Here is a 176,023-nt window from a genome sequence, read left to right as displayed (position 1 = left end):
GGCAGACGCACGGTTGAGATCAGTGTTGTGCCTCAACCATCACAACCCACACGAGAGGCATCCTCTCAGCTACTTCTTCCCGATTGGTTGTGTTGAGTATCCCTCAACACGACAACAAGTCATGCCTGATGACCATAGCGTGTCGGTACCACCCCTTCCCATCCCGAACAGGACCGTGAAACGACTCCACGCCGATGATAGTGCGGATTGCCCGTGTGAAAGTAGGTAATCGTCAGGCTCCTTATGCTCCAGCTCAAAGCCCCCAACCGCTTCAACCCCGGTTGGGGGCTTTGTGTTTGGACGACCGTTTCTGCGCACGTACCTTCCCAAGCCACCCATAATCCGCTCCCCATCTGCAGTGCCCCGCATACCCTTAGCGATAACCCCACAACAAATCGAAGAATTTCTGGTTGTGGAGCACAACAGGGCTCTTTGACTACGGGATTTGACGCAGCACATCTCGAAGAGCTGTCTCGAATGGCGTGCGCCGACCGATACCGAGTTTCTCAAGACTGCTAGTGTCGAGGTGGCAATCACGAGGTCTCGGTGTCGAGTCGGTCGGAGTCGTTTGCGGAATCAGACGAGCCTTGATTTGCAGAGCGGCAGCTAGATGCAAGGCAATATCGTATTTCGTCATTGCCTGGTCGCCGGACCATTGAGTAATACCCGTTATGGTTCTTCCGCAGAAATGTTGAGCGAGCAATTGCCGGATAACAAACGCGACATCCGGCGTATAAGTTGGATATCGAACTGCCCAGGCGTCCATTGCTGCAGGCACGGTATCGACTGACGCGACAATCGCGGGTATCAGGCTGGTTACCGCAGATTCCTGCCAATCGGTAACCGGACCATAGAGCAGCGGCAGGCGGAGCACGCATCCGGTGCCGCGTGCAGCATCGATGAACGCACGTTCCCCATGCAGTTTGCTGCGGCCATAGGCGTTAAGTGGACACGGCGGATCGTCGGTTAGGTAAGGCGGCCGGGTCCCGTTGAATACATAATCGGTCGAGATGGACAAAGTCCATGCATTCACGCGACTGGCTGCAGCAGCAATATTTTGAACTGCTACGACATTCATCGCATGAGCACGTGCGGGCTCACGTTCGCAAACGTCTGGTTTGCGTTCCGCGGCCGCGATCACGATAGCCTGCGGCTTCTCGCGTTCGATGAACCGAGTGACTGCATCGGCATCGCAAATGTCCAATGAAATCATCTGCGGCGATACGCGACGGAACGCCGTAGGAACGATATGCCATTCTCGCTCCCGATTCAGTTCCTTCACGATCGCCCGCCCCAGCAGCCCAGACGCGCCAATTACTGCAACAACGGGCATCGGTAGATTCTCAGTCATTAGTAGTGGTGCTGGCATCACCGACCACCGTATAGCCGGCGTCGACGATCGCTGCTTCTAATGCTTCCACCGGTTGCTGCGAATCGACGATAACGCGACGTTCCGCGAGATCGATCTTTACCTGCGCGGAGGCATCACGGTCACGAATTGCCTCCGTGACAGCGGCGACACAATGTTGGCAGCTCATGCCTTCAACTTGGAATTCGGCAATCATTTTCACCTCGAGAGAGTAATTGCATTGCAAGTCGCAATGAAACCCGGATGGGCCAGAAAGTAGCTTAAACCTTCCCGCCGTGGGAAGGTGTAGCATGAAAGACCGAAATCTGGAGCGAGCCTGATGAATATCGGTGAAGCGGCAAGTGCGTCCGGCGTTACCGCGAAGATGATTAGATACTACGAGAGCGTTGGCTTGTTGAGCGCCAAGGGACGTACGCCAGCCGGGTACCGAGTCTATGGGGCAACAGAAATTCATTCGCTGCGTTTTATTCGACAGGCCCGTCGCCTCGGATTTCTCGTAGAAGATATCCGCAAGCTCCTGGCGTTGTGGCAGGACCACTCCCGAGCGAGTGGCGAGGTTAAATCAATCGCGCTGGAGCACGTGACCGAACTTGATCGCCGGATTGCTGAGCTTACGGAAATGCGGGATACGCTTACCCATCTTGCGAACCATTGCCACGGAGATGAGCGTCCGGACTGTCCGATCATCCAGCGATTGGCGGGCGAATAGTTACTGTCGGGGACGGCTGGGAAACGCATGTAGCCCGACCTCGGGTGTTGTGATCTTTCCACAGAACCGCACCAAAGTAATGCATTTTGGCTTCGGAGATCTATTTTTTGGATAAAATGTTAGCAAAATCAATGGGTTAAATCCTGCAGCAGAATGCACCATTCCAAAACGGAATGCACGCTAGTCGAGCATTTCACTAGCGCAGTTCGGACAGAAGGCTATAATTCGGGTTAACCCTTTTGAGGGAAATCCCTGATGCGCAAATTCACCAGGGGTTCTATCGATCCTTGGAGAGCATCATGATTGCGTACATTGTGGAAAAGCTGAGCATCTGGTTTGAAAGCGCCGAACGTAACCGCCGTGAAGCGTATCTCGCATCGTCGGCCGACATCGTTCAACTCGAGCAACGTATCCGCTCGCTCGAGACCAACGGTTACTCGCAGTAAATCGCGCGCCGCGTGAGGCGGTTCAGCTGTATCGAAGGCCCCGCTTTGCGGGGCTTTGTCGTTTTTGGAGCGCGGATAGCTCCGAAGTATCGCGCTGGCGTGAACGTCGCAACGAAGGTAAGGTAAAGCATCCGCCGCCGTGTTTGACCGGCAGGCCATCAACTACCGGGTTCGTGCATGCGTTCCATTCGTCTGTCTGGCTATCTGCTGCGCTTCGTATTTCCGGTGCTCGCTTCGACCTTCACTACGGCGAGCGCTTTGGCTGCATCGTCGGGCGGTGGCCAGCCGCTGATTCTGGATACCCAGAAGGGAATCAGCGATGGTCAGAGCGGGACGGTACTTCAGACCGCACCTCTTTCTCACGCGCGCATTGTCGACGCGCAGCCGATTGCGACACCAACCGAACTCGCGCCAAACTCTTCGCCCCCGATTCTCGTTTCGCCGTATATCGAGGTTCCCGCAGGCGGTCAGTCACGAACCGCACCCAAACCCCAACTGCGTTTGCCGACGTCACCGCAATAGCCTTGGTCTTTTGGGTTTAGTCGATCCAGGTAGTGGTGCAGTTGTCCTGGTGACACGAACGCTTTTTCAGCCGCGGACTCATCGTGGCAAGGAGCGAAGCTCCGAATTGCCAATCAAAAGACATCGCCTAGTTACACGGGAAGACCAGGAGCGCGTCGCAGGCCAAGCCGACCTTAGCGTTCGATTCAGCCGCCGCGATGTTCGAGCTTGAACTGCGCGGCTCCATCCAGCTTCAGTGCATCGACGAGCCACGGCATCGAGTCCTTCAGCGTTTTCGCGAGCGTATACGGCGGGTTGAGAATGAACATCCCACTGCCGTACAGTCCAAAACCATCCGAGGGCTGGTTGCCGATCGTCAAAGACACGTGCAACCAGCTCTTGTCCTGCAGGCGCTTCAACTGGTCAGGAAACCGCTGCGATTCTGGGCGCGTGACCTGCGGATACCAGATCGCGTAAGTACCGTTGGCGAAGCGCCGGAGACTTTCTTCGACGCAGGTGAGTGTCCGTGTGTAGTCGCGTTTATCTTCGTACGACGGGTCGACCAGCACGAGCGCGCGGCGCGGCGGCGGAGGGAGTAGGGCCTTGATACCGTCGAAGCCGTCGCCGGCATAGAGGAGTGCGCGTCGGCCGGCGTCGCGGAAGTTGTGGCGCAGGACATCGATCTCGGTACTGTGCAACTCGAAGAGACGCATCCGGTCCTGCTCGCGCATCAATCTCCACGCCAGATAAGGCGAGCCAGGGTAGTACCGCAGATCGCCGTCCGGATTGAGTGCCGCGACCTCGTCGACGTATTCGGCGAACATCGGAGGCAAATCCTTGCGCTCCCACAGCTTGCCGATACCTGTCTCGAATTCCGCGGTCTTTGTCGCGTACCCCTCTTTCAACGAATAGACGCCTGCGCCTGCATGCGTATCGATGTACCAGTAAGCCTTGTCTTTCTGGCCGAGGTAGCGCAGCAGTTGCACGACGACGGCATGTTTCAGGACGTCGGCGTGGTTTCCAGCATGGAAGGCGTGGCGGTAGCTGAGCATGGTTTCGCGAGAAACGACGTAGGGCAGCGATCTGCGGGAACACGAGACCTGCGCGCGTATCCGACAGATCATCGAAGGTCGCGTATTGTACGCGACCGCTGCGCTTTTCAGAGAATGCAGCCTGTGGCTGGCCGCCCTCGGCTAGTCGTGCGAATCGCCGACAATCTCTTCGATCTTCAGCTTCACTTCCGGCGTGATCTTTGCCGCGATCTCGTGAGCCTTCATATTTTCAGCGATCTGTTCGACTCGGGAGGCGCCGGTAATCACGGTACTCACGTTCGGATTCTTCAGGATCCACGCGATCGCGAGCTGGCCGATCGAACATCCGAGCTCATCGGCGACACCGCCGAGCTTTCCGACGACATCGTTCTTTCCTGTATCGGTCAACTGCTTGCGTAGCCAGTCGTATCCCTGCAGTTGCGCACGGCTGTCAGCCGGTACGCCGCCGCGATATTTGCCAGTCAGCAGTCCCGATGCAAGCGGGCTCCACGTCGTCAATCCAAGTCCAATGTCCTCGTATAGTCTCGCGTATTCCTGTTCGACACGCTTGCGATGAAACAGGTTGTACTGAGGTTGCTCCATCACGGGCTTATGCAGATGGTGCCGTTCGGCGATCTCATAGGCCGCGCGAATCTCGTCGGCGCTCCATTCCGACGTGCCCCAGTAAAGTGCCTTGCCGCGCGTGATCATGTCGCTCATTGCCCAGACCGTTTCCTCTATGGGCGTGTTGGGATCGGGCCGATGGCAGAACGCGAGATCGACGTAATCGAGCTGTAGACGTTTCAGCGAAGCGTCGATCGCGTTCAGCAGATATTTACGGTTCAGCGTGTGATGCTGGTTGGGCGCCTCGTTCAAACCCCAGAAGAACTTCGTGGATACGACATAGCTGATGCGCGACCAGCCGAGTTCCTTCAACGCTTGCCCCATGATTTCTTCGGATTTTCCGCCGGCATAGGCCTCTGCGTTATCGAAGAAATTGACGCCGGCATCGCGCGCGGCTGCGAGCGATTCACGGGCCGAGCCCCGGTCCACCTGATTGCCGTACGTAACCCATGAGCCGATGGATAGTTCGCTGACTTGCAGGCCGGAGCGGCCGAGTCGCCGGTAGTTCATGCGTACCTCCTGGAGTGTGGTCGATCGGAATGCAACAGCTTAATCCGATCCGGACAGGCGCGTAGGTTTCCGCGGCAAGCTCTGTCGCGTCAGCTTCATATGCGTTCATGCACAATACCAGGTAAGGGAAGCGATCGGTATCTGGCCGGACGGCCTATGCTGTTAGGCCGGCTTCCTGCCGGTCGGTTGCGATGTGATGATTTACCAACTGGAATGTGATGCCGCAGCAAAATGCGGCATACGACGTCTTCACATCGGTTGCGCACGTGACGCAGGCGGTACTGTTCCTGTCGGCATTCCCGGGCATTGCGTTGGCCGGCGGCCTGTTGCTCGTCGCGAGCCACAGCTGGTTCATGCAATCGTTCGACCGACGCCCTGAAAAGGAGAGCTGCAATGACCGAACGCAATATCAAACGGGCACGTGCGGAAGTACCTGGCGGCGATAGCGGAGCGCGCGCAGCTGCTGCTGCCGGCGTGCACGTTGCTGCGCAGATCGACCTGCCAAAGTACGAGTCGATCGCGCTGATGCTGCAAGGCGGTGGAGCACTCGGCGCATATCAGGCCGGCGTATATCAAGGCCTCGACGAGGCGGGCATCCGGCCGAACTGGCTCGCCGGCATCTCGATCGGTGCATTGAATACCGCGATCATCGCGGGTAATGCGCCCGAGCATCGCGTCGCACGGCTGCTGGAGTTTTGGGAAACGATCTGTCAGCCGGCATTCGGGCCGCCATTGCCGGCGTTCGTCGAGCAGACGCTGTTCAATTCGACGGATGCCGTGCGGAAAGCGTTTACCGCGATGCAGGCGGTCAGTGCGCTCGTCGAAGGGCAGAAGGGTTTCTTCGTGCCGCGCTTTCCGCCGCCACTACCCACCGTATCGGGACCGCCGCAAGCCGCGAGCTACTACGACACGACGCCGCTCAAAGCGACGCTCGAACGGCTCTGCGATTTCGACCGGATCAACTCGCGTGAAATGCGTGTCTCGGTCGGTGCGGTGAACGTCGGGACCGGCAATTTCGCTTACTTCGACAACACTCGCATGACGCTGCGAGCAGAGCACTTCATCGCGTCCGGTGCGTTGCCGCCAGGCTTCCCGGCAGTCGAGATCGACGGTGAATACTTTTGGGACGGCGGCTTGATGTCGAACACTCCGCTCTACGAAGTGGTGCAGACAACACCGCGTCACGACACGCTCGCGTTTCAGGTCGACCTATGGAGTGCACTCGGACCAGTACCGGACAACATCACCGACGTTCAGGGTCGCATGAAGGACATCCAGTACTCCAGTCGCACGCGGCTCGTCACCGACATGCTGCAGCGTTCGCAACGCTTTCGCCACGTACTGCGCGAAGTACTCGACCGGGTCGCGCCCGAGCATCGCGAAGACACCTGGTGCAAGCTCGCCGAATCCCTCTCGTGCTCGAAGCGCTACAACGTGATCCACCTGATCTACCGGCAGAAAGAGTACGAAGGGCAGTTCAAGGATTATCAGTTCGGCCTGTCGACGATGCGGGAGCACTGGTCGAGCGGTCTGGAAGACATTCGTCGTTCGCTCGCACAACCCGGCTGGCTCGATATGCCGGACAACGACTCGGGCTTCGTGACTCACGATATTCATCGCGACATGCGTTGAACCGACATGGTTTGCGCGTGGCAGGGACAATGCCGCAAAAGAAAACGGCGCTCCGAATGGAGCGCCGCTTAAGCATTACCTGTAATCACAAAGGCGGATGGAGCTTACTTACCCGCTCGCCCCCCGTTGTTACTTCAGCACCTGTGCAATAGCACCAGCGACCACATCGAGATTACGCGTGTTGAGCGCCGCAACGCAGATGCGCCCGGTACTCACGGCATAGATGCCAAACTCTTCACGCAGACGGTCCACTTGCGCAGCCGTCAGACCCGAGTACGAGAACATGCCGCGCTGCGCATTCACGAAGCTGAAATCGCGGTTCACGCCGGCGCTCGTCAGCCGCTCGACGAGACCATTGCGCATCGCGCGGATACGATCGCGCATTTCGCCGAGTTCGCTTTCCCACGTTGCACGCAGTTCGGCCGATGCGAGCACCGCGGCGACAACCGAGCCACCGTGCGTCGGCGGGTTCGAATAGTTCGTGCGGATCACGCGTTTCAGTTGCGACAGCACGCGCGTTGCTTCTTCCTTGCTGGCCGTGATGATCGACAGCGCGCCGACGCGTTCGCCGTACAGCGAGAACGACTTCGAGAACGACGACGAGACGAACACGTTCAGTTCGGCTGCGGCGAAGAGACGTACCGCGGCGGCGTCCGCGTCGATGCTGTCGCCGAAACCTTGATACGCGATATCGAGGAACGGTACGAGACCGCGTGTCTTCACGACTTCGACGATCTGCTTCCATTGATCGTCGGTGAGGTCGACGCCGGTCGGGTTATGGCAGCACGCGTGCAGCACGACGACGGTGCCCGCTGCGTAGCTGTTCAACGCGTCGAGCATGCCCGCGAAATTCACGCCGTGCGTCGCCGCGTCATAGTAGGGGTATGAGAGAACATCGAAGCCGGCGCTTTCGAACAGCGCGCGGTGGTTTTCCCAGCTGGGATCGCTGATCGCGACCTTCGAGCCCGGGTTCAGGCGCTTCAGGAAATCCGCGCCGATCTTCAATGCACCCGTACCACCGAGCGCCTGTGCCGTCACGACACGGCCTGCTGCGATCAGCGGCGAGTCGTTGCCGAGCAGCAGCTTCTGCACGGCGGCATCGTAGGCGGCGATCCCTTCGATCGGCAGATAGCCGCGCGGCAACGCTGCTTCGACACGCGCCTTCTCCGCATCGCGCACGGCGCGCAGCAGCGGAATCTTGCCTTCCTCGTTGGTGTAGACGCCCACGCCGAGATTGACCTTGGTGGTGCGGGTATCGGCATTGAAGGCTTCGTTCAGGCCCAGGATCGGGTCGCGGGGAGCAAGTTCGACGGCGGAAAAGAGAGACATGATGGGTTCGGCAGTAGTAAAAGAAAGCTTGAGGCGCGTCCGGCTGGTCCTGGGCTCGATGACGTGAGCCGCGTGCGGTCGACGTGCGTAACACGCCATTGTAGCGAATCCGTGCCCGTTTTTTGAGCTCTGTCATGTCGGCAGACGGGTTTTTACGCGTAGCGGCCATACCAGGCGTGCCCTGGGCGGCCTATTCCCGCAGCGGCAGCGCCGGATCGGACAGTCGCCGGCAACCACTGCGACTTACTCAACATCGCGGCTACTGCCAACGTACTGTCAGCAAGCCGGGCACAGACCCGGCTCGGGCCGGCCCAAACCGCTAAAATAGTCCTTTGCTCCCGCCGAGGATGCCGCATCCATGTCCGAACATCACCTGAGCGAGGTCGACGACACGCTCGACGAGTCGAAATTCGTCACGTTCGACGGCTCGCCGTTCCAGCTGTACCAGCCTTATTCACCGGCCGGCGATCAACCGACGGCAATCGAGACGCTCGTCGAAGGCATCGAGGACGGCCTGTCGTTCCAGACGCTGCTCGGCGTGACCGGATCGGGTAAGACGTTCACGATGGCGAACACGATCGCGCGCCTCGGCCGTCCGGCCATTGTGTTCGCGCCGAACAAGACGCTCGCCGCTCAGCTGTATTCGGAGTTCCGCGAGTTCTTCCCGCGCAACGCGGTCGAGTATTTCGTGTCGTACTACGATTACTACCAGCCTGAGGCCTACGTGCCGCAGCGGGATCTGTTCATCGAAAAGGACTCGTCGATCAACGAGCACATCGAGCAGATGCGGCTGTCCGCGACGAAGAGCCTGATGGAGCGTCGCGACGTCGTGATCGTCGCGACCGTGTCGGCGATCTACGGTATCGGCAATCCGTCCGAATATCACCAGATGATCCTGACGCTGCGCACCGGCGACCGTATCGGGCAGCGCGACATCATCGCGCGGCTGATCGCGATGCAGTACACGCGCAACGAAGCGGATTTCCAGCGCGGCGCGTTCCGCGTGCGCGGCGATACGATCGACATTTTTCCGGCCGAGCACGCCGAGATGGCGGTGCGTATCGAACTGTTCGACGACGAGATCGAAACGCTGCAGCTGTTCGATCCGCTGACCGGCCGTGTGCGGCAGAAAATCCCGCGCTTCACCGTGTACCCGTCGTCGCACTACGTGACGCCGCGAGAGACCGTGATGCGCGCGGTCGAGACGATCAAGACCGAGCTTCGTGACCGGCTGGAGTTCTTCTATCAGGACGGCAAGCTGGTCGAGGCGCAACGTCTCGAACAGCGCACGCGTTTCGACCTGGAAATGTTGCAGGAGCTCGGTTTCTGCAAGGGCATCGAGAACTACTCGCGGCACTTTTCCGGCGCGGCGCCGGGCGAACCGCCGCCGACGCTCGTCGACTATCTGCCGACCGATGCACTGATGTTGCTCGACGAATCGCACGTGCTGATCGGCCAGTTGAACGGCATGTACAACGGTGACCGCGCGCGCAAGGAAAATCTCGTCGACTACGGTTTCCGGCTGCCGTCCGCGCTCGACAACCGGCCGCTCAAGTTCAACGAATTCGAACGCAAGATGCGTCAGGTCGTGTTCGTTTCGGCAACGCCTGCCGACTACGAAAAGAAGACCTCGGGGCAGGTGGCCGAACAGCTCGTGCGTCCTACCGGCCTCGTCGATCCGGAGATCGAGGTGCGTCCGGCGACGAGTCAGGTCGACGACATACTGTCGGAGATCAACGAACGCGTGAAGGCGGGCGATCGCGTGCTGGTTACCGTGCTGACCAAGCGCATGGCCGAGCAGCTCACCGAGTTCCTGTCCGATCACGGCGTCAAGGTGCGCTACCTGCACAGCGATATCGATACCGTCGAGCGGGTCGAGATCATCCGCGATCTGCGGCTCGGTACGTTCGACGTGCTGGTCGGTATCAACCTGCTGCGCGAGGGGCTCGACATTCCCGAAGTGTCGCTCGTCGCGATTCTCGACGCGGACAAGGAAGGCTTCCTGCGCGCCGAGCGCTCGCTGATCCAGACGATCGGTCGCGCGGCGCGTAACGTCAACGGCAAGGCGATCCTGTACGCCGACAAGATGACCGACTCGATGCGTCGCGCGATCGACGAAACAGAGCGGCGTCGCGCGAAGCAGATCGCGTTCAACGCGGAGCGGGGCATTACGCCGCGTGGCGTGGTGAAGCGGATCAAGGACATCATCGACGGCGTGTACAACGTCGACGAAGCGCGCGCCGAATTGAAGGAACAGCAACAGCGCGCGAAGTTCGAAGATATGTCCGAAAAGCAGCTTTCGAAGGAGCTCAAGCGACTCGAGAAGCAGATGATGGAGCACGCGAAGAATCTCGAATTCGAAAAGGCTGCGCAGGCGCGAGATCAACTCGCGCTGCTGCGCCAACGCGTGTTCGGCGCGAACGTCGGGGATCATCTGACCGGAACCTGATGCCTCGTCGGCGAGGCGTGAAAGAAAACAGCGTCGCAAGACGCTGTTTTCATTTCTGCGAGCCGGTTCTGCTGCGAGCCAGCAGAAGGCTGTCGACACGCGTTCGATCAGCTTTCGCAATTGTTCTCGATGCGGAACGATGTTAAACTGATATTGAGAATGGTTCGCATTAACGTGCGCTCGTTTGTAGCTTTAGGCTGCGGATGTTCGTTTAGAAAATCAGTGATCGGTTCTGTCAGATAAAAAACAAGGAGTTGCAATGCGGGTTTCTTCATTTTTGCGCGCGGGCCTGATGGTCGCCGCCATGGGCGTCGCAGTGTCGGCTTCGGCTGCCGAATTTCCGATCGGCAAGCAGCAGATCCAGGGCGGCATGGAAATCGGCGCGGTGTATCTGCAGCCGATCACGATGGAGCCGGAAGGCATGATGCGCAAGGCGTCGGATTCGGACGTCCATCTCGAGGCCGACATCCATGCGGTGAAGAACAACCCGACCGGTTTCGCCGAAGGCGACTGGATGCCGTATCTGCAGGTGCATTACGAACTGTCGAAGGGCAGTTGGTCGCAGAAGGGCGATCTGATGGCGATGGTTGCAAGCGACGGTCCGCACTACGGTGACAACGTGAAGCTGGCCGGCCCCGGCAAATATCATCTGAAGCTGATCGTCGAACCGCCGATGCAGATGGGTCACATGGCGTTCGGTCGTCACGTCGACAAGGAAACCGGCGTGGGTCCGTGGTTCAAGCCGTTCACGCTCGAGTACGACTTCACATACGCCGGCATCGGCAAGAAGGGCGGCTACTGATCGCTCCCGATCACACAGTGGATAACTGCGAGTAGCAACCGGAACAACGTGCAGGCGGTGTACATGAGTGCAGCGCCTGCGCCGGAAAATCTGCAGGAAGGGGCAATGGGAATTAACACGAAGCTCGCGCTTCTCGCGGCGACGATGCTCTTCGCCGGCATCGTACAGGCGGCGGATCTGCCGACCTTCAAGCTGGAAATGAGCGACGGCAAGCTGAACCCGGCGCGAATCGAAGTGCCGGCGGGACAGCGCATCAAGATCGAGGTCGTGAATACCGGCAAGGGTGCAGCGGAGTTCGAAAGCATTCAGCTACGCAAGGAAAAGGTGCTTGCCCCAGGCGCGGAATCGTTCGTTGTGATCGCTCCGCTTTCGCCGGGCGAGTACAAATTTTTCGACGATTTCCATCAGCAGGCGCAAGGGGTCATCGTCGCGAAGTAACGGGTGGAGCACGGGTGCGCCGTGTTCGCCAGGCAGTGGCAGTGGAGAATATCGATGGGTCAGGTGGTGTTCATCGTATGGCGAGAAAGCGTCGAGGCGCTGCTTGTCGTCGGCATTCTGTACGCGTGGCTGAAAAACGGCGACGCGGACGCGCGGCGTGGTCTGCCGTATCTGTGGGCGGGCGTCGGAGTCGGCGTGCTCGCGGCGATCGCGCTCGGTGCGGCGCTCGTTGGGTTCACCGAGGTGCTGTCCGGCGATGCGCAGGATTATTTTCAGACCGCAATGGTGCTGATCGCGTGCGTGCTGATCGTGCAGATGGTGCTGTGGATGAAGCAGCACGGCCGCACACTGAAGCGCGACATGGAGCAGTCGCTGCAGCAGAGCACGCGCGATTCGAACTGGTGGGGCGTCGCGGTGCTGGTCGCGCTGGCGATCGCGCGCGAAGGCAGCGAGACGGTGATCTTCCTGTACGGCCTCGGCTTCGGGCAAACGGGGCACGTCGGGATGGGGCAGATACTCGCGGTGCTGATCGGCCTCGCGCTCGCGTTCCTCACGTTCTATGTGCTGCAACTCGGCGGCAAAGTGTTTTCGTGGCGGCATTTTTTCCGCGTCACTGAAATCATGCTGCTGTTTCTCGGCGCGGGTCTGTTCCAGACCGGTGTCGACAAACTGATCGACAAGGAAATCCTGCCGACGCTCGTCGACCAGCTGTGGAATACGTCCGCGGTGCTCGACGATTCCAGTACGTTCGGCTCGCTCGTCGCCACGCTGACCGGCTATCGCGCGCATCCTGCGTTGATGAACGTGCTGGCGTACGCGCTCTACTGGGCGGTCGTCTATCTGCTCGTGCGCCGTGCCTCGCGCGGACCGGCACAACGCACAGCAGGACGAGCGGTATGACCAGCGTCGCTACCCGCCCGGGCCGTCTCGCCGGAGCCGGTCAATGGATGCAGCGCCATGGCGCGGCCATCCGCGGGATCCAGTGGGTTGTCGTCGCGGTCTACGCTTTCCTGATTCTCGTCCCCGCATTCACGCCACTGCCCGGCGACACCGCACATCTGTGGAACAACCTGACGCTCGCTGCGCAGTTCGTCTTCTGGGGCATCTGGTGGCCGTTCGTGCTGCTGTCGATGGTGATGCTGGGTCGCGTGTGGTGCGGCGTGCTGTGTCCGGAAGGCGCGCTCGCCGAGTTCGCGAGCAAGTACGGTCGCGGCTGGGCGATCCCTCACTGGATGCGCTGGGGCGGCTGGCCTTTCGTGGCCTTCGGTCTGACGACCATCTACGGACAGATGGTGAGCGTCTACCAGTATCCGAAAGCCGTGCTGCTGGTACTCGGTGGATCGACGTTCGCGGCGATGATCATCGGGTTGCTATACGGACGCGAGAAGCGCGTCTGGTGCAAGTATCTCTGCCCCGTCAACGGGGTTTTTTCGCTTCTGGCGCGGCTCGCGCCGTTCCACTACAAGGTCGATGAGGACGCGTGGCGACGCTCGTACAAGGAAGGCGAGCATGGGCATCGCGTGGTGCCGATCAACTGCGCGCCGCTGTTGCCGTTGCGAAACATGAAGGGCGCCGAGGCGTGCCACATGTGCGGCCGCTGCGCCGGCCATCGCGATGCGGTTGCGCTGACGTGGCGCGCGCCGTCGACCGAGGTCGTCGATCTCGGCGACAAACAGGCGAACGCATGGGACACCGCACTGATCCTGTATGGCCTGCTCGGCATCGCGATCGGCGCATTCCATTGGACTGCGTCGACGTGGTTCGTCGATCTGAAAACATTCCTGGCTACGTGGCTGATCGATCGCGACATCACGTGGCCGCTCGATACCAACGCGCCGTGGTTTCTCTTCACGCATTACCCCGAACAGAACGACGTGTTCTCGTGGCTCGACGGGACGATGGTGATCGGCTATATCCTCGCGACGGCGGCCGTCTACGGCACTACGCTGCTCGTGTTGCTGGCGGGCGCGACGCGGATGCTGGGGCGGTTCGACATGCGCCGGCTGCATCATCTGGCGCAAGGGCTGATTCCGATCGCGGGCGCCGGCGTGTTTCTCGGCCTGTCCGCGACGACGCTGTCGCTGCTGCGCTCGGAACACGTGCCGTTGTGGTGGGCGTCGGAGTTGCGCATCGCGATTCTCGTCGTCGCCAATGTGTGGAGCGCGTGGCTTGCATGGCTCGTCACGCGTCGCTATACCGAACGGCTCGCGCCCCGGATGCTGTCGATCGCATGGTTCATCGCTGCATTAGCGGTGGTTGATAGTGCGTGGTGGCTGATGTTCTGGGGCTGGTCGCGTTAATCTCTCGCTGTTTGGCCATTGGCCATACGTCACCACGCAACCCTATCGAAACACCGGAGATCTCCTGTGAGAACCAGACCCGCGCTGACCGACGACGACGTCAAAAAAATCGCCGAAGCCGCGCACACCCATGCCGCCGATAACCAGTGGAATGTGACGATCGCAATCGTCGATGACGGCGGTCATCTGTTTCACCTGCATCGAATGGAAAGGGCCGCTCCATCGACCGTCGAGATGGCGACCGGCAAGGCACGCACCGCCGCGCTCGGCAGACGCGAAAGCAAGATCTACGAGGACATCATCAAGCAGGGGCGGGTTGCGTTCCTCAGTGCGCCGATGGTCGGCATGCTGGAAGGCGGCGTGCCGGTGATTGCCGATGGCGAAGTGGTGGGAGCGGTTGGCGTGTCGGGGGTGAGATCGGATCAGGATGCGGCGATTGCTCAAGCGGGCATCGCAGCGCTGGGGCTCGGCTGACAGCGATTGCCACTACGCAGACGCGCGCGCGAAGCGAACCTGGTGCGTGAATAAACAAAGGCCGTGCAGAAGATCTTCATCTGCACGGCCTTTTCTTTTCGTACTTCAAGCCCTTCAAATACGTTCGATACTCGCGTCGTCTGCCCGACAGGCAGAGGCGCATTGCGGTGAGAACCAAAAAAGCGGCCTGGCTGGCTGCGACGGCTGGCTTGGTGTCTGCACGAAGGGGTCTAGATCTCGCGTGCAAGCCGTCGTGGCTGGCTAAAGCCTAACACCTCTCGAGGAGGTGGTCCCCACAATACCCGGTACTTACTTCGTCAAAATCAGTTTGCCCAGACGCGTCGCACGCAGCTGATACGTCTCGCCGTTGTGCGTGATGCTGACGTGGCTGCGGCCTTGCAGCAGCGTATCGCTGCGAATTGCACGTTCTGCTGAATCGGCAGGCTCGGTGTTTCGCGAAGCGGACGGCGGCACATTGCTGCTCGTAGCCGATGAAGCCTGCGACACGGCCTTGGGACGGCTGGTCAGCGCGGCGGTCGGGCGGCGCAGGCTAAGCGTGGAAGAGCGCGTCAGGTCGGTCATTCGTTCCATCGGTTTGTCGATTCGATGGAGTGATTCTAAATGATAATCGTTCTTATTAACAAGAAGAAGAATTGATCGAAACCAGAATCCGATAGCCGAGAGGAGAGGGCGCCGCAGACGAGCGGCGCCGGAGGATCAATGCAGCGGACCGGCGTCCTTGCTGCCCAGCACGTACTGGCGGATCAGGCGCACGGTGTCGATGTCCGACTCGCGATAGGCGGACTTGACGATCTCCTGCGTCTGGCGCGCGTCCTGGCTTTCGGCGACGGGCAGGGTCGTCGTGTATTCGAAACGCAGGAACAACTGCAGTTCGTCGGGCTGCTCGATCGTCATCGTCAGCGAGCCGCCGACGTAGCTGTCGGTGGCGAGGATGTCGTAGCGCACGCTCTCGTTCTGCTGCAGCGTGACGCGGTCGCGCACGGTCGCCTGGCCATAATGCAGTTCGCGTTCGAGCGTGCTGTCGGTTCGCGAGACGATCGTGCAGCTATCGAGCCCGAGCACGAACAGCTGCGGCTGCTCAGCGCGCAGCACGAGTCCTTCCCACAACTGTGCGCGCGTCATCGTGTCGACGAACGGATTCAACGGATCGTTGATCTGGATCAGGTGTTCGAAATTCAAGACAGCAGCTTCCTTTTCAAGCGCATCGTCGGTCGATGCCGGTACTAATACGGTGTCGCGCTGTGGGGATCACACGGCGGCCGCCAGCCCCGTGCGAACCGTGATCGGACGCGTGAGGACTTTGTGGACCGGGCACGCATTGGCGATTTGCAAAAGCCGTTCCCGCTGTTCGTCCGACAGGTCGCCTTCGAGCAAGACCCGTCGATCGATTGTCGAACCGGCGTCGCCGTTTTCGAGCGACAGCGTCACGTGTACGTTATGAAGTGCCCAGCCTTTGCGTTGCGCGTACATCTTCAACGTAATCGACGTGCACGCACCGAGACTCGACAGCAGCAGGTCGAAAGGCGTCGGGCCGCGATCGCCGCCGCCGAGCGATTCGGGCTCGTCGCCGAGCCACGTATGTCTGCCGTTATCGAGGACGACCTGAAAATCTGCCGAACCGGTGTGTGCGGTAACGCTGGACCCTGCCATGAAAACTCCTGATCGGGGATAGGCCTGCCGCGCAAGGCGGCGCGAGCCGATATTGTGACCGAATTCGGTCGCGTTCGCGTGCGGGGCGCGATGCAGCCACAAGAAGAAAAGCGCTCCGCGCCGTGACGGCGGGAGCGCTTCTTTTGTGCGAGATGCGCTGTGAAACCACCGCGTCGCTCAATGCGTGATCTGCCCCATCTTGCCGGACTGATAATCGAGCACGGCCTGACGAATTTCCTCTTCAGTGTTCATCACGAACGGACCGTAACGCACAACCGGTTCCTTCAACGGCACACCACCGAGCAGCAGCACGTCGAGCGGCTCGGTACCGGCAGCGAACGTCACGGTGTCGCCGTCGTCGCTGAAGACAATCATCTGCCGGGCGTCTACTTCGCGTCCGTCTTCACCATAAAAGCCCTTGCCCGACAGCGAATACGCGAACACGCGATAGTCGCGCGGCACCGGATGAACGACTTTTGCGCCGGGTTGCAGCGTGAAGTGCTGATACAAAATCGGCGTGTGGGTCTCGATCTTCGCCTTCACGCCGAGCGCTTCGCCCGCGATCACTTTCACACGCACCTTGCCGTCGCTTGACGTCGCGACCGGAATACCCGCCGACGGCATCTCCTGATAGCGCGGCGCGATCATCTTGTCGCTGCGCGGCAGATTCACCCACAGTTGCAGCCCATGCACACGACCCCCGGTGCGGGTGAATTCAGGATCGGGCATTTCACTGTGCACGACGCCCGAGCCCGCGGTCATCCATTGCACGTCGCCTGCGCGCAGCGTGCCCGAGTGGCCCGCCGAATCCTTGTGGCCGAATTGCCCTTCGAGCGCGTACGTGACGGTTTCGAAGCCACGATGCGGATGATCGGGTGCACCCTTCGCTTCGCCGGGTGCGTAGTCGACCGGCCCCATTTCGTCGAGCAGCAGGAACGGATCGAAGTCCATAAGCTGACGCGTGGGAAACGGACGATGGACGATAAAACCGCCGCCTTCCGTCGTCCGAACAGCGGGAAACGTACGCTCGATCGTGCGGGTCGTGGTCATCGAAGTCACCTTAAAAAAATGGGGAATAGCATCATTTTTGAAACATGGAGCTATTATAGGGACCGTTTACGCCGTTGCCAGCCGTCCGGCCGCAATGGATTGTTCTGAAAATGGAACGATGACATGGATATCGACACGCATAATCTGAACGACCTGATGTACTTTTCGCAGGTCGTCGAACACGGCGGTTTTTCCGCCGCCGAACGGGTGCTCGGGATCTCGAAGTCGCGACTGTCGCGACGGTTGACCGAGCTCGAGGCGTCGCTCGGCGTTCGTCTGCTGCAGCGCTCGACGCGCAAGCTCGCGCTGACCGAAGCCGGGCAGCTGTTCTATCAGCATTGCCAGGCGATGCTGCAGGAAGCGCGCACCGCAGTGAACGTCGTGCAGCAGTTGCGCGCGGCGCCGCGCGGCACCGTGCGCGTGAGCGTGCCGGTCACGCTGTCGCAGACGATGATGGCGCAGATCCTGCCGGAGTTCATGCATCGCTATCCGGAAGTGCGGATTGTGATGCGCGTGACGAATCGCGTCGTGGACCTGTTCGAAGATTCCGTCGACGTCGCATTGCGCGTGCGCTCCGAGCCACCCGAAAACGCGAACATCGTCGTGCGGCCGCTATGGCGTACGCAGCAGATGCTGGTTGGTGCGCCGAGCCTGTTGAACCAGCATGCGCCGCCGATGCAACCCGCCGATCTCGAGCGCTTCGAAACGCTCGACACACCGACCGGCGACGGCCGCCACGTATTCAACCTGATTGCGCCGGACGGCACCCGTCATGCGCACGAGCACGAGCCGCGTCTCATCTGCGCCGATCTGATGACGATCCTCGAAGTCGTGCTGGCGGGCATCGGCATCGCCGCATTGCCGGAGATGATGTACGGTGCGTCGCTGCGCTCGGGTCAACTGTCGCCGGTGATGCCCGGATGGACGCTGCCGACACCGCAGCTCTATGCGGTCTTCCTGTCGCGGCAGGGGATGGTGCCGGCGGTGCGCAGCTTCGTCGACTATCTCGTCGAGATGCTCGATCCCGACACCGGCAAGTACATGCAGCGCGAATGTCCGACACGCGATTCGATCATTGCGGCGATGGAGGCCGAATTGTTGTGAGCGTGCGCTGAACGGTGCGCATCGTTTTTGGCATTTAAGCGTCGTCTGCGATCAGTACTTTCAATGGCTGTTTTCTTGAATGCGCGGCGGCGCCGACCTATATTTGAATCCCTTTCGTAGAGGAGTCTCTTTGCGAAAACTCATGGCCGCTATCATAGCGAGCCTGATAGGGCTGACCGCGCTGTCCGTGTCGATCACGGCTGTCGCATGTGGTGACTCCGGCCACACCCGTGGCAAGTGAACCCGCCGCCCGAATGCGCCGCGTGCGCACGAAAAAAGGCCTTCATCTGACGATGAAGGCCTTTTACTTTGCAGCGTGATTCTTGCGTGTGTGTCGCTGACAGCCGTGCGGACCGCGCTTGACCTTACTGCTTCGGCTGCGTCACGAAACCGATCTTCGTGAGGCCGCCTGCCTGCGCAGCCGACATCACTTCGGCGACTGCTTCATACGGCACCTTGCGGTCGGCGTTCAGATGCAGTTCCGGCTGCGGCTCCAGTTGCGCGGCGGCGGCGATCTTCGCGCGCAACGTGGCGTCGTCGACTTTCTGGTCGTCCCACAACACTGTGCCGTCGGCTTCCACCGACACGCTGACCTGCGCCGGCTTCGTCTCTTCTTTCTGGCTGCTCGCATGCGGCAGATCGATCTTCACTGCGTGACGGATCACCGGGATCGTCACCATGAAGACGATCAGCAGAACCAGCATGACGTCGACGAGCGGCGTCATGTTGATCTCGTTCATCAGGCCATCGTCGTCGTCGCTGGCGAAAGGGCTCATTGCCATCGGAGTGCCTCGCGGATCAGTTGTTGCGCGTCGCGAGACGCAGACCGTCGCCGCGCTTCGACGACGACAGACGGGCGCCTGTCACGAAGAACGCATGCAGGCCGTGTGCGAAGCGGTTCAGCTTGCTGACGATCGCCTTGTTCGCGCGCGTCAGTGCGTTGTAGCCGAGCACGGCGGGAATCGCGACGAACAGACCGAATGCGGTCATGATCAGCGCCTCGCCGACCGGACCGGCGACCTGGTCGATCGACGTCTGGCCGGTCGCGCCGATAGTCAGCAGCGCGTGATAGATACCCCACACCGTGCCGAACAGACCGACGAACGGCGCGGTACTGCCGATCGACGCGAGCACCGCGAGTCCGCTCTGCATCCGCGATACGCTTTCGTCCATCGTGTCTTTCAGGCAGCGCGTGACCCAGTCGGACACGTCCATCCGGTCATGCAGATGCGGCTGCGTCTGATGATGGTGATCGGCGGCTTCCTGACCCGACAGCGCGAGCGCGAGGAACGGGTTGTCCTGCGGCGTCGACGCGTGCGCGCCGAGTTTTTTCACGCCGTCGGCGAGATCGTCCGAATGCCAGAACGCCTGTTCGGCGTTGCGCGTGAGGCGGTTCATGCGCACCACGTTCCAGCTCTTGATGACGATCACCGTCCACGACAGCACCGACATGATCATCAGCGCGAGCGCGATGCCACGCGTGACGAAATCCCCTTGCGCCCATACGTGGGCGATACCGTAATTTTGCATGGTCATTCCTTGATTGAAATCTGCTTCAGTCGTTGAGCCCGAACTCAAACGGCTGCGTACGCGTTGCGAGCATCGGTTGACCGTTCTCGATGTAGGGCCTGCATGTCGACGCACGCATTGCTTCGAGCGCTGCGTCATCGAGACGGCTGTAGCCGCTGCTCTTCGTCAGTTCGATGTTCTGGACCTTGCCGGTCAGCCCGACGACGAACTTGACCGACGCCACACCGGTTTCACCGCGCCGCGTAGACAGTGGCGGATAGATGGGCTTAACAATGTCGCAGTCGAGATGGGCCACGTTCTTCGGCGCGCTCATTGCAATCGTCGGGCGTGCAACTGGCGCAGCGGGAGCGGGGGGCGCGGCAGGAGCCGCCGGTGCAGGTGGAGGTTCGGGCGTCGTGATCTGAGTCGGCGACGGTGCCGCTGCCTGCGGGATCGGTTTTGGCGTAGGCCGTGGCACGACCTTCTGCTTGACGTGAGGAATCGGCGGCGTGGGCTTCGGTGGCGCGGGAGACTGAATTGCCGCAGGGGTGGCCATTGGCGCGGGCAACAATTCCGCGGTGATCGACTGCAGTTCCGGCGGCCGCGCGATGGGTTCGTTACGAACCGTCAGCACGACGACGAGCAATGCAGCGTGAAGCGCCACGACGATAGCGGTCGCGACGACGGCACGGGAGTTCATTCGGGTAGAGGAGGCCGGAGTGGAACCGGCCGGAACGGAATATAAGGCCTGCATTTTAGCGTCGGTCAGCGCCGTCGATGCAGCGGGTGAGGCAGGGCAGCGTCATGTTCGGAAAATCAGCAGCGAGATACATAAGGTGGTCACAAACCCGATCAGCAATTCCATCTCGTACTCCTTGAAGTTGAGGACGGTAGCTGGCTTGTGTGAGACTGGCTTGCTGACGGCGATGAGACAGGACAAAGGAACGACAGCTACGGATGGCACCCGGGGTGCCACCTGCGAAAATCAGGCAGCCTTGCGCTCGTAGAACGTGAGCGGTGCCGTGTGCGTGTGATGCTCGACACCGCAGCGGCTCGCGCACATACCGGTTTGCGCCATGACGTCGCGAACCGATTCTTCGCACTTGCCGCAGCAGGTGGCGACGCCGAGTTCGAACTGCAGTTCGTCGAACGAGTCGACGCCTTGCGCAATCGAGGCACGGATTTTTCGGTCGGACACAGACTTGCACACGCAGACGATCATGGCGATACGCGATAGCGAACGTTAATGCGAATTATTATCAATTATGTTTGGTGCATTTGGCAAGCGCGTGACACGGATTTTTGTAACAAAACCAGACTGTTAGCAGGGTCTACGGCTGGCGGAGCAGCCGTGGGAGAGCCGCCGGATGGCGGCTATGGACTACGCGGGCAGGGAATCGGGCGCAACAGTGCGCCGGGAGGGAATGACGACGTGTTCGACCGGCGCGTCGAGGTGCAGCAGCGTGCCGGCCAGTTGCCGTAGATGCGCGCCGTCACTGGTCGAGCAGAGGCGCGGTAGTGGCGGCGTTTCGCCGTCCGCGAGCGGGGCGGCGCGCAGGCCGTGCTGATCCAGCACGCGTTCGAGCTGCCGCGCGATCGCGATGCTCGTATCGATCAGTTCGAGCCGGTCGCCGACGATGTCGCGGATCGCCGCATCGAGAAACGGGTAGTGCGTGCAGCCGAGCACCAGCGTGTCCGCACCCGCATCCAGCATCGGTTGCAGATAGCTTTGCAGCAGCGCGCGCAGTTCGGCCGAGTCGATTTCGCAGCGCTCGATGGCCTGCACGAGACCGTGGCCCGGTTGGCAGAGGAAACGGCAGTCGGCCGCGTAACGTTCGAGCAGCCCCTGGAAGCGCGCGCTGCGCAGCGTGACCTGAGTCGCGAGTACGCCCGCGACACGAGTCTTCGACTGCAGCGCGGCCGGCTTGATGCCGGGCTCTACGCCGACGAGTGGAATCGGCAGCTTCTCGCGGACGACGGCGATCGATTGCGCGGTCGCCGTATTGCACGCGACGACCAGCACCTTCGCCCCCTGCGACACCAGCCATTGACCGATCGCGAGCGTACGGTCAGTGATGAAGTCGTCGTCGCGATCGCCGTACGGCGCGTAGCGCGAATCGGCCGCGTAGACGACCGGCTCGGCGGGCAGCAGCGTGCGGATCGCGCGTAGCACCGACAGGCCGCCCAGCCCCGAATCGAAAACGCCGACGGGCATACGCGCGTCGGCGGGCGAGGTGAGCAGTGCGGCGGGGTCGGCTTGCGTCGGAATCATCGGTGTCGCGAGAAGCACCAGATACGAAAAGTGCCGCTATTGTACGGCGACCTCGCGGTCGCCGTAACCGATTACGATTCGATCGATCCCATGCCGGTCTGCTGATAATTCTGGATGCCGACCTTGTCGATCAGATCGAGCTGCGTTTCGAGCCAGTCGATGTGTTCTTCGGTGTCGTCGAGAATCGTCGTGAAGATCTGCCGCGAGATGTAGTCGTGTACCGACTCGCAATACGCGATCGCTTCCTTGCAGGTCTTCTGCGAAATCTGTTCGAGCTTCAGATCGCACTCGAGGATCTCTTTCGTCTCTTCGCCGATCAGCAGCTTGTGCAGATCCTGAAGATTCGGCAGACCGTCGAGCATGAAAATACGTTCGATCAGCAGATCGGCGTGTTTCATCTCGCCGATCGATTCGTCGTATTCGTGCTTGCCCAGTTTGTCGAGGCCCCAGTGCTTGTACATCCGCGCGTGCAGGAAGTACTGGTTGATCGCAGTCAGTTCGTTTTTCAACTGCGAGTTCAGATAGTCGATGACTTTTTTATCGCCTTGCATGGTCGTTCCTTGTGGGGCTCTTCTTCAAACCAGAACAATAAACGCAGGGCCTTAAAAAGCCAAGGTTACGACTGTCTTTCGTACATGCTTCTCAATTAGACCTTGGCTCGCAACAAGAAAAAGCCGGAACCTGGGTTCCGGCTTTTCGTCGTGAGAACAGCGTGAATGCGATGCGTTTCTTTAGACCGTCGCGACCGGAATCTTGCCGATCTTCGCCTGCCATTCTTTAGGACCGGTCTGATGCACCGAGATCCCGTTCGAATCGACGGCCACCGTCACCGGCATGTCGTACACATCGAACTCGTAGATCGCTTCCATGCCGAGGTCTTCGAACGCGAGCACCTTCGCACCGCGAATCGCCTTCGACACGAGATACGCAGCGCCGCCCACGGCCATCAGATACGCCGCCTTATGCTTCTTGATCGCCTCGATCGCGACCGGGCCACGCTCGGCCTTGCCGATCATCGAGATCAACCCGGTCTGCGCGAGCATCATCTCGGTGAACGAGTCCATCCGCGTCGAGGTAGTCGGACCCGCCGGGCCGACGACTTCGTCGCGCACCGGATCCACCGGGCCGACGTAGTAGATCACACGATTCCTGAAATCGACCGGCAGCGGTTCGCCCTTCGCGAGCATGTCGGCGATGCGCTTGTGCGCGGCATCGCGGCCCGTCAGCATCTTGCCCGACAGCAGCAGCGTCTGGCCCGGCTTCCAGCTCGCGACTTCCGCGGGCGTCAGCGTATTCAGATCGACGCGCTGGCTCGTTTCCGTGTTCGGTTCCCACTGCACCTTCGGCCATGCATCGAGCGACGGCGCTTCGAGCTTCGCGACACCGCTGCCGTCGAGCGTGAAGTGTGCGTGACGCGTCGCCGCGCAGTTCGGGATAATCGCGATCGGCTTGCTCGCCGCGTGCGTCGGCGCAGCCATGATCTTCACGTCGAGCACCGTCGCGAGACCGCCGAGGCCTTGCGCACCGATGCCCAGCGCGTTGACCTTCTCGTGCAGTTCGACGCGCAGCTTCTCGATCCAGTCCTGCGGACCGCGCGCGATCACGTCCTGGATGTCGATCGAATCCATCAGCGATTCCTTCGCCATCAGCATCGCTTTCTCGGCCGTGCCGCCGATACCGATGCCGAGCATGCCCGGCGGACACCAGCCGGCGCCCATCGTCGGCACGGTCTTCAGCACCCAGTCGACGATCGAGTCCGACGGATTCAGCATCGCGAACTTCGACTTGTTCTCCGAGCCGCCGCCTTTCGCCGCGACCTGCACGTCGACCTTGTCGCCCGGCACGATCTCGTAGTGGATCACTGCCGGCGTGTTGTCCTTCGTGTTCTTGCGCGCACCGTCCGGCGGGCTCACGATCGACGCGCGCAGCACGTTGTCCGGGTTCAGATAACCGCGGCGCACGCCTTCGTTGATCATGTCGGTGACGCTCATCGTCGCACCGTCCCAGCGAACGTCCATACCGACCTTCACGAACACCGTGACGATACCCGTGTCCTGGCAGATCGGCCGCTTGCCTTCCGCGCACATGCGGCTGTTGGTCAGGATCTGCGCGATCGCGTCCTTCGCGGCCGGGCTCTGTTCGAGTTCGTACGCGCGGCCGAGCGCCTGGATGTAGTCGAGCGGATGGTAGTAGCTGATGTGCTGCAGAGAATCCGCGATGCTCTGGATCAGGTCTTCCTGTTTGATGACGGTCATGGCTAACTCAGTGGGGAAGGGAATCTTTTTGGGTCGGGCCTCGAGCGGGCCCTGGTCATGCGAATCCGGTTTACATCAGTCCGGCGCCGGCGCAGACATCGGCACCGGATGCCGCGCCGCGAGTTCCTGGTAGTGCTCGGGATGCGTATGCGTCGTGAGACGGTCGATCCATGCCATCACGAGTGCCGACAGGAGGAACGCGACGTGAATCAGCACCTGCCACATCACCGCGTGCGTCGTATGTTGATCGGGGTTGATGAAGGTCTTCAGCAGATGAATCGACGAGATGCTGATCAGCGCCATCGCGAGCTTCACTTTCAGCACGCCGGCGTTCACGTGATCGAGCCATTCGGGTTCGTCGGGATGCCCTTCGAGGCCGAGCCGCGACACGAAGGTCTCATAGCCACCGATGGTCACCATGATCAGCAGATTCGAGATCATCACCACGTCGATCAGACCGAGCACGACGAGCATGATGCTGGTTTCGTCGAGCGTCATCGCGGAGCTGACCAGATGCCAGACTTCCTTCAGGAACAGCACGACGTACACGCCCTGCGCGAGGATCAGGCCGAGATAGAGCGGCACCTGGAGCCAGCGGCTCATGAAGATCAACGCAGGCAGCGGACCCATCGGACGACGGTTCTGGCGAGGAGACGAAGAGTTCGCAGCGGACATAGGCGGTGGCAATAGTAGGAGCAGGACAGCGGCGGGCCGCGGCGGACAGGTTTGCGGGTTCGCGTGCGCGTTGCATCAGACCGGCCGAGGCAGCTCGCACCCGAAGGCGGACTGCGGGGAAACTCGGCCGGGCGGCACAAGGCGAACCGGGCGCGATATTGTACAGCGTCGAAGAAGCGGATCGCCTTGGGGCCGGCGGCGTGCGGGACTGCGGTTTGCGGATGGCGGGATCGAAGTTTGCGCGGCTGGTCACGAATCCATCGAAGGGGCGTGTGATGCCTTCGTACCCGTGAACGCAATCTCGGGACCGCGCATGCAAGCACACACAGCACATGCTGAGCGGACCTCGATCATTGCCGGGAATATCATCGCGACGCAGCCCTTGACCCGTATCACGAGCGCGATGAGAACTGGCGACCGACTGGTTCAGGCTGGAATCGGGACGTCGAGTTCAGTTAACATTGTGAAAGTGGCCATGCAGTGGGGTAAACGCTTGGCGCATGCCGATGCAGTGCCGTCGTCGAGGCGATACGATGCAGGCAAAGGCGCAAGTGCATGCCCAACGAGCGGCAAGTAAGTGGCCGGTAAGTTGCACCGCTTATCGTAGCGGGCATCGGCGAACGGGCTTCGCTGCATGCGTCAGGCGAACGCCTGTGCGGTTTGCCGCCGCCAGCGCGCTGCGCATGGTGCGACGCGGTAACGCACACAGCGCACGCAGCGCGGATTCCGCGCGAGGGCAGGAGACAGGCCGCGATGCCAGGCAACACACTCGCGGCGCAACGATAGACGATACGGCGCGTCACAGACGCGCCGGCACAGATTGACGGTTTCATCTTCACCAAGGGGTAGTCGATGTCTGCGATTGAATCTGTACTTCACGAACGCCGCGTGTTTCCGCCGTCTGCCGCCGCTACGGCGCAGGCGACGGTGTCCGGCATGGACGCGTACCGGGCGCTCGTCGCCGAAGCGGAACGCGATTACGAAGGCTTCTGGGCGCGCCTCGCGCGCGAAACGCTGAGCTGGAAGAAGCCGTTCGCGAAGGTGCTCGACGAATCGAAAGCGCCGTTCTACACGTGGTTCGAAGACGGCGAACTGAACGCGTCGTACAACAGCCTCGATCGACACATCGAAGCGGGTAACGGCGAACGCGTCGCGGTGATTTTCGAAGCCGACGACGGCACCGTCACCCGCGTCACGTACCAGGACCTGCTGCAACGCGTAAGCCGTTTTGCAAACGCGCTGAAGGCACGCGGCGTGAAGAAGGGCGACCGCGTCGTGATCTACATGCCGATGTCCGTCGAAGGCGTGGTCGCGATGCAGGCGTGCGCGCGGATCGGCGCGACGCATTCGGTGGTGTTCGGCGGCTTCTCGTCGAAGTCGCTGAACGAACGGCTCGTCGACGTCGGCGCCGTGGCGCTGATCACGTCCGACGAACAGATGCGCGGCGGCAAGGCGTTGCCGCTGAAAAACATCGCCGACGAAGCGCTCGCGATGGGCGGCTGCGAAGCGGTGAAGAGCGTGATCGTCTATCGCCGCACGGGCGGCAAGGTCGCGTGGCACGAAGGCCGCGACCTGTGGATGCACGAACTCGTCGCGAACGAATCGGACCAATGCGAACCCGAGTGGGTCGGCGCCGAGCATCCGCTGTTCATCCTGTACACGTCAGGTTCGACAGGCAAGCCGAAGGGCGTCCAGCACAGCACCGGCGGCTACCTGCTGTGGACTGCGCAGACGATGAAGTGGACCTTCGACTGGAAACCTGACGACGTGTTCTGGTGTACCGCCGACATCGGCTGGATCACGGGACACAGCTACATCGCGTACGGTCCGCTGTCGCTCGGCGCGACCCAGGTGATGTTCGAAGGCGTGCCGACTTACCCGAACGCGGGCCGCTTCTGGGACATGATCGCGAAGCACAAGGTTACGCTGTTCTACACCGCGCCGACCGCGATCCGCTCGCTGATCAAAGCCGCGGAAGCGGATGCAAAAGTACATCCGAAGAGTTACGACCTGAGTTCGCTGCGCGTGATCGGCACGGTGGGCGAGCCGATCAATCCGGAGGCGTGGGTGTGGTACCACGAGAACGTCGGCGGCGGTCGTTGCCCGATCGTCGACACGTGGTGGCAAACCGAAACGGGCGGCCACATGATCACGCCGCTGCCGGGCGCGACGCCGCTCGTGCCGGGTTCATGCACGCTGCCGCTACCGGGCATCATGGCGGCGGTCGTCGACGAAACCGGCCAGGACGTACCGAACGGACAGGGCGGCATTCTCGTGATCAAACGACCATGGCCGGCGATGTTGCGCACCGTGTGGGGCGACCCTGAGCGTTTCAAGAAGAGCTACTTCCCGGAAGAGCTTGGCGGCCGTCTGTATCTTGCCGGCGACGGCAGCGTGCGCGACAAGGAGACGGGTTACTTCACGATCATGGGTCGCATCGACGATGTGCTGAACGTGTCGGGTCACCGGCTCGGCACGATGGAGATCGAGTCGGCGCTGGTATCGAATCCGATCGTCGCGGAAGCGGCGGTGGTCGGTCGGCCCGACGACACGACTGGCGAGGCGGTGGTTGCGTTCGTGGTGTTGAAGCGGTCGCGTCCGGAGGGTGACGAGGCGGTGAAGATCGCGAGCGAACTGCGTGCGTGGGTGGCGAAGGAGATCGGACCGATCGCGAAGCCGAAGGACATCCGGTTTGGGGACAATCTGCCGAAGACGCGTTCAGGAAAGATTATGAGGCGCTTGCTGCGCTCGCTTGCCAAGGGCGAGGCGATTACGCAGGATGTATCTACGTTGGAGAATCCGGCGATTCTTGATCAGCTTGGAGAAACGCTCTGATTTTGTTTTGCTTTGTTTTGCCCTGGCAGGGGGCTACGGTTTTGCGCCTCGCGGCGCGGGCGTTGCCCCTGTGCGGGGCGGCACCTACTTTCTTTGCCGCGGCAAAGAAAGTAGGCAAAGAAAGCCGCTCGAAACGTTACCTTGTCCTTTCCGTGTGTTGCCTCGGTGGCACTCGCCTAAGTGGGCACCACGCTCACCCTGCATAGTGGTCCGAGACGAGACCTGCCCTCGCACCGCGTGCCTTGGTGACAAGGCAGTCATCCGTTCCGGCGGGCTTCGCCGCCGAAGGGCATAACCCCCTTCGCTCGATCTGATCGCCCGGTACGTGCCGCCAAGCGTAGCCATATCTTTCCCGGCGTGGTCACTCATCCACGCGCAACGCGATCGCGTTTTGCCTGCGCCTTCAATCTTCCCGATGGTTTCCCACGCAGACCGATCCGCGCGCACACCAGTGCGTCGCGGGATGTGCGGGCCCCTTGTCACTCCGCGTCGCGATGCGGGGGCCGGTCTCGTCTCGGACCACCAGACTAGGTGAACGTGGTGCCCACTTAGGCGAGTGCCACCGAGGCAGCACACGGAAAAGACCTGCTAACGTATCGGCGGCTTTCTTTTGCCTACTTTTCTTTGCCGCGGCAAAGAAAAGTAGGTGCTGCCCCGCACAGGGGCAACGCCTGCGCCGCGAGGCGCGAATAAGCACCGCCACGCGGAAGGACAGAAAAGAAAAGCACACGCAGGGAAAGGCAACGCCTGCGCCGCCAGGCAAAACCAAAACCAAAACCAAAACCAAAAACAAAAGTCCCGATTGCCTCGGCAGGCACTTTTTGCTAAACAGTCGCATGGCCGCCCCACACCAACAGAACCCCCTTCCCGAGCCCCCACCCGTATCGGCATCGATGGCCCGCGCCCATCGCCATTACTGGCGTTTCAACCTCGCCCTGATCGCGACACTGATGACGATCGGCTTCGTCGTGTCCTTCGTCGTGCCGCTTGCCGCGCGCGATCTCACGCACGTCCGCTTCGCCGGATTCCGTCTGCCGTTCTACATGGGCGCGCAAGGCGCGATCCTCGTGTACCTCGCGCTGATCGTCGTGTACATCGTGCTGATGCAACGCGCCGACCGCGTGCTGCAAACGGCGCGCGATGCCGACAACGCCACGCGCGTCAACTGATCGATGAAGCTCGCGCACCGGCTCGTCCGCTCCTACGCGATCTACACGCTCGGCTTCCTCTTCTTCATCTACGTGCTATGGCGCATCGAGGTCGCGAACGGCGCCGGCATGTGGATCGGCTACGTGTTCCTGTTCGTGCCGATCGCCGTATATGCAGTGATCGGACTGCTGTCGCGTACCTCCGATCTCGTCGAGTACTACGTCGCCGGGCGGCGCGTGCCGTCCGCGTTCAACGGCATGGCGACGGCCGCGGACTGGCTGTCGGCGGCATCGTTCATCGGTCTCGCGGGCTCGCTGTACGCGACCGGCTACGACGGCCTCGCGTACATGATGGGCTGGACCGGCGGCTACTGTCTCGTCGCGTTCCTGCTCGCGCCGTACGTGCGCAAGCTCGCGCGCTACACGATTCCCGATTTTCTCGGCACGCGCTTCTCGAGCAACCTGGTCCGCGCGCTCGCGGCGCTGGCGGCGATCCTCTGTTCGTTCGTCTATCTGGTCGCGCAGATTCAGGGCGTCGGGCTGATCGCGACGCGCTTCATCGGCGTCGATTTCGCGATCGGTATCTTCTGCGGACTCGCGGGCATTCTCGTGTGCTCGTTTCTCGGCGGCATGCGCGCGGTGACGTGGACGCAGGTCGCGCAGTACATCATCCTGATCTCGGCGATCCTGATCCCGGTGTCGATGATCGCGCACAAGGACGGGCTCGGCTGGGTGCCGCAGGTCAGCTACGGCCGGCTGATGGAACGCGTAGAAGCACTCGAGCAGCAGGTGCGCACGTCGGTCCCCGAGCAGGCTGTCCGCGACGCATATCGCAAGCAGGCGCAGCAGGTTCAGCAGCAGCTCGACGCGTTGCCGCAGTCGTTCGTCGACAAGCGCGGACAGCTGGTGCATGAGATCGCCGATCTGCGTCGCCGCAACGGACCGCTGCGCGAGATCAACGGCCACGAGCGCGAACTCGACGCGTTTCCGAAAGATGCCGCCGCCGCGCGTGTCGTCTGGACGCAGCGGCGCGACGAACTGCTCGCGCGCGCATCGGCGCCGGTGCCGATGTCGGAACCGTTTCCCGCGCAAAGCGAAGAAGACCGGCGCGTGCACATGCGCAATTTCCTGTCGCTGCTGCTGTGTCTGTCGCTCGGCACCGCGAGCCTGCCGCACATTCTCACGCGCTACAACACGACGACGTCGGTGGCGTCCGCGCGTCGGTCGGTCGGCTGGACGCTGTTCTTCGTCGCGCTGTTCTATCTGACGGTGCCGGTGCTCGCGGTGCTGATCAAGTACGAGATCCTGTCGAATCTCGTCGGGCATCGCTTTGCCGATCTGCCGCAATGGGTGACGCAGTGGCGGCGTGTCGAGCCTTACCTGCTCAGTATCACCGACGTGAATTTCGACGGCATCGTCCGCTGGAGCGAGATCCAGATGCAGCCCGACATGGTCGTGCTCGCGGCACCGGAAATCGCCGGGCTGCCGTACGTGATGTCGGGGCTGATCGCAGCGGGCGCGCTGGCTGCCGCGCTGTCGACTGCAGATGGATTACTGCTGACGATCGCGAACGCGCTGTCGCATGACGTCTACTACCACATGGTCGATCCGGCCGCGTCGAGCCAGCGGCGCGTGACGATCTCGAAGATCCTGCTGCTTGGCGTTGCGCTGTTCGCGTCGTACGTCGCGTCGCTGAATACGGGGAACATTTTGTTCCTCGTCGGCGCGGCGTTTTCGCTGGCGGCGTCGAGTCTTTTCCCGGTGCTCGTGCTCGGCGTGTTCTGGAAACGCACGACGCGGCTCGGCGCGGTCGCCGGCATGCTGGCGGGGCTGATCGTGTGCATCTACTACATCGTGTCGACGTATCCGTTCTTCACGCAGATGACAGGCTTCGCCGGCGCACGGTGGTTCGGCATCGAGCCGATCAGCTCGGGCGTGTTCGGGGTGCCGGCGGGTTTTGTGGTCGCGGTCGTGGTGAGTCTCGTCGATCGCAAGCCCGATGCCTATACGCGGGCGCTGGTCGACTATATCCGGCATCCGTAGCGGGCTATGCAGGGATGGCGTAGACGTAGCGTGAGCGGTTTTGCGTGTGACAAGCTGCGCGCCATACATCGGCTGAGCGAAGCCGGAGGCGTGTCGTACGCCCGGCGATCCTCACGGAGCAGCATCACGTGCGATAACGCGACTCTGGATCGGCGGAACGAAATCGGGGGAGTGTGGTGCGTGCCCAGCGATCTGCACCGGGCAGCATGACGAGCGATAAAGCGATGCCGGATCAGTTACCGCGCGCTACCGCGCATTCGACAATGAAACAACGCGACGGCGGGTCGAACCCGCCGTCGCGCTACATCGTGTTGCTTACCAGCCCGGTTGCTGCTCGTAACCGTACTGTCCCGTCGGCGCGCCGCACGGGACGTACGCGCGCTGGTAGTGGTCGTAGCAGTATCCCGGGGGCGGGCCCGCATACGCCGGTGCCTGTTGATACGCCGGTTCAGCGTAGGCGGGCTGCGCGTACACCGGCTGTGCATAAGCCGGCTGCGCGTAGACCGGCTGCGCATACGCGGGTGCTGCATAGACCGGCGCGGGGTTCAATGCGGCACTGACGACGGCGCCGAGCACCGCGCCACCGATCAGCGCACCGACGATGTCACCGCCGCGCCCGTGAGCGGAAGCTTGCCCTGCAGCCGTGAGGCTGCCCACCATCAGTACTGCCGCTGCGATCTTTCTCATTTTGCTTCTCCTTGTCCCGATTCATCGGGACCACGGAATGCATTGTGGGCGGCAGTCGCTGAAATAGATGCAGCAAGTGGTAACGGACCATTACGGCGGTTACGAATGCGCTCGAGGGCCGGGGAGAGGGCGTCGCGCGCTAGACGCACACTACACGCGCGCCATTACCAGCGACTGATGCGCGGCAAATCCGGCCATCGCGCCGGCTGCGCTGGCGAACGTCGCGCTCGCCATCGGACTCGATGCATCGCCGGGCGCATAGACGCCTTCGACGCTGGTCTGCTTGAACCCGTCCACCTTGATGAAGTCGCCGAACGGCCCCGGTTCGAGTTCGCAACCGAGCTGTTCCGCGAGCGGGCTCGATTGATGGATCTTCGGTGCGACGAACAGCGCGTCGATGCGGACGGTGCGTCCGTCCGCGAGTCTGACGGCTTCGAGTGCGGGCGTCGTGCCGAGCAATTCGACGATGGGCTCGCGTTCGAGCTTCGTGCCGCGCGCCGCGAACTGCGCGGCCTGCTCGGTGTCGGGTTCGAAGAGGCCTTGCGTGAAGTAGGTCGTCGGGCCCCAGTCCGGCACGAGAATCCCGTGATGCGCCGACATCGCGTGCGTGGCGAGTACACCCAGTTGCCGGTCGCCGAACTCGTAGCCGTGGCAGTACGGACACGCGAATACCGTCGCGCCCCAGCGCGTGTCGATGCCTGGCAGCGCGGGCAGTTCGTCGGTGACGCCGGTCGCGAGAATCAGCTTTGCCGCCGACGCCGTGCGGCCGTCCGCCAGCGCGACCTCGAACCATCCGTGCTGTCGTTGCGCCCGTTCCGCGCGGCCTTCGACGATCTCGACGCTCGGGTACGCGGCGAGCTGCGCGCGCGCTTCGTCGATGATCTGCCGAGGCGGCTTGCCGTCGTGCCCGAGCAGACCGTGCGAATGCGCGGCAAAGCGGTTGCGCGGCTGCCCCGCATCGACGAGCAATACGTTGCGCCGTGCCCGCGCAAGCTGCAACGCGGCGGCGAGTCCCGCAAAACTGCCGCCGACGACGATCGCTTCGTAGAAAGTCTGCATCCTGTCCTCTCCCGTATCAGGTTGGCTGCATCATGTAACTTCATGAGTTTCATGATAGCGGGCGGACTCGTATCATGCAACTTATAATGTTTCTTGAGAGGCAGGGCACCCCGTACTGAAGAACCGGAGACGGGAGATTGACGGCCGCTATTCCGGATCAGGAACGGTCAGGATTCCGGTAAAGTCGTGTTTAGATGCCCGGCCGGCCTCGTCGTGAACAACGAAGCAACCTTGTCCCCAACCTCCGGAGATCACTCCTGTATGGCCGCGCCCGCCCCAGTCGATTCTTCTACAAGCCCATGACTCAACAAGACGGAACGCCGCGACCCGCCAGCATTCTGGTAGCGTCGCCCATCTACAACGACCAGTGCTACGGCTCGTACACGCATTCGCTGCTGCAATTGCAGGCTGCGCTGTATCAACGCGGTATCGGCTTCGAGTACGCGTGGACCAAAAGCTCAAGTCTCATCACGATTGCCCGCAACCTGTTGAGCGACTGGTTCCTCAAGCGCACTCAGTGCACGCACCTGCTGTTCATCGATGCCGACATGATATTTCGCAGCAGCGACGTGCTGGCGATGCTCGACGCCGATCTCGATGTGATCGCCGCGATGTGTCCTCGCAAGGAAATCAACTGGCCGAACGTTGCGTCGACGGCGCGTCGCTATCCGGAGATGCCGCCGCACGAGTTGGCCAGGGTGGCTGGTTCGTACGGCACCTATCAGCTCAGGCATCCGGAACAGGGATTCAATGTCGAGCGGCCGGTGCAGGTCGACGGGATCGGCACGGGCATCATGCTGATCAAGAGGGAGGTGTTTCTGGCGATGGCCGATGCTTATCCGGATGCAGTGATGACCTCACCGGATCGAGCCGGCGGTGGCGAAACCATCCATACGTTCTTCGATCTAGGCAAGAACGAGCGCGGCGAAATGCTGTCGGAAGACCTGATGTTCTGCAAGCGCTGGCGCGATATCGGCGGCGCTGTCTACGGCGCGCCGTGGTTCGAAGTCGGCCACATCGGCAGCTACGAGTTTCGCGGCAGTCTGTCGGATATCGCGGCGGTGCAGGGGATCGGTTAGCGGTATGCCGGCATCGAAATTTTCCGACATGAAGAACATCGTGGGTCAGACCGATGAGAAGCGATAACCGCCTGTCCCGCATGCTGCACGTGCTGATCCACATGGACCGGCACGATGCGCCGATGACGTCCGAGAAGATTGCCGGGATGCTGTGCACGCATGCGGTCGTCGTGCGCCGGATGCTCGGCGGCCTGCGTGACAACGGCTATGTGCAATCCGACAAGGGACACGGCGGCGGCTGGGTGCTGACGGTGTCGCTCGATGAGTTGACGCTGCTCGACGTCTATCGTGCGCTCGGCGAGCCGCCGGTTTTCGCGCTCGGCATGACCGACGACGAAGCGCAATGCCTCGTCGAGCAGGCGGTGAACGCGCGGATCGCGCAGACGCTGAAGAACGCGGAAGCGTTGTTGCTCGAACAGTTCGGCGACGTCACGGTAGGGGATATCGCGCGGGACTTCGAAGACCGCTTCGCGAAAAAAACGCGCGGCGCAAAAGGCACGCCGCTCGCGCCGCACAAGCCGCATCACAAGTAGCGGGCCTCACGCGGCAGCAGTGCCGTTACTGCGCAGCCGCCGCGTTCGCGACCGGCTTCGTTGCGGATTGAGTAGCCGGTTTGCCCGGATCCCGCCCATCATGCAGATCCCCCATCGACCACCCGCCCCCCAGATCCCCAATCAACGAAGCCGCATCGATCAACCGCTGCTCCTGCACACCGAGCGCCGTCTGCTGATTGCTCAATTGCGTCGCCTGCGCGGTCGCGACCGTCGTGTAGTCGACGGTGCCGGCCTGGTATTCGTCGAGCGTGATCTGCGCGCCGCGCGTCGCATCGGTGACGGCTGCGGTCAGCACGTCGGCCTGCTGCGCGAGGATGCGCAGCCCGGCTAGATCGTTCTCCACGTTCTCGAACGCAGTCAGCACGGTGCCGCGATAATTCGCGACCGCCGCGTCGTAGCGGGCCTTCGCTGCCGCGACGTTGCCGCTGCGCTCGCCGCCGTCGAACAGCGTCTGCGTTGCGCTGCCGCCGAGCGACCAGATGTAGTTCGACGCACGCAGCAACCCCGCGAGCGGCGACTGCGTGAAGCCGATCGCGCCCGACAGCGAGACCGTCGGGTAGTACGCCGATATCGCGACGCCGATCGCCGCGTTCTGCGCAGCCATCTGACGTTCGGCAGTCGCGATGTCGGGGCGACGTTCGAGCAGCGTCGACGGCACGCCGACCGGAATCGACGGCAACGCGGGCATCGCGGTGCTGTGCGGGATGTCGAGCGCTTCGGGGTTCTTGCCGACCAGCACCGCGATCGCATGCGCGTACTGCGCGCGCGATACGCCGAGCGCGATCAGGCTGGACTGCGCGCTTTCGAGCTGCGTGCGCGCGGTAATCAGGTTCGACGGCGCGACAGTGCCGGCGCGGTCCTGGTTGGTGACGACGTCGAGCGCATGCTGATACGCGGCGACGGTTTGCGTCAGCAGATCGATGTTCGCATCGGTCGTGCGCAGATCGATCACGGTGGTGGCGAGCGTGATCTGTTCGGACAGCGTCGCGTTCGCGAGCGTCGCTTCGCTGGCCTGCGCGGTCGCCGCGTTTTCCTCGATCGTGCGGCGCACCTGGCCCCACAGATCAGGCGCCCAGCTGGCGTTACCTTCGAGCGAGCCCGAGTTGTTGATCGTCGCGCCGCGCGACAGACCGGCACCGTTCGTGCCGCTCGAGAACGAACCGCCGTTCGTGCGCTGCCGCGTCCCTGAGCCGGTCACGCCGAGCGTCGGAAAGAGTCCGCTGCGCGCAACCTTGACCTCGGCGAGCGCTTCCTGGTAATTCGCGTAGTCCTGACGCACGGTCTGGTTCGACACCGACACCTGCGGCTCGAGTTCGTCGAGCAGCGGATCGTGGAACGCAGTCCACCATGCGCCCTTCGGACCTTCGGCGGCCGGCTCGGCCTGAGTCCAGCCGGGTAGCTCGGTGTACGTCGCCGGCACCGCGACCTGCGGCCGCTGGTAGTCGGGGCCGACCATGCAGCCGCCGAGCATCAGCGTCAGCGCGGCGGCGAGGGGAGTGCAGGAGTATTTCATCGTCATGCCTTCGTGTCCTATGGTCCGCGCGATTCGCTCGAGGGTCCCGGCGCTCCCGACTGCGCCGACGCTCCAGACGCTCCCGAGCTACCCACCCACGGCAGCCGCGCCGACGCCCTGACGAGCCGCGAACGCAGACGGTCGAGATACAGATAGATCACCGGCGTCGTGTACAGCGTGAACAGCTGGCTCACGATCAGCCCGCCCATCACCGTGACGCCCAGCGGCTGACGCAGCGACGCGCCCTGGCCGATGCCGATCGCGAGCGGCACCGCGCCGAGCACGGCAGCGGCGGTCGTCATCATGATCGGCCGTAGCCGCACGACGGCCGCGTCGTGGATCGCCTCGCGCGCGTTCTTGCCTTCGCTGCGCTGCAAATGGATCGCGACGTCGACCATCATGATCCCGTTCTTCTTGACGATGCCGATCAGCAGGATGATGCCGATCAGCGCGATCACCGAGAACGGCGTGCCGAACACGAGCAGCGCGAGCGTGGCGCCGATGCCCGCCGACGGCAGCGTCGACAGGATCGTCAGCGGGTGAATGGAGCTTTCGTACAGCACGCCGAGCACGATATAGACGACGCCGAGCGCGGCGAGGATCAGCAGCGGGATCGTACCGATCGACTGCGCGTACGCCTGCGCCGCACCGGCGAACGCGCCGTGAATCGTCGCCGGCATGCCGATGTCGCGCATCGCCTGGTCGATTACGACCGCCGCGTTGCTGAGCGAGCCGCCCTGCGGCAGGTTGAACGAGATCGTCGCGGCGACGAGCCCGCTCTGATGGTTGACCTGGGTCGCCGTGTGGTTGTTGACGTAGGTCGCGAACGCCGGCAACGGCACCATCGTTTCGGCCGCCGTGCTGTCCGCGCTGCCGCTCGAACTGCCGCCCTTGCTGTTCGAGATGCTGTTGTTGGCCTGGTTGGCCTCCGCGTCCGCGTTCAGCGAGCTGGTGTTCGCCGCCGCGCCCGCCGCCGCGCTGATCGCGCTCGGCGCCGTCACGCCGCTGACGGTGCCGCCCGGCATCCGCGTCTGCGCGGTGCCGAGTGCGTTGCCCGCTGCCTTGCTGAAGAAAATATTGTCCAGCGACTGCGGGTACTGCCAGTACTGCGGCGCCACTTCCATCACGACGAAGTACTGGTTCAACGGGTTGTAGATCGTCGACACGGTGCGCTGGCCGAACGCGTCGTACAGCACGTTGTCGACCTGGTTCGGTGCGAAGCTGTAGCGCGCCGCCGTGCCGCGATTGATGTTCACGTAAGTCTGCAGGCCGTTCTGCTGCAGATCGGAGTTCACGTCGAGCAACTGGCCGTGCTGCTTGTTGAGCTCGGTGACGAGCTTCGGCGTCCACTTGAACAGCGCGTCGGAATCGTCGCTCGTCAGCGTGTACTGATACTCGGCGGCCGACTGTCTACCGCCGATGCGCAGATCCTGCTGCGCCTGGATAAAGAGCCGCGCGCCGGACACCTGGTTGAGCTTCGGCCGCAGACGGTTCACGACGTCGGTTGCGCTCGCGTGCCGCTGCGCGAGCGGCTTCAGTTCGATGAACACGTTCGCGGTATTCAGCGCGCGGCCGCCGGTGAAACCCGCCACCGACGCGACCGCCGGGTCTTTCTGCACGATCGACTGCAACTGCGCGAGCTTCTGCTTCATCGCCGGGAACGAGATGCTTTGATCCGCGATGATCTGGCCGACCAGGATGCCGGTATCCTGCTCGGGGAAGAACGTCGCGGGCACGAGCTTGAACAGGAACACGTTCGCGACCAGCAGCCCGATCAGCGTCAGGATCACCAGCAGCGAGTGGTCGAGTACGGCGGTCAGCGAGCGCGAATAGGCCTGCTTGAAGCGTTCGAACTGCGCGTCGACCCACGTGGCCCAGCGCGCGCTGGAGTGACCCGCGCGCTCGCGGCTCAGCACGTACGCGCACATTGCGGGCGTGACGGTCAGCGAAATGACGAGCGAGATCAGGATCGCGATGGATAGCGTGACCGCGAATTCATGGAACAGCAGCCCGACGATGCCGGGCATCAGCAGGATCGGCAGGAACACGGCGATCAGCGACAGGCTCATCGAGATCACCGTGAAGCCCACTTCGGCACTGCCCTGGAACGCGGCCTCGCGCGGACTCATGCCGGCCTCGAGATGGCGCGTAATATTTTCGAGCACGACGACCGCATCGTCGACGACGAAGCCGGTGCCGATCGTCAGCGCCATCAGCGACAGGTTGTCGATGCTGTAGCCGAGCAGGTACATCGGCCCGAACGTGCCGACGATCGACAGCGGCAGCGCGACGGCCGGCACCAGCGTCGCGCGCGGCGACTGCAGGAAGATGAACACGACGCCGACCACCAGCAGCACCGCGATGAACAGCGTGCGCTCGGTGTCAGACACCGACGAGCGGACCGATTCGGAACGGTCGATCGCGACGTTCACGTGCACGCTGCTCGGCAGCGTCGCCTCGATGGTCGGCAGCACGTTGCGGATCTGCGCGACGGTGCTGACGACGTTGCTGCCCGGCATCGGGTAGACGATCACGAGCACGGCCGACTTGCCGTTGAAGAGCCCCGCGTTGCGGATGTTTTCGTTCGAGTCCTCGACGTCGGCGACGTCGGCGAGCGTCACCGGTGCGCCATTGCGGTACGCGATCACGACGTCGCGGTAGGGCGCCGCTTTCGTGATCTGGTCGTTCGAGCGCACGATGAAGCGCTGGTCGCCCTGGTCGAGGTGGCCTTTCGCACTGTCGGCGTTCGCCGCGCCGATCGCCGCGCGCACGTCTTCGAGACCGATGCCGTAGCTGTTCAGTTTGCCCGGCTGCAATTCGACGCGCACCGACGGCAATGCGCCGCCGCCGAGCGTGATCTGCCCGACGCCATTCACCTGCGACAGCTGCTGCTGGATCACCGAATCGGCCGAGTCGTACAGCTGCGCTTTCGTCAGCGTGTCGGACGTCAGCGCGAGCACCATGATCGGCGCGTCGGCAGGGTTGTACTGGCGATAGGTCGGATTCGCGCGCAGCGTGGTCGGCAGGTCTGCGCGCGCGGCCTGCAGCGCCGCTTCGACGTCGCGTGCGGCGCCGTTGATGTCGCGCTTCAGACCGAACACGATGACGATCCGCGACGATCCCACGTTGCTGATCGACGTCAGCTCGCTCACGTCGGCGATCGTCGCGAGCCGTCGCTCGAGCGGCTCCGCGACCGTCGACGCCATGATGTCCGGGCTTGCTCCCGCCATGTTCGCTTGCACGACGATCACCGGGTACGCGACGTTCGGCAGCGGCGCGACCGGCAGCCGGAAGTACGCGAGCGCGCCGGAGATCAGGATCGCGATCGCCAGCAGCGTCGTCGCGACCGGGCGCCGGATGAAGAGCGCCGAAATGTTCACGATGTCTGCTCGCCGGAATCTGCGGGGCGTGCGCGGCGTTCGCTACGTTCGCGCCGTCGACGGTTCACGCGCTGCGCGAGGCGGTCGAAGAACAGATAGATCACCGGCGTCGTGAACAGCGTCAGCACCTGGCTTAACGTCAGCCCGCCGATGATCGCGAGCCCGAGCGGGCGGCGCAGTTCCGAACCCGTGCCGGTGCCGAGCAGCATCGGCAGTGCGCCGAGCATCGCGGCGAGCGTCGTCATCAGGATCGGCCGGAAGCGCAGCAGCGACGCTTCGAAAATTGCTTCGCGCGGCGACTTTCCCTGACCGCGTTCCGCTTCGAGCGCGAAGTCGACCATCATGATCGCGTTCTTCTTCACGATGCCGATCAGCAGCACGATCCCGATGATGCCGATCACGTCGAGATCGCTGCCGGCGATCATCAGCGCGAGCAGCGCGCCGATGCCCGCCGACGGCAGCGTAGAGAGGATCGTCACCGGATGGATGAAGCTTTCGTACAGCACGCCGAGCACGATGTACACGGCGACGAGTGCGGCAACCAGCAGATAGACCTCGCTCGACAGCGAATCCTCGAATGCCTGCGCGGCGCCCTGGAACGACGACGTGATCGACGGCGGCAGATTCACCGCTTTCTCGGCCGTGCGAATGCGATCGACGGCGGTGCTCAGCGACGCGTCCTTCGCGAGATTGAACGAGATCGTGACGGCCGGGAACTGCGCGAGGTGGCTGATCACGAGCGGCGACTTCTGGATCCTGATCTTCGCGATGCCGGCGAGCGGCACCTGGCCGCTGCTGCTCGTCTGGCTCGGCAGATACAGGTTGCCGAGCGACTGCACGGTCGGCACCGATTCCGGCTTCGCGACGAGAATCACGCGGTACTGGTCGGACTGCTGGAAGATCGTCGACACGATGCGCTGGCCGAGCGCGTCGTACAGCGCGTTGTCGATCGTTGCGGCCGTGATCCCGTAGCGTGCAGCGAGCTGCCGGTTCACGTCGACGTACACGCTCAGGCCGTTCGTGTTCAGGTCGCTCGTCACGTCGGTGATCGACGGAATCTGCTTCATCTTGTCGATCAGCGCCGGCACGTACTGATCGAACGCCTGCTGGTTCGGCCCGCGCAGCACGAACTTGTACTGGTTCGGCGACACGGTCGTATCGAGCGTCAGATCCTGTTCGGGCTGCATGTACAGCTTGATGCCCGGCACGTCGGCGACTTCGTCCTGCAACCGTCGCGCGATTTCCTGTGCGGAGAGCGAGCGCTTGTCGCGGTCGCGCAGGTTGATCAGGAAGCGGCCGTTGTTCAGCGTCGTGTTGATCCCGTCGATGCCGACGTAAGAGGTCAACGACGTCACGTCGGGGTCTTTCAGGATCGCGTCGGCGAGCGCCGATTGCCGCGCGACCATCGCCTTGTACGACACCGAATTGTCGGCGACGCTGATGCCCTGGATCACGCCGACGTCCTGCACCGGGAACAGTCCCTTCGGAATCACGACATACAGCACGAGCGTCAACGCGACCGTGCCGAGCGCGACGAACAGCGTCAGCAGCTGATGGTCGAGCACCCAGCGCAGCCCGCGTTCGTAGGCGGCGAGCGTCTTGTCGAACAGCCGCTCGCTGATCCGCTCGAAGCGGCTCGGATGCCGATCCGATTCCGCGCGCAGCATCCGGGCGCACAGCATCGGCACGACGGTCAGCGACACGACGGCCGATATCACGATCGTCACCGCCAGCGTCACCGCGAATTCGCTGAACAGCCGGCCGATCACACCGCCCATGAACAGCAGCGGAATCAGCACCGCGATCAGCGAGATCGTCAGCGACAGAATCGTGAAGCCGATCTGCCCGGCGCCTTCGATCGCGGCTTCGAGCGGCGTCTTGCCTTCCTCGAGATAGCGGACGACGTTCTCGATCATCACGATCGAATCGTCGACGACGAAGCCCGTCGCGATGATCAACGCCATCAGCGAGAGGTTGTCGATCGAGTAGTTCAGTTGATACATCACCGCGAGCGTGCCGATCAGCGACACCGGCACCGACACGCTCGGAATAATCGTCGCGGGCACGTTGCGCAGGAACACGAAAATCACCAGCACGACGAGGATGATCGCGAGCACGAGTTCGAACGCGGCATCCGACACCGACGAGCGGATCACGCCGGTGCTGTCCGACACGATCGTGACCTTCATGCCGGCCGGCAACGTCGATTCGAGTTGCGGCAGTTCCTTCTTGATCTGGTCGACGGTCGCGATCACGTTCGCGCCCGGCTGACGCTGCACGTTCAGCACGATCGCGGGCGTCCCGTTGTACCAGGCGCCGCGCTCGACATCCTGTGCGGCCGACGTCACGCGCGCGACGTCGCGCATGTAGACGGGCGCGCCGTTCTGATACGCGATGACGGTGTTGAGATAATCCTTCGGATCGGAGATCTGATCGTTGCCGTTGATCGTGTAGTCGAGATCGGGGCCGTCGAAATTGCCCTTCGGCTGGCTCACGTTGACGTAACTCAACAGCGTGCGCAGATCGTCGATATTCAGACCATATGCGGCGAGTTTCTGCGGATCGGCTTCGACGCGGATCGCGGGCACGTTGCCGCCGGCTGTGGTGACGACACCGACGCCTGGCACTTCGGATATCTTCGTACCGAGCCGGTTGTTCGCGGTGTCTTCGAGCTGCGTCAGCGACATCGACTTCGATGTCACCGCGAGTGTCAGGATCGGCTGGTCGGCGGGATTGACCTTCGCGTACGTCGGCGGAGCGGGCAGGCCACTCGGCAGAAAACTGTTCGCCGCGTTGATCGCCTGCTGGACGTTCTGCTGCGCAACGTCGAGGTTCAGCGACAGGTCGAACTGCAGCGTGATCACCGATGCGCCGTCGGAACTGTACGACGTCATCTGCTGCAGACCGGGGATTTCGCCGAGCTGCACTTCGAGCGGCGCGGTGACGGTGGTCGCCATCACGTCCGGGCTTGCGCCCGGATAGAAGGTCTGCACCTGGATCGTCGGATAGTCGACGTTCGGCAGCGACGAAACCGGCAGCACGCGCACTGCGACGAGACCGACCAGCACGAGCGCGACCATCAGCAGCAGCGTCGCCACCGGGCGGAGAATGAACAGACGGGAGATATTCATCGGCGCATCGGGGTAGGGCTACGACGCGGCGGCGGGTGAGGCCGATGCATCCGATGCATCCGACGCTCCGCCATGTGCTCGCCGGTGAGCATGCGTGCTGCTGGCTGCGTCGGTTGAAGCGGCGGCGGCACTGCTTGCACCGCTGCCCGCATTCGCGGCATTCGCTGCATGGGCCGCGGCCGTGCGGATTTTTGCACCATCGCTCAGGCGATCCATCCCGTCGGTGACGACCGTATCGCCGGATGCGAGGCCCGACGTGATCACCGTGTTCTTGCCGTCGCTCGGACCCAGCGTGACCTTGTGGACCGACACCGTCTGGTTTGCATTGACGAGGTACACGTAGTCGCCCGGCGCGCCGGTCTGCACGGCGGGAGTCGGCACCAGCACTGCATTCTGCAGCGTATCGACCAGCAGCTTCACGTTGACGAACTCGTTCGGGAACAGCTTTTCGTCGTCGTTTGCGAAGGTCGCGCGCAGCGTCACGGTGCCGGTTGCGGTGGCCATCTGGTTGCTGACCGCGTACAGGCTGCCGGTGGCGATCTGCTTCGAGTTGTCGCTGCTGTACGCGGTGACCGGCAGACTCGCGCCGCTGTTCAGGCGATCCATCACGCGGGCCAGCGAATCCTGCGGCACGGTGAATTCGATGGTGGTCGGTTTGACCGTCGTGATCACGACAATGCCCGGCGACGACGACGCCGTCACGTAGTTGCCCGGATCGACGAGCCGCAGACCGACACGTCCCGCGACCGGAGCGGTGATGTGGCAATAGGCGAGATCGAGATCGTCCTGCGCGATCGTCGCGAGGTCGGCTTTCACGGCGGCTTCATCCTGCTGGACGAGGAACACCTGGTCCGTATAGGTCTGCTCGGCAATCGACTTGTGCTGGTTCAGCTCGGTGAAGCGCGCGAGATCGGAGCGGGCCTGCGCGAGCGCGGCCTTGTCTTTCGCGAGTTGCGCCTGCGCCTGCTGCTTCGAGATCTCGTACTGACGCGGATCGATCTGCGCGAGGAACTGACCTTTCTCGACGTCCTGGCCTTCGTGATAACCGACCGCCGTGAGATAGCCGCTCAGTTGCGGCAGCACGGTCACGGTTGCGGTCGGCGTCACCGTGCCGAGTTCGCTCAGCACCTCGGGCATCGGACCGAGCGTAGCTGTCGCTGCCGTGACGATCTGCGGCGGCGTGGCGCGTGTGGGTTTCTGCCGGCGCAGTACGTGAACCACGACGAGCGCGATCAGTACGAGCAGGACGATCGCGAGCACGACGAGAGTGCGTCGCGAGCGCCTCGGCTGCGTGGGCACAGCTTCGCTCATAGCAATATCTCCAAAGACATGGGCTGCCCACGATGCGGGGGCGGGGCATGCTGCGGGAACCGGCATGCCGTTAGATTGCGGCGAATGCCGGATCGACTGCTGCGGTGGCTGCGGCGGCGGCCGTGATGGCCACCGCACGCCGCGCGGATTGCGGGCTGGCGCACCGGGACGTTCATCTCATCCCGTCTCATCTCGCAACGGTGCGCGATGTGGCCGCGCGGCGGATACGCCGATCCGTGTGGACGAATGTCGTGCGAGCGTGTGCCGCGATGGACAACGGGAGTCGGTTAGCCATGCGCCGCAGTGTAACGTGCGCACCTTGCGATTCCGTTCACACAACCGTTAAAGAGATTGCGCAAAATTACAGGATACGGGCGGTGTAATGGCCGGTAAAAGGCCGCGAGAATCGGAGAGATTGCCGGAGAGCCCGGCGGGGCGGGGCGCAGCAGAGGGCGACGGGCGCATCGGCGCAACCGTCGCGGTAATTCTGTATTGAGGAGAGGTTAGAGAATGCGCCGCATGACGCGGCGCATCGTTTTCAAAAGGCTTTCGATGAACTGGGCTTAGCCCTGAGCGCTAGCCCTGCGGGAAATCGGCACCGACCGTCGTTGCTTCCCACGTGTCGAAGTCGTGACGCAGCGTATCGAGCTTCTTGCGTGCGAGTTCGAGCGCCGCCTTGCCGAGCAGCAGACGCAGCGGCGGCGTGTCGGACAGCGACGCATCGATGATCGCCTGCGCGGCGCGCACCGGATCGCCCGCCTGGTTGCCGCTGCGCGCTTCGGTCTGCTTGCGGCGATCGCCGGCGGTCGCGTCGTAATCGGCGATGCGCACCGCCGATTGTTTGATCGACGGCCCTGCCCAGTTCGTGCGGAACGGACCCGGCTCGACGATCAGCACGTCGATGCCGAGCGGCTTCACTTCGAGCGCGAGCGATTCGGACAGACCTTCCACTGCATATTTGGTCGCGTGGTAATAGCCGGTCGCCGCGAAGCTCGCGAGACCGCCGATCGACGACACGTTGACGATCAAGCCGCTTTTCTGCGCGCGCATCGTGGGCAGCACGGCCTTCGTGATATCGACGAGACCGAACACGTTGGTTTCGAACATGTCGCGTACCGCGTCGTCTTCGCCTTCCTCGATCGCGGCCAGATAGCCGTAGCCCGCATTGTTGACGAGCGCGTCGATGCGGCCGAAGCGCGCGACGGATTGCGCGACCACCTGCGCGACCTGCTCAGGGTTGTTCACATCGAGCGGCAGTGCGAGTGCCTGGTCTTCGTGACCCTTGACGATGTCCTCGACCTTCGACACGTCGCGTGCGGTGACGACCGCGCGCCAGCCGCGTTCGAGCACGAGTTTCGCGAGTTCGCGACCGAAGCCGGTCGAGCAGCCGGTGATCAGCCAGACGGGATTGTTGCGATTCATCATGGAGAGACTCCTGTTCGGTTCGGGTGACGGCCGTGGGGGAGACGGCATGCACGTGCGTGTGCCTTCCGGCGAGATTGCCATGGTAGGCCTGAGCATCGGGACAGGGAATGCCTGAATATCTTGAAGCTTTGCCGGATTCTCCTGGCCTCGCGCACTCGACGCGTTCGCCGGGATCGGGCCTGACAAAATCCATACGGGTTGTGCGGGCATCAGCGACGCACGCCGGGCATCATCAGCAATGGCCGTGCCACTGCGGCGCGGTTCGGTGGTTTATGCGGACGCGCGGGCCGCGTGTGCGGGATTGTTCAAGCGATTCGCGGACAGACCGATCCCCTTGCGCACCCGCGTATGCGGCGTCATCCGATAGACGATGAAGCCGTCGACGCGATCGATCGCGGGCCAGCCATTGCGTTCCATGAACGCGATACACGTGTCGTTGAACGCCTCGACCTTGACGTGGATTTCCTGCTTGAGACTGAAGACCCAGTCGAGTGCCGGTTCCCACAGCAACGCCCAGCGTCCGTGATACTCGGGCAGCACCGCGACGTGCGCTTCTTCGCCGTCGAAAATCATGCCCCCGATCGGTTTCCCGTCGTACTCGAAACCGATCGAGGGACATGCGTTGAAAAAATCGATGAAGCGTTCCAGCGTGACGACCTGCAGCATCTTTTGCCCGTGCTCGCCGAGCGTTCTATAACGAGCCATTTCTGCCTCGTAATAGACGTTCAGATCCGCACGAGCGCCAAGACCGAGCCGTTTCATCACGCCGGCTCGCCGAGGCCCGTTTCTTCCTCGCGTTCGAGGAGTCGCAGCATCGCTTTACGGATGTACGGGTCCGGGCTTTCTTCGAGTGCCGTCGCATAGCTGTGCCACGACGGATCTTTCAGAAGGTACAGGCAGAGTGCCTTCAACTCGGGACTTTCGTCGTCGGGCAAGCCGTTGACGATCTGCCATGCGCCCCGCACGTCGCCGCGTTGAATCGCCATCAGCACGGGGAAAATCAGCATGTCCTTCGAGGCCGGATGCACCTCGTGCAACTGCTGAAGAAGCGTCTCGGCCTCGTCGAAACTATTGGCCTTGATGCTGTCGATCACGGCCCGCCCCAGCCGGGCGGCCTCATTGGTCTGGAGCAGGTCCATGGGGAGTCCTCGCATCGATTACGTGTTCGAACCCGAGCCGCCGCTCAGCGCCTGCTCCACGCTCTGGATCAGTTGCTGGATCGCATTGTCCGGGGGCGAACCGGCCGGTGCCGGGCTGTTCGACTCGCCGGTTTCTTTTTTACCGAACAGTTCTTTCACGCCGTTGGCGCCTTCGAGGACCGGATTTGCTTTTTCCGCGACGTGCGAAACGCTGCCGAGTAACTTGCCTGCTGCTGCCATGGTGGTTCTCCTGGGGCAAAGGGTTGCTGAAGAGGGAGCTACGTTGGGGAACCGTGGTGACGGTACCTGTAGTCAATGTAGCGGCTGGAAGATGGGCGGCGAGGCGGGGATGCGAAGCGGGGTGCGGTGAAGCGAAGCCGTTTTTGATGAGGCGGGGGTTTGGGCGGCGTGTCTATGCGCGGCGGCTTGCGCCGCGCATGTCATTCGTGTTCAGCCTGCGGCCATCCCGCCGTCGATCGACAACGTAGTGCCGGTGATGAAGGTCGACGCGTCGCTCGCGAGAAAGACGACCGCCTCCGCTGTTTCCTCGAGCTTGCCCATTCTGCCGATGGGGTGCAGCGACGCGAGGTGAGCCGCGACATCGGGATCCGCAAGAAATTCGCTGATCATATCGGTCGCCACGAACGCGGGGCAGACCGCATTGACCCGCAGCTTCTGTTTCGCGTATTCGAGCGCTGCGGCGCGGGTAATGCCGATCACTCCATGCTTTGACGCGTGATAGGAACACGCGCCGAGCGCGGAACCGATCAGGCCGTACGTCGACGACATATTGATGATGGACCCGCCGCCGGCCTTCAGGATCTCGGGGATCTCATACTTCATCGACAGAAACGTTCCCTTGAGGTTGACGTCTATGACGGCGTCCCATGCTTCTTCGTCGGTGTCGGCGGTCGGCTGGCCCGATCGCGAGATGCCGGCGTTGTTGAACGCGATATCGAGTTTCCCGAATGACGCGACCGTACGGGAGACCGCCGACGCGCAGTCGTCCGCTTTCGTCACGTCGGTCTTGACGAAAATGGCTTCGCCGCCCATTTCGCGGATTTCGCGGACGACCTGTTGCCCTTCGTCTTCCCGTCGCGCGGCGATCGCGACCTTCGCGCCTTCCTTCGCGAAGAGCAGGGCAGTTGCCTTTCCGATGCCGGACGTTCCGCCCGTCACTAGCGCTACTTTTTCAACGAGTCTTGACACGACTTGCTCCTCACAGTGGGGTTAGTTTCCGGCTTCACAGCCATGTCGACGTCAGGCGGCAATCACGCGGCGCCGGTTCCATGAGGCCGCGTGGAGTGTCGAGTAGCCGTTAGCTCACGACGAGTTCTTTCGCGCCGGCATAGCGAATGGACGCGAGCAGAGCCGGCAGGCGTGGCCGCGTGAAAATTCTGGCCACACCCGCTTCGACAGCGGCTTTTATCGCTTCGTCATCCTGCGCAAAGATTGACCCGCTGACCGTGGCTCCTTGCGGAAGTGCGGCTAACGCGTCGCGCAGCACGGCGAGGTCGGAAACGGAGGAGAAATCGGTGTGGGCCGGCAATGCAGCGGCGCTGCTGTCAGCGTGAATCTCGACGGGTGCATGGGCTTCGGCGAGACGGCAGAGGCGCTGCAGGATCGCGTCGTTTTCTTCGTCCGGGGCGGCGACCTGCAGCGCTCCGTCGTAGACGACGCCGGTGCTTCCATCGACGGTTACCACGCGACCGTTGAGCGCGGCGACAACACCGCTACCGCAACCGACCACGCATGGGCGTCCCAACGCCCTGCCGACCACGGCAGCGTGAGAGGTGGCTCCGCCGGATTCCGTCACGATCGCACGGGCTGCAATCATGCCGTGCAGATCGTCAGGGCTGGTGGTGGCACGCACGAGCACGACATCTTCACCGAGTCGCGCACGACGTTCTGCTTCGTCCGGATCCGTGACGACGACGCCCCAGCCGACGCCAGGCGACGCGCCTTCGCCACGCTGTAAAGCATGCGCGCTCGTGGCAGCGCTATCGGCAAGCCGGGGCCGCAGACACGATCTGATCTGTTCGGGCGAGACACGCGACAGTGCGACTTCGGGGGAGGTCAATCCCTCGGTCACCATGTCGACTGCAATGCGAGCGGCTGCTTCGGGTGCGCGCTTTCCGGTTCGCGACTGAAGCAGAAACAGCTCGCCGCTCTCGACAGTGAACTCGATGTCCTGCATATCGCCGTTCGCGCGTTCCAGCAGTCGGGCTGCATTGAGCAGCCCGTCGAGTGCATCCGCCAGGTTGCTGCGCATCGTGTCGAGAGGATGCGGCGTCACTCTGCCGGAGACGATGTCTTCGCCTTGCGCGCACGGCAGGAATTCGCCATACGGCACCGGCTCGCCAGTCAGTGGGTTGCGGCTGAACAGCACGCCGGTCCCGGAGCGCGCGTCGCGATTGCCGAACGCCATCGCCTGCACCAGAACGGCAGTGCCGGCGTCATCGACGATGCCATGGTGAGCGCGATACCGTTGCGCGCGTTTCGAGTTCCACGAGCGAAATACCGCACGCACGGTCATGTTCAGTTGTGCCCGAACGTCGTCCGGCACCGGGCTGCCTGCTTTGGCAAGTGCGTCGCACCAGGCCGAAGGGTCGTTTTCTTGAGGAAATTCCACGGGCGGCGCGTTGAGCACCAGGCGAGTGAACAGATCGAGGAAGCGGCAATGGGTGTCGCGTGCGAATGCCGGATTCCCGCACAGTGTCGCGAGCAGCGATTCGGTCGCATCCGTGATGCCGACGTTCAGCACGGTATCCATCATGCCGGGCATCGAGACCGCAGCGCCTGAGCGTACGGACACCAGCAGTGGAGCAGGCCCGCCGCCGAACGTACGACCGGTGCGTGCCTCCAGCCATGCGATGCCTGCGGCAATTTCGTCTTCGATGCCGGTCAGGTTCGTTTCGTCGGCCAGATACTCCCGGCATGCGCGGTTGGTCACGACGAATGCCGGAGGGACGTTCAGACCTAACGCAGACATGTGCCCAAGAGACCACGCCTTACCGCCGATCAACTCCTTTGCCGGAAAGTCGCCGCCATCGAGTCCAAGCACCCATCTTCCAAATGAAATGGCCATAGGGTGTCCTATTCGGTACGCTGCCGCCCGACGATCCTGAGCAGATCTTCGTGCAACTGGAACCACACGGAGTGATAGCTATCGATGCTCGCGTCGCTTACCCATTTGATCGCGCCTTCCTCTACCTTCTCCAATGCCGCGAGCAGGCGTGCGCGATACTTTTCAAGCCGTGGCACCGCTTGAGCAAGGCGTGCCAACATGCTGTCCACGTGATCGTGCAAGGTGCCTAGCCGGTCGATTACCGCAAAGTCATGGCGCTTGTCATGGTGATCGTTTGCTATGCGTTGTCCGCCGATCTCGACCGTTTGCCAATCGGTGATCAAGGCCTTGAACTGGACGTTGATCCGCTCGAAGGCTTCGTAGTGAGCAATGAACGAGCTGTCCGTTCTGATGTCGGCGTATTCGTTTGCATAGCGGATTTTCAGCGCGACGCGTGCGAGCGGGCCAAGAATGAACTTGCCGTTTATTTCAACTGCACGGCCATTTTCCTGAGCCGCTGTTAGCAGGCGGAGCGTGTCCTCCGGGCTGATACCGGACAGCGTTGCGATGTCGGCGGAGAAGGCGTGAGGCTTGAGCGCAAGGGCATGGAGCACCGCGTACATCGAATCTGTCGATGCCTTGCGCGGGTCCGGCGTGTGGCTTGCGCCATGGTCGCGAAGTGTGCGCGAATGGCGCTGTTCGTGCCGGTAAAGGTCGTCGGCAAGCGATGTCTTTCGGTTGTACCTGACCCACGTTTCGCACAGATAGCGGAAGCGCGTCGAAGCAGCCACCGGCTCCAGCGCGCGTGCTGCTGCGTTGTATCCGGCAGCGGTAAGAATGCCTCGCGACGTGCGATAGCGATCTTCTTTCGGAGGCAGATGCGACGTGCCGCGCTGAAGATCGCCTGTCGACGGCGCGTAGTCCTCGTCCGCTATCAGCGAACAGGGTAGCGGCGTAAACATCGACGCCGGGCGATTGGCGTGTTGCATCATCACGAACGGCGACGCCTGTTGACTCGGCAGCGAAATCCCGCCGGCCAGCTCGGCAAGCATGCCCTCGGAAAACTCGTCGTTTAGCAACGGGCGAAAGCGTTCTGCGCGTGGGTCGATCGTGAACCAGTCGTCGGATTCGTAGACGCCCGCGATATGCGCGAGGTTTCTCATCGCCCCGTTGTAGATGAGTGCGCCGGCGTCTAGCAACTGGTCGCGAGACCATCCGGCGAGACGCATCCAGAGGTTCGTCATCGCCTCTTTCAGCCTGCCGGTGAGGTCATGAAACGCCGACGTCAGTTCGTCTGCGGACTCCATGCCGACGGGTATAAAACCATCCGACAACGGATCGGACGAATAGAGTCCGACACCGGTGATCATGTCGGAGGTGAACGCCGGGCTACTTTCAAAACTGCCCCAATCGTCGACGACGTCGAAATGGCATCCTTGCGTGGCGATCGTGACTCTCAAGTTGTTGTACGGGATATTCGCGGCGACGCCATCGAGCCATGGCAGGCCGCCTTCAGCCAGATCCATGAAGTCGCGCACCAGCATTTCATGCGTATCGTCGATCCGGTACGGACCCGAGTTGTGCACGTTGATCCGGCTCTCGCATGCTGCGACGAAACTGTATTGCGACGCCGTCGCCATGAAGTGATGTATGGCCTCGTGCAATGCGTCGCCGGGTTTGCACGGGTGAAGGTCGGCTGCGAATACCTCGAGCGTTCGATCGGGAAGAATCTGTGCGCGACGACCATACTCGCGGCTGGTCAACCGGTTGTCGTTGCGACGGTAAGCGAGCTGGAAGCGCCGCCAGAAATCGAGCAGATAGACGGTGTCTGCCGCTGCGTCCTGCGGCCGGAGCATGCCCATCGCCAGCAGCCATTCGCGGCCGACCAGATAGTGACCCGGCAAAAGCCAGCCCATCTGCGCGCTTTGAAGTTTGATGCCGAGATTGCGCGCGCGGTCAGCGATGTCCTCTGCCTTCATCGCCGTTTCGATCTTGCGAAGCAGCGACGGAAACCGATAGAACGAATTGAGAACGCCCAGCGCGCTACACGCGGAAAGCGGAAAAAGCGACGAACGTTGCACCGTTCGCGCGACGGCTAGCCAGTGCGTTTCGTCGCCGCAATTCTGGATGATGTTGTTGGCTTCCAGCACCTGAAGATAGCTCAGGCTGGAGTCCGTTTGCGTATGGACTATCTTTTCCGGGGCATTCATTGCGCAAACCTCCAGACGCGGGCGGCGCGATCCTGTCCGCTTTGATAGTCCTGCGCGGTTCGCGCGTCTGCACTGACCTCGATTGCCAAGCGATCGCCTTCGCGAATCCCGCTGATGCGCGCGTTCATCAGACACGGGATGCCGTATTCGCGCGCGAGGATTCCCAGGTGCGAGCGCACGGTGCCGGCCGCGCAAATGATGCCGCTGAACTGTTCGATGATCGGTGCGGTGAGCGTGCAGCCGCTGTCGTCGATGATGGCGATCGTGTCGGCCGGTACGCCGCTTTGCATGTACCGGATCACCTGATCGCTGGTACGGATGTAGCGGGCAATCCCAACGATGTCGGCGGCGTGTCTGACGACGTTATCGCCGCTGCCGCGCTGCTCGCGACCGGTGTCGTCGATAGACCCTACGATCGCATCGTGATGTTCGAAACTGAAGGCCGATAGCTCCGTTCCGAAGCCGTTCGTGTCCTTGTAGGCATCCGGCCGGTCGCGCAGCGACGTCAGCGATGCGGATGTAAAGCGATAGCCTGTTGCAAGCACCTGTTCTTCGATGCGTGCCAGCGCCTGCTTCGTAATCAGCGAGTCGGCGCCTCCGGACACGAACGACGTCCAGTCGCCACCGCTTTGCGCAACCTCGCGGTGGACGAGATCCCTGATTGCGCCGTGAATGGTCTCGACCAGCAGCGACGCTGGCGCGCCACCATACCAATTCTCGTTGGTGTATCGGTTCATCTTTGCCCTCGGATTTTTTAGTTCTTGGACGATCGAATAGTGGCCCACCATCGCTGCATTGTTTTTCGAAAGCTGGGGTCGGGATTTAAAGCGGTTCCGACCTTCGCATCAGAAACAATAGTGGACGCCGCAGATTAGACGGCTCTCGGAAAAAGATGTTTGAACGATTATGAACTGTCATCGATGCGTGACTTGTTCAGTCAAATCATCGGGTATGCAGGTGCGATAGAGCGTTAAGGACGGCGCGACGGTTCAGGAATGTTCACTTTGTCGGCGTTCGCAGGCGCTCTATGCTGGGTCGCCGCTTTAACCGGTAACGCCTTCGACAACTCAATATGGATATCAAATGATTCTTCCGGAAGACGTGAAATTTCATACCCCTATCGAGGTTGCATACGATTGGGCGGAAACGAATTTTTTCTCGGTCTATATAGCGAAAGCGAATATCACAGCCTGGGTGTACACCATCGCCCGGCCTGGCGTAGGGGCGTTCGTCGCGGACATCTCGATGATTAACGCGGTTGGGAAGACGTCGCTCGAAGCGCTATACGTCGATTTCCAGCAGCATCTGCCGATGCCGGAAAGGCTGGAGGATTACGAACTGCCTAACGGCCTCAAGGTTCGAACGATGAACGAGCCGCGCGATTACCAGGTCGACTACGTGGGTCTCGACGACACCGAACTCCACTGGACCGTGCGGGGCTTGATGGAGCCGTACGACATTCACGACAGGTCGATGGATCCGCTCGCATCAGGAGATGTCAACGCGACTGGTTTCGGCGCCGCTTACGCAAGTCATTTCGACATGACCGTGCATGTCACCGGCACGCTTAAAGTGCGAGGGCAGGTTTATAACGTCGATTGCGTGTCCACGATGGACCATAGCTGGGGGCCGCGAAACGAGCGAGGCTTGCCCGCGATGGGCTGGGTGAACGCAAGCTTCTCAAGGTCGCTTGCGTTTCAGAGTATCTGGACCTTCGAGCCATTCGCTGCCGACTGGCAACAGTTCAAGCTTGCGCATGGTTACGCATTTATCGACGGCAAGGTTCGTGGTCTCGTGTCCGGACGTCAGCGGGCGATCCGGCGCGGCGCTTTTCCGTTGAGCTACGAACAGGTGCTGACCGATATCGACGGGGTCGAACATCATCTGATCGGCGTCCCGGTGGCGCAGCATCCGTGGATCAGCTACAGCAGTTGTATGCCCGTTCTTTCGATGATGCGCTGGTTTTACGGAAGCCATGAGGGATACGGACAAGGGCAGGAGAACTGGCCGCTCGATCAATTCGGCGGTCAGGGAATTCGCTCATGATCGGGTGTTAGGGGCGGTTTCGAAAAGCTTTAGAGCGTGGCTACGGGCAATGGAGTATCCACGTGACGCCGCTTAACTTCCTGTGACCGCGCGCAGGATCTCCGCGCGCGTATCTATCGCCGCAAACTCTTTCGCCTTGCGTGTCGCCTGGAGCCTGTAGCCAGGATCGCTTAGTACAGTGCGGATGGCGTTGCGCAATGCATCGGGCGTGGGGTGCCCCGTCGAAAGATCGATGCCGACGCCGGACCACGCGACCCGCGCATTCACATCGGCCTTGTCTTCGCTCAGACCTGCGGTGACGAGCGGAACGCCGAACGTGAGTGCCTGATTGACGCCACCGTTGCCGCCGTTCGTGACGAACACATCGACCTTGGGCAACAGCCATTCGTACGGCAGGAAAGTGGCTAGCCGTGCGTTAGAAGGAATCGGACCCGGGATCGTATCCAGCGGACGTCCACCGGTAATCACCACCACCAGCAGGTCAGGCTCATCGGCGAGCGCTGCCAGTGTCGGTGCGACCAGCATACCGAAGTCCGTATTCGCGACGGTGCCTTGCGTGACATGCACGACTTTCCGCTTGCCGTTCAGGTCCGCCGCCCAGGGCGGCAGTGGATGAAGATTGGGTGTAATGGGCAGCGCGCCGATGAAGTGCACAGACGAAGGCACGGACGCACGCGGAAATTCGAAGCTCGGAACGGACGGCTGAAGATACGCATCGGCGAGCTCGATCGCAGAGTCGAAAATTCCTCGAGGCATCGAGCGGGCACCCAATGTTCCTAATAGTTCGTTGGCCCTCTTAACGAGCGGCTGCTCAAAATACCTCTCGTGATCACGTGCGAGAGCCGCGTACTGCACACGCTGCGCTTCAGTGGTCGCGGGTTGCAAACCACCCAGGTAGGGCGCTCCGTCTTCCCGTTCCCATGTGAGGAAATAAGTGCCGCAAAGAACAATGCGGTGACGCTTCTCGCTTGAGCCGAGTAGGATCGGCAACGTACCGAAGAACCCGCTTTCACCGACGATGACGTCGGCATCGAAGTCGCGTAGCACCGCCTGTAGTGCGGCGTACTGAAGCGGAAACGGGTCGACCAGCGCGTGCTCGACGGCGATGCGAAACCGCACGAGCGGCGGCGTGCCGTCGGGCAGGCTCTTGAGCATCGGATCGTTCGACATGATGTCGGCGACATCCGGGGAAGCCTCGGCCGGAAGCGGATAAAACATTGCACCTCTATTTTCGAACGGCCGGCGAAAGGGCTCGCCGGTCAGCGCGGCGACCTGATGGCCCTCGGCAATCAGAATGCGCGCGACTGCAATTACCGGATTGACATGACCTGCCTCGGATTTCGCCGCAATGACGATCTTCATTTGAATTCTCTCGATGCGGGCCGCTCGCCTCGATAGCTGTTCTTCCAGCATGACTGTCTTCGCAGCTAAGGTCGGGGTTGATCTTGTGCTTCCTGTTGGGTCGATGGCTTAAGCATCAAGATCGCATACGCGATTCTTTTTCATTCTGAACTTTGATGAACGGTGTCTACTACTGTCATGTTTAGCGATGCGAGTTCACGCATGAGTTCAGAAATGTTCATAGTGCCGCTTGACGCTGCATGCAAGACTGCCGCGACATCACGTAAGACAGGCCCACATGAAAATCGTACTCGCTGCGACGCCTTTAGCTGGCCATGCCAATCCGATGCTTGGCATCGCGCGCATCCTGATCGACGAAGGTCACGAGGTGGTGGCCCATACGGGACGCGCCTTTGAAGATCGCATCGTTCGTATGGGTGCCGCATTTCATCCTCTTCCGGTCAACGCCGATTTCGCATTCGGAGATCCCCACTCGAAAATGCCCAGCCTCGAAGCATTGCCTCCAGGACTGGAAAGGCAACGTCTCGGCATGCAACTCGTGCTGATCGATTACGTGATTGCTCAGCACGTTGGGCTACAGCAGGTCTTGCGAGATTTCGAAGCGGATGTCGTGATCGTGGATCATGTATTTCTGGGCGTCCTGCCTATGTTGCTTGGGCCGCGTGCGCAGCGGCCACCTGTCGCGATGTTCAACACGACGATCCTGCATTGGTCGCGGGAGGATGGCGCGCCGCACTACGTCGGGTTGCCGCCCGCGACAAGCCGGGCGCAGCGCGAACAGTATGCGGAGATCGCGCGGGAACACGACAGTGTGGTCTACGAGCCGCTTGTCGGTCGCCTGAACGGATATCTGGCGGAGCTTGGCGTTGGCCCGATGTCGATCAATCTCAACGATGCGGTTGTCGCACTGCCCGATGCGTTCATGCAGTTGACCGTGCCGGATTTCGAATTTCCGCGCACCACATTGCCGGCGTCGGTGAGATTCATCGGTGCATTGCCTATCGAAGAAAATCAGGCTCCGCTGCCTCCTTGGGCGGATGAACTGGATGACGGCCGCAAAGTGGTTCTGGTCACGCAAGGCACGGTGGCCAATCATGACTTCGGCCTGCTGGTCGCACCTGCGCTAGCGGCGCTCGCGGACGAGCCGGATCTGCTCGTGGTCGTCAGCACGGGTGGCCGGCCGGTCGAAGCCGTTCCCGGTCCCATCCCGGCCAACGTACGCATCGCCAGCTATCTGCCTTACGAGTGGCTGCTGCGCAAGGCCGATGTGTTTGTCACCAATGGCGGCTACGGCAGCGTCAACCAGGCGATGAGCTATGGTGTTCCTCTGGTTACCGCCGGGCGGACCGAGGACAAGGCGGACGGGAACGCACGCGTCGCGTGGTCCGGCGTTGGCATCGATCTGGCTACGAACTCGCCGACACCCGACGCACTGCGCGTCGCTATCAGAACGGTGCTCGACGCGACGCATTATCGCGAGCGGGTAGCCGCCATCGCACAGGCGTTCAAGCGTATCGATACGCGTGCCGAAATTGTTCGTGTGGTGGAATCGCTCGCTGTCGAGCGGAAGTTGGCGCGAAGGCAAGAGGGCCTCGCGCATCGGGACACAGCTTGAGTTGACCCGTTCATGCCACGGCGCGGCTTTAGTCAGGATGACCGAGGTCTTGCTAGCGTCGCGGCGAGTAGCCGACACCTGACCATCAGGTTCATCCGCGGAGAGAGGCCATGCTTCGACCGTTAAGCACAGTGGAGCACGTATTCTGGCTGGCATGCCGGAGCGTCAGCAATCACATCGTCTATGCGGCGGAAATAGCGGGCACGCCGACACCGCAGGCCTGGCGTGCAGCATTTGATTCCGTACAACGCCGTCACCCGGCGCTTTCCGTTCGTATTTCCGCGACGCCGGACGGCTGGCCATTCTTCGAAACCGTGCACGGCTCGTCGATTCCTCTGCATCACGCGGGCGATGCAACATGGAGCGCGGAAGGCGTTGCGCACGAGTGGCTAAACGGAACGCTCTCTCGCGAACTGCTTGAGCCGCTCGACAACGCTACGGCACCTCTGATGCGCGCCGTGATCGCAACAGGCAAGGACCGTTCGGTCGTCGTGGTAACGGTCAGTCACGTGATATACGACGGCATTTCGGTGACGTGCTGGTTTGACGATCTGCTGCGGGTGCTCAACGGCGAGCCGCTAGACGCTTTGTCGTTCCCGCAATCCCTGAATCATTTGCTGGGGGTGCCGGACGCGGTGCCACCGCAAAAAAAGATCTCGCTCGATGGGGTTTCCTACCCGCAGACGAGCCCTCCGGTCGTGCGTTGCAAGAGGCTGTCGCACGGGCTCACCCGACAGCTTGTACAGCGCGCACGCGACGAGAACACAACGGTGCACGGCGCGCTCTGCAGCGCGTTCGTGATGTCGGGCAAATCACGGCTGGCGCATTGGCGTCGCGAGCCGATCCTGTTACGCAATCCCGTCGATCTCCGGCGACGCTGGGGGAGCCGGTACGAGTGCGGCTTCTTTGCGACCAGCACGAATGCGACACTCGATCCGGACGCGAATCCATCGTTCTGGGATCTGGCGCGCGAGATCCTGCGCCGGATGGACCCGCAAGGCACGCGTGAATCGGCGGGCGAGGGCGTCCGGCAATACAGCGATCTTCTGTCGGGCGGAATGGACGCCAAGGGTCTGGTGCAGATGTCCCGCGCCGGCAAAACCCCTGATCTTGGGATAACCAACGTCGGTGTCGTTCGTGACACAGCGCCATTCGCCAGGTTCAGATTGACCGGACTGTGGGGGCCGCTCGTGCGGGCTTCCATTCCGGGGTATCTCGCCGTCGCGGTGTCGTCGGTCGACGGCCGCATTCACCTGACGATGATGAACCACACACCGTTGCCAACCTTTCTCGACGACGCGGAAGTGCTGCTCGAAAAAGCCTGCGCGCCCCGCAATTTCTTCTGACCCAGCCTCGCACCCCCGACGTTCCATCGTTATCGACTGCGCCCCTTTTGTTGTTACCCAACCTGCATTATTTGTCAGATGAATTCATAAAATGTCACAATTGGTTTGATTACCCTTGCTCTATGATTTTTTCGGTAGCTGCGGATGTAGGGTCGCAAACGTTTGCTGCGCGTCTTCGGCGCATGCAGCGGTCGCTGACTCACGATAGACATGGCCACGTACTCGAGGTGCAGGAATGCGCATATTGGTGGTGGAGGATGATCCCGTTCAGGCCGAGGAAGTACAGAACGCACTGAGGCCTTTCAGTCACACGATAAAGATCGTCGACGACGGCGAGCGGGCAGTACGGTTCCTGAGATCGGAATCCGTCGACGCGGTGGTGCTCGATTGGCACTTACCGTCCCTGACCGGCATCGAAGTGCTGAACTGGATTCGCACGCGCGCCGACGTCGAATATGGCGTGCTCTTTTTGACGAGCCGCGTTCAGGAGCTCGACGTCGTGAGGGCGCTCGAAGCGGGCGCCGACGATTACCTGATCAAACCGTTTCGCGCGGAGGAACTTGCCGCGCGAGTGAATGCGCTGCTGCGCCGGGTCGCACGGAACGTAAAACGCGACGAACCGATTCGCCTGGGTGAGTACGTTCTGGATCCCGTCGAACGGACGGTGAGGCTTCGAGGCAGCAAGATCGAGCTGACGACCAAGGAATTTCAACTGGTGACTTGCCTGTTCCACAACCTCGGCAAGATCATGTCCCGCGAACTGCTCGCAACGACCGCGTGGGGAAGGGAGCTAGGCGAAGATTCGCGCTCGCTGAACACCCATATCTACAGAATCCGGCAGAAGCTCAAATTCGGCATTGAGAACGGCTTGCGGCTCTCGGCAATCTATACGCTGGGGTATCGCCTGGATCAAACGAAAACCTTGACTGGCGCTGCCTGCTATAGCGCATCGCTGGACACACCCTTAGACGCTGCGTGACCGCACTGGAAAGCCGACATGCTCTGGTGAACAAAGCCCCGTTCATCGGAGCAGCAAAGGTTTCTATTCTTCGGCCCGATCGACCAGATACGCGATCAACGACGCGAACGTCGGGAGGTCATACAGCGATGCTTCGTCGATTGGCTTGCCGAGCTTCCTTTCCAGAAAGAGACCTAGCTCGACCGCATGTAGCGAATCGAAACCGGCTTCGACGAACGTGCGATCGAGATCAGTGGGCAGAGAGAGATTTCGCGCCTGCATCCAGGCCCTGATGTGCGCGAGCACTTCGTTTGCGACGTCGGCGCGAACACGCGGCAAGTCGCGGACAGGTATCGACACAGCCTGCGGACTGTCGCTTTGAAAACCTGCGCTCACGACCATCGTCAGTCTCCTTTACTCGCAAGATATAGAGCCGCCTGAAGAGAGTTGCGTGGCCGGCTTAAGGGGATACTAGCAAGCCATCGCTTGAGCGAAATTGAACGATTATCACGAAGCAAAGCCCCAGCTAGGCTGCGGAAACAACCTGAATCCTGCGCGCCTCGGGTGCGCCGTTCTGTTTCGCCGGCAATGCAAGCTCGAACTCGAGAACGGTGTTTCTCGACGGCAGCCGGGACAATATGGACTGATCCTGAAGACTGCTGCTTCGGAAGTACGCGGGACTGGTCTCAGCTGCCGCGAGTAGCGGCGTGTCGGGCAACGAAGACCAGAACGCGATGAAGCCATATCCGTCGTCCGGCTCGAACCGGTTGCACACGCCACGCACGCGCGAGCCGACTTGTCCCCACGCCGGCAAGCCGGGCACCGAATCGCGAACCGGAAGTAGCCCGGGAATCAGATAGCCACTGATGAATTGATCGGCGGTATCGCGCAGTTCGACGGAGACGTTGTCGAAACCCAGCACCTCGACCCGGCAGCCTTTTTTCTGCAACGCGCGCACGACGTCGACAAAATCGCCGTCGCCGGTGGCGAGGACCACCGTGTCCAGCCGATCCGATTCCGACAACGCATCGACGGCCATGCCGAGGTCCGAATTCGATTTGACCGTCTCGGCCCCGTCTGCATCCGCGTAGTGTTTGAGCGGCTTGACCGTGACGCGAAAACCTTTGTCCCGTAGCGCTGCCTGATAGCCTTTGATCCGTGCTTCGTAGTCGACGGAGCGAGCTGCTCGACGTTCGTCGAAGGTCAGATAAGCGTGTAACCGCTGGATCGTGGCACCCGCGCGACCCGCGAGCGCACGCAACACCTCGTACCGCATCATGTGGCCGCCGTTCACGTCCATACTGCTTCCATCTACGTATACCCCGACCCTTCTCATCATCGTCATCCAGATTTCTGGTGGGCGTCGATCAGGTGACGGGATCACGTCCCGTCAGACTTCGCTGCTCGTCAAAGCTATAGGGGGATATAGATTTGCAGGCGTGCTACCTGTTGCATGACATGCCGGAGGCGGGAACGTCATGGAAGAGCAATGCGTGATCTGCCAACCGGACGTACGCGATACGTACGCAATACCCGGTTCACCTGTCGGCTTGATGGGTCGCATCGGCCATGCGGATGAAGCATGGCCGATGCGACCGCTTTCGTCGCTCTTCAGTTACGTCCGCTGACTGCGATCGTGACGCGGCGGTCGGGTTGCAGACACGCAATCACCTCACGGCTTTCGCCTGCCGGGCAATGCGTGACCGGCTCGCTCGATCCCACGCCTTCCGCCTGAATGACGCTGCCGCTCAGTCCATGCGAGATCAGATAACCGCGAACCGTTTGCGCCCGTGCTCGCGACAGCGGCTGGTTGATCTTGTCGGAGCCGATGCGGTCCGTATGCCCGACGACGAGAATCCGCGTCACTTCCTTATGGCTCTTGATCCGCGCGATGGCCTCGTCGAGTTGCGCGCGGCCGGCCGGCAGCATCGAATCGAGGTTCGACTTGCCGAACGCGAACAGCGCATCGCTTTGCAGATCGAACTGTTCGATGGTCGCGACCGGCGCTTCCGCTGCGGCGACGGGTGCTGCTGCTTTAGCCCGCACGAAATCCTCGCACGCGGGATCGCGCCAGTAGGTGTGGCTCACCTTCATGTGCTGGTCGTACTGCACCTGATACTGGCAGGTGACCACCTCATTGCCGCGACGGAAGTCGAACAGGTAGTTCCACACATGACCGCCGACAAACCACTCGTTGAAGTGAGGCGGCCCGAGCAGATCGAACATCTGGTCCTTGTTCAAACCGGGCCCGACGTTACGCAGATTGTCCACGTTCACGAACGTACCGGTCTTCGGGCTGGCGGATTGCGGATCCGGAAATTTCGGCGGACCGTCGGTGGTCGCGCAGCCCTGAAGGGAAGCCAGTGACAGCAAGCTGATAGACAGCGCGAGTATCCATTGAGTTTTCATGATCAGTATCTCTTATCGTATAAGGAGCGGCGCCCCCGACACGTGCTGCGACGACGCTCGACAGGTCGTGCGCAGCAGCGCGGGTTCATGTTTCCTGCCTTGCCCTGTCACCATCACCACTGATAGCCCGCCCCGATCACGGCGCCGTAATCGTTACGCGTGTTGGTGGTGACGGCAGCCTTATAGATCCAGTGATTGTTGTCCGAGATCGTCGAGATGCCGATCGCCTGTCCCGACTGGCTTCGATACACGCTGGCCGCGATCGCCACCATGCTCTTGCCCGGACCCGAAGGTTGGGGCAGGCCGGCGACGGCCATCGCGCTCGCGGTCCCCGCATCCGCGTCGCGACGCAGGCCGTCGATCTTCGCGTCGGTATAGGCGTTCGCGTTGCCGACCGCTGCGTTCAACTGCTGGACGTTGACGCCGTCGGTCGGTGCGGTCCCTGCTGCGACGTTCGTGAGTTGCCGCGGCGAATCGGCGGTACCGATCGACACGACGTTGTTGCGTCCGCCGTCGTTGCTGCCTGCGCCGAGCGCGACCGAGTTGTTGCCGGACGCAGTCGAGTTGTTGCCCACCGCCGTGCTGTTCGAACCGGAAGCCACCGCCCCGTTACCGCCTGCCGACGAGTTCGAGCCGGTCGAAGAGGGCGGTGTCGTGGTGCCGGGCGTCGACGGGAAGCCGCCGGTGCCGCCGGTGTTGCTGATGTTCTGGATCAGCGTGGTCAGGTTCTGGTTGACCGCCTCGAGCTGGCTCACGTTGACCGCATCGGTGCCGGCAGACCCTGCGGAGACACCGGTGATCTTGCGATTCCCGATGTTGACTTCACCCACCGACGATTGCGGACTGCTCAGTCCGTACGCGATGTAGTTCGACTGCGCGCCAACCGTCGTGACCGACCCCGCGCCGATCGCGATGCTGTTCGCGAAGCTCGCGCTCGCGCCGGAGCCTAAAGCGATCGCATCGGCTGCGCTGCTGTTTGCACCCGAGCCCACCGCGATGCCGCCCGCCGTGCTGGCGACCGAGTTAGCGCCCTGAGCGATCGATTGAGGACCGGTCGCATTCGCGCCGCTACCCAGTGCGATCGCGTCGGCCTGTCCGGAGTTCGCGGCCTGACCGATCGCGACGCCGCCGGGTGCCGTCTGCTGAACGATCGCACCGTTGCCGATGCCCACACCGTTATCGCCGTTGACGACCGTCGTCGGGCCCACTGCGATCGACTCCGCGCCCACTGCGAGCGAATCGGCTGCGGTCGAGTTGGCGTGGAAGTACAGCGTGGGCGTGACGGAGAACGATTGCAGTGCGCCGGTCAGTTGTCGGACCGTGACTGCATCGTGCGCGCTCGTACCGTCCGCGACGTTGATGAGTTGCCGGTATGTGTTGCCCGTCGCGCTGCCGAACGAAACGGCGCCGAGCAGCGTCGCGTCGGACGTGTTGAACGGAACCGTATGCGTGCCGGCAGGAATGGTGCCGGTACCCGCTGCGATCGCGCGGTCAGAGACTGAGCCCGAGCCGATCGCGACCGAGCCCGCGATCGATGCTGTCGTCTGCGCGCCGAGTGCGGTGGCATTCGCGATCGTCGCCTGCGAGCCGGTGCCTGCCGCGAAGCTGTCGGTTGCACTGGCGACCGCCTGCGGACCGACGGCGATGCTGTCCGTACCGGTTGCCTGACTGTCCGCGAGCGTCGAGTCCGCGTGGAAGTACTTGATCCCGCCGCCGTTGCTGAGGTTCGTGATCGCGGTCGTGTTTGCCGTGACCTGCTGGTTGGTCGCGAACAGCTGCGAGCCGTTCACGGCGTCCGTGCTGGTGTTGGTCAACTGACCGGCCGCGACGTTCTGGATCTGCCGCTCGGCACCGGCGCTGCCCACGCTCACCGCGCTGGTCGGGGCGGCGCCAGCGAACGTATAGGCGACGCCACCGATTGTCGCGCCGGCGGTCGGCGTGACGGCCGAGGTCGTCGAGCCGCTACCCAGTGCGACGTCTCCCGCGTTGTTGGCCACCGCATTCGGCCCGATCGCGACGCTGTTGGCACCCACGGCCTGACTGTCGGGGTCCGTCGAATTCGCGTGGAAGTATTTGATGCCTGCGCCGTTGTTGATGTTCGAGATGGAGGTCGTGTTTGCCGTGACCTGCTGGTTGGTCGCAAAGAGCTGCGAGCCGTTCACGGCATCCGTGCTGGTGTTGGTCAACTGACCTGCGGCGACGTTCTGGATCTGCCGATCGGAACCTGCTGCGCCGACGCTCACCACGCCGGTAGGCGTCGCGCCTGCGAAGTTATAGGTGACGCCGCCGATTACCGCGCTGGCGGTCGGCGTCGCGGCGGTCGTCCTTGAATTCTCGCCGAGTGCAACGCTGTTTGCGACGCTGGTCGTCGCGCCCGAGCCTAGCGCGACGCCCCCTGTCGCAGCCGCCGCGACATTAGCCGTGTCGCCAATCGCGATCGCGCCCGCGACGTTGGCCTGTGATGCGTTGCCGAGCGCGACCGAACCCTGTCCCGTCGCGACGTTCGTGTTGCCCAGCGCGATGGCGCCGTTGCCGTTCGCAGTATTGTTTGCGCCCATCGTCACTGCGCCGGTGCCGATGGCCGAGTTCGGGTCACCGATCGCCACTGCGCCATTGCCGCTTGCCGTCTGCCCTTCGCCGATCGCCACTGCGCCGGTGCCGCTCGTCACCTGCGAATTGTGTCCGCCTGCGATCGAACCTGTGCCTGCGGCCGCGGCCACGGTGCTGGTGTCGCCAAATGCGACGGTCGATGCGGCCAGCGCCTGCGATCCGTTGCCGACGGCCGTTGAGTTGGTGCCGCTGGCCTTTGCACTGGCGCCCAATGCGGTGCCTTGAACACCGCTGGCAGCCGCGTTGACGCCGAAGGCCGATCCATTGTTTGCTGCGGCACTGCCGCCGCCCACAGCTGTCGCGGAAGTATCGGACGCATTGGAATTGAGACCAATGGCGATCGCGTTATTACCGACAGCGGTAGCGCCTGGCCCCAGTGCGACCGATGACGTCGCGGAAGCCGTGGCCAGATCGCCGATGGCGATGCTAAACAGCGCGGACGATGCAGCGCTATTGCCGATCGCTATCGCGCTCGTACCGGATGCGATGGAATTCGGTCCGAAGACAACCGACGAAAAGCCACTGGCTGTACTGCCAAAACCCACTGCGATTGCCTCGGTGTTACTCGCCTGCGTGCCCGATCCGGGTACGCCGGCCGTCCCACCGCCCGCGCCGATGGCAATGGAAGCTGTGCCCGTGGAGCCCGCGTTGGTACCGACCGCAGTCGCTGAAGGACCGCCGGACGATGCACCGCTGCCGAGTGCCGTGCCGCCGGCGGCAGCCGCGGCGACGACCGCCTGATTCCCGAGGGCGGTGCCCGTTGTCGACGCGGATTTTGCGTTGACGCCTAACGCCACGGACTGAGTACCCGAGGCTGTCGCTCCGTTGCCGAGTGCGGTGGCCGATGTGCCCGAGGAGATGGATGCATTGCCGATGGCAACCGCTGACGTACCTGTAGCAGCCGCGTTCAAACCGCTTGCAAGAGAGCTATCGGCGCTGGCTCTGGCTCCTGCGCCGACTGCTGTGGCGCCGACGCCTGATGCCGTAGAGAAATCGCCTAACGCACTCGCGTTCTCCGCGAGCGCGTTCGCTGCGGCTCCAATCGCGCTGGAGTTGGCGCTAGTTGATATAGCGCCTTCCCCAACTGCAGTTGCGCCATTCCCACTCGCTGTGGAGGCGCCCCCTAGAGCTGTAGAACTGTTGGCGGATGCCGTAGCGTGTTGCCCAAATGCAGCTGAACCCACGCCAAGCGCGTTAGAGTTGCCGCCGACCGCCAGTGACTGATTGCCTGACGCGACCGCTGCAGGGCCGAAAGCCGCGCTTACCACGCCTGTAGCAGTCGTGTTCACACCTACCGCCACGGAATTCCCGTTACCTGTGAGTGAGTTTGTTCCGATCGCAATGCCTCCGGGATCGGTTGCTTTGGCGTTCGTGCCAACAGCTACCCCGTTGAGGCCCAACGTCGTCGCACCGCCGCCGACCGCGACACCCAATCCGCCGCTTGCACTTGCAGCCGCACCGCCGGGGCCCGAGATCGCGACATCCCCTGTCCCTGTAGCACTGCCGTTACCGGCGGCATACTGCGCATGAGCGATCTGGCCGGACAGACCGAGACAAACGGGAATCGCAAAGCCGAGGAGAACGCGGATTCTTTGTTGCCGCCAGGTCGTCGCGTCCTGTTCTGTTGTTCTGCCGTCGCATACGGCGCCCGACGAGCCGGACTTGCCCTTGCCGTGCGACTTGCCGAGTTCCGATGCCGCGACAAACGCGCCGCGCGCCTTGCTCCATATGACTTTGTGTACTCTGTTCATTTGAGAACTCCCTATGAAAGAACGGGCTTTTTCCTCAGCCTGCTCGGTAGTGCTTCTTCATCTGTCTGAAAAAATTTCTGAAAGCGGACGCGTATTTATTTCTGGTTGCAGTGTGTGGTTTTGTAATGAGATGAATCTTTGTTATTTCGTCTCGATTGGCCGTCCTGGATCCGGCGGCATAGTTTTATTTGAAAATAAGAGTCCTGTTTCATTCAAACGATTGAATGAAACCAGCGTCTATGAATTAACCGGGGATGGTAATGTCGCCTGACGCGTTATCCAGAGCGATGGATATTTAGATAAGGCCGATCGTCTGGCGACCGGATTCGCTTTTTTTTCGCCTGGCAGAGTGGCAGCGACCGCTGCTTTCAGGAGAGCCGGATTGGCACCGGGACGAAATGAAATGACCCGGCCTGGTGCAGGGCAGATGTGGGTCAGGGTGCCTTCTCCGGCTGTGGCTGTGCGGCCCCGGCAAGCTGCCGTTGCGGGCAGTCCGCGCGCGGCGCGGACGGACGAATTTCCGACGACCACAGGTCGTCCCGAGAGATCTGGCATCTCTGAACCCCAATGTATAGATCACGTTGGCGGGCGATACACCGCCATGACTTTATAAAAATGCCTGATGCGCTATATGGTTTTCATCGCGTCAACGAGAACGCGAAAACAGACGTCAGCAATATGCGGTGAGACTATTTCTCTGGAGATAACGCCGTCCTTTGACGGCAAAGAATTTTCGTTATCTCGTTATTGTTGTGGTGCAACATTTGAAACTTATCCCGACAAACTTACCGAACATTTCAATCGCAGATGGTAGGAGAGGAGTTGAAAATTAAAAAATGAACATTTGTCACTCTTTTGTTAATTGTGGAATTAAAAATTAAGGTGATTCGGGCGAATAACGGGAAGAGCGCTTATTCGCAGGGCAATGACTCTGTCAGTGAGCAATGACCAGGTGGCCTGCAGAGCCCGGCGTTGAGCGCGGTTTGCCGACAGAGGATCTTTCGTGGGATGAAGACGCGACTCGCCATGAGAGAAGATCTTGGTGCGTCGATCAGATGCGCGACGCGAGAGGAGCGATGATTGAACATGGAGCGACGAGGCATGCATCGATTCCCGGTGACGCAGAAAGTCACCGAAAACACGGTGCTGTTCACGCAAGGAAGCCGCGCGTCGCAGGGTCGTAACACCAGTGCGACACGCCGAATTCACAGCGCATTTCGCGCAAGTCGAGCCCTCATCGCAAGGTGACAATCGTTCACTTTCAGCGCAAGCACGTTGAACCTATGATGGTCTTCGGCAGTTGCAGAAGCGGGATCGTCAGCGTGTTTTCTCGCGAGCAATGCGCGCTTGATCTGCTCTCATACCAGCGTCTTGGGAACGTACTGTGTGTCTTGAACACGCACTTCTACAGTATCGGGAAATTCGCCATGTCTACTCAGTCCATCACGCAAGATTCGAATGCTGTTCAACCGTCTGGTCACGCGTCGAAAACAGCCGACGAAATCATGGGCATGATCAAAGGATGGATGAAGGAGCGCAACCTGGGTGAACCGACCGACCCGAACGCGACGTTCGCGGACTCGGGTTTCGATTCTCTCGATTCGGTCGAACTGACGTTTTTTCTGCAGGATCAACTCCGCGTCGAAATCGACGAGACGGTGCTGTACAACCATCCCACATTCGCCGCGCTCATCAGTTACGTGAGAGAGCGCCTCTGACTGGCAGCGCTCGTTTGCGTTATCCGCGAGCGGGCGAAATCGCCAGACATGCCTGACTTCCCCAGCCGGAAGTTCTTTCCGGCGATCGAGGTGTTGCGTTCGTCGTAGGACTCAATCGACATGACCGATCAAATTCATCTCGACGCTGCGGGCGCCGAAAGCGGGCGCTCGTCTTCGAGCAACCCGATTCAAAAGCTGTTCCGTTCGTGCGTGATCGGCCATGGCTCCGCGTTACCGGAACGTCGCGTGACGAACGATGAACTGGCTGAAACGGTCGATACGTCGGACGAGTGGATCGTTCAACGCTCCGGCATTCGCGAGAGAAGGATCGCGGCCGAAGGAGAGAATACGTCGGACCTCGCGATCGCAGCTGCGCGCAAGGCGCTGGAGCGAGCGGGCAAGACCGGCGCCGATCTCGATCTGCTGATCGTTGCGACGACGACGCCCGACCAGACCCTTCCCGCTACCGCAGTGCGTGTTCAGGCCGCGCTCAAGATGACGGGCGGCGTCGCCTTCGACGTGCAAGCCGTCTGCTCGGGATTTGTCTTCGCACTCTCGGTCGCGGACAACATGATCAAGCTCGGTCAGGCAAAGACCGCGATGGTCATCGGCGCGGAGACGTTGTCGCGCATTCTCGACTGGAAGGATCGCGCGAGTTGCGTCCTGTTTGGCGACGGAGCCGGAGCGGTCATCCTGCAGGCCGAGGCACACGACGAAGGCGTGCAGGCGCGAGGAATACTGTCCACCCATCTGCATTCCGATGGCCGTCATCAAGACAAGATTCGCAGCGACGGCGGCGCGTCGTCGACGGGGACGGTGGGCAAGATTCATATCGAGGGACGCGAGGTGTTCCTTCACGCGGTCATCAATCTGGCTGCTGCATCCGACGAGGCGCTTGCCGCCAACGGCCTGACGCGCGACGACATCGACTGGCTGGTTCCTCATCAGGCCAACAAACGCATCGTCGAAACGGTCGGACAGCAACTGCATATCCCGATAGAGAAAGTCGTGCTGACGGTGGGACACCACGCCAACACGTCTGCGGCGTCGATCCCGCTTGCGCTGGACGAGGCGGCTTCCGATGGACGGATCAAGCAGGGCGATCTGGTGATGCTCGCCGCGATGGGTGGGGGATTTACGTGGGGATCGGCGTTGCTGCGGTGGTAGCCGGGTTGATCGGCGATTGGCTCACATCAACGGCTTGACGTAGTGCGGCCATCCGCCGCGAAACGCCCGCCCTCGCGATTCACAAGATCGTCGAATGGCGGGCGGCTCTATTTGTCCGGCTATACACCAGGATGCAGATCGCCGACATACGCATGCACGTAATCGTCCTGCGCCATCGGGGCTTTGATCACATCGGTCGACAGGTCGAACGCGTCGAGCAGCCGGTCCAGATTGCGATGCACGACATCGAACGCGTTAGCCAGTGCATGATCGCGTGCTTCATAGGCCAGCGACGCACCAAAGTGTTCGACTGCATAGATTGTCGCAAGCGCGTTCACCACCTGGCCGTCTTCGCCTTCGGCCTGGTTTTGCAGGAAGCTCTCGATCGCGATCCGGCGACCGTGCGTTCTGGCGAGATCGAGCAGCGCGGGCAGGCGAGGATTCCACAGCGCAAACGACGCTTCTTCTCCTGTCGTGTCGACGGTCAGTCCATGCGTTGAGCGGTCGTGTTGACGGCGCTCTTCGAATCGAGCCAGCTGACGCAACGCGTCGCTGCTACCCAGCGAATCGGGCGCGACGACATCGGCCGGAATTTTCGATGGCGACGATGCGAGGTCGCGACCGATCTCGAGCAGGATCAGTTGATTGTCGCCGCCGGCGGACGAGTACGCATCGGTCAGGTCTTCATAGCTACCGAAACGATTCGCGCCGAGACATCCATGCGCGCCGCTCGCGCGCCGGCAGTTTCTGATCACATCGGCGGCGCCTGCGACGGTGATCGCTTTCGTCAATGCGCCCATCCGGTTGACCGCGGCCCACGGCACCGTGGCCATGCCCGACGACATCGATTCGCCCGTGCCACCCGTTTGGCCTTCCAGCAGACGGCGCGCAAAATGGCTGATCACGAACGCTTCGGACAACGCGCCGAACAGCAGGCTTTGCTGATTGCGAAACTCGAGAAGACTTCGATCCCCGCCGAGACGTGCACGGGTCTTCCTGTGCTGTGCATAGCGCAGGTTGGTCCACACACACGCACGCGCAGCCGCCGACACGCCGACGGACGTCGCCGTGGTCGCATTCCCGCTGACACCGAGCGAGCGGACCAGACGCTTGTCGGCATCGCCTAGCGGATCGTGGAACTGCCCATCCGCGGTGATCGTCGCCGTGTCCTGCAACCAGTGCGTGCGCGGCACCCGCACTCGATCAAACGACACGACGCTGTAGTCGAGACCCATCGACGACATGCCGGGCAACGCCTTGACGTGAATACCGTCGAACACGCGCTCGCGATCGCGAATCGGCACGACAAACGGAAAGAGCCCGTGATTTTCGCCACCGCACCATAGCTGCGCGAAGACGACGCCCGTTTTAGCGACGCCGTCGAGTGCCACGTTCGCCATCAGCTTGCAGGCGCTCTCGTCCGGTGTAATGAGGAAGAAGCTGTCAGTCGACGGATCGTATTCGGCACGCGTCGCGACTGCGAGGTGACTGCAGGCCACACCGACCTCGGTGATCAGGATCGCCGCGACGGAGGAGAGGCTATCGATGTCCGCGACGATCCTGTCGAGTTCGGCGGAGGGTTTGCCCAACGTCTTGATCGTCGACAGACAGACACCGTAGTGCGCCTGCGCGACATTGAACAGCGGCGGGCTGACGGTCGCTGCAAAAGCGAGCGTATCGAATAACCGCTTGCGATCCTGCAGTAACGAGGAGCCGCCGCCTACCCGCTGGTTCAATAGATAGAACTGATCGTAGATGCGGCGTTGCATCGCATAGCGATCCGGTTCGTCGTGTTGTGCATCGAAGGGAGGCTGCTTGAGCAGTGTGGCGAGATCGTGTGAAGGGTTCGTGTCCTGCCCGTAAATCAGCTTGTGCAGCATGATGAAACTCCCTTCAAATGATTGGCAATGGAGCTACGGAAATCGCTCATGTTTGCATATCGCCATTCACGCGAACTTGAACTTTGATGAACTCTTCCAGCATGCATATTTACGTGGGATGGGTGATAAAAGTTCACTTTGCGACCCCAGGCTATCGCTCTATTCTGGCCGCACTTCATCTGCGTCAAGTGCGGATAGTTCGCACGCCGCAGTTCGCATGGCAACGTCTGATTGGAGCGCGCATGGCTGACCCACTTGTGGACGACGCGATTGAAGTCGCGTGCGAAATTCCGGAGATCTTTGCCGTCGATGCAGAGATTCCGTTAGGCGTGGTGCCTCAGCGAATGCACGCATGGACGATCAGACGCGAGCGTCATGGCGAACCGCTCAACGCGTTCGTACGCGAAGTCGTCGACGTGCCAAAGCCCGGCGACGACGACGTGCTCGTGCTCGTGAAAGCGGCGGGGGTTAACTACAACGGCGTGTGGGCTGCGGTGGGTCAACCGGTGTCGGTACTCGACGTGACTAAAGAGGCGTTTCACATCGCCGGATCGGACGCGTCCGGAATCGTGTGGGCCGTCGGCAAGAACGTGCGACGCTGGAAAGTCGGCGACGAGGTGGTCGCGCATTGCTCCCAGGTGGATGGCGACGACGAAGAGTGCAACGGCGGCGATCCGATGCTGTCCGCTTCGCAGCGCATCTGGGGGTACGAAACGTCGTATGGATCGTTCGCGCAGTTCACACGCGTTCAGGCGACACAGCTGCTACCCAGACCTCGACATCTGACGTGGGCCGCCAGCGCGTGCTACACGCTCACGCTGGCTACCGCATACCGGATGCTGTTCGGACATCACCCGCATGTGCTCGGCCCCGGGCAATCGGTGCTCATCTGGGGCGGCGCAGGCGGACTCGGCACGATGGCCATCCAGCTGGCTGCGCTGGTGGGCGCAAAGCCGATCGCCGTGGTCTCCGACGACACGAAAGCGCAGTACGTGAAGAACCTTGGCGCAGCGGGCGTGATCAATCGTGCGAAGTTCGACTGCTGGGGGTCGCCTCCGTCGATGGAAGCACCCGATTACGCGCGCTACATGGACAACGTTCGCGCTTTCGGCAAGGCAATCTGGCAGGCCTGCGGCGAGAAGCGCGACGTGGACATGGTGTTCGAACACCCCGGACGCAACACGTTTCCCGTTTCATGTTTCGTCGTCAAACGCGGCGGCATGGTGGTCTTTTGCGCGGCGACGACCGGCTATGACCTCACCTGTGATGCCCGGTATGTATGGATGCGTCAGAAGCGCATTCAGGGCAGTCACTTTGCCAATCTGAAACAGGCGGCGGAGGCGAACCGCCTGGTGATCAGCGGGAAGATCGACCCGTGCCTGTCGGAAGTTTTTGCATGGAACGAACTGCCGCAAGCCCATCAGAAGATGCGCCGCAACGAACATGCGCCCGGCAACATGGCGGTACTCGTCAACGCGCGGCGGGCTGATGAAGGCGCGAGTATCGGCAAGCCTTAGCGCGGTCCGTCAATGGCTTTAGCCGATTGCGCGAGGGTTGTGCAGAATCGCCCAGGCCGCCTCACTTTCATCGAACACGCGCGTAATCCATTGATGCAGGTGCGTGCTCATCGGTTCACGCGGAGAGCGTATGCAAGCGGCTACGAAGTCCGATTCGCGCATTGCGATAACAGGGTGCGCCTATCGTTTTCCCGGCGATGCGACGTCGCACGAATCCTATTGGGCGCTGCTGGATTCGGGGCGTTCGGTGATCCGCGACACGCCCGTTGACCGCTTCGACATCGAGCCATACTTCAACGAAGACGGCAGCGTGCCGGGTACAACCTACGCGCGCGGCGGCGGCTATGTGAATGGCGCGTTCGAGTTCGATCACAGCTTCTTCAGGATCTCGCGTGCCGAGGCGATGTCGATGGATCCGCAGCAGCGCTGGATGCTCGAATTGTGCTGGCAGGCGCTCGAGAGCGCAGGCATTGCACCCGGCGCGGTGCGGGGACGCAGCATCGGCGTGTTCCTCGGTAGCGGTGAAGTCGATTATGGACGCCGCACGATGTGGTCCGGCGACATGACCCGGCTCACCACGTACGCGAGGCTAGGTACAAGCCGGCCCGTTCTCGCCGGCCGGATCGCATACTTCCTGGGCGTGCACGGGCCTGCGGTGTTTGTCGATACAGCATGCTCCACGTCGCTTACTGCGGTACATCTCGCTGCGCAGAGTCTGCGCGCAGGCGACTGCGACATTGCGATCGCCGGCGGCATCAACCTGATTCTCTCGCCCGAAGAGACGATCGCGGGCGCACGCTTGCAGGCGATGTCGCATTCGGAGACGTGCCGACCGTTCGATGCAAAAGCCGACGGCTACATGCGAGGCGAGGGCGGCGGCGTGATCGTGATGAAGCGTATCGACGATGCGCTTCGCGACGATGACCGCATCGACGCGGTGCTGGCCGGCTCCGCAATCAACAACGACGGGCCGAGCAATGGGCTGACCGCACCGAACGGTGTGGCGCAGGAAAGCGTGATTCGCACCGCGCTGCAGAGAGCCAACGCGAAGCCCGAGTCGGTTGCCTACGTCGAAGCACACGGCACCGGAACGCAGCTAGGCGACCCGATCGAGCTGGGGGCGTTGCGCAACGTCTACGCGAAGGATGTTCAGCGAAACAATGCGCTGCTGGTCGGTTCGGTCAAGGCGCAGATCGGGCATCTGGAAGCGGGGGCGAGCATCGCGGGATTGATCAAGGCGATGCTGGTTCTGCAGAAGCGCCGTATTCCGGCGCAGGCCAATTTTCTGGAACCGACTCCGCGTTTTCGCTGGGAGGGCAGCCAGATTCGCGTGCCGCGCGAAAGCGAAGCGCTGCCGGACGATGACTCTTTGGTCGGCGTCAGCGGGTTTGGTATCAGCGGTACCAATGTGCATGTGTTGCTCGCAAGAGCGCCGTCGAGAGAACCCGTCGCTGATGCGGGTGCGGGTCCGCATGTTCTGACGCTGTCGGCTAAAACACGCGACGGTTGTGTCCGTCTGGCGAAGGAATATCGCAACGTGCTGAGCGACACCGAAACCGCGTTGCGCGATGTCTGCTACACGGCAAGCGTCCGGCGAGATCACTGGACTCATCGTGTCGCGGTAGTGGGCAACGCAAAAGAGCAGCTGGTGCAGGCTCTGGATGATTTTCTCGCCGCGAACCCGACGGGTACGTGGCATACGTCCGAGGTCACACCATCTCGTCGGCTGGTTTTTCTGTTCCCTGGACAGGGATCCTGGAAGCCGGGCGTCGGCGCGCAACTGTACAACCAGAATGCGTTCTTTCATCAGTTTGTCGACGAATGTCTTGCTCATCTCGATCCGGCACTCGCCGCCGATGTGTTCGCCGCGATTCGCGGTGAACATCCGGAGACGGTCCGGCATCGGCAGGGGCAGCTCGCGCATTTCGTGGTTCTGCATTCGCTTGCACGAACGTGGATCGAGTTGGGGCATACGCCGGACGTCGTGATCGGTCATTCGCTCGGCGAGCATGTCGCTGCGACGATCGCTGGTGTGATGTCGCTTGAGGATGGTCTGAAAGCGGTTGAAGCGCGCGGTCGTCTGTTCGATACCGCTACGCCGCCGGGCGCGATGCTCGCGGTTGCAGCGAGTGTGGCAGAGCTCAGGCGTCTCTTCGATTTCGGCGATGACCTCTTTATCGCGGGGATCAATGGGCCGGAGCAGACGGTCGTCAGCGGGACGGCCTCTGCGGTCGAAACCGTGCTCACCACGATGACGGGAATGGGCAGACGCGCGTCGCTACTCAGCACTTACGACACGCCAGGGCATTCGCCGATGCTCGCGCCGATGCGAGCCGGATTCGCCGAAGCGCTGTCGAAGCTGCGTTTCCAGTCGCCAAAAATCCCGTTGATCTCGACGCTCACCGGAAAGGCGGCGAACGAAGCGATCGCGACGACCGAACATTGGCTGGATCTCGTCGAGAACCCTGTGCTGTTTTCCGATGCACTGAGCCAGCTGACCGATCAGGACTGTGTGTTCCTGGAGGTCGGGCCGGGCGCAGCGTTATCGAATCTTGCGCGCGCGGCGACGCAGAAGTGGGATCAGGCGATTTCGTCGCTCGCCGATGCGCCGGACGAAGAAAGCACCGAATCGTCCGGCTTTGCACATGCATGCGCAGAGTTGTACTGCGCCGGGTTGATGCGGAACTGGGCTGCGCTTTATCCGCAGCCGCTGCAGCCTGTCGATCTGCCTGGTTATCCGTTCGAGCGTGTTCATCTGGAGCTTCCGTATGAGGCTGGAACGGTTGCTCGCGACGGCGTTGCTATCGCAGGGCCAACCGTCCCGCGATCTCTCGACGCAAGCACAAGAGACTCCGATGTGGGATCTGCCGGCGCGGAGAAAGCCGCGGTTGGAGCAGGCGTGGTCGACACCATTCGACAACTCGTAAGCTCTGTAGCGAGCGACACGGTCACGCTTAACGACGATGCACCATTGATTTCCAGCGGCTTCGATTCGCTTGCGCTAACCGAGCTCAGAGTGCGGCTTCAGCAGACGTTCGGACGCGCATTGCCGGTCGCATTGCTTGCGAGGGGTGTTTCGGTTTCGGGAATTGCCGCGTTCTTCGGTAATGCGTCGACTGGTGTCACGCCGGCTCAGACGCAAAAGAGCGGGGACGTAGGCACGTTCCGCGCATCCGGCAACACACCGTTAGCCGAAGACTCCCCCGTCGTCGTGTTGCGCGAAGGACAGGGCGAAACGATTGTACTGATCCACCCGGTAGGCGGCGATGTTCTTTGCTATGGAGAACTCGCCGCCGCATGGCCAGGCGACCCGACGGTAATCGGCCTCAGGCACCCCGATGCAGATCGACCCGTCCTGCAAAAGCACCGACCGCTTGCGGAACTCGCGCAGCTCTATCGCGAGGCGCTAGAGCGGTCGTTAGGGCGAGTTCCCGATCGGCTTGGCGGATGGTCTTTTGGCGGCATGGTCGCGCTGGAAATGGCCGCGCAGTGGGAACGGGCGGGTCAACCGGTGCCGCCGTTGATGATCGTCGACAGTCCGCTCCCAACGGGCGACTTCGCGTTGCGACTAAAAGCGATCGCAGGCACGCTCATCGACGCGCCATCGCTTGCCGACGTCGATGCGCTGCATCGCGATGAACGCTTCATCAAGCTTCTCGATCGCGACCTGGGCCTCGAGCAGATGCGCGAACGGATGAAGCCAGCGGAGTTCGCGCGTATCGCACGGTTTTACGCGTCGAACGTGCTGTCGATTGCGTCGCGGGATTTCGCACCCGTCAACGCCGGGATTCTGTATGCGCTGGCAGCAAAAGGCGGCGGTAACGGCCGCTCGAGTGACGATGTAGTGCCGCACCTGAAGAAGCTGACGACGGGCGCTATCGATGTAGGTGTCTTCGACGACGACCATAACTCGATTGTCTCCGCTGCTTCTGTACAGCGACTTGCTGCGTTCCTCGGCAGCCCTGTCGTAGAAGAACGAATCGAAGCGAACGGCCGCTGACGAACCACGTTACCGATACGAGGAAACATTCATGCACCACGACACCCAGGTGGCGCTCGCCAGGCGCATCTTCGATCTGATCGATGCGCGTGGTACGGACATGAGCGATACCTGTACACGCAATCCTGTGTCGGCCTATGCCAGCCCCGCCGTCCTGAAGCAGGAGCGCGAGCAGCTGTTTCTGAATCGCCCGTTGCTGATTGCGGCAAGCTGCCAGCTCAAGGCACCCGGCGACTACCTGACCGATGACCGCTGCGGCGTACCGATTCTTCTCGTGCGCAATCGCGATGGCGAACTCAACGCGTTTGCCAACGTCTGCCGTCATCGTGGCGCGCGGTTGGCGCAAGGCTGCGGCAGCGACGCGTCGTCGTTTGTCTGCCCGTATCACGGCTGGGGCTATAACCTCGATGGGAAATTGCGCGTGCTGTCGCCGCGCGGTGCGTTTCCTGGTCTCGATTGCGATCACACCGACCTGGTGCGACTACCGGTAGCGGAGCGGCATGGGCTGGTGTGGGTATTGCCGCGACCTGGCGGGGAAATCGACGAAGAGAGGCTGGTTCCCGGACTCGACAGCGAACTGGCGTCGTACGGTCTCGGCGATTTTGCGCACTTCGAAACGCGCACGCTTGAAAAGAAGCTCAACTGGAAACTCGCTGTCGATACGTTTCTCGAAAGCTGGCACGTCGACAAGCTGCATCGGGAGACGATCAACACGATCTTTCTGCCGGGCATCGGTCTCGTCGACACGTTCGGCGACAACATGCGTCTCACGTTTCCGCGTCGATCGATCGTCGAGTTGCGCAATCAGCCCGAGAGTACGTGGGATCTGCTGCGCCATACCCTGATCGTCTATGTCCTGTTTCCGAACACGCTGCTGAACTGGCAGGGCCGACACGTCGAGATCTGGCGGATGTTTCCCGCCGACGGCGAGGATCCCGGCCAATGCGTGACCGAAGCGTCGCTTTACACGGCGACGCCCATTCCTAACGAACCGGTCAGGGCCCACTGGACGCGCAACATGGATCTGTTGATGAGCGTCGTGGAAAGAGAAGACTTCGAGCTTGCGGAAGATATTCAGCGCGGCTTTCGTGCCGGCACGCAGGAGTTCATCACGTTCGGCCGGCACGAGCCTGCACTGAGTCATTATCACGAGCGTCTTCGACAGGCGCTTGTGTCGCGCGGGTCACAGTGACTGCGGCAGTGACCGATCGCCTTATTTCCCCGCGCTTGTCCAATGCCGGCTGCGACCGATAAAAGCGTCGACGTCCGCCTCGCGAAGCGGTTCGGAGATGAAGAACCCTTGACCTTCGATGTCCTGCAACGTCTTCGCCCATTCGAACTGTTCGGCCGTTTCGAGGCCAGTGATCACAATCCGCTTGCCGTGATTTTTCGCGAGATGAACCAGCGTCTCGAGCATCCGCGTCAATTCATCGTTCGACACCACATCGCGGATCAGCGAACGATCGAACTTGACGATGTCCACCGGCAACTGCTGCAGCAGCGTCAGCGAATTGAAGCCGGCACCAAAGTCGTCGAGTGCAACGCGAACACCGATTGCCTGCACTGCATGGATGACCTCGACCAGCCAGTCCAGCTGGTCGGGAGGGACGACATCCGTCAACTCGATTTCAAAGCGGCCCGGATCGATGTCCTGCGACTCAATGAGCGCGGAGAGTCGGCCGGGAAAATCTTCGCTGCCGAGTTCCACCGGCGATAAATTGATCGCGATCGACAGGTCGTCGTGTCCGGCTGCTTTCCATTGCGTCAGCAATCGGGCGGCCCGATGGATAAGGAGATTCGTGAATCGACACGCAAGAAACGAATCCTCGACGAGGCTGATAAAGGACGTCGGCTCCAGCACGCCTCTTTCGGGATGCTGCCAGCGGATCAGGTACTCGAAGCCGGACAGGCCGCATTCCTGCAATGCCAGCTTGGGTTGCAGGACGAAAAAAAACTCATCCTCGCGAAGCCCCCGTTCTGCATCGCTGACCAGATGCTCTGCCGCAAATATCCGATTCATGAATATCCCAATAAGCCAATTCCTAGGAGTTTCGGCGATCTTTCTTCCTGAATCAACTTCAAGCCAACAATTTTGAGAGTTCTATTTCATGGAATTAAAAAATGTAAGCTTGCCTATTGTAAATAAGGATTGAATTTTCTTTGAAGGGAAAAGAAAGAATGCTGAGTCACGATAGCAGATTTCCTTGTCGGAAAATATTGCGTTGCCGGAAATTTTTCGAATGAGCGATGTCGTAATTATTGCCTGCTGTGTCAAACCTGCCGGGAAGGGCAGCGTCGGGTAAACCAGGCTGGTTGGCCGTGACATTGATGTGGCACTGCTTCAATCAATTCCACCGAATGGAATTTCCATGCTGGCTCGGCCACAAAAAAATGAAATTGCGTGATCATCGCCATTTCCTGTTGACGCAAATGTAAAATTCCTTTTAATTTGTATTACAAGTTGATATGGTCATGAGGTTTTCTAATAAATATTTCTAAATTTCGATGAAAAGTCGGTTTGGAAAGGTTTCGAATCCCCGTTTCCCATGGGGTGAGATGACGGGGACGTGCCAGCTGACTGCGATATCGGTCGTATCGGGGGACCTGCCGGCAGGCGACGCGGTATTCCACAGATACGGATCAACGCGCCATCTAACCCAATGTGTGACGGTCGATTGACATGACGGGAAGACTTTTGGGCCTGGGACGACGTCGTCGACGTAATGAAAACGAAGACTGGCCGACGACACGCACCTATCCGGATCTCACGAGAGAATGGATGGGGCTAACCTTAGCGCTGATGCTGGTTTGCATCGCGATCACGGCAACACAAATGTTGTATCACGTCGATCTGGCGTTTTTCGATTTCGTGTCGCGGGTTGCTCGCCCCGCAGCCGCCAGGAAGGTCGTGGCGGTGGTCGTCGATGGCCACACGATCGAGCGTCTTGGCGACTGGCCATTCAGTCGGGACATTCGCGCACGCATGATCGACCGGCTCGCCGGAAACGGGGTAGCGGCAGTCAGAGTCGATTTGACGAGCCTGTATGCGGACGGTTCTGACGGAGAGAACAATGCGGCTTCGCGCGATACGACCGCACGCGATAAGGAAACCCGTCCGTACGCGGCGCGCGACATAGAGGAAATCCGCGCGGGCGTGAGGGATGTCGACACGGTATGGACAGGCTTTTCGACCCACGAAGCGATAGCGCCCGAAGCGCGGCAAGGTGTGACTCGTAGCAGTCACTCATCGATAGTCGGTGCGATGGATCGACAACTGTCTTTTGTCCCGGCCTTGCTTGCCGGCGCGCTTTCCTGGCAGCCCGGTTTCGATATTCCGGCCGATACAAGTGACGCAAGCGAGGCAGATCACGTCAAGCCCGCAGCAGAAAGCTGTTCGCGACTGTTATCGGTTCGATGTAGCGAGCCCTACGAAACCTACTCGTACATCGATGTCCTGCAGGGGAAAGTGCCGTCGAGCAAGCTGAGCGGCAGGTTGATCCTCATCGGTTCGGCCACCCGAGGGCCCGGCGCGCGATTGATGGCCTCCACCGCCGGTGGGTTCTGGCGGGCAGGTATCGACGTTGCCGCTGGCGAGATCGACACGCTCACCCCTTCCACGATGACGCGTGAGGTCGATTTCAAATACAAGCTGCTGTTCAATGAGATTGTTGTCTGTTTAATCTGCGTTTTGCTTTATCTGCTTGGTCCTCGGGCGGGTTTGCTGGCGGTTGTCGGTATGTCGACGGCTATCGCGGGGACTGCGTTTCTATTGTTCAAGCTCGAATATCGGGTCGTGCCGCCGGCTACCGGAATTTTTGTCTGCGCGGTGGCCTACATGTTGTGGACATGGCGACGTCTCGAGGCGCTGCTGCGCTTTATGGCGCTCGAGGCGGAACGGATGGCCGCCGAACCGTCGCTGCCGGCGAAACCTTCGAACGACAGGTTTTTTATCGACCCCGTTCAGCGTCAGTTGAACACGACAGCCGAGCTAGACGAGCGCGTGCGGCGGTACCGCGAACTCGTCGACGAGTGGGTCGACAGTCTTCCCGAAGCGACGTTGATTGCATCGACTGCAGGCACCGTCATTCTGGCCAACGAGCGCGCGGCGATCCTGTCGAAGCATCCTGGCGTCGATCAAACCGCGAGGGGTTCGCAGGCGGGACGCTCGGTGTCCGAGGTGCTGTTCCAGATCACCGCATCGCATCGAGCGATCGAGTTCGTATCGCAGGCGCTGGCATCGCTCGATCACTGGTCGGACGGCGGCGATCTGCCGGTTCAAACGGAGTCGCTGCTCGATCAGGGCATTGAAATTGCGAACGCGCGCGGAGGACTTTCGCTGCTGATCAAATGCGCGCCGATCAAACCGTCCGCGTATCGAGAGGGCGCATTGATCTTTCATGTGGCGGATGTTTCGTCCGTGCGGATGGCAGAGCGGCAGCGAGACATGGCGTTGCGATTCCTGTCGCACGACATGCGATCGCCTCAGGCGTCGATACTCGCGCTGGTTGCGCAGGCGTTGCGCGATCCGTCGCGATACACACCGCAGAAGTTCGCCGAACTGGTTTCGCAGTACGCGACCCGAGCGCTTAGCCTGTCGGACGATTTTCTCTTTCTTGCGAAGGCAGAGAGCTTGCCGCCAAAGCTCGCGCCGGTCGATCCCGCGTTAGTGCTGGGAGATGCAATCGACGATCTGTTGCCGCAGGCCAGCGAGAAATCGACGGTCGTCAATCTGATCGCGGAGCCGGGGCAAACCACGATCGCCGATGCGCAACTGCTGCGGCGCGCATTCGCGAACCTGATCGGGAATGCGATTAAATTCAGCCCGGAATCTTCGACCGTCGACGTTCACTTATCGGAAACGGAACATCACCTGAAAATCTCGGTGGCCGATCATGGGATCGGGATCTCCGAACAGGATCGAGGCAAGCTGTTCCGCGAGTTCACGCAACTGCATGGGAAGTCGCCGTCTTCGGGACATGGGCTGGGTCTTGCGTTCGTGAAGACCGTCGTCGATTCGTTGGGTGGAAAGCTGCTAGTGCAGTCGAAGCTGGGGGAGGGGGCGACGTTTCTGATGTTTCTGCCGAAGCATGATCATGGCGCGGGGTAAAGCAGGGGAATTCAGGTGGCACAGTCGGGCGTGAGAGGGTGCCCGTTTTGATCGATGAACCCACGCTGCCGGTTGCCGGCGCGTGGCATGCTGTTCAATCGGTGTGCAGTTGCGATCAAGCCCATGATTTTTTGCAAATCATGGGCTTGATGATGAGTCTTGGCGGAGAGACGGGGATTCGAACCCCGGATAGGTTATTAACCTATACACGCTTTCCAGGCGTGCGACTTAAACCGCTCATCCATCTCTCCAGCGGACGCGCATTATAGCAAACTCCCGGCGCGGCGCCAGTCGCGTGGACGGCGACGCGTCATCGACATGTGAACCTCACCGACAGCAAGCTCCGTCGAATACACGATTTGCATAGTCGAATTCATCGTTTGGGCGGGCACGACGTGGCCGGTAGCATCGAGCGCACTGCTTCCTTCGTGCTCATCCGGCACTCTCATCATGTCCACCGTCACGCTGTCCCCCTCCATCGACGACGACGTCGCCGAAGTTCACCGCTCATCAACACAGTCCACGACGATCGTCCGTTCCGCGCAGGATGTATCGCGTCTCGTCAATGCGGGCGCGAAGCCTGGCAGTCACGCGCGCATCGTGATCGCAATCGCGCTCGGCGGCGTGTTTCTCGATGCATACGATCTGACGTCGCTCGCGTACGGCATCAAGGACATCGCGCGACAGTTCGCGTTGACGCCGGTGCAGGTCGGCTTCGTCGCGTCGGCGATCACGTTCGGTGCGATTCTCGGCGCGGCTGTCGGCGGCTATCTGACGGATCGCATCGGACGCTATCGCGTGTTCATGGCCGACATGCTGTTCTTCGTCGTCGCCGCGATCGCGGCCGGACTTGCACCGAACGCGTGGGTGCTCGGTGGCGCGCGCTTTTTGATGGGCTTCGGTGTCGGACTCGATCTACCGGTCGCGATGGCCTTTCTCGCGGAGTTCTCGCGCGTGTCGGGCAAGGGCAACAAGGCATCCGCGATCACCGCGTGGTGCCCCGCGTGGTACGCAGCGACGAGCACCTGCTATCTGCTGATCCTCGGCCTGTACGCGGTGCTGCCCGAATCGCACGCGGGCTGGCTGTGGCGCTTGACGCTCGCGTTCGGCGCCGTGCCCGCGCTCGCGATCATCGCGGTGCGCAGCCGCTATATCAGCGAATCGCCGGTGTGGGCCGCGAATCAGGGCGACCTCGAAGGTGCGGCGCGTATTCTTAAGCGCACGTACGGTATCGATGCAACCGTGCAGCGCACGGAGCACGTTCCCGTTCACGCACCGCGCGCCGCAAGCTGGCGCAACTACGCGGTCCTGTTCAACGAAACCTACCGACGTCGCACGATTCTCGCGGCCGTGATCGGCGCGGCATCGTCGTTCGGCTATAACGCGGTGATCTTCGGGCTGCCGGTGATCATCGCGAGCTTCCTGCAGCAGGGACCGTTGACGACGATCGTCGCGTCGCTCACGCTCAATCTTCTGTTCGCGTTTGTCGGTGGTTTGATCGGCGTGCGCACCGCGCACAGCATCGGCGCGTGGAAGATGACGGTGGCGGGCGTCGTGCTGCAGTTCGTCGCGCTGATCGGGCTCGCCGCGATCGGCAAGCCGGCGGCGCCGGTGTTCATCGTGCTCGCGATCCTGCTGCTCGGCGCGTATCTGTTCGGTCAGGGCTTCGGGCCCGGTTCGCATTCGATGACCTACGCGTCGCTCAGCTATCCGACTTCGTTGCGCGGCGTCGGGGTCGGTTTGAATCAGACGCTCGTGCGTACCGCGTCGACGATCTCGCTGTTCCTGTTCCCGGTGCTCGCCGCCGCGCTCGGCACGAAGGTGTTCTGGGTGATCGCGCTCGCGCCGCTTGCATCGCTGACCGCGTTGCTCGCGATTCGCTGGGAGCCGTCGGGGTACGACGTCGATAGCGAGGACTATCGCGAGGGCACCGGCGTGATACAGCCGGCACCGTGAGCGCACCGCAACCGCTACCGCGCTACCGCAATCACCCCAATACTCGCGCACACGACGAACGCAGAGCCCGCGATCTGCAACAGACTCAACGACTGGCGCAGCACCACAAAACCCGCGAGCGCGCCGATCGCCGGCTCGAGGCTCATCAGGATGCCGAATGCGGCGGCGGGAATCCGTCGTAGCGCGATCATTTCGAGCGCGTAGGGCAGCAGCGGCACAAGCACCGCGAGGCCGGCCGTCGCGCCCAGTTGCGCGAGCGGCACGTGTGCGCCGCTGTCGATCAGACCGAACGGCGTCGCGACGAGCGCTGCCGCGATCAGCGAGATCGACAGGCCGTCGAGGCCAGCGAAAGCGGCGCCGGTCTTTTTCATCAGCACGATATAGCTGCCCCAGCCTAGCGCGGCACCACCCGCGAGCAGCACGCCCATCGCACCGGCTGACGATCCGCCGATCCACCCATGCCCGTCGCGCGCGAGCAGCACGACGCCCGCGATCGCGAGCGCCGGCCACACGAGCGCGCGCCAGCGACGCACGCCGACCGTTGCAACCGTCAACGGACCGAGGAAATCGATCGCGACTGCGAGCCCGAGCGGAATGCGCTCGATCGCGGCGAAGAAGCACAGCGTCATGCCGGCCATCGCGACGCCGAGCACGCCCGCAGACAGCCAGTGCGCAGCGGCATAGCCGCGCAGCTTCGGCCGCACGATCAGCGCGAGGACGACGGCCGCCCAGCAGAGGCGCAACCACGTGGTGCTCAACGAGCCGAACGCGGCCATCGTCGGTGCGGACAGCGCGGCGCCGAACTGCACGCTCGACATCGACATCAGCGCGAGCAGCGCCGCGACGCCGGCCGCGCGACGCGGATGCGGTTCGTGCTGCGCGCCGGCAGCAGAAGGAGCAGAAGGGGCGGGGGCCAACGTTGACGGAAGCGTGTCTTCACGCATGATCGAATTCCGGAATGCCCTGAGCGGCGAAGTCCCGATGATATCGGTCGCGCGGCGATTAAGATAAGCTGATATTTCTTATGACCGTATCACGGATGCTGATGATGCGAGACCTCGACAGCGCGCTACTGCGCGCCTTCGTGACGGTGGCGGAGACGGGCGCAGTGAGCGCGGCGGCGGTGCGTCTCGCGCGCACGCAGGCGGCGGTCAGCATGCAACTGCGCAAGCTCGAGGACGAAGTGGGGCAGCGGCTGCTCGACCGTTCGCCGCGCGGCGTGCGTCTGACCGAAGCGGGTCATCTGCTGCTGCCGTACGCGTACACGATTCTCGGTGCTGCCGCCGATGCGCGTCGCGCGTTGAGCGCGGGCCAGGTGTCGGGCACGGTGCGTCTCGGCATGCTCGAGGATATCGCGGTGGGCCGTCTGCCGCGCGCGTTGCGGCGCTTCTCGACGGCCTATCCGCGGGTCGCGCTCGAGATCGTCGTCGATACGAGCACGGTGCTGTCGAACAAGCTCGCCGACGGCGGCCTCGACGTGGTGGTCGCGGACCCGTCGCTCGTCGATGCGGTGCCGCTCGTCAGCTGGACGCAGCCGCTGTTCTGGGTCGGCGCGCGTGGCTTTGACCGCGTGGCCGAAACCGAGCTGCCGGTCGTCGCGTTTGGCGGCGGCTGTCTGTGGCAGCAGAGCGTGTTGACGGCGCTGCGGCGTGCGGGTATCGCGTGGCGGATCGTCTGCACGAGCACGAGTTTGCCGGCGGTGCAGTCGGCGGTCGAAGCGGGGCTCGGCGTGTCCGTTCTGCTCGACGGCAACATCCGCCACGAATCGATGCGCGTGCTCGGCCGTAACGATCGACTGCCCGAACCGCCTACCGCCGACTTCGCGCTGTTCACGCGGCCCGTGCCCGGCGCGCATGCTGCCGCGGTGCAGGCGCTGCAAAATTTTCTCTGCGAAGAACTGAATATCGATGTCGATGGGGGCGAGGGTGCGCCGGTTGGGACGCAAGCGGCGCGCGACGTCGGCGCGCATTGAATGCTTCGCATAGGTACGACGAAGCGCCGGCTGAAGGCATTGCCCTCGAGCCGGCGCTACATCGACGATTCGTCGAAGTCGCAGAACGCGAACGTGTCAATCGTCGTATCTGTGGTGAGCGGTTTGCGCGGGCGGCCGCGCGACGCGACCGGCCCCCGACCGCATCACCGTCGTACGACGCCCATCAGCAGCGTGACGAGGAAGATCACGATGAAGATGAAGAACAGGACCTTGGCGATTTCTGCGGCGCCCGCCGCGATGCCGCCGAAACCGAACACGGCGGCGATGATCGCAATGACGAAAAAGATGGCTGCATAACGAAGCATGAGACCTCCACCGATGGTGTGTTGATATGAAATGATCACGCGCGCGGTGCGCATGCCGTGTGTTGTCTTAGCAACCGGCATGCCTGGCACCGGTTGCCATCCGCGAGCCGCGCGGGCAAGCTCGCGGTTTTGCACCGATGCTTTGCGAAGCCCTATCCAAAGGCTCATTTGAAAATGCACAGGATTCTGGTCAGCGCGTGTCTTGCCGGCATGCCGGTGCGTTACGACGGCCGCGCGAAGACGCTGCACGATGCGCTGTGGCAGACGTGGTCCGACGAAAGACGGCTGGTGATTGTGTGTCCCGAAGTTGCGGCCGGTTTCCCGACGCCGCGTCCGCCCGCTGAAATCCAGTGGCATCAGAACGGCGCCGACGTGCTCGACGCACGCGCGACGATCGCCGACGACACGGGCAGCGACGTCACCGCGCTTTTCATCAAAGGTGCGCAGCACGCGTTGCAACTCGCGCAGGCGCATGGCTGCCGCTATGCGTTGCTCGCGGACGGCAGTCCGTCGTGCGGCAGCAGTTTCGTCTACGACGGCACGTTCAGCGGCGCGACCCATCCGGGCGCGGGCGTGACGGCCACGCTGTTGCGGCAGCATGGCATCGACGTGTTCGCGCCTGCGCAGATTGCCGAGCTTGCACAGCGGATCGCGGATGATGAAGCGTGATCCTGCGGTGCGGCAGCTTCGACGGTGATGTCAGAGCCATCCCGTGTGTTGCCGGACCAGCATCGTGAGCGCACCGATCGCTACGAGCAGCAGTACGACACCGGTGATCCGGTCGATGGCTGCGTGGTGTCGTTCGAATCGCGCGACGACGGCCGGATGTCCAATGCCGATCGCGACGAGTACATCCCACGCGAGCACCGCGCCGAACATCCAGACGCCGTATACCAGTTGCACGCCGAATGTCGCCTGCCGCCCCGCGAGGACAGAGAAAAGACTCACGTAGAACAGCGCGTTCTTCGGGTTCAGGATGGCGGACATAAAGCCGCTCGCGAAACGCAGCGGCCATCCGGTCTGCGCGGCGGCGCCGATGCGCGAGTCCATTTCGTCTGATCCACTCGATCCGCGCGTGACCGGCGATTTACCCGCATGGCGCAGGAACAGTACGCCGAGATAGATCAGATAGCCGCATCCGGCCGCTTCGATGATCACGAACGGTGTGCCATGCCGGCGCAGCGCCGCGAAGCCGCCGATAGCGAGCGCAATGAACACACCATTGGCGAGCGCGATGCCGAAACAGACCACGTTGGTCTTACGCCAGCCACGTAGCAACGCGCTGCGCACGACGAGAAAGAAATCGGGTCCCGGACTCAGCAGCGCAAGAAAGTGCGCACCGGCGACCGCGGCGAACTGTTGTAGCGAAATCCCCATGACGGCTCCTTGAATGGAAACCGAGTGTCGTGGGAAGTGGGCGCGCCGTATTGAAGAAAAGTGCGCGACGTGGAGCCGGGCGCAGGTAGGTGACGTTATACGTCGTCGTGTGCGTTGCAGCGGCTGTAGCCGCCCGGTGTCACCGCGACGCGCTGCTTGAATACGCGCTGGAAGTGGCTCTGATCGGCGAAACCGAGCTCGTGCGCCACGTCGGTCAAGGCGCGGCCGGCGCGCAGCAGCGCGCGGGCACGGCGAATCCGCAGATCGAGCTGGTACGCGTGCGGCGTCATGCCGGTCCGTGCACGAAACGCGCGGATGAACGCGTAACGGCTCATGCCCGCGAGCGCGGCGAGTTGCTCGACAGGCAGCCGCTCGCCGCAGTCTTCCTCGAGCAACGCGACGATGCGCTTGAGCCTCACCGGCGCGAGCCGCGGCGGCTGGGCCCCGGGAAGCGGCGCAGGGAGCCAGCCGCGGCCGCCTACGAACTCGATCAGCGCCGTTTCTTTCTCTGCCGGATCGGCAGCGGAAAAGAGCAGGTCGTTCAGTGCGCAGAACTGCTCGTACGCAGCGCGCGCATGACCCACGGCGGGATGCGCGAGCGGGGCGGCCGCGTCGTCGTCGCTTTCGGCCAGCACCGCGTGTACCCAGTCGCGATCCAGGTGAAGCATCTGATAGCTCCACGACGCGCCCGGCTCGGGGTTGCACGCGTGCACATGGCCGGCCGGCACCATCACGAGGCTGCCGGGCATGACACGCGTCGTTGTGCCGTCGGACGAAAAGAGGCTTGTGCCGTGATCGACCGCTCCAATGGAGACGGTGTCGTGCGCGTGCGGCACGTAGCACGCGTGGCTGCGGCATGCACGACGGCTCTCGACGAAGGGTAGCGCGCGGTCGCGCCAGAAAATCTGGGTTGCCATGAACGCATTCTGTCACAGCGCGCGAGGCGTCGGCTTTTCATGGCGAGTTAATTCGCTGCAGCTGTAATCGCTAACGTTTGCGAGCATTAAAGATGCGCGAAATGGCGCCGTTAACGCTTAGCATCGACGGTTCAAAAAATGCGCTCCGCTATATCGATTTCAATTGCCGGGATATTACGGCTCGCTCAAGGGCTTGCGTTGACCGTATTCGCCGGAACCACGATCTCGACGACGATTGCGGTCGCGACGTGAGCCGCGCCCCCAGCCGCTGCACAGTTTTCATTTAACAATGGTGCCATTTTCAGGATACCTCGGTTAAAATCCGCCGCGCTTCGTCCGTAATGCCGGGTCGAAATGGATGCGTAAGTCGGAAAAATATTCAGCATCGAATCATTCGCCGGTCATTATTGAACGAGGGTTTGCCCGATAGAGGACTTTCGGCTTCGCCTGCAATCGCATTTGCAACCTCATCACTGCAATCGCATTCGCGGCCGACTGGAACCAGAACATTCTGACGATCAAATGGCCATGAACGTGCGGATTTTCCCTTTCATTCCGTTGTCCCCGGATGCGACTTCGCCGGTTCGCCGATCGGGCGGTCACGCGCGGCGCGTGACGATTTCGCCGAGGCGACCGCGCACCTCGACGCTTCACGCGACCCGCTAATCCTGTTGCCCGCCGCGCCGCGCGAATCCGCGCGGGCGCCGCGACACGTCCGGAACGATACGACTTGAAGAACGCCCGACGAGGACTCGCCATCGCGACCATGCGCATGGCGCTAGACGAAATGGTCGCGAATGCGCTGATCGCGCTGCTCGCGCTTGCCGCGACGTTCGCGCCGACCTTCACGTTTGCACAGACGCAGACGCTGACTCAACCGCAGGCGCAGACACAAGCGCAGACCCAGGCCGGACGCCCCGAACCCCTGCGCCGCAACGTCGCGTTCTTCGACGGCCCGCAACCGCCCGTCGCGCTGCTGCAGGCCTTCGACGCCGTCGTGCTGAACCCGTCGCGCGGTTTCGATCCGTCGACGCATCCGCTCGCGCACACGATCTGGTTCGCGAAAGTGTCGAAGGCAGGCACGGCGCTCGATCCTTCGGCATTCGTCGCGCAACGCATCGAGCCGTTGTGGCAGCGCGGCTATCGAGGCTTCGAACTCGACACGCCCGATGCGATCGCGTCGATCGATGCGATCCGCGCGGCGCATCCGGACGTGCAGCTGATCGTCGGCGGCGCGGATGCGTTGCGCGCGGCGTTACCGCATGCACGCGGGTTGTACGCCGTGCTCGGGCCGCCGCTCGTGCGTGGTTTCCCGGATGGCGATGACGGCAATGACCCGCGTTCGGTGCGCGACGTGTCGGGAGCGGATCGCACCGCGCGCGGCGACGCGGCGCACGCGTTCACATCGCAGACCGGTGTGCCGGTGCTGTCGATCGAAATCTGTCCGCGCACCGACCGCGCATGTGCGCGCGCGATGGCTGCGCAAGTCATCGCGACGGGCGTCAAGCCGTACGTCACCAGCGCGGCACGCGACGTGGTCGGCATCGGCTCGATCGAGGTGCTGCCGCGCAAGGTACTGATCGTGCAGAACCGCGACGCCGACCAGCCGCTCGACGAAACGCTCGGCGTGCGCAACCTCGCGACGCCGCTCAACTACCTCGGCTACGACGTCGAGTACGCGGACCTGAACGCGCCGCTGCCCGCCGACATCACGCCCGACCGCTACGCGGGCGTGGTCGCATGGATCGAGGGCGCGGACCCGGTCGATCCCGCGACGTGGCAGCGCTGGATCGACGCGCGCATCGCGGACCACGTGCCGGTCGCGTTCATGGGCCAGTTCGGCTTCGACGCGGCGGAGCAGGAGGGCGCAGCGCTCGATCTGCAGCCGGTGCCGGGCCCGTTCGCGGGGCCGGTCGGCGTCGTCGTGCACGATCCGATGATGGGCTTCGAGATCGCCCCGAAGCCGGATGCACGCGATCTCGTCGGTATCCATGTAGGCGACAGGAGCAGGCCGCTGCTGCGCCTCACGGCGTCGGGCAGCACCGTCGATGCCGCTGCGATCACGCCGTGGGGCGGCTACACGCTGAGCCCGCACACGATCGTGTCGCTGAACGGCATCGGCCAGACGCGCTGGGCGATCCAGCCGATCGCATTCATGAGCGCCGCGCTGCGGCTCGTGCCGATGCCGTCGCCGAGTGTGACGACCGAGAACGGCCGGCGTCTGTTCATGACGCACGTGGACGGCGACGGCTATGCGTCGCGCGCGGAGTTTCCCGGCGCCGACTATTCCGGCGACGCGCTGTATCAGCAGATTTTCACGCGCTACAAGGTGCCGATGACGCTGTCGGTGATCGAAGGCGAAGTGGGTCCGAGCGGGCTGTATCCGAAGATTTCGCCGCGCCTCGAAGCGCTCGCGCGTCAGATGTTCGCGCTGCCGTATGTGCAGATCGGCTCGCATACGTACTCGCATCCGTTCCAGATGGCCGACCTCGATCTGACGACCGGCACGCGGGTCGATCGTGTGGATCGTGGAAATGGCGGCGACACCGCGTTCTCGCTGAACATTCCGGGCTACACGTTCAACCTCGATCGCGAGATCACCGGCTCGATCGACTACATCAATTCGCGTCTCGCGCCGCCGGGCAAGCGCACCGAAGTGCTGCAATGGCCCGGCGACTGCGAACCGCCCGCGATCGCAGTGCGCAAGGCGTACGAAGCCGGCGTGCAGAACATCAACGGCGGCGACACGATCATCCGCAAGTCCGCGAACAGCTGGACGCACATCGCACCGATCGGTGTCGACAAGGGGCCGGGCGCGTACCAGGTGTATGCGCCGAACCAGGACGAGAACGTCTACACGAACAACTGGCTCGGTCCGTTCTACGGCTTCACGCAGGTACTCGAAACCTACGACATGACCGACCGGCCGCTGCGCTTCAAGCCGATCGACGTGTACTACCACATGTACAGCGGCACGAAGATCGCATCGCTGCGCGCACTCGACCAGATTTTTTCGACGGTGCTGAAGCAGCCGGTGCTGCCGGTCTACATCACCGACTACACGCACAAGGTGCTCGACTGGCGCAGCTTCGCGGTCGCGCGCGAAATGATCGGTGGCGCGTGGGTCGTGCGCGGCAACGGCAACGTGCGCGAACTGCACTGGCCGCGCAACGATGCGCCGAACCTGCTCGCGTCGTCCGGTGTGACCGGTTATGCAGCGGGCCCGGACGGCACTTACGTGCACATCGCCGACGGTGCGGCGCGCGTGGTTTTTCCCTCGGCGTCGGGTGCTGCGTACGGCGAGAACACGGTGCCGTACATCGCGGAAGCCAATGGTTTCGTCCGGCATTTTCGACGCACCCCCGGGCATCTGGATTTCGAATTCGGCGGCTACTACCAGCCGTTCGTGAAACTGGCCAACGCGCAGAGCTGCAGTGTGCAGGTCGCGGGGCAACAGGTCGCTACGAAACGCGACGGCGCGTATCTGCGTTTCGATACCGCAGCGAACCCGGTTGAGCCGATGCGTTATCAGCCTGTCGAGATCTACTGTGGTCGATAACCGTCCGCGCATCGTTCCGCTGTGGCTCGTGCTGTTGCTGGCGGGCGTCGTGCTGCTGACCTGCTACGCGGTCGCGCCGCGCGGTGGCCTGCGCGAGCGGATGGCGACGGTCGGTGCGCCGAGCGATCTGAGCGCGGCGTACCTCGAAGCGTGGCTGAAGGTGCGGCCGCGCGATGAAGAATTCCTGTCGATGCTCGGTGCGCAGTACGTCTCGCTCGGCCGTCTCGCGGACGCGAGCCGCATCGTGCAGCGGATGGACGCGCAGCCGTCCGCGCGGATGCGCCAGGATGCGATGCGTCTGCGGCTCGCGATCGCACAGCAGCGCACGTTCGCGATGCCCGCCGACGATCCGCGTCGCGCGGCGTCGCTCGATGCGTTGCGCGCGCAGGTCGCCGATGCGGCCGCGCTCGACTGGTCCAGTCACGATCTCGCGTGGCTCGCGCAGTACGCGGCGTCGGTCGATGCGCCCGCGCTCGCATTGCGCTTCTACGCACGGCTCGCGCAGCAGGACGTCGCGCATCGGGACCAGTGGGACGCGGAGGTTGCGCGCTACGCGCTGCAGACCGGCGATTACCGGCAGGCGGCCGACAGCTGGTTCCGTCGCGAGGCCGATGCACCGACGCTGGATGCGCAGCGGCATTGCTTTATCGAAGGCATTCACGCATTGCAGGCGGGCAACCTGACCGCTGACGCGATCGCCGTCGCGCAGCGGCAGAGCGACACGCTGATCGACGATCAGGCGACGCTCGTCGCGCTGCTCAATCTCGCGCGCGCGGCGCAGAGGCCGGATCTAGTCGAGCGGTATGCGAAGGCGCTCGCGCGGCGGGCGGGGTTTAGCGGGATCGCGTACAGGGTGCCTGATGGTCGACTCGGCGCGCCGATGCGCGTGCCCGCACATTTGCCACCGACATACGCCTACCGCGACGGCCCAATGCCACTCGCACTCGCCCTGCGCGCAGCATCGGCAAACTACAGACCTCAGTACGACCGCGTGCGCGTGCTCAAGGTCGTCGCTTCGACCACTCACACGATCCGCGTCACGCCCGCACAACCGGCAGCAAAGACCGTAACGCCTGACGTAGCCGATCTGTTGTATCAATCGTTCCTCGAATCGTCCGACCCATCGAGCGCGCAGAAAATCGCGCAGGCACAGCTAGCAAAAGACCCGCAATCGACGCTGTGGCAAAAGCGCCTCGCGCAGGTCGCCGAGTGGAACAAGTCCCCCGATCTCGCGCTGAAGTCCTGGCTGCAATACGCACGCGCCACCGACGATCCGCTCGGCTGGCAGAACGTGCTGCGCATCGCGCCGATGCTCGATGACGACGATGCGTACCTCGCCGCGCTGCTGCACAGTGCGCGCGCGACGCCGGACGATCTGAAGCTCGTCGACCTGGTCACCGCGACGTACGAACGCCTGGGCCGTCCCGACGATGCGATCGCGTTCCTCGAAAACCTGCCGCGCGGCGGCGAGGCGAACGCACTCGACGAACGCACCGGCGCGCTCGCGGAACGTGCGGGTCACGACGACAAGGCGCTCGCGATGTATCGACGGTTGCAGCAGCGCGACCCCGGCAATCCGCGCTACGCGCTGCACACGGCGAGCGTGCTGTACCGCGACGGCGACTACGCCGGCGCACTCGCGGCGATGACAGCGGCGAGCCACGTCGCGAAAAACGACGACACCGTGTTCTGGCGCAACTACGGCGAACTCGCGCGGCTGCTGCAACGCGACGATGCGGCGCACGACGCGTACCGTCATCTGCTCGCGGGCGGCGACGCCACGCCCGACGACCTCGGCGACATGGCGTACTTCTACGACGCGTATCCGATCGACGCGGGCCGCATCTCCGAGCTGCGCTATCAGCGCGATCACACGGTGCGTGCGTTGCAGGAAGCGGTCTACTATTACACCGATGCCGGCGCGATGGAACGCATCGACGCGTTGCTCGCGGGTCTCACGCCGCAGGAACGCGCGGCCGCCGAAGCGTCGCCGGGTTTTCTGGGCGTGCGTGCGGAATACGAGCGGCAGACCGGTCGTCCGCTCGATGCGCTGCATGACCTGCAACGCGCGGTCGATCTGCCGGGCGCGTCGGCGGATCTCGATGCCGCATTGCTGTGGACGCTCGTCGATTACGGCACCGATGCCGAGCTGCGTGCGGCGCTCGTGCGCTGGCGCACGACGGCCGCGCAGAGCGCGCCGCTGTGGGGACCGTACGCGGCGGCGGAGCTGCGTTTGAACCGCCCCGTCGATGCGCTCGAATACCTGCGTCGTCAGTCCGTGCTGATGTCGCGCGATCCGCTGTGGCTGCTGACCTATGCTGATGCGCAGGAGATGGCGGGGCGGTCCGACCTCGCGTGGTCGATCCGTCGCAAGGTGTGGTTGCAGATGCGCGCGGATGGCACGCAACAAACAAAGCAGACGACCGCGCGCGGCACGGCCCGCACGCGCGCATCGCAGGACGCCGAGACGCGGATGCAGTTGCGCAGCCGCCGCGTCGCGCTCGCGGGTGACTTCGCGGATGCGGACACGGCCGCTGCACTGCTCGACGATCTGCTGAACGATGATGCGACCCGCGCGGACGTCGTGCGCGAACGTCGCACACGGCTCGGCGATACGCACGGGCTGCCGCCGCTCGACGTGTCGAAGCACATGTCCAAGGCAACGACTGCCGCGCTCGACAACGACCGCCAGCTACGTGCCGCAGTTGCACGCGACGTCGCGGTTGCATGGGCGCTGTCGCACGAAGCGAATCCGCTCGCGAAACGCTGGCTCGCGTTGCAGGCGGTGAACCGTCTTGCGCAGCCGGCCGCCGCGCAGCTGACCGTCGCACTCGCCGACAACGACGTCGCGACGATGCAGCGTCTGCTCGCGCAAGGCACACGTCTGCCGCGCTACGACCGGATCGATGCGACGGTCGCTATCGATCATCCGGCGCAGGCGGAAGCGCTCGCGTTCGACGGCCTCGACGGCGCACCCGACGACACCGAGATGCATCGACGGCTCGTCGAGAACGCGCTCGCGTGGCCGCAATCGCTCGATGCGACGGTGACGAGCTACGTCGAACATCCGCTCGACTATATCGAGCAGACGATCGCGGGCAGCCGCAAGATTGCCGAGCACTACATGATCGGCGTGACCGGCACACAGGACTTCCAGCGTTCGACCGATGTGTCGCAGCTCGTCGGCGTGCCGTCGGTGGATCGCTCGGTGAACGTCTATGCGCGCCGTCAGACGCTCGATACCGCGTTCACGATTAACGGCGGCCGTCGCGAAGCGCTCGACAGTTTCTATACGTTCGGGATCGGCGCCGAGTTCGGACGCAACTCGCCGTTGCAGCTCGGCGTGCGCGCGGGCCGCAACCAGATCGCCGACGAACTGCCGACACTGCGCGTGGGCGGCATGAAGGACAACGCGATTGCCGACCTGACGTGGCAGCTCGGCGAACGCATCACGATGTCGGGCAGCGTCGAGGCGGACCGCTTCTACAGCCAGGCGCGCACGTACCTCGGCAGCGGCGTGCTGTCGACTGCGCAGTTGAGCTACCGGATTCGCACCGCGTATCCGGACTACACGGTGCGGCTCGTCGGTATTCATGGCGACTACGGTGCGAGCGGCCACGCGGATTCGCTGATCTCGTCGCTGCTACCCGCTACCGATCAACCGGCCACAGCCGGCAACTTCATTCCGGCGACGTATTCGCAGTACGGCTTGTTCGCCGGCTTCGGCAACGATCTGCGCGAGCAGTACACGCATCGCTGGCGACCGTTTCTCGACGTCGGCATCGTGCACGATTCGATTCAGGGATGGGGGCCGGAGGTCAGCGCGGGCATCGCGGGAACGGTGTTCGGCGGCGATCACGCGGCGCTGTTCGTCGAGCATCAGCGGGTGTCGAAGATCGGCACGCCGGTGACGGTGCTCGGCGCGCGTTACAACTGGTTTTATTGAAGCATCAATTGAAGCAATAAAGCGGCGGGCAGCGACAGGCCCGACGACGTGAAGCAGACAACGATGTGATGTGACTGAGGAGTGGTTCGATGAACACAGTGAATCGAGGGTCCCGTTTTATCCACTGGTCGATGGCGCTGGCCGCGTCGGCGATGCTGCTCGCCGGTTGCGGGTCGATCCGTCAGACGGCCGCACCGTCGCTTGCCGCGAACGATGCAGTCGCGATCGCGCCGATCGCGAACTTCACCGAAACGCCGGCGGCCGGCGGCAGCGCAGCAGCCATCGCGGCGAACGTGCTGCGCGCAAACGGTCTGACCGACGTGCGGATCGCACCCGTCGAAGGCTCCGGCAACGCGATGTTCGACACCGCGCAGCGCGATACCGGCGAGCGGCGTCTCGCGTGGGCGCGCGAGCAGCACGTGAAGTACGTGCTCGCGGGGGCGGTCGAGGAATGGCGCTACAAGGTCGGCGTCGACGGTGAGCCGGTTGCGGGGCTGACGTTCGAACTGGTCGACGTCGAGTCGGGCAAGGTCGTGTGGAGCGCGGCGGGTACGAAGAGCGGCTGGAGCCGTTCGAGCCTGTCGAGCGTCGCGGGCTCGCTGATCGGCGGGTTGCTTGCGCCGCTTCGTCCGACGCAATCGCGCTCGTGATCCGCACGTCGCGACATCTGACGGGGAGGGCGCCGTGAACCACGCTAACGCATCGTCGACCGGGGCTTCGGCCGGGGTTTCGGCCAAATCGCGCTACGCGAATCCGTTCGGCAATCTCGGCGCGGTGCGCCGCTTTATCGCGCCGGCTGCCGCGCGGCCGATGTCGGTGGTCGAGACAGCGGTGTTCATGCTGATCGTGCTGGCGCTCGCATGGGCGTTCGATCACAACGATCCGCTGCTGCTGCATACGGGGTTTCCGTGGCTGTGGTTCGCTCCGCTGATCGTCGCGCTGCGTTACGGGACGCTGCTCGGACTGCTCGCCGACGCATTCGTGATCGGCGCATGGCTGCTGCATGCTCATGGGCTCTCGCCGGCAGCTGGCGCCGAATGGCCGCTGCTGTTCTTCACCGGTGGCCTGCTGCAAACGATCGTCGCGGGCCATTTCGGTGATACGTGGGGTAGTCGCGCGAGCCGTGCGAACGCGATCAACGATTACCTGAACGACCGGCTCGTCGCGATCACGAACAGCCACTACCTGATGCGGCTGTCGCACGAACGGCTCGAAAAGGATCTGCTGTCGAAGCCGACGACGTTGCGCGATTCGATCACCGAGCTGCGTCGTCTGTCGGTTGCGTATGGGCTTGAAGTACCGCCTGCGGTTGCGCGTAGCGATACGGGCGCTGGCAGTGAAGCGCTGCCCGGCGCGCGCGAACTGCTCGAGTTCGTCGCGCAGGCCTGCCAGATCGAAGTTGCGGCGCTGTATCCGGTGAACGGTACGCGGTTGGCGCGCGAGCCGGTTGCGCGGCTCGGCGATGGTTTCGACTTCGATCCGCGTGACGACCTCGTCACGCGTGCGCTCGAAACGAAAAGCGTCGCGCATCTGAAAACCGACGACGGCGCACCGGTGTCGCCGAACACACGGCTGCTGGTCTGTGCGCCGCTGGTGTCGGCAGACGGCCGGTTGATCGCGATGCTCGCGATCCGTCGCATGCCGTTCCTGTCGCTGAACTTCGACAACCTGCAATTGCTGCTCGTGCTGCTCGGCTATTACGCAGACGGTGTCGAGCATTCGCATCTGGTGCGCGACGTGCTGGCGGCAGTGCCGAACTGCCCGTACGATTTCGCGCTCGATCTCGGGCGCCTCACGCGTCTGCAACGCGAGGTGGGGATTGCATCGTCGCTGGTCGCGCTGGTGTTTCCGCACGACGAGGCCGGCGATTCGTTCTTCGAGCACGTCGTCCGTCGACGCCGCGCGCTCGACCTGATGTGGCCGCTGAAAACACCGACCCAGTCGGTGCTGGTGAACCTGATGCCCGCGACCGATACGACCGGCGTCGACGGTTACCTTGCGCGGATCGAGTCGAGCCTGGCGGCGCAGTTCAGTCTCGATCTCGAGGGGGCGCGGATTGGTGTGCACACTCTGCATCTTGGCAGCCTCGAACCGGGGCTCGCGTTGCAGCGGTTTCTGAAGCGAAGCGGCGTCGATGTCTAGGCCCGCTTCCACGTCCGCTGACGCGACAGTCATGTCGACGCTGTCGATGGCATTGCTCGTGCTCGTTGCGCTCGTCGGCGTCGCGGTCGTGGCCGCGCTGCAATACGTGGTGCTCATGTATTTCGCGCGTGGGCGTGAAGCGTCTATCGATCCCTTCTGGCCCGTGTCGGCAGCAGCAATTGCAGGCGGCGCCGCGCAGGCCGCGCTGTTCCGGCTCGCGCTACCCCTGCGCTATCGCGAGCCTCGCGTATGGACATTCGCAGCGCTATGGCTCGCGTGCACGTTCGTGCCAGTGGGTGGCGGCCTCGTCGTGCTGGCAAGCTGCGCGTGGGCCGCGTGGTGGCCCGCGAAGCGCGACGACGACACGCTCGCCGACGTGCCGGTGCCCGAGTTCGTCACGTACCTGGTGTCGCGCGTGTCGCATGGCGGCGGTGCGCGTCTGCAGGCGCGTCTCGTGAATACCCAGGTGGCCGCGTCCGATCGACTGTCCGCACTGGTCGCAATCCAGAGCATGCCGACGCGCACGACCGGCACGCTGCTGCGCGACCTGCTCGCCGATCCGATCGAGGACGTGCGGCTGATCGCATACGGCACGCTCGACCGCGCGGAGAACGAGATCATGCAGAAGATCTTCCAGACCACGCAGACGCTCGACGAAGCGGACGACGATGCACAACGTCACGCGATCCATCGCCGTCTCGCCGAGCTGCACTTCGAGCTGGTCTATCAGAACCTGGTTCAAGGAGCGGTCTACAGGCACACGCTCGAACAGGCCGACCGCCACGCGCAGGCCGCGCTCGCGATTCATACCGACGATGCCGCGCTGTGGCTCGTGCGCGGCCGTCTCGCGCTGGCGAACGGCGATGCGGACGCGGCCACGCAGTACATGGCGAGCGCGTTCGCGCAGGGCTTTCCGCGCGAGCGCCTGGTGCCGTGGCTCGCCGAAGCCGCGTTCCTGCGCGGCGACTACCGGCGCGTGTCGGAGCTGCTCGCGTCGCTCGGCAACGCGGCCGCGCTGCCCGTTCTCAAACCCGTCGTGCGTTACTGGTCGTCATGAACCCATCCCTGATCCGTCGCGCCGACGATGCCGATGTCTGCCTGCTGCTCGAAGGCACGTTCCCGTACGTGCGCGGCGGCGTGTCGAGCTGGGTCAACGAAATGATCCGCTCGTACCCGCAGATCCGTTTCGCGATCGCGTTCATCGGTAGCCGCGAAGAGGACTATCGCGGTGCCGCGTACGAGCTGCCCGCGAACGTCGTGCATTTCGAAGCGCATTACCTGTACGGCGACACGCCCGCCGACATCGGCACCCGACGCGAAATTCCCGGCGATGCCGCCGCATTCGCGCGATCGGCCGCGTTGCACGACGCATGGCGTGGCCACGGCGATGAAAATCCCGCTGCGCTGATGGCCGACATGGTGCAACTGATCGGCGACGACGGACCACTGAACGAGCGGCAGTTCACTGCGAGCCGCGCGGCGTGGAATTTCATCGTCGATCAGTATCACCGCTACTGCACGGACCCGTCGTTCACCGACTACTTCTGGACCGTGCGGATCATGCACAAGCCGCTGTGGCAGCTCGCGCGGATCGCACGCGCGTTGCCGCCGGCGCGCGTGTATCACACGGTGTCGACCGGTTATGCGGGTTTTCTGGGGGCGCTGCTGCATTACCGGACGGGTCGTCCGCTGCTCGTGTCGGAGCACGGGATCTACACCAAGGAACGCAAGATCGATCTGCTGCAAAGCCAGTGGATTCGCGACAACCGCGGCGCGTTCGAGCGCGACATCTCGAAGATCAGCTATTTCCGTGAGCTGTGGGTGCGTTTCTTCGAAGCGCTCGGCAAGCTCGCGTACGACGCCGCCGACGAAATCGTCGCGCTGTACGAGACCAACCGTCGCCGGCAGATCGCGGACGGCGCGGCGGCGGAGCGCACGCGCAACATTCCGAACGGCGTCGACGTCGACGGGCTCGCGCCGCTGATCGCGCAGCGCGTCGACGGTCCGCGCCGCGTCGTTGCGCTCATCGGCCGGGTCGTGCCGATCAAGGACATCAAGACGTTCATTCGCGCGATCTTCATCGCGTCGCGGACGATGCCGGATCTTGAAGGGTGGATCGTCGGGCCGGAAGAAGAAGATCCAGCCTACGCACAGGAATGCCACGCGCTCGCGCAGAGTCTCGGGCTCGCGGAGAACGTGCGCTTTCTCGGCTTTCAGCGCATCGATGCGATTCTGCCGAAGGTCGACGTGATCGCGCTGACGTCGATCAGCGAAGCGCTGCCGCTCGTCGTGCTGGAAGGCTTTGCGGCCGGCGTGCCGTCGATCACGACCGACGTCGGTTCGTGCCGTCAGTTGATCGAAGGGCTCGACGACGAGGATCGTGCGCTCGGCAGCGCGGGTGCGGTCGTGCCGATCGCGAACCCGGCCGCGTTCGCACAGGCCGTGCTCGACCTGCTTGGCGATGGTCCTCGCTGGCTAGCCGCGCAGCAGGCCGGCATCGCGCGCGTGCGACGCTTCTATACGCGTACTCAAATGATCGACCAGTACCGCACGCTGTACGACGCACTGACCACGGCACCCGACCGTCCGCACGATGCGCGCGGCGCGCGTGGAGCAGGGTGTCCCGTGCATCACGCTTCGAGTACCCCCACGCAGGAGACCCGCTGATGGCCGGCATCGGTTTCGAACTGCGCAAGATCCTCCGGCAGCAGACGCTGTTCGGCGTCGCGCGCGCGTATGCGTACGCGGGGCTGATCAGTTCCGGTCCGCTGATCCTGTCGATCTTCGGCATTCTGATCATCGGTATATTGAGTCTCGCGTTCGTGATTCCGAAGTACGCGATCGTGCAGTTCCAGGTGTCGGTGACTTATCTGATCGCGGGCAGCCTGATCCTGACTGGACCGTTGCAGCTGTCGTTCACGCGCTTCATCTCCGACCGCCTGTTCGAGAAGCGCGAAGACCTCGTACTTTCGAACTACAACGGCATCGTGCTGGTCGCGACTGCGGCATCGGGGCTCGTCGGCTTTATCGCGGTCGCGCTCGGGTTTCGCGGCGAGCCACTGGTGTATCGCGTGCTGATGGTGGCGGGGTTCGTCGTCGTCAGCAACATCTGGATCGCAGTGATCTTCCTGTCGAGCGTCAAGCAGTACCGGCAGATCCTGCTGGTGTTTCTCGTCGGCTATGGCTGCACGGTCGCGTTCGCGCTGCTGCTGAACCGGCACGGGATCGCCGGGTTGCTCGGCGGCTTTGTCGCGGGGCATCTGGTGCTGTACGCAGGGTTGTCGGGGTTGATCTACCGGAACTACAGCAGCGAGCGCTTCATCGCGTTCGATGCGCTCAACCGACGTTTCGCGTACCCGAGCCTCGCGCTCGTCGGGCTGCTGTTCAATCTTGGCGTGTGGCTCGACAAATTCATGTTCTGGTATTCGCCGGGCACCGGCTCGCAGGTGATCGGTCCGCTGCATGCGTCCGTGATCTACGATATCCCGGTGTTTATCGCGTATGTGTGCGTGATGCCGGGCATGGCAACGTTCCTCGTACGGATCGAGGCGGATTTTGTCGAGTATTACGATGCGTTCTTCGAAGCGGTGCGCAGCGGCGCGACGCTGCATCACATCAACGAGATGCGCGACATGATGGTCGGCAGCGTGCGGGCAGGGTTGTACGAGATCGTCAAGGTGCAGGCGGTCGTGCTGCTGCTGATCGTCGCGTTCGGTCACTGGCTGCTCGAAGCGCTGCATATCTCGACGCTGTATCTGCCGCTGCTGCTCGTCGACGTGATCGCTGCGAGCCTGCAGGTGCTGCTGCTGGGTTTGATGAACGTATTCTTCTATCTCGACTCGCGCCGTTCGGTGGTCGCGTTGAGCGCCGGGTTCGTCGTGCTGAATGGGTTGCTGACCGGCATCACGCTGTGGATGACGCCCGACGCGTACGGCTACGGCTTCGCGCTCGCGCTGCTGATCCTCGACGTCGCGGCGGTGCTGCTGCTCGACCGCAAGTTCAGCCGGCTCGAGTATGAAACCTATATGCTGCGCCAGTGAGGTGAACCGTTGCTGTCCGTCTTCCGATTCCATTCTTTACGCCGGTCGACCATGGTCTCTGTTGTCGTCGCTTTAGCCGTGCTCGCGGTGGCTGTGCTGTGCCTGCTGTGGGCACGCACTGCGCGCGCAGATGAACCCGTAGCGTGCGGTCGCGATGCGGCGGGGCACCTGCAATCGGTGGCGTTGTTCTATGGCGAGAACGTGCCCGTCGAACAGCTGGCGAAGTTCGGCACGGTCGTCGTCGAACCGGACAGTGGTTTCGATCCGCGTACGCAGCGTGCGCCGTGTCCCGCGTGGTACGCGTACGTGAGCGTCGGCGAAGTGACGCACGCACGCAGTTACGCGCGCGCGATGCCGAAGCAATGGCTGCTCGGACGCAATACGACCTGGGCATCGACGGTGGTCGATCAGACCGCGCCCGGCTGGCCCGCGTTCTTCGTCGACAAGGTAATCGGGCCGCTGTGGGCGCGCGGTTATCGTGGCTTCTTTTTCGATACGCTGGACTCGTACCAGCTCGTTGCAAAAACCGATGCGGCGCGCGCGAAGCAGGAAGCCGGGCTCGTCACGGTGATCCGCGCAGTGAAGGCGCGCTATCCGCAGGCGCAACTGATCCTGAATCGCGGTTTCGAAATCCTGCCGCAGGTGCATGACGACGTGGCCGCGGTCGCGTTCGAATCGCTGTTCGGCAACTGGGATCAGCGTAACCAGCGCTACGATGCCGTACCGGCGAACGATCGCGACTGGCTGCTCGCGCAGGCGAAGACGATCCGCGAACGCTACGCACTGCCGGTGATTTCGATCGACTACTGCGCGCCGGACGATGCTGCATGCCGTCGTACGATCGTCGAGAAAATTCGCGCGGCGGGGCTGATTCCTTATGTGACCGATGGGGCGCTGCGCACGGTTGGCGCGGGGGCGGACGCGGCAGACAGCGCGAGTCAGCAGACGTCCCCTTGAACCGGTAGATGAACGGTAACGGCGGCATCGAAAACTAAGGCGCGATGCACCTCTCGCGCGGCAAGTTCGCGTCGCTCAATGTACGCAACTGCAATATCGGCGACCCGGGAGCGTTGGCGCTCGCCCGCAATCCGAACATCAAGCGTCTCAATCTGTGCGGCAATCCACTCCGTCCGGGTTGCGTCGCGATGCTGGAGCAAATGCGGTCTCGCTTCGACGAACTCGTGTTGCCGCACGCGTGAGCGGGACGGTACGCCGCAACACGTGTCTTGAGCCGATCAATCCGCCGCTTTCTCCGACATGAAATCGAACAGCTTGGTCGCCTCCGGCGTCAGCTCGCGGCCGGATTTCGCACCGATCCATAGCGTGCGGATGCCCCACGGGTCGGTGAGTGGCACCGCGCGCAGACCCGCCGCGAGAATCTCGCGACGCACTGCGGCCTCGGGCAGCACGCCGATGCCGAGACCCGCTTCGATCATCCGGCAGATACCGTCGAAACTGCTCACCTGGACGCGCAGACGCAACGTGCGCTCGGCCGCGATCGCGGCATCGAGCATCCGCAGCAGCAGCGAACTGCCCGCCGTTAGACCGACGTAGTCGTAGTCGAGCGTATCGGTGAAGGCGACTGCTTCGGCGTCCGCGAGCGGGTGATCGGGCGGCACCAGCAACACGAGCTGGTCGCGGTGATACACGCGTTTGTCGATCAGCGGAGCGGGCACGTTGTCCGCGAAGATGCCGAGATCGGTGCGGCCGTCGCCGAGCGCTTCGACGATATCGCCGCTCAGCTTCTCCGCGAGCGTCAGACGGATGCCGGGATGCGCAGCGAGAAAACGCTGCAGATCGACCGGCAGGAACTGCACGATCGCCGACGTATTCGCCCAGATCCGCACGTGACCGCGCACGCCAACCGCATAGTCGGACATCTCGCCGGCCATCCGGTTCACCTGGTCGAGCACCTGCGTCGCGTGTGCGAGTAGCCCCTTGCCGGCGGGCGTCAATTCCACGCCGCGCGGCTGCCGGACGAGCAGCGCGCAATCGGTCGCGCGTTCGAGATCGGCGATTCGCTTGCTGACTGCGGACAGCGTCATGTGACTGCGCTCCGCTGCCTTCGTGAGGCTGCCGGACTCGGCGACCATCAGGAAGACGCGCAGCGAGTGGAGATCGAAGTGTGTCGGATTGACCATGGGGCGCAACGCTCGCTCGGCTGAAGCGGCGATTTTACGGCGTTACGCGGATGGGGGTTGTGGAGTGCGCCTTGTGAGCCTGGCCGCTGTCATCGCAACTGCGTCACCGCGACAAACAGCACCATCCCGCCGATCGCCCCATCGAGCACGCGCCACGCGCCCGCTCGCCGGAACAGCGGCGCGAGCAGTCGAGCGCCGTAGCCGAGGCCGATGAACCACACCGCGCTGACCGCCATTGCGCCAATCGCGAACGCGGCGCGCTCGTCGAGTGGTTCGCGTGCGCCCGCCGTGCCGATCAACAGGAACGTGTCGAGGTAGACGTGCGGGTTGAGCCAGGTCAGCGCGAGTGTCGTCAGCACGATCGGCATTGCGCGTTGATGCGATGCGTGTTGCGGCGCGACGCCGTCGGATGCCTCGACGTGCAGGCCAGTCTGACGTGGCCGCCACGCGCGACGCAACGCGCTCAAACCGAACCACGCAAGGTACGCGAGCCCGACGTACAGCAGCGCGCGCACGAACGTCGGATAGCGCTCCATCAGCGCCGATGCACCGCCGACCCCCGCCGCGATCAGCGCAAAGTCGGACAGCATGCATAGCAGAACGATCTTGCCGACGTGCGAGCGCATGATGCCCTGCCGCAGAACGAGCGCGTTCTGCGCACCGATGGTGACGATCAGCGACGCGCACAGCGCCGCACCGTGAGAGAAAGCGAGCCAGGACATACGTAATCCAGTAAGACGTGGGACCAGAGTCGCGTGCCAAAGCATGGACTGCGATCGATCGAAGAGGGGACTCGCCGCAGTCTGCTGGATCGATGATAATAAGAGAAGCTAATTCGACTAACGCCGATTAAGGAACGCTAATGCTCGACTATGCCTTGCTCGACGCGCTCGCGGCCGTCGTGCGATACGGGTCGTTCGATCGCGCGGCGAGCGCGCTGAACGTCACGCCGTCGGCGGTGTCGCAGCGCGTGAAGCTGCTGGAGGAGCGCGTCGGCAGCGTGCTCGTGAAGCGCGGTCAGCCGTGTATCGCGACGGCGTCCGGCGCGCTGCTGTGCCGTCATACCGAACGCGTGCAACTGCTCGAAGCGGAACTCACGGGCCGGCTGCCTGCATTGCCCGGCATTCAGGCAAGCGCGTGGCCGACGCTGCGCATCGCAGTGAACGACGACAGCGTCGGGACGTGGTTTCTCGATGCAGTGGCCGACTTCTGCGTCGAACGCTCCACGTTGCTCGATCTCGTGCTCGACGATCAGGACCACACCGCGCAGCGCATCCGCGACGGCAGCGTGCAGGGCGCGGTGACGACGCAGGCCGAGCCGATCCAGGGGTGCCGGTCGGTGCGGCTCGGCCGGATGCGCTATCGCGCGGTGTGCTCGCCGTCGTTTTACGAACGCCATTTCGCGGACGGCGTGACACGCGAAGCGCTGCGCGGCGCGCCGTCGATCGTTTTCAATCCGAAGGATCAACTGCAGAAGCGTTTCGTGCGCCGTATCACGCGCGCGGAACTCGATCCGCCGGTGCACTGGATTCCGCACGTCGCGGGTTTTCTGCGCGCGTGCGTGACGGGGCTGGGCTGGGGCATGTGTCCGGAGCGGATGATCGCGCCGCATTTCGCGACCAGCGAACTCGTCGACATGGGGCCGGGCCGCCCCATCGACGTCGATCTGTACTGGCAGAGCTGGCGGCTGTCGATCGGCTGGCTCGACGATTTCGGCGCGATGCTGCGCACGCGGGCGGCGGATTTTCTCGATTGATTCTCGATTGATGCACGCCGCCATTCGATCGCCAGCTCACACCTGACCGACACCCCCATCGGCCATCAGGTCCGAACCCGTCACGTACGAACTCTGGTCGGACGCGAGAAAGAGGGCAGCGCTGGCCATTTCGTCGGCGCGGGCGAGCCGGTTCATCGGCACCATGCTCCGGTAAAAGTTCACCAGATCTTCGCGTGTGGCCGACTGCGAATCGAGGATCGGCGTATCGGTGACGCCGGGGCTCAGCAGGTTGACGCGAATACCGCGATCCTTGAATTCCGCCGCCCACGTGCGCGCATACGAACGCAGCGCCGCCTTGGTCGCCGCGTACGCGGTGTGGCCGGGAATACCCATCAGGTGCATCGCCGAAGAGACGAGGATGATCGATCCGCTGCCCTTCATCATCGGCAGCAGTTTCTGCACGAGGAAAACGGGACCGCGGGCCATCAGGTTGAATGCCTTGTCGAAATGCTCGGGTGTGAGCGTGTCGATCGGAGCCTGCTCGGTATAGCCTGCGTTCGACACGACGATGTCGACGGTACCCTTCTGTTCCCTGACGGTCGCGGCGACACGATCGAGGTCATCGAGATTCGCCGCATCGGCCTGAATTGCGGTGACGTTGCGGCCGATCAGTGCGACCGCTTCGTCGAGCTGCGCCTGCCGGCGACCGAAGATAAAAACGTGAGCCCCTTCGGCGACGAAGCGTTGAGCGATCGCGAGACCGATACCGGTGGTGCCGCCGCTGATGACGGCGTTTTTGCCTGCGAGGGTGGACATGAAAACCTTCTGTCTGTTCGTGATTGACAGAAGCATGGTAGTTGCCGCTTTCGGGAATGATAATCGGCTAATCTTGCATAGGCTCTATTCTCGAGAGGAATTGGTCGTGGATCGGTTTCACGAATTGAACGCCTTCATCGCGGTCGTCGAAGCGGGCGGTTTTTCCGCTGCCGCGCGTCGCACCGGCGAGTCGCAATCGGCTATCAGCAAAGCCATCGTCGCGCTGGAGAAACGTCTCGGCGTGGTGCTGTTCAATCGCAGCACGCGCAGCGTCACGCTGACAGATCAGGGACAACGCTACTACGACCGGACGAAGCCGCTGGTCGATGAAATGGACGAGGCCGACACCGAGCTGTCGAGCAGCACGTTCGAGGTCTCGGGCCTGATCCGGATCGCTGCGTCGTCGACGTTTGGCCGCCTTCATGTGCTGCCGCTGATCCCCGAATTGTTGTCGTCGAATCCGGGCCTTCAGGTCGATCTGGTGCTATCGGATTTCGTGCGGGACATGACCGAAGACCGGATCGATCTGGCGATCCGGGTGGGCACCGTCGACGAACTCGATACGGTCGTCAGGCGCGTGGCCGGCACGCCGCTCGTCTGCGTCGGATCGCGTCGCTATTTCGAACAACACGGCATGCCCAAAACGCCCGCCGATCTCGTCGATCACAACTGTCTGTTGTACGGCGGGTTGATGGAGTCGGCGGACTGGCCGTTCGTCGGCCCCGAAGGCCGGTTCAGTGTGACCGTGAGTGGAAATCTGTCGTCCAACTCGGTCGAAACGATACGTGCGGGTGTACTGGCGGGCGTTGGGATCGGCCTGTTCGCGAAGGTCTCGCTGGCCGACGAACTCCGGCATCCGGACGTGCTCACGATCCTCGACGCGTTCATCGACGACGTCAGGGACGTGAGCATTGTGTGGCCGAAGCGCCGGTTCGTACCGGCACGTGTGCGTCGCGTCACCGAGTTTTTTGCGGCGGCGCTTCCGCTGCGGATTTAAGCGGGCATCTGCGCGAGTGGTGCAGTTATCGCAGCTGCGATTACTGCGCCTGATTCGCCGACTCCGCCGCAGGCGTCGGCGCAGCCTTCTCTTCCGTATCTGTACTGGCAGAGCTGGCGGCTGTCGATCGGTTAGCTCGACGATTTCGGCAGCAATGCTGCACACGCGGGCGGCGGATTTTCTCGATTGATTACATCGATTGAAGGACAACGCCCGGTGTCCGTCGCGTCGACCGGTCTACGTCTGCGCGTGACCCACGCAAAACAGCGCAATCGGAGCGAGGTCGGCGGGCAGTTTCAATACGGTCTTCATTCGATCGTCATCGAAGCCCATCACCACGACCGCGCCTAAAGCTTCCGCCGTAACCGCCAGATACATGTTCTGCGTGCACGCACCCGCTTCGAAATCCACATAGCGGACACCACGCTTTCCATCGGGCTGCTGCTCGGCGAAATGACGGATCGCCGTATCGATGCGGGCGGCAACCACCACGACGGCCGGTGCCTCTTCCAGAAAGCTGTCGCCGGCCAGCGACGCCGACAGCAACGCTCCATGTGCTGGCGTGTCGCCCACCTTATGCAGTCTCCCTTCATCGACTGCATAGGCATACATGCCACGTTCAAGTCCTTCGACTCGGACAGCGACAAGGAAGAGTGCCAACGGATGAAGCGCATGGGCCGAAGGTGCTGTGCGCTTTCCGTCGACGGAAGTAATGCGCTGGGCGGCGGCAAGAATCCTCCTGATCGCGCGGAGGCTGACCTCTTCCTGGGTATAGGATCTGACGCTACGTCTGCCGGAAAGAAGGTTCTCCAGTTCACCCGTGGCAGTGTTACCGCCTGTTGTCGAATTCACGTGAACTCCTGGTTTGCGCAAAGGCGATGCACTCGTCGATCCGATTACCTGTTATTCGCTAATGCACCTGATTCGCCGACTCCGCCGCAGGCGTCGGCGCAGCCTTCTCCTCCGCGCTGGCTGCATCGCGCGTCTCGGGCATCGCGAGCCACACCAGCAACACTGCGAGCGCACCCGCAGCCGCGAGGCCGAAGAAGCTGATCGCGTTGCCGAAGTGATCGGCGACGAAGCCCGCCGCCGTCGTACTGAGCGTCGCGCCAATGCCTGCCGCGAGGCCGAACAACCCGATGCACAGGTTATAGCGTCCCTTGCCGCCTGCGACGTCGGCTGCGATCAGCGGCAGCATCACGCCGAACACCGCCGCGCTGATCCCGTCGAGCATCTGCACCGGCACCAGCAGGTACGGGCTGCTGACGCCCGCGAACAGCAGCGCGCGCACCGGCAGCGCGGAGAAGCCGATCAGCAGGATCGGCCGGCGTCCCCAGCGCTGCGACGTGCGTCCGACCCACGGCGACAGCATCGCGACGATCGCCTGCGGCACGATGATGCACGCGGCGATCACGAGCTGCACGTTGTCGCCCATGCCCGCGGTGACTTCGCCGGCCGCGAGGTTCAGCATCGCCGCGTTCGACAGATGGAACAGCACGATGCACGCGGCGAAGGTCAGCATCCGACGATCGCGCAGCAGTTCGAACAGCGTCTCGCGTTCGCCGAGCATGTTGGCATCCGCCTTCGGCTGGATCTTCGGCTTCGCGGGTGTCGACGTGTACTCGCTCTGGATCATCGCGAGCGCGACGAGCGCGGGCAACGCGAGCCCGGCGGTGAGCCAGAACACCGCGCGCGCCGAGAAGTATTCGCCGAACAGGCCCATCAGTCCGGCCGCAACCGCGCTGCCGATCGATGCCCAGCGCGCGTTGCGGCCGAGCCGGTCGCCGAGATCCTGGCGGCCGACGAGCGCGAACGAGATCGCCGCCATCGCTGGCACGAGCATGCAACTCGCGAAGCCGTGGAAGACTTCGGCGGCGATCACCGGCAGCACCGTCGGACTGGTGGCGAGCAGCACCGCGCTCAGAATGATCGCGACGATCGCCCACGCGGCCGCGCCTTTCTTGTTCCTCAGCGCGTCGACGGCGGCGCCGCCCGGCACCTGGCTCACCATCGCGCTGATCGTGCCGACCGACAGCACCATGCCGATCTCGCCCTGGGTCCACTTGTGGGACGCGAGGTACGACGCGATGAAGGGGCCGAAGCCGGTCTGTACGTTGGCGACGAAAAAGTTGAGCCAGTCGAGGGAGCGAAGGCTGCGTGCGTTGACCATCAGGCGGCTCGTCATCGCGTGGCCTTCGCCGGCGAGGCGGCGGGCGTGGCCGACCCGGTGGCGGGTTGCGTGGCGGATGCAGCGGCCGGCGCAGGCGCGGCCGTGACGGGCGAGACGGCCTGGATCGGCTTGTCGGATGCGTACACCGGCGATGCCTTGATCTGCGCTTCGTCGAGATCGAGCAGCGCGTGTACCGCCTTGTTCTTCGTCACGAAGCGCAGCGCCGACCAGTTCGCGGCAATCGTGCGCCGGTCCGTGCTCACCATGCCGCTCACGTCGAGCACCACGGCCTGCGGCTGTGCGCTGCCGTCGATCAGCACGTCGACCACGCGGCCCACTTCGGCGCCGTTCGGTCGCTCGAGCGTCGTGTCGAGCAGCGGCAACTGGCCGGGCGGCGTCGGTACCGGCGTCGCGCCGGTGAGCGGGGCGGCCATCGCGGCGGCGGGCTTCGGACGATCGGCGGGCGGCAGTTTGCCGGGCGGCAGATCGAGCGTGATCGACGCGCCCTTCACGCCGGGCGTGAAGCGGAACACGCTCCACGGGAAGCTCACCTTGCGGTCGCCGATGCCGAGAAAGCCCTGCAGATTGACCACCATGTCGCGCGGCTTGCCGCTCGCGTCGACGATCAGATCGACCGCGCGGCCGATCACCTTGTTGTCGCGGCGCTGCACTTCGCTGTCGAGCAGCGCGCGGATCTGGTTACGTTCGATTGCACGCGTCGTGATGATCGGCGCGGGCGTGGGCGGCGGTGCAGGAGGCGCCGGCGGGGCCGGGGCGGGTTCGGGCTTGCGCGGTCGAACGATCGGGCGCTTCGGTTTCTTCGGTACGTCGTGACCGCTCGTGTCCGGTTGCTCGGGTTCGGCTTCGGACGCGGGCTCCGGTTCGAGTGCGGGCTCGACCGGACTGATGGAGGCGTCGGTGATCAGCGCGGGCTTCTGCTGCGTGGGAAAGAGGCCGCACCCCGACAGCGCGAACGCGACGAGGAAGAGAAGGGCGACAAGAGCCGCATGGGCGGCGGAAACAGGAAGACGCAACGCTGGACGTGAAAAACCGCCGCTCATCAAGAGGTGCTCCATGGCCGCGCGGCGCAACTGCAGCGTCGCGGTATTGATCGATCGATAGCCGGAAGTGTAACCTGCTGGGGTCGATGGACTGCTTCAACGCGTGCCTTGAGCACCATCGTTGCGGTTCTCGTCAGGTCACCCCGACATTTCTTGCGTAGTTCGAAACACCGTCCGCGCACGCTGCAAGCATAGGTGTAAACACCGCCGCGCTGCCGTCTTCCCCCCATGTACCCGTGATATAAGCCCGCCGACATGTCAGGCATGCCGTCCCTGCGATGGGACATATGAACGCGTTCGCCTACTCTTCGTGACGTCAAAAAGACAACGGCGCTTTGCGCGCCGGCCCGGTCATCGTGCCGGGACGACACCATACCAACCGCAAAGAGACGAACCCTGACGACGGCCCACGCGCCGTTTCAGCATGCTGATAAAGGAGGCACTCGCCATGATGGAACCCCACGCCCAACCACTCGCCGAGGTCGGCGCAAAACCGTTCGACAGCCAGGGGCTGCTCGACCGCTATTTCGAAATCAGTGCGCGCGGCAGCTCGCAACGCCAGGAAATCATCGCGGGCGTCACGACGTTTCTCGCGATGGTCTACTCGGTCTTCGTCGTGCCGGGCATGTTCGGCAAGGCCGGCTTCGACACCAGCGCGGTGTTCGTCGCTGTGTGCCTGACGACCGCGTTCGGCTCGCTGCTGATGGGCATCTGGGCACGCCTGCCGATCGCGATCGGCTGCGCGATCTCGCTCACTGCATTCACTGCTTTTGGCCTCGTGCTCGGCAAGGGACTGCATCCGACTGTCGCGCTCGGCGCGGTGTTTCTGATGGGCATCGTGTTCACCGGCATTTCGGTGACGGGCGTGCGTTCGTGGATCCTGCGCAATCTGCCGACGGGTGTCGCGCACGGCACGGGCATCGGCATCGGGCTGTTCCTGCTGCTGATCGCCGCGAACGACGTCGGCCTCGTGACGAAGAATCCGGGACCGGGACTGCCGGTGTCGCTCGGCCATCTGACGTCGCTGCCTGCGTTGATGTCGGTTGCAGGGCTTGCAGCAATCTTTGGGCTCGTGCGGCGTCGTGTGCCGGGCTCGATCCTGATCGTGATCGTCGCGATCTCGGCGATCGCGCTGCTGATCGATCCGGCGGTGTCGTATCACGGCATATTCGCGTTGCCGTCGCTGAGCGCGCCGGGACACGCATCGCTGATCGGTGCGATGGACATCAAGGGCGCGTTGTCGCTCGCCGTGCTGCCGAGCGTGCTCGCACTCGTGATGACCGCCGTGTTCGACGCGACCGGCACGATCCGCGCAGTCGCGGGGCAAGCGGGTCAGCTCGATGCTAATGGACGCATCATCAACGGCGGCCGTGCGTTGACCGCCGATTCGCTGAGCTCGATTTTCTCGGGCTTTCTCGGCGGTGCGCCGGCGGCGGCGTATATCGAATCGACGGTCGGCGTTGCGGCCGGTGCGAAGACGGGGATGGCGGCTGCGGTCGTCGGGCTGCTGTTTCTCGTCGTGATGTTCTTCTCGCCGCTCGCCGGGCTCGTGCCTTCGTATGCGACGGCGCCCGCGCTGATGTACGTCGGTCTGTTGATGCTGTCGAGCGTCAGCAAGCTCGATATGGACGATATGGTCGACGCGATGTCGGGGCTCGTCTGCGCGGTGTTTATCGTGCTGACGGCGAATATCGTCACCGGGATCATGCTGGGGTTCTGCACGCTGGTGATCGGGCGTGTTGTGAGCGGTGAGTATCGCAAGCTGAACGTCGGGACGGTGGCCATTGCGGTTGTGCTGGCGGCGTTTTATCTGGGTGGGTGGGCGATCTGACGCCTGACGGCGACCTGTTGGTTCACGTTTAAGTTGAACCTGTGGCCCGGTGCATCGGGTCCGGGTTCGAACAGGCCGCAAAAAACCTTCGCACTTGTCGACACTGCCGGCCTTCGCTCAGCGAGCGGGGCCGGTTAGCCGCTTCGATACAGATGGGTCAACGACCTCATCCCTTAACGCGATCCACAGCCACTTGACTCTATACTGAACGCTCTCTGGAGAGTTCAATGACTGGTCAAGACAGGCTGCATCCGTTACGTCCGTTTCTGAAGAACTGGGTTTGGGAGCACGGCCGGGTGGGCACTCGCTATCTGGATTGCACCGATGGCGTGGTCAAGTTCGATGAAGGCAAGAAGTCGCACTTCGCGGCGGAAGAATATATCTACGTGCCGCTCGACAAGGACGCTCAGGACGATGCATCCGTGCACGGCCCCGCGATCCAGGAAGCGGGACTCGCGCGATTCCTGAAAGCCGCGCAACTGGGCAAGCCGGAAGAAGCCGGCTCCGCGGCGGAAGTCCAGCGCGCGGTGGAAGACTGCCTCGCGCTCGGGCTGTTCAGTGCGTATCAGCCGGAAGCCAGGGCCGCGTCGGCACGCTACGCCGAGGAAGCGATGTTCGACGATGAAATCCGCGCGGCGGTGGTCGAGGACATCCGGCGGATTTACGTCGGCATGCGCGAGCAACTCGCGTTGTACGATTTCAGTGTGCTCTACGGCTTGCCCGCGCCGTTGCTGATCAGCGAGACACCGTTTATCGACTGGCGTGTGCGCACGAGTCCGGCGCTACCGTTCGTATCGTTGCCGCTTGGGCCTTATTGCTTGCTGGTGGGGGCGCCGTCGGGCAGAAAAAGCCGGATGGGTCCGGTGGTCTGGAAGGCGGCTGCGACGTTGGGGCCGTTGAAAGACCACAACCGCTATCTCGTCGAGCATGCGCGTTTGTGGCTGGTCGCGACTACTGACGATCAACTCGTTGCCGTGCAGGGGCGCTTTGCTGTGGCCGAGGGCGGTGATGAGTCTGGAGAGGCGAAGGCTTGAGCGCGGTCGTAACGGCGAGCCGTCACGGCACGCCGCTACAGCGACATATCGAACGCTGGACGCAAAAACAGTTCGATCGCCATCACGACGAGTCCGAGCGCGGCCGCCGACAACGTCAGCGTGCCGTACTCGTCGTAACGCAAATCATGCAGACACGCGACGATGAAAAGGATCGCGAGCAGGTTGGTCAACCAGTCGAAATTCAGCGCAAGCGACATCGTGGAATCCGGGCCCGTTGAGACGAATCGCATCTATATATGTGGGCGATTCTATCGATACGAGCTTACGGATTCGCAACGCCTGGGCTTACATCGCTTACGTTTCGACGCGGGTATTTTTGTTCACGCGTCCCGCAGCATGTCGCTGCGAATCCAGTCGAGCACCGACGCATGCTTCGGCTGCCAGCCGAGTAGCATGCGCGCCCGCTCACCGCGTACACGGCTGTTCGAGCCCAGACCATACGACGCCATCTCGTAGCCCCATTCCTTCTGCGCTTCTTCGAGCGGCCAGTCTTGCGGCTTGCCGAGACCGAGCACGTCGGCGATCGCGGTCGTCATGTCGCTGAACGACGCTTCGCCACTCTCGACGAAATAGAACGTGCCGGCCGGCGTCTTTTCGAGTGCGAGTCGATACAGCTCGACGACGTCGTCGATGTGCACGTTCGACCAGATGTTGCCGCCGCTGCCCACATGACGCACGACACCGCTCTTGCGCGCCTGCGACAGCAGACGCGGCAACTGCACGCTCGCGCTGCCCGGCACCGCGCCGTGACCGTAGATCAGCGTGTTGCACAACACGGCCGAGCGGATGCCGCGTTGCGCGGCATCGAGCACGAGTTGATCGATTGCGACGCGCGGGGCCTTGTCAGCGGTCGGCTCGGGCAGTGCATCCTCGTGGTAGATCGCAGCCGCGCCGCGTTCACCACCCGATGCATCGCCGACGATGCTCGAGCCGCTCGTGTGCAGGAACGGTTTGCCCGAGCCCGCGAGTCCTTCGATCAGCGCTTCGACCGCGCCGCGATGATCGCTGTTCGCCGCGTTGATCACGGCGTCGGCGGCTTTGGCTTGCGCGATCAGCAGCGCGCGGTCGTCGAGCGTGCCGACGACCGGTTCGATGCCGAGGCCGCGCAATGCGTCGGCCTGTTCGGACTTGCGCACGAGCCCTGTGACGTGGTGGCCTGCGCGGACGAGTCCCGCCGCAATCGATCCGCCAATGAAACCGTTGGCGCCGGTGATGAAGATGTCCAAGGTGTTGCTCCCATGCAGGACGATGGCTGTGGATGCGTTTCGTGAAGCTGTGCAGGCAGTATCGGTGCTGGGACGTTGGGTAAAAAGGGGGCTTGGTTCAAATGAGTTTTGATCTGGGTGCACGAATGTCGGGGGGAGGGGAGCGAGTCACGGAGCGATACATAGGGCATCGGTCGCTGCGACGCCGTTCTCCGACTGGCTAGCGCCGCGTCACGACGCTGGCAGAGCAGCGCCGACCTCGGGCACCACGACATTGAGCCATCTTGTAATTTCCTGAGGTACCTGGCCGTCGGAGCGAATATCGAATGACACGCCTGTATGCGTACGGACGTAGCACGGCGTGAACGAACGTGTCAGATCGCGGCTATTGTCGACGAGCAGTGCTGCGTCAGCGATGGTCAGTGCGCTCTTGATGGCTTTTTGCGTGCGAGAGAACCGCGCGAGGATCTTTTCTGGACTGACCGTGTGTCCACCGTCGGCTGCGCGACTATTCACACGCCCCAGGGAAAGCGCCGCGCTGCTCAATCCCACAAAAAGGAGCACGACGAAATAACCCGCCGCCTGCAGATTGCGGATCAGATCGATCTTGCTTTCGTGACCACCGCACGGCAACGGCTTCCAGTAAGAGAAAACGGTCTCGGTGGCAAAGGGAATCCGATTGGCCATAGCTTCACCAACAAAATTTTCCGTTCCCTTTTGCGCGATCTGCATCCACACCGTGTTGGTGTCACGCAATGTTTGCGCCCATGGGCGTAAGCGGCCCCTTTTATCTTTTTCCGGAAGAGTCGACAGAATCATTCGGTCCGCGTTGATCAGCGGAACCTGGATGTCGTCGACGACGTGTTCGTACCACATCGTCGACTTTCCCGAGCCATTGTGTCCGGCCAGGATGACGGCCGGCGGTTTGCCAGAGGCAACCGCAAGCGCAAAGACATCGCTGACCGACTGCCGTATTGGAATGGTTTGCGTCATGCGGTAATCAGGCCAGGGATTTATCCGGCTTGAACTTGCCCTTCACGAAATGACCTCGCTCCACCTTCCCATGGAGAATGCGTACGACTCGGGCGGGGTCAAGCGGATCAGCCTCGAAAAGAGGTACCCACGGGGGATGACGTAAAGTGGTTCCCGGATTGAGGATACCGTTAAGCAATGCTTTTAAGGCTCTTCTACCAACCGCCAGCGATCTCTTCATATCGGCCTCACTCGGCCTTTCCGCAAGAATAGTGGTGCGTCCAAACTTCACTTCCACGAGAGGCGTCGTGCCTTCTCCTTCGTATTTGATCGCATGTATTTTTACCGGCTTGGGCGATGCCGTCGTTGCTCGTTTTCTTCCAGGCACAGTCAACCTCCGTGTATTGCTTGTCCGTATGAGCATTCTATTGGGCAGGTAGATCTCGCCACCAGATAGCCGAAGGGCTAATCCGATATCGCGGCCAGGACTGCGGCCACACGAGCGCGTCTCGTATCGTCGGTGCCCGATCCGTGCTCCAGATCGACCGAGTCGTTGCGCGTCACGCATCGCTACGTGGTCACTCAGGATTTGCACACACGGCCTCCCGGATCAGCTTTGCACCCGTGCTTTTATCCACCTCTCTATGCGATTTTTGAACGTGTATATACAAGTAAAGTCAGCCAGACCCCAAAATCGGCGGTGCACCGCACAACCGCACCCACCCCCGAAAATCTGGTGAAAACCCTTACACAGAAAGCACGAAAAGGACTTGTATATACAAGCTGGCGACGCTAGACTTTCTGAAAATTTGTATAGACAGGATCGACTCCATGATGAAGCTCACGCCAGGTCAACTGACTCTGCCCCAACTGCGCCGGATCGCTCGCGAACCGGTGACGCTCCAGCTCGATCCGGCGAGTTTTGCCGCGATCGACGCAGGCTCGAAAGCCGTCGCGGACATCGCCGCGAAAGGCGAGCCCGCCTACGGGATCAACACCGGCTTTGGCCGCCTCGCCAGCACGCACATTCCCCACGATCAACTCGAACTGCTGCAGCGCAATCTGGTGCTGTCGCATGCGGTCGGTGTCGGTGCGCCGATGTCGCTGCCGGTCGTGCGTCTGCTGCTCGCGTTGAAGCTGTCGAGCCTCGGCCGCGGTCACTCCGGTATTCGCCGTGAAGTGATGAACGCGCTGATCACGCTGTTCAACGCCGACGTGCTGCCGGTGATTCCGGTGAAGGGTTCGGTCGGCGCATCAGGCGATCTCGCGCCGCTCGCGCATATGTCGGCGGTGCTGCTCGGTGTCGGCGAAGTGTTCGTCAAGGGCGAACGCGCGCCGGCTGAAGAGGGGCTGCGTCTCGTCGGCCTCGCGCCGCTCACGCTGCAGGCGAAGGAAGGCCTCGCGCTGCTGAACGGCACGCAGGCGTCCACCGCGCTCGCGCTGTACAACATGTTCGCGATCGAAGATCTGTATCGCACGGGTCTCGTCGCGGGTGCGCTGTCGGTCGATGCGGCCGCCGGTTCGGTGAAGCCGTTCGATCATCGCATTCACGCACTGCGCGGCCATCAAGGACAGATCGACGCGGCCGCCGCGTATCGCACACTGCTCGAAGGCTCGGGCATCAACGTGTCGCACGCCGATTGCGACAAGGTGCAGGACCCGTACTCGCTGCGCTGCCAGCCGCAGGTGATGGGCGCGTGTCTCGACCAGATGCGTCATTCAGCCGACGTGCTGCTGATCGAAGCCAACGCCGTATCGGATAACCCGCTGATCTTCCCGGACACCGGCGAAGTGCTGTCGGGCGGCAACTTCCACGCGGAGCCGGTCGCGTTCGCCGCCGACAACCTCGCGCTCGCCGTAGCCGAAATCGGTGCGCTCGCCGAACGCCGCATCGCACTCTTGATCGACACGACGCTGTCGGGCCTGCCGCCGTTCCTCGTCAAGGATGGCGGCGTGAACTCCGGCTTCATGATCGCGCACGTCACGGCCGCCGCGCTCGCATCGGAGAACAAGACGCTCGCGCATCCGGCCTCGGTCGATTCGCTCCCTACGTCGGCGAATCAGGAAGATCACGTGTCGATGGCGACGTTCGCTGCGCGCAAGCTCGCCGACATCGCGGACAACGTAGCCAACATTCTCGCAATCGAACTGCTCGCCGCTGCACAGGGCGTCGATCTGCGCGCGCCGCATCACACAAGTCCGAGACTGCAGGGCGTGATGGATCTGGTCCGTGGCGACGTCGCGCACTACGAACTCGATCACTACTTCGCACCGGACATCGCAGCGATCGCGCGACGCGTGCAGGACGGCTCGATCGCCGCGCACAGCCCGCTCGCATTCGCGTCCGAAGCGAAGTAACGGAAGTAACGCACACGCAGCCCGCACCCGAGCGACCACGCCCATGAACGCACCCGCCTATCAAGGCATCAAGGACTTCATCCTGTCCCGCATCCACGCAGGCGAGTGGGGCGAAGGCGATCAGGTCCCGTCCGAGAACGAGCTGGCGCGCGAGTTCAAGGTTGCGCGAATGACGGTCAACCGCGCGCTGCGCGAACTCACGTCGGAACAGGTGCTCACGCGGGTGCAGGGCGCAGGTACGTTCGTCGCCCGGCCGAAATACGAATCGACGCTGGTGGCGATCCGCAGCATCTCCGACGAGATCGTCGCGCGCGGTCATCGTTATCACGCGGAGGTGCTGCACATCGGCGCGGCGATCGCCGACGAAACGCTCGCCGGCGAAATGCAGGTCGGCGCGGGCAGTCCGATTTTCTATTCGCGCGTGCTGCACTTCGAGAACGACGAACCGGTGCAGCTCGAAGAACGCTGGGTGAATCCGACGGTCGCGCCCGAGTACGCATTGCAGGACTTCACGAATACGACGCCGAACCAGTACCTCGTTCGCGTGGCACCACTGCAGCGCGTCGAGTACCGGATCGAGGCCGCCGCGCCCGACGACGGCACGCGCGCACTGCTGACGATGGACCCGCTCGAGCCGTGTCTCGTGCTGCACCGTCGGACGTGGTCGCAGGGCGTGGTCGCGTCGATCGCGAACCTGTGGCATCCGGGCAGCCGCTACCGCTTCACCGGACACTTCTGATCCCGCATTTTCGAAACCGAAACCGAATCCGTATCCATTCCGAGCCCGTCAAGGGACACTGAGAGCCAGCCATCATGAACAATCCGAAACACATCGACCCGCGTCTCGATCCGACCCGCACGATCCGCGCACCGCGCGGCACCGAGAAGACCTGCAAGAGCTGGCTCACCGAAGCCGCTTACCGGATGATCCAGAACAATCTGGACGCCGAGGTCGCCGAGCATCCGCACGCACTCGTCGTGTACGGCGGTATCGGCCGCGCTGCGCGCAACTGGGACTGCTTCGACCAGATCCTCGCGTCGCTGAAGGACCTGAACGATGATGAGACACTGCTGATCCAGTCGGGCAAACCGGTCGGCGTGTTCCGCACGCATGCCGACGCGCCGCGCGTGCTGCTCGCGAATTCGAATCTCGTGCCGCACTGGGCGACGTGGGAACATTTTCACGAACTCGATCGCAAGGGCCTGATGATGTACGGCCAGATGACGGCCGGCAGCTGGATCTACATCGGCAGCCAGGGGATCGTGCAGGGTACGTACGAAACGTTCTTCTCGGTCGCGAACCAGCACTTCAACGGCGACCCGAAAGGCCGCTGGATCCTGACCGGCGGCCTCGGCGGGATGGGCGGCGCGCAGCCGCTTGCAGCGACGATGGCGGGCTTCTCGATGATCGCTGTGGAGTGCGACGAGACGCGCATCGACTTCCGTCTGAAGACGCGCTACGTCGATAAAAAAGCGCGGACGCTCGACGAAGCGCTCGCGATGCTCGACGAAGCGAAGAAGGCGGGCAAGCCGGTGTCGATCGGTCTGGTCGGCAACGCGGTCGACGTGTTCGCCGAATGCGTCGCGCGCGGCATCACGCCCGACTGCGTGACCGATCAGACGAGCGCGCACGATCCGATCCACGGTTACCTGCCGCAGGGCTGGAGCGTCGAAGACTGGCGCGAGCGTCAGAAGACTGTGCCGGACAGCATCGTCACGCCGGCGAAGCAGTCGATGGCGAAGCAGGTTCAGGCGATGCTGACGCTGCAGGAACGCGGCGCCGCGACGCTCGACTACGGCAACAACATCCGTCAGATGGCGCTCGAAATGGGCGTCGAGAACGCATTCGATTTTCCGGGCTTCGTGCCCGCGTATATCCGTCCGTTGTTCTGCGAAGGCAAGGGGCCGTTCCGCTGGGTCGCGCTGTCGGGCGATCCGGAAGATATCTACAAGACCGATGCAAAGGTCAAGGAGCTGATCCCCGACGATCCGCATCTGCACAACTGGCTCGACATGGCGCGCGAACGCATCGCGTTCCAGGGTCTGCCGGCGCGGATCTGCTGGGTCGGCGTGAAGGATCGCTATCGCCTCGGCCTCGCGTTCAACGAGATGGTGAAGAACGGCGAGCTGAAGGCACCGATCGTGATCGGCCGCGATCACCTCGACACGGGTTCGGTCGCGAGCCCGAATCGCGAAACCGAATCGATGAAGGACGGCTCCGATGCGGTCAGCGACTGGCCGCTGCTCAACGCGCTGCTGAACACGGCAGGCGGCGCGACGTGGGTGTCGCTGCATCACGGCGGTGGTGTTGGGATGGGCTTCTCGCAGCACTCGGGCGTTGTGATCGTTTGCGACGGCACCGATGCAGCATCGAAGCGGATCGAACGCGTGCTGTTCAACGATCCGGCGACGGGCGTGATGCGTCATGCGGATGCAGGCTACGAACTCGCGCAGCAGACTGCGCGCGATGCGGGTTTGAAGCTGCCGATGCTGGGTCGCTAAGGCCGATCGTCGTGAATACAGTGAGTAATTCGTGCGTCACTTCGACGGTCATTCGCGCGGCGGAACTGGTCGCGTCGCCGTGGAAGAACGGCGGCGGCGTGACGCGCGAGATCGCTTCGCACGTTCCGTCGGCGCGCGTCGACGGTGGCGCGCTCGACGCATTCGCATGGCGCGTGAGCGTCGCCGACGTCGCGACGGCCGGTCCGTTCTCGCGCTTCGATGGTGTCGACCGGACGCTCGTGCTGCTGTCGGGCGCGGGCATGCTGCTCGACGAACGTGCGGAGCAGGGCAACGACGGACACACGCATGCGTTGACGAAGCCGCTCGACGTCGCGCGTTTTCGTGGCGAGGCAGCGATCGATGCACGGCTCGTCGACGGCGCGACGCGCGACTTCAACCTGATGGTGCGACGGAACGCGGCAACAGGTACGCTCGATGTCGTGCGTGGCGGTGCGCAACGCACGCTGAATGCAGACGTCGCGTTGCTGTATTGCGCGGTGGGTGTTGCAGAAGTGACGATCGGCGATGCGGCGCCTGTGCGTCTCGCGGTGGGCGATACGTTGCGGATCGATGGCGTGCACGACGTGCGGTGCGTTATCGAAAGCGATCAAGCTTCCGCACTGCTCGCGATCGAAATCCACTACACAAACATCGCATAGCATCGTCCGACCATCCGATCCCGCGAACCAGACCGCGCGACCCTGAACATGAGCCAAGCGATGAAGCACACAGTCTGGCATCACCTCAATCTCTGCGCGGACGGCGACCCCGACCGCGCAATCTCCGATGCTGCCATCGCGGTGACCGACGGCCGAATCGAATGGCTCGGCGCCGCGAGCGAACTCCCTGCGGCATACGCAACGTGGCCACGCGAAGATCTGCACGGCGCGTGGGTCACGCCGGGTCTGGTCGATTGCCATACGCACCTCGTGTACGGCGGCCAGCGTGCGGACGAATTCGCGCAACGCCTCGCGGGCGTCAGCTACGAAGAAATCGCGCGACAGGGCGGCGGCATTGTATCGACGGTACGCGCAACACGCGCGGCCGACGAAGCGACGCTATTCCGCGCCGCCGCCGCACGACTCGAACCGTTGCTAGCCGAAGGCGTGACCGCGATCGAGATCAAGTCCGGCTACGGCCTCGATCTCGCGAGCGAGCGCAAGATGCTGCGCGTCGCGCGGCAACTGGGCGAGCGCTATCCGGTGACGGTCTACACGACGTTCCTCGGCGCGCACGCGTTGCCGCCGGAATTCGCGGGCCGCGCGGACGACTACATTGCCGAAGTGTGCGACCGCATGCTGCCGGCGCTCGCGGACGAAGGCCTCGTCGATGCAGTCGATGTGTTCTGCGAACGCATCGGCTTCTCGCTCGCGCAGAGCGAGCGCGTGTTCGACGCGGCCGCGCGCCGCAACCTGCCCGTGAAAATGCACGCGGAGCAACTGTCGAACAGCGGAGGCACGGCACTCGCCGCGCGGCACCATGCGCTGTCGGCGGATCACCTCGAATTTCTCGACGAAGCCGGCGTTGCCGCGATGCAGGCCGCAGGCACGGTCGCGGTGCTGCTGCCTGGCGCGTACTACTTCATTCGCGAGACGCAGTTGCCGCCGCTCGATCTGCTGCGCCGCTACAAGGTGCCGATCGCGATTTCGACGGACAGCAATCCAGGCACATCGCCCGTCACGTCGCTGCTGCTGATGATGAACATGGCGACCACGCTGTTCCGGATGACCGTGCCCGAAGCGCTGCAAGGCGTGACCGCGCACGCGGCGCGCGCGCTCGGCCAGGCGGAGCGGCACGGGACGCTCGCGGTCGGCCGTTCTGCCGACTTCGCGGTGTGGTCCGTTGCGACGCTCGCCGAGCTTGCGTACTGGTTTGGCCGTCCGTTGTGTGCACGCGTCGTGCGCGGCGGCGAGACGGTCTACACGCGACCGGCTTCGACGATTTCTCTCAAAACTCAACCATGACTTCTTCCGACCGTTCGCTGTTTGCCGATCACGCGTGGCTGCCCGATGGCTGGCGCCGCAACGTGCTGCTGCAATGGGACGTGCACGGCATGCTCACGGAAGTGCGCGCCGACAGCGCTGCGCCCGCGGGTATCGCGCATGCGGCCGGCCCGCTGGCGCCAGGCATGCCGAATCTGCACTCGCATGCATTCCAGCGCGCGATGGCGGGGCTCACCGAGTATCGCGCGAACGCAGTCGACAGCTTCTGGAGCTGGCGCGACCTGATGTACCGCTTTGCCGCGAAGATCTCGCCCGACGGCCTCGCCGCAATCGCGCAGTGGCTGTACATCGAAATGTTGAAGGCGGGCTATACGTCGGTGTGCGAGTTTCACTACGTGCATCACCAGGCCGATGGCGCGAGCTATCCGCAGCGCGCGGAACTCGCGGCGCGCGTCGTCGATGCAGCCGCCGCGACCGGCATCGGCATCACGATGCTGCCGGTGCTGTATCAGTACAGCGGCTTCGGTGCGAAACCACCGCGCGACGATCAGCGGCGCTTCCTCAATACGCCAGACGAATTGCTCGGACTGCTCGCGCAATTGCAGAAGACGCATCCCGAGCATCATGCGCTGCGTTACGGCGTTGCGCCGCATTCGCTGCGCGCGGTGTCCGATACGTCGCTGCGCGAACTGCTCGGCGGCCTCGACACGATGCTGCCCGGCGCGCCCGTGCACATCCACATCGCGGAGCAAACCGCCGAAGTCGACGCGTGCATCGAGACCGAAGGCGCGCGGCCGGTGCGCTGGCTGCTCGATCGATTCGACGTCGATTCGCGCTGGTGCCTCGTGCACGCGACGCACGTCGATGCCGGTGAAACCGCTGCGCTCGCGAAGAGCGGTGCGGTCGCAGGGCTGTGCCTCACGACCGAGGCGAATCTCGGCGACGGCATTTTTCCGGCGGCGGAATATCTCGATGCGCATGGACGATTCGGCATCGGTTCGGATAGTCACATCGGCGTCGACTGGCGTGCGGAACTGCGGCTGCTCGAATACGGGCAACGGCTGCTGCGTCGGCAGCGCAATGTGCTCGCGAGCGCGGATGCGCCGCAGGTCGCGGACCGTCTGTTTGCGGCTGCGCTTGAAGGCGGTGCGCACGCGACGGGCCGTCGCGTCGGTGCGCTCGAAGTGGGTGCGCGCGCGGACTGGCTCGTGTTCGACGCGGACCATCCGAGCATCGCGGGCCATGCGCCGCAGACGTGGCTCGCGGGCGCGGTGTTCTGCGAGCATGGCGAGACGCCGGTGCGCGACGTGTATGCAGGCGGCGCGAAAGTGGTCGACAATCGTCGGCATCGCGACGAAACGCGTGCGTACGCGCAGTACCGCGCGGCGCTCGCCGATCTGCTGGCCTGAATTTCTCCCGACACGAACACGGAAACGATATGACTGCCGCCAACCATCCGCCGGTTTTCTCGCTGCAGCGGGGAAGCCTGCCGTTCCTGATTTCGATTCCGCATCTGGGCACGCGCATCCCCGACGACATCGCCGCGACGATGACGCCGGCCGCGCAGCGCACCGACGATTGCGACTGGCACCTCGATCGCCTGTATGCGTTCGCGGCAAAGCTCGGCGCGTCGATTCTCGCGCCGACCTACGCGCGCTACGTGATCGATCTGAACCGTCCGCCCGATGGCGCTAACCTGTACCCGGGCCAGGACACGACAGGGCTGCTGCCGGTCGATACGTTCGACCGCGAGCCGCTATACCGCGACGGTCATCTGCCCGACGACGCGGAAACCGCGCGACGTCGCGAGCTTTACTGGCGGCCGTATCACGCGGCGCTCGTCGATGAACTCGCAGCGTTGAAGGCGAAACACGGCAAGGTGCTGCTGTGGGAAGCGCATTCGATCCGCTCGCATGTGCCGCGTTTCTTCGAAGGGCGGTTGCCGGACTTCAACTTCGGCACGTCGAACGGCGCGAGCGCGGCGCCGGGTCTCGCGGACGAACTCGCAGCGATCGTCGAGCGTCACGGCGGCTACACCGCGATCGCGAATGGACGCTTCAAGGGCGGCTACATCACGCGACACTATGGACAGCCGGAGCAGGGCGTGCACGCGGTACAGCTCGAACTGTCGCAGATCACGTATATGCAAGAGCAGATGCCGTACGCGTACGACGACGCGCTTGCGCAACGTGTCGAGCCGTTGCTGGCGAAGCTCGTCGATACGGCGCTTGAATGGACGACGGGCGTGCGGGGGTGAGGCTCGCGGTGCAAGGCTCGGCCACGTAGCGTCGCATGCGGCGAGGCGTGGTTGCCGCAGGTTACGTTCTTCGACTCATCGATGCGGCGCTCGAGCAGACGACGGGCGTGCCGGGCAGGGCTCTACTACGCGGCGTTTCATGTATGAGGCGCTGCGTGGTTGCGGCCACCGTTTGTCTTCTTCGGTTGACGTCCGGCTGTGTCTGGTTTGCACGCGGGCAGCACGCCTCCGTTCGCATCCGGTCCGCGTGCGGATTCCATGCTGCCCGATCATCGCGAAACGCGTAGAACGTAACGTTTCTACAACCCCGTCGCCAGCAGCCACACCACCGTTATCATCCCCGCAAACCACACGAGCGAGCGCAGCGACGCCCAGCCGAGCACGTACAGCACGCCGTGCAGTACGCGTATTGCGACGAACGCGATCGACAGCGTTTCGACGCGCTGCGGGTTCGCATCCCCATGCCATGCGACGACAAGCGCCGCCGTGAACAGCGCGAGCGCTTCCCACGCGTTCAGGTGCGCGCCATACGCACGCCTGCGCCACCCCTCCAGATTCGCCAGATAATCGCGCGGCGCGTTGTTGTCGTAGCCGCGTTGCCCCTTCGCGCACACGGTCCAGACGTAAGGCAGCAGCGCGACGATCAGCAGACAAAGCGCCGGTACGCTCATGCGTGTTCTCCCTGTAGTTTTATCGTTACATTGATCGATGGCAGAATCGGGGCGAGCGTAGCATTATGCGAAGCGGGCTGCGTAGCGGTTTTGTCGAGGGGATACTCGGTCGCGTCTGTGGTGCGATGCATGGAACGACCGGCCGCGTACGCGGTCTGTTCCAGATGCCTGTGCGATGGCGCTGTGTAATGCACGTGGGCGCATCGTGCGCGCCCTGTGGAAAACCCTGGTCCGCATGTCGATTCAACGGGCGACGATGCGGCTACCCTGTAGAACAAGATGGCGCGCTGCGGCTTTGCCGCGCGAAAAACGTCACGCGAACATCGGGTGAGAAAGATGGAAGACTCGACGATGAAAGATCCCAACGATCTGAACGATGCACGGCTCGGTGTCTGGCGAGCCAATCTGGTGCTCCTGACGCGCGAAGTCGGCGCGGCGACGCGTCTCGCGCGGATGATGACGTTCTCCGCGACGTATCTGAAGCTGATGCTGTCCGGCCAGCGCGATTTCAGCGAGGAGTTCGCGCGCGGTGTCGAAGCGGTGACCGGTTTGCCGAACGGCTGGATGGACGAGCCGCACGCGAACGGCGACGTGCCCGACGGCGCGCGTGAGGCAATCGACAACGAAACGCCGCTCGCGCGTTTTCGCGGCACGGCTCATCCGGTGCGCAAAAAGACGGTGCTGCGTCCGCCGGAGCCGATCTTCGGCCAGCCTGCCGCACGACGCGTCGAGGACGAAAGCGCGGATGCCGAAACGCATCGCCGTCTCGCGCATGTGAGAAAGCTGCGCGATCTCGCGATGCAGGACGTACGACGGCTCGAGCGTCATCTCGGACGTCCGCCCGTCGATCTCGCGACGTTGCGCGCGAAGGTCGAGGACGTGAGCGCGTCTGCTGATCTCGATGGTGACGATCGTGCCGATCTCGAAGGGCGACTCGAACAGATCGACAAGCATCGGCAGTTGCTGCAGCGGCATGTCGAGAAGCTTCAGCAGTTGCTGGCGCGGATCGGGGAGTGAGTCGCGCGCGATGACGGTGGCTGCGGCCACTGCGGTGTCGCAGCCGTCGTCGCAGCGCGCCGTTCCCGGCAACACGCGCGATGCCGGTTTGAGTTCATCCCACCCGTTCTACGGTGCGGTGGGCGGCTTGCGCTTGGCGTTACGCATCACCAATCCATCTGCATCCCCGCGATCCACCCCGAGCAACACTCATGTCCGATTCCGGCCAGTCAGCCCGATCGATATTGGCTAAACTGTCCGTCCAGTTTCAGTCCTCTCTTCTCGGGAAATGGTCATGAACGACGCGTCGGTTTTTCGTCCTGTGCTCGAACGTGCGCTGAGTCATTCGCTCACGCATCTGGAGAATCTGCACGATGCTCCGGTTGCCGCCGAGGCCAGTCTGCACACATTGCGCGAGCGTCTCGCGAAGCCGTTGAACAGCGAGAGCCTGGCAGCCGAACGCGTTATCGACGATCTCGTCGCCGACACGGCCGGCGGCATCCTCGGCAGTGCGAGTGGGCGGTTTTTCGGCTGGGTGATCGGCGGCTCGCTGCCGGCTGCGCTTGCCGCCGACTGGCTGACCAGCGCGTGGGACCAGAACGCCGCGTCGTATTCGTGCGGACCCGCCGAAGCCGTGATCGAAGAAGTCTGCGGCGACTGGCTCAAAGACCTGCTCGGCCTGCCACGCGACGCGAGCTTCGCGCTAACGAGCGGCGCACAGATGGCACACGTCACTGCGCTCGCGGCAGCGCGCCACGCATTGCTCGAACGGCGCGGCTGGAACGTCGAACGCGACGGCCTGTTCGGTGCGCCAAAAATCCGCATCCTCAGCAGCGATCAATTCCACGGCAGCATCACGCGCGCGACGCGGATGCTCGGCATCGGCACTGCGGCTGTCGTCGGCCTGCCGGTGAACGACGATGGACAACTCGACACCGCGACACTCGAACACGCATTGCAGGCCAGCCCCGACATGCTGACGATCGTGCTGCTGCAAGCCGGCGATCTGAACATCGGCGCGTACGATCCTTTCGCCGATCTGATTCCGCTCGCGCATCGCTACGGTGCGTGGGTTCACATCGACGGCGCGTTCGGCTTGTGGGCGAATGCGAGCGCGCGGCATCGGCATCGCCTTGCAGGTGTCGAACAGGCCGACTCGTGGACCACCGACGGTCACAAATGGCTCAACGTCCCGTACGACAGCGGCTTCGCGTTCGTCGCGCATCCGCAAGCGCATCGCGGCGCGATGTCGTACGAGGCGAGCTACATCACGCACAACGATGACGTCCGCGAGCAGAAGGACTGGAATCCCGACTGGTCGCGCCGCGGACGCGGCGTCGCGACCTATGCGGCGCTTCGTCAACTCGGCCGCGAAGGCGTGGCCGCACTGATTGACCGCTGTTGCGATGCCGCGCATCAGATCGTGACCGGCATCGGCGCGCTGCCCGGCGCGGCGCTCGTCTGGGAACCGACGATCAACCAGGGGCTCGTGCGTTTTATCGATCCGCGATCCGCTGCGACGGAACGCGACCACGATGTATGGACCGATGCGGTGACGGCCGCTGTGCTCGCGAGCGGCGAGGCGTTGTTCAGCAACACGACGTGGCGCGGCAAGCGCTGCATGCGGGTGTCGGTGTGCAACTGGCAGACCGGGCCGCAGGATGTCGAGCGCGCGATTGCAGCGGTCGCGAAGGTACTGCAATCGCAAACGCGCAACGTCTAGGTTTCAGCCACCTTCACTGGAGTCCTCATGTCCGAACTCACGCAACAGTTTCGCCAGTTGCACATCAATACGGTGCCGCTTCGTCTGCCGAACGCATGGGACGCAGGCAGCGCACGACTCTTCGAAAGCCTCGACGCACCGGCGATCGCGACGACCAGTGCGGGCGTCGCGTGGGCGATGGGTTATCCCGACAGTCGCGTGCTGCCGGTCGACCGTGCGATCGCCGTCGCAGCGGACATGGTGCGCGTGCTGAAAGTGCCGCTGTCCGTCGATATCGAGAACGGTTATTCCGACGATGCGCACGCGGTTGCCGACGTGGTCGCGAGGCTCATTGACGTCGGCGTGTCCGGCATCAACATCGAAGACGGTCCGGATGTGCCGGACCTGCTCGCTGCAAAAATCGAAGCGATCAAAAACGCGGCGTCGAAGGCCGGGCGAGACATCTTCGTCAACGCGCGGACCGACGTGATCCTCGCGGGCCTCGTCGATGCGCCGGCACGCGTCGGCGAAGTGCTGTCGCGCGGTGCGCTGTATCGATCGGCGGGAACCGATGGGTTGTTCGTTCCTGGGCTGTCCGAACCGGCGGCGATCAAGGCGGTCGTCGAAGGCGTCGATCTGCCGGTCAACGTGATGGCGTGGCCGGCCCTGCCGCCCGCGGCCGAACTCGGCGCGCTCGGTGTGCGGCGTCTGAGCGCCGGCTCCGGTATTCCGCAGATGCTGTGGGGGCAGGCCGCGAAGCTCGCGCGCGAGTTCCTCGAAAGCGGGCGCTCCGAATCGATGTCGGAGGGGAGCATGCCGTACGGGCAGTTGCAGGGGCTGTTCAAGGACCTGTAGCGTGTCGCCGGTCGAACCTGAGAACTAAAGCCGCAACTCCGCCAAAATCTGCTCGGCCAGAAAATCGCACGGCGGCCGGTTCGACCGCGCGCTGCGCGCGAGCACGATTTCGAGCGTGGGCAATTTGGGCAGTCCATGCGGCCGTCCCAGTTGCTGCAGATGCGCGGGCACCGCGCAGCGCGCGAGCGGCGCGATCGCGAGGCCGGCCTCGACCATGCTGAATAGACCCATCAGACTCGGGCTCTCATACGACGTGCGGTGCGCGATCTTCGCGCGTTCGAGTGCATGGATCGCGTTCGCACGCGCGACGCTGCCCACGCCGAACAGCGCGATCGGCAGCGGACGCTCCTTCCAGATCTCGCGTCCCGGCGGTGCCGCCGATGCCGGCGGCGCGGCCCACACCATCGGCTCGAAACGGATGAATTCGCCGCTCAATCCCTTCAGCCGCGTGACGCACGCGAGGTCGACCTTGTTGTCCTTCAGCAGCGGCGCGAGCGCATGACTCGGCAGTCCGATCACCTGGATCTCGACCTTCGGATAGCTCGCGGAGAATTTGCGCAGTACCGCAGGCAGCAGCGACGACGCGTAGTCGTCCGGCACGCCGATCGCCACGCGCCCCTTCACCTCGGGATGGACCATCGACGCCCACGCCTCGTCGCGCAGCGCGAGCATCCGGCGCGCGTACGCGATCAGCAGCTGACCGTCCTGCGTCGGCGTGACGTTGCGTGGGCCGCGTACGAACAGTGGTTTGCCGAGCGCGGTTTCGAGCGCGCGGATCTGCATGCTGAGCGCGGACTGCGAGCGATGCACGAGCGCGGCACCACGCACGAAGCTGCCGGCATCGGCGACGGCGACCACCATCGAGAGAACGTCGAGATCGAGCGATTTCATAGCGGAGCGGATAAAAGCACGTAGCGCGACGGCGCCCGTGCCATCAGAAAAGCTGATCGAAGCGTTCAATATAACGCGTTTGCCTGAATGCACGTCGGTCCGCATACTGCGTCGACCTGATTAACTTGCCGCCGAAGCGGCCGGAGACGCGCACGATGCCGGACACCTACGAAGCCTTCAAGCAACTGCAGATGCGACTCGATATGTCGCGCGGCAAGCCGTCGCCGGAACAGCTGGATCTGTCGCAGGCGCTGCTCGACGAAGCGGGCGCGGCCGGGTTCATGTCACGCGACGGGATCGACTGCCGCAACTACGGACAGCCGCTCGGTTTGCCCGAGGCGCGCGAACTGGGCGCGTCGCTGCTCGATGTGCCGGCTGCACAGGTGGCGGCCGCCGGCAACTCGAGTCTCGAACTGATGTACGACGCGCTCGCGTTCGCGACGATGTTCGGCGTGCCGACCGGTGCGGAAGGCGCAGGGAAAAACGGCACGCCGTGGTCGCAGGAAAACGCGGCGTTCCTGTGCCCCGTGCCTGGCTACGATCGCCATTTCTCGATCTGCGAGGCGCTTGGTATCCGGATGATTCCGGTGCCGATGAACGACGATGGTCCCGACATGGACGTCGTCGAAGCGCACGTTCGCGACGACGCGTCGATCAAGGGCATCTGGTGCGTGCCGCTGTACAGCAACCCGAGCGGTGCGATCTATTCGGCGGACGTCGTGCGGCGGCTTGCGTCGATGCCTGCTGCAGCGTCGGATTTCCGGCTGTTCTGGGACGACGCGTACCGCTTCCATCATCTGACCGACACGAAGCATGCGACGCCGAACATCCTCGACGCGTGCGCGGCCGCCGGTCATCCGGATCGCGCGTTGATCTTCGCGTCGCTGTCGAAGGTGACGATCGCGGGCCATGCGATTGCGTTCTTTGCGTCGTCGGCGCGCAACGTCGCGTGGTGGCAGAAGCGCTGTTCGGTGCGCACGATTGGCCCGGACAAGCTGAACCAGTTGCGTCACGTGCGGCTGCTGCGCGATCGTGCGGGGCTCGAGCGATTGATGGAGCGGCATCGCACTCTGCTGCAACCGAAGTTTGAGGCGGTGCTTGAGGTGTTTTCCGCGCGGCTTGCGGGCGTGCCTGGTGTGAGCTGGAATGCGCCGGCGGGCGGCTACTTCATCAGCCTCTATGCGCCGCCTGGGCTCGCGAAGCGTACGGTCACGCTCGCGGCCGATGCGGGTCTCGTGCTGACGCCGGCAGGTGCCGCGTATCCGTACGGTAACGATCCGCATGATCGGCATCTGCGTATCGCGCCGACGTTTCCGTCGCTTGATGAGGTGCGGGTGGCTGCTGAGGGGATTGCGCTGTCGTTGTTGCGGGCGATTGATGAAGCAGGGCGGTGAGGGTTGGGGCAGCGCCACGCATGCGTTAGCGGAGTCGTCGGCTTTCTGACCGGGGCAAAGGACGTCGGCGAAGGTCAGCATGCCGCAGTCTCATGTTGGACCGGGTTCGGCCACGAGCGGTCGTTCAACGCTTTAAGCCGAACGACCGCTTTAAGTGGACTTAAACGGGCTTTAGCTGTTAGCTGGGCAAGTTGAAGCCGTGGTACACCTTCTCGGCAAGGTCCAAAGCGTCCTTGCCTAGGGCGAGCACCTTGATCGAAGCCTTGGCCGTCTCAAGCCACTTCATAATGCGATTACCGTCGGGCTTTGCCTCATCCGTCAGCTCACTCTTGACCTTCTCGAGGTTTACTATGGCTTTCTTCGAGTCGTCCGTCGGGACGGTATGAGCCTGGGTTAGGGCAGCAATCAGAGAGTCAAGATTGTCGACTTGCTCTTGCTTCTCCTTCATGGATGAGCCGATTCGTATACTCTGATCGGCTTGAATGTGCTCACCCTGAACGACTCGCGACGATCCTATCGCAGTGTAGGTCTGGTTCTTCGGTTCCATGGAGCCGGCTCCTTGCAAGTAGAAGTTTTGGGCAGGTGCCACGCCAATCGTGCCACCCCCCGCGTTTCGAAGAATACGCTCGTAAAACTCAACAGCGTTCTTATGCGTCTTGTACGTGAGCTGAAGAAAGCTGATGCGGTTCCTCATCGCCAAAATGAGAGCCGCGTGTTCGTTGTCGGGCACCACTACTGGCAGATCATCTAGGTCATCGCCTGATTTCACTCGTTCGATGTACTCTTGTAGATCCTTCTTGACGGTCTGCGTCGACACCGTGACCCCTTGGTCCCGAATCGTGAACTTGAAGGCGACCTTGTCGGGCAGACTGCCGTCCAGTGAGAATGAGATGGCGTAGCCCTTTAGTTGCGCAAACTCCTCGAAGCCTTTTAGGACATCGTGAAACATGCGCTTTTGGTCTTCCGGCATGTCCATGACAATGTAGCCGCCGGAATTTGCTGCCTCAGCACGTTCCTCCCTCTGCTGATTCGCATGCCTTTCGAACGTGTCTCGCTCATGCTCTTGTTTAGCACGAGTTGCTGCCCTTTCCATTTCTTCCCGTTTCAGCATCATGTCCTCCTTACGCCTTCGGTCCAGCTGTAGCATCCATCGGGAGGCGAGCATCAGAGCGAAAACGATGCCGAATAGAGGCACCATGGTGCGGAACATGTCCAGTACCATCGCGAAGGTGATGCGCTCAGATTCCATACATCTCCATTAGCTTTTTGTTGCACGCATCCTAGCAGAGTGTAGAACACCAGTTAACTCGACTACTCTTGTAGAGCCCCATTGCCACTCTCAGCGAACTACTCGGCGACGCAGGGAGTATCACCTTGGCCAAGCGAATGGCGTCGGCACGCGGGCACAGCCGCTCCCCGTGATGGCAGAGCCGCTGTTCTGAATAACCCCGTCTTGCAATTCGAGCGCCGTCGGCGATCGCCCGTCGCCAACTGTAAAGCGGACATTGGTCGTAGTCCGTTGACTGACTGCAGTGGGTCGACTTCGGTCGGTCGCGCCGGTTTGGCCGTGGTCAGCAACCGAATGGCTGACGGACCATGTTCCGCGGTCGCTTGTCGTCAACATGCAGTAAGCCGCCGTAAACCTGCGTAAAACACCCCCGCAAGGCTCCCATACCGCCTCCCCGCCTTTTGCGGTAAAACAACCGCATGACCGACCGCTCCCGCCTGATCCCCCTAATCGTCGCCTGCCCGCTGTTCCTGCAAAACCTCGACACGTCGATCATGGCGACCGCGCTGCCGTCCATCGCGCGCTCCCTCGACGTCGAGACGCTGCATCTGAATCTCGCGATCACTTCGTACCTGCTGAGCCTCGCGGTGTTCCTGCCGGCGAGCGGCTGGCTCGCCGATCGCTTCGGTCCGCGTCGCGTGTTCTGTTCGGCGATCGTGCTGTTCTCGATCGGCTCCGCGCTGTGCGGGCTCGCGCATTCGCTGCCGCAGCTCGTCATGTTCCGCGTCGTGCAGGGGATGGGCGGCGCGATGATGGTGCCGGTTGGCCGGTTGATCCTGCTGCGCAGCGTGTCGCCCGCGCGGATGGTCGCCGCGATGGTGTGGTTCACGGTGCCCGGCGCGATCGGCCGGCTCGCGGGGCCGCTACTCGGTGGCCTCGTTGTCACGATCACGTCGTGGCGCTGGATCTTTCTGCTGAACGTGCCGTTCGGCCTGATCGGCGTGCTGGCCGCGCTCGTTTTCATCGACGATGCGTACGAGCCCGTGTTCGAACGTTTCGACGCGGCGGGTTTCGTGCTGCTGTCGACGGGGCTCGTCGGTCTGGTCGGCGGGCTCGATACGGTGGGGCGCGGACTGGTGCCGCCTGCCTTTACACTCGCGTTCGTCGGCACGGGCGCGCTGTCGTTGCTCGCATACTGGCGCTATAGCCGCGCGCGCAGCGACGCGATCATCGATCCCGGCATCCTGCGTTATCGCGCGTATCGGACGGCTGTTATCGGCGGCATGCCGCTGCGCATTGCGATCGGCGCGTCGCCGTTCCTGATGCCGCTGATGCTGCAACTCGGCTTCGGTCTGTCGCCGCTGCAATCGGGCTCGCTCAGCGTCGCGACCGCGATCGGTTCGCTCAGCGTGCGCACGGTGATGACCTCGGCGATCCGGCGCGTCGGTTTTCGGACGCTGCTGATCGGCGCGACGTCGCTGACCGGCTGTTTTTACGCGTGCTACGGGCTGTTTCGTCCCGATACGCCGCATCTGCTGATCTTCGTCGTGCTGCTGTTCGGCGGGCTGTTCAATTCGCTCGGGATGGTGACGCTCAACACGCTGGGCTACTCGGACATGCCGAAACCGAAGATGAGCCGCGCGACCGCGCTGTCGAGCATGGCGCAGCAACTGTCGATCAGCCTCGGCGTCGCATTCGGCGCGACGCTCGTGGCGCTGACCGCGCGCCTGAACGGCGGCAGCGTCGCGCATCTGGCCGCGCGCGACTTCTCGCCGGCGTTCGTCGTGGTCGGCGCGATGACGTTGTGCTCGCTGTTCTTTTTCGTTCGGCTTTCACCGGACGAAGGCGCGGAGTTGCGGCAACGCTGAACCGGCATCGCGTGAACGCCGCGCGGCCCGCAATGTGCTACAACGGCAGGCATCCATCGTCGATAAGGACACGCTATGACCCGCATCGTGCGTCGCCTGCGCGCGGTTGCCGCGTTGCCGCTGCTGGTCGGTGCATGCAGCGGCTCGGCCGTGTTCGCGGACGAAACCGCGAGTCCAACGACCACGACGTCCGCTACCGACGACGTCGCCCCTTCGACGCTCGAACGCGACGTCCATCTATTCGTCATCCAGAAAGACGGCTCGGTCGAGGAGCACGACGACTCGACGTTGCGCGCCAACACGACGAGCGGCGTCGACGACATCGCGCAACGCTACGTGTGGTTCAACAAGGACATCGAGCACGTCGAGCTGTTGAAGGCGGAGACGATCGACCGCGACGGCGTCGCACATCCGGTCGGACCCGAGGCGATCCGCGACGTGCAGGAGCCGCGCTCGGCGGGTGCGCCGACGTTCCAGGACGGCGTGCTGCGCACCGTGATCTTTCCCGGCGTCGAGCCGGGCGCACGCGTGCATCTGGTGTTCCGCAAGACGCGCACAAAGCCGCTGCAGGCCGGCACGTTCGCATACCTGGTCGAGCCGACGCGCGGCCCCGTCGACCTGCAGCAACTGATCTTCGATCTCCCCGCCGACCTGCCGCTCTACGCAGACGCACGTGGCTACACCGCACTGCCGCCCGTCACCGCGAACGGCCGCACCCGCTACACGTTCGAGTACCGGCACGGCGCGTATGCACCGATTGAAGCGGGCGCGGTCGGCTACGCGACGTGGGGCGACCGGCTGATGGTATCGACGGTGCGCGACTTCGCGACGTTCGCCGCGCAGTACCGCAGTGCTGCAGCCGATCCGACCGCGCAGAACCCGACGATCGTCAGTCTCGCGCAGTCGCTGACCGCAGGACTCACCGATCCCGCCGACAAGGCGCGTGTGCTGTACGACTGGATGCGCTTCAACATCCGCTACGTCGCGCTGTTTCTCGGCGAGACGGCGGCTGTGCCGCACAAGGTCGTCGACATCCTGCGCAACCGCTATGGCGACTGCAAGGACCACGTCGCGTTGTACGGCGCGCTGCTCGCGGCTGTCGGCATCCGCAGCGAGGCGGTGCTGCTGAACCTCGGGCCGTTCTATACGTTGCCCACGGTGCCGGGTTACGGCGCGAGCGCGATCAATCACGTGATCGTCTGGATTCCCGAACTGCAGCAGTTCGCGGACACGACCGCGGGTGGCATTGCGTTCGGCACGTTGCCGCCGGGCGTGATGGACCGGCCGGTGCTGCTGGTCGACGACGGCACGCTCACACGGACGCCGGCTGTGCAGCCGCGTGGCCGCACGACGCATCTGGAGATCGACGTCGACGCGAGTGGCACGGGTGCATTTGCGTACCGCGTCGAGGACAGCGGCGCACCGGCCGAACTGGAGCGCAACGTGTTTCGTCGCGCGACGCATCGACAGGCATTGCAGATTGCCGCCGACCGTCTGCGTCAAACGGGCCTGCACGGCACCGCGCATGTATCGACGAGCGACGTCGCCGCAACCCGCGGTCCGTTCGCGACGACGATGCAGGGCACGCTCGAACACTTCACGTGGCCCGACGGCACGACTGCGCTGCCGGCGTTGACGAGTCTCGCGGGCGGGCTCGCGACGCAGGTGCAGGCGTGGCTCGCGGAACCGGAGCGCACGCAGCCGTGGGTGTGCATCGGCGGAGACTTCGACGAGACTGCGCAGATCACGTTGCCGGACACGCTGCGCGTGACCGATCTGCCGACCGATACCGCCGTGCACGACGGCTTCTTCGATTACGCGTCGCACTACGTGTTCGATCCGGCGACGCACGTGCTGCAGATCACGCGACGGCTCACCGCGCAGTTCGGTCATCAGGTGTGCACGCCCGACCAGTACGCGCAGATGCGCGGCACGTTGCAGCGGATCGAGCGGGATGCGTTGTCGCAGGTAGTGGTTAAGGCGGGGCGCGGGTAGCGCCCACGCGATCACCGCAGCGGCAAACATATCTCCGTCACGAGATCGGTCGGCGCCGTGTCCTTCGGATTGTTCAGATACACCTCGAATACCGGCGCATCGTCCGCCTCGCGTCCCGACTGCGGCAGCCATTCGCCGTACAGCCACTGGTAGGTGACGTGCATCTCGCCATACGGCCCGCGATGCTGCAGCACTGCGTACGACCCACCGCGCACCGTCGTCATGTCGACCGGCGCATCGACGCTGACGTCGACCGCATTCGGCAACCACACGCCCGCCTTCGAACGCAGCTGCGTTTCATCGACAAGCCCTGGATCGTCGTAGTAGATACCGACCATCCGCATGTCAGCGGACAGCAGGTTTCTCGCGGCCAGCCAGCCGATCAGCGTATCGAACGCCTTGCCGATCTGCATGTAGGAACCGGTGTGTGCGACTGTGAGTACCTCCATCGCGGGCACGTCGCGGATCGTCACTTCACGTAGCGTCATGGGGTCGCCTCCCGAGTGCACCGGACGGAACCGGCTGTGTGAACCCGTCTTGCGATATTGCGCGGGCGGGATGCCGTATGCCGCGCGGAACGTGCGCGTGAACGACTGAAGACTGCTGTAGCCGGCCTTCGTTGCGATCTGCGCGATCGGCATCTCGCCTTGCACGAGATAACCGGCCGCGCGATGCAACCGCAGCCGACGAACCGTCGTCGCCACCGTCTCTCCGTACATCGCCTGATAGATCCGGTGCCAGTGATACGGCGACAGACACGCGATCTCCGCGAGCCGGTCGATATCGAGCGGTTCGTCCAGATGATCGTAGATGTGATCGAGCACGCGACCGAGGCGTGCTTCATAGCGTGCGCTGGTGTGGAGGTCGGTCATGATGCGGGTGCAGGTGGCGTGATCGGGAAGGGCATGCTGTGAAAAATAGCACGCTCCGATTTACCAAATCCTGCGGAACTGGCGACTGCTATGTCACTCCGCCAGCACAGCGACCTGCCGGCGACCGGATCCCAGCCGCCCCATGATCCGTCCAATGCCGAGCAGGTACTTCGTGACGTACTTCGTCGTCAGATATTCGACATGGCCGACCGGGCAGCGCTGCCGGTTCACGAAAAGATGATCTTCGTGTCCGTACGAGTCCCTCGTGAAATTGATCGACAGGAACCCCAGCGATTCGAGCCGGCGCTCGAGCCGCACCACGTCCTCTCTTTTCACGAGATCGCAGAAGTCATGGAACTCGATCGCGATCTGGCCGATGTTGCTCAGGAACGCATCCGGCAGCGAATCGAGCAGCGACACCTCGGCGCCTTCGATGTCGATCTTCAACAGATCGAGTCTGCCGATGCCTTGCTGTTCCGTGAACGTATCGAGCCGCATCGCGGTGACAGGAATCTCGATATCGCTGTCGTGGGTGCGGGTGAAAGACGACGCTTCCGAATTCGCGGCGACGAAGAAATTCATCGTCCCTTCGCGATCCGCGATCGCGAAGTTAAACGGCTTCACGCGCGCAAAACCGGCGAGCCGCGCAAAGCACGCGGGATTCGGTTCGACCGCGTAGCAGACGCATCCATATTTCTCCGACATCAGTCGCGAGAACGCGCCGACGTTCGCACCCAGATCGACGACGACGCTGTCGCGCCGCAGGAAGCGTTGAAAAAAAGTATGTCCGCTGATGCGATCCATAGGATTCTCAAAGTGAGTTAGAGACGATCGAGCTGCGACTGGCGGCCACGACGGATAGCGCGGTTGCGACGCGCGTGGGTTTCAAGCGGGTTTTGTGCGCGGTGCAGGAGACGCACAGTCGACCACTGAAGAAGTGTCGGCTGGATGGAAGGCGTGATCGGTGCGGTGGCGAACTTTCGGACGCACGGCGACGCCCTGTCGTATACCCAGGGGTCGGCGAGAAAGTGCGGTCGGGAGGTGGTATGGAGCGCCGACTTGTGCCGGCCGCTTCCAGAGAGCCGCGCAGATCAGAACAGCAAGCGCGTGATTGGCTTGCGTACCTACCTGTCTACGCGGATCGTCGCGAGCTGTCGCAACGGCGACAGTTTTGATTCGGTTCTATACAACACTGATAGCAGAGGTTAAAGCAGGGGCATACATCAGGAATCAGGAGTGGCGCGACATGATCGACCGTCGCATCGCATCGCGCCATACTCAATCCGACACGCCGAAGATCAGGTCCCACCCTTCGTCACAACCGGCACCCAGGCCCCGTTCTTCACCTGATACAGCGTCGACCCCGCGTTCTTCAACGCGCCGTTGCTGTCGAATGCGATATGGCCGGTCACGCCGTCGAAGCTGATGCTCTTCAGCGCGGGCCGATAGGTCGCCGGCGACGTCGATTTCGCGGCCTCCATCGCCTTGATCGCGGCCCACGCGGCGTCATAGCCGAACGGCGCATACGACAGGATATCGACGCCGAAGCGCTTCTTGAACTTCGCCGAGAAGTCCTTGCCACCCGGCAGTTGCGCGAGCGGCCGGCCGTATTCCCAGGCCATCACGCCGTCGGCCGCATCGCCGGCAAGCTTGATGAACTCGGGATCCATCACGCCGCCGCCGCCGACCAGCTGCGCGTGCAGGCCGAGCTGCTTCATCTGCTTCGCGACCGACGCCGCCTGCGTGTCGAGTCCGCCGAAGAACAGCAGATCCACGTCGGCGGATTTGATCTTGGTCAGCTGCGTGCGGAAATCGACGGCCTGGTTCGACGTGAACTCGTGCGTGACGAGATTGCCGCCGTGCGCCTTCACGGCCTTCTCGAATTCGTCGGCTTCGCCCTGGCCGAACGCGGTGCGGTCGTCGAGGATCGCGATGCGCTTCGCCTTCGTCACTTCGACCGCGTAGATGCCCGCGTTGCCGGCGTTCTGCGCATCGGTCGAGATCACCATGAACGCGTTCGCGAACCCCTGATTGACGATCACCGGATTCGTCGCAGCCGGATCGATCATCGGAATGCCGGCGTTTTCGTAGATTCGCGATGCCGGAATCGTCGTCCCCGAATTGAAGTGGCCGACGACCACCGAGACGTTCTGGTCGACGAGTTTCTGTGCGGCCTGCACGCCGATGCGCGGGTCGGCCTGATCGTCTTCGGCCACCAGATTGAAGTGCGCGACCTTGTCGCCGATGTGGATCTTCTGCGCATTCGCCTCGTCGAGCGCGAGCTGCACGCCATTCTGCAGATCTTTGCCGTAGCCGGCGTTCGCACCGGTCAGCGGCGCCGCGAAGCCGATCGTGACCGTCAGGTCGTCGGCGAAGCTCGCGAGCGGCGCGGCCGCGACCAGCGCGGCGAGTGTCACGGCGAGGGGTTTCAGCGTCTTGCTAAGACTCATGGCGACTCCTTCCATCGGCAGGTTAGTGATTCGACAACCCTCGTGCGTCGCGAGCAACGTGTCGCGATGCCGGTGTCCTCGATGTATTTCTCGATGTGTACGCCCGACGATTCAGCGTACGGACAATCCGGTCATGCGGGCAATGCTGGAAAACGCGCAATACGCTGAGATGCGCGAGTTGCACACAACATCACGGGAGCAGCCCGTGGCAGGCCGGAACGAATGTGAGAGCGGATCGGCCTGCCGACGTGGCGCGAATATAAAAAGCCAATTTGCGAACGTCTTGGCAGAACGCCGCGCTTCGCGTGCGCATTTCGGCACAGCGTCGCGCGGGTTTTATGTAGACGAATACAGGGGATGCACGGTCAGGATAGAACGCGCGGAAGGAGGTGAGGCGTTAGCGGTCGTCCTGCAGGCGCAGGACTTCGTCGCGAAGGCGCAGCAACGGTGCTTTCGTGTCATCGTCGGCCCAGGTGTCCAGGTCGTCGATCGCGCGTTGACAGCCGTCGAGCACGATGTCGAAGTCGATCGGGATGCCGTTCGCCAGCGCGAACTGCAGCGTCTCCGCGAACTGCTGGCATTCTTCGGCGCCGTACGAGATGTCGAGGTTGTCGGCGATCACTTCGGCGATGCTGCTGCGCGCGCGATCGTCGGCGGCGACCATGTCGATCACGCCGCGCGCGACTTCGGGCGCGTGATAGAGCGCGATGTCGAGCCAGTGTGCGGGATCGAAATCCGGCTCGTCGAATTGCGCCTCGAAGAATTCGATCGCTTCCTGTTCGTGCGTTTCGCCGGCGTCGACGCTCGCGCACATCTCTTCAAAAATTTCTTCGCGTTCGCTGCGAATGGTGCCGTCCATCTGAACCTCGTTCGTTGCCTGTGTGCGGTGTGGGTTTATAGGTGATGCAGACGCGATGTGATCGCGCGGCCCGCATTATAGGCGTTGCGGATGCCGCGCTACACCGTGGCCGCGACCCATGCGTCGAACCACTCGCGCGGCTTCGCGATCTCGTCCTGCGCGGCAACGAGTTCGAGTTCGTAGCGGCCCGCTTCCCACGTCGTGCGCACGACCGCGTTGACGGCGGCGAGCGTGTGCTCGAACGCGGCGCGCAGCGGATCGCCGAGCAGCGTGCGCGCGACGAACACCGCGCTCGTCAGATCGCCGACACCGACCGGCTGTCGAGCGAACGGATACAACGGACGCTGGCCCATCCACGCTTCGCGTTCAGTGACGACGAGCATGTTGAAGCGGTCGGCGGGAGAGTTGCGGTCGAGTAGATGTTTGACGAGCACGATCTTCGGACCGCGTCGGATCACTTCGCGACATGCAACCAGCGCTTCGTCGACGGTTTCGATCGTGCGGCCGACGAGGCGTTGCAGTTCGCTGTGATTCGGTGCGAGGCCGTCGGCGATTTCGGGCATCCGGTTCACCAGGAACTCCTGGATGCCGGGCTCGACCTTGCAGCCGGTCGTCGTGCCCATCACCGGATCGCAGAAGTACCACGCGCGCGGATTCGCGGCCTTCACCGACGCGACGATGTCGATCACCGCCTGCGCCTGCTCGGGTGTGCCGAGGTAGCCGGACAGCACCGCGTCGCAGCGCGGCAGCATGCCGATCGCCCCGATCCCGTCGACGAGATCGACCATCTGGTTGGAATCGATCGCGCTGCCGGTCCAGTGGCCGTATTGCGTGTGGTTCGAGAACTGCACGGTATTGAGCGGCCAGACGTTGACGCCGAGCCGGCGCATCGGAAACTCCGACGCGCTGTTGCCCGCATGCCCGAAGACGACGTGCGACTGGATGCTCAAAACGTTTTTCATGGTCGGTCGAGGGTGGCGCGTTGAGAGGGCGAACTGAGTGCGAGGCCCGCTGGACGCGCTGAACGGCGCGCGGGCGGGCTATCGGGAGACGATACAGGAGTTTTTGCGCACCGTAACGGTGCCGTGGGGCGGGTGTTGCGGGAAATCGTCAGCGGGGGCGGGTCGGGCTGGATGTTCGGATCGAGTTGCGCAGTCCGAACCACCCAGCCGGCCCCTTCAAACCAGCGACCGATACAGATCGAGATAACGCTGCGCCGACGCCCCCCAGCCGAAATCCTGCCGCATCGCGCGCTGCTGCGTGGCCTTCCATTCGGTGCGCCGCGCATACAGCGCGAACGCGCGGCGGATCGCGCCGGCGAGCGCGTCCGGCTCGAAGCGCTCGAAGACGAAGCCCGTCGCGAGATCGTCGGCGAGATTTTCCAGCGACGCATCGACGACCGTATCCGCCAGCCCACCCACCCGATGCACGAGCGGCAGCGACCCATACGCGAGCGCGTACAGCTGCGTGAGCCCGCAGGGCTCGAAGCGCGACGGCACCGCGATCACATCGCTGCCGGCGACGATCGCGTGCGCGAGCGGCTCGTCGAAACCGCGTTCGACCGCCACCGCATCCGGATGCGCATGCGCGACGCGCAGCAGACCCGCTTCGAGTGCAGGGTCGCCGGTGCCGAGCACGACCAGTTGACCCCCACGCGACACGATCTCCGGCAGCGCGCCGAGCAGCAGGTCGAGACCCTTCTGTTCGGTCAACCGGCTGACGACGCCGAACAGCAGCGCATCGCTTTTCTGCGCGAGTCCGAAGTGCGCCTGCAGTGCGGTCTTGCACGCGCGCTTGCCGGTGAGGCGCGTGCTCGTGTAGCGGGTCGGTAGTGCTTCGTCGACGGATGGATTCCACACCGCGTAATCGACACCGTTCAGGATGCCCGACAGATCGTGCGTGCGCGCGCGCAGCAGCGCATCGAGACCGCCGCCTTGCGCGAGCGTCTGGATCTCGCGTGCGTAAGTCGGGCTCACGGTGGTGAGCCGGTCGCTGTAGTAGAGGCCGGCTTTCAGGAACGACAGCTGACCGTAGAACTCGACGCCGTGCATGCTGAAGAAATCGGCGGGCAGGCCGAGATGGCCGAACTCCTGTGCGGGGAAAATGCCCTGATACGCGAGGTTATGCACGGTGAACACCGTGCGCGCGAAGGTCCGGCCGGCCGCGCGTTCTGCAGCCTTCAGATAGGCGGGGGCGAGGCCAGCGTGCCAGTCGTGCGCGTGGATGATCTGCGGCGCCCACGCGGAATCGACTCGCTGTGCGAGCTGCGCCGCGGTCCAGCCGAGCAGTGCGAAACGCTGTGCGTTGTCGCCGTACGGGACGTGCTCGGCGTCGAGATACGGATTGCCGGGCCGGTTGTACAGCGCGTCGTCGCGGATCATGTAAACCGAAAGACCGCTCGAAGGCAGCGTGCCGAGTTCGAGCGTCGCGTGCGACAGCGTGCCTCGATGCCCCAATGGATGCGCCAGTTTTGCAACGGGCCGCAGATCCGCGAGACCGGCCGCGACGGCAGGGAAGCCAGGCAGCAGCACGCGGACGTCGGCGCCGCGTTCGATCAGCGCGGGCGGCAGCGCACCGGCTACGTCGGCGAGACCGCCGGTCTTGAGAAGCGGATACAACTCGCTGGCGACATGCAGCGCACGGATCGTCATAAGCTCTGGACCTGTGAAAAACCGGGATGGACTAGGGTGGTGTTGTGCGGACGTGTTGTTCGCGACGCCCGTGAGGTACGCATTGCTCGTGAGGTGCACGACGCGCATCGTGCACACCGCGTGCATCCTGCACATCGCGGACAGCGCGGTCGACGTCGACCGTGCATCCGATGCGTACTCCGCGCCCGACGCAGATCGTGAGCACGCGGCGTACCCGACATACCGCCAGGGGAACGCCGCGCCCGCCCGTCAATGTGCCGCCGCCTGCTGACGCCGCAGCGCTTCGGCCGTGACCAGCACGACGCCCGCGTCGGTCCGGTAAAAGCGCTCGCCGTCGAGCACCGGGTCTTCGCCGATCACGGTGCCGTCCGGAATCGAACACCCCCGGTCGATCACCACGCGACGCAATCGGCAACTCGCACCGACCGTCACCTGTGGCAGCAAGACTGCCTCATTGATGTTACAGAACGACTTCACGAGCACGTTCGACGACAGCACCGAGCGCGCGACCTGCGAGCCGCTGATCACGCAGCCGCCGCACACGATCAGGTTGGTCGACGAGCCTTGCTGGCCGTTCAGGTCGCGCACGAACTTCGCGGGCGGCAGTTGCTCCATGTGCGTCCAGATCGGCCAGTTGCGGTCGTACAGATCGAGCGCGGGAATCGTCGATGCGAGATCAAGATTGGCTGCCCAGTACGCGTCGATCGTACCGACGTCGCGCCAGTACGATTCGGCGTTCGGATCGGACGTCACGCACGACATGCTGAACGGATGCGCGATCGCGTGGCCCTGCGTGACGACGCGCGGGATGATGTCCTTGCCGAAGTCGTGATCGGTCGTGCCGCTCGTGATGTTTTCTTCGAGCAGCGAGTACAGGTAGTCCGCGTTGAACACATAGATGCCCATGCTCGCGAGCGCGATGTCGGGGCGACCGGGCATCGCGGGCGGATCGGCGGGTTTTTCGACGAAGCCGGTCACGCGCCGCGATTCGTCGACGGCCATCACGCCGAACGCGGTCGCTTCCATTCGCGGCACCTCGATGCAGCCGACCGTGCAGTCCGCGCCGCTCTCCGTGTGATCGAGGATCATCCGCGTGTAGTCCATCTTGTAGATGTGGTCGCCGGCCAGCACGATCACGTACTTCGGGCGGATCGACCGGACGATGTCGAGATTCTGGAACACCGCGTCGGCGGTGCCGCGATACCAGTGCGCGCCTTCGACGCGCTGCTGCGCCGGCCACAGATCGATGAACTCGTTGAACTCGCCGCGCAGAAACCCCCAGCCGCGCTGCACGTGCCGCAGCAGCGAATGCGCCTTGTACTGCGTCACCACGGCGATGCGTCGTATGCCCGAGTTCAGGCAGTTGGACAACGCAAAATCGACGATCCGGTATTTACCGCCGAAATGCACGGCGGGTTTCACGCGTTTGTTCGTGAGCGGCCCGAGCCGGGTGCCGCGCCCGCCCGCCAGAACGATGGCGAGGGTAGTGTGCTGCAGATCGTTGAGACTGGCCGGTGTGTGCATGTACGTCTCCCTTATCTCTGTTTTCCCCCGGAGGGCCCTGGCGGGATGGCTACCCGCTCTCGTCGGATGTCGGTCGTCGCGGTTGTGCGGCACGTCCAGTATTTCTAGCACCGTTTCGCCGCGCGCGCTCGAATGGATGGTTTTTGGGATGAGATTTTGATCGGGCGGTGGGTGAGGGACTGGGATTCGCGTTGCGCGGATTGGGTGGGGTTTGCGATGGAGTGGGTGGTGGTGACGCGCGTGCTGAGTCGTGCCGGCGCGTTGTGCGGCAATGCAATATTGAAAGCGGTGGGCGTGGGGTGGCGTGGTTCGATGCGGGCGAAGGGCGTCCCGCTCCAGGCTATGTGCCCAACTCGCAGCGATCTACGTGCCGCACCGGTAGAATCGGCGGCTCCGATCCGCATGAGGCCTTCCGTCGATGAATCCGAGCCGTCACTCCTTTGCCGCGTGGTTCGTCGCGGGTGTCTTTACGTGCGTCGCGCCGGTGACCGGAGCGTTCGCCGCCGGCGGTGCGTCGGGTGCGGTGACTGTGCAGTCCGGTGCGGTCAGCAGCATGCCGGCGTCACCGGCCACGGCTGCGGATGCCGCCTCGGCAGCCGGCAACGATGGACCGGCCTACGGTCCCGAGCTGGAGGGCTTCACGTACCCGGCGCCGGTGCATCGGTTCGATTTCACGTCGCAGGGCGAGGCGCTGCACATGGCGTATCTCGATGTGCAGCCCGAGCAGCCGAACGGCCGCGTCGCCGTGCTGCTGCACGGCAAGAACTTCTGCTCGGCGACGTGGGAAGGCACGATCCGCCGGCTATCCGATGCGGGTTATCGCGTGATCGCGCCGGACCAGATCGGCTTCTGCAAATCGAGCAAGCCGATGCGCTATCAATACAGCTTCCAGCAACTCGCGCGCAACACGAACGCGCTGCTCGCTTCGCTCGGCATCGAGCGCGCGACAATCATCGGCCACTCGACGGGCGGCATGCTGGGGATCCGCTACGCGTTGATGTACCCGACGCAGACGCAGCAACTGGTGCTCGTGAATCCGATCGGCCTCGAGGACTGGAAGGCGAAGGGCGTGCCGTCGCTGTCGATCGACCAGTGGTACGCACGCGAACTGAAGACGACCGCCGAAGGCATCCGCCGCTACGAGCAGGCGACGTATTACGCGGGACAGTGGCGCGCCGACTACGAGCCGTGGGTGCAGATGCTCGCGGGCATGTATCGCGGGCCGGGCAAGAACGTGGTCGCGTGGAATTCGGCGCTGCTGTACGACATGATCTATACGCAGCCGGTCGTGTATGAACTGGGTCAGTTGAAGATGCCGACGCTGCTGTTGATCGGCGACAAGGACACGACCGCGATCGGCAAGGACGCGGCGCCGCCGGACGTCCGCGCGAAGCTCGGCCACTATCCCGAACTCGCGAAGCTCACGCAGCAGGCGATTCCGCATGCGCGGCTCGTCGAGTTCGCGGAGCTGGGGCACGCGCCGCAGATGCAGGATCCGCAGGCATTCCATAAGGCGCTGCTGGATGGGTTGGCGGCGGTGCCGGCGGATCGGTAGAGTTTGAAGGGTGCCGCGCGCGCTACTTTTTCTCGGCCGCCAGCTCTTCGTGAATCTGCGCCCCAATCTCAAACGACCGCAGCCTTGCCGCATGATCGTAAATCTGCCCGGTGAGGATCAACTCATCGGCCTCGGTCTGCGCGAGGATCGATTTCAGCCCTTCGCGCACTTCGTCGGGATTGCCGATCGCCGTGCATGCGAGCGAATGCGCGACGCCGGCGAGTTCGTGATCAGCCGCTTCGAGGTGCTCGACGGGCGGCTGCAACTGGCCCGGCGTCCCGCGCCGCAGATTGATGAACTGCTGCTGCAATGACGTGAAGAGGCGGCGGGCGTCGTCGGAGGAGTCGGCGGCGAACAGGTTCACGCCGACCATCGCGTACGGCTTCGCCAGCGTCTCCGACGGCCGGAACTGCGAGCGGTACACGCGCAGCGCCGTCAGCAGATGATCGGGTGCGAAGTGCGACGCGAACGCGAACGGCAACCCGAGCGCAGCCGCGAGCTGCGCACTGAACAGACTCGAACCGAGCAGCCACAGCGGCACGTGCAACCCTGCACCGGGCACCGCGCGCACGCGCTGGCCCGGCACCGGGTCCGCGAAATAACGCTGCAGTTCGACGACGTCGTCGGGAAACGAATCGGCGCTGCCTTGCAGATCGCGGCGTAGCGCACGGGCGGTCGTCTGGTCGGTACCGGGCGCACGGCCGAGTCCGAGATCGATCCGCCCAGGGTACAGCGATGCGAGCGTGCCGAACTGCTCAGCGATCACGAGCGGCGCGTGGTTCGGCAGCATCACGCCGCCGGAGCCGACGCGGATCGTCTGCGTGCCTCCCGCGACGTGACCGATCACCACCGACGTCGCCGCGCTCGCGATGCCCGTCATGTTGTGATGCTCGGCGAGCCAGAAGCGTCGATAGCCCCAGCGCTCGACGTGCTGCGCGAGATCGAGCGTGTTGCGGAACGCATCCGTCGCCGACGAGCCGGCGTTGATGGGCGAGAGATCGAGAACCGAGAAGGGAATCATGAGGTATCCGGGGAGGCGCAGAGCGGGGGCGCTCGATGCGTTGATGTATTGGGTGTTCGATTGCAGTGTTCGTTATGGACCGCACCCGCTGAACCAGATGAAGCGCAAGCTTCACGAAAGCGGGCGGCACGAGCGGATTGTGCCAAAGCGGACGGATTCGCGCTGACGGCCGCGCGAAGTCCATAATCGCAGCAGGGTGTTGTGGGCGATGGGGCGGGCCGACTGTACCGGTTGATTGCGGCTGGCTTCGTCGGATGACGTTCAACGGTATCTGGAGGCACACCATGCAGCAAGAGACCCTACGTGAAACGCTCGATGCACACTGGCGCGCATCAGCGGCCGGCGATCTCGACGCGGAACACGACATCTATCACGACGATGCGATCTGCGACTATCCGCAATCGGGTGAACGGATTCTCGGGCGCGCGAATCTGCAGGCGCTGCGTGGACATCATCCGGGCAAGCCGTCGGGTTTCCACATCAAGCGGATTGTGGGCGAGGGCAATCTGTGGGTCACGGAATACACGATCGACTACAAAGGGCAGATGGCTTTTACCGTCAGCATCATGGAGTTTCGCGACGGCAAGGTCGCTCACGAGACCCAGTACTTCACGGATCCTTTCGATGCACCGGCGTGGCGGAGTCAGTGGGTGCAGCGGATCGGTTGAATGCATGTGCCGCGTGACTGCGCTATCGGCGCGCGTCCGGTCGTTCGCAGGCCTGCGAAGTCGCGGTATCCTGTGGTGTCGCTTTACGCGGAATGACCGCATCGGACTCCATGTTCTTCCGACACACACTGCTTGCTGTTGCGATGGCCGGCGCGCTGTTTGCGCTTGGCGGTTGCGACGATCGACAGGGCGAACGCGCCGTGCAGACACTCAAGGAATTTTTCAACGCCGTCAAACCGGACGCGATGCTGCTCAAGGGGCTGACGCCTGGCGTCACGACCGTGGACCAGGTCCGCGCGCAGATGGGCAAGCCCGAGACCGAGCGGCGCTTCGCCGACGGCTCGACGCGGCTCGAATATCCGCGCGGCCCGCAGGGCCTCAACACCTACATGGTCGACATCGGCCCCGACGGCCGGCTGCAGGCGATCACCCAGGTCCTGACCGCCGCGAACTTCGCGAAGATCCACATCGGCATGACCGACGACCAGGTGCGTCGCCTGCTCGGCAAACCGGGCGAGGTCGCCGTGTATCCGCTGAAACCCGAAACCGTATGGAGCTGGAAGTGGCGCGAAGGCGGCGTCACCGAGGAGGGCATGTTCAACGTGCACTTCGGCCCCGACCACACGGTGACGACCACGTCGCGTTCCGACGTGATCCGCGGCCGATGAGATCGACGATGGAGACACGCGAATGAACCGTCGGCGACCTTCGCGGATCGGCCTCGTGCTCGGCGGCGGCGCGGCGCGTGGCTGGGCGCACATCGGCGCGATCCGCGCGCTGCACGACGCGGGCATCAAGCCGGATGTCGTGTGCGGCACGTCGATCGGCGCGCTGGTCGGCGCGGTCTATGCGAACGGCGATCTCGACTGGCTCGAAGAATGGGTGTCGCGACTCACGTGGCAGACCGTCGTGCGGCTGCTCGATCTGCGGCTGTCGGGCGGATTGCTCGGCGGCAAGAAGGTGATCCAGGTTTTTGCGGACCGGTTCAACGGCTGCGCGATCGCCGACCTGCGGATGCCGTTCGCTGCCGTCGCCACCGAACTCGATACGGGCCGCGAAACGTGGCTGCAGGACGGCAGCGTGGTGGATGCGGTGCGCGCGTCGATTGCGATTCCGGGGATTTTTACGCCGGTCTGGCATGACGGGGTGTGGCTGGTCGACGGTGGGTTGAGTAATCCGGTGCCGGTATCGGTGGCGCGCGGGATGCGGGCCGATTGCGTGATTGCCGTCGATCTGAATAACGATATTTTGAATGGGCGGAATCTGGGCGGGTTGGTGGCCGCTACGCCGGTGCATATGTCGAAGCTCGATGTGCCATCGGATACAGGCGAGGCTGCCGCGACTCTATCCGACGAAGCCGTCGCGCCGCCGCAGCTACTGCGTCGTAACGGCAAGCCGTGGCCGCGCTGGCTGCAACCGGCGCCCGGCTACGAAAGCCAGGACGTGCGCGTGCCGCCGGCGCCGAGTGCGCGTGTGCCTTCGATGCTGAGTTCGGTCGCGCAGGGCATCGACATCATGCAGGTGCGGATTACACGCAGCCGTCTTGCGGGTGAGCCTGCGGATATTTTGATTCAACCGCGTCTGGCCGGGATGGGGATCTTCGATTTTCATCGGGCGGCGCCGGCGATTGCGGAAGGGCGGGCGGCGGTGGAGGCGATGATGCCGGCGATTCGGGGGCGGTTGGGGTTGGAGTGAGGGGTGCGTGGCGCGTGATGGTGGACGATCAACGTCCAATCTCGCCCGAAATAGTGCGGCCTTCGCTTTCAAGTTTAGATGTGGACAGCCGGCCAGGATAGCGATGCTCGACGTTTCGAGCATCGCTCCCACTGCCCGTTCATTACGCCTTCGAAGAAGGGCGATCCGATAGCCGGTCGTACCAGTTCTGCAATGCATCGAATCCGGCGGGAATACTCATCTTCATGCCACCCGCCGCGAAATCGACCGTCACCAGTGCCGTGATGTCGGCTGCCGAAAATTCGTCGCCTGCCACGAAGGGCACGGTCTTCAGACGCTCGTTGAAGTCGGCGAAGAAGTTCGACACGCGCAGCTTGCTGCGCTCGACGATCTCGGGAATCTGCTGGTAAGCATGCGGGCCCGACAATGCGCGTCCCTTCAGTCCAGCGACCGCGTTTCGCACGCCTTCCATCACCGCCGCGAATCCGTCGAGTTCCGCGCGTCGTTCCCACATCGCGACGAGTGCCTTCTGCTGCGGCGTGGTGCCAAGCAAGATACGCTTTCCGGGATAGGCTTCCTCGACGTAGCGCCAGATTGCCGGGACTTCGCCGATCGCCGTGCCGTTTTCCAGCACAAGCGTCGGAACCTGCAGACGAGGGTTGATTGCTGCGTAGGCATCGGAGAATTGCTCTTTCGCACCCAGGTCTACTGGCTTGATTGCAATCTCAATGCCTTTCTCGGCAAGAAAAATCCGCACCCGGCGAGCGTTGGGAGACGCCTTGGATTCGTAAAGCGTGAGGTTGTTTTCCATATGAGTTCATTCCGACAGGAGGATACGAATTGCCCGCCCGGCATTGGGTGCACAGGTGAGTACGCGAGGTCGCTTCAGCCAGCGGTCTTGCCGCCGTCGACAGTCAGAATCTGACCGGTGACGAACGCGGCGCCATCCGCTGCGAGATAGAGCACCGCCGCGGCGATGTCGTCGGGCTTGCCGATGCGTGCGAGCGGCACCGTGGCTGCGAGCGCCGCCTTGTTCTCCGCGGTGCTGGTGAAGCGGTCCAGCATGCCGGTATCGGTTGGCCCGGGCGCGACGGCGTTGACGCGAACGCCCGTCGAGGCCACCTCGAGCGCGGCCGATTTCGTGATGCCTTCGACCGCGTGCTTGCTGCCGGCATAAACCGATGCGAATGCAGCGCCTTCATGACCGTAAGTGGACGAGATGTTGACGATGCTTCCGCCCTTTTGCGCAGTCATCACGCGCAGTTCGTGCTTGAGGCTCAGCAGCGTGCCGAGCACGTTAGTGTCGAACGTGTCGGCATAACTGTCGGCCGTTTGCTCGACGACGGGTCCGGGCCGACCTTCCGTACCGGCATTGTTGACGGCTACGTCCAGCCGGCCGTAGCGAGCGATGGTCTGGTCCACCAGGCTGCGGACTTCTTCGTCGCGGCGCACGTCCGCCTGGACGAAGTGTGCTTCGGCGCCGGCGTCGCGAAGTTCGGCTTCGAGTGCCGCGCCTTCCGCTGCGCGGCGACCCGATACGACGAGTCGCGCGCCAGAACGGGCGAACGCGAAGGCGGTTGCACGGCCAATACCCGTGAGAGCACCAGTAATGAGAACGACGGGGTGGTTCATGTGAGGCTCCTGTCAGTCAGGTTGACGACACGCTGTTCGTGTCGTGTTGCCCGGTGCGCTCGACGGCACCGGCTTCAGGCGAGTGTGGAATACGTCAAAGTTTCGAGCCGCCGTCGACGCGCAAGGTGTCTCCGCTTATCCAGCGCGCGTCGTCGGAGGCGAGAAACACGGCGGCGCCCGCGATATCGTCGGGTTGCGCGATGCGTTTGAGTGCCTGCATGCCCAGTGTGAAATCGCGGCCCGCATCCGTTTTCGCGAAGTTCGACATATCTGTTTCGACGACGCCCGGCGCGATCGCGTTGACGCGGATGCCACGCGAGCCGAGCGCGGAGGCAAGGTGGACCACGAGCGTATCGACGGCGCCTTTGGTCGCCGCGTATGCCGACAGATTGTTCACAGCCGCTCGCGCCGCGAGCGACGACAACAACACGACGCTGCTGCCGTCGCCCAGCACGGGCAGCAATTGCTGCACGAGGAAGAATGGCGCGCGTACGTTGACGGCGAACATGTCGTCGAAATCCTCGACGGTCGCTTCTTCGAGCGGCGCGGCCTTCGAGATGCCCGCGTTCGCCACGAGAATGTCGAGCCGTTCGCCTGTCAGCGCACGCACGCGTTTCGCAAGTTCATGCGGTCCGTGCGCATCGCGCAGATCGGCGGCGACCTTGTCGGCCTGTCCTCCCGCTGCGCGAATTGCCGAGACGACAGCGTCGGCAGCCTGCGCGGCGTTGCTGTAGTGAACCACCACGCGAGCGCCTGCTTTCGCGAGTGCGATGGCGGTGGCGCGGCCGATGCCGCGCGATGCGCCCGTTACGAGCGCCGTCTTGCCGGTCAGACTGGTCATGATGAAACTCCGTTCGATGTTGTGTGAGAGCGGCTTATGCCCGAGACGCTTCCGCTTGTGCTTCCGAGAGAAATCTGTCGACGTGTGCGACGAAGCGTTCCGGGTACTGGTACAGCGAGCCGTGATTGGCGTCCGGATAGAGGATCAGTTGCGCATTGGGAATGTGTTGCTGCAGGTGCCACGAGTTGATCGAGTAGATGATCACGTCGTTGTCGCCGTTGATCACAAGCGTCGGTTGCTTCAGGGCAGCCAGATAGTCGTACGGGTTCTCGCGCGGGACGCCCCACTTCGCGAGTGCGGCGAGTTGTGCGGGCGCGACCTGGTCGCCGGCTTGCGGATCGCGGTTGTCGGTGCGCCGACGGAACCGTTCGATAAAGCCGCGGCCCGCCGCCTGGCTCGCTTCGGAAGGCGTGAAGTGCACCCGCAGCCACAGGTCGTCGGGGTGTGCGTACGACGCGCCGAAAATCGCCTGCGCTTCCGGCGTGAGCGTTGCCATGCCTTCGCCGCTGCGCGGACCCGTCCCGACGAGAATCACACGGCGCACGAGCTGGGGCTTCGCGATCGCAAGCTCCTGTGCGATCAATCCACCCATCGAAAAGCCGAGCACGTCGACCTGGGTCAATCCGAGTGCTTCGATGAATGCGCCGGCATTGGCGGCCATCTCTTCGATCGACTCGGGTACCGTTCCGGAACTGCTCGAAATGCCCGCGTTGTTGAACAGGATCACTTCACGGTTTTGCGCGAGACCGTCGGTTACGGCGGGGTCCCAGTGGTCCATGGTGCCGGTGAAATGAATGTTCATGACGAGCGGCACGCCGCCGGGATTGCCGAAGCGGCGGTAAGCGAACCGGATGCCGTTGGCTTCGACGAACCGGGTCGGCGCGGTCTGGTGAGTGTGGTGGGTCATGGCAGTTGTCCTTTGTGAAACCGGTTGATCAGGCGTGCGGCACGACGTGGCTCGAATGTCCGGGGCAGGCTTACCGCGTTGCCCGGCCCGTCTGCGTTTTGTCGCGCCGCCTTGAGAGTTAATGTAGGCGTGCCGGATCGCGAGGAAAAAGACTTTATAAGCTGTGCGGCATGCCTGAGAGGCATGGTCCTCAGGCATGCGTCACGATGCCGTCCGACCGCCGTTTACACGCAATACTTCGCCGGTCATGAAGGTGGCCGACGCGACGTACACGATCGCTTCGGCGATTTCGTCGGGCGTGCCGGCGCGTTTGAGCGGAACGGTGTCGAGAAACGTCGCCTTGCGTTCCGGGGTCTGCGTCAGGCGGTCGAGCATCGGCGTCTGCACGGGGCCGGGCGCGACGGCGTTGACCCGCACGCCGAGTGCGGCGGCTTCGAGTGCCGCCGACTTCGTCAGGCCTTCGACCGCATGCTTGCTCGCGACATACAGCGACGCGCCTGCTGCACCCCGCACGCCCATCGTCGACGACACATTGACGATGCTGCCGCTGCGCTGCGCCGACATCGCACGCAACTCGTGCTTCATCGCGAGCAGGGTGCCGAGCACGTTCGCGTCGAAGACGGCGGCGTAGCGCGCGGATGTCTGTTCGACGAGGGGCGCGGATTCGCCTTCCGTACCGGCCGCGTTTACCGCGATGTCGAGTCTGCCGAAGCGGGCGACCGTGTGCTCGACGAGGGCCTGCACGTCGTCTTCGGCGCGCACGTCGGCCTCGATGAATTCCGCTTGCGCACCGAGCGAGCGAAGCGCGCCGGCAAGCGCCTCGCCTTCGTCGGCACGTCGGCCCGAGATCACGATGCAGGCTTTCGCACGCGCGAAGGCGAGAGCGGTCGCGCGGCCGATGCCGCTCAATGCGCCCGTGACGAGCACTACGGTCTGTTCGTTCATGCTGGTTCCTTAAGTGTGTTCTTCGATCGAATCGACGCGATCGACGTAGAACGCGAGGTGATCGCGGATCGCTGCGACAGCGGGGTAAGGCGATTCGTAAGTCCAGACGGCGTGGCTGGCGCGTTCGCCGCCCGATGGGATCGAGAAGTACGCGGCGTCGCCCTTGTACGGACAGTAGGTGGAATGGTCGGTGCGCTCGAGCAGCGCCATGTCGACATCCTTTCTCGGGATATAAAACACGGGCGGGTAGTGCGCTTCACGCAATGTCAGCGCGTCGCGGGTGTCGGCGATCACGCGGCCCGCGAGCCTGACCGTCACTCGCGACGGATTGGGCGCGATGGCGATCGGGTGATCGGGGCCGGGAATCTTCACGGTTTTTCCCGTGTCGGGTGCGCGATTGGGTTCATTGCTGGTGGACATGACGTCACTCCCTGAATCAGGCGGTCTGGTCGATCGGTGCTTCGGCGGCGGTGTCGTTGCGCGCGTCGTCGTAGGCGGAAAAGTCGGTGTAGGCGCGCTCGTCACCGCCCCAGAATGCGTCGCGTTGATACGGCGTGAGCGGCAGGTTGCGACGCAGGCGCTCAGGCAAATCCGGGTTCGACGAAAACCAGCGGCCGAACGCGACGAGATCGGCATCGCCGCGTTGCAGGATCTGCTCGGCGCCTGCGCGATCGAAGCCGCCGGCGGCGATGATCGGTCCGTCGAAAAAACCGCGCAGGAACGACGATGCGACGGGCGCCTGACCTTCGTCGAGGGTTTCCGTACCCATCACGCGCGGCTCGATGACATGCAGATAGGCGAGGCCATATCCGTTCAGGCGAGCGGCGAGATGCCCGAAGGTCGCTTCGGGGTTGCTGTCCGAAATGGCTCCCCAGCGCCCGCTCGGCGAGACGCGCACACCCACGCGATCAGCGCCCCATACGGACGCGAATGCATCCACCAGTTCCAGCGAGAAACGCGCGCGCTTTTCGATCGTGCCGCCGTACGCGTCCGTGCGTTTGTTGGTGCCGTCCTGCAGGAACGTGTCGGCGAGATAGCCGTTCGCGTTGTGCAGCTCGACGCCATCGAAACCGGCGGCTTTCGCACGTTCCGCCGCGCGCCGGAACGATTCGACGATGAGCGGAATTTCACCGGCCTCCAGTGCGCGATGCGGCGAGTTCGGCACCCAGCCGTTCTGTGTGAACACGGTTGTTTCGTACGGCACGACGGAGGGCGCAACGGGCGCGTTGCCCCGGCTCAGATCGACGTGCGACTGACGGCCGTCGTGCGCGATCTGCATGAAGATGTGCGCGCCTTTCGCGTGAACAGCGTCGGTGACCTTCTTCCACGCTTCGACATGCTCGTCGGTGTAGATGCCCGGTGCGCCGAGATAGCCGCGGCTGTCGTAGGAGGGATGCGCGCTTTCCGTGATCAGCAGGCCGCCCTGCGATGCGCGCTGCCGGTAGTATTCGACCATCATCGCGCTCGGGCTGTCGTCGGGACTGGAGCGTAGACGCGTCATCGGCGCGTGAACGATGCGATGGGACAGCGGTAAGCGTCCTATGGCGGTGGATGAGAACAGTTTGAAGTGTGCATCGGTCATTTCGGGTGCCTGTCGGGTAGATGTGATTGAGATGGGGTTGATGTGGATCGAATCCGTCGCGGTTATCGCGCTGCGGTCACAGTCGCGATCCGCCGTCGACGCGCAGCGTGTCGCCCGTGATCCAGTTCGCTTTGGGGGAAGCAAGAAAAGTCACGGCGCCGGCGATGTCGTCGGCCTGCGCGACGCGCTTCAACGCCTGCAGGCTCAGCGCGTAATCGCGGCCCGGGTCGGTTGTCACGAAGCTCGACATGTCGGTCGCGACGACGCCCGGCGCGACGGCGTTCACGCGCACACCGCGTCCTGCGAGCGCGGCGGCGAAGTGGCGCACGAGCGTATCGACTGCACCTTTGGTCGCGGCGTAAGCGGCCAGCTCGCCCACCGATGCGCGTGCCGCCAGCGACGACAGCAGCACGACGCTGCTGCCTTTGCACAGCATCGCCAGAAGCTGCTGGACGAGGAAGTAGGGGGCACGGACATTGACGGCAAAGAGGTCGTCGAAGTCTTCGACGGTCGTCTCTTCGATGCTGGCGGCCGTGGCAATGCCCGCGTTCGCAACGAGCACATCGAGCCGTCCGCCGACGATGGCTCGGACGCGGCGGGCGAGCAGGTAAGGGCCGTCGGCAGCGCGTAGATCAGCGGCGACTTTCTGCGCATGTCCACCGCTCGCGATGATCTCGGCGACGGCCGAATCGGCGGCTGCTTCGTTGCTGCTGTAATGCACGATCACCTGCGCGCCGGCGCGGCCGAGTGCAAGTGCGACGGCGCGCCCGATGCCGCGCGATGCGCCTGTGACGAGCGCGGTTTTTCCTGAGAGAGCGTTCATGACCAGGTTCCGTTGAGTGGCTCGGCGAGCCGTTGGCGATCGAGGCGGCGACGGGGCGGCAATAACACCCAAGCATGACTGCGAGACTGCGCTGCCGATTGCCGCACCGCACGACGCGACCGCTGGCAGGTAATCTAGACCCCGCTTGCGTAACGGAAAAAGACTTTGTAGGCTTGCCGGCATGCCTTGAAAGCATCGCCGCGAAATGCCGTGCAGCCGTGCCGCGCAGCCGTGCGGGAACGGGGCGAAACAGGAGAAAGCATGGAGCTACGCCATCTGCGCTATTTCGTTGCTGTCGCGGAGACAGGCAGTCTTACTGTTGCCGCCGAGCAGCGGCTGTTCACGTCGCAGCCATCGCTGAGCCGGCAGATCCGCGATCTCGAGGACGAAGTCAGCGCGGAACTGTTCAGCCGCAGCGCGCGCGGGGTCGAGTTGACGGCGTCGGGCAAGGTCTTTCTCGACCACGCACGGCTTGCGCTCGCGCAGGTCGACGCCGCGATCGAGGCGGCGCGCCGTGCTGCGCGTCCGGCGAAGCAGGTGTTTGCGCTCGGCTTTCTGACGGGTCAGGAAATGACATGGCTGCCGCGCGCGATGCGCGTGCTGCACGACGAATTGCCGAACATCGATGTCACGATTTCGAGCGGCTATTCGCCCGATCTCGCCGACGCCGTGGCGCGCGGCAAGCTCGATCTCGCATTCGTCCGTACGGAGCCGGGACTGGATCTCGAATATCGCGTCGTCTATCGCGAGAAACTGGTCGTGCTGATGCCGAGCGACCATTCGCTGACGGAGAAGGCAGCGATCCATCCATCGGACCTGCAAGGCGAAGCGTTTGTGATGGCGTCGAACAAGGCACGCGTGCTGCACGACGTGGTCGCGCGATATCTGCGCGAAAACGGGCTCGATCCGAAGCCCGAGCATGGCGTCGACAACCTGGCGATGGCCATGTCCCTCGTTGCATCGACGCGCGGTTTGTCGCTGATGCCCGAGTATGCGAACAATCTGCTGCCATGGTCGGTGGTGAGCCGGCCGCTGGAAGGAGACGCGCCGACCGTCGATCTCGCGATCGGCTACAGTCGCGCGAATTCGTCGCCTGCGCTTAAGCTGTTTTTGTCGCGAGCGGATGAACTGGTTGCCGCGAACTGAGTGAGGGCAGGTGTCCCCTCAAGCATTCGGCCCATCCCGATCCCTCCGCTTAACCGCCACAACAATCGCGCTCCCAACAATCAAAACAATCCCGGTAAGCGACAGCGGCGCAATCGTCTCACCCCACAAGAAGTAACCAAACAGCGCAGCCCATACGATGCTCGTGTAGTTAAACGGCGCGAGCGGTCCAGCATCAGCCTGGCGATAAGCAATGGTGAGCAGCAACTGCCCGATGGTGGCAAACGTACCGAGCAACGCAAATATCCCAAGCGCTTGCCACGATGGCGTCAGCCACTGAAACGGCAGCGAGCACGCAGTAACAACCGTCCCGACCGCAGTAAAGAACAAAACGGTGGTCCGCGAGTCGTCGCTCGAATGAATCCGCTTGATCTGCAAAATGGAAAGCGCGCCGAACAGCGCACTCAACACCAGACACACAGGACCGAGCCAGCTCGAATGCTCGCCTCCCGGCCGCACTACCAGCAACACGCCAACAAAACCGACCACAGCCGAAAGCGCAGCACGTCGTGTCATCGACTCACGCAGAAGCAACGGCGCCAGCACGACCACCAGCAACGTCTCCGAGTATGCAATCGACACAGCTTCACCCAGCGGCATATAAGGCAGCCCGGCAAAGAAAAGGCATGAGCAAATCAGCAGCGTAACCGCGCGAATGCTCTGGCCTTTCAGATCGAGCGACCTGAGTTGCTGTGTAATCGAAAGACGTCCGTGCTGGAAAGCCAGCATCGCCGGAAAGAGCCCAAACAGCATCCGGAAGAACGTCACTTCGTTCGCTGGATAGTTCAGGCTGACTGACTTCCCGAGCGCATCGACGACAGCGAAGCAAAACATCGACGCGAGGATATAGCCGATGCTGTTGATCGGCAGAGACGACGGGCGCGTGGCGAACGAGGAGGGCATGAGAATCGGCGAGCCAATGTGAAAGCAGAACAGCTTCGATTTTTAAAGTCCACAGATCATACATTCGGCTGATATTCCGCGGGTTGCCCGATTGGAATCCTCTGACACTCCCTTTCAAAGAAAATCTGGTAAGGACGCTCCCACTTCACTTGCGTCGTCGGCACGTATATTTTTCAGGCTGCTGGTTGCACCCTGTCTCGCGATCGCCAGAGTCGCGAACCGGGATCTATCGAAAATCAGGGAGTCGAGTATGTCGGCGGACGAGCATAAATTTTCCGTTGAATCATTGATCGGAGCGCTGCTGCGCGATCAAGGTATTCATGACGGGCGCTGGGGATTGAACGTCGAATTCTCGGCGATGGGCACAGCCGTTCCCATTCCTGGAAACGCGACAGGGACATTGCCCGGATTGGTCGTGTCGGTGGTGAGCACCACGTTGCGGCGCATCGATAGCGGAATCGACGGCGGCGTCGACGCGGCGGCCGTCAACCCGCCGAAAAAGCAGGTCACCCCGCGACCGGCCGCGAAGAAACCAACCCATACGATTCAGTGACGTGAGGATCTTTGAATATCGTTCTTCAAGCAGTGCGCGAATCGTCTGTTTCAAGGTGGAGCGGCAAAGTAATTTCACGATATTACGCATTCGATTGAATCAATTGACTTGAATCAACGCGTGTGCAAAATTCGCTTCGATCTATTTAGTAGCATACCTAAATATATTGAGATGGACGTAAAGCCGGTTTGCAATCGTCATGATGCGATCGGCGTACACCCGCCAACGGTGTCCTCGCAGGCATAGGCATTCCTCCCATGAGAAGAAATCGCAGGATCTTGTGCAGCTTGTCGTCGGCACTGCTGGTGGCCGGCCTGATTGCCGCGCAAAACGGGCATGCTCAGGTGACGCTCAATTTCGTCAATGCCGACATCGATCAGGTGGCGAAAGCAATGGGCGCAGCGACTGGTAAAACGATCATCGTCGACCCGCGCGTGAAAGGTCAGCTCAATCTCGTTTCGGAAAACCCGGTACCGGAAGATCAGGCAATCAAGACATTGCAAGCCGCATTGCGGATGCAGGGGTTTTCGCTCGTCCAGGATCACGGCGTACTGAAGGTCGTGCCGGAAGCCGATGCAAAGCTGCAGGGTGTGCCGACCTATGTCGGCAATGCGCCCGCCGCGCGAGGCGATCAGGTGATTACCCAGGTGTTCCAGTTGAAGAACGAGTCGGCGAACAATCTGTTGCCGGTCCTGCGTCCGCTGATCTCGCCGAACAACACGGTGACGGCCTATCCCGCGAACAACACGCTCGTCGTCACCGACTACGCGGATAACATCCGGCGCATCGCGCAGATCATCGCGGGTATCGATCTGGCGGCGGGTCAGCAGGTAGCCGTCGTACAGCTGAAAAACGCAAACGCACTCGACGCAGCACAGGCGCTTTCGAAGATGCTCGACCCAGGCGCGATCGGCAGCACGGATGCGACACTAAAGGTCTCCGTGACGGCGGACCCTCGCACCAATTCGCTGTTCCTGCGTGCATCGAATGCCGCGCGGCTCGACGCCGCGCAAGCACTCGCGAAGAAATTCGATGCGCCGACTGCGCAGCCCGGCAACATCCACGTCGTCCCGTTGCGCAATGCCGATGCGGTGAAGCTCGCGAAGACGTTGCGGGGCATATTCGGCAAGAGTGGCGACAGCGGTTCGTCGGCCGGTTCCAATGACGCGAATGCGTTTAACCAGAACGGCAACGCGTCGTCGGGCGGAGGCAGTTTCTCGACGGGTGCGTCGGGCGTGCCGCCTCTGCCCTCATCGCTTGGCGGTTCATCGTCGGCGCTCGGTGGCTCGTCGAGTACGTCAGGCGGCGGTAGCGGCAGTACGACGACGGTGGGTCTGCTCGGCGGCGACAAGGATAAAGGCGACGACAGTCAACCGGGCGGCATGATCCAGGCCGATGCGGCAACCAACTCGCTGATCATCACGGCGTCGGACGCGGTGTACCAGAACCTTCGGACAGTGATCGACCAACTGGACGCTCGCCGTGCGCAGGTTTACATCGAGGCGCTGATCGTCGAGCTGTCGGCAAACAAGAATGCGGATCTCGGAATTCAATGGCAGATCGGGAGTGGTGCGGTCCTTGCCGGCACCAACCTCTCCGCGACCGGCACCAATAGCATCATCAACCTGACGTCGTCTGCCGCAACAACTACCGGTGGCCTCGCGGCGTCGCTGGCGACTCTTTCGCAGGGACTCAATGTCGGCTGGGTGCACAATTTTCTCGGTGTGAAGGGATTGGGCGCGCTGTTGCAGGCACTGTCGCAGTCGACTGACGTGAACGTGCTGTCGACGCCTAACCTCGTCACGCTCGACAACGAAGAAGCGAAGATCGTGGTGGGTCAGAATGTGCCGGTCACGACGGGGTCTTACACGAATCTCACCAGCACGAGCAGCAGCAACCCGTCGACGTTCAACACAGTCGATCGGGTGGACGTCGGCCTCACGCTGGATATCAAGCCGCAAATCACCGATGGCGGGCTTCTCAAGCTGCAGCTCGCGACCGAAGACTCGTCGGTCGTGACCAACACGACCAACACGACGACCAACCCGAACGGTCCGACGTTCAACAAACGTTCGATCCAGTCGACCGTACTCGCCGACAACGGCGAGATCATCGTGCTGGGCGGTTTGATGCAGGACAGCTACACGGCCAGCAACAGCAAGGTTCCGCTGCTGGGCGACATTCCGTGGATCGGCCAGTTGTTCCGCTCGGAAACGAAGACCCGCTCGAAAACCAATCTGCTCGTGTTCCTGCGTCCGGTGATCATCAACGATCGCGCGACTGCACAGGCCGTGACCGCGAACCGCTACGACTACATCCAGGGCGTGCAGGGCGCTTACCGGTCGGATAACAACGTGATCAAGGACAAGGACGATCCCGTGGTCCCGCCGATGCCGGTGGGGCCAGCCGAAGGCGGATCGACGCTTAATCTGTTCGACCTGGAGAAGATGCGGCGTCAGCAGGCGTTGCAGGCTGTGGCTCCAGCTCCCGCAAGCGGCACGGGTTCGACTGTCGAATCGCCTGGGGTCCATCCTTGACTAGCCGCGCAACGATCCTACATCGCTAAAACATAAAGGACGGTCTTGTGAAGAACCAATCTGGTGAATTGCTGGCAGTGACGTGGGGCTATCTCGCGCTCGCAAAGGCGCTCGACTGCAATGGTGTTTTGCCTGTTTCCGAACTGGTCAGGCATCTGGAAGCGAGCTACGGCTATGGCGTGGCAACCCGGCAGGTTGCACAAACCGTAGAAGTGGATTTTCTGATCGAGGCCTTGCGCAACATCGACGTTGCGCTTCACAAGGACGAGAGCACGTGATGGCGTTGGAGAGCGCAATCGCCCCAGTCAGATCTCATCCCCGCGCTTGACCGCCACCACCCGACACACCCGCTTCCCCGAGCTCTCGCTGGGCACATCCTCGAACAGCAACACTGCACATCCATCGAGCGCACCCAGCACTAGAGCAGGATCGAACGCGCTATACAGGCGCCCATCCGGCAACCTCACGTCAGCGCCTTCGGTCACCCGCCACGACAGATAAAGCACGCCATCGGGCCGCAAAATCCGCAGCAGGCTATCGATCGCCGAAGCAATCTCCGCAGCAGGCAGATGCATGATCACCGTCTCGCAGACGATGTTATCGAACGCCTCATCGATAGCGTCGAGCCCCGGCAGCGACGCTTCGCGAAACGCGAGCCCAGGATGCAGCCGGCGCGCTTCGTCGAGCAGTTCCGGCGACGCGTCGAAGCCCGTTACCGGATAGCCGCCCTCGGCGAGCCATGCGGTGTCGCGTCCATTGCCGCAGCCGATGTCCGCCGTGTCGCCGCCCGGCAAGAGGTGGGTCTGCAACATCGCGTACAGATCGTTCGGCGGCGGCTGGTCGCGCCATTCCTGGCTGTAGCGGACCGCATCGCGCGCATAGGCGGCGAGGGTGTCGGGGTCGGTGCGGGATGTCATCGGTGGAACCTGAAGTAGTACGTAGCACAGCGGAAACCGTCCCGCCAGTCTAGCGAAACGCTCCAGCCGACCGCATTTCCGTCTATCGAAAAAGCGCCCCCAAACTTGCGAAAACGCGGCGCCGACCCACGCGGCACCCACACCGCATGAATCGCCAGCCGGCGGGGAGGCGGCGCCTTTGAGCCCATCGCCACACGCGATGGTGCAATGCAATATGCCGGACGCCGCCGGTTTGAGCAATTTATTTTCGCCTGCGAGTATCCGCGCCATGTCGACGGGCGGCTCCAGGCACGCGTTCAAAGCCGGCCCGACGAACCACAAACCAGAACCCAGATGGGAGACGCGCGTGTTCCTTTACGGCTTTGGTCCGGTGCTGCTCGCCGGTGCAATCCAGACGATCGAGCTTTCGGTGCTGTCGCTCGCAGCGGCCGTGTTGCTCGGCCTGATCGGCGCGGCGGCGAAGCTGTCGCTCAACCGGCCGCTGCGGGCCGTCGCGACCGCGTACACGACGCTGATCCGCTCGGTGCCCGATCTCGTACTGATGCTGCTGCTGTTCTACAGCATCCAGATCGCGGTCAACAATCTGACCGACTTGCTGGGCTGGGACCAGATCGACATCGATCCGTTCGTCGCCGGTGTGCTGACACTCGGCTTCATCTACGGCGCGTATTTCACGGAGACGTTTCGCGGCGCGTTCCTGTCGGTGCCGCGCGGTCAGCTCGAAGCGGGTGCCGCATACGGGATGAGCGGGATGCGCGTGTTCGTGCGCATCCTCTTTCCGCAGATGATGCGGTTCGCGCTGCCCGGCATCGGCAACAACTGGCAGGTGCTCGTGAAGGCGACGGCGCTGGTGTCGATCATCGGTCTCGCGGACATCGTCAAGGCCGCGCAGGACGCGGGCAAGAGCACGTTCAACATGTTCTTCTTCATCCTGATCGCCGCGCTGATCTACCTCGCGATCACCACCGTGTCGAACCTCGTGCTGATCTGGCTCGAACGTCGCTATTCGACCGGCGTGCGACACGCGGAACTCTAACCACACGGCCATCATGATCGAGATCCTCTCCGAATACGGGCGCGCGTTTCTCTACTGGGACGGTCAGCGTCTCTCCGGGCTTGCGGTCACGCTGTGGCTGCTGGTCTCGTCGATCGGCATCGGCTTTGTCGTATCGATTCCGCTTGCGGTCGCGCGCGTGTCGAAAAACCGCTGGCTGTCGACGCCAGTGCGTTTCTACACCTACGTGTTTCGCGGCACGCCGCTCTACGTGCAGTTGCTGCTGATCTACACGGGCATGTACAGCCTCGAGTTCGTCCGGTCGCATTCGCTGCTCGACGCGTTCTTCCGGAGCGGGTTTCATTGCGCGATCCTGTCGTTTGCGCTGAACACCTGCGCGTACACGACGGAGATTTTCGCGGGCGCGATCCGCTCGACGTCGCACGGCGAGGTCGAGGCGGCGCGCGCATACGGGATGAGCACGTTCACGATGTATCGTCGCATCGTGCTACCTTCCGCGCTGCGTCGTGCGTTGCCGTTGTACAGTAACGAGGTGATCCTGATGCTGCACGCCACGACAGTCGCGTTTACGGCTACGGTGCCCGACATCCTGAAGGTCGCGCGCGACGTGAACTCGGCGACCTATCGTTCGTTCGAGGCGTTCGGGCTCGCGGCGCTGATCTATTGCGCGATATCGTTCGCGCTGGTCGCCGGGTTCCGGCGCGCGGAGCGGCGCTGGCTCGGCTACCTCGCGGTGCGCGGGCGCTAGGCGTCCGACGCGAACACGCAGTCTTATCCGTTACATACCAGGAGAGCGTCTTGCTCCACACCAACCAGACCGAAGCCTGCAAGCTCGCCGCGCAGGACATCCATAAGCGCTACGGCGACAACGAAGTGCTGAAGGGCGTGTCGATGAACGCGAACAAGGGCGACGTCATCAGCATCATCGGCGCGAGCGGGTCGGGCAAGAGCACGTTCCTGCGCTGCATCAACTTTCTCGAGCGGCCGAACGCGGGGCAGATCGTCGTCGACGGCGAAACGGTGCGCACGAAAGCGGATCGCGCGGGTAATCTCGAAGTCGCCGATCACAAGCAGCTGCAACGCATCCGCACGAAACTCGCGATGGTGTTCCAGCATTTCAACCTGTGGGCGCACATGAACGTGATCGAGAACGTCATCGAGGCGCCGATACATGTGCTCGGTCTGTCGCGTCGCGAAGCGGAAGAGCGGGCACGCGAATATCTCGAGAAAGTGGGCCTGCCGCCGCGCGTCGAGAAGCAGTATCCGGCGCATCTGTCCGGCGGGCAGCAGCAGCGCGTCGCGATTGCACGCGCGCTGGCGATGAATCCCGACGTGATGCTGTTCGACGAACCGACGTCCGCGCTCGACCCCGAACTCGTCGGCGAAGTGCTGAAGGTGATGCAGAAGCTCGCCGAAGAAGGCCGCACGATGATCGTCGTCACGCACGAAATGGGTTTTGCGCGCAACGTGTCGAATCATGTGATGTTTCTGCATCAAGGCCGCACCGAAGAAGAGGGCGATCCCGTCGAGGTGCTCTCCGCGCCGCGCAGCGAACGGTTGAAGCAGTTCCTGTCGGGCAGTCTTAAGTAAGCAAGTCGTATTTCAAGCGTCTCTCAAGCATTTAGCCGATGGTCCGTCCATCCAGTCCCGCCCGCACGACCCAGGTCGCGATCGTGGCGCTGCCGCCGGTATCGATGTCGGGCATCGGCCCGATCGTCGACGCGCTGACGCTCGCGAACGAGATCGACGGCCGCGCGCTGTATCGCTGGCAGGTGTGTTCGTGGGACGGGCGACCGGTCGCGTTGTCGGGCGGTGCGCAGTGGCCCGCCGATGCCGCGTTCGGCGATGCGATTGCGTGCGACTGGCTGATCGTCGTCAGCGAGCGCTTTCAGCAGTTCGCCGACTATCGTCTGTTTCTCGCGAGCCTGTCGCGCGTCGGGCAGCGCACGCCGCTCGTCACCGGCATTCATCACGGCGTGTGGTGGCTCGCGATGGCGGGGCAACTGTCCGGCTATCGCGTGAGCGTGAACTGGGAGACGTATCAGCAGTTCGCCGAGCAGTTCGAACGCTCGATCGTCACGCAGCAGATTTTCGAAATCGACCGCGATCGAGCGACCTGCGCGGGCGGCCAGGCGACCGTCGATTTCATGCTTGCGATGATCGGCCGCGATCACGGCCCCGAACTCGCGGAACGCATCGCCGATACGCTCGGCGTCGGCGTGCTGCGCGCAGGCGAGGAGCGTCAGCGCATTCCGTTCGTCACCGCGCCCGGCGAACGCCATCCGCGTCTGAACGACGCGTTGCAGCTGATGGAAGCGAACATCGAAGACCCGCTCACCACCGATGAAATCGCGGATCTCGTCGGCGTGTCGCGCCGACAGCTCGAACGCCTGTTTCGCCAGTATCTCGGCTCGATGCCGTCGAAGTATTACCTGGGGCTGCGGCTCACGAAAGCGCGCACGCAGCTGCAGCGCACGAGCAAATCGGTCGTGCAGATCAGTCTTGCTTGCGGGTTTTCGTCGGCGGCGCATTTTTCTAACGCGTATCGCGAGCGCTTCGGCGTGACGCCGCGCGAGGATCGCCGCAACTGGCTCGACCGGCAGCACGGCGGCGGCGCTGCGGCAAGCGAGCCGCGCCCGGCCGCGCTGATCGAACCGCCGGACTACAGCGACGGCGCGTAACGCCGCATGCCTGCGTGCGGCAAAAGGCAAGGCAAGCCCGACAGAACACGTCGCGTATGCGCAAGACGTTTCGCGTCCGGTTACCTACACTATCGTCATTACTGCAACGAGGATTCGCCATGACCGACCTGACTGTGACCCGCCAGACGTTCGACGAAGTAATGGTGCCGGTGTTCTCGCCCGCCGCCTTCGTGCCCGACCGCGCAGAAGGCTCGCGCATCTGGGACACGCAGGGCCGCGAGTACATCGATTTCGCGGGCGGCATCGCCGTGACCGCGCTCGGCCACGCGCACCCGGAACTGCTGAAGGTGCTGCACGAGCAGGGCAGCAAGCTCTGGCACATCGGCAACGGCTACACGAACGAGCCGGTGCTGCGCCTCGCAAAGCGCCTCGAAGACCTGACGTTCGCCGACCGCGCGTTCTTCGCGAACTCGGGCGCCGAAGCGAACGAAGCCGCACTGAAGCTCGCGCGCCGCGTCGCGTTCGAACGCCACGGCGCCGACAAGATCGAGATCGTGTCGTTCACGCAGTCGTTCCACGGACGCACGTTCTTTACCGTCAGCGTCGGCGGCCAGCCGAAGTATTCGGAAGGCTTCGGCCCGGTGCCCGAAGGCATCATCCATCTGCCGTACAACGATCTCGACGCTGCACGCAAGACGATCGGTGCGCGCACGTGCGCGGTGATCGTCGAGCCGGTGCAAGGCGAAGGCGGTGTGATTCCCGCCGATCCGGCATTCCTGCAAGGCCTGCGCGAACTGTGCGACCAGCACGGCGCACTGCTGATTTTCGATGAAGTGCAAACGGGCGTGGGCCGCACCGGCCGCTTCTACGCGTACGAGGACACCGGCGTCACGCCCGACGTCCTCACGACTGCGAAGGCGCTCGGCAACGGCTTCCCGATCGGCGCAATGCTGACCACCAACGCGCTCGCCGCGCACTTCAAGGTCGGCGTGCACGGCACGACGTATGGCGGCAATCCGCTCGGCGCGGCGATCGCGGAGAAGGTGGTGGAGCTGGTCAGCGATCCGAAGGTGCTCGAAGGCGTGCGCGAACGCAGCGATCTGATCAAGGCGAAGCTCGCGCAGTTGAACGAGCGCTTCGGCATCTTCCGCGAAGTGCGCGGCAAGGGTCTGCTGATCGGCGCCGAACTGAACGACGTCTACAAGGGCCGCGCGAAGGATTTCCTCACCGCGTGCGCGACGCACGGCGCGATGCTGCTGATAGCCGGTCCCGACGTGCTGCGCTTCGCGCCTTCGCTGGTGATGCCGCTCGCCGATCTCGACGAAGGCTTCGCGCGCATCGGCCGGGCAGTCGAAGAGGTGGTCGGCGCGACCGCCGCCGTGCAGGCCCGCTGAGTTCGCGGCGCAACATTTAACCAGGAACGACGATGCTCTTCGTACGCCCCAGCCGTCTCGCCGATCTCGACGCGCTCGAGCATATGGCGCGCACGGCGCAACCCGTGCTGCATTCGCTGCCGCACGACCGGCGCGCGCTCGAAGCGCGCGTCGCGCTGTCGGAAGATTCGTTTCGCGCGGAAGTCGATTTTGCGGGCGAGGAGTTCTATCTGTTCGTGTTGGAAGACAGCGCGACCGGCACACTGCATGGCTCCGCGAGCATCTTCGCAGCGGCTGGTTATTCCGAGCCGTTCTACGCGTTTCGCAACGACGCGCTGATCCACGCATCGCGCGAACTGCACGTGAATCGCAAGATTCACGCGCTGACGATGTCGCACGAACTCACCGGCAGGAGCCGGCTCGCGGGTTTCTATATCGATCCGGCGCTGCGCGGCGACGCCGCCGCGCATCTGATGTCGCGTGCACGGATGATGTACATCGCGGCAAACCGCCGACGCTTCACGCCCGAAGTGTTCTCGCTGCTGCTCGGTGTCACCGACGACAACGGCGTGTCGCCGTTCTGGGAAGCGGTGGGCCGCAAGTTCTTCGGCCGCAATTTCGCCGATATCGAAGTGGAGTCGGGCGGGCGCAGCCGGACCTTCATCGCAGAAGTGATGCCGAGTTATCCGCTGTACGTGCCGTTGCTGCCGGAAGCGGCGCAACGCGTGCTCGGCGAACCCGATGAACACGCGCTGCTCGCGTACGAGATCCATCTCGAAGAGGGTTTCGAAACGGACCGCTACGTCGATATCTTCGATGCGGGTCCGGTGTTGACCGCGCAGATCGATCGCAGTGCGTGCGTTACGCGTAATGAAACGCGGGCGGTGCAAGGCGCGGCAGAACCACAACATGCAGACGCGGAACGCAACGCGACGTACCTGATCGCGAGCAATCGCGCGGGCGAGTTCCGCTGCGTGCTCGGCGATCTGCCGGACGGGCGCGAAACCGGTGCGCCGTTGACGGCCGCCGCACGCACGGCGCTCGGTGTGCAGCCAGGCGACGCGGTACGCTGCGTGCCGCTGCACGGCCAGCCGGACCATGAATCTGCGGGAGAGGCATCATGATCGTCGTTCGCGTCGTGCAGACGGGCGATGTGGACGCGCTCGTCGCGCTCGCTCGGGAGACCGGACCCGGCCTCACCACGTTCAAGCCGGACCGCGATGCGCTCGCCGCGCGCATCGAACGCGCGCGCCGTACGGTCGCAGGTCACGCGGAAGCCCATGAAGAAGGCTATTTCTTCGTGATGGAAGACGCCGCGACCGGCGACGTCGCAGGCGTGTGCGGTATCGAAACCGCCGTGGGCCTCGAGCAGCCGTTCTACAACTATCGCGTGAGCACGGTCGTACACGCGAGCCAGGACCTCGGCATCTGGACGCGGATGCGCGCGCTGAACATCTCGCACGATCTGACCGGCTACGCGGAAGTGTGCTCGCTGTTTCTGAGCCCGCGTTATCGGACGGGCGGTGTCGGCGGGCTGCTGTCGCGTTCGCGCTTCATGTTCATCGCGCAGTTTCGCGAGCGTTTCCCGCAGCGTATCTGCGCAGAACTGAGAGGCCATTTCGACGAGAACGGCACGTCGCCGTTCTGGCGCGCGGTCGGCTCGCATTTCTATCAGATCGATTTCAATGCGGCGGATTACCTCAGCTCGCACGGCCGAAAATCGTTTCTCGCGGAGTTGATGCCGCGCTATCCGGTGTACGTCGATCTGCTGCCGGAAGAGGCGCAGGAATGCGTCGGCCTCACGCACAACGACACGATTCCCGCGCGCCGGATGCTCGAAGCAGAAGGGCTGCGTTACGAGAATCACGTCGATATTTTCGATGCGGGGCCGGTGCTCGAATGCCACGTCGCGGATTTGCGGACGGTGCGCGAGAGCGTGGCGGTGTCGGTCGAGATTGGTGACGCACAAGTGAGTGAAACACGTTCGCTGGTCTCGAACACCTCACTCGACGATTTCCGCTGCGGCGTCGCGACAGGTGTCGCGCATGACGGCACGTTCCGCCTCACCGCCGACGAAGCCGCCGCATTGAACGTGAAAGCCGGCGACGCGGTACGCGTGCTGCCGCTGAAACACAGCAAGGGATAATCATGAACGAGCTTTTCATCGACGGCGAATGGGCCGCCGGAAACGGACCCGTATTCGCATCGAAGAGCCCCGGTACGGGCGAGACAGTATGGGAAGGCGCGAGCGCATCGGCGGATGACGTCGATCGTGCGGTACGCAGCGCGCGGCGCGCATTCGCGTCGTGGTCGGCGCGGTCGTTCGACGACCGCTGCGCGATCGCGAAGCGCTTCGCCGAACTGCTCGGCGAACGCAAGGAAGCGCTGGCTGCGGCGATTGGCCGCGAGACTGGCAAGCCGCTGTGGGAAGCGCGCACCGAAGTTGCCGCGATGGCCGCGAAAGTCGCGATCTCGATCCAGTCGTACACCGAACGCACCGGCGAACGGCGCGCGCCGATGGCCGACGGCGTAGCCGTGTTGCGGCATCGTCCGCACGGCGTGGTCGCGGTGTTCGGTCCGTACAATTTTCCGGGCCATCTGCCGAACGGGCACATCGTGCCCGCGCTGATCGCGGGTAACGCGGTCGTGTTCAAGCCGTCCGAACTCGCGCCCGCCGTCGCACGCGCGACCGTCGAAACGTGGCGCGATGCCGGCTTGCCTGCGGGCGTGCTAAATCTCGTGCAGGGCGAGAAGGATACCGGTGTCGCGCTCGCGAATCATCGGCAGATCGACGGGCTGTTTTTCACTGGCAGCTCGGACACCGGCACGCTGCTGCATCGTCAGTTCGGCGGCCGTCCGGAGATCGTGCTCGCACTGGAGATGGGCGGCAACAATCCGCTCGTTGTCGGGCCGCTCGCCGATCTCGATGCAGCCGTGCATCACACGATCCAGTCGGCGTTTCTATCGGCGGGGCAGCGTTGTACGTGTTCGCGTCGCGTGCTGGTGCCGGACGATGCGTTCGGTGCGCGCTTCGTCGAGCGCTTGACTGACGTCAGTGCGCGCATTTCGGTGGGGCTATACGATGCCGATCCGCAGCCGTTCATGGGCGCAGTGATTTCCGCGCGCGCGGCTGCGAAACTCGTTGCTGCGCAGATGCAACTCATCGCCGCCGGTGCTAAGCCGCTGCTGGAAATGCAGCAGCGCGATCCGCAACTCGGCTTCGTGAGCCCGGCGATTCTCGACGTGACCGGTCTCACGGATCTACCGGACGAAGAACACTTCGGCCCGCTCGTGCAGATCTCGCGTTACCGCACGTTCGACGAAGCGATCGAGCGCGCGAACGACACCGCGTTCGGTTTGTCCGCTGGCCTGCTCGCCGACGACGAAGCTCTCTGGACGCAATTCCAGCGCACCGTGCGCGCCGGCGTCGTGAACTGGAACCGGCCGACCAACGGCGCGTCGTCTGCTGCGCCGTTCGGTGGCACGGGCCGTTCGGGTAATCATCGACCGAGCGCGTACTACGCAGCCGACTATTGCGCATGGCCGATGGCGTCGGTCGAAAGCGCGCAGCTGCAGATGCCCGCGAGCGTATCGCCGGGCCTTCACTTCTGAGGATCGACGATGCTTGCCACTGAAGCGAACTTCGACGGGCTCGTCGGCCCGACGCACAACTACGCGGGGTTGTCGTTCGGCAACGTCGCGTCGCAGAACAACGAGAAGTCGGCTGCGAATCCGCGTGCGGCCGCGAAGCAGGGGCTGCGCAAGATGAAGCAGCTCGCCGATCTTGGATTCCATCAGGGCGTGCTGCCGCCGCAGGAACGGCCGTCGATGCGTCTGTTGCGCGAACTCGGTTTTTCCGGCGACGACGCGAGCGTGATTGCGAAGGTCGCGAAGGAGGCGCCCGAGCTGCTGGCCGCCGCGAGTTCCGCGTCGGCGATGTGGACCGCGAATGCGGCAACCGTGAGTCCGTCGGCGGACACGGGCGATGGCCGCGTGCACTTCACGCCGGCGAACCTGTGCAGCAAGCTGCATCGCGCGATCGAACACGAATCGACGCGCCGTACGCTGCGCGCGATTTTCGCGGACCCGGCACGTTTCGTCGTGCACGACGCGTTGCCCGGCACGCCCGCGCTCGGCGACGAAGGCGCGGCGAACCACACGCGTTTCGCGGCGGAATACGGCACACGTGGTGTCGAATTCTTCGTGTACGGACGCAGCGAGTATCGTCGCGGGCCGGAACCGAAACGCTTTCCTGCACGGCAGACGTTCGAGGCGAGCCGCGCGGTTGCGCAACGTCACGGGCTCGTTGAAGAAGGCACCGTCTACGCGCAGCAGAATCCCGACGTGATCGACGCGGGCGTGTTCCATAACGACGTGATCGCGGTCGGCAACCGGCACACGCTGTTCTGTCATGAACTGGCGTTCGTCGATCAATCGACGGTGTACGACGAACTGCGCACGAAGCTGACGAAAGCGGGCGCGCCGTTCGAGGTGATCGAAGTGCCGGACGCGCAGGTCAGCGTCGCGGATGCGGTCGGCTCGTATCTGTTCAACAGCCAGCTGCTGACGCGGCCTGATGGCCGTCAGGTGCTGGTCGTGCCGCAGGAATGCCGCGAGAACGCGCGCGTGTCCGCATGGCTCGACGAACTGACCGCGAAGAGCGGACCGATCGACGACGTGCTCGTGTTCGATCTGCGCGAAAGTATGAAGAACGGCGGTGGTCCGGCGTGTCTGCGGCTGCGCGTCGTGCTGAGCGATGCGGAGCGCGCGGCGGTCGCGCCGGGCGTGTGGATCGACGACACGCTGTTCGGCCGGCTCGACGCATGGATCGAGAAGCACTATCGCGACCGGCTCGCGCCGTCCGATCTGACCGATCCGCTGCTGCTGCGCGAATCGCGCACCGCGCTCGACGAACTGACGCAGATTCTCGGCGTGGGCTCGCTGTATGACTTCCAGCGCTGAATCGAACGCGGGCGCGATGCTCGCGGATTTTCTGGCGTGGACGCTGGCGGGTGAACGTCCGCTTAACGACGAAGCACAGGGTGTCTGTGCGAACGGCGTGCGCTGGACGTGGCTTGATGATGGAGTGTTGCAGTTCGAGCCTGCCAGCGTGTCGTCGGACACACGCAGCGTGCTTGCGTCAGCGGGCGTGCATGGCGACGAGACTGCGCCGATCGAACTGCTGTCGCGTCTCGTCCGCGACATCGCGGAAGGCCGCGCGACGCTCGCGTGTCGATTGCTCGTGCTGCTCGGCAACGTCGATGCGATGCGCGGCGCGTGCCGCTATCTCGACGACGATCTGAACCGGCTGTTTGGCGGGCGTTATACGCAGTTGCCGCAGAGTCGCGAGACACCGCGCGCGATTGCACTCGAACAGGCGGCGAAGAGCTTCTTTGCGTCGGCTGGAAAAGACAGAGGCGCGCGCTGGCATATCGACATGCATACCGCGATCCGCGGCTCGGTGTTTGAGCGCTTCGCGTTGCTGCCGTACACCGGCGCACCGTTGTCGCGTGCGATGTTCGAATGGCTCGGCGACGCAGGCATCGATGCGGTGCTGCTGCATACGACGAAGGCCAACACGTACTCGCATTTCACCGCCGAGCATTGCGATGCGCTCGCGTGCACGCTCGAACTGGGCAAGGTGCGGCTGTTTGGACAGAACGACCTCACGCGCTTCTCGGGCGCCGACGACGCGTTGCGCCGGTTGCTCGCGGGCGAGTCTGCCGCACAACCGGTATTGCCGCGCGTATTCACGGTGATCGACCAGATCACGAAGCAGAGCGATGCATTCGAGTTGCTGGTCGCCGCCGACGTACCGAACTTCACGCCGTTCGCGAAGGACACGCTGCTCGCACGCGACGGCGACTACCGCTATGCGGTGCGTCACGACGAGGAGCGCATCGTGTTTCCGAATCCGACGGTGAAGCCGGGGCTGCGCGCGGGGCTGCTCGTGATCGACACGACCCGCGATACGCACGCGACGCTCGACGCGACTACCTGAGCCGCGCCGTACCGAAGCGCCTTTAATGCGCCTTCGCCAACCCCTCTGCAACCAGCGCTTCATGCACCTTCGGCCGCGCGGCAACACGCGCCTGATACGCGAGCAGATTCGGATAATCCGACAGACTGATCTTCAGCATCGGCGCCCAGTTGACGATCGTGAACGCGTACGCGTCGGCGACCGTGAACGTGCCGGTCAGGTACTCGCGCGTGGCGAACAGCGTATCGAGTTCGGTAAAGCGCGCAGCGAGCTTCTTGAGGCACGTCTCTCTCGTCGAATCAGCAGTATCCGAATGCCACAGCCACGGGCTGAACACCTTGTGCATTTCGGTGCCGATATGGGTGAGCCATTCGAGCACAGCCATCCGTTCCGGCGTGCCCACAGCCGGAATCAGCGCATGCCGCGGATCGCGATCGCCGACGTATTGCAGCAGCGCCGCGCCTTCGGTGTGCCGCGAGCCGTCGTCGAGTTCGAGCAGCGGCAGGTAGCCGCGCGGCGAAATCGCGTAGTAGTCTTCGCCGGTCGCGAGCGTGTGCTTCGGGAGGTTGACCTTGATTGCGTCGAAGTCGAGGCCGGCTTCGAGCAGCGCGATACGAACGGCGAGCGAACAGGCGCCAGGCGAGTAGTAGAGTTTCATCCGTGATCCTTTTTCGTTGTCGTGACAGGGTGACGCATCGCAGCGTCGACAGGGTGGCTCGTGACGCAGAGCCGGTGTGGTAAAAGTAGCACCGTTCCGGGCATCCGATAAACAGGCGAACGACCAAACGATGCGTGCAAAAACGCAATATGAACTGACGCCGGCCGACACGCAGATCGTACTCGCGCTGGTCCGCGCGGGCACGCTCGCCGAAGCGGCGTTGCGGCTGGCGCTCGATGCATCGACCGTGTTCCGCTCGGTCCAGCGGATCGAGCGCGGTCTCGGGCAGCGGTTGTTCGAGCGTTCGCGCAGCGGTTATCGCGCGACGCCGCTCGGCTTGCAGCTCGCGCGTCACGCGGAGCGCATCGAGGCCGAACTCGCCGCCGCGCGTTCGAGCATGCAGGCGGCCAGTCATCGCGTGGCCGGTCCGGTCCACGTGACGACCACCGACACCGTGCTGTACGGCCTGATGCTGCCGATCCTGCGCGATCTCGCCGATTTGCATCCGGAGTTGTCGTTCGAACTGACCGCCGACAACACACTCGCGAGCCTCACAAAGCGCGACGCGGACATCGCGATCCGCGCGACACGTCGTGCGCCAGGACATCTGATCGGCAAGGAGGCCGGGCCGATCCGCGTCGCGGTGTTTGCCGCGAAATCGACCGGCATCCGCAGCGGCGACCTCGCCACGCTCGCGAAGTGCGACTGGGTCGCGCCGGACAGCTCGCTCGGCAATCATCCGTCGGTGATGTGGCGCAAGCGTTACTGTCCGGACGTGCAGCCGCGCTACCGCACGAATAGCGTGATGGCGGTGCTGGAACTCGTCGCGCTCGGCTTTGGCGTCGGCATCGTGCCGCTGTTTCTCACGCGCGGCCGCGACGATCTCGTGCAACTGACGCCGACACTCGACGAAGTCGAAGCGCAGATCTGGGTGCTTGCGCATCCGGAGTCGCGTCATCTGCCGCACGTCGCTGCCGTCTATACGTACATCACCGAACGTATTGCGCAGGAACTCGCCGGGCCGACCGGCCTCTGATTTTCCCTTCTACCTCTTGCTGATCCGCGACACGAAGTTGCGGATTCGCCGCGCGTGCGTTGTGCCGATGCCGGGTGACGGATCCCCATGAACGCGGTGTGGCCCCGACGGTTAGCGTGCGCGGCCCCTGTACAATCGCGCGCTTGCCGCTGTTGCGGCGCATCACGCTGGCGGCCTGCGTTTGGCTCGGCCCGGCGACGCTGCGATGATGGCTGCCCCGACGCGGTCCGCGCGGCGTAGCAGTGTGCGTGGTGGTTTGTTCGATTGAGCTCTTCCAGGAAATACCGACGATGAACATGAACTGGCGTAAAACGGCCGTGCTCGCGATGCTCGCGGCGGCTACGACGATGGCGGCGAGCGCCGCATCGGCAGGCGATATCAAGGAAATCCGCTTCGGCGTCGAGGCGTCGTATGCACCGTTCGAATCGAAGACGCCCACGGGCGAACTGCAGGGCTTCGACATCGACATCGGCAACGCGGTGTGCGCGAAGCTGAAGGCGAAATGCGTGTGGGTCGAAAATGCGTTCGATGGACTGATCCCCGCACTGCAGGCCCGCAAGTTCAACGCGATCAACTCGGACATGTCGATCACCGACCAGCGTCGTCAGGCGATCGATTTCACCGATCCGATCTACGTGATCCCCAACCAGCTGATCGCGAAGAAGGGCAGCGGTCTGCAGCCGACGCCCGCGTCGCTGAAGGGCAAGCACGTCGGCGTGCTGCAGGGCGCGATCCAGGAAACCTACGCGAAGGCACGCTGGGCGCCGGCCGGTGTCGACGTCGTGCCGTACCAGACGCAGGACCAGATCTACGCGGACCTCGCATCGGGCCGGCTCGATGCGGCGTTCCAGGATGCGGAAGCCGCATCGAAGGGCTTTTTGAAGCGTCCGCAGGGCGCGGGCTTCGAATTCGCGGGTCCGCCGGTTAACGACGAGAAGCTGCTCGGCGCGGGCGTCGGCTTCGGCGTGCGCAAGGGCGACAAGGCATTGAAGGATGCGCTGAACGACGCGCTGAAATCGCTGAAGGCGGACGGCACGATCGATCGCTTCGCCGCGAAATACTTCGACGTGAAGGTCGTGCTGAAGTAAACGGCTGCGGCGCTGCGCGCCACGCTGTCGATGCCACGGGCCGCCGCGATGCGGCCCGTGGCTTTTTTTCGTGCGC

At 63.1% G+C, this 176,023-nt stretch carries 151 protein-coding genes, 1 tRNA gene, 1 rRNA gene and 1 pseudogene; 78 read left to right on the top strand and 76 right to left on the bottom strand.

Annotation, left to right across the window (positions count from 1 at the left end):
• Positions 1 to 124: 124 nt before the first annotated feature.
• A 5S ribosomal RNA gene (rrf, locus tag E1748_RS22405) occupies positions 125 to 238 on the top strand.
• Between the two features lie 198 nt (positions 239 to 436).
• Here the strand turns inward: rrf and E1748_RS22400 are convergent.
• Together E1748_RS22400 and E1748_RS22395 are read right to left on the bottom strand one after the other, a co-directional pair.
• Positions 437 to 1,333, bottom strand: a complete 897-nt coding sequence (locus E1748_RS22400; RefSeq protein WP_133649480.1) for a dTDP-4-dehydrorhamnose reductase family protein — start codon at positions 1,331 to 1,333, stop codon at positions 437 to 439.
• A gap of 10 nt (positions 1,334 to 1,343) precedes the next feature.
• Positions 1,344 to 1,565 (bottom strand): heavy-metal-associated domain-containing protein, encoded by a 222-nt coding sequence (locus E1748_RS22395; protein ID WP_133649321.1) that lies wholly within the window; start codon positions 1,563 to 1,565, stop codon positions 1,344 to 1,346.
• A 123-nt stretch (positions 1,566 to 1,688) separates the two neighbouring features.
• Here E1748_RS22395 and cueR point away from each other — a divergent pair, with 123 nt between their 5' ends.
• The 3 genes from cueR (at position 1,689) to E1748_RS22380 (ending at position 3,046) form a co-directional block, all read left to right on the top strand.
• On the top strand, positions 1,689 to 2,078 hold the full coding sequence (cueR, locus tag E1748_RS22390) for a Cu(I)-responsive transcriptional regulator (RefSeq protein ID WP_133649320.1): 390 nt from the start codon (positions 1,689 to 1,691) through the stop codon (positions 2,076 to 2,078).
• Positions 2,079 to 2,377: 299 nt separating this feature from the next.
• Positions 2,378 to 2,524, top strand: a complete 147-nt coding sequence (locus tag E1748_RS22385) for a DUF3563 family protein (RefSeq protein ID WP_133649319.1) — start codon at positions 2,378 to 2,380, stop codon at positions 2,522 to 2,524.
• Between the two features lie 177 nt (positions 2,525 to 2,701).
• Positions 2,702 to 3,046: a hypothetical protein gene (locus E1748_RS22380; RefSeq protein ID WP_133649318.1), complete on the top strand. Its 345-nt coding sequence runs from the start codon at positions 2,702 to 2,704 to the stop codon at positions 3,044 to 3,046.
• 185 nt (positions 3,047 to 3,231) lie between these two features.
• Here the strand turns inward: E1748_RS22380 and E1748_RS22375 are convergent, their stop codons facing one another.
• Together E1748_RS22375 and E1748_RS22370 are read right to left on the bottom strand one after the other, a co-directional pair.
• Entirely contained in the window at positions 3,232 to 4,077 is an 846-nt protein-coding gene (locus tag E1748_RS22375) for a 23S rRNA (adenine(2030)-N(6))-methyltransferase RlmJ (protein WP_133649317.1), read from the bottom strand.
• 141 nt (positions 4,078 to 4,218) lie between these two features.
• Positions 4,219 to 5,190, bottom strand: coding sequence for a potassium channel beta subunit family protein (locus tag E1748_RS22370; RefSeq protein WP_133649316.1), 972 nt, complete (start codon positions 5,188 to 5,190; stop codon positions 4,219 to 4,221).
• 393 nt (positions 5,191 to 5,583) lie between these two features.
• Here E1748_RS22370 and E1748_RS22365 point away from each other — a divergent pair, with 393 nt between their 5' ends.
• On the top strand, positions 5,584 to 6,822 hold the full coding sequence (locus tag E1748_RS22365) for a DUF3734 domain-containing protein (protein WP_133649315.1): 1,239 nt from the start codon (positions 5,584 to 5,586) through the stop codon (positions 6,820 to 6,822).
• 129 nt (positions 6,823 to 6,951) lie between these two features.
• On the opposite strand, the gene E1748_RS22360 is transcribed toward E1748_RS22365, so the two are convergent.
• On the bottom strand, positions 6,952 to 8,151 hold the full coding sequence (locus E1748_RS22360) for an amino acid aminotransferase (RefSeq protein ID WP_133649314.1): 1,200 nt from the start codon (positions 8,149 to 8,151) through the stop codon (positions 6,952 to 6,954).
• 358 nt (positions 8,152 to 8,509) lie between these two features.
• Between E1748_RS22360 and uvrB the strand changes: the two genes are divergently transcribed.
• The 6 genes from uvrB (at position 8,510) to E1748_RS22330 (ending at position 14,614) form a co-directional block, all read left to right on the top strand.
• Positions 8,510 to 10,600: an excinuclease ABC subunit UvrB gene (gene uvrB, locus E1748_RS22355; protein WP_133649313.1), complete on the top strand. Its 2,091-nt coding sequence runs from the start codon at positions 8,510 to 8,512 to the stop codon at positions 10,598 to 10,600.
• Positions 10,601 to 10,859: 259 nt separating this feature from the next.
• Entirely contained in the window at positions 10,860 to 11,402 is a 543-nt protein-coding gene (locus E1748_RS22350; RefSeq protein WP_133649312.1) for an iron transporter, read from the top strand.
• 105 nt (positions 11,403 to 11,507) lie between these two features.
• Positions 11,508 to 11,840 carry a cupredoxin domain-containing protein gene (locus tag E1748_RS22345; RefSeq protein ID WP_133649311.1) on the top strand — a complete coding sequence of 111 codons (333 nt, stop codon included), beginning with the start codon at positions 11,508 to 11,510 and terminating at the stop codon, positions 11,838 to 11,840.
• A gap of 54 nt (positions 11,841 to 11,894) precedes the next feature.
• Entirely contained in the window at positions 11,895 to 12,740 is an 846-nt protein-coding gene (locus tag E1748_RS22340; protein WP_133649310.1) for an FTR1 family iron permease, read from the top strand.
• The gene (locus tag E1748_RS22335; protein WP_133649309.1) at positions 12,737 to 14,140 is read left to right on the top strand and encodes a 4Fe-4S binding protein; all 1,404 of its coding nucleotides are present in this window, start codon (positions 12,737 to 12,739) and stop codon (positions 14,138 to 14,140) included. Before E1748_RS22340 ends, E1748_RS22335 begins: the two co-directional genes overlap by 4 nt.
• A 66-nt stretch (positions 14,141 to 14,206) precedes the next feature.
• Positions 14,207 to 14,614, top strand: a complete 408-nt coding sequence (locus E1748_RS22330; RefSeq protein WP_133649308.1) for a GlcG/HbpS family heme-binding protein — start codon at positions 14,207 to 14,209, stop codon at positions 14,612 to 14,614.
• A 309-nt stretch (positions 14,615 to 14,923) separates the two neighbouring features.
• Here the strand turns inward: E1748_RS22330 and hemP are convergent, their stop codons facing one another.
• The 4 genes from hemP to E1748_RS22310 all read right to left on the bottom strand — a co-directional run bounded on the left by hemP (position 14,924) and on the right by E1748_RS22310 (position 17,335).
• Positions 14,924 to 15,196 (bottom strand): hemin uptake protein HemP, encoded by a 273-nt coding sequence (gene hemP / locus E1748_RS22325; protein WP_133649479.1) that lies wholly within the window; start codon positions 15,194 to 15,196, stop codon positions 14,924 to 14,926.
• Positions 15,197 to 15,331: 135 nt separating this feature from the next.
• A complete protein-coding gene (locus E1748_RS22320) occupies positions 15,332 to 15,814 on the bottom strand; it encodes an SRPBCC family protein (RefSeq protein ID WP_133649307.1) in 483 nt (160 codons plus the stop codon).
• Between the two features lie 69 nt (positions 15,815 to 15,883).
• Entirely contained in the window at positions 15,884 to 16,285 is a 402-nt protein-coding gene (locus E1748_RS22315; RefSeq protein ID WP_133649306.1) for an OsmC family protein, read from the bottom strand.
• Positions 16,286 to 16,462: 177 nt separating this feature from the next.
• Positions 16,463 to 17,335 carry a pirin family protein gene (locus E1748_RS22310; protein WP_133649305.1) on the bottom strand — a complete coding sequence of 291 codons (873 nt, stop codon included), beginning with the start codon at positions 17,333 to 17,335 and terminating at the stop codon, positions 16,463 to 16,465.
• A gap of 123 nt (positions 17,336 to 17,458) precedes the next feature.
• Here E1748_RS22310 and E1748_RS22305 point away from each other — a divergent pair, with 123 nt between their 5' ends.
• Complete coding sequence (locus E1748_RS22305) at positions 17,459 to 18,439, top strand: LysR family transcriptional regulator (RefSeq protein ID WP_133649304.1); 981 nt, start codon at positions 17,459 to 17,461, stop codon at positions 18,437 to 18,439.
• Positions 18,440 to 18,804: 365 nt separating this feature from the next.
• Here the strand turns inward: E1748_RS22305 and E1748_RS22300 are convergent, their stop codons facing one another.
• The 8 genes from E1748_RS22300 to E1748_RS22265 form a co-directional block, all read right to left on the bottom strand.
• Entirely contained in the window at positions 18,805 to 19,221 is a 417-nt protein-coding gene (locus E1748_RS22300) for an ExbD/TolR family protein (RefSeq protein ID WP_133649303.1), read from the bottom strand.
• Positions 19,222 to 19,237: 16 nt separating this feature from the next.
• The gene (locus tag E1748_RS22295) at positions 19,238 to 19,969 is read right to left on the bottom strand and encodes a MotA/TolQ/ExbB proton channel family protein (protein WP_133649302.1); all 732 of its coding nucleotides are present in this window, start codon (positions 19,967 to 19,969) and stop codon (positions 19,238 to 19,240) included.
• A 25-nt stretch (positions 19,970 to 19,994) separates the two neighbouring features.
• A complete protein-coding gene (locus E1748_RS22290) occupies positions 19,995 to 20,702 on the bottom strand; it encodes an energy transducer TonB (protein ID WP_133649301.1) in 708 nt (235 codons plus the stop codon).
• 231 nt (positions 20,703 to 20,933) lie between these two features.
• Positions 20,934 to 21,170 carry a (2Fe-2S)-binding protein gene (locus E1748_RS22285; protein WP_133649300.1) on the bottom strand — a complete coding sequence of 79 codons (237 nt, stop codon included), beginning with the start codon at positions 21,168 to 21,170 and terminating at the stop codon, positions 20,934 to 20,936.
• Positions 21,171 to 21,329: 159 nt separating this feature from the next.
• Positions 21,330 to 22,220 (bottom strand): glutamate racemase, encoded by an 891-nt coding sequence (gene murI, locus E1748_RS22280; RefSeq protein ID WP_133649299.1) that lies wholly within the window; start codon positions 22,218 to 22,220, stop codon positions 21,330 to 21,332.
• 71 nt (positions 22,221 to 22,291) lie between these two features.
• Complete coding sequence (gene bfr / locus E1748_RS22275; RefSeq protein WP_133649298.1) at positions 22,292 to 22,771, bottom strand: bacterioferritin; 480 nt, start codon at positions 22,769 to 22,771, stop codon at positions 22,292 to 22,294.
• A 180-nt stretch (positions 22,772 to 22,951) separates the two neighbouring features.
• Positions 22,952 to 24,475 carry a fumarate hydratase gene (locus E1748_RS22270; RefSeq protein WP_133649297.1) on the bottom strand — a complete coding sequence of 508 codons (1,524 nt, stop codon included), beginning with the start codon at positions 24,473 to 24,475 and terminating at the stop codon, positions 22,952 to 22,954.
• 75 nt (positions 24,476 to 24,550) lie between these two features.
• On the bottom strand, positions 24,551 to 25,150 hold the full coding sequence (locus tag E1748_RS22265; protein ID WP_133649296.1) for a TIGR00645 family protein: 600 nt from the start codon (positions 25,148 to 25,150) through the stop codon (positions 24,551 to 24,553).
• An 852-nt stretch (positions 25,151 to 26,002) separates the two neighbouring features.
• Here E1748_RS22265 and acs point away from each other — a divergent pair.
• From acs to E1748_RS22250, 3 genes are all read left to right on the top strand, one after another.
• The gene (gene acs / locus E1748_RS22260; RefSeq protein WP_133649295.1) at positions 26,003 to 27,985 is read left to right on the top strand and encodes an acetate--CoA ligase; all 1,983 of its coding nucleotides are present in this window, start codon (positions 26,003 to 26,005) and stop codon (positions 27,983 to 27,985) included.
• Between the two features lie 836 nt (positions 27,986 to 28,821).
• Positions 28,822 to 29,154 carry a DUF4212 domain-containing protein gene (locus E1748_RS22255; protein WP_133649294.1) on the top strand — a complete coding sequence of 111 codons (333 nt, stop codon included), beginning with the start codon at positions 28,822 to 28,824 and terminating at the stop codon, positions 29,152 to 29,154.
• 3 nt (positions 29,155 to 29,157) lie between these two features.
• Positions 29,158 to 31,176: a sodium:solute symporter family protein gene (locus tag E1748_RS22250; protein WP_133649293.1), complete on the top strand. Its 2,019-nt coding sequence runs from the start codon at positions 29,158 to 29,160 to the stop codon at positions 31,174 to 31,176.
• A 315-nt stretch (positions 31,177 to 31,491) separates the two neighbouring features.
• On the opposite strand, the gene E1748_RS22245 is transcribed toward E1748_RS22250, so the two are convergent.
• Positions 31,492 to 31,863 carry an ecotin precursor gene (locus E1748_RS22245; protein WP_133649292.1) on the bottom strand — a complete coding sequence of 124 codons (372 nt, stop codon included), beginning with the start codon at positions 31,861 to 31,863 and terminating at the stop codon, positions 31,492 to 31,494.
• Positions 31,864 to 32,013: 150 nt separating this feature from the next.
• Positions 32,014 to 32,922, bottom strand: coding sequence for an NAD(P)/FAD-dependent oxidoreductase (locus E1748_RS22240; protein WP_133649291.1), 909 nt, complete (start codon positions 32,920 to 32,922; stop codon positions 32,014 to 32,016).
• 299 nt (positions 32,923 to 33,221) lie between these two features.
• Between E1748_RS22240 and E1748_RS22235 the strand changes: the two genes are divergently transcribed.
• Positions 33,222 to 34,001 (top strand): hypothetical protein, encoded by a 780-nt coding sequence (locus E1748_RS22235; protein ID WP_133649290.1) that lies wholly within the window; start codon positions 33,222 to 33,224, stop codon positions 33,999 to 34,001.
• Between the two features lie 53 nt (positions 34,002 to 34,054).
• A complete protein-coding gene (locus tag E1748_RS22230; protein WP_133649289.1) occupies positions 34,055 to 34,534 on the top strand; it encodes an RrF2 family transcriptional regulator in 480 nt (159 codons plus the stop codon).
• Positions 34,535 to 34,559: 25 nt separating this feature from the next.
• Here the strand turns inward: E1748_RS22230 and E1748_RS22225 are convergent, their stop codons facing one another.
• From E1748_RS22225 to E1748_RS22175, 11 genes are all read right to left on the bottom strand, one after another.
• Positions 34,560 to 36,068, bottom strand: a complete 1,509-nt coding sequence (locus E1748_RS22225) for an efflux transporter outer membrane subunit (protein ID WP_133649288.1) — start codon at positions 36,066 to 36,068, stop codon at positions 34,560 to 34,562.
• A gap of 17 nt (positions 36,069 to 36,085) precedes the next feature.
• A complete protein-coding gene (locus E1748_RS22220; RefSeq protein ID WP_133649287.1) occupies positions 36,086 to 39,448 on the bottom strand; it encodes an efflux RND transporter permease subunit in 3,363 nt (1,120 codons plus the stop codon).
• The gene (locus E1748_RS22215) at positions 39,445 to 42,579 is read right to left on the bottom strand and encodes an efflux RND transporter permease subunit (protein ID WP_133649286.1); all 3,135 of its coding nucleotides are present in this window, start codon (positions 42,577 to 42,579) and stop codon (positions 39,445 to 39,447) included. Before E1748_RS22215 ends, E1748_RS22220 begins: the two co-directional genes overlap by 4 nt.
• Before the next feature lie 18 nt (positions 42,580 to 42,597).
• Positions 42,598 to 43,890 carry an efflux RND transporter periplasmic adaptor subunit gene (locus E1748_RS22210; protein ID WP_133649285.1) on the bottom strand — a complete coding sequence of 431 codons (1,293 nt, stop codon included), beginning with the start codon at positions 43,888 to 43,890 and terminating at the stop codon, positions 42,598 to 42,600.
• Between the two features lie 576 nt (positions 43,891 to 44,466).
• A complete protein-coding gene (locus E1748_RS22205) occupies positions 44,467 to 45,315 on the bottom strand; it encodes an oxidoreductase (RefSeq protein ID WP_133649284.1) in 849 nt (282 codons plus the stop codon).
• Between the two features lie 270 nt (positions 45,316 to 45,585).
• Positions 45,586 to 46,020 carry a GNAT family protein gene (locus E1748_RS22200; protein ID WP_133649283.1) on the bottom strand — a complete coding sequence of 145 codons (435 nt, stop codon included), beginning with the start codon at positions 46,018 to 46,020 and terminating at the stop codon, positions 45,586 to 45,588.
• A gap of 56 nt (positions 46,021 to 46,076) precedes the next feature.
• Entirely contained in the window at positions 46,077 to 46,454 is a 378-nt protein-coding gene (locus E1748_RS22195) for an HrpB1 family type III secretion system apparatus protein (RefSeq protein ID WP_240766727.1), read from the bottom strand.
• 18 nt (positions 46,455 to 46,472) lie between these two features.
• Positions 46,473 to 46,694 carry a hypothetical protein gene (locus E1748_RS22190; protein WP_133649281.1) on the bottom strand — a complete coding sequence of 74 codons (222 nt, stop codon included), beginning with the start codon at positions 46,692 to 46,694 and terminating at the stop codon, positions 46,473 to 46,475.
• 210 nt (positions 46,695 to 46,904) lie between these two features.
• Positions 46,905 to 47,663: a glucose 1-dehydrogenase gene (locus E1748_RS22185; RefSeq protein ID WP_133649280.1), complete on the bottom strand. Its 759-nt coding sequence runs from the start codon at positions 47,661 to 47,663 to the stop codon at positions 46,905 to 46,907.
• Positions 47,664 to 47,772: 109 nt separating this feature from the next.
• Complete coding sequence (locus tag E1748_RS22180; protein WP_133649279.1) at positions 47,773 to 49,542, bottom strand: pyruvate, phosphate dikinase; 1,770 nt, start codon at positions 49,540 to 49,542, stop codon at positions 47,773 to 47,775.
• A gap of 8 nt (positions 49,543 to 49,550) precedes the next feature.
• Positions 49,551 to 51,065: a hypothetical protein gene (locus E1748_RS22175; protein ID WP_240766726.1), complete on the bottom strand. Its 1,515-nt coding sequence runs from the start codon at positions 51,063 to 51,065 to the stop codon at positions 49,551 to 49,553.
• Between the two features lie 3 nt (positions 51,066 to 51,068).
• Between E1748_RS22175 and E1748_RS31825 the strand changes: the two genes are divergently transcribed.
• The gene (locus E1748_RS31825; RefSeq protein ID WP_240766725.1) at positions 51,069 to 51,620 is read left to right on the top strand and encodes a hypothetical protein; all 552 of its coding nucleotides are present in this window, start codon (positions 51,069 to 51,071) and stop codon (positions 51,618 to 51,620) included.
• Positions 51,621 to 51,727: 107 nt separating this feature from the next.
• Here the strand turns inward: E1748_RS31825 and E1748_RS22170 are convergent, their stop codons facing one another.
• On the bottom strand, positions 51,728 to 52,519 hold the full coding sequence (locus E1748_RS22170) for a PEP-utilizing enzyme (RefSeq protein ID WP_240766724.1): 792 nt from the start codon (positions 52,517 to 52,519) through the stop codon (positions 51,728 to 51,730).
• Positions 52,520 to 52,814: 295 nt separating this feature from the next.
• Between E1748_RS22170 and E1748_RS22165 the strand changes: the two genes are divergently transcribed.
• Positions 52,815 to 53,777: a DUF7065 domain-containing protein gene (locus E1748_RS22165; RefSeq protein WP_133649278.1), complete on the top strand. Its 963-nt coding sequence runs from the start codon at positions 52,815 to 52,817 to the stop codon at positions 53,775 to 53,777.
• Between the two features lie 72 nt (positions 53,778 to 53,849).
• Here the strand turns inward: E1748_RS22165 and E1748_RS22160 are convergent, their stop codons facing one another.
• Complete coding sequence (locus E1748_RS22160; RefSeq protein ID WP_133649476.1) at positions 53,850 to 55,139, bottom strand: nucleotide disphospho-sugar-binding domain-containing protein; 1,290 nt, start codon at positions 55,137 to 55,139, stop codon at positions 53,850 to 53,852.
• A 277-nt stretch (positions 55,140 to 55,416) separates the two neighbouring features.
• Here E1748_RS22160 and E1748_RS22155 point away from each other — a divergent pair, with 277 nt between their 5' ends.
• From E1748_RS22155 to E1748_RS22145, 3 genes are all read left to right on the top strand, one after another.
• Positions 55,417 to 56,754 (top strand): glycosyltransferase, encoded by a 1,338-nt coding sequence (locus E1748_RS22155; RefSeq protein WP_133649277.1) that lies wholly within the window; start codon positions 55,417 to 55,419, stop codon positions 56,752 to 56,754.
• 110 nt (positions 56,755 to 56,864) lie between these two features.
• Positions 56,865 to 58,100 carry a phthiocerol/phthiodiolone dimycocerosyl transferase family protein gene (locus tag E1748_RS22150; protein ID WP_133649276.1) on the top strand — a complete coding sequence of 412 codons (1,236 nt, stop codon included), beginning with the start codon at positions 56,865 to 56,867 and terminating at the stop codon, positions 58,098 to 58,100.
• Between the two features lie 235 nt (positions 58,101 to 58,335).
• On the top strand, positions 58,336 to 59,079 hold the full coding sequence (locus E1748_RS22145) for a response regulator transcription factor (RefSeq protein ID WP_133649275.1): 744 nt from the start codon (positions 58,336 to 58,338) through the stop codon (positions 59,077 to 59,079).
• Positions 59,080 to 59,142: 63 nt separating this feature from the next.
• Here the strand turns inward: E1748_RS22145 and E1748_RS22140 are convergent, their stop codons facing one another.
• The 5 genes and pseudogenes from E1748_RS22140 to E1748_RS32155 form a co-directional block, all read right to left on the bottom strand.
• Positions 59,143 to 59,460 carry an acyl carrier protein gene (locus E1748_RS22140; protein ID WP_133649274.1) on the bottom strand — a complete coding sequence of 106 codons (318 nt, stop codon included), beginning with the start codon at positions 59,458 to 59,460 and terminating at the stop codon, positions 59,143 to 59,145.
• A 124-nt stretch (positions 59,461 to 59,584) separates the two neighbouring features.
• Positions 59,585 to 60,394 carry a LabA-like NYN domain-containing protein gene (locus tag E1748_RS22135; protein WP_276324133.1) on the bottom strand — a complete coding sequence of 270 codons (810 nt, stop codon included), beginning with the start codon at positions 60,392 to 60,394 and terminating at the stop codon, positions 59,585 to 59,587.
• A 275-nt stretch (positions 60,395 to 60,669) separates the two neighbouring features.
• Positions 60,670 to 61,467, bottom strand: coding sequence for an OmpA family protein (locus E1748_RS22130; protein ID WP_133649272.1), 798 nt, complete (start codon positions 61,465 to 61,467; stop codon positions 60,670 to 60,672).
• 113 nt (positions 61,468 to 61,580) lie between these two features.
• Positions 61,581 to 65,477: a YadA family autotransporter adhesin gene (locus tag E1748_RS22125; RefSeq protein WP_476703867.1), complete on the bottom strand. Its 3,897-nt coding sequence runs from the start codon at positions 65,475 to 65,477 to the stop codon at positions 61,581 to 61,583.
• 252 nt (positions 65,478 to 65,729) lie between these two features.
• Positions 65,730 to 65,828, bottom strand: a pseudogene (locus E1748_RS32155) (ESPR domain-containing protein); the annotation flags it as partial.
• Between the two features lie 13 nt (positions 65,829 to 65,841).
• Here E1748_RS32155 and E1748_RS22120 point away from each other — a divergent pair.
• The 3 genes from E1748_RS22120 (at position 65,842) to E1748_RS22110 (ending at position 68,713) form a co-directional block, all read left to right on the top strand.
• A complete protein-coding gene (locus E1748_RS22120) occupies positions 65,842 to 66,099 on the top strand; it encodes a hypothetical protein (protein WP_133649270.1) in 258 nt (85 codons plus the stop codon).
• Positions 66,100 to 67,255: 1,156 nt separating this feature from the next.
• Entirely contained in the window at positions 67,256 to 67,546 is a 291-nt protein-coding gene (locus E1748_RS22115) for an acyl carrier protein (RefSeq protein WP_166653607.1), read from the top strand.
• A gap of 120 nt (positions 67,547 to 67,666) precedes the next feature.
• Positions 67,667 to 68,713 carry a beta-ketoacyl-ACP synthase III gene (locus E1748_RS22110; RefSeq protein WP_133649268.1) on the top strand — a complete coding sequence of 349 codons (1,047 nt, stop codon included), beginning with the start codon at positions 67,667 to 67,669 and terminating at the stop codon, positions 68,711 to 68,713.
• 119 nt (positions 68,714 to 68,832) lie between these two features.
• On the opposite strand, the gene E1748_RS22105 is transcribed toward E1748_RS22110, so the two are convergent.
• Positions 68,833 to 70,593, bottom strand: coding sequence for an acyl-CoA dehydrogenase family protein (locus tag E1748_RS22105; RefSeq protein WP_133649267.1), 1,761 nt, complete (start codon positions 70,591 to 70,593; stop codon positions 68,833 to 68,835).
• A 242-nt stretch (positions 70,594 to 70,835) separates the two neighbouring features.
• On the opposite strand from E1748_RS22105, the gene ccrA reads away from it, so the two are divergent.
• The 3 genes from ccrA (at position 70,836) to E1748_RS22090 (ending at position 77,302) form a co-directional block, all read left to right on the top strand.
• Positions 70,836 to 72,110 (top strand): crotonyl-CoA carboxylase/reductase, encoded by a 1,275-nt coding sequence (ccrA, locus tag E1748_RS22100; protein WP_133649266.1) that lies wholly within the window; start codon positions 70,836 to 70,838, stop codon positions 72,108 to 72,110.
• Positions 72,111 to 72,240: 130 nt separating this feature from the next.
• Positions 72,241 to 76,110 (top strand): type I polyketide synthase, encoded by a 3,870-nt coding sequence (locus tag E1748_RS22095; protein WP_133649265.1) that lies wholly within the window; start codon positions 72,241 to 72,243, stop codon positions 76,108 to 76,110.
• Positions 76,111 to 76,141: 31 nt separating this feature from the next.
• Positions 76,142 to 77,302, top strand: a complete 1,161-nt coding sequence (locus tag E1748_RS22090) for an aromatic ring-hydroxylating oxygenase subunit alpha (protein WP_133649264.1) — start codon at positions 76,142 to 76,144, stop codon at positions 77,300 to 77,302.
• A gap of 21 nt (positions 77,303 to 77,323) precedes the next feature.
• Here E1748_RS22090 and E1748_RS22085 read toward each other — a convergent pair whose 3' ends face one another.
• Entirely contained in the window at positions 77,324 to 78,130 is an 807-nt protein-coding gene (locus E1748_RS22085) for an EAL domain-containing protein (protein ID WP_133649263.1), read from the bottom strand.
• 759 nt (positions 78,131 to 78,889) lie between these two features.
• Here E1748_RS22085 and E1748_RS22080 point away from each other — a divergent pair.
• Positions 78,890 to 81,217, top strand: coding sequence for an ATP-binding protein (locus tag E1748_RS22080; RefSeq protein ID WP_166653606.1), 2,328 nt, complete (start codon positions 78,890 to 78,892; stop codon positions 81,215 to 81,217).
• 160 nt (positions 81,218 to 81,377) lie between these two features.
• Here the strand turns inward: E1748_RS22080 and E1748_RS22075 are convergent.
• Positions 81,378 to 81,468 (bottom strand) — tRNA-Ser (locus E1748_RS22075).
• Positions 81,469 to 81,667: 199 nt separating this feature from the next.
• Between E1748_RS22075 and E1748_RS22070 the strand changes: the two genes are divergently transcribed.
• Positions 81,668 to 83,173, top strand: a complete 1,506-nt coding sequence (locus E1748_RS22070; RefSeq protein ID WP_133649261.1) for an MFS transporter — start codon at positions 81,668 to 81,670, stop codon at positions 83,171 to 83,173.
• A gap of 14 nt (positions 83,174 to 83,187) precedes the next feature.
• Here the strand turns inward: E1748_RS22070 and E1748_RS22065 are convergent, their stop codons facing one another.
• Positions 83,188 to 84,117 carry an EamA family transporter gene (locus E1748_RS22065; RefSeq protein WP_133649260.1) on the bottom strand — a complete coding sequence of 310 codons (930 nt, stop codon included), beginning with the start codon at positions 84,115 to 84,117 and terminating at the stop codon, positions 83,188 to 83,190.
• A 101-nt stretch (positions 84,118 to 84,218) separates the two neighbouring features.
• Here E1748_RS22065 and E1748_RS22060 point away from each other — a divergent pair, with 101 nt between their 5' ends.
• Complete coding sequence (locus E1748_RS22060; RefSeq protein ID WP_205965271.1) at positions 84,219 to 85,145, top strand: LysR substrate-binding domain-containing protein; 927 nt, start codon at positions 84,219 to 84,221, stop codon at positions 85,143 to 85,145.
• Positions 85,146 to 85,309: 164 nt separating this feature from the next.
• Here E1748_RS22060 and E1748_RS22055 read toward each other — a convergent pair whose 3' ends face one another.
• Entirely contained in the window at positions 85,310 to 85,471 is a 162-nt protein-coding gene (locus E1748_RS22055) for a DUF1328 domain-containing protein (protein WP_133649474.1), read from the bottom strand.
• Between the two features lie 174 nt (positions 85,472 to 85,645).
• Here E1748_RS22055 and E1748_RS22050 point away from each other — a divergent pair, with 174 nt between their 5' ends.
• Positions 85,646 to 86,140, top strand: coding sequence for a 2-thiouracil desulfurase family protein (locus tag E1748_RS22050; protein ID WP_133649259.1), 495 nt, complete (start codon positions 85,646 to 85,648; stop codon positions 86,138 to 86,140).
• A gap of 30 nt (positions 86,141 to 86,170) precedes the next feature.
• Here the strand turns inward: E1748_RS22050 and E1748_RS22045 are convergent, their stop codons facing one another.
• Positions 86,171 to 86,848 (bottom strand): LysE family translocator, encoded by a 678-nt coding sequence (locus E1748_RS22045; RefSeq protein WP_133649258.1) that lies wholly within the window; start codon positions 86,846 to 86,848, stop codon positions 86,171 to 86,173.
• Positions 86,849 to 86,943: 95 nt separating this feature from the next.
• Positions 86,944 to 87,765, bottom strand: coding sequence for a helix-turn-helix transcriptional regulator (locus E1748_RS22040; protein ID WP_133649257.1), 822 nt, complete (start codon positions 87,763 to 87,765; stop codon positions 86,944 to 86,946).
• 766 nt (positions 87,766 to 88,531) lie between these two features.
• Here E1748_RS22040 and E1748_RS31820 point away from each other — a divergent pair.
• From E1748_RS31820 to E1748_RS22000, 9 genes are all read left to right on the top strand, one after another.
• Positions 88,532 to 91,324, top strand: a complete 2,793-nt coding sequence (locus E1748_RS31820) for a bifunctional glycoside hydrolase/polysaccharide deacetylase family protein (RefSeq protein WP_420819347.1) — start codon at positions 88,532 to 88,534, stop codon at positions 91,322 to 91,324.
• Positions 91,314 to 95,270 (top strand): tetratricopeptide repeat protein, encoded by a 3,957-nt coding sequence (locus E1748_RS22035; RefSeq protein ID WP_240766721.1) that lies wholly within the window; start codon positions 91,314 to 91,316, stop codon positions 95,268 to 95,270. Before E1748_RS31820 ends, E1748_RS22035 begins: the two co-directional genes overlap by 11 nt.
• Before the next feature lie 89 nt (positions 95,271 to 95,359).
• Entirely contained in the window at positions 95,360 to 95,920 is a 561-nt protein-coding gene (locus E1748_RS22030; protein ID WP_133649255.1) for a penicillin-binding protein activator LpoB, read from the top strand.
• Positions 95,921 to 95,954: 34 nt separating this feature from the next.
• The gene (locus E1748_RS22025) at positions 95,955 to 97,412 is read left to right on the top strand and encodes a PelD GGDEF domain-containing protein (protein ID WP_133649254.1); all 1,458 of its coding nucleotides are present in this window, start codon (positions 95,955 to 95,957) and stop codon (positions 97,410 to 97,412) included.
• Between the two features lie 31 nt (positions 97,413 to 97,443).
• Entirely contained in the window at positions 97,444 to 98,469 is a 1,026-nt protein-coding gene (locus E1748_RS22020) for a tetratricopeptide repeat protein (RefSeq protein ID WP_133649253.1), read from the top strand.
• Positions 98,466 to 100,079 carry a GT4 family glycosyltransferase PelF gene (gene pelF, locus E1748_RS22015; RefSeq protein ID WP_133649252.1) on the top strand — a complete coding sequence of 538 codons (1,614 nt, stop codon included), beginning with the start codon at positions 98,466 to 98,468 and terminating at the stop codon, positions 100,077 to 100,079. The genes E1748_RS22020 and pelF overlap by 4 nt, the downstream gene beginning before the upstream one ends.
• A complete protein-coding gene (pelG, locus tag E1748_RS22010; protein ID WP_133649251.1) occupies positions 100,079 to 101,452 on the top strand; it encodes an exopolysaccharide Pel transporter PelG in 1,374 nt (457 codons plus the stop codon). The genes pelF and pelG overlap by 1 nt, the downstream gene beginning before the upstream one ends.
• Before the next feature lie 51 nt (positions 101,453 to 101,503).
• A complete protein-coding gene (locus E1748_RS22005; RefSeq protein WP_133649250.1) occupies positions 101,504 to 102,409 on the top strand; it encodes an endo alpha-1,4 polygalactosaminidase in 906 nt (301 codons plus the stop codon).
• Between the two features lie 44 nt (positions 102,410 to 102,453).
• Positions 102,454 to 102,651 (top strand): hypothetical protein, encoded by a 198-nt coding sequence (locus E1748_RS22000; protein WP_133649249.1) that lies wholly within the window; start codon positions 102,454 to 102,456, stop codon positions 102,649 to 102,651.
• Positions 102,652 to 102,687: 36 nt separating this feature from the next.
• Here the strand turns inward: E1748_RS22000 and E1748_RS21995 are convergent, their stop codons facing one another.
• Positions 102,688 to 103,593 carry a LysR family transcriptional regulator gene (locus E1748_RS21995; protein ID WP_133649248.1) on the bottom strand — a complete coding sequence of 302 codons (906 nt, stop codon included), beginning with the start codon at positions 103,591 to 103,593 and terminating at the stop codon, positions 102,688 to 102,690.
• 89 nt (positions 103,594 to 103,682) lie between these two features.
• Positions 103,683 to 104,315, bottom strand: coding sequence for a LysE/ArgO family amino acid transporter (locus tag E1748_RS21990; protein ID WP_133649247.1), 633 nt, complete (start codon positions 104,313 to 104,315; stop codon positions 103,683 to 103,685).
• Positions 104,316 to 104,455: 140 nt separating this feature from the next.
• Between E1748_RS21990 and E1748_RS21985 the strand changes: the two genes are divergently transcribed.
• The gene (locus tag E1748_RS21985) at positions 104,456 to 105,349 is read left to right on the top strand and encodes a LysR family transcriptional regulator ArgP (RefSeq protein ID WP_133649246.1); all 894 of its coding nucleotides are present in this window, start codon (positions 104,456 to 104,458) and stop codon (positions 105,347 to 105,349) included.
• Between the two features lie 36 nt (positions 105,350 to 105,385).
• On the opposite strand, the gene E1748_RS21980 is transcribed toward E1748_RS21985, so the two are convergent.
• Positions 105,386 to 106,126: an SDR family NAD(P)-dependent oxidoreductase gene (locus E1748_RS21980; protein ID WP_133649245.1), complete on the bottom strand. Its 741-nt coding sequence runs from the start codon at positions 106,124 to 106,126 to the stop codon at positions 105,386 to 105,388.
• A gap of 106 nt (positions 106,127 to 106,232) precedes the next feature.
• Between E1748_RS21980 and E1748_RS21975 the strand changes: the two genes are divergently transcribed.
• Positions 106,233 to 107,123 carry a LysR substrate-binding domain-containing protein gene (locus E1748_RS21975; protein ID WP_133649473.1) on the top strand — a complete coding sequence of 297 codons (891 nt, stop codon included), beginning with the start codon at positions 106,233 to 106,235 and terminating at the stop codon, positions 107,121 to 107,123.
• Positions 107,124 to 107,360: 237 nt separating this feature from the next.
• Here the strand turns inward: E1748_RS21975 and E1748_RS21970 are convergent, their stop codons facing one another.
• Genes E1748_RS21970 through E1748_RS21960 form a run of 3 tightly spaced genes read right to left on the bottom strand, consistent with a single transcriptional unit; the run spans position 107,361 to position 110,354 of the window.
• Positions 107,361 to 107,975: a nitroreductase family protein gene (locus E1748_RS21970; RefSeq protein WP_133649244.1), complete on the bottom strand. Its 615-nt coding sequence runs from the start codon at positions 107,973 to 107,975 to the stop codon at positions 107,361 to 107,363.
• 58 nt (positions 107,976 to 108,033) lie between these two features.
• Positions 108,034 to 109,308: an MFS transporter gene (locus E1748_RS21965; RefSeq protein ID WP_133649243.1), complete on the bottom strand. Its 1,275-nt coding sequence runs from the start codon at positions 109,306 to 109,308 to the stop codon at positions 108,034 to 108,036.
• A complete protein-coding gene (locus tag E1748_RS21960) occupies positions 109,305 to 110,354 on the bottom strand; it encodes a PRC-barrel domain-containing protein (RefSeq protein WP_133649242.1) in 1,050 nt (349 codons plus the stop codon). Before E1748_RS21960 ends, E1748_RS21965 begins: the two co-directional genes overlap by 4 nt.
• A 448-nt stretch (positions 110,355 to 110,802) precedes the next feature.
• Between E1748_RS21960 and E1748_RS21955 the strand changes: the two genes are divergently transcribed.
• The gene (locus E1748_RS21955; protein WP_133649241.1) at positions 110,803 to 112,185 is read left to right on the top strand and encodes an NCS2 family permease; all 1,383 of its coding nucleotides are present in this window, start codon (positions 110,803 to 110,805) and stop codon (positions 112,183 to 112,185) included.
• Between the two features lie 227 nt (positions 112,186 to 112,412).
• Positions 112,413 to 113,219 carry a hypothetical protein gene (locus tag E1748_RS21950; RefSeq protein WP_133649240.1) on the top strand — a complete coding sequence of 269 codons (807 nt, stop codon included), beginning with the start codon at positions 112,413 to 112,415 and terminating at the stop codon, positions 113,217 to 113,219.
• A 35-nt stretch (positions 113,220 to 113,254) separates the two neighbouring features.
• Here E1748_RS21950 and E1748_RS21945 read toward each other — a convergent pair whose 3' ends face one another.
• From E1748_RS21945 to E1748_RS21930, 4 genes are all read right to left on the bottom strand, one after another.
• Entirely contained in the window at positions 113,255 to 113,437 is a 183-nt protein-coding gene (locus tag E1748_RS21945) for a hypothetical protein (RefSeq protein WP_133649239.1), read from the bottom strand.
• A gap of 123 nt (positions 113,438 to 113,560) precedes the next feature.
• The gene (locus E1748_RS21940) at positions 113,561 to 114,466 is read right to left on the bottom strand and encodes an NAD-dependent epimerase/dehydratase family protein (protein WP_133649238.1); all 906 of its coding nucleotides are present in this window, start codon (positions 114,464 to 114,466) and stop codon (positions 113,561 to 113,563) included.
• Between the two features lie 210 nt (positions 114,467 to 114,676).
• On the bottom strand, positions 114,677 to 115,438 hold the full coding sequence (locus E1748_RS21935) for a toxin (RefSeq protein ID WP_133649237.1): 762 nt from the start codon (positions 115,436 to 115,438) through the stop codon (positions 114,677 to 114,679).
• A 7-nt stretch (positions 115,439 to 115,445) separates the two neighbouring features.
• Complete coding sequence (locus E1748_RS21930; RefSeq protein WP_133649236.1) at positions 115,446 to 115,805, bottom strand: hypothetical protein; 360 nt, start codon at positions 115,803 to 115,805, stop codon at positions 115,446 to 115,448.
• A gap of 443 nt (positions 115,806 to 116,248) precedes the next feature.
• On the opposite strand from E1748_RS21930, the gene hutH reads away from it, so the two are divergent.
• From hutH to hutG, 7 genes are all read left to right on the top strand, one after another.
• Complete coding sequence (hutH, locus tag E1748_RS21925; RefSeq protein ID WP_133649235.1) at positions 116,249 to 117,775, top strand: histidine ammonia-lyase; 1,527 nt, start codon at positions 116,249 to 116,251, stop codon at positions 117,773 to 117,775.
• 43 nt (positions 117,776 to 117,818) lie between these two features.
• Positions 117,819 to 118,514 carry a histidine utilization repressor gene (gene hutC / locus E1748_RS21920; RefSeq protein WP_133649234.1) on the top strand — a complete coding sequence of 232 codons (696 nt, stop codon included), beginning with the start codon at positions 117,819 to 117,821 and terminating at the stop codon, positions 118,512 to 118,514.
• Between the two features lie 74 nt (positions 118,515 to 118,588).
• Positions 118,589 to 120,277, top strand: coding sequence for a urocanate hydratase (gene hutU / locus E1748_RS21915; protein ID WP_133649233.1), 1,689 nt, complete (start codon positions 118,589 to 118,591; stop codon positions 120,275 to 120,277).
• Positions 120,278 to 120,297: 20 nt separating this feature from the next.
• Entirely contained in the window at positions 120,298 to 120,936 is a 639-nt protein-coding gene (locus tag E1748_RS21910; RefSeq protein WP_205965286.1) for a HutD/Ves family protein, read from the top strand.
• 60 nt (positions 120,937 to 120,996) lie between these two features.
• Positions 120,997 to 122,241, top strand: coding sequence for an imidazolonepropionase (hutI, locus tag E1748_RS21905; protein ID WP_133649232.1), 1,245 nt, complete (start codon positions 120,997 to 120,999; stop codon positions 122,239 to 122,241).
• Positions 122,238 to 123,629, top strand: coding sequence for a formimidoylglutamate deiminase (locus tag E1748_RS21900; protein ID WP_133649231.1), 1,392 nt, complete (start codon positions 122,238 to 122,240; stop codon positions 123,627 to 123,629). The genes hutI and E1748_RS21900 overlap by 4 nt, the downstream gene beginning before the upstream one ends.
• Before the next feature lie 29 nt (positions 123,630 to 123,658).
• A complete protein-coding gene (hutG, locus tag E1748_RS21895; protein WP_133649230.1) occupies positions 123,659 to 124,477 on the top strand; it encodes an N-formylglutamate deformylase in 819 nt (272 codons plus the stop codon).
• A gap of 299 nt (positions 124,478 to 124,776) precedes the next feature.
• Here hutG and E1748_RS21890 read toward each other — a convergent pair whose 3' ends face one another.
• Entirely contained in the window at positions 124,777 to 125,148 is a 372-nt protein-coding gene (locus E1748_RS21890) for an MAPEG family protein (RefSeq protein WP_133649229.1), read from the bottom strand.
• Between the two features lie 336 nt (positions 125,149 to 125,484).
• Between E1748_RS21890 and E1748_RS21885 the strand changes: the two genes are divergently transcribed.
• The 3 genes from E1748_RS21885 to E1748_RS21875 all read left to right on the top strand — a co-directional run bounded on the left by E1748_RS21885 (position 125,485) and on the right by E1748_RS21875 (position 128,701).
• Positions 125,485 to 126,165 carry a hypothetical protein gene (locus E1748_RS21885; protein ID WP_420819337.1) on the top strand — a complete coding sequence of 227 codons (681 nt, stop codon included), beginning with the start codon at positions 125,485 to 125,487 and terminating at the stop codon, positions 126,163 to 126,165.
• A 274-nt stretch (positions 126,166 to 126,439) separates the two neighbouring features.
• A complete protein-coding gene (locus E1748_RS21880) occupies positions 126,440 to 127,867 on the top strand; it encodes a pyridoxal phosphate-dependent decarboxylase family protein (protein ID WP_133649227.1) in 1,428 nt (475 codons plus the stop codon).
• A gap of 27 nt (positions 127,868 to 127,894) precedes the next feature.
• Positions 127,895 to 128,701 carry an isocitrate lyase/PEP mutase family protein gene (locus tag E1748_RS21875; RefSeq protein WP_133649226.1) on the top strand — a complete coding sequence of 269 codons (807 nt, stop codon included), beginning with the start codon at positions 127,895 to 127,897 and terminating at the stop codon, positions 128,699 to 128,701.
• Between the two features lie 24 nt (positions 128,702 to 128,725).
• Here the strand turns inward: E1748_RS21875 and E1748_RS21870 are convergent, their stop codons facing one another.
• Positions 128,726 to 129,592: a LysR substrate-binding domain-containing protein gene (locus E1748_RS21870; RefSeq protein ID WP_133649225.1), complete on the bottom strand. Its 867-nt coding sequence runs from the start codon at positions 129,590 to 129,592 to the stop codon at positions 128,726 to 128,728.
• Between the two features lie 155 nt (positions 129,593 to 129,747).
• Between E1748_RS21870 and E1748_RS21865 the strand changes: the two genes are divergently transcribed.
• On the top strand, positions 129,748 to 130,986 hold the full coding sequence (locus tag E1748_RS21865; protein ID WP_133649224.1) for an aspartate aminotransferase type Ic: 1,239 nt from the start codon (positions 129,748 to 129,750) through the stop codon (positions 130,984 to 130,986).
• 178 nt (positions 130,987 to 131,164) lie between these two features.
• Here E1748_RS21865 and E1748_RS21860 read toward each other — a convergent pair whose 3' ends face one another.
• Positions 131,165 to 132,235 (bottom strand): hypothetical protein, encoded by a 1,071-nt coding sequence (locus E1748_RS21860; protein WP_133649223.1) that lies wholly within the window; start codon positions 132,233 to 132,235, stop codon positions 131,165 to 131,167.
• 458 nt (positions 132,236 to 132,693) lie between these two features.
• Here E1748_RS21860 and E1748_RS21855 point away from each other — a divergent pair, with 458 nt between their 5' ends.
• Positions 132,694 to 134,082 carry an MFS transporter gene (locus tag E1748_RS21855; protein WP_133649222.1) on the top strand — a complete coding sequence of 463 codons (1,389 nt, stop codon included), beginning with the start codon at positions 132,694 to 132,696 and terminating at the stop codon, positions 134,080 to 134,082.
• Between the two features lie 75 nt (positions 134,083 to 134,157).
• Complete coding sequence (locus E1748_RS21850) at positions 134,158 to 136,077, top strand: DUF3857 domain-containing protein (protein ID WP_133649221.1); 1,920 nt, start codon at positions 134,158 to 134,160, stop codon at positions 136,075 to 136,077.
• Between the two features lie 11 nt (positions 136,078 to 136,088).
• Here E1748_RS21850 and E1748_RS21845 read toward each other — a convergent pair whose 3' ends face one another.
• The 7 genes from E1748_RS21845 to glgC all read right to left on the bottom strand — a co-directional run bounded on the left by E1748_RS21845 (position 136,089) and on the right by glgC (position 144,433).
• Positions 136,089 to 136,949 (bottom strand): AraC family transcriptional regulator, encoded by an 861-nt coding sequence (locus E1748_RS21845; protein ID WP_133649220.1) that lies wholly within the window; start codon positions 136,947 to 136,949, stop codon positions 136,089 to 136,091.
• A 93-nt stretch (positions 136,950 to 137,042) separates the two neighbouring features.
• Entirely contained in the window at positions 137,043 to 137,753 is a 711-nt protein-coding gene (locus E1748_RS21840) for an FkbM family methyltransferase (RefSeq protein WP_133649219.1), read from the bottom strand.
• Positions 137,754 to 138,247: 494 nt separating this feature from the next.
• Positions 138,248 to 139,399: a branched-chain amino acid ABC transporter substrate-binding protein gene (locus tag E1748_RS21835; RefSeq protein ID WP_133649218.1), complete on the bottom strand. Its 1,152-nt coding sequence runs from the start codon at positions 139,397 to 139,399 to the stop codon at positions 138,248 to 138,250.
• 397 nt (positions 139,400 to 139,796) lie between these two features.
• The gene (locus E1748_RS21830) at positions 139,797 to 140,258 is read right to left on the bottom strand and encodes a hypothetical protein (RefSeq protein WP_133649217.1); all 462 of its coding nucleotides are present in this window, start codon (positions 140,256 to 140,258) and stop codon (positions 139,797 to 139,799) included.
• A gap of 98 nt (positions 140,259 to 140,356) precedes the next feature.
• Positions 140,357 to 141,220: a pyridoxal kinase PdxY gene (gene pdxY / locus E1748_RS21825; RefSeq protein WP_133649216.1), complete on the bottom strand. Its 864-nt coding sequence runs from the start codon at positions 141,218 to 141,220 to the stop codon at positions 140,357 to 140,359.
• A 216-nt stretch (positions 141,221 to 141,436) separates the two neighbouring features.
• Complete coding sequence (gene glgA, locus E1748_RS21820; RefSeq protein ID WP_133649215.1) at positions 141,437 to 142,909, bottom strand: glycogen synthase GlgA; 1,473 nt, start codon at positions 142,907 to 142,909, stop codon at positions 141,437 to 141,439.
• Between the two features lie 249 nt (positions 142,910 to 143,158).
• The gene (gene glgC, locus E1748_RS21815; protein WP_133649214.1) at positions 143,159 to 144,433 is read right to left on the bottom strand and encodes a glucose-1-phosphate adenylyltransferase; all 1,275 of its coding nucleotides are present in this window, start codon (positions 144,431 to 144,433) and stop codon (positions 143,159 to 143,161) included.
• A 418-nt stretch (positions 144,434 to 144,851) separates the two neighbouring features.
• Here glgC and E1748_RS21810 point away from each other — a divergent pair, with 418 nt between their 5' ends.
• A complete protein-coding gene (locus tag E1748_RS21810; RefSeq protein ID WP_133649213.1) occupies positions 144,852 to 145,988 on the top strand; it encodes an alpha/beta fold hydrolase in 1,137 nt (378 codons plus the stop codon).
• 22 nt (positions 145,989 to 146,010) lie between these two features.
• Here E1748_RS21810 and E1748_RS21805 read toward each other — a convergent pair whose 3' ends face one another.
• Complete coding sequence (locus E1748_RS21805; RefSeq protein WP_133649212.1) at positions 146,011 to 147,009, bottom strand: LLM class flavin-dependent oxidoreductase; 999 nt, start codon at positions 147,007 to 147,009, stop codon at positions 146,011 to 146,013.
• 284 nt (positions 147,010 to 147,293) lie between these two features.
• On the opposite strand from E1748_RS21805, the gene E1748_RS21800 reads away from it, so the two are divergent.
• From E1748_RS21800 to E1748_RS21790, 3 genes are all read left to right on the top strand, one after another.
• A complete protein-coding gene (locus E1748_RS21800) occupies positions 147,294 to 147,677 on the top strand; it encodes a nuclear transport factor 2 family protein (protein ID WP_133649211.1) in 384 nt (127 codons plus the stop codon).
• A gap of 143 nt (positions 147,678 to 147,820) precedes the next feature.
• Positions 147,821 to 148,345, top strand: coding sequence for an outer membrane protein assembly factor BamE domain-containing protein (locus tag E1748_RS21795; protein ID WP_133649210.1), 525 nt, complete (start codon positions 147,821 to 147,823; stop codon positions 148,343 to 148,345).
• 22 nt (positions 148,346 to 148,367) lie between these two features.
• Complete coding sequence (locus E1748_RS21790; RefSeq protein ID WP_133649209.1) at positions 148,368 to 149,372, top strand: patatin-like phospholipase family protein; 1,005 nt, start codon at positions 148,368 to 148,370, stop codon at positions 149,370 to 149,372.
• A 142-nt stretch (positions 149,373 to 149,514) separates the two neighbouring features.
• Here the strand turns inward: E1748_RS21790 and E1748_RS21785 are convergent, their stop codons facing one another.
• From E1748_RS21785 to E1748_RS21750, 8 genes are all read right to left on the bottom strand, one after another.
• The gene (locus E1748_RS21785; RefSeq protein ID WP_133649208.1) at positions 149,515 to 150,162 is read right to left on the bottom strand and encodes a glutathione S-transferase family protein; all 648 of its coding nucleotides are present in this window, start codon (positions 150,160 to 150,162) and stop codon (positions 149,515 to 149,517) included.
• A 74-nt stretch (positions 150,163 to 150,236) separates the two neighbouring features.
• Positions 150,237 to 150,983 (bottom strand): glucose 1-dehydrogenase, encoded by a 747-nt coding sequence (locus E1748_RS21780; protein WP_133649207.1) that lies wholly within the window; start codon positions 150,981 to 150,983, stop codon positions 150,237 to 150,239.
• Between the two features lie 94 nt (positions 150,984 to 151,077).
• The gene (locus tag E1748_RS21775) at positions 151,078 to 151,824 is read right to left on the bottom strand and encodes an SDR family NAD(P)-dependent oxidoreductase (RefSeq protein ID WP_133649206.1); all 747 of its coding nucleotides are present in this window, start codon (positions 151,822 to 151,824) and stop codon (positions 151,078 to 151,080) included.
• A gap of 34 nt (positions 151,825 to 151,858) precedes the next feature.
• Positions 151,859 to 152,731: an alpha/beta hydrolase gene (locus tag E1748_RS21770; protein WP_133649205.1), complete on the bottom strand. Its 873-nt coding sequence runs from the start codon at positions 152,729 to 152,731 to the stop codon at positions 151,859 to 151,861.
• 201 nt (positions 152,732 to 152,932) lie between these two features.
• Positions 152,933 to 153,676 (bottom strand): SDR family NAD(P)-dependent oxidoreductase, encoded by a 744-nt coding sequence (locus tag E1748_RS21765; protein ID WP_133649204.1) that lies wholly within the window; start codon positions 153,674 to 153,676, stop codon positions 152,933 to 152,935.
• Between the two features lie 9 nt (positions 153,677 to 153,685).
• Positions 153,686 to 154,096, bottom strand: coding sequence for a DUF427 domain-containing protein (locus E1748_RS21760; protein ID WP_133649203.1), 411 nt, complete (start codon positions 154,094 to 154,096; stop codon positions 153,686 to 153,688).
• A gap of 16 nt (positions 154,097 to 154,112) precedes the next feature.
• Positions 154,113 to 155,258 (bottom strand): alkene reductase, encoded by a 1,146-nt coding sequence (locus E1748_RS21755; RefSeq protein WP_133649202.1) that lies wholly within the window; start codon positions 155,256 to 155,258, stop codon positions 154,113 to 154,115.
• 76 nt (positions 155,259 to 155,334) lie between these two features.
• Positions 155,335 to 156,081, bottom strand: coding sequence for an SDR family NAD(P)-dependent oxidoreductase (locus tag E1748_RS21750; protein WP_133649201.1), 747 nt, complete (start codon positions 156,079 to 156,081; stop codon positions 155,335 to 155,337).
• Between the two features lie 261 nt (positions 156,082 to 156,342).
• Here E1748_RS21750 and E1748_RS21745 point away from each other — a divergent pair, with 261 nt between their 5' ends.
• Positions 156,343 to 157,227, top strand: coding sequence for a LysR family transcriptional regulator (locus tag E1748_RS21745; protein WP_133649200.1), 885 nt, complete (start codon positions 156,343 to 156,345; stop codon positions 157,225 to 157,227).
• An 18-nt stretch (positions 157,228 to 157,245) separates the two neighbouring features.
• On the opposite strand, the gene E1748_RS21740 is transcribed toward E1748_RS21745, so the two are convergent.
• Positions 157,246 to 158,148 carry a DMT family transporter gene (locus E1748_RS21740; protein ID WP_133649199.1) on the bottom strand — a complete coding sequence of 301 codons (903 nt, stop codon included), beginning with the start codon at positions 158,146 to 158,148 and terminating at the stop codon, positions 157,246 to 157,248.
• Positions 158,149 to 158,398: 250 nt separating this feature from the next.
• Here E1748_RS21740 and E1748_RS21735 point away from each other — a divergent pair, with 250 nt between their 5' ends.
• The 3 genes from E1748_RS21735 to E1748_RS21725 all read left to right on the top strand — a co-directional run bounded on the left by E1748_RS21735 (position 158,399) and on the right by E1748_RS21725 (position 161,516).
• The gene (locus E1748_RS21735; RefSeq protein ID WP_133649198.1) at positions 158,399 to 158,701 is read left to right on the top strand and encodes a hypothetical protein; all 303 of its coding nucleotides are present in this window, start codon (positions 158,399 to 158,401) and stop codon (positions 158,699 to 158,701) included.
• Positions 158,702 to 158,958: 257 nt separating this feature from the next.
• Complete coding sequence (gspD, locus tag E1748_RS21730; protein WP_133649197.1) at positions 158,959 to 161,238, top strand: type II secretion system secretin GspD; 2,280 nt, start codon at positions 158,959 to 158,961, stop codon at positions 161,236 to 161,238.
• A 47-nt stretch (positions 161,239 to 161,285) separates the two neighbouring features.
• Complete coding sequence (locus tag E1748_RS21725) at positions 161,286 to 161,516, top strand: hypothetical protein (RefSeq protein WP_133649196.1); 231 nt, start codon at positions 161,286 to 161,288, stop codon at positions 161,514 to 161,516.
• Between the two features lie 27 nt (positions 161,517 to 161,543).
• On the opposite strand, the gene E1748_RS21720 is transcribed toward E1748_RS21725, so the two are convergent.
• Complete coding sequence (locus E1748_RS21720) at positions 161,544 to 162,155, bottom strand: class I SAM-dependent methyltransferase (RefSeq protein ID WP_133649195.1); 612 nt, start codon at positions 162,153 to 162,155, stop codon at positions 161,544 to 161,546.
• Positions 162,156 to 162,501: 346 nt separating this feature from the next.
• Here E1748_RS21720 and E1748_RS21715 point away from each other — a divergent pair, with 346 nt between their 5' ends.
• The 10 genes from E1748_RS21715 to astE all read left to right on the top strand — a co-directional run bounded on the left by E1748_RS21715 (position 162,502) and on the right by astE (position 173,186).
• Positions 162,502 to 163,191 carry an ABC transporter permease gene (locus tag E1748_RS21715; protein ID WP_133649194.1) on the top strand — a complete coding sequence of 230 codons (690 nt, stop codon included), beginning with the start codon at positions 162,502 to 162,504 and terminating at the stop codon, positions 163,189 to 163,191.
• Between the two features lie 13 nt (positions 163,192 to 163,204).
• Positions 163,205 to 163,918: an ABC transporter permease gene (locus E1748_RS21710; protein ID WP_133649193.1), complete on the top strand. Its 714-nt coding sequence runs from the start codon at positions 163,205 to 163,207 to the stop codon at positions 163,916 to 163,918.
• Between the two features lie 50 nt (positions 163,919 to 163,968).
• On the top strand, positions 163,969 to 164,760 hold the full coding sequence (locus tag E1748_RS21705; protein ID WP_133649192.1) for an ABC transporter ATP-binding protein: 792 nt from the start codon (positions 163,969 to 163,971) through the stop codon (positions 164,758 to 164,760).
• A 38-nt stretch (positions 164,761 to 164,798) separates the two neighbouring features.
• A complete protein-coding gene (locus E1748_RS21700; RefSeq protein ID WP_133649191.1) occupies positions 164,799 to 165,851 on the top strand; it encodes a GlxA family transcriptional regulator in 1,053 nt (350 codons plus the stop codon).
• A gap of 119 nt (positions 165,852 to 165,970) precedes the next feature.
• On the top strand, positions 165,971 to 167,206 hold the full coding sequence (locus E1748_RS21695; RefSeq protein WP_133649190.1) for an aspartate aminotransferase family protein: 1,236 nt from the start codon (positions 165,971 to 165,973) through the stop codon (positions 167,204 to 167,206).
• Positions 167,207 to 167,238: 32 nt separating this feature from the next.
• Positions 167,239 to 168,309 (top strand): arginine/ornithine succinyltransferase subunit alpha, encoded by a 1,071-nt coding sequence (gene aruF, locus E1748_RS21690; RefSeq protein ID WP_133649189.1) that lies wholly within the window; start codon positions 167,239 to 167,241, stop codon positions 168,307 to 168,309.
• Entirely contained in the window at positions 168,306 to 169,331 is a 1,026-nt protein-coding gene (astA, locus tag E1748_RS21685) for an arginine N-succinyltransferase (protein ID WP_133649188.1), read from the top strand. The genes aruF and astA overlap by 4 nt, the downstream gene beginning before the upstream one ends.
• A 2-nt stretch (positions 169,332 to 169,333) precedes the next feature.
• Positions 169,334 to 170,797: a succinylglutamate-semialdehyde dehydrogenase gene (gene astD / locus E1748_RS21680; protein WP_133649187.1), complete on the top strand. Its 1,464-nt coding sequence runs from the start codon at positions 169,334 to 169,336 to the stop codon at positions 170,795 to 170,797.
• Between the two features lie 9 nt (positions 170,798 to 170,806).
• Positions 170,807 to 172,147, top strand: a complete 1,341-nt coding sequence (gene astB, locus E1748_RS21675; protein WP_133649186.1) for an N-succinylarginine dihydrolase — start codon at positions 170,807 to 170,809, stop codon at positions 172,145 to 172,147.
• Complete coding sequence (astE, locus tag E1748_RS21670) at positions 172,131 to 173,186, top strand: succinylglutamate desuccinylase (protein WP_133649185.1); 1,056 nt, start codon at positions 172,131 to 172,133, stop codon at positions 173,184 to 173,186. Before astB ends, astE begins: the two co-directional genes overlap by 17 nt.
• Before the next feature lie 22 nt (positions 173,187 to 173,208).
• On the opposite strand, the gene gstA is transcribed toward astE, so the two are convergent.
• Positions 173,209 to 173,823, bottom strand: coding sequence for a glutathione transferase GstA (gstA, locus tag E1748_RS21665; RefSeq protein ID WP_133649184.1), 615 nt, complete (start codon positions 173,821 to 173,823; stop codon positions 173,209 to 173,211).
• Between the two features lie 130 nt (positions 173,824 to 173,953).
• Between gstA and E1748_RS21660 the strand changes: the two genes are divergently transcribed.
• Together E1748_RS21660 and E1748_RS21655 are read left to right on the top strand one after the other, a co-directional pair.
• Positions 173,954 to 174,859, top strand: a complete 906-nt coding sequence (locus E1748_RS21660) for a LysR family transcriptional regulator (RefSeq protein ID WP_133649183.1) — start codon at positions 173,954 to 173,956, stop codon at positions 174,857 to 174,859.
• 290 nt (positions 174,860 to 175,149) lie between these two features.
• Positions 175,150 to 175,947: an ABC transporter substrate-binding protein gene (locus tag E1748_RS21655; RefSeq protein ID WP_133649182.1), complete on the top strand. Its 798-nt coding sequence runs from the start codon at positions 175,150 to 175,152 to the stop codon at positions 175,945 to 175,947.
• The last annotated feature ends 76 nt before the right edge of the window (positions 175,948 to 176,023 follow it).

It is taken from the genome of Paraburkholderia flava, from assembly GCF_004359985.1.
Lineage (GTDB): Bacteria > Pseudomonadota > Gammaproteobacteria > Burkholderiales > Burkholderiaceae > Paraburkholderia > Paraburkholderia flava.
This window is presented reverse-complemented; position numbering and strand designations above follow the sequence as displayed.

What these genes read in the sequence shown, in the direction of transcription:
- E1748_RS21840 (WP_133649219.1), bottom strand. Translation starts at nt 137,753, where the DNA reads ATGGATCGCATCAGCGGACATACTTTTTTTCAACGCTTCCTGCGGCGC.
- E1748_RS22255 (WP_133649294.1), top strand. Translation starts at nt 28,822, where the DNA reads ATGGCCGCCCCACACCAACAGAACCCCCTTCCCGAGCCCCCACCCGTA.
- E1748_RS22090 (WP_133649264.1), top strand. Translation starts at nt 76,142, where the DNA reads ATGCACCACGACACCCAGGTGGCGCTCGCCAGGCGCATCTTCGATCTG.
- E1748_RS21955 (WP_133649241.1), top strand. Translation starts at nt 110,803, where the DNA reads ATGATGGAACCCCACGCCCAACCACTCGCCGAGGTCGGCGCAAAACCG.
- gspD (WP_133649197.1), top strand. Translation starts at nt 158,959, where the DNA reads ATGAGAAGAAATCGCAGGATCTTGTGCAGCTTGTCGTCGGCACTGCTG.
- E1748_RS22365 (WP_133649315.1), top strand. Translation starts at nt 5,584, where the DNA reads ATGACCGAACGCAATATCAAACGGGCACGTGCGGAAGTACCTGGCGGC.
- E1748_RS21695 (WP_133649190.1), top strand. Translation starts at nt 165,971, where the DNA reads ATGACCGACCTGACTGTGACCCGCCAGACGTTCGACGAAGTAATGGTG.
- E1748_RS21720 (WP_133649195.1), bottom strand. Translation starts at nt 162,155, where the DNA reads ATGACATCCCGCACCGACCCCGACACCCTCGCCGCCTATGCGCGCGAT.
- E1748_RS22245 (WP_133649292.1), bottom strand. Translation starts at nt 31,863, where the DNA reads ATGAGAAAGATCGCAGCGGCAGTACTGATGGTGGGCAGCCTCACGGCT.
- E1748_RS22400 (WP_133649480.1), bottom strand. Translation starts at nt 1,333, where the DNA reads ATGCCCGTTGTTGCAGTAATTGGCGCGTCTGGGCTGCTGGGGCGGGCG.
- E1748_RS22395 (WP_133649321.1), bottom strand. Translation starts at nt 1,565, where the DNA reads ATGATTGCCGAATTCCAAGTTGAAGGCATGAGCTGCCAACATTGTGTC.
- E1748_RS22115 (WP_166653607.1), top strand. Translation starts at nt 67,256, where the DNA reads ATGTCTACTCAGTCCATCACGCAAGATTCGAATGCTGTTCAACCGTCT.
- E1748_RS21985 (WP_133649246.1), top strand. Translation starts at nt 104,456, where the DNA reads ATGCTCGACTATGCCTTGCTCGACGCGCTCGCGGCCGTCGTGCGATAC.
- E1748_RS22030 (WP_133649255.1), top strand. Translation starts at nt 95,360, where the DNA reads ATGAACACAGTGAATCGAGGGTCCCGTTTTATCCACTGGTCGATGGCG.
- E1748_RS21805 (WP_133649212.1), bottom strand. Translation starts at nt 147,009, where the DNA reads ATGATTCCCTTCTCGGTTCTCGATCTCTCGCCCATCAACGCCGGCTCG.
- E1748_RS22300 (WP_133649303.1), bottom strand. Translation starts at nt 19,221, where the DNA reads ATGGCAATGAGCCCTTTCGCCAGCGACGACGACGATGGCCTGATGAAC.
- E1748_RS21775 (WP_133649206.1), bottom strand. Translation starts at nt 151,824, where the DNA reads ATGACCAGTCTGACCGGCAAGACGGCGCTCGTAACGGGCGCATCGCGC.
- E1748_RS31825 (WP_240766725.1), top strand. Translation starts at nt 51,069, where the DNA reads ATGCGTATCGTCGATCCGGTACGGACCCGAGTTGTGCACGTTGATCCG.
- E1748_RS21860 (WP_133649223.1), bottom strand. Translation starts at nt 132,235, where the DNA reads ATGGAATCTGAGCGCATCACCTTCGCGATGGTACTGGACATGTTCCGC.
- E1748_RS22370 (WP_133649316.1), bottom strand. Translation starts at nt 5,190, where the DNA reads ATGAACTACCGGCGACTCGGCCGCTCCGGCCTGCAAGTCAGCGAACTA.
- E1748_RS22210 (WP_133649285.1), bottom strand. Translation starts at nt 43,890, where the DNA reads ATGAGCGAAGCTGTGCCCACGCAGCCGAGGCGCTCGCGACGCACTCTC.
- E1748_RS21850 (WP_133649221.1), top strand. Translation starts at nt 134,158, where the DNA reads ATGACCCGCATCGTGCGTCGCCTGCGCGCGGTTGCCGCGTTGCCGCTG.
- E1748_RS21655 (WP_133649182.1), top strand. Translation starts at nt 175,150, where the DNA reads ATGAACATGAACTGGCGTAAAACGGCCGTGCTCGCGATGCTCGCGGCG.
- E1748_RS22160 (WP_133649476.1), bottom strand. Translation starts at nt 55,139, where the DNA reads ATGAAGATCGTCATTGCGGCGAAATCCGAGGCAGGTCATGTCAATCCG.
- E1748_RS22085 (WP_133649263.1), bottom strand. Translation starts at nt 78,130, where the DNA reads ATGAATCGGATATTTGCGGCAGAGCATCTGGTCAGCGATGCAGAACGG.
- hutG (WP_133649230.1), top strand. Translation starts at nt 123,659, where the DNA reads ATGACTGCCGCCAACCATCCGCCGGTTTTCTCGCTGCAGCGGGGAAGC.
- pdxY (WP_133649216.1), bottom strand. Translation starts at nt 141,220, where the DNA reads ATGAAAAACGTTTTGAGCATCCAGTCGCACGTCGTCTTCGGGCATGCG.
- E1748_RS22050 (WP_133649259.1), top strand. Translation starts at nt 85,646, where the DNA reads ATGCACAGGATTCTGGTCAGCGCGTGTCTTGCCGGCATGCCGGTGCGT.
- E1748_RS22380 (WP_133649318.1), top strand. Translation starts at nt 2,702, where the DNA reads ATGCGTTCCATTCGTCTGTCTGGCTATCTGCTGCGCTTCGTATTTCCG.
- E1748_RS21745 (WP_133649200.1), top strand. Translation starts at nt 156,343, where the DNA reads ATGGAGCTACGCCATCTGCGCTATTTCGTTGCTGTCGCGGAGACAGGC.
- hutC (WP_133649234.1), top strand. Translation starts at nt 117,819, where the DNA reads ATGAACGCACCCGCCTATCAAGGCATCAAGGACTTCATCCTGTCCCGC.
- uvrB (WP_133649313.1), top strand. Translation starts at nt 8,510, where the DNA reads ATGTCCGAACATCACCTGAGCGAGGTCGACGACACGCTCGACGAGTCG.
- E1748_RS22020 (WP_133649253.1), top strand. Translation starts at nt 97,444, where the DNA reads ATGTCGACGCTGTCGATGGCATTGCTCGTGCTCGTTGCGCTCGTCGGC.
- astB (WP_133649186.1), top strand. Translation starts at nt 170,807, where the DNA reads ATGCTTGCCACTGAAGCGAACTTCGACGGGCTCGTCGGCCCGACGCAC.
- acs (WP_133649295.1), top strand. Translation starts at nt 26,003, where the DNA reads ATGTCTGCGATTGAATCTGTACTTCACGAACGCCGCGTGTTTCCGCCG.
- E1748_RS21865 (WP_133649224.1), top strand. Translation starts at nt 129,748, where the DNA reads ATGCCGGACACCTACGAAGCCTTCAAGCAACTGCAGATGCGACTCGAT.
- E1748_RS22305 (WP_133649304.1), top strand. Translation starts at nt 17,459, where the DNA reads ATGGATATCGACACGCATAATCTGAACGACCTGATGTACTTTTCGCAG.
- E1748_RS21710 (WP_133649193.1), top strand. Translation starts at nt 163,205, where the DNA reads ATGATCGAGATCCTCTCCGAATACGGGCGCGCGTTTCTCTACTGGGAC.
- E1748_RS21760 (WP_133649203.1), bottom strand. Translation starts at nt 154,096, where the DNA reads ATGTCCACCAGCAATGAACCCAATCGCGCACCCGACACGGGAAAAACC.
- E1748_RS22350 (WP_133649312.1), top strand. Translation starts at nt 10,860, where the DNA reads ATGCGGGTTTCTTCATTTTTGCGCGCGGGCCTGATGGTCGCCGCCATG.
- E1748_RS22340 (WP_133649310.1), top strand. Translation starts at nt 11,895, where the DNA reads ATGGGTCAGGTGGTGTTCATCGTATGGCGAGAAAGCGTCGAGGCGCTG.
- E1748_RS21740 (WP_133649199.1), bottom strand. Translation starts at nt 158,148, where the DNA reads ATGCCCTCCTCGTTCGCCACGCGCCCGTCGTCTCTGCCGATCAACAGC.
- E1748_RS22295 (WP_133649302.1), bottom strand. Translation starts at nt 19,969, where the DNA reads ATGCAAAATTACGGTATCGCCCACGTATGGGCGCAAGGGGATTTCGTC.
- E1748_RS22170 (WP_240766724.1), bottom strand. Translation starts at nt 52,519, where the DNA reads ATGGTGGGCCACTATTCGATCGTCCAAGAACTAAAAAATCCGAGGGCA.
- E1748_RS21935 (WP_133649237.1), bottom strand. Translation starts at nt 115,438, where the DNA reads ATGACGCAAACCATTCCAATACGGCAGTCGGTCAGCGATGTCTTTGCG.
- hutU (WP_133649233.1), top strand. Translation starts at nt 118,589, where the DNA reads ATGAACAATCCGAAACACATCGACCCGCGTCTCGATCCGACCCGCACG.
- E1748_RS22005 (WP_133649250.1), top strand. Translation starts at nt 101,504, where the DNA reads ATGGTCTCTGTTGTCGTCGCTTTAGCCGTGCTCGCGGTGGCTGTGCTG.
- hutH (WP_133649235.1), top strand. Translation starts at nt 116,249, where the DNA reads ATGATGAAGCTCACGCCAGGTCAACTGACTCTGCCCCAACTGCGCCGG.
- E1748_RS22080 (WP_166653606.1), top strand. Translation starts at nt 78,890, where the DNA reads ATGGGGCTAACCTTAGCGCTGATGCTGGTTTGCATCGCGATCACGGCA.
- glgA (WP_133649215.1), bottom strand. Translation starts at nt 142,909, where the DNA reads ATGACGATCCGTGCGCTGCATGTCGCCAGCGAGTTGTATCCGCTTCTC.
- astD (WP_133649187.1), top strand. Translation starts at nt 169,334, where the DNA reads ATGAACGAGCTTTTCATCGACGGCGAATGGGCCGCCGGAAACGGACCC.
- E1748_RS22360 (WP_133649314.1), bottom strand. Translation starts at nt 8,151, where the DNA reads ATGTCTCTCTTTTCCGCCGTCGAACTTGCTCCCCGCGACCCGATCCTG.
- E1748_RS22200 (WP_133649283.1), bottom strand. Translation starts at nt 46,020, where the DNA reads ATGGCTCGTTATAGAACGCTCGGCGAGCACGGGCAAAAGATGCTGCAG.
- E1748_RS21800 (WP_133649211.1), top strand. Translation starts at nt 147,294, where the DNA reads ATGCAGCAAGAGACCCTACGTGAAACGCTCGATGCACACTGGCGCGCA.
- E1748_RS22140 (WP_133649274.1), bottom strand. Translation starts at nt 59,460, where the DNA reads ATGGTCGTGAGCGCAGGTTTTCAAAGCGACAGTCCGCAGGCTGTGTCG.
- E1748_RS22065 (WP_133649260.1), bottom strand. Translation starts at nt 84,117, where the DNA reads ATGCGTGAAGACACGCTTCCGTCAACGTTGGCCCCCGCCCCTTCTGCT.
- E1748_RS22225 (WP_133649288.1), bottom strand. Translation starts at nt 36,068, where the DNA reads ATGAAATACTCCTGCACTCCCCTCGCCGCCGCGCTGACGCTGATGCTC.
- E1748_RS22055 (WP_133649474.1), bottom strand. Translation starts at nt 85,471, where the DNA reads ATGCTTCGTTATGCAGCCATCTTTTTCGTCATTGCGATCATCGCCGCC.
- E1748_RS21750 (WP_133649201.1), bottom strand. Translation starts at nt 156,081, where the DNA reads ATGAACGCTCTCTCAGGAAAAACCGCGCTCGTCACAGGCGCATCGCGC.
- E1748_RS21980 (WP_133649245.1), bottom strand. Translation starts at nt 106,126, where the DNA reads ATGTCCACCCTCGCAGGCAAAAACGCCGTCATCAGCGGCGGCACCACC.
- E1748_RS21795 (WP_133649210.1), top strand. Translation starts at nt 147,821, where the DNA reads ATGGCCGGCGCGCTGTTTGCGCTTGGCGGTTGCGACGATCGACAGGGC.
- E1748_RS21790 (WP_133649209.1), top strand. Translation starts at nt 148,368, where the DNA reads ATGAACCGTCGGCGACCTTCGCGGATCGGCCTCGTGCTCGGCGGCGGC.
- E1748_RS22175 (WP_240766726.1), bottom strand. Translation starts at nt 51,065, where the DNA reads ATGCTGGTGCGCGACTTCATGGATCTGGCTGAAGGCGGCCTGCCATGG.
- ccrA (WP_133649266.1), top strand. Translation starts at nt 70,836, where the DNA reads ATGGCTGACCCACTTGTGGACGACGCGATTGAAGTCGCGTGCGAAATT.
- E1748_RS21875 (WP_133649226.1), top strand. Translation starts at nt 127,895, where the DNA reads ATGTCCGAACTCACGCAACAGTTTCGCCAGTTGCACATCAATACGGTG.
- E1748_RS21755 (WP_133649202.1), bottom strand. Translation starts at nt 155,258, where the DNA reads ATGACCGATGCACACTTCAAACTGTTCTCATCCACCGCCATAGGACGC.
- E1748_RS22180 (WP_133649279.1), bottom strand. Translation starts at nt 49,542, where the DNA reads ATGGCCATTTCATTTGGAAGATGGGTGCTTGGACTCGATGGCGGCGAC.
- E1748_RS22130 (WP_133649272.1), bottom strand. Translation starts at nt 61,467, where the DNA reads ATGAAAACTCAATGGATACTCGCGCTGTCTATCAGCTTGCTGTCACTG.
- E1748_RS22345 (WP_133649311.1), top strand. Translation starts at nt 11,508, where the DNA reads ATGGGAATTAACACGAAGCTCGCGCTTCTCGCGGCGACGATGCTCTTC.
- E1748_RS21945 (WP_133649239.1), bottom strand. Translation starts at nt 113,437, where the DNA reads ATGTCGCTTGCGCTGAATTTCGACTGGTTGACCAACCTGCTCGCGATC.
- E1748_RS21965 (WP_133649243.1), bottom strand. Translation starts at nt 109,308, where the DNA reads ATGACGAGCCGCCTGATGGTCAACGCACGCAGCCTTCGCTCCCTCGAC.
- hutI (WP_133649232.1), top strand. Translation starts at nt 120,997, where the DNA reads ATGAAGCACACAGTCTGGCATCACCTCAATCTCTGCGCGGACGGCGAC.
- E1748_RS22250 (WP_133649293.1), top strand. Translation starts at nt 29,158, where the DNA reads ATGAAGCTCGCGCACCGGCTCGTCCGCTCCTACGCGATCTACACGCTC.
- E1748_RS22270 (WP_133649297.1), bottom strand. Translation starts at nt 24,475, where the DNA reads ATGACCGTCATCAAACAGGAAGACCTGATCCAGAGCATCGCGGATTCT.
- E1748_RS22285 (WP_133649300.1), bottom strand. Translation starts at nt 21,170, where the DNA reads ATGATCGTCTGCGTGTGCAAGTCTGTGTCCGACCGAAAAATCCGTGCC.
- E1748_RS22375 (WP_133649317.1), bottom strand. Translation starts at nt 4,077, where the DNA reads ATGCTCAGCTACCGCCACGCCTTCCATGCTGGAAACCACGCCGACGTC.
- E1748_RS22000 (WP_133649249.1), top strand. Translation starts at nt 102,454, where the DNA reads ATGCACCTCTCGCGCGGCAAGTTCGCGTCGCTCAATGTACGCAACTGC.
- E1748_RS21890 (WP_133649229.1), bottom strand. Translation starts at nt 125,148, where the DNA reads ATGAGCGTACCGGCGCTTTGTCTGCTGATCGTCGCGCTGCTGCCTTAC.
- E1748_RS22040 (WP_133649257.1), bottom strand. Translation starts at nt 87,765, where the DNA reads ATGGCAACCCAGATTTTCTGGCGCGACCGCGCGCTACCCTTCGTCGAG.
- E1748_RS21810 (WP_133649213.1), top strand. Translation starts at nt 144,852, where the DNA reads ATGAATCCGAGCCGTCACTCCTTTGCCGCGTGGTTCGTCGCGGGTGTC.
- E1748_RS22215 (WP_133649286.1), bottom strand. Translation starts at nt 42,579, where the DNA reads ATGAATATCTCCCGTCTGTTCATTCTCCGCCCGGTGGCGACGCTGCTG.
- E1748_RS21960 (WP_133649242.1), bottom strand. Translation starts at nt 110,354, where the DNA reads ATGAGCGGCGGTTTTTCACGTCCAGCGTTGCGTCTTCCTGTTTCCGCC.
- E1748_RS22070 (WP_133649261.1), top strand. Translation starts at nt 81,668, where the DNA reads ATGTCCACCGTCACGCTGTCCCCCTCCATCGACGACGACGTCGCCGAA.
- E1748_RS22315 (WP_133649306.1), bottom strand. Translation starts at nt 16,285, where the DNA reads ATGGCAGGGTCCAGCGTTACCGCACACACCGGTTCGGCAGATTTTCAG.
- E1748_RS21880 (WP_133649227.1), top strand. Translation starts at nt 126,440, where the DNA reads ATGAACGACGCGTCGGTTTTTCGTCCTGTGCTCGAACGTGCGCTGAGT.
- E1748_RS21770 (WP_133649205.1), bottom strand. Translation starts at nt 152,731, where the DNA reads ATGACCCACCACACTCACCAGACCGCGCCGACCCGGTTCGTCGAAGCC.
- E1748_RS22165 (WP_133649278.1), top strand. Translation starts at nt 52,815, where the DNA reads ATGATTCTTCCGGAAGACGTGAAATTTCATACCCCTATCGAGGTTGCA.
- E1748_RS22110 (WP_133649268.1), top strand. Translation starts at nt 67,667, where the DNA reads ATGACCGATCAAATTCATCTCGACGCTGCGGGCGCCGAAAGCGGGCGC.
- glgC (WP_133649214.1), bottom strand. Translation starts at nt 144,433, where the DNA reads ATGCACACACCGGCCAGTCTCAACGATCTGCAGCACACTACCCTCGCC.
- E1748_RS21700 (WP_133649191.1), top strand. Translation starts at nt 164,799, where the DNA reads ATGGTCCGTCCATCCAGTCCCGCCCGCACGACCCAGGTCGCGATCGTG.
- aruF (WP_133649189.1), top strand. Translation starts at nt 167,239, where the DNA reads ATGCTCTTCGTACGCCCCAGCCGTCTCGCCGATCTCGACGCGCTCGAG.
- E1748_RS21830 (WP_133649217.1), bottom strand. Translation starts at nt 140,258, where the DNA reads ATGGACGGCACCATTCGCAGCGAACGCGAAGAAATTTTTGAAGAGATG.
- E1748_RS22145 (WP_133649275.1), top strand. Translation starts at nt 58,336, where the DNA reads ATGCGCATATTGGTGGTGGAGGATGATCCCGTTCAGGCCGAGGAAGTA.
- E1748_RS22265 (WP_133649296.1), bottom strand. Translation starts at nt 25,150, where the DNA reads ATGTCCGCTGCGAACTCTTCGTCTCCTCGCCAGAACCGTCGTCCGATG.
- E1748_RS21995 (WP_133649248.1), bottom strand. Translation starts at nt 103,593, where the DNA reads ATGGTCAATCCGACACACTTCGATCTCCACTCGCTGCGCGTCTTCCTG.
- E1748_RS22240 (WP_133649291.1), bottom strand. Translation starts at nt 32,922, where the DNA reads ATGCAGACTTTCTACGAAGCGATCGTCGTCGGCGGCAGTTTTGCGGGA.
- E1748_RS21765 (WP_133649204.1), bottom strand. Translation starts at nt 153,676, where the DNA reads ATGAACGAACAGACCGTAGTGCTCGTCACGGGCGCATTGAGCGGCATC.
- E1748_RS21735 (WP_133649198.1), top strand. Translation starts at nt 158,399, where the DNA reads ATGTCGGCGGACGAGCATAAATTTTCCGTTGAATCATTGATCGGAGCG.
- E1748_RS21900 (WP_133649231.1), top strand. Translation starts at nt 122,238, where the DNA reads ATGACTTCTTCCGACCGTTCGCTGTTTGCCGATCACGCGTGGCTGCCC.
- E1748_RS22045 (WP_133649258.1), bottom strand. Translation starts at nt 86,848, where the DNA reads ATGGGGATTTCGCTACAACAGTTCGCCGCGGTCGCCGGTGCGCACTTT.
- E1748_RS21950 (WP_133649240.1), top strand. Translation starts at nt 112,413, where the DNA reads ATGACTGGTCAAGACAGGCTGCATCCGTTACGTCCGTTTCTGAAGAAC.
- E1748_RS22095 (WP_133649265.1), top strand. Translation starts at nt 72,241, where the DNA reads ATGCAAGCGGCTACGAAGTCCGATTCGCGCATTGCGATAACAGGGTGC.
- E1748_RS22155 (WP_133649277.1), top strand. Translation starts at nt 55,417, where the DNA reads ATGAAAATCGTACTCGCTGCGACGCCTTTAGCTGGCCATGCCAATCCG.
- E1748_RS21785 (WP_133649208.1), bottom strand. Translation starts at nt 150,162, where the DNA reads ATGGAAAACAACCTCACGCTTTACGAATCCAAGGCGTCTCCCAACGCT.
- bfr (WP_133649298.1), bottom strand. Translation starts at nt 22,771, where the DNA reads ATGCAAGGCGATAAAAAAGTCATCGACTATCTGAACTCGCAGTTGAAA.
- hemP (WP_133649479.1), bottom strand. Translation starts at nt 15,196, where the DNA reads ATGACCGACCTGACGCGCTCTTCCACGCTTAGCCTGCGCCGCCCGACC.
- pelF (WP_133649252.1), top strand. Translation starts at nt 98,466, where the DNA reads ATGAACCCATCCCTGATCCGTCGCGCCGACGATGCCGATGTCTGCCTG.
- astE (WP_133649185.1), top strand. Translation starts at nt 172,131, where the DNA reads ATGACTTCCAGCGCTGAATCGAACGCGGGCGCGATGCTCGCGGATTTT.
- E1748_RS22230 (WP_133649289.1), top strand. Translation starts at nt 34,055, where the DNA reads ATGAGAAGCGATAACCGCCTGTCCCGCATGCTGCACGTGCTGATCCAC.
- E1748_RS21835 (WP_133649218.1), bottom strand. Translation starts at nt 139,399, where the DNA reads ATGAGTCTTAGCAAGACGCTGAAACCCCTCGCCGTGACACTCGCCGCG.
- E1748_RS22120 (WP_133649270.1), top strand. Translation starts at nt 65,842, where the DNA reads ATGAAAGAACGGGCTTTTTCCTCAGCCTGCTCGGTAGTGCTTCTTCAT.
- E1748_RS21990 (WP_133649247.1), bottom strand. Translation starts at nt 104,315, where the DNA reads ATGTCCTGGCTCGCTTTCTCTCACGGTGCGGCGCTGTGCGCGTCGCTG.
- E1748_RS22190 (WP_133649281.1), bottom strand. Translation starts at nt 46,694, where the DNA reads ATGGCAGCAGCAGGCAAGTTACTCGGCAGCGTTTCGCACGTCGCGGAA.
- E1748_RS22290 (WP_133649301.1), bottom strand. Translation starts at nt 20,702, where the DNA reads ATGCAGGCCTTATATTCCGTTCCGGCCGGTTCCACTCCGGCCTCCTCT.
- E1748_RS21845 (WP_133649220.1), bottom strand. Translation starts at nt 136,949, where the DNA reads ATGACCGACCTCCACACCAGCGCACGCTATGAAGCACGCCTCGGTCGC.
- E1748_RS21660 (WP_133649183.1), top strand. Translation starts at nt 173,954, where the DNA reads ATGCGTGCAAAAACGCAATATGAACTGACGCCGGCCGACACGCAGATC.
- E1748_RS22385 (WP_133649319.1), top strand. Translation starts at nt 2,378, where the DNA reads ATGATTGCGTACATTGTGGAAAAGCTGAGCATCTGGTTTGAAAGCGCC.
- astA (WP_133649188.1), top strand. Translation starts at nt 168,306, where the DNA reads ATGATCGTCGTTCGCGTCGTGCAGACGGGCGATGTGGACGCGCTCGTC.
- E1748_RS22195 (WP_240766727.1), bottom strand. Translation starts at nt 46,454, where the DNA reads ATGGACCTGCTCCAGACCAATGAGGCCGCCCGGCTGGGGCGGGCCGTG.
- E1748_RS31820 (WP_420819347.1), top strand. Translation starts at nt 88,532, where the DNA reads ATGCGCATGGCGCTAGACGAAATGGTCGCGAATGCGCTGATCGCGCTG.
- E1748_RS22060 (WP_205965271.1), top strand. Translation starts at nt 84,219, where the DNA reads ATGATGCGAGACCTCGACAGCGCGCTACTGCGCGCCTTCGTGACGGTG.
- cueR (WP_133649320.1), top strand. Translation starts at nt 1,689, where the DNA reads ATGAATATCGGTGAAGCGGCAAGTGCGTCCGGCGTTACCGCGAAGATG.
- E1748_RS21870 (WP_133649225.1), bottom strand. Translation starts at nt 129,592, where the DNA reads ATGAAATCGCTCGATCTCGACGTTCTCTCGATGGTGGTCGCCGTCGCC.
- E1748_RS21780 (WP_133649207.1), bottom strand. Translation starts at nt 150,983, where the DNA reads ATGAACCACCCCGTCGTTCTCATTACTGGTGCTCTCACGGGTATTGGC.
- E1748_RS22135 (WP_276324133.1), bottom strand. Translation starts at nt 60,394, where the DNA reads ATGAGAAGGGTCGGGGTATACGTAGATGGAAGCAGTATGGACGTGAAC.
- E1748_RS21885 (WP_420819337.1), top strand. Translation starts at nt 125,485, where the DNA reads ATGGAAGACTCGACGATGAAAGATCCCAACGATCTGAACGATGCACGG.
- murI (WP_133649299.1), bottom strand. Translation starts at nt 22,220, where the DNA reads ATGATTCCGACGCAAGCCGACCCCGCCGCACTGCTCACCTCGCCCGCC.
- E1748_RS22150 (WP_133649276.1), top strand. Translation starts at nt 56,865, where the DNA reads ATGCTTCGACCGTTAAGCACAGTGGAGCACGTATTCTGGCTGGCATGC.
- E1748_RS22335 (WP_133649309.1), top strand. Translation starts at nt 12,737, where the DNA reads ATGACCAGCGTCGCTACCCGCCCGGGCCGTCTCGCCGGAGCCGGTCAA.
- E1748_RS22205 (WP_133649284.1), bottom strand. Translation starts at nt 45,315, where the DNA reads ATGATGAATCGCAACAATCCCGTCTGGCTGATCACCGGCTGCTCGACC.
- E1748_RS22235 (WP_133649290.1), top strand. Translation starts at nt 33,222, where the DNA reads ATGACTCAACAAGACGGAACGCCGCGACCCGCCAGCATTCTGGTAGCG.
- pelG (WP_133649251.1), top strand. Translation starts at nt 100,079, where the DNA reads ATGGCCGGCATCGGTTTCGAACTGCGCAAGATCCTCCGGCAGCAGACG.
- E1748_RS22105 (WP_133649267.1), bottom strand. Translation starts at nt 70,593, where the DNA reads ATGCTGCACAAGCTGATTTACGGGCAGGACACGAACCCTTCACACGAT.
- E1748_RS21855 (WP_133649222.1), top strand. Translation starts at nt 132,694, where the DNA reads ATGACCGACCGCTCCCGCCTGATCCCCCTAATCGTCGCCTGCCCGCTG.
- E1748_RS22310 (WP_133649305.1), bottom strand. Translation starts at nt 17,335, where the DNA reads ATGACCACGACCCGCACGATCGAGCGTACGTTTCCCGCTGTTCGGACG.
- gstA (WP_133649184.1), bottom strand. Translation starts at nt 173,823, where the DNA reads ATGAAACTCTACTACTCGCCTGGCGCCTGTTCGCTCGCCGTTCGTATC.